Source organism: Tessaracoccus lubricantis, from assembly GCF_039544535.1.
GTDB classification, from domain to species: Bacteria; Actinomycetota; Actinomycetes; order Propionibacteriales; family Propionibacteriaceae; genus Arachnia; species Arachnia lubricantis.
This window is the reverse complement of sequence record NZ_BAABLV010000036.1, coordinates 1-230,686: the sequence shown is the minus strand read 5'-3', so window position 1 is coordinate 230,686 and position 230,686 is coordinate 1. Positions and strand designations below refer to the sequence as shown.

Below are 230,686 nucleotides of genomic sequence, written 5' to 3'. Positions count from 1 at the left end.
GGCCCCGATCAACCAGACCACCGCGATGGCAGCCGCCACGAAGGCACGAAGGAATCGGGATTTGCTCACCTTCGGAGCGTATGGCAGGCCTCCGGCACGCCGCGAGGCCCCGGGTTCCATCGAAGGATGGAACCCGGGGCCTCGTCCGGGGTGGCTCAGAGCGCGTAGTAGAGCTCGAACTCGTGCGGGTGCGGCCGCATGGCGATCGCCTGGATCTCGGCGCGCTTCAGGTCGACCCACGTCTCGATGAGGTCCGACGTGAACACGTCGCCCGCGTACAGGAACTCGTGGTCCTCCTCGAGGGCGTCGAGGACCGCGCCCAGCGAACCGGGCACCGTCGGCACCTGCGCGTGCTCGTCCGGGGGCAGCTCGTAGAGGTCCTTGTCGATGGGCTCGAGCGGCTCGATCCGGTTCTGGATGCCGTCGATGCCTGCCAGCAGCATCGCGGCGAACGCCAGGTAGGGGTTCGACGACGGGTCGGGGCAGCGGAACTCGATGCGCTTGGCCTTCGGGTTGGAGCCCGTGATCGGGATGCGGATGCAGGCCGAACGGTTGCGCTGCGAGTAGACCAGGTTGACGGGGGCCTCGAAGCCCGGCACCAGGCGGTGGTACGAGTTGACCGACGGGTTGGTGAAGGCCAGCAGCGCGGGGGCGTGCTTGAGCAGGCCACCGATGTACCAGCGGGCCAGGTCCGACAGGCCGGCGTAACCGTTCTCGTCGTAGAACAGCGGCTGGCCGCCCTCCCAGATGGACTGGTGCACGTGCATGCCCGAGCCGTTGTCGCCGAAGATGGGCTTCGGCATGAAGGTCGCGGTCTTGCCCGCCTCCCAGGCCGTGTTCTTCACGAGGTACTTGAACTTCATCACGTCGTCGGCGGCCTTCAGCAGCGTGTCGAAACGCCAGTTGATCTCGGCCTGGCCGGCGGTGCCCACCTCGTGGTGCGCGCGCTCCACCTCGAGGCCGGCGTTGCCCATGTGCCGCACGATGTCGTCGCGCAGGTCACCGAAGTGGTCCACCGGGGCCACGGGGAAGTAGCCACCCTTGTAGCTGACCTTGTAGCCGCGGTTGCCGCCGTCCTCGATGCGGCCGGTGTTCCAGGCGCCTGCCTCCGAGTCGATGTGGTAGTACGAGGAGTTCGCGGAGGTCTGGAAGCGGATGTCGTCGAAGACGTAGAACTCGGCCTCCGGCGCGAAGAAGGCGGTGTCGCCGATGCCGGTGGAGCCGAGGTACGCCTCCGCCTTGCGGGCGATGTTGCGCGGGTCGCGCGAGTACGGCTCCTTGGTCAGCGGGTCGTGCACGAAGAAGTTGACGTTGATCGTCTTCGACTTGCGGAACGGATCCAGGTAGGCCGTGGTGGGGTCCGGCAGCAGGGCCATGTCAGACTCATGGATCTTCTGGAAGCCGGTGATGGAGGAGCCGTCGAAGCCCAGGCCGTCTTCGAAGACCTGAGGTCCGAAGGCGGTTGCGGGGACGGTGAAGTGCTGCATGACACCGGGGAGATCGCAGAAGCGCACGTCGACGGTCTCGACGCCCTCTTCCTTGATGTAAGCCAGCAGGTCGTCTGCGCCTTGGAACATATGCGTAACCCTTACGTCTCGGTTGGACGAGTCCAAACGTTATGAGCCTATCTTTGCCCGGCAGTTGCTGGTGCGTAACGGCCGCGTTACAGCTTTTTCTGGATCGACGACGAAGGGCCCGGGCGGATGCCCGGGCCCCTCAGGTGCGTCGATCAGGCGGCGAACTGCGGACGGGCGTCGTAGACGGCCTGGTCCAGCACGCCCTCGCGCTTGCCCACGACGGCGGCGACGAGCGCCTGGCCGGTGACGTTGAGCGCGGTGCGGCCCATGTCGACGATGGGCTCGACGGCCAGGAGCAGGCCGACGCCCTCCAGCGGCAGGCCCAGCGTCGACAGCGTGAGGGTGAGCATCACGGTCGCACCGGTGGTGCCGGCGGTGGCGGAGGAGCCCAGCACGGCGACGAACGCGATCAGCAGGTAGTGCGTGATGTTCAGGTCGATGCCGTAGAACTGCGCGATGAAGATCGACGCGATGGCCGGGAAGACCGCGGCGCAACCGTCCATCTTCGTGGTCGCGCCCAGCGGCACGGCGAAGCTCGCGTACTGGCGCTGCACGCCGAGGTTGCGCTCGACGACCTGCTCGGTGACGGGCATGGTGCCCATCGAGGAGCGGGTCACGAAGCCCAGCGAGATGGCGGGCCACACGTTGCGGTAGAACTGCGCCACGTCGAGGCCGTTGAACTTCAGCACGGCCGGGTAGACGACCACCCAGATCACGGCCAGGCCGACGTACAGCGCGAGCACGAAGGCGCCCAGCGAGGCGAGCGAGGTCCAGCCGTAGGTGGCGACGGCGCGGCCGACGAGGGCGGCGGTGCCGATGGGGGCCAGGCGGATGATCCACCACAGGACCTTCTGGATCACCGAGAGCGCGGCCTCCATGAAACCGACGAACGGTGCGGCCTTGTCGCCGACCTTGACGGCCGCGATCCCGAAGAGGATCGAGATCAGCAGGACCTGCAGCACCGAGAAGCTCGGGGTGGCGGTCACCGCGCCCTCCGCGGTGGCGGTGGCGTTGACGCTCAGGCCGAAGATGTTGCTGGGGACGAGGCCGAGGAGGAAGGCGGCCCAGTCACCCTGGCGGCTGGGCAGCGCGGCGGCATCGCCGGAGACCCCGGCGGTGAGCCAGGGCTTCGACAGCAGGCCCACGACGATGCCGACGACCACGCTGGCCAGCGCCGTGATGGCGAACCAGACGAGCGTCTGCACCGCGAGGCGGGCGGCGTTCTTGACCTGCTGCAGGCGGGCGATGGAGGAGATGACGGCGGTGACCACGAGCGGCACGACGAGCAGCATGAGCAGCTTCACGTAGGCGGAGCCGACTTCGTAGAGCACGGTGGTCAGCCAGTTGCGCTCGCCCTCAGCGGGCTCGCCGATGCCCAGGGCGATGAAGCCCAGCACCAGGCCGGCCACGAGGCCGACGGCGATCTGGAAGCCGAGGTTGGTGTAGAACGGTTTGCGGGGGTCCTTGGTGGGCGCGTCAGGACGCGCCTCGATGATGGTGGACATGAGGATTCCTTGAAGCTGGGGTGGTGTGTTTTCGGGGTCGTCGGGAGGGGTCTGGTCAGCGCAGACAGGTGCCGGCGGGGACGCGGCAGAGATCGACCCAGAGTCGACCGACGAGCAACAACATGCGCCGATCATGACATCTCGGAGCCACTGGCGTGAAATCTGTTCGCCAACGGCGCATTCGGATGCGCTGGTAGGCTCCGCCGCGTGACTGCAGCCCCAACCTATCCCGGCGAGAGCATCGGCCTGCCCGAGCGGGGGCGGGGGTCGCTCGCATCGTGGCGGGCGCGCATGGCCGCGATGATCGGTGACTGGGCCGCCAGCATGGTTGTCGCGATCGCGATCTTCGGCACCGAGGTCATGACGGGCACGGGCTGGAAGTCGTTCATGATCATGGCCGTCTACTTCGTCGAGGCCAGCATCCTCACGGCGCTGGCCGGTGGCTCGTTCGGCCAGCTGATCGCCCGCATCGGCATCGTGCGCCTCGACGGGCACCACATCGGGTGGTGGCGAGCCGTCGTCCGCACCGCGCTCAAGTGCCTCGTGCTGCCCGCCGTCGTCATCGGCGCCGAGCGGCGCGCGCTCACCGATCTCCTGCTCGGCACGGTGGTGATCAACCGGAAATAGCGCCGGGCGCATGGCAGGATCGGCCCATGGCCACGAAGAAACGCACCGATGCCGATGCCGAGGGCTTCTCCGCCGAGGAGAAGGCCGCCATGAAGGAGCGCGCCGCAGAGCTCAGGCGCAGCCGTTCCAGCAAGGACCCGGAGGCCGACGTCCTGGCGAAGATCGCCGAGATGGAGGGCGACGACAAGGAGATCGCCGAGGCGCTGCACGCCCTGGTGAAGCAGGTGGCACCTGAGTTGGGGTGCAAGACCTGGTACGGGTTCCCGTCCTACACCGTGGGCAAGGACATCGTGTTCTTCTTCCAGCCGGCCAAGAAGTTCGGCACCCGCTACGGCACGTTGGGGTTCAACGAGATCGCGAAGCTCGACGACGGCGACATCTGGCCCAACGCCTACGCCATCCCGAAGTGGACGGCGCAGGTCGAGCAGCAGGTGACGGCGCTGATCAGGCGTTCGATCGGCGCGTGAGCGAGCCGGGGTCCAGGTCCAGCCTGCGCAGGAGTTGCGCGTTGACGGCCACGACCACCGTCGACAGCGACATGAGCACGGCGCCGACCGACATGGGCAGCGTCACGCCCACCGGTGCCAGGACGCCGGCCGCCAGCGGCACGGCCACCAGGTTGTAGCCGGCCGCCCACCACAGGTTCTGCTTCATCTTCCGGTACGCCGCGTGCGAGAGCTCGATGACGGAGACGACGGCGCGCGGGTCGTCGCCGGCGAGGATCACCCCGGCCGAACCGATGGCGACGTCGGTGCCGGCGCCGATGGCGATCCCGACGTCCGCCTGTGCCAGCGCAGGGGCGTCGTTGACGCCATCTCCGACCATGGCGACCTTCCGGCCTTCGCGCTGCAGCTCCTGCACCTTGCCGGCCTTGTCCTCCGGCCTGACGCCCGCGAAGACCCGCTCGATGCCGAGTTGTGACGCCACCGACTCCGCCACGGCCTGTGCGTCGCCGGTGATCATGACGACCTCGACGCCGCGCCTGCGCAGCGCGTCGACGGCGGCGCGGGACTCGCCGCGGACCTCGTCGACGACCTGGAGCGCCCCGATGGGGGCGCCGTCGGCGAGCACGTGGAGGATGGTGGCGCCCGAGGCCACCCACCGCTGGGTCTCCGGCAGGGGCTCGGCCCCCTCCTGGGTGAGCAGGTGGGGCCCGCCCACCTGGATGCGTCGACCGTCGACCTGGGCGCTCACGCCGACGGCGGGCGACGACGAGAAGTCATGGGAGTGCGGCACGGGGATGCCACGCTCCGCCGCCTGCCGCACGATGGCCTTGGCGAGTGGGTGTTCCGAGTCCGCCTCTGCTGCCGCCGCGAGCGCCAGCACCCGCTCCTGTGCACCGTCGACTGCGTGGACGGCGGCCACCGCCGGGGCGCCGACGGTGAGCGTGCCGGTCTTGTCGAAGAGCACCGCGTCCACGGTGCGCATGGCCTCGAGCGCCAGTCGGTCCTTCACGAGGACGCCGGCCTTGGCGGCACGCTCCGTCGCGATGGACACCACCAGCGGGATGGCCAGCCCGAGGGCATGGGGGCAGGCGATGACCAGCACCGTGATGGTCCGCACGATGGCCTGGTCCGGCACGCCGAGGATCGTCCAGGCGATGGCGGTCACGACGGCGGCCGCCAGCGCGAACCAGAAGAGCCAGGCGGCCGCCCTGTCGGCGACGCGCTGTGCCCTCGACGACGAGTTCTGGGCATCGGAGACGAGCTTGCGGATGCCGGCGAGCGCGGTGTCGTCGCCGACGGCGGTCACCTCGAGGCGGATGCCTGAATCGGTGGCGATGGTGCCCGCCACCACCTGGTCGCCCTCGCCGCGACGCACGGGCTTCGACTCGCCCGTGATCATGGACTCGTCCATGCTCGCCGAACCCTGCGTGATGCGGCCGTCTGCCGGGACCTGGCCGCCGGGCCGCACCACGACGGTGTCGCCCCGCTCGAGGTCGGCGGGGGAGACCAGTTCCGTGCCGCCGTCGGTGATGCGCTCGGCCTCGTCCGGGAGCAGCGCGGCCAGGGAGTCCAGCGCCGAGGTGGTCTGCGCGAGCGAGCGCATCTCCACCCAGTGGCCCAGCAGCATGATCACGATCAGCAGCGCGAGCTCCCACCAGAACTCCAGCTCGTGGTGGAGGACGCCGAGGGTGGCACCCCAGGAGGCGAGGAACGCCACGGTGATGGCCAGCGCGATGAGCAGCATCATGCCGGGCTTGCGACGCCGGGCCTCGTCGAGGGCGCCGGTCAGGAACGGCCGGCCGCCCCACAGGTACATCACGGTCCCGAGCGCGGCGGCCACCCAGATCGTCCAGCCGGGGAGCAGGTAGCCCATCAGGTGCGCGAACATCGGCGACAGTGCCACCACCGGGATGGCCAGCGCCAGCATGATCCAGAACAGCCTGCCGAAGTGGGCCGCGTGCCCCGCGTGCCCGTCATGGCTCGCCATCGTGTCGTGGCCCTCGTGGCCCTCGTGGCCGCCGTGACCCTCGTGCTCGGCGTGTCCGTGGTGAGCCTCGGCTGGGCGGGCCGCCTCGGGTGCGTGGGCGTGGTGCTGGTGAGTGCTCATGGCTCGACCTTAGCATACCCCCGGGGGGTATGGAAGGGCCCGAGCCGTCGGCCTGGGAGGGGCGTCATCGACCCGCAGGAAGGGCCTACTTCGAGCGGGTCAGTTCGGAGGTCAAGTGCCGCTGGATGGGGTACTGGCCGGTGGCCATGTCGAAGCTCGTGGCCAGCTCGTCGCCGATGAGCGTGTACCGGCGGGCCGTCGCATCGACCTGCTTCGCCGTCGACGTGTTGAGGATCTTGCCCTCGAGGTAGATGCGCACTGCCCGGTCGACGGCCTCCAGGTGACCCTCCGCCAATTCCACCTGGCCGGTGGGCTGCGCGAGGACGAACTCGACCCGCTCTGGGGAGGGGAGGCGCAGGTATCCGGTCTCGACGTGCATGAGCTGGTTGTCGGAGTTCCACGTCCGTTGCCGGTAGACGAGGAAGGGCTTGCCGATGTTGGTGAACGTCAGCTCCTCGATGTAGCCATACGGCCTGATGTTGGGGTACTCGCCGTGCCCGGCGCCCTCCCAGGTACCGACGAGCGTTGCCAGGGGCTGCAGTGCTGGGTGGAGGTCCATGGCCTCGAGTCTAGGCGGGGGGGCCGTGGCGCGGTGGCAGAATCAAGCCATGACAGACGACCTGCATCTCCACGACGGCTTCCGCATGCCCGCGCTCGGCTTCGGCCTCTACAAGGTGCCGCCGGACCAGGCCGAGGAGGTCGTGGTAGCCGGCGTCGACGCCGGCTACCGCCTCGTCGACGGCGCGGAGTTCTACGCCAACGAGGCCGAGGTGGGCAGGGCGCTCGGCCGCATCGACATCGACCGCTCGCTGCTCACGGTCACCAGCAAGTTCTGGGGCGAGGACAGTCAGGATCGCGCCGCCGTGCTGGCCTCGTTCGAGGCCACGGAGCGGGCGCTGGGCACCGCGGTCGACATCTACATGATCCACTGGCCACGCCCCAACCGGAACCAGTACGTCGACGTGTGGCGCACCCTCATCGAACTGCGCGACGCGGGCCGCATCCGCTCCATCGGCGTGTCCAACTTCACCGAGGAGCACATCACCCGACTCATCGACGAGACGGGCGTGGTCCCCGTCGTCAACCAGGTGGAGCTGCATCCCTACCTCCAGCAGGAGGGCCTGCGCGAGTTCCATCGTCGGCACGGGATCGTCACGCAGGCGTGGAGCCCGTTGGGCCGCGGGAGGGTGTTGGAGGACCCGACGGTCGCGGAGGTCGCCGCTGCCCACGGCGTCACGCCGGCGCAGGCCATCGTGCGGTGGCACCTCCAGCTGGGCAACTCCGTCATCCCCAAGTCCACCAACCCCGCACGCCTCCGCAGCAACCGCGACGTCGACCACTTCGCGCTCACCGACGACGAGATGGCCGCGTTCTCCAAGCTCGAGCGTGGGCAGCGCTTCGGCACTTCGCCCGACGAGCGGCAGTGAGCGCACCGGAGTCGTAAACTCCGGGAATGGACCAGCATCCAGACCTCAAGCCCCGTTCCCGCCAAGTGACCGACGGCCTGGAGGCCACCGCGGCGCGCGGCATGCTGCGCGCCGTCGGCCTCAGCGACGACGACTTCGCCAAGCCCCAGATCGGCGTGGGTTCCAGTTGGAACGAGATCACCCCCTGCAACCTTTCGCTCGACCGGCTCGCGAAGAAGGCCAAGGAGGGCGTGTTCGCCGCCGGCGGCTACCCGCTGGAGTTCGGCACCATCTCCGTCTCCGACGGCATCTCGATGGGCCACGACGGCATGCACTACTCGCTGGTCTCGCGCGACACCATCGCCGACTCCGTCGAGATCGTGATGCAGGCCGAACGGCTGGACGGGTCCGTCCTCCTCGCCGGCTGCGACAAGTCCGAGCCCGGCATGATGATGGCCGCCGCCCGCCTCGGGCTGGCCTCGGTCTACGTCTACGCCGGCTCGATCATGCCCGGGCACGCGCGGCTCTCGTCGGGGGAGGAGCGCGAGGTCACGATCATCGACGCCTATGAGGCGGTCGGTGCGTGTGCCCGCGGCCTCATGTCCAGGGAGGACGTGACGGCCATCGAGAAGGCCATCTGCCCGGGTGAGGGCGCCTGTGGTGGCATGTACACGGCCAACACCATGGCGTGCGTGGCCGAGGCGATGGGCCTGTCCATCCCCGGGTCGGCCGCGCCGCCCGCCGTCGACGCCCGGCGCGACGTTGCGGCGTTCAAGGCGGGCCAGGCCGTCGTCGGGATGCTACGACAGGGCATCACGACCCGCGACATCATGACCAAGGAGGCCTTCGAGAACGCGATCGCCGTCGTGATGGCCTTCGGCGGCTCCACCAACGCGGTGCTGCACCTGCTGGCCATCGCGCACGAGGCCGACGTCGACCTCACGCTCGCCGACTTCACCCGGATGCAGGCCAAGGTGCCGCACCTCGGCGACCTCAAGCCCTACGGCAAGTACGTCATGTACGACGTGGACCGCGTGGGCGGCGTGCCCGTCATCATGCGGGTCCTCGACGAGGCCGGCCTGATCAACCGCGACTGCATGACGGTCACCGGCAAGACCATCGCCGAGAACCTCGAGGAGCTGGCCCCGCGCCGCCCGGACGGCAAGGTGTTGCGGCCGCTCGACAATGCCATCGCGCCGCGCGGTGGCATCACGATCCTGCACGGGTCGCTGGCGCCCGAGGGTGCCGTCGTGAAGACCGCGGGCTTCGAGACCGACGTGTTCGAGGGCACCGCCCGCGTGTTCGAACGCGAGCGCGCCGCGCTGGACGCGCTCGAGGACGGCACCATCACCGACGGCGACGTGGTGGTCATCCGCTACGAGGGCCCGAAGGGCGGCCCCGGGATGCGGGAGATGCTCGCCATCACCGGCGCCATCAAGGGAGCCAACCTGGGCAAGACGGTGCTGCTGCTCACCGACGGCCGCTTCTCCGGCGGCACCACGGGCCTGTGCGTGGGGCACGTGGCCCCCGAGGCGGTCGACGGCGGCCCCATCGCATTCGTCCACGACGGCGACAGGATCCGCCTCGACGTGAACACCATGACGCTCGACCTCCTCGTCGACGACGCGGAACTCGCCGTCCGGAGGGAGGGCTGGGCGCCGATCGCCCCGAAGTTCACCACCGGCGTGCTCGGCAAGTACCAGAAGCTGGTGGGCTCGGCCAGCCGGGGGGCGGTGCTCGGCTGAGCCCGGCCTTATTCGGCTGCGGTCAGCCAGGCCTCTTCCAACTCGTCCTTCCGAGCCTCCACCGCCTGGAGCTCGGTGGTGAGCCGGGCCAGCCGCTCGTAGTCGCTGGCCGCATCGGTCATCGCGTGGTGCAGCTTCTCGATCTCCGCCTCAGCCTTGGTCAGCTGGCTCTCGATGCGCGCCAGGTCCTTCTTGCGCTGACGCTCAGCCGCCGCGTCCGACTTCGACGCGGGGGGAGTCGACGACGGCGCGGCGGCAGCGTCCGCCGCCTGCGCCCGGCGCCTGCGCTGGAGGTATTCGTCGACCCCGCCTGGCAGCAACACGCACGAGCCATCGCCCAGCAGCGCATGGGTGACGTCGGTGACGCGCTCCAGGAAGTAGCGGTCGTGGCTCACGACGATGAGGGTGCCCGGCCAGGTGTCGAGGTAGTCCTCGATGACGGTGAGCGTGTCGATGTCGAGGTCGTTGGTGGGCTCGTCGAGCAGCAGCACGTTGGGTTCCATCAGGAGGAGCCGCAGGAACTGGAGGCGTCTGCGCTCACCACCGGACAGGTCGCCGATCCGGGCCACCAGCTTGTCGCCGGTGAAGCCGAACTCCTCGAGCAGCGACGACGCGGAGGCATCGCGCCCGGTGGCGAGCTTCGTCTCCTCCCGGAGCCGCTTGACCGACTCGAGCACCCGTTCCTCGTCGTCCAGCTCGGCGACCGCCTGCGACAGGTAGGCCAGCCGCAGGGTCTTGCCGCGCTTGATCCTTCCGCCGTCGGGGGTCCGCTCATCGGCCAGGAGGTCGAGCAGCGTCGTCTTGCCGGCGCCGTTGACGCCCACCAGCCCGATGCGGTCACCCGGGCCGATCGACCACGTCAGCGTGTCCAGCAGCACGCGGTCCTGGACGGCGTAGTCGACGTTGACGAGGTCGAAGACGTCCTTGCCGAGGCGGGTGACGGCGAACTGCTCCAGCGCGAGCTTGTCGCGCGGCGGCGGCTCGTCGGCGATCAGGACGTTGGCGGCGTCGATGCGGAACTTCGGCTTGGAGGTGCGGGCCGGGGCGCCACGCCGCAGCCAGGCCAGTTCCTTGCGGGCCAGGTTCTTGCGGCGCGCCTCGTTGGCCGCGGCCACCCGCTGCCTCTCGACGCGGGCGAGCACGTACGCGGCGTATCCGCCGTCGTAGGCGTCGACCACGCCGTCGTGCACCTCCCAGATGCGGGTGCAGACCGCGTCGAGGAACCACCTGTCGTGGCTGACCACGAGCATTGCCAGCCCGGCCTGGGTGCGGCCCCGCAGGTACTCGGCGAGGAAGGCGATGGCCTCCACGTCGAGGTGGTTGGTGGGCTCGTCGAGCACGATGAGGTCGTGGTGGCCCAGCAGGACGGCGACGAGCTCCACCCGGCGTCGCTCACCACCGGACAGCTTCTCCAGGGGACGCTCGAGCCCGATGTCTGTGAGCAGGGCCTCGACGACGGCGCGCTTGCCCGGGTCTGCCGCCCAGACGTGGTCGGGTTCGCCGCCGACGATGCGGTCGCGGACCGTCTCACCGGGAAGGTTCTCGCTCTGCTGCCGCAGGACGCCGATCGACGCGTTGGTGGCGCGGATCGCGCGGCCGGAGTCCGGCTCGAGTTCGCCGGTCATGATGCGCAGCAGGGTGGTCTTGCCGTCGCCGTTGCGGCCGACGACGCCGATGACCTCGCGGGCCGAGATGCCGCAGGAGACGTCGTCGAGCAGGATGCGGGTGCCGAAGCCGTGCGTGACGGCCTCGAGGTTGACGAGGTTTGCCACGGATCAGCGGCCGCGCATGGCGGACCGGGCGCCCTTCATCGAGATGGGGCCCTTCGGGATGGGGGCCTTGGGGCGCATCGCGTCGAGCGCGCGCAGCCGCTGGCGGACCTCGCCGATCTTCGCCGGGGTGAGCACCTTCGGCATCTTCTTGATGTGGTTGGCGAGCTGGTCGAGGGGCACCTGGCCGGCGGCCCTGCCCATCTGGATCGTCTTGACCTCGACGCCGTAGGAGACCTGCTCGTGCTTGCGCTTTTCGCTCAGGAGGAGGGGCTTGAGGCGGCCGGGCTCGCCCTCGCCGATCAGGATGAGGCCGCCGGGGCCCAGGGTGCGGTGCACGACGTCCATGTTCTTCGTGACCGCGATGACCGGGTCGGAGACCCACTTCTTGGGCAGCATCTGCAGCGCCACCTCGCCTGAACCGGCCTGGCCCTCGTAGCGGGTGTAGACGGCGCGGCGGGCGCGCCAGGCGAACAGCGCCATCGCGCCGAGGAAGCCGGCCGACAGGCCGAGCAGGCCCCAGATCAGCCACTGGTCCATCAGGATGCCGGCCACCAGCAGCAGCACGAACGGCACGACGAAGCCGGCGACCATCAGCCAGGGCAGGGCCTTGTCGTGCTTGGCCGTCATCTTGTAGGTCTCCACAAGCTGGCGCCAACGCCCCCAGTCTGCGGGGTTGGTGGAATTGCGCTTGCGCTCCTTCTCAGCGCGGGCTTCGGCCTTCTGCTTGGCCTCGAAGGCTTTCGCGCGTTCGCTCTTCGCCATGACAGCCTCTCGTGTCAGTTCTTCTTACGGGCGTCCATCGCCGTGCGGTAGAGCCGCCCTGCTCGGTACGAGGAACGAACGAGCGGCCCGGACAACACGCCAGAATATCCGATCTCGCGGGCCTCCTGATCCAGCTCCTCGAACTCCTCCGGCGTGACCCAGCGGTCGATGGGGTGCAGCGTGGCGTTGGGGCGCAGGTACTGCGTGATCGTGATGAGTTCGGCACCGGCGTCGTGAAGGTCCTTCAGCGCCGCGGAGATCTCCTCGCGGGTCTCGCCCATGCCGAGGATGAGGTTGGACTTGGTCACCAGGCCGCGGTCGCGCGACATGCGCAGCACCTCGAGTGAACGCTCGTAGCGGAAGCCGGGGCGGATCCGCTTGAAGATCCGGGGCACGGTCTCGACGTTGTGGGCGAACACCTCGGGCCGGGCGTCGAACAGCTGCCCGAGCAAGTCCTCCTTGCCGGAGAAGTCAGGCGCCAGCATCTCGACGCCGACGCCGGGGTTGACGGAGTGGATCTGGCGGATGGTCTCCGCGTACAGCCAGGCGCCCTCGTCGGGCAGGTCGTCGCGGCACACGCCGGTGATCGTGGCGTAGCGCAGGCCCATCTTCTTCACCGACGCCGCGACGCGGAGCGGCTCGGCCGGGTCGTAGCCGTCGGGCTTGGCGGACTCGATCTGGCAGAAGTCGCAGCGGCGGGTGCACTTGTCGCCACCGATGAGGAACGTCGACTCACGGTCCTCCCAGCATTCGTAGATGTTGGGGCAGCCGGCCTCCTGGCACACGGTGTGGAGGTCGCCGGTGCGCACGATCTGCTGGAGGTCCTGATAGTTCGGGCCCATCTTGGCGGTGGTCTTGATCCACGCGGGCTTGCGCTCGATCGGGGTCTCTGCGTTCTTCGCCTCGACTCTGAGGAGCCGGCGTCCATCTGGCTGCACTGCGGTCACCCCACCAGACTAATACCCCCGGGAGGTGGGTGTCGGCACCGTGTCACCGGGCTGCCCCCGGTCACCTCGGCGTCCGGGCTGTGCTGTCGGTCCTCGCCGGGCTGCCCGGCGCGCCCCGGTGCGGGCGGCGGTGTCGTCTGCTCCTCGAGCGTGGCAGCCAGTTCTTCCGGCGTCTCGGTCTCCCCACTGAACACACCCGTGCGCTCCCAGCGCTGCCAGTCGAGGCCGCGTCGGCGGGAGATGCGCACCAGGCTGCGCACCAGGGCCTGGAACTCGATGGCGTCGACGAAGTAGACCAACAGCCAGGCGAACGGGGCCAGCGGCAGGAGGTTGAGGTTGCGGCGGCGCCGCACGTCGGTCAGCACCTGGAAGGTGATCAGCAGTGCGAGCGCGGCTGCGTAGACGAGGATGGGCAGGAAGTCGTGGCTGACCCATGTGTAGGCGGCGATGAGGGCGAGCAGGACCGGCTCCAGCAGCAGCAGCGCGTCGGCGATCACGGTGACGGGCATCACGAGCCACGCCAACCACAGGTTGTGGCGCGACGCCGTGCTGAGGAACATCCACCGGTAGCGCCAGAACGTGATGAGGCGGCCGTACTTCCAGCGCAACCGCTGCCGCGCCAGACCCACCACGTCGGAGGCGCCCTCCGTCCAGATCACGGCGCGGGGGGCGTACTGCACCCTGCCGCCGGCGTCCTGGATGCGGGTGGACATCTCGATGTCCTCCGTGATGATGGTCTCGTCGAAGCCGCCGATCCTCTGGAAGACGCTGCGCCGGTACGAGGCCGCGGCGCCGCCGACGATGTAGACGGCGTTGAGCAGCGAGTCCGCCTTCTTGAAGAAGAAGGCGTACATGTACTCGAACTGCTGGATCAGCCCGACCACGGAGTCGCGGTTGCCGATCTTCACGTTGCCCGCCACCGACATGACCTTCGGGTCGTCGTACATCCGCACGATCTCCCGGATGGCGTCGGGTTCGACGACGCTGTCGGCATCGACCGTCACGATGAGGTCGCCGGTGGCGAGGGAGAGGGCGGTGTTCATCGCCCGCGACTTGCCGTTGTTCGGCTGGCTGCGGAACACCAGCCGACCCGGGCGGCCGGACGCCTCGTGCTCGCGCACCAGCCGCCGCATGACCTCCTCGGTGCGGTCGGTGGAGCCGTCGTCGACCACGACGAGCTCGACGTCGGGATAGTCGCTGGCCAGGACGGAGCGCACCGTGGCCTCGATCCCGACCTCCTCGTTCCAGGCGGGCACCAGCACGCTGACCGAGGGACGGCGCACCACGCACCGGGCGGCGAGGCGCCGGCGTCTGCGGGACATGACGATCTCGTACAGCGGAGCGAGCACGAGCTGCACGCCGTACCGGAAGAGCGACGGGCCCATGGCCACCAGCACCACCCAGCGCAGCCAGGCGCCGGGCGGTTCCGGGCGCGTGTGCAGGGTGAGGAACGCCCACACCAGCGCGGCGGTGGCGGCGTACCCGAACACGTGAAGCGCGAGTCGACCCATGTGGCGGCCCCTCTCGTCGGGGGTGAGCAGCACGTTACTCCTGCGCACCGCGGCAGGGCTAGGTGTGGAGGAGGTGCTCACGCAGCAGCGGTTCGAGGTCGTGGGCCACTGCGCGGACGGACCAGTCGCCGGGCAGTTCCTCGACGATCGACGTCACGCCGGCGTCGGAGATGCCACAGGGGACGATGTTGCCGAAGCGCTCGGCGGAGCTCAACACGTTCAGCGCGAAGCCGTGCAGGGCCGTGCGCTGGGCGACCCGGACGCCGATGGCGCAGATCTTGCGTTCCGGCTGGAGCCCCGAAGGGGCCAGCCACACCCCGGTGCGGCCCTCGACCCGCCCGGACGCGATGCCGTAGCCGTCGAGCAGGTCGATCACCGCAGCCTCCATGGCGCGGACGTGGTCGACGACGCCGACTCCGTCCGGCAGGTGCACGATGGGGTAGCCGACCAGTTGGCCGGGGCCGTGGTAGGTGATCTCCCCGCCCCGGTCCACCGCGACGACGGGAGTGCCGTCCTTGGGGTAGTCGCTCAGCTTCGTGCGTCGGCCCGCGGTGTAGACAGGGGGGTGCTCCACGAAGATGACATGGCCGGGGCGTGCGCCGGAGGCCACCTCCGCGTGGACGGCGCGTTGGTGGTCCCAGGTCTCCTGGTAGTCGCTGAGCCGGGGCTCGACGCCCAGGCCTCGGTACTCGAACGTCAGCACGGCGGAAATCCTACGCCGTCAGATCAATCCGGCGGCCCACGTGAACACGGGCGCGAGCAGCAGGGCGGGCAGGAGGTCGCCGACGGGGAGCTGCTTGACGGCCAGCAGCCGCAGGCCCAGGCCCAGCAGGATCACCCCGCCCGCGGCGGTCAGCGCGTCGACCTGCGCGGCGGAGAGGAAGTCGCCGGCGAGGTATCCCAGCAGCGTCAGCGAGCCCTGCAGGACCCCGACGGCGGCGGCGGACGCCAGGACGCCCCACCCCAACGTCGAGGCGAACGCCATGGCGGCGAAGCCGTCCAGGGTGGCCTTGACCAGGAGCTGGTCCGCGCCGCGGCCCAGCCCGTCGGAGATGGAGCCGAGGATGGTGAGAGGGCCGACGCAGAACACGAGGGTGGCGATGACCAGGCCGTCGACGAAGCGGTTCTCGTCGCCCGCGCCCCTGAACCTGGTCCGGATCCAGTGGGCGCCCTGTTCGAGGCGGTCCTCGACCCGCAGCCAGGAGCCCAACAGCGTGCCGGTCAGCAACGAGGCGAGCACGACGATCATCGCGGAACGCCCCACGTCGGCTGCCAGGGCCGCGCTGTTCATTGAGACGACGGAGAACCCGCCCAGCACCATCGTGAACAGGCCGAGCACCGAGGTGACGGTGTCCTTCGTGCGTTCAGGGATGCGGTTGCCGAGCGCCAGCCCGATGAGCGAGCCGACGATGACGGTGGCCACGTTGACGACGGTACCGATGCCGATGAACACGTCCGTCATCAAATCAGACGCAGGAACCCCCGGCCAAGGCCGGGGGTTCCTGTCTCGTGGGACGAGCTGGCGATCAGATGCCGAACTCGCCGCCGAAGTCGCCGTCCTCCAGGCGCTCCTTCACGGCGGAGAGGAAGCGCGCCGCGACCGCGCCGTCGATCAGGCGGTGGTCGTAGCTGAGCGAGAGGTACATCATGTGGCGGATCGCGATCGACTCCGTGCCGAAGCGGTCCTCGACGACGACCGGGCGCTTCACGAGCGCGCCGGTGCCGAGGATGGCCACCTGGGGCTGGTTGACGATCGGGGTGTCGAACAGCGTGCCGGCCGAACCGTAGTTCGTGATGGTGAACGACCCACCCGAGAGCTCGTCCGGGCCGACCTGACCCGTGCGGGTGCGGGCGGCGAGGTCACCGATCTTCTTTGCCAGTCCGGTGAGGTTGAGGTCACCGGCGTCCTTGATGACGGGCACGAGCAGGCCGCGCTCGGTGTCGACCGCGATGCCGACGTGTTCGCCGTCGGCGTAGGTCATGGTGCCGGCCTCGGTGTCGATCGTGGCGTTGACGATCGGGAACTGCTTGAGCGCCTCCACCGCGGCGGCCGTGATGAACGGCAGGTACGACAGCGAAGCGCCCTCGCGACGCTTGAAGTCGTCCTTGACCTGGTTGCGGATGTGGCTGATCGCGGTGAGGTCGACCTCCACGGTGGCGGTCAGCTGGGCCGAGGTCTGCAGCGACTCCACCATGCGCGAGGCGATGACCTTGCGCAGGCGGGAGAGCTTCTCCGTCTTGCCGCGGACCTGCTCGGCAGCCGCGGGGGCGGCCTTCGGGGCAGCGGCGGCGGGAGCGGCGGGAGCAGCGGCCTTCGGGGCCTCGGCGGCGGGGGCCTTCTTTGCGGCCTCGGCCGCGTCGACGACGTCCTGCTTGCGGATGCGGCCGCCGACGCCCGTGCCCTTGACGGAGCTCAGGTCGACGCCGTGTTCCTTGGCGAGCTTGCGCACCAGCGGGGTCACGTAGGTGCCATCGGCGGAGGCCTCAGCGGCGCGGCGCGCAACGGCTGCCTCGACGGCGGCGGAGTGCTCCTGCTTCGGCTCCTCCTTCTTCTGCTCGGGCTGGGCCTGCGGTGCGGGCTGGGCCTGCGGAGCGGGCTGTGCCTGCGGTGCCGGGGTGGGCTCGGGCTGCGGGGCCGGGGTGGGTTCAGGAGCGGCCTGCGGGGCGGGGGCGGCCTCGGGGGCCGGGGCGGCGGCCGCTGCGGAGGCGTCACCGACGATGGCGAGCACGTCGCCGACGTTGGCGGTCTCGTCCTCCTGGAAACGGATCTCGAGGAGCGTGCCGGCCACGGGGCTGGGGATCTCGGTGTCGACCTTGTCGGTGGAGACCTCGAGGAGCGCCTCGTCGGCCTCGACGGTGTCGCCGACGGCCTTGAGCCAGCGGGAGATGGTGCCCTCGGTGACCGATTCGCCCAGCGCGGGGAGTGTCACCTCGGTGCCGGAGGCGGAGCCGCCACCGGCCGGGGCGGCAGCGGCCTGCTGCTCGGCCGCGGGCGCGGCCTCCGCGACGGGGGCCTCCTCGGCGGCCTGGGGCTCGGGCTCGGGCTGCGGCTCGGGAGCGGCCTCGGCAGCCGGTGCCTCGTCGCTGGCGGCGGGCGATTCGCCGGCCTCGCCGATAACGGCCAGCACGGCGCCGACCTCAGCCACGTCGTCCTCCTCGAAGCGGATCTCGAGGAGCGTGCCCGCAACCGGGCTGGGGATCTCGGTGTCGACCTTGTCGGTAGAGACCTCGAGCAACGGCTCGTCGGCCTCGACAGCGTCTCCGACCGCCTTCAACCAGCGAGAAATGGTGCCTTCCGTGACGGATTCGCCCAATGCTGGGAGGGTGACTTCGGTTGACATGTGGTTGTGGCTCCTTTGCGTACCGTGATTGTTTCCCACCCTATATGGCATTTCAGCCATGCATGTGCAGTGGTCGTCCACTGAGCGCCCAGTTCGCCTCCGCGAGGGACTCGCCCAACGTGGGGTGGGCGTGGACGATTCCGGCGACGTCCTCGGGGGTCGCCTGCCAGCCCACCAGCAGCGCTCCCTCGCCGATCAACTCGCCGACCTCCTCGCCGATCAGGTGGACGCCGACGATGGCGCCTCCCGGCTCACGCACCAGCCGCACCCGTCCGCTGTCGCGCACCCCCGGAGCCTTCTGGATCCGGCTGCGGCCGTTGCCGGAGAGCGGGTAGTCGACGACCTCGGCGTCCGGCCCGGCCTGTTCGGCGGTCAGCCCCACCGAGGCCAGCTGCGGGGAGGAATAGGTGATGCGGGGGATGTCGCGGTCACGGGGAAGGGTGGGGCGCCCCGGGTGTCGCCCCTGCAGCTGGGCGATCCGCTCCGCGAGGAACAGGCCGTGCGCGTAGCCCCGGTGCGCCAGTTGCGGGCCGGCCACGACGTCGCCCGCCGCGAACACGCCGCGCACCGAGGTCTGGAGGTTCTCGTCGACGACCACGTGGCCCGAATCCGACAGCGAGGCGCCGGCCTCGGCGAGGCCGAGCGACTCCGTGGCCGGCCTGCGGCCGACCGCCACCAGGAGCACGTCGGCGCTGACCCCGGCCGCGCCGACCTTGGCGGTCACGCCGTCGCCGACCTCGACGTCGGTGAGGGTCGCGCCCAGCCGCACGTCGATGCCGCGGCTGATGAGTTCGGCCTTGAGGATGCTGGAGTGGGCGGGCTCCTCGCCCGGGAGGAGCCGGTCCATGGCCTCGACCAGGGTCACGGCGACGCCGAGGTCCGTCCACAGGGACGCGATTTCGACGCCGATCACGCCGCCGCCCAGCACGATCGCGGAGGCGGGCAGCGCGTCGAGGCGCAGGGCGTGGTCGCTGGTGAGGACGCGTTCGCCGTCGACCGGCAGGCCGAGCGTGACAGGCCGCGCCCCGGTGGCCACCACCACGGCCCTGGCCTGGTAGCGGGCGTCGCCGACCTCGACCCCCGGCCCGCCGTCGTCGACGGAGACGATGCCGCGCTCCTGCACCAGCGTGATGCCCCGGGCCGCGATGAGGCCGGCCAGGCCCTTGTGCAGCGGCTTGATGACACCGTCGACGTAGCGCCGCAGCGCCGGCACGTCGGTGTCGCCGAGCGTGGCGCCGATGCCGAACGCGTCGGCCTTCGCCACGGTGCTGCGCACCTTCGCGGCCTGCAGCCACGCCTTGGCGGGGATGCAGCCCCGGTGCAGGCACGTGCCGCCGACGGGGGTGTCGTCGAACAGCGCCACCCGGAGGCCCAGTTGGGCGGCCCGCAGCGCGCAGGCATAGCCGGCGGAACCGGCGCCGAGGATGGCCAGGTCGAACGGGTGCGTCATGGGCGCCAGTCTTTCACGTCCTGGGCGGGGCTGGCCCGCCGCGCTTCCTGCCACTGGGCATAATGGCTTTCGTGGGATGGTTCCGACGCAAGAAGAAGCAGGCCGAGGCGGCGCGCGACTCGAAGGAGATCGCCGACGCCCTGTTCCAGCACCTGAGCGCGTTCGTGACCACCCGCCGAGGCGTCGAGGCCTGGGTGGAGCAGCCCACGTCGTTCAACAAGCCCTCGATCCTCCTCGTGGCCGCGGACGGCGAGTCCACCCGACGGGGCCTCCCCAGTGCGGAATACGGCTACGAGTTCGCCGATGCGCACCACATCCCGTGCTACGACGCCGGCGTGGTGCCCTACCCCAAGCGCATGCGTGAATACGGCCTGAAGGCCAAGCAGGAGGCCCGCCGCGCAGCCGACGGCCGCTGAGCCCCGGGCAGGTCGTGGTTCGAACCAAAGCCGGTGCGCCGTGGGGAAGGGGGCGGGTTCTCGCCCAACGGGAGCCCATCGGCCGTTGCGCGAAGACCCCGGGGGATGGTTGCGGCCCTGACGCGGTCAACGGCCTCTCCCGAACGCCCGAGCCTACCCTGAACCCGCCCCCTTCCCCACGGCTGGTCCCTTGCGCCTGCTGGGGGTTGGGCCCGGCGGCTGTGGCCGCCCAGGCGTGAAGGAGTGGCCGGTGGCGGGGGTGTGCAAGTGCGTGAGGCGGACCCGACCCGCGCCGGGGTAGTTGTTGCCCGGACTCGGCGGCCAACTGCCGGACCCACCCCGTCGCCGGGCGCTCCGGGGACTTGGCCGCGTACGGTGTCGGACGCAACCACGTCGCGTGTGAGGGGTCGAAGCGGAGGACGGGTGTTGAAGGGCGCGAGTTCAGAGTCCACGCCGTGACGCGACCACCGAACGTCGCCCGCGGCAGCACGGGGAACACTCGCGCCCTTCTTCACCCGACCTCCGCGGATCCGGACCTGCGCGGCCCCCGCGGCTGAGTACGAGATCAGCGCGCGGCCAGGTGAGCCGCCAAGGCGACCAGGGTGCGCACGCCGACCCCGGTGCCGCCCTTGGGCGTGTACCCGTAGGCCTCCTCCGGGTTCTCCGCCGGGCCCGCGATGTCCAGGTGCGCCCAGCCGATGCCCTCCGGGACGAAGCGTTCGAGGAACGCGCCAGCCACCAGGGCCCCGCCCCAGCGGTTCGAGGCGCCCGAGCGCATGTCGGCCACCGTCGACTTCAGCAGCCCGCGGACGTAGTCGGTCAGCGGCAACTCCCAGAAGTCCTCGCCGGCGGACTCCGCGGCGTCGAGCAGCAGGTCGGAGGTTTCCTCACCGTTGGTGATCAGCCCACCGGTGCGCAGGCCCAGCGCCACCATGCAGGCGCCCGTGAGCGTGGCCACGTCGACGATCAGGTCGGGCGAGTCCTGCGCCGCACGGCCGATCGCGTCAGCCATGACGAGCCGACCCTCCGCGTCGGTGTTGTAGTTCTCGACCGTCTGGCCGTCGAACATCGTCAGCACGTCGCTGGAGCGGTAGGAGGTGCCCGACGGCAGGTTCTCTGCCAGGGCCGCGTAGCCGGTGACCTTGATGCGCAGACCGGTCTCGGCGATGGCATGGACTGCGGCGATGACCGCCGCGGCGCCCGACATGTCGAACTTCATGCCGGCCATCTGGCCCGCCGGCTTGATGTCGAGCCCGCCGGAGTCGAACGTGATGCCCTTGCCCACCAGCGCGAGGTGCGCGGTGGCGCCGCGCGGCGCGTAGGACATCCGCACGAGACGCGGCTTCCGGGCCGAGCCGCCGCCGACGGCGAGGATGCCGCCGTAGCCGCCCTTCTCCAGCGCCTTCTCGTCCAGCACCTCGACGGTGACCTTCTGGTCCTTGAGGTACGCGCGGGCCGCCTCGGCGAAGGTCTCCGGGTACAGCAGGTTCGGGGGAGTGTTGGTCCACGTGCGGGCCTGGCACACGGCCTCGGTGACGACGGCCGCAGACTCGACGGCGGCCTTGGCGGCGCTGCTGGCGACGGGCGAGACCACCGTCACCGACTCGATCGGCGCGGGGCCCGGTTCCGCCTTGATCGGGGTGAAGCGGTAGGCGCCGAGCAGCGCGCCCTCGCCGGCGGCCTGGATCAGTTCGGGGTCCGACAGCTCGAGGGACACCGCGACGGCGAGGCCGGCCACGTCCGGCAGCGCGGCGATGGTGCGCAGGCCGTTGCCCGCAGCGGTGCGCACGCCGTCGGGGGTCACGTCGGCGCTGCCGAGACCCACGACGAAGATGCGCGTGCCGTCGACGGCGGGCAGGGCCACGACGGAGCCCTCCTTCGCGGCGGCGCCCATCGCGTCGGCCATGGCGGCGACGTTGGTGCCGTAGGCCTTCTGGCACGCCTTGTCCAGGGCGGGCAGCAGGCCGACGAGGGCCGGCTCGTCCTGGTTGATGGTCGCCATGCCCAGCAGCACCGCGTCGGCGCGCTTGGGGAGGGTGGTGGACAGGGTGAGTTCAGGGCACAGTTCAGTCACGCGGCCAGCCTAGCCAACAGGGTCCTTCCGCCGGCGGGCTGCTACCTTGTGCGGCATGAAGCGTGTCGGGCTGTGGGCATTCGTCGTCGCCGGGATCGCCATCGTGGCGTGGGCGGTGGCGTCGTGGGTGTCGCCGACCATGATGTGTCGGGGCGTCGAGATGGGCCCCGGCGACACGTGTGAGTACTCCAGCCGCACCGACGAGCACACCGGACAGGTGCAGACCTACGAGGAGCGGGTCGCGGTGGCCCGCAGCCAGGCCCCGTTCGCGGTGGCCACGGGGCTGGGCATGGCGGCGTTCGGCGGCTGGCTCCTGCGCCAGGACGTGGTCGCGGCGAGGGCGGCCAAGGGCAGCGAGGCCCGAGCGGGCCTCAGGGATTGAGCGACATCGGGCCGTACACGAGGCGGTCCTCCTCGTATAGGCTCACCTCCGTGACGCCGTGCTCCAACAGGTCGTCGAAGAACAGCGTGAGCCATTCCTCGGCGCGCGTCTGGTCGTCGAACTCCTGCACCAGGCCGTCAGCCGCCAGGTCGGATTCGGCGTAGGTCCCGGCGGTGGGCCGCCAGCGGTAGCTCACGGCTGCCCCTGGCTCAGATCGCCTCGCCGCGCTTGACGCGCGGCCCGGGCTGACGGAAGCGGCGGATCATGAGGGCGCGGTTGAACATGTAGACCAGCAGGCCGCGCCTGGGCTCGTTCGGGTGCCGTTCGGCGAGCAACTTCTTGAAGCCGCGCCACATGATCGCCACGTTGATGATGGTGATGGCCAACAGCACCCACAGGCCCATGGCGATGTAGCTCGAGAGCACCGGGTTCTGCATGGTGACCATGACGCCCACCATGACGAGGATCATCGCCGGCAGCATGAACTCTGCGACGGTCCAGCGGGTGTCGACGTAGTCGCGGGCGAGGGCACGGGCGGGGGAGTTCTCCGTGCGCTCCCACGCGTCCATGCGCGCCTGCGAACGGGCCTGGGCGTCCGCCTTGCGCTGCTGCTTCGGGGTCAGGGTGGGGTGGAGCCGGTCCATGCGGGCCGCCTCGGCCTGCCGGCGGCTGGGGGTGGCACCCTCCTTCTTGCGCGTGACCTTGATCTTCTGCGCGGGGGGCTCGACGACGGGCTCCACCGGCGTCGAGGGCTGCGCCGCCGCCTTCTCCGCCTTCGCCGCGGCCTTGGCGCCCTTCGGGGTGAGCGCCGCCATGCGGTCTGTCGACGTCGATTGCTTGCGCTCGTAGGGGCGGAAGAGGGCCACGGCGGGGAGTCCTTCTGGTCGGAGGGGGTTCGGCGGCCCATCATACCGGGCGCTCCCGCGTGTTCAGGGTCAGCTCAGGGGCCTCTGGGGCTGCCGTGGCTCCGGATGCGCGCTAACCTCGAGGTTGAACACCGCACGTTCCTGGAAGGACACCTCGTGGCCAGCATTTTTGAACGCATCGCTCTGGTCTTCCGGTCGAAGGCCAACAAGGCGCTCGACAAGTACGAAGACCCGCGCGAGACGCTTGACTACTCGTACCAGAAGCAACTCGAACTCCTGCAGAACGTGCGTCGCGGCGTGGCCGACGTCGCCACCAGCCGCAAGCGGGTGGAGTTGCAGGCGTCGAAGCTGAACTCGGAGGTGGAGCGGCTGCAGTCGGCCGCCCAGCGTGCGCTCGAATCCAACCGCGAGGACCTGGCACGGGAGGCGCTGACCCGCAAGGCCGGCCTGCAGACCCAGCTCGACGACCTTCAGGCCCAGCACGCGCAGCTGCAGGGCGAGGAGGAGAAGCTGGTGCGCGCCAGCTCCCGCCTCCAGGCGAAGGTCGATGCGTTCCGCACCCGCAAGGAGACCATCAAGGCCACGTACTCGGCCGCCGAGGCGCAGACCCGCATCAACGAGGCCTTCACGGGCATCTCGGAGGAGATGAGCGACGTCGGCTTGGCCATCCAGCGCGCCGAGGACAAGACGCTGCAGCTGCAGGCGCGTGCCTCCGCCGTCGACGAGCTGCTCGCCACCGGCGCCCTCGATGACCCCACCGGCACGGTCCGCGACGACATCACCCGCGAACTGGACGCCCTGGCGGCGGATTCCTCCGTGGAGAACGAGCTGGCCCGGATGAAGGCCGAGCTGACGGGCGGCCCCGCCGCGCGTCCCGAACTGCAGTCCGGCCCGCAGGGCGCGGCCACCGAGCCCGCCCCCCAGGCGACCCCCGACGTCTACCAGACCGGACAGGGCGGGGAGCGGGCATGATCGTTCGCATCATGGGCAGGGGCCAGTGGGTCCTCGAGCCGGAACACCTCATCGAACTCAACGAGCTGGACCGCCAGCTGGAGGACGCGGTCGAGAAGGGTGACCAGGAGGCGCTGGCCGCGTCCCTGCGGGCGCTGAGCGAGGGCGTGCGCCGCCTCGGCGTCGAGGTGCCCGACGACGTGATCGCCGAGTCCGACCTCGTGTTGCCGGACACTGACGCCAGCGTCGAGGAGGTCCGCGAGCTCCTCGACTCCACCAGCGAGTACTACGGCATCTTCCCCGACGCCGACGGCGAGCTGGCGGAGGGCGACCAGGAGTCCACCGTCCTGTGAGGGTGGTCGTCGCCACGGACGCGATCTCCGGGCTGAGCCCGTCGGCCGCGTCGGAGACCATCGCGCGTGCGTTCGCCGGCAAGGGCGCCCAGGTCGCCGTCGTGCCCCTCGGGGTCGACGGCGACGCGCTCGCCGAGGCGGCCCGCGTCGCTGCGCCCGGGGCGGTGTTCATCCGGGCCCGCAGCGCGGCGGAGGCGGCCGAGGCGCTGGCGGACGGTGAGGGCGACGACGTGGTCGTCGACCTCACCGAGTGTCCGGTGGACGACCTCGGCCGCAGCATCCTCGCCGCCTTCGGGGAGGACCCGGCCACGGCCCTCTCCGCAGCCCGCGCCGCCTGGCACGGACGCAAGCTGGTGGCGCTGGTGCCCCCGGGTGAGGTCGCGCGCCCGCTGACCGGCCTCGAGGGCCACGCCTCGACGGTGCTGCGCGCCGCGGGTGCCACGCTGCAGGAGATCCTGACCTTCGATGCCGATGCCGAGCGGTGGGCTGCGAGCCTCGGGCTCGAGCCCGGCCCCGGGTCGGGCGCCGCTGGGGGAGTGGGCCTGCTGGTCACCGCCTTCGGTGGCCGCGTCGTCGACCCGCTGGAGTGGTTGGCGGGGCGCTACGGGCTCGGCGGCACGTTGGCCCGGGCGGACCTGGTGGTCACGGGCGCAGAGCTGATGGAGTTCCACGAGGTCGGCGGTCCGGTGGTGAAGCGGGTCGTGGCGTGGGCGGAGCAACACCTGCGGCCGGTGATCGCGATCGCCGGGCGCAACTACATCTCGTCGCGCGAACTGCGCAACGCCGGGCTGGAGACCGCCCACGCGCTGCGCGAGGGCGCGGCTGACGACACCTCCAGCCCCGAGGAACTCGAGGCTGCAGCCGGCCGCATCGCGGCGTCCTGGACCTGGTAGTTCGCCGGCGGCGAATCTGCCGTGCGGACTCTGCTCTGGGGTTTCGGGCTTGTCGGGCGTAGACTCGCTGCGACTTCACACATCCGAACCACTTGGAGAAACAGCCGTGACCGATACCCAGACCGCCCAGGGCGTTGTCCTCACCGATGTCGCCGTCGAGAAGGTGCGTGCCCTGCTCGACGCAGAGGGCCGCGACGACCTGTCGCTGCGGATCGCCGTGCAGCCCGGTGGCTGCTCGGGTCTTCGTTACCAGCTCTACTTCGATGACCGCGCGCTCGACGGCGACGTGGCCACCGAATACGACGGCGTCACCGTCGTCACCGACAAGATGAGCGCCCCCTACCTCGGCGGCGCCAGCATCGACTTCATGGACACCATCGAGAAGCAGGGCTTCACCATCGACAACCCCAACGCGGGCGGCTCGTGCGCCTGCGGCGACTCGTTCCACTGAGCCTTCGCATATACCACCTCGCGCGCGAGTCGCGCGATTCTACGCCACCCCGTTGGAGACGCATCACCCGGGGTGGCTTTTATGCGTTAAGGTGGCTCCAGCAGTGCTGGCCCCTGCTCTCACAACGGTGGAAACAGGGGCTGAAACGGTAGAACGGAAGGGCAACTAGTGAGTGGCAAAACTGCGCCGTCGAGACGATGGGTCCGTGGGGCTCTGGCAGCTGGACTTCCCGTGGCGCTGGTCGCCCTGACAGCGTGCTCCGAGGGCGCGGCGCGCCTGGGCCTGCCGGAGGCCGCGACGGAGCAGGCCCCCAATGTCGGAAACCTCTGGCTGGGCGCATGGATCGCCTCGTTCGCCGTCGGTGGCCTCGTCTGGGGCCTCATCATCTGGGCCATCATCCGGTACCGCCGCCGCGAGGGCGACGCCCCGGCGCCGCGGCAGACGACCTACCACCTGCCGCTGGAGCTGCTCTACACCCTCGTGCCGTTCCTCATCGTCGGCGTCATGTTCTTCTACACGATCAAGGCGCAGGACGCCATGGTCGAGCAGGACTCGGAGCCCGACGTCGTGATCAACGTCATCGGCCAGAAGTGGTCCTGGACCTTCAACTACATGGAGGAGGGCAACCCGGACGTGGGCACCAACGCCCACGAGATCGGCACCCTCGAGCGCATCCCAGACCTGTACCTGCCGGTCAACAAGCGCGTGCGGTTCAACCTGGAGTCGGCCGACGTCATCCACTCGTTCTGGGTCCCGTCGTTCTACTTCAAGCTGGACGTCATCCCCGGCCACTCGAACTCCTTCGACGCCACGCCCAACAAGCTGGGCACCTATGACGGCAAGTGTGCCGAACTCTGTGGAGAGTTCCACTCGCTGATGCTGTTCAAGGTCCACGTCGTCTCCGAGGAGGAGTACGAAGCCAAGGTTCGCGAACTCGCCGAGAGCGGCAACGCCGGCGAGCGCAAGCTCGAACCAGCCAAGCAGGCGGTCCTGCAGACCGCCGCACCTGAGGAGCAGAAGTGAGCAGCGCAAGCATCACCAATCGCACCACGGTCAGCGACGCCGCGCCGGCGCACGCCGCCGTGGAGACGCACCGCCTGGGCACCCAGGTCATGAAGTACTTCACGACGACCGACCACAAGGTCATCGGCAACATGTACTTCGTCACGGCGTTCATCTTCTTCCTGATCGGCGGCGTGCTCGCCCTGGGCATCCGCGCGGAGCTGGCCAGCCCCGGCATGGACTACATGAACTACGAGACGTTCAACCAGTTCTTCACCATGCACGGCACGATCATGCTGCTGATGTTCGCGACTCCGATGTTCTCCGGGTTCGCCAACGCCATCCTGCCGCTGCAGCTGGGCGCGCCCGACGTGGCGTTCCCGCGCATGAACGGCTACGCCTTCTGGCTGTACGTCTTCGGCGCCGTCATGGCCTGCACCGGCTTCGTGATGCCCGGCGGCGCGGCCAGCTTCGGCTGGTTCGCCTACGCCCCGCTCTCCAACTCGATCCACTCGCCCGGCATGGGCCACGACCTCTGGATCATGGGCCTCTACCTCCTCGGCCTGTCGTCGATCCTCGGCTCGGTGAACTTCATCACCACGATCATCACGATGCGCGCCCCGGGCCTGACCATGTTCCGCATGCCGATCTTCTGCTGGAACATCCTGGTCACCTCGATCATGGTGCTCATCGCCTTCCCGGTGCTGGCCGTGGGCCTGCTGGCGCTGGAGGCCGACCGCGTCCTGGGCGCCCACATCCTCGACCCGTCGTCGGGCGGACCCATCCTGTGGCAGCACCTCTTCTGGTTCTTCGGCCACCCCGAGGTCTACATCATCGCCCTGCCGTTCTTCGGCGTGATCACCGAGGTGTTGAGCGCCTTCAGCCGCAAGCCCGTCTTCGGCTACTACGGCCTGGTGTTCGCGACGCTGGCCATCGGCGCGCTGTCGGTGTCGGTGTGGGCGCACCACATGTTCGTCACCGGTGCGGTGAACCTGCCGTTCTTCGCCTTCATGACGTTCCTGATCGCGGTGCCGACGGGCGTGAAGTTCTTCAACTGGGTTGGCACCATCTGGAGGGGATCGTTGACGCTGAACACGTCGATGACCTTCGCGATCGGCTTCCTGGTCACGTTCCTCTTCGGTGGCCTCACCGGCATCATCCTCGCCGCACCGGCACTGGACTTCCAGGTCTCCGACACCTACTTCGTCGTGGCGCACTTCCACTACGTCCTGTTCGGCACCGTCGTGTTCGCGATGTTCGCCGGCTTCTACTACTGGTGGCCGAAGTTCACCGGCCGCATGCTCAACGAGACGTGGGGCAAGGTGCACTTCTGGACGCTGTTCGTCGGCTTCCACACCACGTTCCTCGTGCAGCACTGGCTGGGCGTGGGCGGCATGCAGCGCCGCATCGCAGACTACGGCGCCTGGGAGGGCTTCACCTTCCTGAACCAGCTGTCCACGTTCGGTGCGTTCCTCCTGGGCGTCTCGATGCTCCCGTTCCTCTGGAACGTGTGGATCACCCGCAAGGCTCCGCTGGTGGGCGTCAATGACCCGTGGGGCTGGGGCCGCTCCCTCGAGTGGGCCACCTCCTGCCCGCCGCCGCGGCACAACTTCGACTCGCTGCCGCGCGTGCGTTCCATCAGCCCCGCGCTGGACGCCGCTCGTCCCGAGCTCGCCACCCACCACATCGACGGTCCGGGCGAACTGCTCGACGACGACACCCACGCTCCCGAGCTGGAAGGTTCCACCAAGTGAAGCCCGAGAAGTATTCGTTCTGGTTCGTCTTCATCTTCTTCGCGATCGTCACGCCGGCCTACTGGTTCGTGTCGGGCGAGGTGGCCGGCACGTTCGTGCTGGGCGCCACCGGCCTGCTCGGTGGCTTCATCGCGGCCTTCCTGACCCTCCAGGCACGCAACTTCGATCCGCGTCCCGAGGACCGTGAGGACGCCGAGGTCGTCGAGGGCGCCGGTGACATGGGCTTCTTCGCCCCGAAGTCGATCTGGCCCTTCTGGGCCGCCGTCGTGACCGCCGGCATCTGCCTCGGCCCCGCGCTGCACCAGGCGTGGATCACCATCCTGTTCATGGGCGTCGGCGTCTGGGCCTGCTCCGGCTGGGTCCTCGAGTTCTACCGCGGCGACTACAAGCACTGAGTCGTCCGTCACGCGAAGAAGCCCGCCCCCCAGCGAGGGGGCGGGCTTCTTCGTCGTCCGGGTCAGTGGGCCTTGGTGAAGGCCTCCTTCCAGCTGAGCACCGAGTTGGTCTGCAGCAGCCCGCGGCGGTAGATCCGGGCACCGGCCCAGATGGCCACGGCCATGAAGGCGACGGCCACCAGCAGGGCCAGCACGGCGTCGAGCCAGGTGGACTCACCGCTCAGCAGGCGGCCCGGCATCGACACCGTGGATGCGATGGGCACGTAGCTGAGCACCTCCGCGACCGTGCCGCGGGCGAGGAAGCCGGCCATGTAGACGAGCATGACCACCATGGTCAGCGGGGTGGTGGTCTGGCTCAGGTCCTGCACGCGGGTGGCCAGCGAACCGGCTGCGGCCCACAGGCACGCGAGCGAGGCGAAGCCCACCAGGAAGAACAGGACGAACCAGCCGGCGACGGGGGCCAGCATGCCCACGAAGCCCTTCCACTGGGTGAACGACAGCCCCACGAGGGCCACGGTCGCGATGAGGACCACCTGGCTGAGCGCCATGATCGTGTTGCCGACGATCTTGCCGAGCAGCAACTGACGGGTGGGGATGGCGGCGGCGAGGATCTCGACGATGCGTGACTCCTTCTCGGTGACCACCGAGTTGGCGATCTGCATGCCGTAGGTGATGGCCGACAGCATGAACAGCACGGCGAACGCCAGCGTGGCCACCATGATGGTCACGCCCTGGCCCTCTTCCGCTTCGAGCGACACCAGTTCGAGGTCGGCGCCGACGGAGAGGGCGGCCATGTCGACGCCGTGCTCGGCGGCGTTGACCTCCAGCTGGTGGTCGCGGACCGCACCCGTGAGGTCCGGGGTGTCCATGATGTTCTTCACCGTGAGCTTCCAGCCACCCTCGGCGCTGTGCTCGAGGGCACCCGCGGCGTCGCCCTCCTCCACGGAGGCGAGCAATTCGTCCTCGGACAGGCGCAGCGGCTCCAACGGGCGCAGGTCGTTGCTGGCGCTCACGACGACCTGGGCGGCCTCGTCAGTGGCGACGGCGACCTTGGTCGTGTCGCCGTCCATCAGGCCGCCGAACAGCAGGCCCAGCGCGACGAGGCCGATGGTGGTCAGGGTGCCGATCCAGAAGGCCTTGTCGGAGATCTGGGTCATGATCTCGCGCTTGGCGACGATCATCCACGGCGGGGTGGTGGTGCGGGTGTTCATCGGGTGACCTCCCGGTAGTAGTCGCTGAGGGGGCGGATGATGGGGGCGAAGTGGCGCACGGCGCCCCGAGCCATTGCTTCGGCGAGGACGCGCTGGCCCACGCCGTCGTCGGCGAAGGAGACCTCTGCCTGGGGGCCGTCGAGGTCGATGACGGTGACGCCGGACTCGCCGCGCAACCATCCGAGGTCGGCGTCGGCCTGGATCCGGTGGTGGGTGGGGCCGGCAGCGCGCAGTTCTTCGACGCCGCCGGCCGCCAGGACCTCGCCCTTGCGCAGGATCACGATCTGGTGGCACAGCCGCTCCACCAGCTCCAACTGGTGGGAGGAGAACAGCACGGGCACGCCGCGCTTGGTGAACTCGGTGAGCAGGGCGAACATCTCGTCGACCGCCTCGGGGTCGAGCCCACTGAACGGCTCGTCGAGGATGAGGGCCTTGGGGGACGCGATGACCGCACCCGCGATCTGGACGCGCTGCTGGTTGCCCAGCGACAGCTTCTCGAGCTTGTCCTTGGTGCGCTCGCCGAGGTTGAACCGCTCGAGCAGTTCGCGTGCCGCGGTACGTGCGTCGTGCGGCGTCATGCCGTGGAGTTCGCCGAGGTAGGCGAGCTGGGGGAGGATCGGCTGCTTGGGGTAGAGGCCGCGCTCCTCCGGCATGTAGCCGAACTGGGCGCGGTCACTGGCGGTGATCGGGCGCCCGTCCCAGAGGACTTCGCCGGACGACGGGGCGAGCACCCCCATGACGATCCGCATGGTGGTGGTCTTGCCTGCGCCGTTGCCGCCGACGAAGCCGGTGAACCGGCCCGCCGGCACGCTGAACGTCACGTCGTTCAGGGCCGTGAGGTCACCGAACGTACGGGTGACTGAGATGATGTCGAGCATGGCACCAGCCTGCCGTGACGGGGGTGGGCGCTGCATCGGCCCGGTGGGGGAAATGTCAGGTGGAGGGAGTCATCCCTTCGGATGAGATCGGGTCAGCCCATGCTCGAACGCGAAGATGACGGCCTGCACCCGGTCCCGTACGCCGAGCTTCGCCAGGCAGCTGGACACGTGCGTCTTGACGGTGGCCTCGCTGACGTACAGCTCGGCCGCGATCTCGGCGTTGCTCAGCCCCTGTGCCATCGCGGCGAGCACGTCGAGCTCGCGCTGGGTCAACCGCTCGATGGCCGGGTGCGGGTGGGTGCCGTTGGCGACGGCGTGCAGGGCCTGCTCGATGACGCGGCGGGTCACCTCCGGTGCGAGCAGCGCCCCGCCGTCGGCGACGGTGCGGATGGCCTCGAGGAGCCGCTCGGGCTCGCAGTTCTTGAGGAGGAAGCCGGCGGCCCCGGCCTCCAGTGCGTCGAAGAGGTAGTCGTCGCGGTCGAGCGTGGTGAGGATGATCACCTGGGTGTCGCCGGCCTCGCGCACCGCGCGGGTGGCCTCGAGCCCGTTCATGCGGGGCATCTCGATGTCCATCAGCATGATGTCGGGAGTCCGTGACGCGGCGAGGTCGACCGCGCCGTGCCCGTCGCCGGCCTCACCGACGAGTTCGATGTCGTCCTCGACGCTGAGCATCAGCGAGAAGGCGCGGCGCACCAGCGCCTGGTCGTCGACGAGGGCGACGCGGATCATGCATGGGCCTTTCGGGGGAGGCGGACGTGGACGCGGTAGCCGCGGCTTGACCGGGGGCCCATGTCGACGGTGCCGCCCAGCGCGGCGACCCGCTCGCGCATGCCGACGTGCCCGAGGCCCGACCCGCCGCTGCGCGGCACGGGCAGCCCGTCGTCGGTGACCTCGAGCTCGGTGCAGTCGTCGCCGAGGCGGACGACGACCCGGGCGTGGTCCGCAGTGGAGTGCCGGCGCACGTTGGTCAGGGCCTCCTGGGCGATGCGGACGAGCGCCCCGCCCTGGGTCGTGGTGAGGTCGTCGGCCCCGGCCGGGTCGCCTACGAGCTCGAACGTCACGACCAGCCCATCGGTGGAGGCCTCGTCAGCCAGTGCGCGCAGCGCCTCCATCGAGCCACCGACACCGGTGGTGGGGGACACGTCCCGCAGCGAGCCGAGGAGCGAGCGCAGCTCGGCGACCGCGCTGCGCGACATGTCCTCGACGTCGCGCAGGGCGTCCGCGGCCGCCGCGGGCCTGCTCTCCATGGCCCGCCGGGCGGCGGCCGTCTGGATGCCGATGAGAGAGATGTGGTGGGCCACCGAATCGTGCAGGTCCCTGGCGATCCGCAGCCGCTCGGCCAGCACCGCCTGTTCCGCCAACTGCTGTGCCTGTGCCTTGACCAGCGCCTGGGACTGCGCCAGCACGTCGGCGTCGCGGGCCTGGCGCCACGCGTTGCGCCCGAGCCAGAGGGCGCCCCCGAAGTACGCTGCGTTGAGCAGCAGGGTGGCGACGTAGTACCAGGCAGTGGGCTGGAACTCGTCCGGGTTGATCGAACGCTGGTAGGAGTCGGCGGCGACGAGCCACACCATCATCGCCAGCAGCACCGCGCCCGTGGCGAGGGCAAGGGTGTCGCGCCGCCGGGCGTAGGCCATGGCCGTGTACATCGCGAGGAAGTACACCACCTGCATGCTCGGCATGCTGGCCACCAACGGCCAGGCGCTGCCCGCCGCCACGAAGTGCACGCCGGTCAACAGCACCATCACCGACAGCGGGAAGACCCGCCGGTACGCCAGCAGTGCGACGGCTGCGGCGATGGCGCCGAGGTTGGGCCACACGTCGACGTCACCGCTGAGGTCCGCAATGCCGTCATAGGTGAGGACCAAGGCCATGGAGATCACGCCGAGGACCACGGCGACGACCAGGTCGCTCAGGCTGGGCCTCCGGGGGGTCTCCCTGACGAAGTCCTCATCCATCCCGAAGAACCCGCGCAGTGCCTCAACCATGGTCGGCAGTCTAGGGCGCGTCGCCGGGGGAGCGGGTAGCGTGGGTCCATGAGCAACACGGAGACCTCCCCCCAGGTGCTCGAGTGTGAGCACGAGGACCACGGACCCACCGAGATCCAGCAACTGCATCCCCGCCTCGTCAGCCTCGGCGAGGGCCCCGAGGCCATGACGGTGCGCCGCACCATACCCCAGCTCGAACGTTCCTTCGTCGGGGCGTGGTGCTTCGCAGACCATTACGGCCCCAACCTCGTCGCGGCCACGTGCGGCATGGACGTGGCACCCCATCCGCACACGTCGTTGCAGACGGTGAGCTGGTTGTTCGACGGCGAGATCGAGCACCGCGACTCGGGCGGCATCCATGACCTGGTGCGGCCCGGTGAGGTCAACCTGATGACGTCGGGGCACGGCATCTCTCATTCGGAGGTGTCGACGCCGCAGACGGAGTTCCTGCACGGCGTCCAGCTGTGGGTGGTGCTGCCGGAGCACGCGAAGGACACCCACCGCGACTTCCAACACCACCGTCCCGACGTCGTCGACATCCCGGGCGGCCTGGCGAAGGTCATGGTCGGGTCGCTGGCGGGCGACTCCTCGCCCATCACGACGGAGACGCCCCTGTTGGGCGCGGAGGTCATCCTGCGGCCCGGGGCCGACTGGGAGTTCGAGGTGGACCCCACCTTCGAGCACGGCGTCCTCGTCGACTCCGGCGTCGTCGAGATGGACGGAGTGGAGATCGACAAGGACATCATGGGCGTGCGCGACGCGGGCCTGGGGCACCTGCGGCTCTCGAACCCCAGCGACAAGCCCGCCCGCGTGATGCTGCTCGGCGGCACCCCGTTCGAGGAGGGCATCGTGATGTGGTGGAACTTCATCGGGCGCAGGCACGAGGAGATCGTGGAACTGCGGGAGGCCTGGCAGCGCGACGACGACCGCTTCGGCGGCGTCCGCGGCTACAAGGGCGCGTTGCGCAAGCTGGAGGCCCCACCGCTGCCCGGGACCCGGCTCAAGCCGCGCTTCCGCCGCCGTCGCTGACCCGGGGCCCGGTCACCAGCTGCGGTCGAGGGGACGACCCTCCTCGTAGCCGCTGCCGCTCTGGACCCCGACGACGGCGCGGTCCGCGAACTCGGCGAGGCCGCGGGCCCCGGCGTAGGTGCACGACGAGCGAACGCCGCTGGTGATCCAGTCGATCAGGTCCTCGACGCCCGGGCGGCGGGGGTCGAGGTACATCCGCGAGGTGGAGATGCCCTCCTCGAACATCGCCGCGCGGGCCCGCTGGTACGCCGACTGCTCGCGCGTGCGATTGCGCACGGCCCGCGCCGACGCCATCCCGAAGGATTCCTTGAACATGCGGCCCTCCGCGTCGACGAGGTGGTCGCCCGTCGACTCGTGCGTGCCGGCGAACCACGAACCGATCATCACCGAGCCCGCGTCCGCGGCCAGCGCGAGGGCGACGTCGCGGGGGTGGCGCACGCCGCCGTCGGCCCAGATCGACTTGCCGTGCTCGCGCGCTGCGGCCGAGCACTCGAGGACGGCGGAGAACTGCGGGCGGCCCACGCCGGTCTGCATGCGCGTCGTGCACATCGCCCCGGGGCCGACGCCCACCTTGAGGATGTCCGCGCCGGCCTCGATGAGGTCGTGCACGCCATCTGCGGTCACCACGTTGCCGGCGACGATCAGGATCCGGCGGCCAGTCTCGGCCTCGAAGCGGTCGCGCTCCTGGCGTGCGATGCCCAGGGCGCCGATCATCTTCTCCTGGTGTCCGTGTGCGGTGTCCATCACCAGCACGTCGGCACGGCCCTCCAGCGCGGCGCGGACCTTGGCCGCGATGTCGCCGTTGATGCCGACGGCGACGCCGGCGCGCAGCCTGCCCTCGTGGTCGACGGCGGGGGAGTAGATCCCGGAACGCAGCGCACCCTTGGGCGTCATCACGCCGACGAGGCGCTGGTCCGCATCCACCGCGACGGCCACCTTCTGGTGGTGTTCGGACAGGGTCGCGAAGACCTCGGACGGCGCGGTGTCGGCCGACACCAGCGTCACGTCGGTGGTCATCACGTCACGGGCCTGCGCGAAGCGGTCGGCACCCTCGGCGTCGGACGGGTGCACCAGTCCGAGCACCTTGCGGTCCGCGTCGATCACGACGGCGACGCCGTGCGATCGCTTGGGGATCAGCTGCAGGACCATGCCGACGGTGGTGTCCAGCGAGACGGTCACCGCGGTGTCGAACACGAGGTGGGAGGCCTTGACCTTCCGGATCGACTCGGCCACCACGTCGCTGGGGATGTCCTGCGGGAAGATCGCGAGACCGCCGCGGCGGGCCATGGTCTCCGCCATGCGCCGGCCGGCGACCGCCGTCATGTTGGCCGCCACGAGCGGCGTGGGGGTGGCCAGGCCGTCGGTGGAGGTGAGGTCGACGTCGAGCCGGGAGCTCACGTTGGAGCGGCTCGGCACCATGAAGACGTCGCTGTAGGTCAGGTCGTAGGTGGGGTCACCGTGAAGGAATCGCACGTTTGCCCATTCTACAACTTTGACGTGCGAAACCGAATCGGCCCATAGGCACATCGGCGCCGCCCCGTGTGGGGCGGCGCCGATCCGTCAGCGGTCCTTCTCAGCGATGCGAGGATCCCTCGAGCACCGGCCGGTCGTGGTCGTCCTCATCGTGGTGATGGGCCGCCTCGATCTCGGCTGCCGTGGGCTTGGCGATGTCGCTGCCGAGGTACCAGCGCGACAGCCTGGCCCGCAGGCCGCCGATGCCGCCCTTCTTCGCGACGCCTGCCGCATCGGTGCTGCCACCGGCCGCGAGCGCCTGTCGTTGCAGGTGCTGCGTGAGCGCGAACTGCTCATGCGCGTCGACCGGGACGTGCGCCTCGGAGTAGCCGCCCTCGACGCTGCGGACGATCACGCCGTCCTCGGAGCCGTGCAGCGCACGTTCACGGTCTGCCCGCTGCAGGGCGAGGCAGATGCGCTTGGTGATGATGAACGCGATGATCGGGCCCACGAACACCGCGATGCGCAGGAAGATCGTGATGGCGTTGAGGCTGAGCGAGAATCGCGTGGCGATGATGTCGTTCGAGCCGCCCAGCCAGAACAGGCCGTAGGCCGTGATGCCGGCGACGCCCAGCGCGGTGCGCGTGGGGGCGTTGCGGGGACGGTCCAGCAGGTGGTGTTCGCGGTCGTCGCCGGTCAGCCAGCGCTCCACGAACGGCCACACGCCCAGCAGCGTGAACAGGATCCCCATCAGGCCGACGCCGGGCACGAACACCGCCCAGGTCCAGGTGGTGCCGCCCCAGTGCGATTCCCAGAACGGCGGGATCAGGCGCAGCGCGCCCTCGACGAAGCCCATGTACCAGTCGGGCTGCGAGCCTGCGGTGACCTTCGCCGGATCGTAGGGGCCGTAGTTCCACACCGGGTTGATCTGGAACAGGCCGCCCATGAGGACGAGGAAGCCGAACACGATGAAGAAGAAGCCGCCGGCCTTGGCCATGTAGACGGGGAACAGCGGGTAGCCGACCACGTTGTTCTCGGTGCGGCCCGGCCCCGGGTACTGCGTGTGCTTGTGGTACACCACGAGGGCCAGGTGGGCGGAGACGAGGCCGAGCAGCAGGCCCGGGATCAGCAGGATGTGTGCCATGTACAGGCGCGAGATGATGAGGCTGCCCGGGAACTCGCCGCCGAAGACCAGGAACTCCACCCAGGTGCCGACCAGCGGGATCGAGCGGATCAGGCCGTCGACGAAGCGAAGGCCGGTGCCGGAGAGCAGGTCGTCGGGGAGGGAGTAGCCGGTGAAGCCGGCCATCAGCGACATCGACAGCAGCCCCACGCCGATGAGCCAGTTGATCTCGCGCGGCTTGCGGAACGCGCCGGTGAAGAACACGCGCAGCATGTGGACGGTGGAGGCCGCCACGAACAGCAGGGCCGCCCAGTGGTGGATCTGGCGCACCAGCAGGCCGCCGCGCACGTCGAAGGAGATCTCCAGCGTCGACGCGAAGGCCTCCGAGATCGGCATGCCCTTCATCAGCTGGTAGGAGCCGTCGTAGTGGATCTCGGCCATCGACGGCTTGAACCAGATGGTCAGGAAGACGCCGGTCAGCAGCAGCACGATGAACGAGTACAGGGCGATCTCGCCGAGGAGGAACGACCAGTGGTCGGGGAAGACCTTGCGCAGGCCGGTGCGCCCGACCTTGCCGAGGCCGAGGCGGTCGTCGGCCCACGCCACGATGCCCGGCGTGTTGTTGGCCTTCCTGCTGGGTGCGCCCTGGGCCTCGACCGAGGGCGACGTGTCGACGACGCTCGTGGGCTTGGCCATCACTGGTCTCCGTCCTTGAAGTCATTGCGCGAGTCGCGCTCGAAGTAGCTCGGGCCGACGGGCACGGTGAAGTCGCTCGTCGCCACCAGGTAGCCCTCGTCGTCCACCGAGATCGGCAGCTGCGGCAACGACCGGGCGGCCGGGCCGAACACGACGACGCCGCTGTTGCCGAGGTCGAACGTCGACTGGTGGCACGGGCACAGCAGGTGGTGCGTCTGGCGTTCCCACAGCGAGATGGGGCAACCGACGTGCGTGCAGATCTTGGAGTAGGCGAGGATGCCCGAGACCTGCCAGTCCTGCCGTGACGGCGGGATCGTGATCGAGTTGGGGTCCATCCGCACCACGATGATCGCAGCCTTGGCCTTGGCCTGGTGGGCCTCGACGCCGTGGAGTTCGCGGTAGTTGGCGGGCTGGGCGTTGACCAGCTGGCCCACCTCGAGGTGCTCGGGGCGCAGTTCGACCCAGTTCTCGTCGTTGACGAGGCGCACGCCGGGTGCCCAGATCGTCTTCTCGATCGTCTGCTCCCGCACGCGGCGGGTGGGGTGCGGGCCCATGTCCGCGAGCAGCACGACGGCGGGCACCAGCGTGATGCCGAGGGCGCCGCCGAGCGCGCCGAGGATGAGCGGTCGGCGCTTGACGGCAGCCTGCTCCACGCCGTCGCGGAAGTGGTGCATCGTCAGCTCGACGTCCTCAGGGGAGGATGCAGCGCTGTGCCGCGGGTCGACCGACTCGTGGTCGCCCATGAGCACGCGCGCCCACTGGACGACGGCCAGGCCGATGAGGAGCACCGCGAGGCCCGCCGTCACGCCGAGGCCGACGTTCATGGCGCTGGCGCGCAGCCAGCCGAAGTCGATGTAGGCGTCGCGGGGGACGGCGAAGTAGATCACGACGAAGGCGATGGCGAGCACCGGCACCAGGCCGAGCATGGTGAGGACGGCCAGGTAAGCGCGGTTGCCCGCTCCCTCGTCGGTGTCGGTGAAGCGCTCGACGTGCTCCTCCAGGCCCGGGTCCGCGACGCTGTGACCCAGCTCGGGGTCCTGGACGGGCATATTGTTCCAGCTCATCGGGCGCGAGCCCCCTTCCGTGCGATCCACAGGGCGACGATCGAGAGGCCGCCGATGCCCACGATGAACACCCACCAGCCCTCGGCGACCGGGCCGGCGTCACCCATGGTGAGGCCGCCGTAGTTCGGCTGCTCGTCTGCAGCCTCGAGGTAAGCGATGATCTCGCTCACGCTCTGGTCCGTGAGGACGTCCTTGGAGAACATCGGCATCTGCTGCGGCCCCGTGCGGACCGCCTCGTAGACGTGCACGGGGGTCGTGTCGGTCAGGTTGGGTGCGAACTTGCCCTCGGGCATGGCTCCGCCGCCACCGAGCACGCCGTGACAGGCGGAGCAGTTGGCCCGGAACAGGGCGCCGCCGCGGGCGATGGCCAGGGCCTTCTCGTCCTCGGCGAGGTTGAGGGCGTCGAGCGAGTACTGCGACTCCTCCGGGATGCCGGGGCCGGGGCCCAGCGAGGCGACGTAGGCCGCGACGGCCTCGATCTGCTCCTGGGTGTAGTTCACCTTGCGCGCGCGGATCTGTGCCTCGAGGCGCGAGGCGGGCATGCGCCCGGTGCCCATCTGGAAGTCCACGGACGCGGCGCCCACGCCGATGAGCGTGGGCCCCTGCGTGGTGCCCTCGCCGCCGAGGCCGTGGCACGACGAGCACGTGGTCATGTAGATGTCCTTGCCCTGCTCGATCTGCAGGGTGGTCTCGGTCTCCGCCGAGGAGCGTGGCGGGCTCACGACGGAGTAGCTGAGGCCGACGACGAGGAGGGCCAAGATCAGCAGCAGGGGCCGGGCCGCGGCGTGCCGCCTGAGGTTGGTGGATTTCTTCACTGAAATGAAACTCCCGGTCTCGGTCTAGCGGAGGAAGTACAGGACGCCGAACAGCGCGATCCAGATGACGTCGACGAAGTGCCAGTAGTACGACACGACGTGCGCGTGGACCGTCTGCTCGTGGGTGTGGATGCGGGTCATGTAGGAGCGGGCCAGCACGTACCACATGGCGACGACGCCACCGAAGACGTGGATGCCGTGGATGCCGGTGGCCAGGAAGAACAGTGACCAGTACTGGTTGGTCGACATGAAGATGCCCTCGTTGAACAGGGTGAAGTACTCCCACACCTGACCGGCGACGAACACCGAGCCGAGGATCGCCGAGACGATGAAGCCCTGGCGCACGCCCCACTTCAGCGGGTTGAACCACGAACCCTCCACGCGGCCGGCCTCGGCCGCGTTGGCGCCCAACTGGATGGTCACCGAGCTCAACACCAGGATCGACGTGTTGATGCTGGCGAAGAGCAGGTCGAGGTGGGCGCTCTCCGTCGTCCACATGGACTCGACGCCAGCGGCAGCGGCGGCGTCGGCCGCCATCGAGCGGGTCCAGAAGTAGGCGGCGAAGATGGCGCCGAAGAACATCAGTTCGCTCGCCAGCCACACGATCACGCCGATCGCCGTCGTGTCAGGACGGCCATACGGCTTGTTCAGACGTGCGGACGGCACCGGGTGAACGGCGCCGGTGGGCAGCTCCGTTGGTGCTTGGATGAGTTCATGATTCGTGGCCACGGGGTCATTATTGCCTCAAAACGCGCATAGGTCACGCCAACACCAACATTGGGACCACCCCCCGTAATTCGCAGAAAGGGCTATGCGATAATGCGCGACATGTTCAGCGGCTCCCTGGCCCTCCTTCCCCTCCACGCCAAGCCCGACGACGACATCCTCCCGCTCGTCGGCTCGCGGTACTTCACCGCGTGGGAGTTCCCGCCCGGGGCGCTCATCGGGCTCCTCGTGGCCGCCGGGCTCTACCTGTGGGGCGTCCAGCGGCTCCGGACCCGCGGCGACCGGTGGCCGGTGATGCGCACCATCTCGTTCCTCGTGCTGGGCCTGGGCTCGATCGCGGTGGGCACGTTCTCGTTCCTCGGGGTCTACGACACGGTGCTCTTCTGGTCGCACATGGTCCAGCACATGTTGTTCGCGATGATCGCCCCGGTGTTCATCGTCTTCGGGGCCCCCGTGACGCTGGCGCTGCGGGCGCTGCCGAAGCGGCCGCGCGCCGTCCTGCTGAAGGTGTTGCACTCCTGGTTCGGCAAGTTCGTCATGTTCCCGCCGCTGACGACGGCGCTCATGGTGGTCTACCCGTTCGGCCTCTATATGAGCGGCCTGTACGAGATCACGCTGCGCAACGACCTGGCCCATGACCTCCTCCACCTGTTCCTCGTGACCATGGGCGTGCTGTTCTTCTTCCCGCTGCTGGGCGTGGACCCGGTGCCGATCAAGATGCCCTACCCCATCCGGATCCTGCTGTTCTTCATCACGATGCCGTTCCACGCGTTCCTCGGCGTGACGATCATGGGGTCGAGCAGGTTGGTCGCGGAGGAGTGGTACCTGTCCTTCGAGCGGACGTGGGGCCTCTCGCCCATGGCTGACCAGGAATGGGCCGGCGCGCTGATGTGGGCCACCGGCGACCTCACCATGTTCGCCGCGATGATCACGATCTTCGTCCAGTGGGTGAAGGACTCCAACCGGGAGGCCCGTCGGGTGGACCGCGCGCTGGACCGCGAGGAGGCCCGGCGCGCCCGGGCCGAGGGACTTGGCTACCATGACCCCCAGAGACAATCTCAACCCATCGTCGACACCGACAACGCGAAGGAAGACCGACAATGAGCGATGCCACCGTGAAGGTGCTGGTGTTCTCCGACGACCGGCTGGTGCGTGAGCAGATCCGCTTGACGCTCGGCCGGCGTGTGGCACCGGACCTGCCGCAGATCGAGGTCTTCGAGGTCGCGACGCAGGGCGCGCTCCTGCGCACCCTCGACGCAGGCACCGACTACACGCTGATGATCTTCGACGGCGACGCGCAGCCGTCGGGCGGCTTCGGCCTGGCCCACCAGGTCAAGGAGGAGTACGCCGACAGCGCCCCCATCATGCTGCTGGTCAAGCGCGAGGCCGACGCATGGCTGGCCTCCTGGACCCGTGCCGAGGCGGTGACCCCGTTCCCGATCGACCCGGTCACCATGCCGCAGCAGGCCGCCCACCTGATCCGCGCCCGTCTGGCGGAGGTCGCCTGATGTCGACCAGCTACACGTGGCCTGACATCCTGACCGGCCTCGTCCGGCGCGAGGGCCTGGAGGCCTCGGCCGCCACGTGGGCGCTCAACGAGATCCTCGCGGGCCGCGCCTCCGACGTGCAGATCGCCGCCATGCTGACCGCACTGCGGGCGAAGGGCGAGACCGAGGACGAGATCGCCGGGCTGGCCGATGCCATGCTCGCCAACGCCACCCACATCTCACTTGACCCTGATGCCGTCGACGTGGTGGGCACCGGCGGAGACCGCGCGAACACCGTCAACATCTCGACCATGGCCGCGATCGTCGCCGCCGCGGCGGGCGCGAAGGTGGTCAAGCACGGCTCCCGGGCCGCGTCCTCGCAGGCGGGCACGGCTGACACGCTGGAGGCGCTCGGGGTCAAGCTCGACGTGGAGCCGTCGAAGCAGGCCGACATCCTGGCCGAGGCCGGCATCGCCTTCCTGTTCGCGCAGCTGTACCACCCCGCCATGAAGAACGTCGCCGGCGTGCGCAAGGCGCTGGGCATCCAGACCACCTTCAACTTCCTCGGGCCCCTGGCCAACCCGGCCCGCCCGCGCGCCATGGCGCTGGGCGTGGCCAACGACGACATCGCACCCGTGATCGCCCGCGTCCTCGCAGAGCGCGGCACCCGCGGCATGGTCTTCCGCGGCTTCGACGGGCTCGACGAACTCACCACCACGTCGGAGTCCGACGTGTGGCTGATCTCCGAGGGCCGGGTGTTCCGCACCGTCCTGGACCCGCGTGACCTCGGCCTGGAGCCGGCGTCGCCGTTCGAACTCCAGGGAGGCCCCGCCGAGCACAACGCGCAGGTGGTCCGAGACCTGGTCGCGGGCAAGACCGGCCCCGTGCGTGACATCGTCGTGCTGAACGCGGCCGCGGCGCTGCTGGCCTACCGGGGCATCTCGACGGTGACCGAGCTGCTGGACCAGCTGAAGCCGACGCTCGCGGCGGCCAACGACGCGATCGACTCCGGCAGGGCCGCCCAGACCCTCGAGACGTGGGTGGCCGCTACCCACCGTTGAGGTGGGGCACGGCCGCCACCACGGGGCCGAGCCACAGTGCAGGGCCGAAGGGGAAGTGCTTCGGCCGGCCGGCGGAGCGACGCGCCCAGAGCGCGTGGGCGATCCCGTGCAGCGCGCCCAGCAGGGTGCCGGCGAGCAGCGCGCTCGTCCAGGCGCCCACCCCCGACTGCCCTGCCACCGCGCCGATGAGGGCCGCGAGCCGCACGTCGCCGAACCCGAGAGTGGCGGCGACGCGCCAGGCGAGGTAGAAGAAGGCCAGCGCCGCAGCGCCGCCGACGACTGCCCCTGCGGCGGCCCGCCAGTCCGCCAACCCCAGCGGCACCAGGCCGGCCAGCATCAACAGCCCGCCCAGGTGGTTGAGCTGCTTCGGAAGGAAGGTGGTGAGCACGTCCACCGCCACCAGCGGCACCCCGACGGCGAGGTAGGGCACCCACAGCCAGTGGTGCGCTGCGGGCACCAGCCACAGCACCCCGGACACCGCCGCCGCGGTGGCGCCCACCCACATGGTGCTGCGCCGCGACACGAGGGCGCCGAAGCGCGGGGCGTCGGGGTCTGCCACCCGGACGCGGGGGAGTGCGACCAACCACACGGCCAGCGACATCGCGACGACCGCCAGGGCCGTGAACCAGGTCATGGTCCCGACCCTAGGGATACGGCGGGGTCACCGGCCGGAGGGCTGTGGACAACTAGAAATGGGTCTGCAGGTCCGGCACCCAGGTGCCGGGGCCGGTGAACGAGACCGACCCGAGGCCCTGCCACTGTGCGGCCTCCTCCAGCAGGGGCGCGACACGGGCGGCCAACTCGGTGGCACGGTGGGCGCTGGCGGGCTCGACGTGGGCGTGTTGCACGCGCAGCACACCTGCCTGCCTGTCGGCCTTCAGGTCGACCCGCCCCACGAGTTCGTCATCGACCAGCACCGGCAGCACGTAGTACCCGTGCTGCCGTTGCGCGGCTGGGGTGTAGATCGAGATGCGGTAGTGGAAGCCGAACATGCGCTCCGCGCGGGGCCGGAACCAGACCAGCGGGTCGAACGGCGACAGCAGCGCGGCCCCACTGACCGAACGGGGGGTGCGCTGCCCGGCGGCGAGCCATGCCTCGCGGCCCCAGCCCTCCACCTCCACCGGTTCGAGTTCGCCGCGGGCCACCAGCGCGTCGACCGCGAGCCTGGCGGGCGCCCGCTTGATGCGGGGGTAGTCCGCCAGGTCGTCGAGCGTGGCGACCCCGTGGGCCACGGCGGCCCGACGAACCAGCTCGACGACCGCCTCGTCCTCGGGGACCTCGACCCGGGCCTCCGGAGGCAGCACATCGGCGGCGACGCCGTAGACCCGTTCGAACCTGTCGCGTCCGACGACGACGATCTGCCCCCGGCGGAACAACCGCTCCGCCGCCCAGTACACGTCGTTCTTGTTCCACCAACCGCCGCTGGTGGCCACGTTGTCGGGGTGTTCGAGGTCGCGGATGCGCATGGGCCCCGCCGTGTGGAATTCGGCGAGCACCTCGTCGATGAGCCGCTGGTTGGCTATGACCCAGGCCTCCCAGTTCGGGCGCCCGGGGCGGCGCCGGTGCCACGCCCACAACGGCCAGTCCGCCACCGGGAGGACGGCGGCCTCGTGCGCCGTGTACTCGGTGTAGCCGCCCAGACGGGTGGCGCGCTGGTCGTGGTGGAGCAGCCTGTCCAGCGCGTCGCGGTCGTACGGGCCGAGCCGGGAGAGCAGGGGAAGGTAGTGGGACCTCTCGAAGACGTTGACGGTGTCGAGTTGCAGGACGCCGAGGCGGGCGATGACCTTCCGCAGCGCCGCCGCGCCCACCGTCGGCCTCCTGGGGTGGGCCAGGCCCTGCGCATCGACGGCGATGCGGCGGGCGGCGGCTGAACTGAGGCGTCTGGGCATGCGCCCCACAATAGGACCGGGCGCCGACAAGCGTCGGCGCCCGGTGGGGTCAGTGCTCAGCGGTCAGCGCTGGGCCTTGGTGAAGCCGGCGGCCTCGGCCGCCTCCTCGGAGTTGAACCAGACCTCGGCGATGGTGCGGTCGTACCCGCCGCTGCCCTCGACGTGATACTTCTTCGAGCGCTCGTTGCCCTTGATGGTGTAGCCCTCCGGCGGCTCGGAGCCCACGTACGAGCCCTCCCCGTAGCCAGCGCCCGCCTCCGGGGCGGCCGTGGTCGCGTCGTCGACGACGCTGACCGTCTCCTCCGTGAGGGTCTGGGCCTGCACCTCTTCCTCGGACGGTTCCGCGGCCTCGTCTGCGGGCTCGGCCGTGTCGGAGGCGAACTTCGCGGCGTTCGAGAACGTGTCGTTGTTGTTCACGTAGGCCTTGGAGGGCTCGTGCGCAGTCCAGCCGTCGTCCTTGGGCGACAGGAAGTGGCGCACGGCGGCCACGGCGCCGGCGACGATGGCGCCGATGGCGATGACCTTGCCGAACGTACGCCAGCCGCTCTTCCTGGGGGCCGGCTCGAGCTCGCCCTTCAGCGCCTTGATGGCGGCCTTGCCGCGGCGGCCGCCCTCGACGACGGCCGGGTGCTCGGCGGCGTGGTGCAGGAACTCCTGGACCTTCGGCAGCAGGTCGTCCTCGACCCGCTCGCGCGCGACCTCGATGGCCGGGGCCACCTTGCTCATCGCGTCCTTGAGGTGCGGTTCGAGGTCGTCGAGGCGCTTCGCGGCGTAATCGGCGGTGCGGATCTTCGCGTCGTGCAGGACGGGTGCGGCCTGCCTCTGGAGGTCTGCCAGCGCCACCTGCGCGCGGTCCAGACCTTCCTTCAGGGTGGCGGTCGAGTACTCGGCGGCGGCGGCAGCGGTCTCTGCGGCGGCCTTCTTCAGTTCTTGTGACCTTCTCACAAGTTCCTCCCATGGTCGTGGCTCGTGGTCGAGCAGATTCCACGCTACCTGCTTGTAGGGTCCGCTCAAGGGGATTGGCGCAACTTCGCCCGTCTGACAGACTGGGCCACGCTACTGAATCATCAGAAAGGAAAGCGCGTGACCACCGCTACCCTCAAGACGAACCACGGTGACATCGTCATCGAGCTGTTCGACAACCACGCCCCGAAGACCGTCGAGAACTTCGTCGGCCTCGCCGGCGGCACCAAGGAGTACGTCGACGCCAAGACCGGCGGCAACACCACGGGCCGGTACTACGACGGCCTGACGTTCCACCGCGTGATCGACGGCTTCATGATCCAGGGTGGCTGCCCCCGTGGCGACGGCCGCGGCGGACCGGGCTACACCTTCGCCGACGAGTTCCACCCCGAACTGCAGTTCAACCGCCCCTACCTCCTGGCGATGGCCAACGCAGGCCCGGGTACCAACGGCTCGCAGTTCTTCATCACCGTTGCCCCCACGCCCCACCTGAACAACCGCCACACGATCTTCGGTGAGGTGACCGACCCGGAGAGCCAGAAGGTGGTCGACTCCATCGCCACGACGCGCACCAGCTTCGGGGACCGCCCCGTCGAGCCCGTCGTCATCGAGACCGTCGAGATCGCCTGACGCGACGGCGCAACCACCTACGAGGCGAGCAGTTCCGCGAGGGGCTGCTCGCCGAGTAGTTCCCGGGGGAGTGCGCCGTCGGGCAGGCCCGCGTGCAGCGGCCACTCCCAGCTGCCGTCCGTCTCGATGAGCCGGACGCCGGGGAGTTCGAGCCAGGCGGCGACGCGCTCCGCCTCCTCGATGCTGGCCGCGGGCCACCCGCCCACGGCCGGGAGCACCGTCTCGGCCATCGCGGCCGCCTCCTCGGCGGCAGTGCGCGCCCGAGCCGAGGGCGCCGAGGTGGCCGCCGCGAGCCGCCCGTAGCGGATCACGTGGATGTCCCAGCCGGCCGCCGACGGTACGGCGGCCACCAGTTCGCGGCACCGGGCCAGCGACCGCACGCGGTGGAACCGCAGCGAGGTGCGGTAATAGGCGGTGAGGCGCTCGGCCACCTCACCCGCCTCCTCGTAGCGTTGTTGGCCGACGAGCTTGGTCAGCCGGCCGCGGACGCTGCGCAGCACGGGACGCACGTCGGCCTCCCAGCTGCTGCGCACCTCCTCCACGACGGAGGGGTAGGCCTCCGCGCCGGCGCCGAGCTCACAGGGCGCGAGGCAGCGGCCCATCTCCGCCAGCGCGCACGACGCCGACGGCGTGCGCCTCGACAGCCGGGGCGTGCAGCGCCTGAGCTTGAACGCGTCGTACAGGGTGAGGGCCGCCTCGTTCGCGGCGTCCCTGCTGCGGAACGGCCCGAAGTGGGGCGCCTGGTCGCGCACCGTGTGCACGACCGACAGGCGGGGGAAGGCCTCGTCGGTCAGCTTCAGCCACGTGAGCTTGCGCTGGTTCTTCGAGCGCCGGTTGTACCGCGGCGCCAAGGACTCGATCATGCGCAGCTCACGCACCTCCGCCTCCAGGTCCGTGGCGCATTCGATGAACTCCACACCGGTGGCGACCCGCACCATCTCGTGGATGCGGCCGCGCTTCTCGGCGGCCGAGAAGTACGACCGCACCCGGCGCTTCAGGTTGTTGGACTTGCCGACGTACAGGACCTCGCGCTTCGGCGTGCCGTCCGCCGCCGTCGAATCCGCGACGAAGAAGTAGACCCCGGCCGTCTCCGGTGCGCCCTGCGCCCACACGCGCTTGGCGCGCCTGTCTGGTGAGACCTGCAGCGCGAACTCCGTGAGGTCCTCCAGCGTGTGGACGCCCAGGTTGCCCACCCGCGCGAGCAACCCATGCAGCACGTCGACGGTGGCGCGGGCGTCACTGAGCGCGCGGTGGTTGGGTTCCGTCGTCGAGCGGAAGTGCCGCGCGAGCGTGGCGAGCTTGCAGTTGGGCACCTCGTCGCGCAGCAGGGCGGTGCGCGCCACCGCAACGGTGTCGACCACGGTGGGCCGGGGCCAGCTGAGCCCCAACTGCTCGTAGCCGCGGCGCAGGAAGCCGGTGTCGAAGCGCGCGTTGTGTGCCACGAGCGCCGAGCCCCTGGCGAACTCCGCGAACGCGGGCAGCACCTCCGCCAGGGGAGGGGCGCCGGCCACCATCTGGTTGGTGATGCCCGTGAGCACCTGGATCATGGGCGGGATGGGGGCCGAGGGGCGCACCAGGGTCTGGAACTCGCCGAGCACCTCCCCACCACGGACCTTGACCGCCCCCACCTCGGTGATCTCCGAATCCGCCGCGCCGCCGGTGGTCTCGAGGTCCACCACGACGAACGTGACGTCCGCCAGCGGCACCCCGAGGTCGTCGAAGGAGGGCTGCACGGCGGTGGTTCTGGACATGGGGGAGACGATAATCGCCGGGTCCGACACATCCCGCCAAGCGGGCTGAGCGAGTCGCGTGGACGGACTTTGAGAAACCCTGAAGAGAGCTTAGGATTCTCTCAGACTTCGATCCGCCATCCCTGGAGCTTCCGTGAACCGAGTTCGTGCCGCCGTCGCCGCTGTACTCACCTCTGCAGTCCTCGTCACCGGTTCCGTCGTGGCCAGCGCAGACCCGCAGGCGGTGGAGCAGGCCCGGCTCGACCTCGAGCGCATCCACCAGGAGGCGTCCGCGATCGACCAGCAGATCATCGAGGCGCATGACCGTGCACAGCAGGCCGAGAAGAAGCTGACCCGCCTCAAGTCGGACGTCCAGGCACAGGAGGAGAAGGTCGCCGCGATGTCGTCCGAGCTGGGCGACGTGGCTGCCTTCCAGCTGCAGCACGACTCCGTCTCGCTCGCGGCGCAACTCCTGCTCAGCAGCTCCTCGGACAACTTCCTCAGCGGGCTGTCCACGCTGCACAGCGAGGTGGACCGCAGCAACGCAGGCATCCAGCAGCTGCAGCTGGTCCAGGCCAAGCTCACCACCCTGCGCGAGGACGCCGCCGCCACGGAGGCCGCCCTCAAGGCCGAGGCGGTCGCCAAGGAAGCCCTGGCCGCGGACTACGACACCAAGGAGGCCGAGGCCGAGGCCGTCTACAAGCGTCTCTCCGCAGAGGAACGCGAGCGCCTCGCCCGCCTCGAGGCGGAGCGCGAGCGTCGCGCAGAGGAAGCCCAGCGCCGGGCGGAGCAGCAGCGCGCCGCCCGCTCGCAGGACGCTGCGGCCGCCGCGCCCGGAGCCGCACCGGAAGCTGCTGCCCCCGTCGTCGAGTCCGCAGGCTCGGGCCGCGCGCAGGACGTCGTCAACGCGGCGTTGAGCAAGGTCGGCAAGCGCTACGTGTGGGGCACCTCGGGTGAGAACACCTTCGACTGCTCCGGCCTCACCAGCTGGGCCTACCGCCAGATCGGCGTGAACCTGTCCCGCTCGTCGCGCACCCAGTGGAGCTCGGCCGGCTACAAGGTCTCGAAGTCCGAGCTGAAGCCGGGCGACCTGGTGTTCTACTACAGCCCGGTCAGCCACGTGGGCATCTACATCGGCAACGGCAAGATCGTCGACGCGGCCAACCCCCGCACCGGCGTGCGCGTGGCCAGCCTGAACTCCATGCCGTTCACCGGCGCCCGCCGCGTCGTCGGCTGATCAGGGCGGATTCGGCGGTTTCCCGAACAAGACCGCCGCGCACCACTAGAGTCGCGGGTACCGCACCTCAACGGCGAGGTGCGGCCCTCACCACGACCCGATCACGCGCCGGGGGAAACCGCGGTTCGGTAATCCAGCCCGCATCGTGGTCCATCCGCGACGTCGTGAACAGGGCGCTGCCCGCCCTCGAATTGACCAGTCTCCTTCACCTTTCGGAGCATTAAGTTCGTTTTTGAACACAAAGGTTCCAGTCTCGCTAGAGTCATTGGAAACCGCACTCAACGTCGAGAGCGGCCTCAATGGTGAGGGGAACAATGGACATCAACGAAATCATTGTGTGGATCTTGATGATCTGCATGGTGCTCGGCGGTATCGACCGGGCAATCGGCAACAAGTTCGGCCTCGGTGAGCATTTCGAAGAGGGCTTCAACGCACTGGGTCCGCTGGCGCTGGCCATGGTGGGCGTCACCTCCCTGGCGCCTGTGCTCGAGAAACTGCTCAGCCCGATCATCAGCCCGCTGTACGGGGTGGTCGGGGCTGACCCGGCCATGTTCGCCGGCACTCTGCTCGCCAACGACATGGGTGGGTGGCCGCTGGCCGAGCAGATGACGGACGACCTCATGGCCGCGCAGTTGTCCGGCCTGATCCTGGGCTCCATGATGGGCCCGACCATCGTGTTCACCATCCCGGTGGCGCTGAGCATCATCAGCAAGGAGGACAGGGGATACCTGGCCAAGGGCATCCTCGCCGGCATCGTGACCATCCCCATCGGCGTGTTCGTCGGCGGTGTGGCCGCAGGCTTCCCCGTCGGGTTCGTGCTGGTCAACCTCATCCCGGTGATCGTCGCGGCCGTCCTCATCGCGATCGGCCTGTGGCTCATCCCCGAGGGCATGACCAGGGGCTTCGAGGCGTTTGGCAAGGGACTGGTCTTCGTGATCACGGTCGGCCTCATCATCGGTGTGTTCGAGTACATGACCGGCGTACAGATCATGCCCGCCGGATGGGAACTCGCTCCGCCCACCGATGGCCTGGCCACCGTCGCCCAGATCGGCATGATGCTGCTGGGCGCCTTCCCGGCCGTCGCGCTGATCGTCAAGTACGCGGCCAAGCCGCTGTCGAAGGTCGGAGTGCCGGTCACGGGTTTTCTGGTGATGCGAACCCCCCCCGGTACCGGATAGGGTATAGTGCATCACATGACACAACGCGTACCCGGCGGGCTCCTCGGCATGAACGAGGCGGCCGCCGGTGGCATGGTCGCAACGCTGGCCAACAACATCCCCATGTTCCAGCTGATGAAGGACATGGACCCACGGGGCAAGGTGCTCAACAGCGCGTTCGCCGTGTCTGCGGCCTTCGTGCTGGGCGACCACCTCGGCTTCACCGCCGGTGTCGAACGCAGCATGATCGCCCCCATGATGGCGGGCAAGCTGACCGCCGGCATCCTCGCGGTGGCCCTGGCCTACCTGTTGTTCCGCCGGTCTCTTCCGGCCGCAGCAGCGCACGAGCCTGCCGGGCGCAGGGCGCAGGAGCCGGTCATCGACCTCGAGCCGGAACACGAGCCGGACGCCCGTCCGCCGCTGCGCGACGATCCCAAGGACGCGGCGGAGGCCTGACATGCGCATCGCCAGGGTCATCGGATCGGCCGTGTCCACCATCAAGGCGGAGACACTGCGCGGCACGAAGCTGCTGCTGGTACAGCCAGCCTCCACCGCTGATGAGTTGATGGGCGACGAAGTGTTCGTCGCCGTCGACGCGGTCGGTGCGGGCCAGGGCGAACTCGTCCTGATCAGCGAGGGGAGCGCTGGCCGCCACACGCCCCTCACGAAGGACGCACCGGTGGACGCGGTCATCCTCGCCATCCTCGATTCGCTCGAGGTTGGGGGCGAGACCACGTTCCGCAAGAGCTGACGCACCGCAGGCAGTCACAGTGGGAAGGGAGGTGTGATGGACAGCCGGGACATGCTCTCCGTCGGGATCGACGTGGGAACCACGACCAGCCAGTTGGTCCTGTCGGAACTGACGGTGAGCAATCGGGCCCGCCCGGGCCTGGTGCCCCGGCTGGACATCGACGCCCGCCGGGTGCTCTACCAGAGCGAGCCGCACCTCACGCCGCTGCGGACGGCAGACGAGGTGGACGTCGACCGACTCGTGACGCTGATCCGAGCCGAGTACCGCAGGGCCGGGGTCAAACCCGATCAGGTGGAGACCGGAGCGGTCATCATCACGGGCGAGACGGCGAGGGCCCGCAACGCGGAGGAGATCCTGAAGGGCCTCGGCGACTTGGCGGGCGAGTTCGTCGTCACGGTGGCAGGCCCGAACCTCGAATCGCAGATTGCGGGGCGCGGCTCCGGCGCCGCCCAGTGGTCGGCCGACAACTACGCCACGGTCATCAACGTCGACATCGGCGGGGGTTCGTCGAACGCCGCGATCTTCCGCTCGGGCGGCCATGTCGCGTCGGCGGCGTCCATGGTGGGCGGTCGCCAGGCGGTGCTCGACCCCTCGTCGGGCGTGCTGACGCACCTCGCGCCCATCGGGAGGATGCTGAAGCACGAACTCGGCCTCGACCTGCGCGAAGGCGCGGTGCCGGCCATGGGGGAGTTGCGCAGGCTGACCGACGCCATGGCGGAGATCATCGTCGAGCTCTGCCTGGGTGAGACCTCCGCACTGGCGGCGAAGGCGGCGCTCAGCCCGCCGCTCGCCGTCGAGGGTGCGGTCGGCGCGTACTTCGTCTCCGGCGGGGTGGGGGCCCTCTACTACGACCATGCGCCGGCCGGCAGTCTCTCCGAGGTCTGCCGGTGGGGCGACGTCGGGCCGCTGTTGGCCGACTCGCTGCGCCGGAACCAGCGTTGGGCGGCATTGCGGGTGGAACAGCCGGAGCAGACGCTCAGGGCCACGGTGCTGGGTGCCGCGAGCCAACAGGTGACGCTGTCCGGTTCCACCATCTGGGCGGAGGACTCCCATCTTCCGTTGCGCAGTGCGCCCGTCATCGAACCACGCCTCCGCGACGCGGTGCCGGGGCTCGATGACGCCGCAGCGATCACGCAGACGCTGGGGGCCGCCGTCGAGAGGTGGGACAGGGGTGACGGTGCGGAGGGGGACTTCGCGGTGTCGCTGGATCTGCCGCACCGGCTCAACTACCCGCAGGTCACGGCACTGGCCCAGGGCATCTGTCGTTTCGCGGAACGGCACCTTCCCCGGGACAGGCCACTGGTGCTCGTGACGGAAGCCGACTATGCGCAGGTCCTGGGCCAGACCATCAAACAGGACCTGCCCGACGTGCCATTGATCGTGGTCGATCAAATCCAGCTCGGTGAAGGCGACTTCATCGATATCGGGGAACCACTCTTCGACGGCAGAGTCGTTCCGGTGTCAGTGAAGACACTGATCTTCTACCAAGCCGCCGACAACTGAAGAAACAGTCACATCAGACATCAGCCGAGCAAAGACAGGGAGCTGACCGTGGAAAAGAAGAGCAGGAGGTGAATTCGATGCTGTTGCGGACGAAGCTGTTCGGACACACCTACGAGTTCGCCGACATCAAGGATCTCTTGGCCAAGGCCAACGAGGAGAAGTCCGGCGACCAGCAGGCAGGCATCGCCGCCGCCTCTGCCGCCGAACGGGTGGCGGCACGACACGTGCTTGCAGAGGTGCCGCTGAGCGCCCTGCGCGAAAACCCGGTGGTCCCCTACGACGAGGACGAGGTCACCAGGGCCATCGACGACGGCATCAACGAGACGATCTACAACGAGATCAAGGGATGGAGCGTCGGGGACTTCCGCGAATGGATCCTGTCCAACAAGACCACGGGCGAGGACATCGCCCGGATCAGCCACTCGCTCACCGGCGAGATGGTGGCTGCGGTCACCAAGCTCATGGGCAACCTCGACCTCGTGGTCGCCGCCAAGAAGATCCGCGTCGTGACGCATTGTGCCGGCACGATGGGACTACCAGGCACCTTCGCCTCGCGGCTCCAGCCGAACCACCCCACGGATTCGGTCGACGGCATCCGGGCCTCGATCTACGAGGGCCTGTCGTTCGGTTCCGGTGACTCGGTCATCGGCATCAACCCGTCCGACGACTCCGTCGGCTCGGTCGGACGGCTCCTCGACATGGTCTACGACGTCATCACCCGGTGGGAGGTCCCCACCCAGAACTGTGTGCTGGCGCACGTCACCACCCAGATGGAGTGCCTGCGCCGCGGTGCGCCCGTCGGGCTGATCTTCCAGTCCATCGCGGGCTCGCAGAAGGCCATGGAGAGCTTCGGCATCTCGGTGGGCCTGCTCGACGAGGCGTACGAGCTGGCACAGAAGTACTGCGTCACCACGGGCCCGAACTACATGTACTTCGAGACCGGCCAGGGCTCCGCGTTGTCCGCCGACGGGCACCACGGCGCCGACCAGTTGGTGTTGGAGGCGCGCAACTATGCCATCGCCCGGCGCTGGAAGCCCTATCAGGTCAACACCGTCGTCGGATTCATCGGCCCCGAGTACCTCTACGACTCGGTGCAGATCATCCGCGCCGGCCTCGAGGACCATTTCATGGGCAAGCTCAGCGGCATCTCGATGGGCTGCGACGTGTGTTACACCAACCACGCGAAGTCCGACCAGAACAGCAACGACAACCTGGCCGTGCTCCTGGCCTCGGCCGGCGCCAACTTCATCATGGGCATCCCCATGGGCGACGACGCGATGCTGAGCTACCAGACCACCAGCTACCACGACGCCCCGGCCATCAGGCAGGCGCTGGGGCTGCGTCCGTTGCCCGAGTTCGAGGCGTGGATGGAAGAGGTGGGCCTGTGGAAGGACGGCCAGCTCACCGATATCGCCGGCGATGCGTCCTTCTTCCTGAAGAGGTGAACAGATGAACCAGAAGATTGAGGAGATCGTCGCCCGCGTGCTCGCGGAGTTGAAGGCGGAGGGCTTCGAACCCAGGGACGCCACGCACCAGAAGGCCCAATCGGTGATCCACCGCGACGGAGGAGACCTCGTCATCGACCTGGCCGATCCCACGGAGGACGCGCCACGGCACGCCATGCTGGTGGACAACCCCGCGGACGCGGATGGCCTGCGCAACCTCATGGCCACCACGAGCGCCCGCTTGGGGGTGGGCCGGGCAGGGCCGCGGCCCAAGACCGCCACCGCCCTGCTGTTCCAGGCTGACCACGGAGTGACGCAGGACGCCATCTACGGCGTCGTCTCGCAGGAGATCAGGGACCACTTCAACCTGTTCACGGTCACCACCAAGGTCGAGGACCGCGCCGAGTTCCTGCTCCGCCCGGACCTGGGCCGGCTGCTCAACGACGAGGCCAAGAAGCTGATCGAGGAGAAGTGCGTCAAGGGGCCGGACGTGCAGTTGTGCGTCGTCGACGGCTTGTCGGCCGCAGCGATCGACAACAACCTGCGCGACATCTACCCCGTGATCGAGCAGGGCCTCAAGTCCTCCGGGCTCACCGTCGGCACCCCGTTCTTCGTCGAGAACGGCCGCGTTGGCCTCATGAACGACATCAACACCATCATCAGGGCCAAGGTCGTCGTCCTGCTCATCGGCGAACGCCCAGGGCTGGGCATCGCAGACGCCATGAGCGCCTACATGGGCTTCGACCCGCAGCCCGGCAAGTCCGACGCCGACCGTGACCTGATCTGCATGATCACCACGCACGGCGGCACCAACCCGCTCGAGGCCGGCGCCTACATCGTCGAGTTCATCAAGCGGATGCTCAAGTACAGCGCCAGCGGGGTCAAGCTCCGCGAGGTCGCGAAGGACTGACGGAAGGAAACCGACATGGCAATTCTGGAACCGGTCAAGCCGACCATCCTGGCCGTGCGCATCATCGCGAACGTCGATCGGGGCTTCGCGGAGAAGTTGGGGCTGGCCGACGATCAGCGGTCGCTGGGCCTCATCACGTGTGACATCGACGACTCGCTGTACGTGTCGCTCGACGACGCCACCAAGTACGCCGAGGTCGACGTCGTCTACGCCAAGAGCTTCTACGCAGGATCCGGCTACCCGTCGGGCCCCCTCTCCGGCGAGATCATCGGCATGCTGGCCGGCCCGACACCGGCCGAGGTGCGCGCCGGCGTCGACGCCGCCATCTCCTACGCGGAGGAGGAGGCCTGGTTCTACAGCGCCGACGAAGCGGGCGAGCTGAACTTCTTCGCCCACCTCATCTCCAGCACCGGAAGCTACCTCTCGGCGGCGGCGGGCATCCCGCAGGGCGAACCCCTCGCGTACCTGATCGCACCGCCGCTCGAGGCCACCTATGCGCTCGACCTGGCCGTCAAGGCTGCGGACGTCTCCGTCCGGGAGTACTACGCACCGCCGAGCGAGACCAACTTCGCAGGCGGTCTCCTCACCGGTTCGCAGAGCGCATGCCGGGCGGCGTGCGCGGCGTTCCAGGACGGGGTGCTCGAAGTCGCGGCCAACCCGAAGCGACTCTAGGAGCGCTGAGAGATGAGCCCGAACAACATGGACTCGGATCTGAGGTCCATCCAGCAGGCCAGGGATCTGGCCGTGGCCGCGAGGGAGGCGATGCGGTCCTTCCAGTTCGCCTCCCAGGCGCAGGTGGACAAGATCTGCGAAGCCATGGTGGCGGCAGCGATGAGGGAGGCCGGACGGCTGGGCCAGCTGGCCCACGACGAGACAGGTTTCGGCTACCCGGCGCACAAGCGGGTCAAGAACGAGTTCGCCGCGCAGGGGGTGTGGGATTCCATCAGGGACATCCCCACCTGCGGCGTCCTGCGTCGTGACGAGAGCCGGGGCATCGTCGAGATCGGCTGGCCGGTGGGTGTGCTGTGCGCGCTCACGCCGTCCACCAACCCGACCTCCACGGCGATCTTCAAGATCCTCATCGGGGTCAAGGCCCGCAACGCGGTGGTCGTGGCGCCCCATCCCTCGGCGAAGGAGTGCACCGCGGAAGCGGTCCGGGTCATGGCCGAGGCCGGCGAGGCGGCGGGCATGCCCGCCGGCCTGGTCAGTTGCATGACCGAGCTCAGCCTCGATGGCACCAACGAGTTGATGAACCACTACGCCACGTCCATGATCCTGGCCACCGGCGGCCCGGGCATGGTCAAGGCGGCCCACAGCTGCGGAAAGCCCGCACTGGGCGTGGGGCCCGGCAACGTGCCGGCCTACGTCGACCGTTCGGCGCACATCGTCAAGGCTGCCCAGATGATCGTGGAGTCGAAGTCGTTCGACTGCTCCACCATCTGCGCGACCGAGCAGGTGGTCATCGCCGACCGGCCCATCGCCGACCGGCTCAAGGCCGAGATGCAGCAGCGGGGCGCGCAGTGGTTGACGGCCGAGGAGGCTGACAAGCTCGCCGGCGCCATGTTCCGGCCCAACGGAATGATGTACGCGCACTATGTGGGCCGCACCCCTCAGGAACTGGGCCGCATGGCGGGCATCCAGGTACCGGAAGCGACCCGCATCCTCGTGGCACCCCTCGACGGTGTCGGTCCGAAGTACCCGCTCTCACGGGAGAAGCTCACCACCGTGCTCGGCTGGATGGTCGAGGACGGCTGGAGGGCGGGCTGCGACCGCGCCGTGCAACTGCTCAAGTTCGGCGGCGACGGCCACTCGATGGTCATCCACTCGCGCGACGAGGAATCCATCCTGCAGTTCGGCATCGAGAAGCCGGCGTTCCGGATCCTGGTCAACACCTGGGGCAGCCTCGGTGGCGTGGGAGCCACGACGGGGGTGCGGCCGTCCATGACGCTCGCGCCCGGGGGCATCGGCGGTGCGGTGGTCAGCGACAACATCACCGTCGAGCACGTCCTCAACGTCAAGCGCCTCGCGTACCACCTTCGTCCGGCCCCGGACGTGGCCAGGGCGCACGGGGGTCGGCTCGACGGCATGACGCCGGAGGTCGGGGAGACCGACGAGCCCTCATCGCCGGTGGGGGCCCAGGGGCAGGACGCAGATGCCGCCCTGATCGAACGACTGGTCCGCCAGGTACTGACAGAAATGCAGAAATGAGGTCCGCGAGGAGGTAGCCAATGACCGAACAACCAACCACTGAGCCGCCGAGGCGCAGACCGGGCAACGGCAAGAAGCCAGAAGCCCCAGCCGACACCGCGGTGCAGGCCACCGAAGAGGCCCCGCCGCCGTCGGCGCCACCCACACCACAGACCCAACCGGAAACCAACCAGGAAACCCCAGTAACACCCATTCAAAGGAGAACTCCCATGGCAGATGTCCAGATGATCGCGCTCGGCATGGTCGAGACCAAGGGCCTCGTCGGCGCCATCGAGGCCGCTGACGCAATGGTCAAGGCCGCCAACGTCCGGCTGATCGGCAAGGAACAGATCGGTGCCGGCCTCGTCACCGTGTTCGTGCGTGGCGACGTCGGCGCGGTGAAGGCCGCCACCGATGCGGGCGCAGCGGCCGCGGGCCGCGTCGGCGAGCTGATCTCCGTGCACGTGATCCCGCGTCCGCACGGCGACGTCGAACTCGTCCTCCCGCATCGCGACTGAGCACCCACCGCACGATCGTCAACCGGAAGGAGTGAGCCGTCATGGGCAGGAGCGTCATCACGGCAGCCGAGGTCGAAGCAGCCTCGGGCCCGAGCCTCGTGGTGCCCACCGATGCCATCGTCACCCCGCTCGCGCGGGACGTGGCGAAGGACCGGGGGATCAGCATTGTGCGGGGCGGGCCCGTGGCTGCCCCGCCGCGGGCCGATGACGCGCTCACGACGAAGATCCGCTCGATCGTGTCGTCCATGCTGGGGTCGGGTGGGGGCGAGCTCGCCGCCCCCACCAGTCGGCCCCGCGTCAAGCTGGCCCGCCAGGCCGACGCCAGGCTCGAACCCTTCCCCTACCCGGGGCCACCTCCGTCCATGGCCGTGACCGCCGGTGACGTCGTCACGGCCGACGACGGGGCGCCCATGGCGGCGGGCTACCTCACGCTCACCAAGGGGGCCTTCCCGTGGACCCTCACCTACGACGAGATCCAGATCGTCCTGGAGGGCGAACTGCATCTCGGGGGCGACGGCGGCGACCAGATCGGCCGCCCGGGCGACATCCTCTACGTGCCGAAGGGGTCCTCGATCACGTTCGGCACGCCGTCGTGGGCCAAGTTCATCTACGTCACCTTCCCCGCCAACTGGGAGGAAGGGCTCTGAACATGCATCTCTCCCCGGCCGTGCCCGGGACGGCAGCCAGGCCGCCCGCGCCCGTCAAACGCACCATGAAGGCCGCCAAGGCAGCCCTGAGGCGACCCCAACGCATCGCGCCCGGGACCCCCATCAGGGTGGGCGTCGACCTGGGCACCGCGTTCAGCGTCGTCATGGTCACGGCTGAGGACGGCACGCCGCTCGCCGCCGCCACGCAGTTCGCCGACGTGGTGCGCGACGGAGTGGTGTGGGATTTCGCGGGCGCCCAGGCGGTGATCCGTGAGCTCCGGAGCCGCGTCGAGGCGGCCACCGGCCGCACCCTGACGCAGGGCGCAGTCACCATCCCGCCCGCAGTGGGCACGGCCGACCACCGCGCGCACCGCTACGTCCTCGAGGGGGCCGGCATCGACTGCGCCGCCGTCGTGGACGAGACCACTGCCGCCAACGCAGTCCTCGGCATCACCGACGGCGCAGTGGTGGACATCGGCGGCGGCACCACGGGTGTCGCGATCCTGCGCGACGGTGAGGTCGTCGACACCATCGACGAGCCGACCGGCGGCACCCACCTGTCACTGGTCATCGCGGGGGCGCTGAAGATCCCGGTGGCGGAGGCGGAGAAGCGCAAGGTCAGGAAGGCGGAGCAGGAGGCGCTGCTGCCTCTCGTGCACCCCACCCTGGAGAAGATCTCCACCATCGTGCGCTCAGCGGTGGCGGACCACGACATCGACGTCATCCACCTCGTCGGAGGCACTGCCGCCTTCCTCGGCATCGCCGACATCATGGCCGACATCACGGGGATCCGCACCGAGGTGGCCCCGGAACCCATGCTCGTCACACCGCTCGGGGTGGCCAGCTTCGCCCCGCCCATCGCCCAGAAGGGAGGCCATTGACATGGCCGATCAGTCCGATTTCCAGTTGCGGGCCTACTGCCATCTCGATCGCATCCAGCCGCAGTTCGCGGCCTTCACCGGCAAGATCGCGGCCGGCTCGCCGCCCGTGGAGGGCATGAGCAGCCTCTATGTGGAGATGGCCCCGGGCAACTGGGTCTTCCGCGTGGTCGACACCGTGCTGAAGGCCGTCGACGTGAAGCCTGGGGCGCAGGTGGTCGAACGCCAGTTCGGCATGTTCGAGGTGCACTCGGACAACCAGTCCGAGGTGCTGCGCGCCGGTGAGGTGGTGCTCGAGTCGCTCGGGCTGCCCGTGGAGGCGCGCATCGCGCCGAAGATCGCCTCGGAGCAGATCATCACCAACGTCCATCCCCTCCAGGCCCAGGTCCTCAACCGGATGAACATGGGCACCATGATCGAAGGTGGCCACACGATGCTCGTGCTCGAGGTGGAGCCCGCCGCCTACATCACGTTGGCCGCCAATGAGGCCGAGAAGGCCTCACCGATCTTCCTCAACCACATGAGTTCCGTGGGCATCTACGGCCGCATGTGGATCTCCGGCACCGAGGCCGACATCGAAGCGGCCCGCGAGGCCGCCATCACCGCCATCGAAGCAGTCACGGGACAGTAAGGAACACGCCATGCCTCGCCGCGTACTCACCAAGGACACCATCGACCAACTGCTGGCCTCCGGCACCAGCGAGATCCGCCTCACGGCCGGCGACATCGTCACCGCACTGGCCAAGGAGTATGCGCTGGAGCGCGGACTCCGGCTCGTCCCTGCCCACGACGCCTCTCCCGCAACGTCGGCCCGCCCGGAGCCGACGGTGACGCAGCCCCCCGACGCCGACGGGGTGGGCATCGCAGTGCGGGAGGCGGTGGTGGCCGCGTTGGGTTACGAGCCCGACGGGCTGGACAGCGCCATCTCCAAGGCCCTCAAGAAGTAGCGCCATGCCCCCGGGCGCTGACGCGCGCGGTGCTTCGATCTACCTCTGCCCGACCGAGCACTGCCCACACCTACTGCAGTTCGCCGTCGGCATGCTGGAGCCACTGGGTGCGCAGCACGCCTCCGTCGGGGTGTTCCGGCCCATCGTGGCCGAGCCCGATGACCCGGTGCTGGCCGCCCTGCTCGAACAGGTCGACGACGATGGCGCCAAACCCCGGTGGGGCGCCACCGCGGATGAGGTGCTGCACAACTCGACGGCGGCCATGGCGCAGATCATCGCGCGCTTCGCCGAGTGCGCCGAGGCCCACGAGGCGGTGCTGGTGCTGGGCAGCGAGTACGACTGCTCACTGGCCCCCATCGAGTTCGCGTGGAACACGCGCGTGGCGGCCAACCTCGATGTGCCGATGGTGCTCGTGGTGCCCTCCGGTGGGGGAGCGGAACTCACCCGTGAGCGCATCGACGTGGCGCTCGACGAGGCGACGCGCAATTTCGCGCAGGTGGTGGGCGTGCTCGCACCTCGTAGCGAGGGTCAGGACCTGACCGCGCAGGCTCTCGGTGACCTGCCTGTGCCGGCCTTCGTCGTGGCCGAGGTGACTGGGGCGGTGAACGGTCTTGATGGCGCCTTGGCCGCGATCGGCGCCGAACCCGTCGCCGGTGCCGGGGACCTGACGGCGGTGGCGCCGCGACGATCGCTCCTGATCGCCGACATGAGCCTGACGAACCTCCTGCCGCAGGTGCGGGCCGAATCCCTGGTCATCTTCTCCGCCGACCGCGCCGAGATCGGTGTGGGCGTCCCGTTGGCGGCCGCGACCGGGAGGTTCCCGGCCCCGGCCGCCGCCATCGCGGCGGGTCCGTGGCCGCTCGACCCCGCCGTCGGCACCTTCTGGCAGCGCCTGACTCCGCAGGCGCCTCTGCTGCGCACGCGCAGGACCATCGAGCAGGTGTACCTGGCGCTGGGCGACTACGAGCGGGTACCTGCGCAGCTCGATGCGCGTCAGGTGCGGCAGGCGAGGGAGTTCTTCGCCCGCGACGCCGACGCCGAACAACTGTTGCGCGGCGCCAGGACCCTCGGGCGGGCAGATGTCGTCACGCCGCTGATGTTCGAGCATCGGCTGCTGGAGGCGGCGCGCGCTGCCGACCGGCACATCGTGCTGCCGGAGGGGGAGGAGGAGCGCATCATCCGCGCGGCCCACCGGTTGCTCGACCAGGGCATCTGCCGGATCACCCTGCTCGGGGACCCGTCGGTCATCAGGCGCACGGCCCAGGAACTGGACCTCAACATCGCCGCCGCGCACCTGATCGATCCCGCGGACAGCCCCCTGCGGGAGCGCTTCGCGCAGAGTTACGCGCAGCTGCGGGCGAAGAAGGGTGTCACCCTGGAGCAGGCGCGCGAGACCATGTCCGATCCCAGCTACTTCGGCACGATGATGGTGCACGAATCCCTTGCCGACGGCATGGTCTCCGGTGCCGTCAACACCACCGCGCACACCATCCGCCCGGCGCTGCAGATCATCCGGACCGTGCCGGGCATCTCGGTGGTGTCGTCGGTGTTCCTGATGTGCCTGGCCGACCGGGTGCTGGTGTTCGGGGACTGCGCGGTCAACCCCAACCCCACGCCGGAGCAGGTGGCCGAGATCGCCATCAGCTCTGCAGAGACCGCGCGCCAGTTCGGCATTCATCCCCGCGTTGCGATGTTGTCCTACTCGACGGGCACCTCCGGCTCGGGCCCGGACGTGGAGCAGACCATCGAGGCCACCCGGCTCGTGCGCGAGAAGGCGCCCGATCTGGCCGTGGACGGGCCGCTTCAGTACGACGCCGCCGTCGAGCCGAGCGTGGCCCGGACCAAGGCGCCGGGCTCACCCGTGGCCGGGCGCGCCACCGTGCTGATCTTCCCCGACCTGCAGACGGGCAACAACACCTACAAGGCCGTCCAGCGCAGCGCCGGTGCACTGGCGATCGGGCCGGTTCTCCAGGGCCTGAACAGGCCCGTCAACGACCTGTCGCGCGGCGCGCTGGTCTCCGACATCGTCAACACGGTGGCCATCACCGCGATCCAGGCAGGGAGGTAGCCATGACCGGCCGCATGCGTGCCGCAGTCGTCACGCAGTTCCGCAACCCCCTCGAGTTGCGTGAGGTCCCCGTCCCCGAACCGGGTTGGGGTGAGGTGCTCGTCCGGGTGCGTGCCTGCGGGGTGTGCCACACGGACCTGCACACCATCCACGGCGACTGGCCCGACAAGCCCGCGCTGCCGCGCATCCCCGGCCACGAAGCCGTGGGGGAGGTGGTGGCGCTCGGCCCCGGCGTCGAACTGCACCACATCGGCGACCGGGTGGGCGTGCCATGGCTGCACGAGGCCTGCGGGCGGTGCGAGCAGTGCATGTCGGGTTGGGAGACGTTGTGCGCCCGCCAACGCCGCACTGGTTACGACGTGGACGGCGGCTTCGCCGATTTCGTGGTGGCCCGCGCGGACTTCGCGGTGCAACTGCCGGCTGGCCTCAGCTACGAACAGGCCGCTCCGCTCATGTGCGCGGGTCTCACCGTCTACAAGGGCCTCATGATGACCGACTCGGCGCCTGGGGACTGGGTGGTCGTCTCCGGCGTCGGCGGCCTCGGCCACCTGGCGGTGCAGTACGCCCGCGCGATGGGCCTCCGGGTGGTCGCCACCGACATCGACGACGCCAAGCTCACCCTCGCCGCGCGCCTGGGCGCCAACCTCACGGTCAACGTGCGCGAGGCCGATCCCGTGAGCTACGTCCAGCGCACCGTCGGTGGAGCGCATTCCGCGTTGGTGACGGCCGTTTCGCCCGCCGCCTTCGGCCAGACGGTCGCCATGATGCGGCCGGGCGGCACGGTCGTGCTCAACGGACTTCCACCGGGAGACTTCCCGATCAACATCTATGACATGGTCATGCGCGCCATCACACTGCGCGGGTCCATCGTCGGCACCCGCTACGACCTGGACCGGGCCTTGGCGTTGGCGACGCAGGCCCGCATCGAGGCGACGGTCCACCCCGCGCGACTCGATGACGTCAACGACGTGCTGGCCAAGCTCGAAGGGTCACCGCTGCCGGGCCGCACCGTCCTCGAGTTCTAGCCCGCCGCGGTGATGAATCTGCGTGACTCGGCCACGATGAGCTCGGCGTCGTGGTCGAGGGTGGCCACGTGGTAGCTGCGGCCCAACTCCACGTCGCGCACGTCCGGCACGTTCTGCCGGATGAGCTCTCGGCTCGTGGTGTCGACGACGTGGTCCACCGTCGACGTCATGAGCAGGACGGCGCCCCCCACCTGCGGCAGGCGTTGCTGCGTGTCGGTCCACAGGTCCTGGAGCGTGGCGAGGCTCGTCACCGAGAAGCGCGAGTAGGCCGGCTCCTCGACGCCCGGTTTGGCGATGTCGGAGGCAATGCCACGCTGTGACGGCAGCAGCCGGTGGACCCTCACGGCCGGTGCCACGCGCCAGTCACGCGTTCCGATGGAGGGGTTGACCAGCAGCGTCCCGGCAACCGGCTGCCGCGCGGCGAGCTGCAGGGCCAGCGCGCCGCCCATCGACAGCCCGGCGACGTGGACCGTGTGGCACGAGGCGGCCAACTCGAGGTAGGCGTCCTCGAGGGCGTTGAACCAGTCCCACCAGCGGGTGCGCGCGAGGTCGCGCCAGTGCGTCCCGTGGCCGGGGAGCCGCGGGACGACGACCCGGACCCCTGGCCAGCCACCGTCGCGTTCCGCGAGGCCCCGCGCCCAGGGCAGGACGCCGCCGACGGTGCTGGTGAAGCCGTGCGCCATGACGACGCCGATGCCGCCGTCGCCGCCGCGGTAGGGGCGGGCTTCGTCTCGGACTGCTCGGAAGGTGGCCATGTCCATACGATGGCAGAGATTAGACTGCGGCCCATGTGGTACCAGTTCTTCAAGTTCACGATCTTCCTGCCGATGGTGAAGTACGGCTACGGCACCAAGGTGATCGGCAAGGAGAACTTCCCGCGCCAGGGCGGCGCCATCCTCGCCAGCAACCACATCGGCGCGCTCGATTCCCTCGTGATCCCGGCCAGCATGCCGCGCAAGATCATCTTCCCGGCCAAGGCGGAACTGTTCACCGGGGAGGGGGGAGTGGGCAGCAAGATCGTGGCGTGGTTCCTGAAGAACGTGGGCATGGTGCCCATGGACCGCAGCGGTGGGCGGGCAAGCGCCCAGGCGCTCGGCAGCATCACCTCGGTCCTGGCGGACGGCAACGTCGTCGGCATCTACCCGGAGGGCACCCGCTCACCCGACGGCAGGCTCTACAAGGGCAAGACGGGCATGGCCCGGATGGCGCTGAGCAACCGCGTCCCCGTCGTCCCCGTCGGCGTGTCGGGCACCAAGTCGTTCAAGGGTCCGTTCGGGCTGCCGTGGCTGCGCCGGCCGGTGGTGATCATCGGCAAGCCGCTCGACTTCTCCGCCCACGCCACCGACAAGCCGTCCACCAAGCTGCTGCGCTGGGTGACCGACGAGACCCTCGCCGCGATCCAGCAGCTCACCGGTCAGGAGTACGCCGACGTCTACGCCACCCGGGTCAAGCACGGCGACCTGAAGGACGTCGGGTCGGACGAGTTCGTGCTCCCGCGGCCGGGGGGCGGAGAGCCACCGGAGGCCGGCGCAGACGATGCCTGAGACCCAGTGGGAGAACCCGCAGTCGCTCCAGGGGCTGCGCTGGCTGACGCCGCAGTCGCTGTGGTACCGCGACCGCAATGACGTCCTGGGGCGCGTCTACACCGTCGTGGAGGTCGCCCGCGGGCTGCTCGGCGTGCACGTCGTGCTGGTCAACTTCCTCCTGGTGCTCCCGCGCGCGAGCAACCCTTCCGGAGTCATCGTGGCCAGCCTCGCGCTGGTCTTCTGGCACATCTTCGTCTCGCTGCGGATGCGCCGGCCGTCGCGGCGCACGTACATGGCGCACCTGGCAGACCTCGGGGTCACGCTGGCCATCATCCTCAGCACCGCCCTGGTGGTCCCGCCCGGGGCCGCCCCGCTCTCGCTGGCCGGCTACTGGGCCGGAGGCGCGGCGGCCTACGCGGCGCTGTTCAGCAGCGTGCGCTGCGGGGTGGTCTTCTCGGTGGTGATCGCCGCCTCGATGCTGGTGGTGCCGTCGCACTTCAGCCTGGAGCGCCTCGGCACCAGCTTCGTGATGATCCTGCTGACCACCTGCCTCGGGGTGCTGATCGAGCAGTTCCGCACGACGATCGTCGAACAGGAGCAGGAACGCGTGCGTTCCGCCGCGCTCGCGGAGCGGGAGCGGCTCTCCCGACTGGTGCACGACGGCGCACTGCAGGTGCTGGCGTTGGTGGAGCGCGAGGGCCCCGAGCTGGGCCCCCGGGGCATCCGGCTCGCGGCGCTGGCCCGCGAGTCCGAGATGCAGCTGCGCTCCCACCTCCAGGACCGCGACGTGCTCGACGTCGAGCACACCACGACCGTGGACCTGGCCGCCGTCCTCGACAAGTACGAATCCGCCAAGGTCACCGTCTCGACCATGGCCAGCCTGGTGCAGGTGCCGCGCTTCCTCGCCGACGAGATCGAGGCGGCGCTGGCAGAGGTCCTCAACAACGTCGAGACGCACGCGGGCCCGGAGGCCAAGGTCTGGATCCTGCTCGACCAGGAGATGTGCGACGAGGTGATCCTCTGGGTCCGCGACAATGGCGTCGGGATGAGCGCCGAACAGGTCGGGGCCGCAGCGCAGAACGGCAGGATGGGCATCCGCGACTCGATCGTGGGCCGCGTGTCGGCCCTGGGCGGTTCGGCGATCCTCAAGTCATCGCCCGGTGCCGGGGCAGAATGGGAGCTCAGGTTCCCGATCGATGTCGATGCCATGGAGAGTTGAGTGGAAGCCGTGCTGGAACGCAAGCGGGTCATGCTCGTCGACGACCACCCGATGTGGATCGACGCGCTGAGTGAGGACCTCACCGAGGAGGGCTTCGAGATCGTCGCCGTCGCGAAGAACGGCAAGGAGTGCCTGGCCAGGGCGCGGGCCGCGCGGCCCGAGGTCGTCGTCATGGACCTCCAGATCCCCGAGCCCGACGGGGCCACCTGCATCGAGATCCTGCTGCAGGAGTTCCCCGACATGCACGTGCTGGTCATGTCGGCCTCCGGCGAGCGCGACGACGTGCTGCGCGCCATGAAGGCCGGCGCCAAGGGCTACCTGGTCAAGTCGGCCTCGAAGGACGAACTGATCGACGGCGTCCGCCGCACCGCGGTGGGCGACGCCGTGTTCACGCCCGGCCTCGCCGGCCTGGTGCTCGGCGAGTTCCGCCGCATGGTCAACGTGGCCCGCTCGCACAACGAGGAGGGGCCGGTGCTGACCAGCCGCGAGATCGAGGTGCTGCGGCGCGTGGCGAAGGGCATGGCGTACAAGGAGATCGCCGACGAACTGTTCGTCTCGCACCGGACGGTCCAGAACCACGTCCAGAACGTGCTGCGCAAACTGCAGCTCCACAACCGCGTCGAACTGACGCTGTACGCCATCGACAAGGGCCTGCACGACCCCAACGAATGAGCGGCGTCCACCGCCCCGTCGGCCGGTCGGGACCATCGGAATCGTGGGGTAACCTAACGCGCATGTCGAGCATCATTTCCCGGGAAGAACTACGCGCGCTGCCCTACGTCCAGCAGCCGTCGTACCCGGACACCGAGGCACTCGATCGGACCATCGACACGCTGGAGAAGCTCCCCCCGCTGGTTTTCGCGGGGGAGTGTGACGACCTGCGTCTCAAGATGGCCGACGTCGCCGACGGTCGGGCGTTCCTGCTGCAGGGCGGTGACTGCGCCGAGACGTTCAGCGGCGTGACCGCCGACGCGATCAAGGGCAAGCTCCTCGTGCAGCTGTCCATGGCCGTCGTCATGACCTATGCCGCCCAGGTGCCGGTGGTCAAGGTGGGGCGCATCGCCGGCCAGTACGCCAAGCCCCGCTCGAACGGCGTCGAGACCCGCGACGGCGTGACGCTGCCGTCGTACCGCGGCGACGCCATCAATGGCTTCGAGTTCTCGGAGGCCGCCCGGGCGCACGACCCGCAGCGCCTGCTGCGCGTCTACAACGCCTCCGCCGCCACGCTCAACCTGGTGCGCGCGTTCGTCAAGGGCGGCTTCGCCGACCTGCGCGGCGTGCACAGCTGGAACGCGCAGTTCGTGCGCGACTCGCAGGTCGAGGCCGAGTACGAGGAGCTGGCCGCCGAGATCGACCGCGCCCTGGCCTTCATGGTGGCCTGCGGCGTGGAGGACGACTCGCTCAGCACCGTCGACTTCTACGCCAGCCACGAGGCGCTGCTGCTCGAGTACGAGCGCGCCCTGACCCGCGTCGACTCCCGCTCGCAGGAGCTCTACGGCTGCTCCGGGCACATGCTGTGGATCGGTGAGCGCACCCGTCAGCTCGACGGCGCGCACGTCGAACTCTTCAGCCGCGTGCAGAACCCCCTGGGCGTCAAGCTGGGCCCGTCCACGAGCGTCGACGACGCCCTGGCGCTGGCCAACAAGCTCGACCCGCACCACATCCCCGGCCGCCTGACGTTCATCACCCGCATGGGCGCCGGCAAGGTCCGCGACGTGCTGCCCCCGGTCATCGAGGCCGTCGAGGCCAGCGGCCGCAAGGTGGCTTGGGTCTGTGACCCGATGCACGGCAACACGTTCGAGGCGAAGAACGGCTACAAGACCCGTTCGTTCGCCGATGTCGCCGAGGAGGTCAACGGCTTCTTCGACGTGCACGAACAGCTGGGCACCTGGCCCGGTGGCCTGCACGTCGAGATGACGGGCGACGACGTGACCGAGTGCGTGGGCGGTGTCTACAACCTCGACGAGAACGACCTGGCCAACCGCTACGAGACGGTGTGCGACCCGCGGCTGAACCGCAACCAGTCCCTGGAACTGGCGTTCCTCGTCGCGCGTCGGCTGCGCTCCGGCCGGCTGAACCGCGAGAACCCGGTCCAGTGGTTCCAGGCCAAGGACCTGTGACCGACCTTCGCAGCGACACCGTGACCCGGCCGTCGGCCGACATGCTCGCTGCGATGGCCGGGGCGCGGGTCGGCGACGACGTCTACGGCGAGGACCCCACCGTCGCGCTGCTCGAGCAGCGGGTGGCCGAGCTGTTCGGCAAGGAGGACGCGCTCTTCTGCGCCACCGGCTCGCTCGCCAACCAGCTCGGCGTCTGGCTGCACACCCCGCCCGGCACGGAGGTGCTCTGCGACGCGCAGGCGCACATCGCCCGGGCCGAGATGGGTGGGCACGCCGCCAACGCGGGCGTGACGATGCGGACGTGGCAGTCGGTGCGCGGCCGGCTCGTGGCCGACGACGCGCTGGCGCTGGTGGCGGTGGACTGCGGTCCCTACCTGGTGGAGACCGCCTGCCTCGAGGTGGAGGACACCCACAATTTCGGTGGCGGCACCGTCCAGGACTTCGACGAGCTGCGCAAGCTCTCCGAGGGGGCTCGCGCGTTGGGCGTGGCCACGCACCTCGACGGCGCCCGCCTGGCCAACGCCGCAGCCGTGACGGGCCGCTCATTCGACGAGTACGGCGCGCTGTTCGACACCGTCAGCCTCTGCCTGTCCAAGGGCCTGGGCGCGCCGGTGGGCAGCGTGCTGGTGGGTACCGCGGAGCAGATGGCGCGGGCCCGGGTGCAGCGCAAGCGCCTCGGGGCCGGGTGGCGGCAGGCAGGCGTGCTCGCCGCGGCCGGGCTCCACGCGCTGGACCACAACCTGGGGCGCATCGCGGACGACCACCTGGCGGCGCGGGCGCTGGCGGAGGCCATCAACTCCGTGCGGCCCGGCACGGTCGACCAGGAGTCGGTGGTGACCAACATCGTGTTGGTCGACGCCCCGGACGCCCCCTCCGTCGCGGCGCGCCTGCGGGAACGGGGCGTGCTGGTCAGCGTGCTCGGACCGTCGGCGTTGAGGGCGGTGACGCACCTCGACGTGACCGCTGCCCAGTGCGCGGAGGCAGGGGCACTCATCGCGGCCGAACTGGCCGGCTAGGCGCAGGCGCCTAGCGCGGCTCCAGTTCGGCGATGGGGCGCGGCCACGCGCCCAGTTCCTGCCACACGAAGTTCGGCACCCGCCCGAAGAACCCGTGCAGGAACTGCGACGTGCGGTCGACGTCTGCCGGGAGCCAGTCCCCGCCGTCGCCCACCCGGATCACCCCGGCGGCGATCTGGAACTTGGGCGCGTCGGCGTGCATCAGGAACTCCATCTGACGCTGGTGGATGACGTCGGAGCAGAACTTCGGGTTGTCGGCCCGGACGGTGAAGCGCCGGTTGAAGTCCTCCCACTCGAACTTCTGCGACCGTCCGAACAGCCCCCAGTTGACCGAGAGGTCCTCGAACGGGAACGTGGTGCGGAACTCGCAGAGGACCTCCTCGTGGTGGCGGATCTCGGTGGTGGTGTTGCCGTTGGAGTCGCGGCGGGTGTGGCGCGTCTTCCAGGTGTGCCGCAGCCGCACGAACGGCAGGCCGTGGTTGCGGGAGACGATGATGTCATGCGCCTCGTGGTCGAAGCCGCCGCCGGTGGACGAGACGCTGCCCAGGTAGGAGTCGTCGCGTGGCACGTAGGCCCAGTCCGGGCGGCCGTGGAAGCTCAGCCCCTCCGGTGGCCGTGGCCCGCTGTACTGCGTGATGGTGGACGCCAGCAGCGCGGCCCGGACTGCCGCGAGTTGTTCGATGGCGCCCTCCAGTAGGTCCGCCTCCCGCGGCGCGTCCACCAGGACGAGGTTGTCGTGGTCGACCGAGACCCGGTAGGGGCCGTGCAGGTGGGCCCCGGCGACGGCGAGTAGTTCCTGCGCGTAGCCCCTGGTGGGTGCCGAGGCACGCAACGCGCCGGCCTCGACCGCTTCGCCGAGCGCCGGGATGCGGGTGTCGCCGCCGTGCACGACCTCACCGGGAGGCAACGACTTCGGCAACGGCATGGTCACCACGTAGCCGTCGCTGCGCCACCCGCCGCACGCGTACTTGAACGCGGAGAACGGGGTGCCGTCCTTGGCGCGCCCGAGCAGTTGGTCGTCGACCCGCCGGTCGAAGCCGACGCCGAACGGCGGCACGTTGAGCCCGTGCACGATCGACAGGGGAGGCGACGTGATGAACTCCCACCCCTTGGCCCGGAGCGACTGCACGTATCGGTGCCGCAGCATTCCCCAGACACCCAGCCCGACCGCAGCCAGTACCAACACGACCACGAGCACAACCACGAAATCCGACACGGACCCCCACCTCCGGGCACCAGTGTGCCAGTCGATGGCGTCAGGCGACGAAGAGGGTCACCGTGGTGCCGACGGGGATCTCGGCGCCGGCCCCCGGGTCCGTGCCGTTGGCGATGTTGAGGGGGATCGGGAAGTTGGAGCTGCGTTCCAGCTTGACCTTGAGATCGAGGTCCTCGAGGAGCTTGGTGGCCTCGTCGGTGCTCTTCATCCACACGTCCGGCACGGTGACCAGGACCGGGCCGAGTGAACGCACGATGGTGACGGTGTCGCCGCGGTGGGCGGTGCCGTCGCGCGGGTCCTGACGGATGACGCGGCCGGCCTCCATGTCTGCGGAGTTCTCCTCCTCGACCTTCACCTCGAAGCCCAGCTCCTTGAGTTCCTTGGCCGCCTTGTCCGCCCGCCCGCCGACATGGTCCGGGACGCGGATGGGCTCTCGGCCCTTCGACACGCTGAGGTCGACCGGCGTGCCGGGTTTGAGCTGCGTCCCCTCCTCTTGTGAGGCGCTCAACACCACGCCGGCTGCCACCGTCTCGGAGAATGCCTCCGTCACCTTGCCGACGGCGAGCCTGCCGTCGGTGAGCGCCGTGGTCGCCTCATCCAGGGAGAGCCCCGCCACCGTGGGCATGGGGTAGCGCTCCGGCCCCTTGGACAGGACGACGGTGACCTCGGCGCCGCGGAAGAGTCGCTCGCCCGCGGCCGGGTCCGTGCTGATCACGACTCCGGCGGGCACGGTCTCGGAGTAGGCCTCGGCGCGCACCACCTTCAGGGCATTGGCCGAGGCCGCCTCACGGGCCACCGTCTCGTTGAGGGTGCTCATGGCGGGCACCGTGGTGAAGCGGCCGTCGAGCCACCACCACGAACCGACGCCCGCTGCGCCTGCGACCAGCAGGACGAGCAGCACCAGCGCGACGATCCGACGACGCCGGTGCACCGGGTCGTCGGAGATGTGCAGGTGGGGGAAGACGGGGGTGCGCTGGCTGCGGGGCTGTAGCGCGGTGGCCGCTGGGCGCGGCGACACAGGCTGGGCGGTGGGTGCCGGCGCGGTGCGCGGCTTCCTCCTCGCCGGCTGCCACTGGTCGCGGTGGATCACCTCGGTGGGCGGCGAGGCGGCCGACACCGGCCGGGGCCGTTCCGCGCCGGGGCGCAGCGCCTCGGTCTCGTCCTCCGCGGGGCTCTCGGGCAGCAGGGCCGCGGCCAGCGTCGGGTTGTCGTGGCCGCCCGTGCGGGCCAGTTCGTGGCGCGCCCGACGCACGGCGCCGAGCAGTTCGCGGCCGTCGGGGATGCGTGCCCGGGGGTCGCGCCTGGTGGCGGCGAGGACGAGCGTGTCGAGGTAGTCGGGGATGTCCCAGTCGGCGCTGTGGCCGATCTCCGCAAGCCGTTCGGACGGCCGCTCGATGTCGACGTTCACGTGCCGGTAGGCGATCTGGTAGTTGTTCTCGCCCGTGTGCGGTTTCTTGCCGGTGAGCAGCTCGAACAGCACGACCCCGGCCGAGTAGACGTCGCTGCGCCCGTCGGGGCGCGCATGGGTGACCAGTTCCGGCGGGAGGTAGCTGGCGGTGCCGACGAGGATGCCGGTGGCGGTCATCTGTGGGGAACCCACCTGGCGGGCGAGGCCGAAGTCCGCCACCTTCACCTGGCCCCGGCGGGTGAGCATGACGTTCTCGGGCTTGATGTCGCGGTGGACCACGCCCGCCTCGTGCGCGGCGGCCAGCGCGGCAGCGACCTGCTCGAACAGCTCGAGGGCGCGGTCGGGCGGCAGGGGGGCGTCGCGGCTGATCACGCGGCGCAGCGTCTCGCCCTCGATGAACTCCATCACGATGTACGGCTTGCCCTGCGACGAGCCCTGGTCGAAGATCGAGACCACGCTGGGGTGCGACAGCACGGCCGCCGAGCGCGCCTCGCGATCGAACTTGGCGGCGAACTCGTCGTCCTCACCGAGGTCGCTGCGCATCACCTTGACGGCGACGACACGCGACAGGCGCTTGTCACGCGCGCGATACACCGTGGCCATGCCACCGCGGGCGACCTTCGCCACGATTTCGTAGCGACCGTCGAGCACTTGGCCGACCAACGGGTCGAAAGTGCTGTTCATGCCACTCCATGCACGGTCGGGGAAGAGGCCGTGGGCCCGTTTGCGTCTCTGATTGTAGGCCGCACAGCGGGAGGCTCCCTAACGGCGCGCGGGTCGGGTCGCCGCTTCCGTCCCCGACTGGGCCCGTCACGAAGTAGATTGCGGAAATGACCGCACCGTTGTCCCTCACCACCAGACTCCGCCTCGCGCGCCTCGCCCTGGTCGTGCCGCCCGAGCATTCCGGGCCGGAGGCCGCAGACTTCGCCGCGCACGGCGCCGACATCCTGGTCCTCGCCAAGGGGGAGCGTTCCGTCGAGGAGGCGGCCGAGGGCCTGCGCGTGGCACGCAACCGCCTGTTCGGGCTCCAGACGGTGGTCGCTGCCGACTCGTTGGACGTCGCAGAAGCCAGCGGCGCCGACATGGTGTTCCTCAAGCGCCCCGGCTGGCGGCCGTTCGGCGTCAGGAGGCCGCACGAGTTCGCGCTGCTCGGCAGGCCCATCGACGGGGCCGACGAGGCCGACAAGATCGACGGCGACCCGTGGAACTTCGCGTTCGTGGGGCCGGCCGTCACCGACGGGCGGGTCGCGGAGGTCATCGGCGAGATGGCCGCGCAGTACCCGCCGACGGCGCTTCCCGCCGGGCCGGTCTGGTTCGCCGCCGGCGGGATCTCGTCGTCGAACATCGACGCCGTGCTCGCCGCCGGTGCCCGCCGGGCGGTGGTGTCGACGGCGGTGTTCGCGGCCGAAGACCCGTTCCGCGAGTCGCAGGCCATCGCCAGCGCGCTGAGGTCGGGATGGGACGCGGACCCGGGGGCCGCCGCCTATGGGGCCGCGGCCTTCGGCTGAGCCCAGACGTCTGTTCGTTCGCCCCGGACGATCCTGGTGACCCACCACGTGGCCTCCACGAGCCCCATGCCGATCACCCCCGCGACGACGCCGAACACGATCTCGGTGGTGTGGGTGACGTCCAGGCCCAGCGCGTGGCGGGGCCACGGCAGGGCGAAGACCAGGAAGTAGAAGCCGTACGCGAAGGCCACCAGGCCCACGCGCCACCAGTAGTACGGCCGCGCGACGACGGCCAGCACCCACGTGGCCGTCAGGATGAGCGCGATCAGCGTGGCCGTCGAGGCCTGTTCCTGGTGGAGGTCGGCCACCTCGCCGAACCCGCGGGTCGTGACGTAGGTGGCGATGGTGACCCCCGCCACGATCAACCCGCAGGGGATCGCCACGGCGAGCGTGCGCCACACGAAGCCGGGCTTGGCGCGTTCCCGGTTGGGTGCGAGGCTCAGCAGGAACGCGGGGATGCCGATGGTGAACCAACCGACCACCGTCATCTGCAGCGGCAGGAACGGGTTCGGCAGGCCCATCAGGCCGATGACCAGCGCGAGCGCGATGGCGTAGACGGTCTTGGTCAGGAACAGCTTGGCGACGCGCTCGACGTTGCCGATCACGCGGCGGCCCTCGGCGACCACGTGGGGGAGCGTGGCGAACCGGTCGTCCAGCAGCACGATCTGTGCCACGGCCCGGGTGGCTGGGGCACCGGAGCCCATGGCCACGCCCAGGTCGGCGTCCTTGAGGGCCAGCACGTCGTTGACGCCGTCACCCGTCATGGCCACGGCGTGGCCCCGGTGCTGCAGTGCGCCCACCATCTGCCGCTTCTGCTCGGGCGTCACCCGGCCGAACACGCCGACGGCCTCGACGGTGTCGTCGAACTTGTCGCCGGGCGACGGCAGCGTGCGGGCGTCAATCACCTCGCCGAGGTCGACCCCCAGCGATCGGGTCACGGCCCCGACGGACGCGGCGTTGTCCCCGGAGATGACCTTGAGGGCGACGCCCTGTTCGTCGAAGTACGCCAAGGTCTCGGCCGCATCGGGGCGCATGAGCTGGTCGAGGACCAGCAGCGCGGTGGGCTCCAACGGGCCGGGCGCGTCCGGGGCGTCGACGGGCTGCCCGGCCCTGGCGAGGAGCAGGACGCGCCTGCCGCCGGCGCCGATCTCCTCGGCGCGGCGGCCCACCTCGGTGTGGCCGAGCAGCACGTCGGGCGCGCCCAGGACCCAGTGGCCGCCGTCGGCGGCGAAGCTGACGCCCGACCATTTCCTGGCGGAGGTGAAGGGGGCTCGGGCCACCACGGGCCACGGCACGTCGGCGGGTTCGACCGCGGCCGCGACGGCCTGCATCGAGGCATTCGGCGCCGGGTCCGCAGCCACCAGTTGTGCCAGCACGCGCCTCGTGTGGCCGGGGTCGTCCGTCAGGTCGACGACCTCGCCCAGCGTCATCGCGTTCTGCGTGAGGGTCCCCGTCTTGTCGGCGCAGACGACGCTGACCCGCGCGAGGCCCTCGATCGCCGGCAGCTCGTTGACCAGGCACTGACGCCTTCCCAGCCGGACGACCCCCAGGGCGAACGCCATGGAGGTGAGCAGCACGAGGCCCTCCGGCACCATGGGCACGAGCACGGCGACCATGCGCAGCACCGATTCCTGCCACGTGGTGTCGGGTTGGTCGAACTGCACGAAGATCGCCAGCGCCCCGACCGGCACCAACAGGTAGCTCACCCAGCGCAGGATGCGGTTGATGCCCTGCCGCAGCTCCGAGGAGACCAGCGTGAACTTGGCGGCCTGGGCCGTCAGCTGCGCGGCGTAGGCGTCGGCTCCGACTTTCTCCGCCACGTACAGCCCGCTGCCCGCAATGACGTGGGCGCCCGAGAGCACCGCGTCGCCGGCCCTCTTGGGCACGGGGTCGGCCTCGCCCGTGAGCAGCGACTCGTCCAGCTCCAGGTAGTCGGCGGCCACCACCGACCCGTCGACGACGATCTGTTCGCCCGGAGCGACGGCGATGAGGTCGCCCAGGACCACCTCGTCGCGCGTGATGCGGGTGCGCACGCCGTCGCGCACGACGACGGGGTGGGCCTCGCCGACCACGGCGAGGTTGTCGAGGGTCCTCTTGGCCCGCAGCTCCTGGACGATGCCGACGACGGAGTTGGCGATGATCAGTAGGCCGAACGCGCCCTGGAGCAGGTTCCCGGTGAGCACGACCAGGCAGAACAGGACGAACAGGATGCCGTTGACGCGTGTGAAGACGTTGGCGCGCACGATGTCCCACGTGCTGCGCCCCGAGCGCGCCGGCAGGGTGTTGACCTGCCCTGCGGCGACGCGTTGCGCGACCTGGGTGGAGGTGAGCCCGGAGAGCTCAGTGGGCACGGTTGACGCTCCGCTCGGCCAGCTGTGCCAGAGCGGTGCGGCCATCGGACGTCATGGGGGCGGAATCCAGCACCGCGATGGCCTGGCGCATGCCGTCGTCGATGATCCGGTCGACGTGTGCGCGGGCACCGGTCGACTCGATGATCTCGGCCGCGCGGTCGACGTCGCCGTCGGTGAGGCCCGGTGCCCCGAGCAGGTCGTCGAGTTCGCGGGCCTCGGCGGGCGAGGCGTTGGTCAGGGCAGTGAGCACGAGGACGGTGCGCTTGCCCTCGTGGATGTCGCCGCCGTAGGGCTTGCCGGTGACCTCGGGGCGGCCGTAGACGCCGAGCACGTCGTCGCGCAGTTGGAAGGCCCGCCCGATCACCGAGCCGAACTCGGCCAGTGCGGCCTGGAGGTCGTCGTCGGCGCCAGCCAGCGCGGCGCCGACCTGGACGGGGCGGCGGATGGAGTAGCGGCCGGACTTGTACTCGAGGATGCGCTGGGCGGCATCGAGCTCGTCGGCGACCGACGACGCCCCGGTGACGCCGTACTGCGCGCTCACGTCGAGGAACTGGCCGGCGGTGACCTCGGCGCGCATGACGCTCAGGAGGGGGCGCGCCTGGTCGAGGCCCGGCGCCCCCGAGCGGTCTGCCAGTTCGATGCTCCACATGAGCAGGAGGTCGCCGAGCAGGATGGCCGACGACGTGCCGAACTCGGCGGCGGACCCGCGGCCGCCCCTGCCGGCGTGCAGCGCCTCGAACTGCTTGTGGGCCGACGGCATGCCGCGGCGGGTGTCGGCGTCGTCGATGAGGTCGTCGTGCACCAGGGCGGAGACGTGCAGCAGGTCGAGGGAGCTGGCGACGTCGAGGAGGGGCTGCGCGTCGGTCGGCTGGCCGGCTGCGGCGACGTAGCCCCAGTAGCAGTAGGCGGGGCGCAGCCGCTTGCCGCCGGCCGTGCCCGCGCGGGCGACGGGGAGCAGGTCCGACGAGCCGATGGTGGCGAGCAGCGTTTCCTGGTCGTCGAGGAACCGAGTGATCGTTTCGCCGATGGCGGACAGCAGCGGGGCGCTCAACGGGGAGGCAGGATCGAATCGCGTGCTCACGTGGGCAGCTTAGTCGAGCTCCGCCGGCGTTCCGTATGGTGGAGCCATGCCATCGACGATCTCACGTCCCCGGACGGTGGGGGAACTCCTCTCCACCGCCCAGGGTCCCCTCTTCTCGTTCGAGTTCTACCCTCCCCGGTCCGAGGAGGAGGAGCCCATCCTGTGGCGCGCCGTCGATGCGCTGGCACCGCTGGAACCCGACTTCGTCTCGGTGACGTACGGCGCCACCGGCTCGCGCCGGGACCGCACCATCCACGCCACCCGCCGCATCGCCACCGACAACGGACCACTGACGGTGGGCCACCTGACGTGCGTCGACCAGTCGAAGGCGGAGATCGCCGAGGCGCTGGCCGCCTACCGCGAGGTGGGCGTCACCAACATCCTGGCCATCCGGGGCGACATGCCCGGCGGGGGCGAGTGGGTCCAGCACGAGGATGGCTTGGCCAATGCCACGGAACTCGTGCGCTTCATCAAGGAGCAGGGCGACTTCTGCGTGGGGGTGGCGGCGTTCGCCAACCCGCACGAGACCACCAACGACGCCGAGCTCGACGACCAGATCCTGCTCGCGAAGGTGCGGGCCGGCGCCGAGTTCGCCATCACGCAGCTGTTCTTCGACGCCCAGCCCTACATCGACATGGTGGCCCGCCTGCGGGCGAAGGGCTGCACCATCCCGATCATCCCCGGCATCATGCCGCTGACCGTCATCACGCAGGTCGAGCGCTTCGCCGGCCTGTCGGGCCGCCCGCTCCCGGATGCGTTCGTGGCGGACCTGCGGGCCGCAGGCTCCAAGGAGGAGGTGCGGCGCATCGGCATGGCGCACTGCCTGGAGTTGTGCCGCACGCTGCTCGACGCGGGTGCGCCCGGCCTGCAGTTCTTCACCCAGAACCGGAGCAAGGCCACCCGCGAGGTCCTCGCCGAGCTGAAGCGCACGGCCGAGGCCTAACGCAGCCCGCGGAAGCTGAAGCGGAACTCCACCTCCTCGCCCTCCGGCAGGCGGTACTCGGGATGCGTCATGGCGCCCCAGGTGTCGTCGCCCCCCACGCCACGTCGCATGAGCGCCGGGCGCAGCACCGTGCGCTGGATGGGCGGCAGGTCGACGGGGTGCAACGCGTTCTCGACCTCGAACGGCGTCCACGGTAGGGCCGAGAACTCCATCGCCCCGTCACACTCGAAGCGCAGGCCCGCGCCCTGGGCGTCGGTGACCGTCGCCCACCGCACGCCGGTGCGACTGCCCGCCTCCTGGGGGCGGATGTACGGCGTCAGCATCTCCTCGACCCTGGCCGAGTAGACGCCGAGGCGTGCCCCGGCCCGGCGGTCGACGTAGCACTCCTCGGGGCCGTCGCCGTACCACGTGAGTTCGCCGTAGTCGGCGTCCATCTCGAGCATGAGGCCGAACTCCGGCATGTCGGGGAGCCCGTCGCCCGGGCGAACGGTGAGGCTGACGTCGACGCGGCCCTCGCCGTCGACCCGGTAGACGACGTCACACTCGCCGGCCGGCTGGCTGGGCAGGGCATAGGTGTAGGCGACCTCGGCGTGGTCGCCGTCCATCCGCACGACCGGATCGCCGGTGGGGCTGGCGTAGCGGGAGGCGAGCAGCCACTGCCCGTCGCGGGCGGGCATTCCCCAGCCGCGTTCATTCGAGGTGGGGGCGTGCCAGAAGTTGGGCTTCGGCACGGCCCGCAGCAGCTCACGGCCGCCGTCGCCGGACGACCCGTAGCGGTACGACACCAGGCCGCCCTGGATCTTGGAGAACAGCGCAGTGAAGCCCGGTCCGCGGACGCCGACGTTGTGGATGCCGTCGATCAACTCGGGGGCGGGTGCAGGGCGACGCCCAGGCAGGGGGCGGTCGAGGACGGCCTGCCCTGAGGCCACCTCGTGGCCAGCCGGTGCCCAGGCCGTGGCCTCCCTGAGGCGGAACGAGACCTCGATGCTGCGGTGGCCCAGCTCCGCCCCGAACGGCAGTTCGAACGTGCCGGTCTCGCCGGGGGCCACGTCGGTGGCGACGGTGGCCTCGGCCAGGACGACACCTTCGTCCTCTGCCGTCACCACGCACTCGAACTCGCCGGTGCCGGTGAACAGGAAGCGGTTCTCGACCTCGAACGAGTCGGCTCGCACGTCGATCCTGAGCAGTTGGTACACCGCGCGGACCTCCTGCACCAACGGCTTGGGGCTGTGGTCGGCGAATAGGATCCCGTTGCCGCTGAAGTCGCCGTCGTGCGGGGCCTCCTGACTGTCGCCTCCGTAGCCGAAGAACGGCCTGCCGTGCCGGTCCCGCATGGCGATCGCCTGGTCGGCGAAGTCCCAGATGAACCCGCCCTGGAAGAGCGGCTCCCGGTAGGCGAGGTCCACGTAGCGGTCCACGGCGCCGAAGGAGTTGCCCATGGCGTGGGCGTATTCGCACAGGATGAAGGGCTTGTCTCGGTGCGTGCGCAGCCATTCCTCCACGTCGGCCGCGAAGGTGTACATGTGGCTGACCACGTCGGTGGTCTCCGGGTGGCGGGGGTCGAAGTGGATGCCCTCGTACTGGACGGGTCGCGTGTCGCGCGAGCGGAACCACGCGGCGACGTCGCGCAGGTTGGTGCCGCCGTAGGACTCGTTGCCGCACGACCACATGACGATGCTCGGGTGGTTCTTGTCGCGCTCCAGCATGCCTGCCGCGCGGGCGAGCAGCGTGTCGCGCCACTGGGGCAGGTCGCCCGGCACGGCGTCCGCCTCGGACACCCGGCCCCGGCGCACCGCGTCCCACATCCCGTGGGACTCGAGGTTCATCTCGTCGATGACGTAGAGGCCGTACTCGTCGCACAGGTCGTAGAACCAGGTGTTGTTGGGGTAGTGGCTGGTGCGCACCGCGTTGATGTTGGCGGCCTTCATCAGTTGGATGTCGGCCTCGGTCTGCTCGAACGTCATCACGCGGCCCCGGAGCCCGAACTCGTGCCGGTTGACGCCGTTGAACACGACGCGGCTGCCGTTGATCCGCAGCACACCGTCCTCGATGCCGAAGCGGCGGATGCCCACCCGCTGGTCGATGACCTCGGTGAGCGCGCCGTCGGCCGACAGCACCTCGATGTCCAGGTCGTAGAGGTGCGGGTGCTCGGCGGACCACAGGCGCGGGGAGTCCACGGTCACGGCGAGGACGCCGTCGCTGCCCCGGGTGAGGTCGCCGACGCCGTGGAGGTGGGCGCGGACCTCGCCGTCCCCCTCCAAACGGACGGCCAGCCGCACGACGGCGGAGGCGAGGTCGTCCGAGACGTCGGTGGTGAGCTGGAGGTCCTCCGCGTGCACCCGGGGCCGGCGCACGAGCACGACGTCGCGGAAGAGGCCGGAGAACCGGAAGAAGTCCTGGTCCTCGATCCACGACTGCCCGGTCCACTTGTACACCTGGGCCGCGAGCTTGTTCTCGCCCTCGACCAGGTGTTCGGTGAGGTCGAACTCCGACGGGGTGAACGCGTCTGTGCCGAAGCCGACGTAGTGGCCGTTGAGCCAGACCGCGACGGCGGACTCGGCGCCGTCGAACCGCACCGCCAGCCGCTCCCCGTCGAGGAGGGGCCGGTCCAGTGAGAAGTGCCGCACGTAGCTGCCGACCGGGTTGAAGCGGGTCGGCATCTCCCCGGGCCAGATGTCCTCGGACCCGTCCCACGGGTACTGCGTGTTGACGTACTGGGGCCTGTCGTAGCCCTGGAGTTGGAGGTGGGCGGGGACGGGGATGTCGTCCCAGTCGTCGGTGGGGTAGTCGGGTGCCTCGAAGCCCTGCGGGGCTGCCGCGGGGTTCTTGGCGTAGTGGAACTTCCACGTCCCGTTGAGGTCCTGCTCGAAGCTGCTGGTGCCGCCGTCGGCTTCCGTGCGGCTGGCGAACCAGCGGTGGCTCGAATGGGGCGCGAGCCGGTGCTCCGCGACGAAGCTGGGATCGGCGAGACGGGTGGGGTCGAAGGTCACTTGATGGCTCCTGTGATTCCCTGGGCGAAGGCCCGCTGGAGGACGAGGAAGATCACCATCGTGGGAAGCGAGGCGATCAGCACTGCGAGCATGAGCACGCCGTAGTCGGTGACGTAGCCGGCTCGGAGGTTGGAGATGAGCATCGGGATCGTCTGGTACTTGTTGTTGACCAGGATCACCCGGGGCCAGAGGAAGTTGTTCCACGACATCATGAACGTGATGACCGCGGCCGCGGCCAGCGTCGAGCGCATGGTCGGCAGGAAGATCCGGAAGAAGATGTTGAGCTCGCCCAGGCCGTCGAGGCGGGCGGCCTCGACGATCTCGTGCGGGAACGACCGTGCGGCCTGGCGGAAGAGCAGCACCAGCAACGGAGTGGCGATGAACGGCAGGATCACCGCGATCGACGAGTTCACGAGGCCGAAGTCGGCGAACATCCTGAACAGCGGGATCATGGTGGCGGCGAACGGGATCATCATGGCCAGCAGCAGGAGCGCCATCACGCGGTCCTTGCCCTTGGAGTGGAACACCTCGAAGCCGTAGCCGGCGATCGAGCAGATGACCAGCGCGAGCACGGTGGTGCCCACCGCGATGACGGCCGAGTGCCACAGCGCGGCGCCCACGTCGTGTTGCGTCAGCAGCTTGTCGAGGTTGGCCATGAACTCGCCGCCGGGCACCAGGCGTGCGCCGAGGACGTCGCGACTGGCGTTGGTGGCCGAGACCGCCATGAAGTAGAGCGGGAAGACCGACAGGAACGCCGACACCGCGAGGAACAGGTAGGAGGGCAGCCTCCTCAGCTGGGACCTAGTCACGCTTGTCACCCACCTTCATCTGCACCGCGGCCAGCACGGCGACCAGCACGAGGATCACGTAGGACAGGGCGGCGCCGTAGCCGAAGTTGGGGTTCTTGAGGAACGACAGTTCGAACAGGTAGTGCGACATGGTCATCGAGGTGTAGGCCGGGCCGCCCTGGGTGAGGTTCCAGGATTCGTCGAAGAGCTGGATGGTGCCGTTGGTGGACATGATGGCGGTGAGCAGGATCATCGGCTTGAGCTGGGGGACCGTCACGTACCAGAACGTCCTGATGGGGCCGGCGCCGTCGATCTTTGCCGCCTCGATCGACGAGTGGTCGATGTTCTGGAGGGCCGCGAGGTAGAAGACCATGTTGTAGCCGGTCCAGCGCCACACGAGGCCCAGGATGATCACGAACCTGGCCGTGCCGGTCTCACCGAGCCAGTTGATCGGGGCCCCGATGAGGTGCCAGTCCATGAGGATGTTGTTGATCATGCCGTCGGTGGCGAACATGGTCCGGAACACCAGCGAGTAGCTGACGAGGGAGACGGCGCAGGGCAGGAAGATCGCGGTGCGCCAGAGGCCCTTGAATCGGAGGTTGGGATCGTTGAGGATGTTGGCGAGGATCAGCGCCAGGACCAGCATGATCGGGACCTGGATCACCAGGTAGATGAGGGTGTTGGTCACCGTCATCTTGAAGATCTCGTCGCCCAGCAGGCGTTGGTAGTTGTAGTAGAGCGGCTCTGCGTAGTCGAGGCGGCTGCCGCGGCCGGTCTGCAGGGACAGGAGGAACGCCCGGAACATCGGGTAGAAGTTCATCCAGAGGATCAGCAGCGCGGCCGGGATGAGGAAGAGCCACCCGGTGAGGTTGCGGCGCTGCTCGAGCCCGAACCCCCGACGGCGGTCGGCGGGTTCTGGTACAGCCGTGGCGACAGGCTTCCTGACCGCCACCAGTGTTCGTTGATTCATGGTTCAGTTCCCCTTCCGGCGGGGTGGGGCCGGGACGCCCCGGCCCCACCCCGCCGCGTCGACTCGGATCAGTTCATTGCGAACTCGACGTTGGCCTGGGCCTCCTCGAGCGCTGTTGCGGGATCCGTGCCGCTGAGGATCTTCGTGACGGCGGCGCTGACGGCGTCGCGGCCCTCGTAGTAGTAGGCGCCGGTGTTGTTCGTGGGCACCTCCTTGGAGAACTCCACCACCTTGGAGAACACGGGCTCACCGCCGAAGAACTCCAGCGGCTCGGCGTAGACGTCGGAGTCGCCGGCGGGCAGCCAGTTGGCCAGCGCGCCCGACGAGGGGAGGATCGTGTCGTAGAGCTCGGTGGAGCCGGCGAAGGTCTTCGCGAGGAAGTCCGCTGCCAACTCCTTGTCGGCGGTGGAGCTGATCGCCCACGACGAGCCGCCGTTGGCCGAGTAGTTCGTGGCGCCGTCCACGTCGTCGAGGCTGGGCAGGTTGGTCACGCCCCACTTGCCGGACTGGTCCTCCGCGGTCTGGATGGAGCCCATGATCCACACGCCCTGCGCCACGCCGGCGACGGAGCCGTTGACGAAGGTGCTGATGAACTCGTCCCACGAGTTGACCTCGACGTAGACGCCCTTCTCCACGAGCTGCTTGTAGGTGTCGATGGACTTGAGCAGCGCGTCGTTGCCAGCGATCGTGGGGTTGCCCTCCTCGTCGAACAGGCTGGCCCCTGCGGACTGGAGCATCATCATGATGGTGTCGACCTGGCCGGCCATGCCGGACTGCAGCGGCTTGCCGGTCTTGGCGAGGACGTCCTCGCCCTTGGTCATGAACTCGCTCCACGTGATGTCGGTGAAGTCGTCGACGGTGTAGCCGGCCTCCTCGAGCACGTCGGTGCGCAGCGCCATGATCGCGGTGCCGTTGTCGAATGGGACGCCGTAGTTCTCGCCGTCGACGGTCGAGTACGCCACGACGCCCTCGGGGAACTGGCTGAAGTCGATCCCTGCGTCGGTCAGCGGGGCGACCAGGTCGGGGTAGTTGATCACGTTCTTCTGGAACGCGTTGTTCTGCATCAGGAAGATGTCCGGGAGCTCCTCGAACTCCTGCGACTGCGCGAGCGTCGTGAGCTTGGCCTGCAGGTCGTCCCAGGGGGTCTCGATGACCTCGATCTCGACGTCGGGGTTGTCCTTCTGGTAGATCTTCGCGGCTTCCTCCATCGCGTAGATGTTGAACGCCGGGTCCCACGCCCAGACCGTGAGCTTGCCGTCGCCGGCGCCATCGCTTCCGGCGTTCTGGGGGTCACCGCCGCCCCCGCAGGCGGCGACGGTGAGCAGGGGCAGTGCAAGTGCTGCGGCGGCAAGCTTCTTCCACGTGGTCATGTGTGTTCCTTCGGTTGTGGATGGACCGATTCACGGGTCGGCTTTGTCCCGTTGGGCGACCCACAGCTGTGAGGGACACCCGAATGTTTACGTAAACGTAGCAGGACGCCCTGGTCGTGTCACCGCTGTGTTCATAACGCTTTGGTAACGGTTGGGCGCGCTTGCCGCGTCCGTCAGCGAGTCCGAGCGAAACGCTGGGGTTACGTGAACATTGGGTGTACGGTCAGGGCCATGCGTACTCCTCAGGCTCGCGGCCGGCGCAAGACGGGCCCGTCGATCAGGGACGTGGCGAAACTGGCCGGCGTCTCGGCACAGACCGTGTCCAGGGTCTCGACCGGAGTGGACCCGGTGCGCCCGGAGACCCGCGACAAGGTGCTCGAGGCCATGCGGCAGGTGGGGTACAGCCCCAACCACGCCGCGCGAGCCCTGCGCCTGGGGAAGTTCGGCGCCATCGGACTGATGGCGCATCGCTACGCCCGTACCGGTGAGGCGCTGATCGCGGCCTCCGTCATCGACGCGGCAGAGGCTCATGGCTACTCCGTCAACCTCATCTCGATCCAGACCCCGGACAAGGACCATTGGGAGACCGCGGCGCACCGCATCTCGCATCAGGCCATCGACGGGCTCGTGATCATCCGCGCCGAGATGGCGACCCCGGACACCCTCACGCTGCCGGCCGGGCTGCCCGTGGTGGTCTCCGATTCGAGGCTGATCGGGCACTACCCGGCCGTCACCGCCGACCAGACGGGCGGCAGCCGCATGGCGGTCGAACACTTGTTGTCGCTGGGCCACCGCACCGTGCACCATCTCGCGGGGCCGCTGGACTCCGAGCCCGCGCTCATCCGCAGCGCGGGGTGGAGTCGCACGCTCGAACTGGCGGGTTGTGAGGTGCCGGAACCCTGGATCGGGGACTGGACCCCGGGGTGCGGGTACGCGTTCGGCGTCAGGGCGGCGGCAGACCCCTCCGTGACGGCCGTCTACGCCGCCAACGACGAGATGGCGATCGGCTTCATGCGCGGGCTGCACGAGAACGGGCGCCGGGTCCCCGAGGACGTGTCGGTCGTCGGCTTCGACGGGTTGGACCTGGGCGCCTACGTGTACCCGCCGCTCACCACGATCAAGCACCCCTTCGCCACGATCGGGAGCATGCTCGTCGACACGATGCTCGAGCAGATCCGCAAGCGGGGGACCGGCTTCGTGGCCCCGCCCCGCACCGTGGTGCCCGTGGACCTGGTCGTCCGCGAATCAACCGCCGGCCCTCCCGGGTGACGGGGGCCGGGCCGGCGGCTACTTCAGCAGTTCCCTCCACTGCGACGTGTCGACGTCGAGCGTGATCATCTTCTGCGTTGCGCGGGTCAGGGCCACGTAGAGCACGCGCACCCCGCCGGGTGCCTGCTCGATGATCTCGTCGGGCGAGACCACCAGTACGCCGTCGTACTCCAGGCCCTTGGCCTGCAGCGCCGTGACGACGATGATGCGGTCCTCGAACGCCGCCAGCCGCTCGTCCTGGAAGACGTACAGCTGCACGTCGCGCAGCCGTGATGGCGGCACGATGACGCCGATGGTGCCGTTGACCCTCGCTGCGATCGTCAGCAGGTGCTCGCGGAGGGCCCCGTGCAGGCCGTCGGTGGTCGTCGCCTCGACGCGGGGTTCGATCCCGGTGGAGCGCACGGCCTTCGGCAGGTCAGCGCCGGGATAGACCTTGGTGATGACCTTGGCCGCGAACTCGAAGACCTCGCTCGGGGACCGGTAGTTCGTGGACAGGGTGAACGTGCGGTGGGGTGCGCGGCCGATGACCTCGTTGAGGGCCCGTGTGGTCTCCTCCTGGTTGGGATAGGAGCTCTGCGCGGGGTCGCCGACGATCGTCCACGACGACTGCGGGCCGCGCCTGCGCAGCATCCGCCACTGCATGGGCGTCACGTCCTGGCCCTCGTCGACGAGGATGTGCGCATAGGTGGCGTGCGGGTCCTCGTCGGGGTCCGTGTGCTTCTCGTGGCGCAGGAGGTCTGCCGTCGTCAGCACCTCGGCGACGTCGCCGCCCTCGAGGAACACGTCCAATTCCTGGTCCTTCTCCTCCGGTGGCATGCCGAGGATGTGGATGAGCTCGTCGAGCAGGGCGATGTCGGCCACGGACCAGCCGCGGACGATCTCGTCACCCTCGTCGACCCCCTGCAGCCATTCGTAGGAGGACACCAGCGCCGCCCGCTGCTCCGCGCTGAGTTCCGGGGCGACCCGGTCCACGACGGCGGGGTCCGCCAGCCGTGCGAGCACGCGGGTGGCGCTCAGCGAGGGCCACCAACGGGGGAGGAACGCCAGCAGGCTCGGGTGCTCGCGCACCTGTTCCTCCAGTTCGTGCTGCTCGATCTCCACGTCGGCCGGGAACTTGCGGATGAGCGCGTTGGCCACGAGGTCCGTGGCCATCCGGCGGCCCCTGTTGAGCCTGACCGACGACAGGACCTGCTCGCGGATGCGCGCAAGCTCCTTCGCGCCCAGCCCCAGCACCTCGCCCTTGACCGTGACGCGCACGGAGTCCACGTCGTGGCCGGGCAGCGGCGTGCGCACCAGGTTCTTCAGCACCTTCTGCATCGCCAGCGAGCCCTTGATGGTCGCGGCGGCGGCCTTGTCGACGCGCTCGGTGCCGATGCCCAGGACGTCGGAGGCCACCGAGCCGATGGCCTTCAGCGTCACCGAGTCCTCGCCCAGGCTGGGCAGCACGCGTTCGATGTAGTTCATGAACACGCCGGACGGGCCGACGACGAGCACGCCGCCCTTCTCGAGCCTGGCCCGGTTCGTGTAGAGGAGGTAGGCGGCGCGGTGCAGGGCCACGACCGTCTTGCCGGTACCGGGGCCGCCGGCGATCACGGTCACCCCCTGGTACGGGGCGCGGATCGCCTCGTCCTGCTCCGCCTGGATGGTCGCCACGATGTCTCGCATCGTGCGGCCGCGCGCCCGGGTGAGCGACGCCATCAGGGCGCCCTCTCCGAAGATCGGCAGGTCGGTCTCCACGGACGAGTCCAGCAGGTCGTCCTCGAGGCCGACGACCTTGTCGTCGCGGCACCGCAGCACCCTGCGCCGGATCACCCCCATCGGCGCAGCCGGCGTCGCCCGGTAGAACGGCTCGGCCGCGGGGGCGCGCCAGTCGATGACCAGCGGCTCGTAGTCGTCGTCGCGCACGCCGATGCGGCCGATGTAGCGGATCTCCTCCGTGGTCAGGTCGATGCGGCCGAAGACCAGCCCCTCGTGCTCCGCGTCGAGGATGGCCAGGCGCTTGGCTGCCTGGTAGGCGAACGCGTCACGCTCGAACAGCGCGGTGCCGTCCTCCTCCCTGAGGAAGTCGGTGCGGTCGGAGACGAAGATCTCGCGGCCCTGCTGGGCCAGGTTCTTGGCGCTCGCCGTCGCGGTGGACAGATTGTCGTAGACCCGGTTGACGTGAACCTGCTCCATGGCGATCTCGCGTTCCAGGTCAGCGCGCGATGTGCTGGTCAAATCAGACCTTCCTCCGTGAAAGACAGACAATCAACCCTACTACTGGCCGGTGAACGGAGGATGCGTGGTGTCCGGACAGCGACCCGGGGCCCGGTCGACCCCGGATTGGTCGGCCCCGGCGGTATGGGGCAGAGTGGTGCCAGCACAGCCATACGACCCTCAGCGATACGAGTGAAGATGAACAGCAGCCCCCAGACCGAACGCCGCACCATGACGAAGGACAAGTGGGTGGTGCTGGTGGTGTTCCTGGTGCTGGTGGTCGCGCTGATCGCGTTCTCCCAGACCCGACCGCTGGAGCAGGGCGCCATCCCCGCGCCGCCTGCCGCCTCGCAGTCGCAGGGCGAGGCGGCCGCCACGGACCAGCCGGTTGCAGAACCTTCCGCCGACGCGGCGCCCGCCACGGACCCCGCCGCCGCGCCGCCGCCGGAGGAGGGCACCGACGCCGGCGCCGACCAGGCGGATTACGAGCGCTGGGTGCTCGAGGAGTTCCCGCGTCGCATGGAGGGTGACCCGATGGCGATGGGCGCGCTCGACGCCCCCGTCGTGATGACGGAGTGGGCCGACTACCGCTGCCCCTACTGCTCCGTCTTCGCGGAGGAGACGCTCCCGCTGCTGCAGAAGTACGTCGACGACGGCACGCTGCGCATCGAGTTCCGTGACCTGGCACTGTTCGGCGACGAGTCGATCAAGGCCGCCACCGCCGCCCGGGCCGCAGGGCTGCAGGGCAAGTACTTCGAGTTCCAGCACGCGATCTTCTCGGCGCTGCCCAACGAGGGCCACCCGGACATCCCCGATGAGCTCGTGATGGGCATCGTCGCCGACCTCCGGCTGGACCCGGCCCAGTTCCAGGAGGACTGGGCGCAGCCTGCGCTGCGCCAGGCGGTGTTGGCCGATTCTCAGGAGGCGCAGGGCATGGGGATCACGGGGACGCCCGCGTTCGTCGTCGGCACCCAGTTCTTCACCGGCGCACAGCCCATCAGCGAGTTCGAGCGCATCATCGAGGCGGAAGCCACCAAGCTCGGATGACGATCGGCTACGCCGGGGCGTTCCTGGGCGGGGTCGCGGCGATCCTCAGCCCGTGCGCCGCGCTGGTGCTGCCCGCGTTCTTCGCCTACGCGTTCGGCCAGCAGCGCGCCCGGCTGGTCGCCCGTACCGCGTTGTTCTACATGGGGCTCCTGCTCACCCTCGTGCCGCTGGGCCTGGCCGCTGGGGCGCTCGGCGGGCTGCTGACCAGGCACCGCGACACCCTCGCGCTGGCGGGCGGCATCGTGCTGATCGCGTTCGGCGTCATCGTGGCGCTCGGCATCCGGTTGCCCGTCCCCGGGCTCGCCCAGCGCGGCGACCCGAGCGGCCCGGTCGGGGCGGTGCTGCTCGGCATGACCTACGGCCTGGCCGGCGCCTGCACGGGCCCGCTGCTGGGCGCGGTGCTGACCGTCGCAGCCGTGGGCGGCAACGCCGTGCGGGGTGGCCTGCTGCTGGCGCTCTTCGGGGCCGGCATGGTGGTGCCGTTGGTGGTCCTGTCGCTGCTGTGGAACCGGCTCCGGCTGGGGGAGCGGCTGCGGCCCCGTCCACTGGCGGTCGGCCCGTTCACCACCTCGGTGGTGGGGCTCGTCTCCGGACTGCTGTTCGTCGGCGTCGGCGTGCTGTTCGTCACCACCGACGCCACCACCGGCATCGGCGGCATCCTGGACGCCACGCAGCAGTTCCGCCTCGAGTCGTGGCTGCGCGAGGTGGGCCTCGGCGTGCCCGACCTCGCCGTCGTCCTCGTGGTCGTCGCCCTCGGCGCGCTGCTGCTGTGGCGGTGGCTGCGTCGCCCTGACGCCTAACGAGGGCGCGGCAGGCGGGGCAGCGCGAACTCCTTGTTGGTGGGGCGCGGGTCCTCGCCGGTGAGCCGTTCGTGCAGCGCGTACACGGCCAGGGCGGCGCTGGCCAGTTGCCCCCAGGGCGCCGGGCCGGCAGGCGACGTGGCGGATGCCCGCAGCTGGCCGCCGTCGTCGATCGGCGTGCCGAGCACGGGCCGTGCCCACCATCGGGCCCGCACGGCGTGGGGTCGGCAGTCGACGTGGGCCGGGCCGGCGTGCGATTCCACGGTCCGTACCCCGCGTTCGGCCAGCCGCTGCGCCAGGAGGTCGACGAGCCGCTGCGTGGGCTGGGGCGCGCCCGTATCGTCGGTGAGCTGCCAGCGCCCGAACATCCGCTCGAGCAGGAGCGGGAGGGCGGCCGTGCCCGGGCGGTCCGGGCCCACTGCCAGCACCACCTCCGACAGCGGCGTCTGCAGCCTGCCGGCGACGTCCGCCACCGTCCGGTCGAGCCACAGCGAGGCGCGCTGCCGCTTCGTGCGGACCGGTTCGGTGCCCTCCAGTGCATGGCGGCGGAAGGCCTCCCAGACGGGCAGCAGGTCGTCGAGCAGGTCGCGCCAGCGCACCGCCTCGGCCTGCCCGAAGGCGGCTGACAAGGCGTGGTACTGGGCGCCGCGCTCGGCCGGGAGGTCCAGCACCGTGCCGTCACCGAGTGCGTGACGGGTGGGCGGGGCCTCTGTCAGGGCCAGCCCGGCGGCGTTGAGGGCGGTGACGAGGTGCGCGCCCGACTTCTTGAACAGGTCTCGCCAGGTGGCAGGCAGGACGATGACGTCCGGCAGCGGTGCGGCGGTGTGCCCGGCGGCGTCGAGGGTCACGGCGTGCCCCAGCCGGGCCAGCCGCGCGGCGGTGGCCATGCCGGCCAGCGTGGCGCCTCGGACGATGAGCATGGGACCCATCGTAGGGCGTCACCCCACCCCTTTTCTTTTGTCGGACGGTCGATCTATGATGAATATCACCGTACGCCTGTTCGATTAGTTCGGGGAAGCTCTGGTCGGCATCAGGCGTGGGGTGATGGGCCGCCCCGGCCCGGCGTGGATTCGACCCCCACTCCGGGCCGGGGCTCCCGGGTCGAGAAACACAGTTCGTTCCATTGAGTGTTCCCCGGGAGGTACCCCATGCGCAGATACGACGACCCCATCTTCGTCCTGTTCGCCGATGAGCCGAGGCAGTTCATCTGGCGCGACAGGCTGCTGCTCGTCAAGGAGGTGCAGGCCAGGTGGAGCCGCGCCACGCCGTGGTGGGCGGGGCAGCAGGCACGCGCCGCCCGGGGCGAGAGCGTCGAGCAGCCCGCCGGGTCGGACCTCCTGGGCGAACTCGAGGTCTGGCGCGTCGAGGCGGGCAACGGCCGGCACCGTGGCGTCTACGAACTGGCGCGCACCATGGGCGCGGAGGACTGGCGGCTCCAGGCGGTGCTCGACTGATGTTCACCCACCTGAGAGTGGCCTCCGGCTACTCCTTCCAGTACGGCGCCTCGCACCCCAGCGCGCTGGTGGCGCGGGCCGTGGAGCACGGCATGGACGCGCTCGCCATCACTGACCGCGGCGGGCTCTACGGCGCCGTCCGGTTCGCCAAGGCGTGCCTGGCGGCAGGGATCTCGCCCATCGTGGGCGTGGACCTGGCGGTGCGCCCCGACGGGTGGCTGGCCCGCCGTCGCCCCACGGCGGCACGTGGCGGCCAGTTGCGCGACGAGCGGCTCCCGCGCGCCGTCGTGCTCGCCACCTCCCGCTCGGGGTGGGGCGCGTTGTGCCAGCTCATCACCGCGGCCCAGCAGGCGGGGGAGCGCTCAGATCCGGTGGTGACCCGCGAGGTCATCGCGCAGCACTGCGCGGGCCGGGACGTGGTGGTGTTGCTGGGCGCGGATTCGCAGCCGGGTGAACTGCTCGTGGCCGGGCGCCCACAGGAGGCGACCCAGGAGGTGCGCAGGTGGCGCACCGAACTGGGCGACGGGCTGTTCCTCGCGGCCACCAACCACCAGACCGGGGGCCGCGGGGTCGCCTCCGCGCACCAGGCCGCCGGGCTCATCCGGCTGGCAGACGCCCTCGGGGTGCCCGTGGTGCTCACCAACATGGTGCGGATGGCCCGCCGCGAGCAGGCCGTCACCGTCGACGTGCTCGACGCCGCCCGGCGCCTCGTGCCACTGGACGTGCGCAACATCGACCGCCGCAACGCGGAGGGCCACCTCAAGGGCACCGACGAGATGGTGCTGGTCGCCGGTGAGGCCTCGCTGCTGGCGGGCCGGCCTGATGCGGCGTCCCTCCTGGCCGCCACCCGCGGCCTGGCGGAGCGGTGCATGCTCGACCCCATCGGTGACATCGGGCTGGGCGAGATCCGGCTGCCGGAGTTCGAGACCCTCGGCACCACCGCGCAGGAGGCGGCCGGCGTGCTGCGCGCCCGCTGCGAGACGGGCCTGGCAGAGCGGTACGGCACCCCGGACGGGCAGACGCTGGAGCGCCTCGACGACGAGCTGGCCGTCATCGGCAAGCTGGGCTTCGAGTCCTACTTCCTCACCGTGGCGGACGTGGTGGGACTCATCCGGGGCATGGGCATCCGCTGCGCCGCCCGCGGGTCGGGCGCCGGAAGCCTCGTCAACTACGCGCTGGGGGTCTCCGGCGTGGACCCGATGAGGTACGGGCTCATCATGGAGCGGTTCCTGTCGCCGCTGCGCATGGCGCTGCCCGACATCGACCTCGACGTCGAGTCGGCGCGCCGCACGGAGGTCTACGACGAGATCCTGGCCACCTTCGGCGCGCAGCGGGTGGCGTGCGTCGCGATGATCGAGACCTATCGCGTGCGCCACGCCGTGCGCGACGTCGGCGCGGCGCTCAGCCTCCCACCGGTGGAGATCGACGCCATGGCCAAGGCGTTCCCGCACATCCGGGCCAGGGACGCCCGCGCCGCGCTGCGCGACCTCCCCGAGTTGCGCGCCGCGGGGCTGGGGGAGGAGCGCCTCGACGTGCTGTTCTCCCTGGTCGAGTCACTCGACGGCCTGCCACGGCACATCGCGCTGCACCCGTGCGGCGTGATCCTCAGCGACTCCTCGCTGGGCCAGCGCACCCCGCTGGAATACAGCTTCGGCGGCTACCCCATGAGCCAGTTCGACAAGGACGACGTGGAGGACCTCGGGCTGCTCAAGCTCGACGTGCTGGGCATCCGCATGCAGTCGGCCATGGCGCATGCGCTCACGGAGATCGAACGCACCGCCGGCCCCGCGCCCGACATCGACGCGCTCGCGCCGTTCGACGACCCGGAGGTCTACGACATGATCGCCCACCGCGCCACGCTGGGCTGCTTCCAGATCGAGTCACCCGGGCAGCGCGAACTGGTGGGCAAGTTCGGGCCGGAGACGTTCCACGACATCATCGTCGACATCTCGCTGTTCCGGCCGGGGCCCGTGAAGTCGGACATGGTCACCCCGTTCCTCGAGGCCCGGCAGGGCTGGACGGAGCCGGAGTACCTCCATCCCAGCCTCATCCCGGCGCTGGAGCAGACGTGCGGCGTGGTGGTCTTCCACGAGCAGATCATCCAGATCATCTCCATCGTCACCGGCTGCTCGTTGGCGCAGGGCGACGAGGTGCGCCGTGCGCTGGGGGACCGCGAGGGCCAGGCGAAGGTCAAGGAGTGGTTCGTCCCGAAGGCCCTGGGCAACGGCTACCCGGCGGCGCTGTGCGAGGAGATCTGGGCCATCCTCGAGTCGTTCGCCTCGTTCGGGTTCTGCAAGGCGCATGCGGCAGCGTTCGCGCTGCCCACCTACCAGTCGGCGTGGCTGAAGCGGCACTACCCCGCGCACTTCCTGGCCGGCATCCTCACGCACGACCCCGGGATGTACCCCAAGCGGCTGCTGCTGGAGGAGGCCCGCCGCATGGACATCGCCGTGCTGGGCCTCGACGTCAACCGCAGCGTGCAGGAATACCGCGCCGAACCGCTGGCCGAGGACGACGGCGAGGAGGCCCTCCGGCTGCCGGAGAACCTGGCCATGGGGAGGCCTTCCACGCGTCCACCCGCCCCCCACGAACGGCCCGCGCCCGGGGGAGATGGCCTGCCGCGGGCCGAGGGCTGGGGCATCCGGTTGTCGCTGGCAGACGTCAAGGGCATCTCCGAGGAGGAGATGCGCCAGGTGGTGGCGGCCCGGCCGTACGCCTCGCTGACGGACTTCTGGTCGCGTGCCAACGTCTCAGAGCCCGTCGTCGAGCGGCTCATCCTGGCCGGTGCGTTCGACGGCCTGTACGGCATCGGGCGCCGCGCGCCCGTGCAGCGGCGCACCCAGGTGACGCGCCGCGACCTGCTGTTGGCGTTGGCGGACCTGCACCGCGAACGCAGGGCGGACAGCAGGGTGGGGGCGCTGCAGGGCGCGTTCAGCTTCGGCGACGAGGAGGCCGAACCCACCGCCGACGTGGTCCCCACCGGCCTGGCGGAGATGGACGACGAGCAGCGGCTCAAGGCCGAACTCGAGATCCTCGGGCTGGATGCCAGCCATCACATCATGGAGCGTTACCTGCCGTTGCTGCGCGCCATCGGCGCGGCCAGCTCCCGCACCCTGCTGCAGCAGCGCAACCGCGACGAGGTGCTCGTCGCCGGCGTGAAGGTGGCCACGCAGACCCCTCCGGTGCGTTCCGGGCGACGCGTGATCTTCCTCACGCTCGACGACTCCACGGGCCCGGTGGACACCACCTTCTTCGAGGACGTCCAGGGGCCGTACGCGGCCACCGTGTTCTCGTCGTGGATCCTGCTGGTGCGCGGCCTCATCCGCCGCACCGGCGCGCGCGGCATCTCCATCCGCGCCACCGGTGCCTGGGACCTCGGCACCCTGGACGAGGCCTGGCGCGCCGCGCTCGACCAGGGGGCGACGGAGGCGGAGGCCATCGCCGCAGTGACCGCCATCCTCGACGAGGTGCCCGAGGGCTATTCGCTGGTGGGCGAGTGGAAGCCGGCCGAGGCCGCCCAGACGCCGACGGAGGTCCCGCTCCCGGCAGACGGTGAGGCACCCCCACCGGATCCGCAGAACCACACCCGTGCCGGCGGAATGGGCAGGCGGCGCGTGCTGGTGCACGCCAGCGGGTTCAAGCAGTCGCCCTATTCAGACATCAAACCCGCTGGCACCGGTGCCGCGGAGGCCCCGCGCAAACTGTGGCACTCCAGCCCCGGAAGCTCAGGAAGGTGAACCGGATGCGTACCCTCGCCCCCGCCGCCACGGGCGGCCCCCGTCAGGTCGTCGTGCACGTGGACATGGACGCGTTCTACGCCTCCGTGGAGATGGCCCGCCACCCCGAGCTGCGCGACGTGCCGATGTTCGTGGGCGGCTCCACCCGCGGCGTGGTGCTGTCGGCCAACTACCCGGCGCGCCGGTACGGGATCACCGCAGGCATGCCGTCCAGCCGGGCCCGGCGGTTGTGTCCGCAGGTCGCCGTCGTGCACCCGGACCACGACCACTACGGCGCGGTCTCCGCCGGCATCGGTGAGATCTTCGACACGCTCACCGACAAGGTGGAGATGGCCTCGATCGACGAGGCCTTCATCGACCTCACCACCGCGATGCGCCGCCTCGGCGACGACCCCGTCACCGTGGGCGAGCAACTGCGCGCCCAGGTGATGGACGAGCAGGGCGTGGCCTGTTCCGTCGGCATCGGCCCCAACAAGTTCATCGCCAAGCTCGCGTCGAAGCAGGCCAAGCCGGACGGGTTGCGGCTGGTCCGGGCGGAGGACGTGATCGCGTTCCTGCACCCGCTGCCCGTGGACGCCATCTGGGGCGTGGGGGAGGTGACTGCCGGGAAGCTGCGCAAGCTGGGGCTGGAGACGGTGCGCGACCTGGCCACCACCCCACGGGGCACGCTGCAGCGTGCGATGGGAGACAACCTGGGCGCCATGCTGTTCGACCTCGCCTGGGGCCGCGACGAGCGCTCCGTGTTGGCCCGCCAGCCGGCGGAGCACAGCGTCGGCTCGCAGGAGACGTTCGGCAGGGACACCGACGACGCCGCCATCGTCGCCACGGAGATCCTGCGGATGGCGGAGCGCACCGCCTCCCGCATGCGGGCGCAGGAGATGGTGGGCCGCACCGTGACGCTGTCGGTCCGGTTCGCGGACTTCACCACCATCACCCGCACCGGCACGCTCAAGGCGTTCACGGACCGCACCAACGACATCTACGCCGAGGCCATGCGGCTGTTCGGGAAGCTCCACCTCCAACGGGCCCGCATCCGCCGCGTGGGGGTGCGGATGGAGAAGCTGGTGCCGAAGGCGGCCACCTACGAGCAGCCCGCGCTCGATGAGCCCACCCACGGGTGGAGCGAGGCGGAGCAGGCGGTGGACAGGGCGGTGTTGCGTTTCGGCCCGAAGGCGGTGCAGCGCGCCAGGCTCACCCGGCGGCCCGTCCTGCACGCGTCGTGAGGAGCACCCCGGCGCTGGCCCTACCGGGGAGGGGTATACGGTGATGGCATGACGAAGACACTGTTGTCCCTGGCCGCAGCGGCCTTGCTCCCCATCGTGACGGCCTGTTCGGCCGCCACCACGGAGCCCTCCCGGACGGAGGCCGCCCCCACGGGGTCCGCAGTTCCCTCAGACGCTTCGGCCTTCCTCGCCGAGCATGACCTCGACGGGATGTCGGTGAGCGACATCGTCGCATCGCTCGACGCCACGAACGCCGACCGCGAGGCCGGGCCCTACGGCTCCATCCGCCCCACCGAACTCATCCTCACCGACGACGCGGGCGCGGAGGTGTCCCTCCCCGTCGACGACGGCTTCTACCTGTCGATCGCGCCGTACGTGTCGCAGACCCACGAGTGCTACAACCACAACCTCGCCTCGTGCCAGGGCGAACTGGCGGGCGAGGAGATCGAGGTGTCGATCGTCACGGCGGACGGTGAGCAGCTCGTCGACGAGACCGTGACCACCCATGACAACGGGTTCGCCGGGTTCTGGCTGCCTGCGGACATCCGGGCGACCGTGACCGTCACCCGCGACGGCAGGACGGCCGAGCAGGAGATCTCCACCGGCGCGGAAGACCCCACCTGCATCACGACGATGCAGCTGGCCTGACGTCAGAGGTCGCCGTTCTGGCGGCGACGCCAGCGCTCCTCGAGCTTGTCCATGAAGTCCTGGCTGGAACCTGCACCGGGGGAGGTGCGGGGCCCTGAGCCGGGGCGGCTGGGCTGCGCGTTGTCGTCTGCCACCCGGCGCCACGAGCTGATGCCCACCAGCGCGCCTCCGAGCATGAGCAGGAAGCCCGCGATGCTCACGGCCGGGTGCACCTGCACGCCCACGATGAGCACGACCACCCCGACGATGAACACGAGCCCGGCGATGGCCGCCCGCCGGCGGTGCACCTTGATCTGCGTCGTGCCGCTCAGGGCGTCGGCGAACTTGGGGTCCTCGGCCTTCAGGGACGCCTCAAGCTGCTCGAGCAGCCTCTGCTCTTGTTCAGACAGCGCCATGGCCTTCTCCCTTGCTACCGGTGGCGACCATTCTATGCCGGGTGGACCCCAAGCCCAAGAGCTGGCTGACTACCGCTCCGGGCGCCACAGCGACGCCGGCCACAGCATCGCCCGCAGGCGCCGGCCACGGGTGGCCTGGGCGGCCAGCGCGGTCCGCAGTGCGCGCACCTCGGCGGGCAGGTCGGTGACGGGCGCGCCGTCGCGTGCGAAGCGGCTGCGTTCCACCGTCGCCGCGATGACTCCGAGCGCCTGCGCGCCGCGGGGCGACAACCCCTCGGCCGCTGCCCGGCCGACCGGCCCGGGTGACCCGTCGGGCCAGGGCAGGCCGTAGTCGGCGAACAGCGCCTGCACCTCGCGCCACGCCCCATCGGCGACCTGGGCGGGCTCGCCGTCGCCCCGCAGCCGCGAGATCCGCAGTCCCAGCCGCACCAGCGCCGGCAGGGCCAGCACCAGCAGCACCAGGAGCGCCACGAGCACGCTGGCGACGGCGCCGCCGGGGGCCTCCTCCTGGGGCGTGGGCGTGGTCGGGGTGGGTTCCGCCGTGGGCGGCACCGTCGTGGGCTGCGGGCTGGACACCGACGTCGGCGTGGGCGACGGCGACGGGGCCGCCGACGGCTGCATCGCCGACGGCTCCACGTACTCCGGGTCGCCCTGGTAGGCGGGCGTCGGCTCGAACGGGACCCAGCCGAGGCCGTCGAGGTACAGCTCGGGCCAGGAGTGCGCGTCGTGCGACGTCACCTGGTAGCTGCCGTCGTCCTGCGCCTCTCCGGGCACGAAGCCGATCGCCATCCGCGCGTCGATGCCCTCGAGGCGCGCCATGGTGATCATGGCGGCGGCGAAGTGGATGCAGTAGCCGGAGCGTGACTCCAGCAGGAAGCTCGAGATCGTGTCGGTCCCTGCGGTGTTGGGTGCCTCGAGCGTGTAGCCGAAGGCGTCGGAGCGCAGGAAGCGCTGGATCGCCAGCGCCTTCTCCCCGGCCGTGGTCGCGCCGGCCACCACGTCGGTGGTGAGCGCGGCGACGGCGGGGCTCAGCCCGTCGGGGACCTGCCGGTTGACCGGGTCCGGGCCCGCACCGGCGCCTGCCAGCGAGATCTGGTCGAGGGTGGGTGACGGCAGCGTCGACTCGACGCGATAGGCCAGGTTGACGGTCTGGGACGTGCGGTTGGGGCCGGAGGCGACGATGGCCAGCGTCTCGGGGTCGTGGCTCCACGAGCCGGCGGCGTCGTAGGAGTCCGCCGCGAACGGGGCGGGCAGGTACTCCGACGGCACCGCATCCATCTGCACCTCGACCGAGACGCTCTCGCCGGGGAAGTCGTAGTCGCCGTCCAGCCCGCCGCGACTGAGCTTCATCGGCACCAACCCGGCGCCCGAGGCGCTGAGGTTCGGCAGCGCGACGGTGCGCAGGTAGACCGGCTGCCCGTTGCTGGTGCGGTAGGTGAGCACCGGGCTGTCCGTGGGGCGGCGCAGGTCCTGGTCGAGGCGGACGGTGGGGTCGCTCAACTGGATGGGGCCGTCCTGCCCGCCCTCGGTCCACGGCCGCTTGTCGCCCAGCGGCACCGCGGCGGCGACCAGCAGCGCGGCCACGAGGGCCGCCACGGCGAAGCCGATGCCCACGGACACCCGGGCCGCGTGGTGCGCCCCCGCCCGCGAGGCCTTGCCCGCGGCGTCGGTGACGCCGGTGGTGCTGAGGAGGACGGCGACGTAGGCGAGGAGCACCGGCGCCAGCAGCAGCCAGTCGAGGTCCTGGACGATGACGAGCGCGGCGATGCCGTAGGACAGCGCCAGCGGTGCAATGGTCCAGGCCGGCTGCTCCAGGCCGTTGACGAGCAGCTCGACGATGATCACCAGCAGCGCCGTGAGTACCAGGCACAGCCACAACAGGCCCGGCTCCGGCGGCAGCGGGGGCACGCCGTCGCGGATGGCCGCGGCGCCGTCGGCGGTGAGTTCCCTCAGCGACTCCACCGCCTGCCCGCGCGGCGCAAGGCGCAGGCCGCGCCACGTGAGCACGCCGAGGATGACGGCCAGCTGCACGAAGAGGATCAGCGCCCGGGGTGCGCGCAGCAGCCCGAGCGCCAGCCCCACGGCGGCTGAGGCGCCCAGGATGAACCAGGCCTGCGTGAGGACCTCGCCGAAGCCGCCCAGGAGCGGCGACAGGGGCAGCAGGGACAGCCACACGGCGGCGGCGACGACCACGCTGGAGAACGGGTGGTGGGTGAACCTCATCGCGTCACCCGCTCCCAGACCTGGGGCACCGGTTCCAGTGGGCGGAAGGTCTCCACGCGCCACCCGCGGCCGCGGAGGAAGCGGATGGACTCGCGATGCTCGTCGTCGTCGGCGTGCCACGCCGCCGCGTCGGGGACCAGCGCGATGAGGCTGCGGGCACGCCCACCGGCCGCGGCCAGCGCAGCGGCGTCGGCGGTGGACAGCAGGCCGGTCACCGCCACCAGGGAGGCGACGGAGGTGAGCAGCTCCGGGTCGTCGACCGCGGATCCCAGCCAGGTCTCCTCCGAGGTGGCCAGGTCCGTCATCGCCTCGATCATCAGTTGGCGCGAGGCCTCGCCGACGCTGTGCCCGGTCTCGAAGACCCGCCCCGACGGCGACAGGATGGCCAGCTTGTGGCGTCCCTCGCTGAGCAGGGCCGCGACCGAGGTGACGGCGGAGACGGCCCATTCGAGCGAGCCGTCGGCGCCGTGCCCGCGGTGGGCGTCGCGGCGCGTGTCGACGATGAGCGTGCTGGACGGGTCCCAGGGGTGTTCCTCGAGCCGCACCATGAGGTCGTCGCGCTTGGCCGTCATCTTCCAGTGCACCCGCCGGATGTCGTCGCCGTGCCGGTGCTCGCGCACGAGCACGTCGTCGGCCCCGGCGGAGCCGATGCGTTGCGGGGTGGCGTCGCCGGCGCTGCCGAGGCCGGCGCCGCCGGCGAGGTCCTCCAGCCGCCAGATGCGGGGGGTCACGCGCAGCACCGAATTGCGCCCGCGTGCCACGAAGCCCCTCAGGGCGAGTCCCAGCGGGTCACCGGCCTGCGCCCACAGCGGCCCGACGGTGAAGCGGCCGCGGCGCAGCGCCTGGACGGTGTAGCCCACGGCCTGCGTCCACTCGCCGAAGCCACGGGCGATGGTGAACGAGGCGCCGCCGCCGAGCGACTCGTCGGCGGAGTCGTGGAACCGCAGGGCGGAGGCCTGCGCCGGTGACTGGTTCGCCACGTGGAGCACCACCCTCGTCGAGGTGCCCACGGGGATGGTGGGCGGCGTCAGCGAGCGCTCATGGTCGACCAACGGCCGCGCCAGGAACAGGTAGCCGAGCGCCAGGAGGGGGAGCGCGACGAGGGCGAGGCCGAGCCAGAGCAGGTCGACCTCGCCGATGTAGGCAGCGGCCACCGTGGCGAGCGCGCCGCACAACAGCAGCGCGATCCCCCGCCCGGTGAGCCGGGTGCCTCGGCGCACGCGTCAGCTCCGGGCCGGCGTGGGCACCGACGAGACGACGGAGGTGATGATGTCACCCGGGTCGCGGCGGGCCACCTGGGCCTCGACGGTGGGCAGCACGCGGTGCGACAGCACCTCCACCGCGAGGGCGCGCACGTCCTCGGGGATGATGTAGTCGCGGCCGCCGAGCGCGGCCTCCACGCGCGCGGCGCGCATCAGGTGGAGGGAGGCGCGGGGGCTCGCGCCCAACCGCAGATCGGGGTGCTGGCGCGTCGCGTCGACGATGCTGACGATGTAGTCGTTGATCACCGGGGCCACGTAGACCGCCCGGATCGCGCGGATGGCGGCCGCGACGGAGGCCGCGTCGGTCACGGCGCTGACCGTGGCCAGTTGGTCGCCGCCCGCGTGGTGCGCGAGCATCGCGACCTCGGCGGTGCGGGCGGGATAGCCCATGGTGATGCGGGCCATGAACCGGTCGCGCTGGGCCTCGGGGAGGGGATAGGTGCCCTCCATCTCGATGGGGTTCTGCGTCGCGATGACCATGAAGGGCTGGCGCAGCTGGTACGTCTTGCCGTCCGCCGACACCTGGCTCTCCGCCATCGCCTCCAGCAGGGCCGACTGGGTCTTGGGGGAGGCGCGGTTGATCTCGTCGCCCAGCACGATGTGCGCGAAGATCCCGCCCGGCTTGAACTCGAACTCCCTGGTCGACTGGTTGAACACCGACACGCCGGTCACGTCGCTGGGCAGCAGGTCGGGCGTGAACTGGATGCGCTTGACGTCGCCCGAGATGGCGCGGCCGAGCGACTTGGCGAGGACGGTCTTGCCCACGCCGGGCACGTCCTCGATGAGCAGGTGTCCCTCGGCCAGCAACACGATCACCGCCATGCGGATCTGGTGCGGCTTACCCTCGATGACCCGTGCCATCTCGCCAGCAATGCTGCTGGCCAGCTGGGACACCTCGTGCAGTGACGGTACGGCGGGCTGGTTCACCGGGGGCTCCTCGTGGTCGGTCGGCGAGCGAGACCAAGACTAACCGCCCCTCGCCCCGAGCGGGCGTCCGCATCCGCACCGACAGGCGTGATGAGGGTGGGCGCCGTGTCGTCCGGATGGCCAGACCGACGATAAAGGGGCGTGCGAGCACAACGCACCGACAAAAAGTGGTGGGTAAGTGGGGGAAAGTGGGTTAAGGTGGTGCGCAGTGGAGCAAAGTGGATGGCACGTGGGGGAAGGAGGCCTGTCGCATGTTGTTCATGGGGACGTACACCCCGAAGCTGGACGAGAAGGGCCGCCTGATCCTGCCTGCCAAGTTCCGCGAGGCGCTCGAGGACGGCCTGGTCGTCACCCGGACGCAGGAGCGGGCGTTGGCCGTCTTCCCCAGGCCGACGTTCGAAGCCAAGATGGCGGCCGCACTCGCCGCTCCCAGCACCGTCAAGCGGGTCCGCGACTATCTGCGCATGATGATGGCCGCCGCCAGCGACGAGGTGCCGGACCGGCAAGGGCGCATCACCATCCCGCCACCACTGAGGCAGTACGCCAACCTGGACCGCGAGGTCGTGGTGATCGGCTCCGGGGACCATGCCGAGATCTGGGACGTCAACGCCTGGAACGAGTACTGCGCAGCAGGGGAGGAGAACTTCTCCGACCTGGACGAGGAGTTCACCGCCCTGACCGGATTCTGATACCCCCCGCCGGTGGCTCCCGGCCGGTCAGGCCCTGACCTCACTTCCCCGATGTCAGGACCGGCCCGGAAGGGAACCTCTGGTGGGGACACCAGCCACACGACACAGCACAGCAACGAAGAAGGGTCGAACCGCAGATGCAGGGCTTCACGGACGTTCACGATCCGGTCATGCGTGACCGCATCGTCGACCTGCTGCGCCCGGCACTGTCGCATCCGGGCGCGATCTACGTCGACGGCACCCTCGGGCTTGCCGGGCACGCCATCGCCATCCTGCAGGCCTGTCCGGAGGCCCGGCTGATCGGCATCGACCGCGACCTCGACGCGCACGCCGTCGCCCGCGAACGCCTCGGCGACCTGGCCGAGCGCGCCACGCTGGTGCACGCCGTCTACGACGAGCTGCCCGACGTCCTCGACGACCTGGGCCTCACCACCGTCGACGCCATCCTCCTCGACCTCGGCCTCTCCTCGCTGCAGATCGACCGCACGGAGCGCGGCTTCGCCTACCGCGTCGACGCGCCGCTGGACATGCGGATGAACCCGACGGAGGGCCCCACCGCCGCCGACGTCCTCAACACCTACTCGGCCCGCGAGCTGTCGCGGATCCTGTCGCGCTACGGCGAGGAGCGATTCGCCGACCGGATCGCCCGGGCCATCGTCGAGCAGCGCCCCTTCGAGACCTCCGCCCGCCTGGTCGAGACCATCTCGGGCGCCATCCCGGCCGCCGCGCGCCACACCGGCGGCCACCCCGCCAAGCGCACGTTCCAGGCCCTGCGCATCGAGGTCAACCGGGAGCTCGAGGCGCTCGACGGCGTGCTCCCCGCAGCCATCGACGCGCTCGCCGTCGGCGGCCGCATGGCGGTGCTCGCCTACCACTCGCTGGAGGACCGCGCGGTCAAGCGTGCGTTCGCCGCCAAGGCCACGGATCGCGCGCCCCGCGAGATGCCGCTGGTCCCCGACCACCTCAAGGCCGAACTGGCCCTGCTCACCCGCGGGGCCGAGAAACCCACCCCGGAAGAGATCGCCGCCAACCCGAGGGCGGCCTCCGCGCGACTCCGCGTGGCCGAACGAACGAAGGAGGCAGCATGAGCGCCCAGCCCATCACCACCGACGATCTGGTCGCGGCCGCGCCCGCCCGGCCCAAACTGGGGGTCGTCCCGCCGACCCCCGGCGCCACCGTCTCCACGATGGGCTTCGTCGGCATCATCCTGGGACTCATCGCGGTCGGCATGGCCGGCGTCATGATCGTGACCACCAACGTCGGCGCCCAGTCGCGCGAGCTGGCGGGCCTCCGGCGCGAGGCCACCGAACTCAGCTACACGTCGGCCGCGCTCGAGTCGCACATCCAGCGGATGTCCAGCGCCAACGCCCTCGCGCTGCGGGCCAGCGAACTGGGCATGGTGCCCAACCCGTACCCGGCGTTCATCAACCTCGCCGACGGCTCGGTCACCGGCTACCCGAAGGCCGCCACCCAGGACGAGATGCCGTTCCTGCGGGGCATCGCGACCAAGCCGTTGCCCAAGCCCGTCGTCCCCACCACACGGCCCGCCCAGCCCGCCGACACCGGTGCCGACAGCGACCTGGTCGCGGCCGGCGCCACCGGGGGGCAGCCGTGAGCCCCGAGCGCCCGCCCCGGAAGCGACCAGCCACCCGCAGGCCCGCCCCCCAGCAGGCCGCCCGCAGGAAGCCCACGTCGAAGCCGACGGTGCGCACCTCCAAGCCCACCGGTGCCCCCCGCACCTACCGCAAGACCGTGCGGCTGCCAGTGGGCCGCTCGTCGGTGCGCATCCGTGTGTTCATGCTGGTCTTCGCGCTGCTGCTCGGCGGCGCCGGCATCCGCGCCATCCAGCTCCAGGGCCTCGACTCGCAGGCGTTCGCGGCGGAGGCCGCCGCCAAGATGCAGTCGAAGCGCGAACTGCCGGCCACGCGGGGCGAGATCGTCGACCGCAACGGCGTCGTGCTCGCCAGCACGGAGCCTGCCATGCTCGTGTCGATCGACCCCGACATGGTGCGCACCAACGGCGCCGACAAGCGCTACGCGATGAGCAGGCGCAAGCAGGAGGAGGCGGCGGCCGCGCCCGCCGCCGTGGCGGAGATCCTCGCCAAGCACCTCGGCGGCCGCAAGGAGAAGTACCTCGAGATCATCGACACGCCCGACTCGCGCTACGAGGTGGTGGCCCGACGCGTGCCGGCCGCCACGTTCACCGCCATCGAGGCCGACATGCGCGCGGGCATGGACGGCGAGGGCAAGCGCCGTTGGTACGGCGTGTTCGGCGCGCCGGATCCCATCCGCGTCTACCCGAACCGGTCCGTCGCATCCAACGTGGTGGGCTTCGTCAACGCCGAGGGCGACGGCGCCGCCGGGCTGGAGTACGCGCTCGACGCACAGCTCGAGGGCACGCCCGGCGAGCAGGTCTACGACGCCTCGACCTACGGCCGCATCCCGCTGGGCACCAACATCATGACGCCGCCGGTCGACGGCGCCACCTACGAGCTGACGCTCGACTCCGACCTCCAGTGGATGGTGGAGCAGGCCCTGGCCGACGGCATGCGCGAGGCCAAGGCCAAGACCGGCACCGCCGTCGTGATGAACATCCACACCGGTGAGATCCTGGCGCTGGCCAACGGCCCCAGCTTCGACGCCGCCAACCCCGGGGCCGCCGACAGCAAGGACCTGGGCAACCGTGCGGTCACCGAGGTCTACGAACCGGGCTCGGTGCAGAAGGTGCTCACCATGGCGGCCCTCGCCGACCAGGGCCTGGTCACCCCCGACACCAAGCGCGTGGTGCCCGGCAGCATCGCGTCGGGCGGCGGCGTCGTGCGCGACTCCTTCGCGCACGGCGACCTCAACCTCACCGCCCGGGGCATCGTGGCGCAGTCGTCGAACGTCGGCATGATCATGCTGACCCGCGACCTGGAGAAGCAGACGCTGACCGACTACCTGTCTTCGTTCGGCCTCGGCGCCAAGCCCGGCACCGGCCTGCCCGGCGAGTCCACCGGCCAGATCCCGACGAAGGACATGCCCGACTACACGCGCGACCAGGTCTCCTTCGGCCAGGGCCTCAGCGTCAACGCCGTGCAGATGGCTGCGGCCGTCGCGTCGGTCACCAACGGTGGCACGTACCACCAGCCGGTCATCCTCAAGTCGGCGAAGGCCTCCGACGGCACCCCGATCGAGCTGCCGCAACCGACGAGCCGCCGCGTGGTCTCCGAGGAGGCCTCGGCCGCGGTCGTCGAGATGATGGAGTCGGTCATCACGCTCAACGACAACCGCAAGATCCCCGGCTACCGCACGGCGGGCAAGTCCGGCACCGCGCAGCGCTTCGACCCGCAGTGCAAGTGCTACAACGGCTTCACCGCCTCGTTCGTGAACGTGGCGCCCGCCGAGGACCCGCAGCTGCTGGTCTACGTCGTGCTCGACAGGCCCAGCAACGGCAACCTCGGCAGCCGGCTGGCCCTCCCCGTGACCAACAACATCCTCTCGCTGGCGCTGCCCCGGTACAACGTGGCACCCTCGACCACGGAGGCACCCAATCTGCCCACCACCTTCGACTGACATGACATCGATCCGGCCCACGCACACGACGGCGGCCCCGCTCACCGACCTGGTGGCGGGGCTCGACCTCGTCGGCGACACCACCAGTCCGGTGCCCATCAGCGGCGTGAGCCTCAGCTCGCAGGAGATCCAACCGGGCTGGCTGTACCTCGCCCTGCCCGGGCGCCAGCGCCACGGCGCCGAGTTCGCCTGCGCCGCCGTCGACTCCGGCGCTGCCGCGGTCCTGACGGACCCCGAGGGCGCCGGCCTCCTCGACGGACTGGGCGTCCCCGTGCTGGTCGCCGACGACGTGCGCGCCGCCATGGCAACCGTCTCCGCCCGCGTCTTCGGGCACCCGTCGCGGCGACTCACCACCCTCGGCGTCACCGGCACCAACGGCAAGACGACCACCGTCGCGTTGGTGAAGGCCGGCCTGATGGCCGGCGGGCGGCTGGCGGGCACCATCGGAACCATCGGGTTCAGGCTCGGCGGCGAGGAGCTGCGCTCCAGCCGGTCGACGGTGACCACGCCCGAGTCGCCCGACCTGCAGGCGCTGCTCGCCGTGATGGTGGAGCGCGGCGCCGACGCGGTGGCCGTCGAGGTCAGTTCGCACGCCATGGCGCTCAACCGGGTCGACCCCATCGAGTTCGACGTGGCGGCCTTCCTCAACCTCGGCCGCGACCACCTCGACTTCCACCATTCGATCGAGGACTACTTCGAGGCCAAGGCGAAACTGTTCGACGCGGGCAGGGCCAGGTCGAGCGTCGTGTGGGTCGACGACGGCGCCGGCCGCGTGATCGCCGACAGGGTCGCCGCGCACGGCCAGAGTCGCCTCATCACCGCGGGCACGGGTCCCGAGGCCGACTACCGCATGAGCGACTATCGCCCGGTCCACCCGCTGGGCGGGGTCGCCACGGTCACCCGCGGCGGCGAGGACCTCACGCTAGAGCTGAGCCTGCCCGGCGTCTACAACATGGTCGACGCCGTCGTCGCGCTCGCCATGCTCGAGGCCGTCGGCCTGCCCGCCGAGGCCGCGCTGCGCGGCCTGTCGAAGGCGCAGATCCCCGGCCGCATGCAGCGCGTGGACCTGGGCGTCGGCGCGCCGCTGGTGGTCGTCGACTTCGCCCACACCCCCCAGGCGGTGGAGGCGGCGCTGCAGTCGCTGCAGGGCATCGGCACGCTCATCACCGTGCTCGGCTGCGGCGGCGACCGGGACGCGGAGAAGCGTCCCGAGATGGGCGCAGTGGCGGCCCGGCTCAGTGACGTCACGATCATCACCGACGACAACCCCCGTTCCGAGGACCCCGCCGCGATCCGCGCCGAGGTGATGGCCGGGGCCCGCGCCGCCCAGCGGGCGGGGACGCAGCTGATCGAGGTGCCCGGACGGCGCGCCGCGGTGGAGAATGCCTTGCAGATGGCCGGTGGCGATACTGTGGTGGCGATCCTCGGCAAGGGGCACGAGCGGGGCCAGATCCTGGCGGACCGCACCGTCGACTTCGACGACGTCGAGGAGGCGGCCCGCGCCTGGAGCCGTGCCGGTGAGGAAGGAGACCCCGATGCGCGTGCGCACGATGCTTGAGGTGGTGGAGCTGATGCAGCCCGCCGCCGTCGAACTCTTCGGCGACGACGCCGACATCGAGGTGGGTCCTGACGTGGTCATCGACAACCGTGAGGCCACCGAGGGCGCACTGTTCGTCGCCATCCCCGGCGAGCGCGTCGACGGCCACGACTTCGCCGCCGCCGCCGTCGAGGCCGGGGCGCGCGGGGTGCTCGGCATGCGCACCACCGCGGCCGAGGTGCCGCACGTACTGGTGGAGGATTCCATCGCGGGGATGAGCTGGCTGGCCCGCGGCATCGTGCGCGAGGAGCGCGCCCGGGGGATGGTCTCCATCGGCATCACGGGCAGCTCCGGCAAGACCAGCACCAAGGACCTCATGGCCCAGGTCTTCGAGGCGGCCGGCCCGACGGTGGCGCCGGCCGGGTCGCAGAACAACGAGGTGGGCGTGCCGCTGACGGCCTGCCGCGTGGACGCCGACACCCGCTACCTCATCTCCGAGATGGGTGCCCGCGGCAAGGGCCACATCGCGTGGCTCACCTCGCTCGTCGGCCTCGACGTCGGCGTCTGCCTCAACGTCGGCCGCGCGCACGTCGGCGAGTTCGGGGGAGTGGAGGCCACCGCCATCGCCAAGTCCGAGATCGTGGCTGACCTGGCACCGGACGGGTGGGCCGTGCTCAATGCCGACGACCCCAACGTCGCCGGCATGGCCTCGGTCACGAAGGCGCGCATCGCATGGTTCGGCGAGGGCGAGCTGCGCGGCGGCGACCTGCGCGTGAGCGCCCGCAACGTCACCATGAACGTCCTCAGCCAGCCCAGCTTCGACCTGGTGGCCGAGGACGGCGACGGCGAACGCAGCGCCCGCGTCACGCTCGGCGTGATCGGCCGCCACCAGGTACCGAACTCGCTCGCCGCGGCCGCCGCCGCGCTCGCGGTGGGCCTCGACATCGAACTGGTCGCAGGGGCGCTGTCGGCCGCGCAGCAACGCTCGAGCTGGCGGATGGAGCTGACGCCTCGCCCCGACGGGGTCCTCGTGCTCAACGACTCGTACAACGCCAACCCGGATTCGGTCGCGGCCGCGCTCGTGACGGCCGTGGAACTCGCGCACGGGACCCGCCGCGAGCATCCCGGCGCGCGCGTGGTCGCGGTGCTCGGCGACATGCTCGAGCTCGGCCCCCTCGCCGAGGAACTGCACGAGGAGACCGGCCGGCTGGCCGCCGACCTCGGCGTCTCCGAGATCGTGGCCGTCGGCGACCTCGCGGGCCAGACCGTGGCCGGCGCGACCGCAGAGGGCATCACGGCGCGGACGGCGGATCGTGACGAGGTCGTGGCCTCCCTTACGCTGAACCCCGGCGACGTCGTGCTCATCAAGGGCTCGCGCGGCGTCGGACTTGAAACGGTGGCGGCCGAACTGGCCGGCCAGGGCGGAGCGGCGAAGTGATCAACATCCTCACGGCAGGTGCACTGTCGCTCCTGTTCTCACTGATCGGCACGCCCCTGTTGATCAAGTTCCTGACCCGGCGCCAGTACGGCCAGTTCATCCGGGAGGACGGCCCCACGTCCCACCACGTCAAGCGCGGCACCCCCACGATGGGTGGCCTGGTGATCATCGCGGCCGTCGTGCTGGCCTACACCGTCACCCACCTGCTGCGCTGGCAGCCCCCCACCGTCTCGGGCCTGCTGCTCATCGGCCTGGCGGTCGGCATGGGGTTCCTCGGCTTCCTCGACGACTGGTCGAAGATCTCCAAGGAGCGCAGCCTGGGGCTCACCCCGCGGGGCAAGCTCATCGGCCAGGCGCTCATCGGCGGCGGGTTCGCCGTCGCCGCGCTGACGCTGCCCAACAGCCGCGGCATCACGCCCGCGTCTCCCGCCATCTCGTTCCTGCGCGACATCCCCTGGCTGACGCTGCCCGTGGTGCTCGCCGCCGTCTTCATCCTGTTCCTCATCGCCGCCTGGTCCAACGCCGTCAACCTCACCGACGGCCTCGACGGGCTGGCGGCCGGCTCCGCGACGTTGGTGTTCGCCGCCTACACCATCGTCAACATCTGGCAGTTCAACCAGTGGTGCTCGCGCCCCTCGGTGGTCCGGTCCATGGCCGCGCGCTGCTACGAGGTCCGCGACCCCAACGACCTGGCGGTGCTGGCCATCGCCTTCGCGGGCGCCTGCTTCGGCTTCCTGTGGTGGAACGCCAAGCCCGCCAAGATCTTCATGGGCGACACCGGGTCCATGGCCATCGGTGCCACGCTTGCCGGCCTGTCGGTGATGACCCGCACCGAACTGCTGCTGGTCATCCTCGGCCTGCTGTTCGTCATCGAGGTCGGCTCGGTGGCGCTGCAGGTGAGCTACTTCAAGGCCACCAAGGGCAAGCGCATCTTCAAGATGTCGCCCATCCACCACCACTTCGAGCTGAAGGGCTGGGATGAGGTCACCGTCGTCATCCGCTTCTGGATCATCTGCGGGCTGTGCGTGGCCGCCGGCATGGGCGTGTTCTACGCCGAATGGGTGACCGGATCGTGACGCTCGACTGGATCCGCACCGCCAACCGCCTCTCCGACTGGCCCTCGGCGCAGGTCGTCGTCGCAGGCCTGGGCGTCTCCGGGTTCGCCGCCGCGGACGGCCTGATGTCGCTGGGCGCCAGGATCATCGTCCTGGACGAGTCGACAGCGCACGCCGAGAAGGCCGAGCTGCTCGAGAAGCTCGACGTGACGGTGCGTCTCGGCCCGGGGTCGACGGCCGAGCTGCCGCCCGGCACCGACCTGGTGGTCACGTCGCCCGGCTGGCGCCCGTCCGCGCCCCTGCTGCGACAGGCCGCCGCCGCGGACGTCCCCGTGTGGGGCGAGACCGAACTGGCGTGGCGCATGATGCAGCCCGACCGGGTCATCCCGTGGCTGGGCGTGACCGGCACCAACGGCAAGACCACCACCACGCAGATGGTGGAGGCCATGCTGATCGCCGACGGCCGCAAGGCTGCCGCGGTCGGCAACATCGGCCGGCCCATCATCGAGGCCATCCTCGACGACGTCGACTACGACGTGTTCGCCGTCGAACTGAGCAGCTTCCAACTCCACTGGATGAACAACGTCAACCTGCACTCCGCGGTGGTGCTCAACGTGCACCCCGACCACCTCGAGTGGTACGAGGGCGCGCCGGACGCGATGCAGCGCTACACGGCTGAGAAGGCCAAGATCTACGAGGGCGTGACGCACTCGTGCGTCTACAACGTGGACGAGCCGGTCACCGAGCGACTGGTCGAGGAGGCGGAGGTCGTCGAGGGCGCCCGCGCCATCGGCTTCACGCTGGGCACGCCCGCCATCTCGATGCTGGGCGTCGTCGACGACCTGCTGGTCGACCGCGCCTTCGTCGAGCAGCGCCGCGACTCGGCGCTCGAGTTGGCCAAGGTCTCCGACGTGCAGCCTGCCGCGCCCCACAACGTGGCCAACGCGTTGGCCGCCGCCGCCCTCGCCCGCAGCTACGGCGTGCACCACTCGTCGGTGGCCAAGGGCCTGCAGCGCCTCCAGTTGGGTGGGCACCGGATCCAGCGGATCGCGGAGGCCGACGGTGTCGTCTGGGTGGACGACTCCAAGGCCACCAACCCCCACGCCGCGAACTCGGCCATGAACGCCTTCGAGTCCTTCGTGTGGATCGCCGGCGGCCAGGCCAAGGGCACGACGTTCGACCAGCTCATCGAGCGGCACCGCAGCAAGCTGCGCGCCGCCGTCGTGATCGGCGTCGACAGGCACCTCATCGCCAAGACGCTTGCGCGACACGCGCCCGACGTCCCGGTCCGGGTGCTCGACACCACCGACACTGGGGTGATGGACGAGGTCGTCGCCCTCGCGGGGCAGTTCGCCCGGCCGGGTGACACGGTGTTGCTCTCCCCGGGCTGCGCCAGCCTCGACATGTTCGACAGCTACTCGGCACGCGGGGACGCGTTCGCCGCAGCGGTGCAGAAGTACCTCGGATAGACACCCGGCAGGAGGGAACACAGGAAATGGCGTCCGACGCAGCAACTTCCCCCGTCGCGCGGTTCACCATCTGGTCCCAGGTGCGGGTCCTCGCGGCCTCGCCCATGGCCCCGTACTACTTCGTCGCCGCGAGCGTCAGCGTGCTGGTGGGCATCGGCTCCCTCATGGTGCTGAGCTCATCGGCCGCGCTGGCCCAGTCGACGCAGGACGGGCCGTACTACTTCGCCCTGCGGCAACTCGCGTTCCTGGGCGCCGGCCTCGTGTTCATGGTCCTGCTCAGCAGATTCCCCACCTCGCTGCTGCGCAAGCTCGGCTGGCTGTTCTGGGGCATCGGCGTCGTGCTGTTGATCGCCGTCCAGATCCCTGGCCTGGGCGTGCTGGTCAACGGCAACCGCAACTGGCTGCTGATCGGCACCGTCCAATTCCAGCCCTCGGAGTTCGCCAAGCTCGCCCTCGTGGTGTGGTGTGGCACGGTCTTCCACGTCAAGCGGGGCCGGCTGCACGAACCGTTGCAGCTCGCCGTCCCGTTCGTGCCGCTCGGCGGCCTCGTGCTGGCGCTGGTGCTCGCCGGGCACGACCTGGGCACCGGCCTGATCGTCGGCCTCATCCTCGTGGCCGTCATGTGGTTCATCGGCACCCCGCTCAGGGTGCTACTCCCGCTCGGCGCGCTGGTCTCAGGCCTCGCGGTGCTGCTGGTCTACGGCTCCGGCAACCGGATGAGCCGCATCAGCGTGTTCCTCGACCCGCAGTCCAACACCGACCTGTCGTCGCAGCCCATGGCCGCGCTCTACGCGCTGGCCTCCGGCGGCTGGTGGGGCCTCGGGCTGGGCGCCTCGAAGCAGAAGTGGGGTGGCCTGAAGGACGGCGCGCACACCGACTTCATCTTCGCCGTCATTGGCGAGGAGCTCGGGCTGTTCGGGGTGCTGCTGATCATCGCGATGTTCGCGCTGCTCGGCTGGGCCGGCCTCGAGATCGCCATCCGTTCCGACAAGATGTTCAACCGGGTGGTGGCCGCCGGCATCACCGCCTGGTTCCTCGGCCAGGCCACCATCAACATCTTCGTGGTCATGCACCTGCTGCCCGTCCTGGGCGTGCCGCTGCCGTTCGTCTCCTACGGCGGCTCGGCGTTGATCGCCAGCCTCATGGGCGTGGGCGTGCTGTTGTGCCTCGCCAGGGACACGCCCGGTGCCCGGGCCTACCTCGCGTCGCGCAAGGTCCCGGCCAGGCCGCGGATGACCAGCGTCATGGCGGCGGGCAGGGAGGACTCGTGACCAGCGTGGTGCTCGCCGGCGGTGGTACCGCCGGCCACACGTCGCCGCTGATCGCCACCGCGAAGGCCCTGCAGGCTGCCCGGCCCGACGTCGAGATCGTGTGCGTCGGCACGGCCAAGGGGCTCGAGACCCGGGTGATCCCGGAGGCGGGCCTCGACCTCGAACTCATCACGCCCGTGCCGCTGCCACGCACCCTCAACCTCGACCTCGTGAAGCTGCCCTACACGCTCACCCGGTCGGTGCTGGAGTCCCGCCGGGTCATCAAGCGGGCCAGGGCCGACGTCGTCGTGGGCTTCGGCGGGTACGTCTCGATCCCCGTCTACCTCGCCGCCCGGCTCATGCGGGTGCCGGTCGTGGTGCACGAGGCCAACAAGATCGCCGGCATCGCCAACAAGATCGGCGCCAAGGGCTCCCGTTTCGTGGCCACCACGTTCGCCGAGACGCAGTTGCCCGGCGGCCGGCTGATCGGCATGCCGATGAGCCGCACCATCACCCACCCCACGGTGGGGGCGGCCGAGGCCCGCGCGCAGTTCGGGCTCGACCCCGAGCGGCCCACGCTGCTCGTGAGCGGCGGCTCGCAGGGCGCCGTGCGCATCAATGAGGCGGTGGAGGCCGCCCGCGACGACCTGCTCGCCGCGGGGATCCAGGTCCTCCACGTGCTGGGGCCCAAGAACTTCGACGACGCCGTGCACGCCGTCGTCACCGGGGAGTCCGGCGCGCAGTACCGGCCGGTGGCGTTCGTCTCCGACATGGCCGTGGCCTACGCCGCGGCGGACCTGATGGTGGGCAGGGCCGGCGCCGGCACGGTGATGGAGACCGCGGTGAGCGGGCTGCCCGTCGTGTTCGTCCCGTTGCCATGGGGCAACGGCGAGCAGGGACGCAACGCGGCCGAACTGGTCGCTGCGGGCGGGGGAGTGCTCGTGCCGGACGCCGAGATCAGCGCGGCTAGACTGAGCAGCGTCGTGACCGAGATCCTCGGAGATCCACAGCGCCTCGCGCAGATGTCGGCCACGTGCCGCGACATGTATCCGGCCGACGCGGCCGAGGTCCTCGCCGCCGCCATCATCGACGCAGTCTGAGAAAGGTTGACCACAGCCATGCTCCTCAATCCCATTGAGGTGGTGCCCGCCGAAGAGGTGGGACCGGTCCATTTCATCGCCGCCGGCGGCTCCGGCATGAGCGGCATCGCGCGGCTCTACGCCGAACTCGGCATCAAGACCTCCGGCTCCGACCAGTCCGACTCGACGGCACTGCGGGGCCTGCAGCGTGCGGGCGTGACCACGTACGTCGGCCACGACGCCGCGCAGGTGGGCGACGCCAGGACCGTGGTCATCTCCTCGGCGATCCGCGCCGAGAACGTCGAACTCGTCGAGGCACGTCGCCGTGGCCTGCGCATCTGGCACCGCTCTGCGGCACTCGCCGCGCTGATGCAGGGCAAGCGCGGCATCTCGGTGGCCGGCACGCATGGCAAGACCACCACCACCGCCATGACCGCGGTGATGCTGAGCGAGGCGGGCCGGGACCCGAGCTATGTCATCGGCGGGCCGCTGTCGACGACCGGCGCGAGCTCGGCGGTCGGCTCCGGCGAGGCGTTCGTCGTCGAGGCCGACGAGTCGGACGCCTCCTTCCTGCAGTACCCCACTGAGGTCGCCGTGATCACCAACGTGGAGGCCGACCACCTGGTCAACTGGGGCACCCCGGAGGCCTACGCCGACGGCTTCCGGGCGTTCGCGACGCGCCCCCACGTCCAGCACGTCGTCATCAACGTCGACGACGCCGGCTCGCGCGCCCTCGCCGCGGAGCTGGTGGGGGAGACCCCGCACATCATCCGCTACGGCGAGGCCGAGGACGCCGACGTGCGCATCACCGACGTGCGGGCACACGGCAACGGCGTCGCCGCCACGATCACCTACGGCGAGGACTCCGGCGAGATCGTGCTGCAGGTGCCGGGCAACCACAACCTCGCCAACGCGTCGGCGGCCTACGCCGTCGGTCGCGTGCTGGGCCTCAGCCACGACGAGGCCGTAGACGCGCTCGGGCGCTTCGAGGGCACCCTGCGCCGCTTCCAGCTGATCACCGACACCGCCGGCATCCGCGTGTTCGACGACTATGCCCACCACCCCACGGAGATCCGCGCCGCCCTGACAGCGGCCCGGCGCGCCACGTCGGCGGGCAACGAGGCCACCGGCCTCAGCGGCCGGCTGATCGCCTGCTTCCAGCCGCACCTGTACAGCCGCACCATCGACTTCGCCGACGAGTTCGGTGAGGTGATGACGCTGGCCGACATCGCCGTGATCAACGACATCTGCGGCGCGCGGGAGGACCCGGTCCCCGGGGTGACCGGTGAGCTCGTGGTCGACGCGGCCCGCAGGCACGGCCAGGAGAACCTGGTCTACGTCAAGGAGAAGTACGACCTTCCCGCAGCGCTCAACGAGATCGCGGAGCCCGGTGACCTCATCATCACGCTCGGCTGCGGCGACGTCACGATCGTCGGCCCGCTGCTTGCGGACCTCCTGAAGCAGCGGCCAGACGCGCGGTGAACGACGCGCTGCCCCCGGGTGAGTTCGCCAGGGCACTCCAGGACAAGCGCAACGCCGAGCGCCGTCGCAGGTGGTGGCTCGGCGGCGGCGTCGTCGGCGCCGTGCTGCTCGTCGGGCTCGGGGTGTGGCTGGCGTTCTTCTCACAGGTCTTCGCCGCACAGCAGGTCTCCGTCTCCGGCGTGTCGCTGCTGACCACCGACGAGGTGGCCGCCGCCGCACAGGTCTCGCTCGGCGAGCCGCTGCTCACGCAGGACCTGGGGGCCGTGACCGAGCGGGTGCAGGACCTGCCCGCCGTGCGCTCGGTGGAGGTGTCGCGGCAGCTGCCCGACACCGTCGCCATCGAGGTGACCGAGCGCACCGCCGCATTCCTGCGGGAACGCGACGGCCAGTACGACTGGATCGACGACGAGGGCGTGGCGTTCCACCGCACGCCCGCGCCCGCAGAGGGGGACCTGCTCGCGGTGGTCGCCGCCGTCGAGGACCAGCAGCGGCTGCTGGCCGACGTGGCCACCGTCGCCCGCCACATCCCGCCGGAGCTGAGGCCCGAGGTGGTGGCGGTCCAGGCCGCAGCGGTGGACCGGATCTCCTTCACGCTGGAGGGTGGGCGCACCGTGGTGTGGGGCAGCGCCGACGAGTCCGAGTTGAAGGCCCAGGTGGTCAGTGCTCTACTGAGCGTGGAGGCCACCGTCTACGACGTGTCGGCACCGGGGCACCCCACGACGCGATAGCACGCGGAACAACCGTCAACCCAAACCCTGAAGTAGCACTTGAGGTGAATATCGAGGGTTTCCGTCGTGGCGTTGGACGATCCCCGGGCACGCCCATAGTCTCTAGGCCATGGCAAGCGCATCTCAGAACTACCTCGCGGTGATCAAAGTCGTCGGTGTCGGCGGCGGCGGCGTCAACGCCGTCAATCGCATGATCGAAGCGGGGCTCCGCGGCGTGGAGTTCATCGCCGTCAACACCGATGCGCAGGCGTTGCTCATGAGCGATGCCGACGTGAAGCTCGACATCGGCCGCGAGCTGACGCGCGGCCTCGGCGCCGGCGCGGACCCGGCCAAGGGCCGCCAGGCCGCCGACGACCATTCCGAGGAGATCGAGGAGGCCCTCAAGGGTGCCGACATGGTCTTCGTCACCGCTGGGGAGGGCGGCGGCACCGGCACCGGTGCCGCGCCGATCGTCGCCAAGATCGCCCGCTCGCTCGGCGCGCTGACCATCGGCGTCGTGACCCGCCCCTTCTCGTTCGAGGGCAGGCGCCGCGCCTCGCAGGCCGAGGTTGGCATCGAGCAGCTGCGCGAAGAGGTCGACACGCTGATCGTCATCCCCAACGACAAGTTGCTGCAGATGACGGACCACCAGGTGGCCATCCTCGACGCGTTCAAGCAGGCAGACCAGGTGCTGATGCAGGGTGTCTCCGGCATCACGGACCTCATCACGACCCCCGGCCTGATCAACCTCGACTTCGCCGACGTGAAGTCCATCATGAGCCAGGCCGGTTCGGCCCTCATGGGCATCGGCTCGGCCCGCGGTGAGGACCGCGCCCGCGCCGCGGCGGAGATGGCCATCTCGTCGCCGTTGCTCGAGGCGAGCATCGACGGTGCGCACGGCGTCCTGCTCTCGATCGCCGGTGGCTCCGACCTCGGCCTGTTCGAGGTGTCCGCGGCAGCCCAGCTCATCGAGCAGGCCGCGCACGACGAGGCGAACATCATCTTCGGTACCGTCATCGACGACGCGCTGGGCGACGAGGTGCGCATCACCGTGATCGCGGCCGGGTTCGACGGTGGCCAGCCGCAGCGCCGCCCGCAGCAGTCGCGCGTCGCCCCCAAGCCGCAGGTCCAGCAGCCTGCGCCCCAGCCGCGCCCCCAGCCGCAGCAGGCCGACGCCGAGCCCACCTCGCCCGGCAACCAGCAGTTCCGCGCCCCGCAGGCCAACCCCATGCCCGGCCAGCGTCCCGCTGCGCCGCAGCCCGGCCCTGACTACGACGACGACCTGGACGTGCCCGACTTCATGAAGTGATCGCGGCGCGTCGGAGCGTCGCATCCGGCAACCACTGGTGCGGCGCGCTAGCCTTCTTCGTATCAACCAGAAGGAGACTCTCGTGGGCGTTCGCAAGCTTGCCGCGTGGATGGGACTCGTCGAGGACGGTCGCTATCGGGATGACGAGATCGACGACGCCGAAGGGGAGCTCACGGACGACGTCTACGTCGAGGAGGACGAGCCCAGCGCGGAAGTGAGCCGCGTGCAGCCGCTCCCGCAGCGCCGCCCCAAGCCGGTGGCGCCCGTCGCGCAGGCGCAGAAGGAGGTGGCGGACTTGAGCCGTATCGTCAGCGTCCGGCCGCGCTCGTACAACGAGGCGCGGGTCATCGGTGAGAACTTCCGAGACGGCATCCCCGTCATCATGAACCTGTCCGACATGGAGGACGGCGAGGAGAAGCGCCTGGTGGACTTCGCCGCCGGCCTCGTCTTCGGGCTCCAGGGCAACATCGAGCGCGTCTCCAGCAAGGTGTTCCTCCTCTGCCCGCACAACCTCGTCGTGGGGCCAGAGGACAAGGAGCGCATCGTGTCGGGCGGCTTCTTCAACCAGAGCTGAGCCGGAGTGGTCGCCTATCTTCTCTGGTGGTTGATCAACCTCTATGTCTGGGTGTTGATCGCCCGCGCCATCATCTCGTGGGTGCCGATGTTCGCCCCCGGCTGGCACCCCAAGGGATTCGTGCTGGTGCTGGTGGAGACCATCTACAGCCTGACGGACCCGCCGCTGCGCTTCATGCGCAGGTTCATCAAGCCGGTGCGGTTGGGCAACGTCTCGCTGGACCTGGGGTTCCTCGTGCTGTTCATCCTGCTGCAGATCCTCGCGCAGCTGGTCCTCGTCTACCTGCCCGTGTGAACCCTTCACCGCTGCTTGAGGTGTTGGCAGGGTGCCATGGGGCTACGCTAGCCTCAGACAACCGGCTGCGGCCGGTGGATTGATCATCTTTCGATATGGAGCCAACATGAGTCTGACACTCGACGAGGTGCGCCAGATCCGATTCCGCATGTCCCGGCGTGGCGAGACGGGTTACCAGGTCGGCGACGTCGACACCTTCATCGACAAGGTCGAACTGACGTTCGACGAGTTCGAGAAGGAGCGCGAGCGCATGCGTCGCGAGCTGGACTCGGTGCAGTCCACCAGCGTGCAGCCGGCCGTCGTCGACGACTCCGAGTTGCGTGCGGCGCTCCAGGACAAGGACAACCAGATCGCCTCGCTGCGCGGGGAGATCGACCGGCTCAACGCCGCGCTGAGCAGCAGCGGTGACTCCAGCGCCGCGCACCAGGCCGCAGCGGAGGAGCGGGTGCGCCAACTGTCCGCTGAGAACGACCAGCTGCGCAGCCAGCTCGAGCAGGTCCGCGCCGAGTACGACCGCGCCCGTTCCGAGCGCGTCACGCAGGTCAGCGGCGGCACCGAGAACATCACGGTGACCACCTCCGAGGAGGCGGCCCCCGCCGTCACGCGCCTGCTGCAGATGGCGACCGACCAGGCCACCACGCTGGTCAACGAGGCGCAGGCCGAGGCGCAGCGCAAGATCGCCGAGGCCGAGCAGCGCGCCACCGAGATCAAGACCGACGCCCGCACCAAGGCGGAGCGGGTCGAGTCCGAGGCCCGCGTCAACGCCGAACAGATGACCAGCGAGGCCGAGAGCCGCGCGGCCGACATCGACAGGCAGGCCACCGAGCGCCGTCACGAACTGTTCTCCGCCCTGGAGCGCGAACAGGGTGAACTCACCCACAAGGTCGACGCGCTGCGCTCGTTCGAGTCCAGCTACCGCAAGAACCTCACCGGTTCCCTGCAGCGGTTCCTGGCGTCGCTCAACGACGACCGTCCCGAGCCGCACGACGTGCCCGAACTCGCGCAGCAGCGTCACTCGGAGACCCCGCGTCTCGATGCGCTGGCCGGCGGGGATCAGCGCTAGTCACACCCCTTTGTCTCAACAGGCCGATCCCTTGGCGGGTCGGCCTGTTGCGTTGCGCCATTACTGGTGTAGCCTTCCCCAACCAGACCACCACTGCGAGAAAGAGCAGCCATGCCGACGACGAAAAAGACCCCTGAGACCCAGGTGGTCCTCCCCGTGCTCGAGGGGGAGGAGCCGTGGACGCCTGAAGAGGTTGCCGAACAACGCGCCGAACTCGTCGAGGAGATCGAGCGCATGGAACGACGCATCGAACAGACCGAGGCAGAGCTGGAGTCGTTGATGCGCGGCGGGTCGGACGGCGCCGGGCGAGACCCGGTCGACGTCGGCTCCAGCAACTTCGAGCGCGACCAGGAGTTGTCGCTGGCGCAGAACGTGCGCGAGATGGCCGAGCAGGCCCGCCTGGCGCTCCACCTGTTCGACACGGGCGAGTACGGCTACTGCGAGGTGTGCGAGCAGCCCATCGGCAAGGGGCGCCTCCAGGTGTTCCCCCGCGCCACCATCTGCGTGACGTGCAAGCAGCGCGAGGAACGGCGCTGAACAAGCAGCGCTGGGGCGTCGGCCTCCTGGCCGGCGGCCTCGGCGTGACGATGCTCGCGGTCGACCAGTTGGTCAAGATCGCGTCCGTCACGTACCTCACCCCCGGGCAGCGCGTGCCGATCGTCGGCGACCTCCTGAGCCTCAACCTCATCCGCAATCCCGGTGCCGCCTTCGGCATGGGCTCCGGCGTGACCATCGTCTTCACGGTCTTCGCGATGCTGGCGACGCTCGGGTGCCTCTATGCGCTGACCCGCATCACCCGGCTGTGGCACGCCGTGGCGGTGGGGTTGCTGCTCGGCGGCATCACCGGCAACCTGGTGGACCGCATCACGCAGCCGCCGGCGGCCCTGCACGGGCACGTCATCGACATGTTCCAGGTGCCGAACTTCGCCATCTTCAACTGGGCGGACGTCTGCATCACCCTCGCTGCGGGGCTGATCATCGTCGCCGGCTTCCTGGCGGAGGCGAGGGAGAGGAAGCTGGAGAAGGCGGCCGCATGAGTGTCTTCCTCATCCCCGACGCGCTCGCGGGCGACCGCCTCGACGCCGTGGCCGCGCGGATCTCGGGCTACTCCCGGTCCCGCATCGAGACGCTCATCGAGGAGGGCAACGTGCGCCTCGACGGTGCCGTCGTGGCGAAGGGTTCGCAGCGGGTCCGCGGGGGTGAGCTGCTGGACCTCCACGACTCCGCCCCCGTCGGCGTGCAGGTCCGGCCCGAACTGGCAGACGGCGTGGGCATCGTGTTCGAGGACGCCGACCTCGTGGTCGTCGACAAGCCCGTCGGCGTGGCGGCGCACCCCAGCCTCGGTTGGGAGGGCCCGTCGGTGGTCGAGCACCTGGCGGCCGCGGGCGTGCAGGTGGCCACCTCGGGTGCCGCGGAGCGGCAGGGCATCGTGCAGCGCCTCGACGTGGGCACCAGCGGCCTGATGGTCGTGGCCAAGTCGGAGGTCGCCTACAGCGTCCTCAAGCAGGCCTTCCGCGACCGCACCGTCGACAAGATCTACCACGCGCTCGTGCAGGGCCACCCCGATCCGTTCACCGGCACCATCGAGGCCCCCATCGGCCGGCACCCCGGCGCCGACTGGAAGATGGCGATCATCGAGGGCGGCCGCCACTCGGTCACCCACTACGAGACGCTCGAGGCGCACCGCGCGGCGACACTGCTCGAGGTCCACCTCGAGACCGGCCGGACCCACCAGATCCGCGTGCACATGGCGGCCATCGGCCACCCGTGCGTCGGTGACCCCCTGTACGGCAGCGACCCGAAGCTGGCCGAACGCCTCGGGCTCATCCGGCAGTGGCTGCACGCCGTCGAACTGGGCTTCGTCCACCCCACCACCGGCGACGACGTGCGTTTCACGTCGCCGTACCCGTCGGATCTGGCCCACGCCCTCGAACTCGTGCGCGCGGGCATCGGGCAGGCCCGCTGATCATCGGGATACCCCGATGTGGTCTCGGGGCCCCTTGCAGTAGGCTGGGCCCGTGCGTAGAGCAAAGATCGTTTGTACCCTCGGCCCGTCCGCCGAAACCGTCGAGCGCCTGGTGGAGCTCCTGAATGCCGGCATGAACGTTGCACGTCTCAACATGAGCCACGGCGACTACAACGAGCACGGCAACCGAATCAAGAACGTCCGTGAGGCCGCCGAGCTGACCGGCAAGACCGTCGGCGTGTTCGCCGACCTCCAGGGCCCCAAGATCCGTCTTGGCCGCTTCCTGAATGACGAGAAGCAGTTCCTCGAGGTGGGTGACAGGTTCACCATCACCACCGATGACATCCTCGGTGACAAGGAGCGCTGCTCGACCACCTACAAGGGCCTCCCCGGAGACGTCAACGTCGGCGACCCCATCCTGATCGACGATGGCAAGGTCGGCCTCCGCGCCATCGAGGTCACCGAGAACGACGTCGTGTGCGAGGTCACCGTCCCCGGCCCCGTGTCGAACAACAAGGGCATCAACCTCCCCGGCGTCGCCGTGTCCGTCCCCGCCCTGTCCGACAAGGACGAGGCAGACCTGCGCTGGGCGCTGCACCAGGACGTCGACATGATCGCCCTGTCCTTCGTGCGTTCGGCCGACGACATCAAGCGCGTCCACGAGATCATGGACGAGGAGGGTCGTCACCTGCCGGTCATCGCCAAGCTGGAGAAGCCGCAGGCGATCGCCAACCTGCAGGACATCATCGACGCGTTCGACGCCTTCATGGTCGCCCGCGGTGACCTCGGCGTCGAGCTGCCGCTCGAAGAGGTGCCGCTGGTGCAGAAGAAGATCATCCGCGCCGCCCGCAAGTGGGCCAAGCCGGTGATCGTCGCCACCCAGATGCTCGAGTCGATGATCTCGAACCCGCGCCCCACCCGCGCCGAGACCTCGGACGTCGCCAACGCCATCCTCGATGGTGCCGACGCCGTCATGCTGTCGGGTGAGACCTCCGTCGGCGACTTCCCGGTCGAGACCGTGGCCACCATGGCCCGCATCGTCGAGAAGACCGAGCGCGAAGGCCACGCCGAGATCCACATCATCGACTGGGACCCGCACACCACCGGCGGCATCCTGGCCAAGGCCGCTGCCGAGGTCGCAGAGCGCATCGGCGCCCGCTACCTCGTCGCGTTCACGAAGTCGGGCGACACCGGCCGCCGCATCTCGCGCCTGCGTTCGCCCATCCCCATGCTCGTGTTCTCCCCGGAGAAGTCCACGCGCCAGACGATGACCCTCTCGTGGGGCGTCGACACCCAGGTCACCCCGGAGTTCAGCGAGCAGGAAGAGGTCGTCGAGGCCGTCGACCGCCACCTGAGGGACCGCGGCATGATCGAGGTCGGCGAGCGCATCGTCCTGCTGTCCGGCTCGCCGATGGGCATCCCCGGCAAGACGAACAACCTGCGCGTGCACAAGATCAAGGAGCTCGGCGAACCCCAGTGATCGCCGCGGCACCGTCCGCTTGACAGCGAACACCCCGCCAGGAGAGATCCTGGCGGGGTGTCCTGCGTGCCCGGGAGGGGATTCGAACCCCTACGGCCTTGCGGCCAGACGGGTTTGAGCCGTCCGCGTATACCATTCCGCCACCCGGGCGGGCCACCATATTGTTGCACATACCGCCCATGCGGCGCTGAGTGGGCATGTTGCCCCTCATCGGAGTAGTATCCACTCAGGTTGACCGACGAAGCTCGCCTCCCGGGGCGAGGGAAAAGTGCCGCACATGACGAAGAAGAAGCCCACCGTGATTGTCGCTGAGGATGAGGCGCTCATCCGACTCGACCTTGTCGAACTCCTCACCGAGGAGGGGTACGACGTGGTCGGGGAGGCCGCCGACGGTGAAGAGGCCGTCAAGCTCGCCCGCGACCTGGTGCCCGACCTCGTCATCATGGACGTGAAGATGCCGAAGATGGACGGCATCACGGCTGCCGAGATCATCGCCGAGGAGCGCATCGCGCCCATCGTGATGCTCACCGCCTTCAGCCAGCGTGACCTCGTGGAGCGCGCCCGCGACGCAGGCGCGATGGCCTACGTCGTCAAGCCGTTCGGTGCCTCCGACGTGGTCCCGGCCATCGAGATAGCGATGGGTCGCTTCCAGGAGATCGCGGCCATCGAGGACGAACTGGCCAACCTCGAGGACCGCCTGGAGTCGCGCAAGATCATCGACCAGGCCAAGGGCATCCTGCAGCAGGACCTCGGCCTGACGGAGCCCGAGGCGTTCCGCTGGATCCAGAAGACCGCCATGGACATGCGCAAGTCGATGCGCGATGTCGCCGAGGGCGTCATCTCGCACAAGAAGAAGTAACCGCCAGACGACGGTGGGCCGGGCGGCGGAAGCCTCACCGGCCCTTCGTCGTCCCACCCGACCCTTCGTCGTCACACGGTGCTCGTACCTCGCACGTGTGACGCTCAGGGACCGACCCTCAGGGACCGTCAGTGGCGGCTGACCATGTGGCACGTCAGGCGTCCGGTCGCAGTGAGCCGGCCCTGGTCGTCGACCAACTCCACCGAATAGGTCACCATCGTGCGGCCCAGGTGCAGTGCGGTGGCGGTGCCGGTCACCCGACCCTTCTTCGCCGCGCGCAGGTGCGTCACGTTGAGGTCGACGCCCACGCCGACCCGGTCCGGCCAGCCGTGCGCCATCGCCCCCATCGACGCCAACGTCTCGACCACGACGCCGCTGGCCCCGCCGTGCAGCAGCCCGAACGGCTGCTCGTTGCCCTCGACGGGGATCCAGCCGACGACGCGTTCGGGCGTGAGTTCGGTGATCTTCAGGCCCAGCTTGTCGTCGAGCGGGGAGACCTGGTCGGCGAGCCAGGCGGGAATGGCGTCCATGGGCCCCTACTCTGCCACGGTAGGCTCTTGAGCTGTGACTGACGCGAAGAAACTACTGCTGATCGACGGACACTCCGTGGCCTACCGGGCGTTCTTCGCCCTGCCGGTGGAGAACTTCGCCACCAGCACCGGCCAGCACACCAACGCCGTGTTCGGGTTCACGTCGATGCTGATCAACGTGCTGCGCGACGAACGCCCCACGCACGTCGCGGTCGCCTTCGACGTGGCCCGCGAGTCGTTCCGCACGGAGCAGTACCCGCAGTACAAGGCCAACCGCTCGAAGTCGCCGGACGAGTTCAAGGGCCAGGTGGCCCTGGTCAAGGACGTGCTCGGCGCGCTGCGCATCCCGTTCGTGGAGCTGGCCGGTTACGAGGCCGACGACCTGATCGCCACGCTCTCGACCCGCGCCGCGGCAGAGGGCTACGACGTCTACATCGTCACGGGTGACCGCGACGCGATGCAGCTCGTCAACGACCGCGTCACCGTGCTCTACCCGCGCCGTGGCGTCTCGGACCTCGCGCGCATGACGCCCGCCGCCGTCGAGGAGAAATACCTCGTCCCGCCGGCGCGGTACCCCGAGATCGCCGCGCTCGTGGGCGAGACCAGCGACAACCTGCCCGGCGTGCCCGGCGTGGGCCCGAAGACCGCGGCCAAGTGGATCACGCAGTTCGACGGGCTCGACAACATCGTCGCCCGGGCCGAGCAGATTCCCGGCAAGGCGGGTGAGTCGCTGCGCGCCAACCTCGACGGCGTCGTGCGCAACCGCAAGCTCAACGCGCTGGTGTGCGACCTCGAACTCGACCTGGCCCTGCCCGACACCGTACGCGTGGACTGGGATCGGGAACGCGTGCACGAGCTGTTCGACGCGCTGGAGTTCCGCGTGCTGCGCGAGCGCCTGCTGGAACTCACCGCGTCCGAGGAGCCGGTGGCCACCGAGACCTTCACCGTCGAGGGCGCCCGCCTCGGGCAGGGCGACGTGGCGGCCTGGCTCGACCAGCACGCACGGGAGGCGACGGCGGTGCACTTCGTCGGTTCGTGGGGAGCCGGCGTCGGCGACCTGACCGCGCTGGCCCTGGCTGCGGCCGACGGCTCCGGCGCCTACCTCGACACCGCAGACCTCAGGCCGGAGGACGACAAGGCGCTGGCCGACTGGCTGGCCGACGCCGACCGCCCCAAGCTCATCCACGAGGCCAAGGGCCCCACCCTGGCCTGCTGGAGCCGTGGCTGGGACCTCGACGGCGTCCAGCTCGACACGCTGCTGGCCGCGTACCTGCTGCGCCCGGACCAGCGCACCTATGACCTGTCCGACCTGGTCGTGCGCTACCTGCACCGGGAGCTCGCGGTGGGGCAGCCCGCCGAGGACGACGCCCAGCTCGCGCTCGACTTCGGCGACGAGGACGACTCCGGCGTCGAGGTGGCGCTGCTGCACGCACGCGCCGTGCACGACCTCGCGGAGGTGCTGTCGCAGCAGCTCGCCGAGCGCAACGCCGCCGCCCTCATGACCGGCGTGGAGCTGCCGCTGCAGCGCACGCTGGCGCAGATGGAGCGGCTCGGCATCGCGGTCGACGTCGACCGCCTCCACAGCCTCCGCGACGAGTTCGACCGCGCGGTGCAGGATGCGCAGCAGGCCGCGTACGACGTCCTCGGCCACGAGGTCAACCTCGGGTCGCCGTCGCAGTTGCAGGGCGTGCTGTTCGACGAGCTCGGGATGCCGAAGACCAAGCGGACCAAGTCGGGCTACACCACCAACGCCGAGGCGCTGGAGCAGCTGTTCGAGAAGACCGAGCACCCGTTCCTGGGCCACCTGCTGGCGCACCGCGACCGCATCAGGCTGCGCCAGACGGTCGACGGGCTGCTGGCCACCGTCCGCGCGGACGGCCGGGTCCACACCACCTACATGCAGACGATCGCGGCCACGGGCAGGCTGTCGTCGACCGATCCGAACCTGCAGAACATCCCGATCCGCACCTCCGTCGGCCGCCAGATCCGGGCCGCCTTCGTGCCCGGGGAGGGCTTCGAGTCGCTGATGTCGGCCGACTACTCGCAGATCGAGATGCGCATCATGGCGCACGGCAGCGAGGACCCCGGGCTGATCGAGGCGTTCGAATCCGGCCGCGACTTCCACGGCGAGATGGCCTCGCTCGTCTTCGGCGTCGAGCCCGACGGCGTGACGCAGGAGATGCGCGCCAAGATCAAGGCCATGAACTACGGCCTGGCCTACGGGCTGAGCGCCTTCGGGCTGTCGAACCAGCTGAAGATCTCCGTCGCGGAGGCGCGCGACCTCATGGACGACTACTTCTCCCGCGTCGGCGGCGTGCGCGACTACCTCGCCGCGATCGTCGACGAGGCCCGCCGAGTCGGCTACACCGAGACGATGCTCGGGCGCCGGCGCTACCTGCCGGACCTGACCACCACGAACCGCCAGCGCCGCGAGATGGCGGAGCGGGCGGCGCTCAACTCGCCCATCCAAGGCTCGGCGGCCGACGTGATCAAGGTGGCGATGATCAACCTCGGCCGCGCCCTCGACGACCAGCGCCTCGCCAGCCGGATGCTGCTGCAGGTGCACGACGAACTCGTGCTCGAGGTCGCGCCGGGCGAGGAGGACGCCGTGCGGGAGCTCGTTGCACGCGAGATGGGCGGCGCGGCGAAGCTGCTCGTCCCGCTCGAGGTGTCGATCGGCGTGGGGGACAGCTGGCAGTCCGCCGCCCACTGACCGGGCGGCGCCGCCGGCCGGTTCCGCCGGACGCTAGGCGGCCGGGGCCACCGGGGTGCCGTAGAAGATGACCCGCGAATCCCAGCCCCGAGTGTTCTCCTCGTAGTCCCAGCAGATGATGATCGCGACCTGCGGGTCACCCTCGAAGTCGACCAGCACGTCCGAATCCGGGTCGTAGTCGCTGACCCACACCTTCACGTCGTGGGTGTACTCGTAGCACTGCACCTGGCCGTCGCGGCCGTACAGCTTGATGAGGTCGCCCGGCCGCAGTTGTGAGGTGCCGCCGGCGTACATCTCGTTGCCCAGCGCCGGGGGCAGGCTGGGGTTGTAGGTGTGGATCGAGAGCACGGCCTTGCCTGCCCCGGCGCCCGGCTTGGGGCCGCCGCTCCACCAGGACGCCGTGCGCGGCTGGTCGGGCGGCGGAGCCGCGATGTTGCCGTCCTCGTCCAGGTTCAGCGCCAGCACCGCCTCATCGGCGTCAAGCGCGGGAATCGTGAAGCGCTGGGGGACGAATCCCTCCGTGGGCTGGGTGCACTCGCCCAACTCCGGGTCGGCCGACGGCTCGGCCGGGCTCGACGGCGACGCCGGGGCGTTCGTCGGAGGGCCAGAGGGCGAGGACGGGGCGGAGGCTGCCGGGGTGGTGGGGGGCAACTGCGGGCCGGCGGCGGGGGCGCCGCCACGGGTCAGCGCGAACGCGAGCAGCGCGACGACGGCAACGAGGACGGCACAGGACACGATGAGGATGCGGGTCTTGTTCCGCCCGGCCGGCGGGTGTGGGGTCTGCGACACATGGGCCAGCATAGGCATTGGCCGGATCGGCCCATAACCGCTAGTGTTCTCCGGTTGACGGGATGTGGCGCTCCGGGTTGCCCTTGCTCGATGGTGCGGGGTAGGCTGGGCGGGCACTGTGGCCTGCGTTCCCTCGGACGGAGTGGGGAACGGTGATTCGTCACGGGCGCAGTGCATGAAGATCATCCACTATTTCGGAGCCCTACTACATGACCTCCTCCACTGAGGCCTCGACTGTCGCAGTCGATGACATCGGCACGCGCGACGACTTCCTCGCCGCGGTTGACGCCACCATCATTTCTTTCAACGACGGGGACATCGTCTCCGGCACCGTCGTCAAGGTCGACCGGGACGAAGTCCTGCTCGACATCGGTTACAAGACCGAAGGCGTCATCCCCTCAAAGGAGCTCTCCATCAAGCACGACGTCGACCCGTTCGACGTCGTCCAGGTGGGTGACCAGATCGAGGCCCTCGTCCAGACCAAGGAGGACAAGGAAGGCCGCCTCATCCTGTCCAAGAAGCGCGCACAGTACGAGCGCGCCTGGGGCACGATCGAGAAGATCAAGGAAGAGGACGGCGTGGTCACCGGCTCCGTCATCGAGGTGGTCAAGGGCGGCCTGATCGTCGACATCGGCCTGCGCGGCTTCCTGCCCGCGTCGCTGGTGGAGATGCGTCGCGTCCGCGACCTCCAGCCGTACGTCGGCATGGAGCTCGAGGCCAAGATCATCGAACTCGACAAGAACCGCAACAACGTGGTCCTGTCGCGTCGCGCCTACCTCGAGCAGACCCAGTCCGAGGTTCGCCAGACGTTCCTCACCCAGCTGCAGAAGGGCCAGATCCGCAAGGGTGTCGTGTCCTCCATCGTCAACTTCGGCGCGTTCGTCGATCTTGGCGGGGTCGACGGCCTGGTGCACGTCTCCGAGCTCAGCTGGAAGCACATCGACCACCCGAACGAGGTCGTCGAGGTCGGCATGCCCGTCACCGTCGAGGTGCTCGAGGTGGACATGGACCGCGAGCGCGTCTCCCTGTCGCTCAAGGCCACCCAGGAAGACCCGTGGCAGACCTTCGCCCGTCTGCACCAGATCGGCCAGATCGTGCCCGGAAAGGTCACCAAGCTGGTTCCGTTCGGTGCGTTCGTCCGCGTCGGCGAGGGCATCGAGGGCCTGGTCCACGTGTCCGAGCTCGCTGAGCGTCACGTCGAGATCCCCGAGCAGGTCGTCGCCGTCGGTGATGACCGCATGGTCAAGGTCATCGACATCGACCTCGAGCGTCGCCGCGTCTCGCTGTCGCTGAAGCAGGCCAACGAGGGTGTCGACGTCGCCGCTATCGACTTCGACCCGGCGCTCTACGGCATGCAGGCGTCCTACGACGAGCAGGGCAACTACATCTACCCCGAGGGCTTCGACCCCGAGACGAACGACTGGAAGGAAGGCTTCGAAGAGCAGCGCGCTGCTTGGGAGGCCCAGTACGCCCAGGCGCACGCTCTGTGGGAGGCCCACAAGGCTCAGGTGGAGTCCGCCGAGTCCGCCGAGCGCGAGGCTGCCGTCGAGGCCGGCACCGGCTACGTCACGGAGACCGAGTCCGAGGGCTCGCTCGCCTCTGACGAGTCGCTGCAGGCGCTGCGCGACAAGCTCGCCGGTAACTGATCCCGCGTAACACTCGAGAGGCCCGCCCCCGATGGGGGCGGGCCTCTCGGCGTTTCGGCGACTGCGCTAGAGCGCGCGGCGGCCCGTGACCAGGTTGACGATCAGGACGATGAGTGCGATCACGAGCAGCACGTGGATGAACGCGCCGCCGACCTTCAGGAGGAAGCCGAGCAGCCATAGGATGACCAGCACGACGAGAACGATCCAGAGGATGCGTGCCATGATGTTTCCTTTCATGCCAGTGTCAGGGTCTGGTCTCGTCACACTACACGCAGGAGGGTGCAATGGTAAGAGTTGCTCTGACTGGGGGTATTGCCTCAGGGAAGACCTTCGTCGCTGAAGAGCTGGAGCAGCGCGGCGCCATCATCATCGATTCCGACGTCATCGCGCGCGAGGTGGTGCAACCCGGCACCCCGGGCCTCGCGGCGGTCGTGGAGCGGTTCGGCCCGGGCATCCTCACCGTCGACGGCATGCTGGACCGCCCCGAGCTGGGCAAGATCGTCTTCGCCGACGAGGCCGCCCGCAAGGACCTCAACGCCATCGTCCACCCACTGGTCCGGAAGTGGGCCGCGGAGCTGGAGCGTGGCGCACCCGACGACGCGGTGGTGGTCCACGTCATCCCGCTGCTGGTGGAGACCGGGCAGCAGGACAAGTTCGACGAGGTGGTGGTCGTCGACGTGCCGGTGGAGACGCAGCTGCGGCGCCTGATGCACCGCAACGACCTGAGCCCGGACGAGGCGGCCCAGCGGGTGCAGGCCCAGGCGACGCGGATCCAGCGGTGCGAGGCCGCCACGCACGTGATCGACAACGACGGGGACCAGGCGTCGACGGTGCGTCAGGTGGCGCAGCTGTGGGAGAAGCTCAACGCCGCGGCGGGCACGCCCTAGTCGTCGCCCCACGGCGGGCAGCTGCAGATGAGGTTGCGGTCGCCGTAGGCGTTGTCGATGCGACCCACCGCCGGCCAGTACTTGTCGACGCGGAACGAGCCCGCCGGGAAGCAACCCTGCTCCCGGGTGTAGGGCCGGTCCCACTCCGCCACGAGGTCCTCGACGGTGTGCGGCGCCCTGCGCAACGGCGACTCAGCTGCGCTGACCTCGCCGTCGACCACCTGACGGGCCTCGCGGGCGATGTCGAGCATCGCCGCCACGAAGCGGTCCAGCTCTGCCTTGGGTTCGGACTCGGTGGGCTCGATCATCAGCGTGCCCGCCACCGGGAAGCTCATGGTGGGGGCGTGGAAGCCGTGGTCGACGAGCCGTTTGGCGATGTCGTCGACCGTCACGCCCGCCTTCGCCCACGCCCGCGGGTCCACGATGCACTCGTGCGCCACCCGGCCGTTGGCCCCGGTGTAGAGGATGGGGTACGCCTCCGACAGGCGGCTGGCCAGGTAGTTCGCCGACAGGATCGCCACCTTGGTGGCCTGCGTCAGCCCGGCGCCGCCCATGAGCAGGACGTACGCCCAGGAGACCAGCAGGATCGACGCCGACCCGTACCTGGCGCCGGAGACGGCCCCGGGCTGACCGTGCTGCGGGTCTGCCGGGAGGTGGGGCACCAGGTGCGCCTTGACGCCGATCGGCCCCATCCCGGGCCCGCCGCCGCCGTGCGGGATGGCGAAGGTCTTGTGCAGGTTGAGGTGACTGACGTCGCCGCCGATCTCGCCCGGCCGCACGAGGCCCACCATAGCGTTGAGGTTGGCCCCGTCGATGTAGACCTGGCCGCCGTGTTCGTGCGTGACGGCGCACACCTCGCGGACGGTCTCCTCGAAGACGCCGTGCGTGGACGGGTAGGTGATCATCACCGCCGCGAGGCGGTCACCTGCCTCGGTTGCCTTCGCGCGGAAGTCGTCGACGTCGATCTCGCCCTCGGCGGTGGCCCTGACCGCCACCACCTTCATGCCGGCCATCTGCGCCGAGGCGGGGTTGGTGCCGTGCGCCGAGGTGGGGATGAGGCACACGTCGCGGTCCTCGCCGCTGGCGCGGTGGTAGGCCGCGATGGTGAGCAGCCCGGCGTACTCGCCCTGCGCGCCCGAGTTGGGCTGCATGGAGAACGCGTCGTAGCCGGTGATGGCGCACAGCTTGGCCTCGAGGTCGGCGGTCAGCTCGGCGTACCCGCGGGTCTGGTGCGCCGGCGCGTAGGGGTGGAGCTCGGCGAAGCCCGGCCAGCTGAGGGGCCGCATCTCGACGGCGGCGTTGAGCTTCATCGTGCACGACCCCAGCGGGATCATCGCCCGGTCGAGCGCGAGGTCGCGATCCGACAGGCGCCGCATGTAGCGCATCATCTCCGACTCTGCGCGGTTGAGGTGGAACACCGGGTGCGTGAGGTAGTCGGTGGTGCGCAGGAGGTCGTCGGGCAGGGCGGGGGTGTCCGTCAGGCCCGGGCGTTCGTCGATGCCGAAGGCGTCGAGCACCCGCGCCACGATCTCGAGGTCGGTTGTCTCGTCCACCGAGATGCCGACGCGGTGCCGCCCGATGCGGCGCAGGTTGATGCCACGGTGCTCTGCGGCGGCGAGGATGCCCGCCTGGCCGACGCCGACGTCGACCGTGATGGTGTCGAAGAAGACCTCCGGCTCGACGAGCGCGCCGCCCTCCCGCAGCGCAGTGGCGAGCGTGGCGGCCATGAGGTGCGTGCGCTGCGCGATGGACCGCAGCCCCTTGGGCCCGTGGAACACGGCGTAGAACGAGGCCATCACGGCCAGCAACGCCTGCGCGGTGCACACGTTGGAGGTGGCCTTCTCACGACGGATGTGCTGTTCACGCGTCTGGAGTGCGAGGCGGTAGGCGCGGTTGCCCCGGGCATCCCTGGACACGCCGACGAGGCGCCCCGGGAGGGCGCGCTTCAATTCGTCGCGGCAGGCCATGAAGGCCGCGTGGGGGCCGCCGAAGCCCATCGGCACGCCGAAGCGCTGGGCCGAGCCGATGGCGATGTCGGCACCCATCGACCCCGGGTCCTTGATCAGGCACAGCGCCAACGGGTCCGTCGCGACGACGGCGACGCCGCCGGCCTCCTTGACGGCGTGGCACTGGCTGGTGAGGTCGCGGACGTGGCCGAACGTGCCCGGGTGGGCGAAGATCGCGCCGAACACGTCATCGGTGGGGCAGCCGTCGACGGGGCCGACCACCAGGTCGATGCCGAGCGGCTGGGCGCGGGTGGCCAGGACGGCGAGCGTCTGCGGGTGGAGGTCGTCGGCGGCGAAGAACCGCCGCGAGGCCGACTTGGCCGAGCGCCGGGCCATCGCCATGGCCTCGGCCGCGGCGGTGGGCTCGTCCAGCAGGCTCGCGTTGGCCAGCGGGAGGCCCGTGAGGTCGGCCACCATCGTCTGGAAGTTGAGCAGCGCCTCGAGCCTGCCTTGCGAGATCTCCGGCTGGTACGGCGTGTAGGCCGTGTACCAGGCGGGGTTCTCGAACACGTTGCGCTGGATGACCGGGGGAGTGACGGTGCCGTGGTAGCCCTGGCCGATGAGCGAGGTCATGACGGTGTTGGCCGCCGCCACCTCGCGCAGCCTCATCGTGAGTTGGTGCTCGGTCAGCGGCTCCCAGTCGAGCGGGTCCGACTGCCTCAGCCCCGGCGGGACGGTCTCGTCGACCAGTTCGTCGAGCGAGCCGGCCCCCACGACCTCCAGCATCGCGGCCATCTCGAGCCGGCTGGGGCCGATGTGGCGCAGGGTGGCGAAGTCGTCGGGCTGGACGTCGGGGGTCTCCCAGGTGGTCATCGGGCCGCCTAGCCGATCATCGAGCGGTAGGCGTCCTCGTCCATCAGGCCCTCGGCGGCGGCCGGGTCCGCGGGGCGGATCTTGATGAACCACGTCTCCATCGCCGAGTCGGGCGTGACGGTCTCCGGGGCGTCCGCCAGGGCTTCGTTGACCTCGGTGACCTCGCCGTCGAACGGGGCGTTGATGCCGGAGACGGCCTTGGCGGAGTCGATGCCGACGACCTCCTCACCGGCCGTGACGCTGGTGCCGGCGTCAGGGAGGTCGATGAAGACGATGTCGCCGAGTTCAGAGGCCGCGTGGCTGGTGATGCCGATCGCATGCGTCTCGGTGTCGACCCACTCGTGTTCCTCCGTGAACTTGATCATGGTGCTCCTCTAGCGCTTGTACTGGTGGGGGACGAAGGGCAGTTCGGTGACGGTCAGCGGCAGCGGCTTGCCGCGCACCTGGGTGTGGAAGACGGTGCCGACGGTGGCACCTGCCGGCACGAGGCCCATGGCGATCGGGCCCCCGACGGTAGCGCCGAACCCACCGGAGGTGACCACGCCCACCTGCTCGGTGCCGTGTTCGTCGGCGAACAGCGGCGCACCCTCGCGGGCGACGGCGCGCCCCTCCGGACGCAGGCCCACCCTCTCCCGGGGGGCGCCGTCGTCCAGTTGGCGAAGTATCGTGTCGGCGCCCGGGAACCCGCCCGCCCTGGAGCCACCGGTGCGGCGCACCTTCGGGATGGCCCACGCGATGCCGGCCTCGACCGGGGTGATGCCCTCGGTGAGCTCGTGACCGTAGAGGCACATGCCGGCCTCGAGGCGCAGCGAGTCGCGGGCGGCCAGCCCTGCCGGCTCGACGCCGTCGAGGGCCAGGAGCGCCCGCGCGAAGGCCTCGGCGTGCTCGTTGGGGAGCGAGACCTCGAACCCGTCCTCACCCGTGTACCCCGAGCGCGACACCCACACCTCCACCGCCTCCTGAGCCTGCCCTCCGACGAAGTCGCCGGCAGGACGAAGGACGCGGAGCGTGTCCATGAACGTCATCTCCCGGACCTCGGGGACCAGCGTCGCCAGCGACTCCTCCGCCCTCGGCCCCTGCACCGCCAGCAGCGATCGGTTCTCCAGGTGTTCGACGGTGACGCCCTCCAACGTCTGCAGCAGCGCGAGGTCGACGTCCGTGCGCGAGGCGTTGAGCACGAGGAAGAAGTGGTCGCCGTGGCGGGCGAACATCAGGTCGTCGACGACCCCGCCGTCGTCGGTGGTCAGCACGCCGTAGCGCTGCCTGCCCTCCTCCAGGCCCGCGACGCTGGCGGGGATGAGCGACTCGAGTGCCGCTGCCGCAGCCGCCAGGTTGCCGGACTCCGGGCGGACGAGCACCTGGCCCATGTGGGACACGTCGAACAGCGAGGCGGCCTCCCGGGTGTGCTGGTGCTCCTTCACCCCGCCGGAGAACTGCAGCGGCATCTCCCAGCCCGCGAAGTCGACGAGCTTGGCGCCCAGTTCGGTGTGGAGTGCGTGCAGTGCCGTGGTCTTCATCGACGTCGGGCCCCTTCCCGGCACGTGCGCGGTGCCGACGGTTGGTCTGCTACGAGACTAGCCGGGCGGCGGTGGTGCGCGCGGGGAATGGCGGAATCGGGGGACGCGGGCCGGGAGGGGTCAGCGCGTGGCCTCGATCATGCCGCGCAACTCCTTCTTGAGGTCGGCGATCTCGTCACGGTGACGCGCGGCCAGTTCGAACTGCAGCTCCGCAGCGGCCTGGTGCATCTGGGCGGTCAGGTCCTCGATGAGGGTGCTGAGCTCTTCGGTGGGCATGGCCGATGCGTCGAGTCCGCGGCCCTTGCGCCGACCACCCTTGGACGCGGCCTCCTCGAGTAGTTCGGTGGTGTCGGCGTCCTCGCGGGCCAGCATCTCGGAGACGTCGCCGATCCGCTTGCGCAGCGGCTGGGGGTCGATCCCGTTGGCGGTGTTGTACGCCATCTGGACCGCGCGGCGGCGGTTGGTCTCGTCGATGGCCGCCTCCATCGACGGCGTGATCTTGTCGGCGTACATGTGCACCTGGCCGGCGACGTTTCGCGCGGCGCGGCCGATCGTCTGGATGAGCGAGCGCTCCGAGCGGAGGAAGCCCTCCTTGTCGGCGTCGAGGATGGCAACCAGCGACACCTCGGGCAGGTCGAGGCCCTCGCGCAGCAGGTTGATGCCCACCAGCACGTCGTACTCGCCCAGCCGCAGCTCGCGCAGCAGCTCGATGCGTCGGATGGTGTCGATGTCGGAGTGCAGGTAGCGGGTGCGGATGCCGTGGTCCATCAGGTAGTCCGTGAGGTCTTCGGCCATCTTCTTGGTCAGCGTGGTGACGAGCACGCGCTCGTTGCGCTCCACGCGGAGCTTCACCTCAGCCATGAGGTCGTCGATCTGACCCTTCGTGGGCTTGAGGATCACCTCCGGGTCCACAAGGCCGGTGGGGCGGATGATCTGCTCGACCACCCCGTCGGCCCGGTCCATCTCGTAGGGGCCGGGCGTGGCGGACAGGTAGACGGTCTGGCCGATGCGCTCGACGAACTCGTCGAACTTCAGCGGCCGGTTGTCGATGGCGCTGGGCAGCCGGAACCCGTGCTCGACCAGCGTGCGCTTGCGGGAGGCGTCGCCCTCGTACATGCCGCCGATCTGGGGGATGGTGACGTGGGACTCGTCGACGACCAGCACGAAGTCTTCCGGGAAGTAGTCGAGCAGGCACGAGGGGGCGGAACCGGCCGCGCGGCCGTCGATGTGGCGGGAGTAGTTCTCGATGCCGGAGCAGGTGCCGATCTGGCGCATCATCTCGATGTCGTAGTGGGTGCGCATCCGCAGCCGCTGCGCCTCGAGCAGCTTGCCCTGGGCCTCGAACTCGGCGAGCCGCTCCTCGAGTTCCTTCTCGATGCCGACGATGGCGCGCTCCATCCGGTCGTGCCCGGCCGAATAGTGCGTGGCCGGGAAGATGTAGGCCTCGGACTCCTCGTGGATCACGTTGCCGGTGAGCGGGTGCATGGTGACGATGCGCTCCACCTCGTCGCCGAAGAACTCGACGCGCAGCGCGTTCTCCTCGTACATGGGGAACACCTCCAAGGTGTCGCCCTTCACCCGGAAGGTGCCGCGACCGCCGCCGATGTCGTTGCGGGCGTACTGGATGTCCACCAGGTGCCTGAGCAGGGTGTCGCGTTCGTACTCCTCGCCCACCCGCAGCGTGACGCGCTGCTGGAGGTACTCCTCGGGCGTGCCCAGGCCGTAGATGGCCGACACGGTGGCCACCACGATGCAGTCCCGTCGGGTGAGCAGCGACGACGTGGCGGCGTGCCGCATGCGCTCCACCTCCTCGTTGAGCGAGGAGTCCTTCTCGATGTAGGTGTCGGTCTGGGGGAGGTACGCCTCGGGCTGGTAATAGTCGTAGTAGGAGACGAAGTATTCGATGGCGTTGTTCGGCATGAGGTCGCGCAGCTCGTTGGCGAATTGGGCGGCCAACGTCTTGTTGGGCTGCATCACGAGCATGGGGCGCTGCAGCCGCTCCGCCAGCCACGCCACGGTGGCCGTCTTGCCGGTACCGGTGGCGCCCAGCAGCACGACGTCCTGCTGGCCCGCCTTGACGCGCTGCTCGAGCTCTGCGATGGCGGTGGGCTGGTCACCGGACGGCGAGAACTCCGAGATGACCTCCAACGGAGCCACCTGGCGCTGCAGTTCTTCGATCGGACGCATGCATCACAGGGTAGTCGCGGTCACCGACAACCCAGGGCGTGGCTTGGCCGGCTAGTCGCCCCCGTCATCGTTGGCGCGGTAGATGCGGCTCGACTCGACGCCCCGCATCAGCCAGGCGAGCAGATCGGCGGCCGGGCCGTGGAAGGTGGCCGGATCCACCGTGCGGCCCACGGTGCCCTCGTAGCCCTCGTCTGCCACGAGACGCAGCGGAGGGTAATCGTCGCGGTGCCCGATCCGCTCCACCTGGAACGCCAGCAGCCCGAGCGCGATGTCCGGTTCCAGGACGGAGGCACTGAAGTTGGCATCCAGGTCAAGATGGTGGAGCACCACCTCGCTGAGCCGCGCCAGGGGCACGTGCCGGGCGGGGATGTGGTGCCCGTCGCGCAGCCGGATCTCGCGCAGGTCGCCGTCGAGTTCGGGGAGGAGTTCCTGCAACTCGCTGGCGCTGGTGTCCAACTCGATCTGCAGCGCGAGACCGCCGGCGATCGCGCCGAGCTCGATCGCCTGCCGGTCCTCGCCGCGCGAGCCGTACATCTCGCTCTGGACGCCCTCCTGCAGTTCCCCGATCACGCGCACCATCGCCCGGGCGCCCTCGACGAGGTGCGCGGCGACGTGGCTGCGGGTCCAGCCGGTCAGGCCGGTGGGCAGCGCCCAGTCCTCTTCGGTGAAACCGATGGTCGTGCCGAGCAGCAGCGACGTGTGCTCGCGCACAGCGCTCACCACGTCGCCGAACGGCAGGCGGTTGATCGGCATGTGCCCCAAACTAGCAAAGACGTACCATTGCGGGCGTGAATGATCGGCTCATCGTGCGCGGCGCCCGCGTACACAACCTCAAGAACGTCTCCGTCGACCTGCCCCGCGACTCGCTCATCGTCTTCACCGGCCTGAGCGGCTCGGGCAAGTCGTCGCTGGCGTTCGACACGATCTTCGCCGAGGGGCAGCGGCGCTATGTCGAGTCGCTGTCCGCGTACGCGCGCATGTTCCTCGGGCAGATGGACAAGCCGGACGTCGACTTCATCGAGGGCCTGTCGCCTGCGGTGTCGATCGACCAGAAGTCGACGTCACGCAACCCGCGCTCGACGGTGGGCACCATCACGGAGGTCTACGACTACCTGCGCCTGCTCTACGCCCGCATCGGCGTGCCGCACTGCGAGGTGTGCGGCGCGGTGATCGGCAAGCAGACCCCGCAGCAGATCGTCGACCGGCTGATGGGCGAGGAGGAGGGCACCCGCTTCCAGGTCCTCGCCCCGCTCGTGCGCGGACGCAAGGGTGAGCACGCCGAACTGTTCCGCCAACTCACCGGCGACGGCTACTCCCGCGTGCGCATCGACGGCGAGACCTACTCGCTGACCGACCTCCCCACGGTCGCCAAGACGTACAAGCACGACATCGACGTGGTCGTCGACCGCGCCGTCGTGCGTCCCAACGCGAAGCAGCGCATCACCGAATCGGTCGAGACGGCGCTCAACCTGGCCGGCGGCGTCGTCACGATCGACTTCGTGGACCGCCCCGAGGGCGATGCGGAGCGCGAGCGCCGCTTCTCGGAGAAGATGGGCTGCCCGAACGAGCACGACGTCAACATCGACGAACTCGAGCCCCGGCAGTTCTCCTTCAACGGCCCGTGGGGCGCCTGCCCCGAGTGCTCGGGCCTCGGCACGCTGCTGGACCCGGACCCCGAACTGATCATCCCCAACGACGACCTCTCGGTCGCCGAGGGTGCGATCGCCCCCTGGACCACCCCCACGATCAAGGCCCACTACGAACGCGTCCTCGACTCGCTGGGGGAGGAGCACGGCTTCTCCGTCACCACGCCGTGGCGGCAGTTGTCGGCCGCCACCCGCAAGCTGCTGCTGCACGGTGCCAAGGGCAACGTGGTGGTGCAGTACCGCAACCGGTTCGGGCGCGTGCGCTCGTTCTCCCAGAAGTACGAGGGCGTGATCCCCTTCATCCGACGTCGGTTCGACGAGGCCGAGACCGACGCCGCCCGCGACCGATGGGGTGGCTACATGCGCGAGATCAACTGCGCGCGGTGCGGCGGCGCGCGGCTGAAGGCGTCGTCGCTGGCCGTGACGGTGAAGGAGCGCAACATCGCCGAACTGGCGGAGCTGTCCATCGGGGAGGCCGCTGAGTTCCTCGGCCAGCTGGAACTGACCCAGCGGGAGGCGGCGATCGCCGAGCGGCTCATCAAGGAGATCAACCTGCGGCTGCGCTTCCTCCTCGACGTCGGCCTCGACTACCTGACCCTCTCGCGCGCCGCGGGCACGCTCTCCGGTGGCGAGGCGCAGCGGATCCGGCTGGCCACGCAGATCGGTTCCGGCCTCGTCGGGGTGCTGTACGTCCTTGACGAGCCCAGCATCGGGCTGCACCAGCGCGACAATCTGCGGCTCATCGAGACCCTGCACCGGCTCCGCGACCTGGGCAACACCCTCATCGTCGTCGAGCACGACGAGGACACCATCCGGGCCGCGGACTGGGCGGTCGACATCGGCCCCGGAGCAGGCGAGGGCGGCGGCGAGGTCGTCGTCAGCGGCACCGTCGAGGAACTCCTCAGCCATCCGGAGTCGAAGACCGGTGCATACCTGTCGGGGCGCCTGGAGATCCCGGTGCCCGCCGTCCGCCGACCGGGCAACGGCCTTCAGCTCGTGGTAAAGGGTGCGCGGGAACACAACCTGCGCAACGTCGACGTCGCGTTCAACCTCGGCCAGTTCATCGCGGTGACGGGGGTGTCGGGCTCGGGGAAGTCGTCCCTGGTCAACTCCATCCTGTACACCGCCGCCGCGAAGGCCATCTACGGAGCCAAGGCGGTGCCTGGCCGTCACAAGTCGCTCGAGGGGCTGGAACACATCGACAAGGTGATCTCCGTCGACCAGTCGCCGATCGGCCGCACCCCCCGGTCCAACCCGGCCACCTACACGGGCGTGTTCGACAAGGTGCGCACGCTCTTCGCCAAGACGCCCGAGGCCAAGGTGCGCGGCTACATGCCGGGCCGGTTCTCCTTCAACGTCAAGGGCGGGCGCTGTGAGAACTGCATGGGCGACGGCACCATCAAGATCGAGATGAACTTCCTGCCCGACGTCTACGTGCCGTGCGAGGTGTGCCACGGGGCGCGGTACAACCGCGAGACCCTCGAGGTGCACTACAAGGGCAAGACGATCGCCGAGGTGCTCGACATGCCCATCAGCGAGGCGGCGGTGTTCTTCGAGTCCATCTCGTCGATCGCGCGCTACCTCAAGACTCTCGAAGAGGTCGGGCTGGGCTACGTCCGTCTCGGGCAGCCGGCCACCACCTTGTCGGGCGGCGAGGCGCAACGCGTCAAGCTCGCCGCGGAACTGCAGAAGCGCTCCACCGGGCGTACGCTCTACGTGCTGGACGAGCCCACCACCGGCCTGCACTTCGAGGACATCCGACGGCTGCTCGCCGTGCTGCAGCGGCTCGTCGACCAGGGCAACACCGTGGTGACGATCGAGCACAACCTGGACGTGATCAAGAGCGCCGACTGGATCATCGACATGGGTCCCGACGGCGGCTCGCGCGGCGGCACGGTCGTCGCGACGGGCACGCCGGAGCAGATCGCCGCCACCGAGGAGTCGGCCACCGGCCAGTTCCTGAAGAACCTCCTCTGACGCTGGTTGAGCCGCGAGCTCTGCGAGCGTGTCGAAACCGCCGGGCTGCCACGCAGCCTGCGTGCACGCCAAGTCGTCGACACCGGCTCGCTGACGAGCCCTGCCCAGCCGACGTCAGGCGGGGTACAGCGGCCGCATCGACTCGGGCGCGATGCGGTTGGCCGCGAAGCGCCCGGCGTAGTACACCAGGAGCGCGCCGATGAACAGCGGGATGGCCGGCTTGTCCAGCGACCAGGGACCGCGCAGCGAGTCCTCGTAGTCGTCCTGGTTCAACGCGACCACGCCTTCCTGGCCGCCCTGGCACAGCACCGTGTAGCGCCCGGGCTGGGCGTAGAACGACGTGCCGACGGCGGGCGGGTCCGCCTCGAAGCTCCAGGACTCCTGCAGCAGCTCGTACCCCTCGGCGTCGGTGATCGTGCAGCGCGGGAGCTCGGCGGCGTAGCGCACCAGCACGTACGTGTCGGCCTTCGAGATGGAGATCGACCCGTCGGCGCCAGGCACGTGCCGCATGGGCACGTAATCCTCGCGCATCATGGTGAACTGGCCGAGCAGCAGCGCGGTGGCCGGAGCGGCCAGCGCCAGCGCGGCGATGATCGTCAGCACCCGCGTGAAGAACGCGATGCGCCGCCTCTTGCGCCAGGCCCGCATGGAGTGGATGAGTTCCTCGCGGGCCGTGAGGGTCGTCACGTCTCGGCTCGTGGTGGTCATAGACCAAGGATAGGCCGGTATTCGCCTCCTGAGTAGGCTGGCCGGCATGGCCGATCCCGCGAGCTACCGTCCCCGTCCGGGCAGCATCCCCACGGACCCCGGGGTCTACCGGTTCTTCGACGCGTTCGGTCACGTGCTGTACGTCGGCAAGGCCAAGAATCTGCGCCAACGCCTCAACTCCTACTTCGCCGACCCGAAGGCGCTCCACTTCCGTACCCAGACGATGGTGCGCACCGCAGCCAAGGTCGAGTGGACGGTGGTCGCCAACGAGTTGGAGGCGCTCCAGCTGGAGTACACCTGGATCCAGCAGTTCGACCCGCGTTTCAACGTCAAGTACCGCGACGACAAGTCATACCCGTGGCTGGCCGTGACCATGAACGAGGAGTATCCGCGGGTCTTCGTGGGCCGTGGCGCGAAGAAGCGCGGCGTGCGGTACTTCGGGCCGTTCGGTCAGGCATGGGCCATCCGGGAGACCGTCGACCTGCTGCTGCGGGTGTTCCCCATGCGCTCCTGCACCCAGGGGGTGTTCAACCGGGCGCGCTCCTCCGGTAGGCCGTGCCTGTTGGGCGACATCGGCAAGTGCAGCGCCCCCTGCGTCGGGCGCGTCAGCCCAGAGGAGCACCGCGCCATCGCCGAGGACTTCTGCTCGTTCATGGGCGGCAACACCGGGGGCATCATCGGCCGCATCGAACGCGACATGTACGACGCGTCCGCAGAGCTGAACTTCGAACGCGCCGCCGTCCTGCGCGACTCCCTGGCTGCGCTGAAGAAGGTGCAGGAGAAGAACTCCGTCGTCCTCAGCGACGGGGTGCGCGCCGACATCGTGGGCCTCGCCGATGACGGCCATCAGGTCTCCGTCCAGGCCTTCCACGTCGTGGACGGTCGCATCCGCGGAGAGCGGGGCTGGATCGCCGACCGGGCAGATGACAGATCGCTGAGCGAGCTACTGGAGGCCTTCCTCGAGCAGCTCTACACAGACGACCTCGAGATCCCGCCGCTCATCCTCACGTCGGTGGAGGCCGAGGACACGTTGATCGCGGATCTGTCCGTGCGGCGCGGATCCAAGGTCGACATCCGCGTGCCGCTGCGCGGCGAGAAGCGGGCGCTGCTGGACACGGTGGTGCGCAACGCGGAGATGTCGCTGGCCCAGGCGAAGCTGCGCCGCTCCACCGATCTCACATCCCGTTCCCTCGCGTTGGAGGAACTGACCGATGCGCTCGGCCTGGAGGAGCCGCCGCTGCGCATCGAGTGCTTCGACATCTCCCACACCATGGGCACCGAGACGGTGGGCTCGATGGTGGTGTTCGAGGACGGGATGCCGCGCAAGAGTGAGTACCGCCGCTTCATCATCAAGAGCTTCGAGGGCTCCAACGACGTCGCCGCCATGAGCGAGGTTTTGCATCGCAGGTTGCGTCGGCTCACCGATGAGCGCACCGCTGACGTGAAGGTGGATCCGACGACGGGGGAGGCGGCGCGGTTCTCCTACGCGCCGGCGTTGATCGTGGTCGATGGTGGTCTGCCGCAGGTCAATGCTGCGGCGGCGGTGTTGAGGGAGCATGGGCTCGACGGTGAGATCGCGCTGTGTGGGTTGGCAAAGCGGCTGGAGGAGGTGTGGGTTCCGGGGGAGGAGTATCCGCTGATTCTGCCGCGGGCCTCGGAGGGGTTGTACCTGCTGCAGCGGTTGCGTGATGAGGCGCACCGTTTCGCGATCACGCATCATCGGTCGAGGCGGGCGAAGACGGTGGTGGAGTCGGTGCTCGATGGCGTCCCTGGGTTGGGTGAGCTGCGCAGGAAGGCTCTGTTGACGTATTTCGGTTCCCTGCGGAAGTTGCGTCAGGCCGGCGTGGAGGAGATCGCGCAGGTGCCCGGTTTCGGCCCGCGTTTGGCTGCGTCGGTCAAGGCCGCCGTCGCCGACACTGGGGGAGAGGCGATCAACCTGACCACCGGCGAGGTGACCGAAGCCTGACCCGGGCGTGGAGGAGCTGCTCCGCCCGGATTTGAACAATGTTCAAATTGCGTGCTTGAATGTGGTCATCCGCCTCAACCAGGAGTGACGCCATGTCCACCAGCACCGCTGTAGCCGCCCGCACCCGGTCGTTCGCGCCGGCCGACCTCGCCTACATCGCCGTCTTCGCCGCGCTCCTGTCGGCGCTGTCGCAGATCACGGTGTCGTTCGGTCCCGTGCCGTTCACCCTGCAGACCCTCGGCGTTGCCCTGGCGGCGCTGGTGCTCGGGCCGTGGCGCGGCGCGGCTGCGGTGCTGCTCTACATCGTCGTCGGCGTCGCCGGCCTCCCGGTCTTCGCCGGGGGCAAGGCGGGTCTCTCCGTGTTCCTCGGGCCCACCGGCGGCTACCTTCTCTCCTTCGTGCTCGGCACCGTGCTGATCGGCCTGGCCGCGAAGTGGGCCCTGCGCAGCGGCCTGTCGGCGATGACTTCGGTGTGGTTCTTCCTCGGTTGCCTCGCCGCCCGCTACCTCGTGGTGCTGCCCGTCGGCGTCGGCTGGCTGGCCGCCTACCTCGACAAGCCCTTCATCGAGGCGATGGTCACCATCGACATGCCGTTCTGGATCTGGGACGCCGCCAAGAGCCTGCTCGCGGTCCTCATCGCGGTGGCCGTGCACAAGGCGTTCCCGCGGCTGCTCGGCCGATGATCCTGCTCCGCGACGCCCGAGTCGTCGTCCCCGCCCCCCGGCAGGGCGACCCGGACAGGGTGTTGCTCGACGGCGTCACGCTCGAGCTCGCGGAGCGCCGCATCGCGGTCATCGGGGCCAATGGCTCCGGCAAGTCGACGCTCCTGCGGTTGCTGAACGGCCTGCGCACCGTCACGTCCGGGCAGGTACTGGTCGACGGGCTCGACCCAGCCATGGACGGCAGGGCGGTGCGGCAGAAGGTGGGGTTCATCTTCACCGACCCGCTCGCGCAGCTCCTGATGTCGACGCCGGTGGAGGACGTGGAGCTGAGCCTCCGCTCGAGGATCAGGAACCGGGCCGAGCGCAGCGCCCGTGCGCACACCCTGCTCGAGGAGCGCGGGATCGGCCACGTCGCGCACCAGTCGATCTACGACCTCAGCGGCGGTGAGCGCCAACTCGTCGCGCTCACCAGCGTGCTCGCGGTGGATCCGGCCATCCTGGTGGCCGACGAGCCCACGACGCTGCTCGACCTGCGCAACAAGCACCTGCTGCGGCGCGTCCTTGCCGAACTGGAGCAGCAGGTCATCTTCTCCACCCACGACCTCGACGTGGCCACGGACGCCGAGCGCGTCATCGTCGTCGATGGCGGCCGCATCGTCGCCGACGGCGCCCCACACGAGACCGTCGACTTCTACGCACGAGCCATGACGGACCAGGTCCGCCGGTGAGCGCGCACACCAGCGTGCTGGGCACCTTCGAACCCGGCAATGGTTGGCTCTTCCGGCTGCCCGTCGGCGCGAAGTACCTCATCCTCTTGGCGCTGGCCGTGCCGCCCATCTTCATCTTCCGCTGGTGGGCCACGCTTGCCGGGCTGGTGCTGGTGCTGGTCGCCTTGCTGGCCTCTGCCCTGGGGCTGCGCAGGATCTTCGCCTTCGGTTGGTACATCTGGTTCTTCCTCGGGCTGCTGGCGATCTACCAGGCCATCGGGCTGCGGTGGGAGGCCGCGTTCGTGACGGCGGGCAACATGCTGTTGGCCGTCCTGGCAGCCCGCATGCTGACGCTGACCACCTCGACGGCAGACCTGCTCGACGCCCTGAGCCGGGGTCTCCGCGTCCTGCGGTACGTGAGGATCAACCCGGACGCGGTTGCGCTCATGGTGGCGCTGATGGTGCGTTCGATCCCGTTCCTGGCCGGCTCCATCGAAGACGCGCGCGCCGCTGCGCGCGCCAGGGGAAAGGAGCGCAACGTGGCGCTGCTGCTCACGCCAGCCGTCGTCAACGCCGTGTCGTACGCGCAGCGCACCGGCGAGGCGCTGCACGCGCGGGGGCTACCGGAAGAGCACTAGGGTGGGCGCCATGACCGACGCGCCGCACCAGGAGTTCGCCATCATCACCGGCCTGTCCGGTGCGGGGCGACGCACGGCCGCCCACGCCATGGAGGACCTGGGCTGGTTCACCGTCGACAACCTGCCGCCCGTGATGCTGCCCGGCCTGGCCCGCACGCTGCTCCAGGACGGCGTCTACAAGGTCGCCGTGGTCGCAGACGTGCGCAGCCGCGAACAGTTCGAGCAGCTGCCGGCCGCGCTGGCAGCCCTCGAGGAGGCCGGGGGCCGCATCACGACGGTGTTCATCGAGGCCGACGACGACATCATCGTCCAGCGCCAGGAGTCCAACCGGCGTCCGCTGCCCCTGCAGGGGGGCGACCGGCTCATCGAGGGCATCGCGCGCGAACGGCGCCTGCTGGCCGACATCCGGGCCACCGCCGACATCGTCGTCGATACCACCCGCCTCTCCGCCCGCCAGCTCGTGCAGCGCGTGGCCAACCACTTCGGCGACGAGGCCACCGACAAGCTCAAGATCGCGCTGATCTCCTTCGGCTTCAAGAACGGCGTGCCCGTCGACGCCGACATGGTCTTCGACGTGCGCTTCCTGCCCAACCCGTACTGGATCCCCGAGCTGCGCCCCAAGTCGGGCCTCAGCAAGGACGTCGCCCAGTACGTGCTCAAGCAGGAGGCGGCCCAGCTCTTCCAGGAGCACATGGTGCAGTTATTGGCCACCGTCGCGCCCGGCTACCTCAACGAGGGCAAGCGCCAGGTCACCGTCGCGATCGGCTGCACGGGCGGCAAGCACCGCTCCACCAGCATGAGCGAGGAGCTCTCCCTGCGCCTGCGCGAGCACGGCTTCCCCACCACGGTGCTGCACCGGGATCTGGGGAAGGAATGAACATCACCACGTTGCCGAGGGTCGTCGCGCTCGGCGGGGGCCACGGGCTCGCCGCGTCGCTCACGGCCCTGCGCCGAGTGACGGACCAGCTCACCGCCGTGGTCACCGTCGCCGACGACGGCGGCTCCTCGGGCCGGCTGCGCCGCGAGTTCAACTGTCTCCCGCCGGGCGACCTGCGCATGGCACTGGCCGCGCTGTGTTCCGACGACCACGCCGGCCGCACCTGGGCCAGCGTGCTGCAGTCGCGGTTCACCGGCGACGGCCCCTTGGCGGGCCACGCCATCGGCAACCTCCTGATCGCAGGGTTGTGGCAACAGTTCGAGGACCCGGTCCAGGGCCTCGACATGGTGGGCGACCTGCTGCGCACCCGGGGCAGGGTGCTGCCGATGAGCTCGGTGCCGCTCGAGATCGAGGCCGACGTGCTCGGCCTCGACCCGTTCGCCCCCGACGAGGTGTGCACCCTCAGCGGACAGGCCACCGTGGCCAAGACCCGGGCGGAGGTGCAGCGGGTACGGCTGGTGCCGGACCAGCCGCCCGCCCGGCCGGAGGCGGTGGACGCGATCATGTCGGCCGATGCCGTCGTGCTCGGCCCGGGCTCCTGGTTCACCTCGGTGATCCCGCACCTCCTCGTGCCGGAGCTGGCCGAGGCCATCGTGACGACGAGGGCCCAGCGCATCCTCGTGCTGAACATCACCTCTGCGGCCGAGACCGACGGCTTCACGGCCTCGCGGCACATCGAACTGCTCGCCGAGCACGCACCGAAGTTGCGGCTCGACGTGGTGATCGCCGACACCCGCTTCACCGCGGACGACGAGCACATCGAGGGCTACGTGCAGTCGCTCGGCGGGCGGCTCGTGCGCGCAGACATCGCCTCGCGCGACGGCTCCTCGACGCACGACCGGCACCGCCTGGCGTCGGTGTTCAGCGAGGTGATCACCGGGTGACGAACTCGACCCGGGTGCCTGCGCGTTCCCGTATGGCAGAATCCCGCCCATGGCTCTGACGCAGAAGGTGAAGGCCGAACTGGCCGCCGTCGTCGCGCCCCACCCGTCCGTGCGGCGGGCGGAGGTGGCGGCGATGTTGCGCTTCGCGGGAGGCCTGCACCTGGTGGGTGGCCGCATCGTCGTGGAGGCGGAGCTCGACACCGGGGGAGCGGCCCGCCGGCTGCGCAGTTTCATCGCCGACCTCTACAGCATCGACACCGACCTCCTCGTGATCAACGCCTCCGGCGTGCGCCGCGGCCCACGCTACTCGCTCCGCGCGGTCCAGGGCGGCGAGCAGCTGGCCCGGATGACGGGTCTCGTCGACCAGCACCGCCGGCCCGTGCGCGGGCTGCCGCCCATCGTGGTGGGCGGGTCGCTGGCCGACGCGGTGGCCGTGTGGCGCGGCGCCTTCCTGGCGCGCGGATCGCTCACGGAACCCGGCCGCTCGATGTCGCTGGAGATCACCTGCCCCGGCTCGGAGGCGGCCCTCGCGCTCGTCGGGGCGGCGCGGAGGCTGGGGATCGCCGTCAAGTCGCGCGAGGTCCGGGGCGTCGAGCGCGTGGTCATCCGCGACGGCGACGCCATCGCCGAGCTGCTGACCCGCATGGGCGCACCCGAGACGCGCATCCTCTGGGAGGAGCGCCGCCGTCGCCGCGAGGTGCGGGCGTCGGTCAACAGGCTGGCCAACTTCGACGACGCGAACCTGCGTCGCTCGGCCCGAGCCGCCGTCGCGGCCAGTGCCCGGGTGGAACGCGCGATGGAGATCCTCGGCGACGACGTGCCCGACCACCTGCGCGAGGCGGGCAACCTCCGACTGCAGCACCGCCAGGCGAGCCTCGAGGAGCTGGGCCAGCTGCACGAGCCGCCGTTGACGAAGGACGCGATCGCTGGCCGCATCCGCCGCCTGCTCGCCACGGCGGACAAGGTCGCCGAGGAACGAGGCGTGCCCACCACGGAGGCCAGCCTGCCCGCCGACCTCCGAGACAGCTGATCCAGACGCTCATTAACCGGCCCCCCTTCTTGCTCGAGGTGAGCAAGTCGTTAGGATGAGTGGTGTCCATCTGCGCACTTGTGCGCTCGGTAGCTCGAAAGGGATCGAATTCCTCATGACCGTAAAGGTTGCAATCAACGGCTTTGGCCGCATCGGCCGTAACTTCTACCGCGCGCTCGTCGCTGCGGGGGCCGATCTTGACGTGGTTGCCGTCAACGACCTGACCGACAACAAGACCCTGGCTCACCTGCTCAAGTACGACTCGATCCTGGGCCGTTTCCCCGGTGAGATCAGCTACGACGACGACGCCCTGATCGTCGACGGCAAGGAGATCAAGGCCTTCGCGGAGAAGGACCCCGCCGCGCTGCCGTGGAAGGACCTCGGCGTCGACATCGTCATCGAGTCCACCGGCTTCTTCACCGACGCCACCAAGGCCCAGGCCCACATCGAGGCCGGCGCCAAGAAGGTGCTCATCTCGGCTCCCGCCAAGAACGAGGACATCACGATCGTCATGGGCGTCAACGACGACCTGTACGACACCGAGAAGCACAACATCATCTCGAACGCGTCCTGCACCACCAACTGCCTCGCCCCGATGGCCAAGGCGCTCAACGACGGCATCGGCATCGTCAAGGGCCTCATGACCACCATCCACGCCTACACGCAGGACCAGAACCTGCAGGACGGCCCGCACAAGGACCTGCGTCGCTCGCGCGCCGCGGCCCTCAACATGGTCCCCACCACCACCGGTGCGGCCAAGGCCGTCTCCCTCGTGCTGCCCGAACTGAAGGGCAAGCTCGACGGCTACGCCATGCGCGTCCCCACCCCGACCGGTTCCGCCACCGACCTCACCTTCGAGGCCTCGCGTGAGACCACCGTCGAGGAGATCAACGAGATCATCAAGAAGGCCGCCGACGGCAAGGTCCTCGTCTACACCGAGGACGAGATCGTGTCCAAGGACATCGAGACCGACCCGGCCTCCTGCGTCTTCGACGCCAAGCTCACCAAGGTGATCGGCAACCAGGTCAAGGTCCTCGGCTGGTACGACAACGAGTGGGGTTACTCCAACCGCCTCGTCGACCTGACCGTCCTGGTCGGCTCGAAGCTCTGATCAACACCACACCCGTGGTCTGAGACAACGGCCCTGTGGCCCCCGCGTGGGGCTGCAGGGCCGTTGTCGCCCCAAGGAAATCCGACAAGAAAGAGGACCGAAGTGAAGTCCGTTGCTGAGCTGGGCGATCTGTCCGGCAAGCGGGTGCTCATCCGCTGCGATTTCAACGTCCCGCTGGACGCCGACAAGAACATCACCGACGACGGCCGCATCCGCGCCGCGCTGCCCACCCTGACGGCACTGCGCGAGGCCGGGGCCCGCGTCGTCATCATGGCCCACCTCGGCCGCCCGAAGGGCGAGGTCAACCCCAAGTACTCCCTGGCCCCGGTCGCCGCCCGCCTGGGTGAGCTGCTGGGCACCGACGTCAAGCTGGCCACCGACGTCGTCGGCGAGTCCGCCCAGGCCACCGTCGCGTCGCTGGCCGACGGCGACGTCGCCCTGCTGGAGAACGTGCGCTACGAGCCCGCTGAGGAGTCCAAGGACGAGGCCGCCCGCAAGGAGCTCGCGCAGAAGTACGCCGCGTTCGGCGACCTGTTCGTCTCCGACGGCTTCGGCGTGGTCCACCGCAAGCAGGCCTCCGTCTACGACGTGGCCTCGCTGCTGCCCAACGCCGCGGGCTCGCTCGTCGCGAAGGAGGTCGGCGTCCTCAAGCAGCTGACCGAGAACCCCGAGCGCCCCTACGTCGTCGTGCTGGGCGGCGCCAAGGTCGCCGACAAGCTCCAGGTCATCGACAACCTCCTCAAGGTCGCCGACACCCTGGTCATCGGCGGCGGCATGCTGTTCACGTTCCTCAAGGCGCAGGGCAAGGACATCGGCTCCTCGCTGCTCGACGAGGACAACCTGCAGACCTGCCGCGACTACCTGGCCCAGGCCGAGGCCGCAGGCAAGCAGATCCTCCTGCCCGTCGACGTCCGCGTGGCCGACGGCATGGACTTCGACGCCCGCGAGGCCAAGGGCGAGGTCGAGGTCGTCTCCGTCGACGCCATCCCCGACGGCAAGATGGGCCTGGACATGGGCCCCGAGACCGAGAAGCTCTTCGCCGAGGCCGTCAAGGGCGCCAGGACGGTCTTCTGGAACGGCCCGATGGGCGTGTTCGAGATCCCGGCCTTCGCCAACGGCACCGCCGCGGTGGCCAAGGCGCTCACCGAGGTCGATGGCCTGTCCGTCGTCGGCGGCGGCGACTCCGCAGCCGCCGTGCGCGTCCTGGGCCACTCCGACGACGAGTTCGGCCACATCTCGACCGGCGGTGGCGCGTCGCTCGAGTTCCTCGAGGGCAAGGAACTGCCCGGTATCGCCGTCCTGGAAGGGGACAACTGATGACCCGCAAGCCGATCATGGCCGGCAACTGGAAGATGAACGTCGACCACATCGAGGCCACCGGCCTGGTGGAGAAGCTCCACTACACGCTCGTCGACAAGGAATGGGACCCGGAGAAGTCGGACGCCGTGCTGTGCGTCCCCTTCACCGACCTGCGCACCGTCCGCACGCTGATCGACGGTGACCGCCTGAAGTTCGGCCTCGGCGCCCAGAACGTCTCGCAGCACGACAACGGCGCCTACACCGGTGAGATCTCCACTGCGATGCTGTCGAAGCTCGGCGTGCAGTACGTCATCGTCGGCCACTCCGAGCGCCGCGAGTACTACGGCGAGGACGATGCCGTCATCAACGCCAAGGCCGCCAAGGTCCTGGCCGCGGGCATGACGCCCATCGTCTGCGTGGGGGAGGGCCTCGACATCCGCAAGGCCGGTGAGCACGTCGAGTACACCCTGAACCAGGTGCGTGGCACGCTCGCCAACCTGACGGCCGAGCAGGTCGCCGGCCTCGTCATCGCCTACGAGCCCGTCTGGGCCATCGGCACCGGCGAGGTGGCCACCCCTGAGGACGCCCAGGAGGTGTGTGGGGCCATCCGCAAGGAGGTCGCCGAGCTGTACGACGAGGCCACCGCCGAGTCGGTGCGCATCCAGTACGGCGGCTCCGTGAAGTCCGGCAACGTGGCCCAGATCATGGCCCAGCCCGACATCGACGGTGCCCTCGTCGGCGGCGCGAGCCTGCAGCCCGAGGAGTTCGCCGCGATCGTGCGCTTCTACCAGTTCTGATCCCACCCGGACCCCCGGCAGCAGGAGCCCAGCTCCCGCTGCCGGGGGTCCGTGCGTCCACCGTTGCCGACCCCAGTTCTCAAGCGCTCATCACAGCGTGGCTCGATGTGGATTATTGCCGGGTCTCGGTTAGGCTGTACCGCGTGATTGTCCCCTTGGTGTCTTGGCCCATTACCACGCTGTCCGTGATCGTCGTGATCCTCAGCATCCTGCTTGCGGCCACCGTCCTCCTCCACAAAGGCCGTGGCGGCGGAATGTCCGATCTGTTCGGTGGTGGCATGTCGACCTCGATGGGTGGCGTCTCCACCGCTGAGCGTCGCCTGGACCGCATCACGGTGGTGCTCTCAGTGGTGTGGCTGCTGACGATCGTCGGCCTGCTGGTGCTCTATCGCGTCGGCGCCTGAGCGCACACCCAACCCCCAACTCTTTCACCCAATCACTTCTCGTAGTAGGAGAACAGCAAAGTGGCAGGTGGCAACGCCATTCGCGGCAGCCGTGTCGGCGCCGGTCCCATGGGAGAGGCAGAACGCGGCGAAGCAGCGCCCCGTATGCACGTGTCGTACTTCTGCGCCAGTGGCCATGTGACCACGCCGGCGTTCGCGGCCGACGCCCAGGTCCCCGAAACGTGGGACTGCCCGCGCTGCGGCCTCCCGGCCAACCTGGATTCGGAGAACCCGCCTCCGCCGCCGAAGATCGTGCCCTACAAGACGCACCTCGCCTACGTGAAGGAGCGTCGCACCGACGCCGAGGCCGCGCAGATCCTCGAGGAGGCGGTGTCCGCCCTGCGCGCCCGCCGCGCTGCGGGCGAGGTCATCTACTGAGGGTTCCCCCTCAGAAGGTGCAGCTGTACTGCGCCGGTAGCCCGGCGGCCGCGCCGGCGTCCAGGTACCACAGCGTCGCGGTGCGGCCGTGCACGTGCCCGGCGGGGATGGTCTCGTCGCCGTCCAGGGCACGGGCCACCGCGTCGGCCTTCCCCTCGCCGGTGGCCATGATCCACATCTCGTTGCCGCGGTTCAGCGTCGGGATGGTCAGCGAGATGCGCTCCGTCGGCGACTTCGGGCTGTCCTCCACCCCGATCACGGCGCGGCTGGTGGGCTCGAAGCTGGGGTGCCCCGGGAAGATCGAGGCGACGTGCCCGTCCTTGCCGATGCCGAGCAGCGTGATGTCGAACAGGGTCTCGCCCAGCTCCTCCTCGTATTCGGCGGCCGACTCCTGGCTGTCCTTGCGGCCGTCCTGAGCAGCCATCATGTGGGTGTCGGCGGACTTGATCGACACCGTGCGTGCCAGCCTGCTGATCGCCTGCAAGGAGTTGCGCTCCGGGTCCGTGGCGGGCACGAAGTGCTCGTTGCCCCACCAGAGCTGGAGCTTCGACGCGTCCAGCTCCGAGCCGTCGGCCAGTTCGGCGAGCCGCTCATACATGGCGTTGGCGGTGCCGCCGCCGGTCAGGCAGAGATGCACCGTGTCCTGCGTGCGCTGGAGTGCGACGATGCGCGCGAGGAGCCGCGCAGCGACCACGCGGCTCACGTCATCGGCAGTCTCCAGACGAACCACCCGGGTGTACATCTAGCTCGCCCCCAGGTCCTTGACCACGCGCTGCACCGCAGCCTCGAAGACGTCATCGGCGTCCATGCGCTGCAGTTCCTCCGTGATGAGGTCGGTCAGCGGCCGGCGGCGGAGTGCGACGGTGCGGTCCGGCTGCCCCGGAACCCGGTAGTGGGCGGTGCCCTCGCGCACCCGGCTCAGCACGATGTCGCCCTTGTCGGTGGTGAGCACCACCTCGTTGACGCCGGGGTGTTCACCGTCGACCCTCCCGACGGACACGCCGAGCCGCTCGCTGAGCCAAGCGGCGAGCAGCGTGGCGGGCGCGTTGTCCGGGGCCGAGCGAACGCAGGCGCCCGTGACGGTGGCGCGGGTCTGGTCCAGCGAGGCGGTCAGCAGCGCGCGCCAGCGCGTCAGGCGCGTCCACGTGAGGTCGGTGTCACCGTCGGCGTGGTTGCGTGCGCGGCGCACGAGCGCCTCCTGCGGGTCGGGGGCGCCGGCCGCGTCGGTGATGCGCCGGTCGGCCAGCGAGCCGATGGGGTCCTCTGCGAGGTTGTCGGGTGCCTTGTTCGGCCACCACACGATGGTGGGGGAGTCCGGCAGGAGCAGGGGCAGGCAGATCGAGTCGCCGTGTTCGCGCAGCGATCCGTGCAGGCGCAGGATCAGCAGGTCTCCGGGGTGCCCTTCGCCAACCTGGATCTCGGCGTCGAGGAACGGCTCGTCGCCGTCGACGTAGGTCACCACGATCACGCGCGACGGGTGCGCGGTGGCAGAGGCCTGCGCGGCCTCCAGCACCTCGTCGAAGTGTTCGTCGTCGGTCACCACGAGCAGCGTCAGCACGAGGCCCGAGGCGCTGCCGACGGTGCGGCGGGCCTTGATGAGCGCCGCGGCGATGTCACGCGACGACGTGTCGGTCAGGTCGATGATCATGTTCTCCGGGTTCCTTACGGGCGTCGCCAGCTGAAGCCGTCACGGGCCAGCATGTCGTGGCCGGACTGCGGGCCCCACGTGCCCGATTCGTACTGTTCGGGCTGTTCGTCCAGGGAGGCCCAGTACGCGATGACGGGGTCGAGGATCTTCCAGCTCAGCTCCACTTCCTCCTGCTGCGGGAACAGCGGCGGGTCGCCCAGCAGCACGTCGAGGATCAGGCGCTCGTAGGCCTCGGGGGAGGACTCGGTGAACGAGCCGCCGTAACCGAAGTCCATCGAGACCTCACGGATCTCCATCTGGGTGCCGGGCACCTTGGCGCCGAATCGCAGCGTCACCCCCTCGTCGGGCTGGATGCGCATCACGAGCGCGTTGGTGCCGAGTTCCTCGGTGTCGGTGGCCGTGAACGGCAGGTGCGGGGCGCGCTTGAAGCTCAGGGCCACCTCGGTCACCCGGCGGGGCATCCGCTTGGCGGTGCGCAGGTAGAAGGGGACGCCGGCCCAGCGCCGGTTGTCGACGTCGACCCGGATCGCGGCGTAGGTCTCGGTGCCGGAACCCTCCGGCACGCCGTCCTCCTGCAGGTAGCCGATCACGGGCTTGCCGCCCTGCCATCCCGCGGCGTACTGGCCCCGGGCGGTGTGGAGGTCGTAGCGCTCCGGCACGCGGGCGGCGGCAAGCACCTTCTTCTTCTCCGTGCGCAGCTGCGAGGCCTCGAAGCTGGTGGGCTCCTCCATCGCGGTGAGCGCCAGGAGCTGGAGGAGGTGGTTCTGCATGACGTCGCGCGCGATGCCGATGCCGTCGAAGTAGCCGGCGCGGCCGCCGATGCCGATGTCCTCGGCCATCGTGATCTCCACGTGGCTGACGTAGTGGTTGTTCCAGATGGGTTCGAACATCTGGTTCGCGAACCGCAGCGCCAGCATGTTCTGGACGGTCTCCTTGCCCAGGTAGTGGTCGATGCGGAACACCTCGTGGGGCTGGAACAGCGAGCTGACGACGGCGTCGAGTTCCCGGGCGGAGGCCAGGTCGTGCCCGAAGGGCTTCTCGATGACGACGCGGTTCCAGTTGTCCTCGCCGCCCTCGGTGAGGCCGTGCTTGCGCAGCATGGTCATGACCGGCTCGAAGCCCGACGGTGGGATCGAGAGGTAGAACGCGTGGTTCCCGCCGGTGCCGCGGGTGGTGTCCAGCTCGCGGATGGTGTCGCCGAGGCGTTCGAACGCCGCGTCGTCGTCGAAGGCGCCGGAGACGAAGCGGATGCCCTCGAGCAGTTGTTCCCAGACCTCCTCGCGGAACGGCGTGCGCGCATGCTCCTTAACGGCGTCGTGCACGACCTTGGCGAAGTCCTGGTTCTCCCAGTCGCGACGGGCGAAGCCCACCAGCGCGAAGCCGGGCGGCAGCAGCCCGCGGTTGGCCAGGTCGTAGACGGCGGGCATCAGCTTCTTGCGTGACAGGTCACCGGTGACACCGAAGATGACCAGGACACAGGGGCCGGCGATCCGGGGGAGACGGCGGTCCTGAGGGTCGCGCAGGGGGTTGGTGTAGGCGTTCATCGGGACCAACACTAGACGTACCCGGCAGGGTGCGGAAGACACGCGACGCCCGCCGGTCGGGCACGGACGGCGCCACTTGGGTGCTCGGTGGGCGGGCGGGTAGACTGCGTCGGAAATCGCGAAGGGTGTGAATCGGGGTGCGTGTGGCGGTTCAGGCTGAGGCCCAGCCTACGGAGGCTCGTTTCACAGACGTCGTACGGGCGTACGTGGCACTCACCAAACCCCGCATCATCGAGCTCCTCCTCGTCACCACCGTGCCGGCGATGTTCCTTGCGGCAGGTGGCCTGCCGCCGTGGCAACTGATCGTGTGGACGATGATCGGCGGCATGTTCGCGGCCGCGTCGGCCAACACCTTCAACTGCGTCATCGACGCCGACATCGACGAGATCATGCGCCGCACCCGCCGTCGGCCCGTTCCCCGCCACCAGGTGTCCACGCGCAGCGCACTGGTGTTCGGCATCGTGCTGGGGGTGTTGGCCACGCTGGTGCTCGGCTTCGGGGCCAACTGGCTCTCGGCCGGCCTGGCGCTGGCCGCAAACGCCTTCTACGTGTTCGTCTACACGATGTGGCTCAAGCGCCGCACCTCCCAGAACATCGTCTGGGGCGGCATCGCGGGCTGCTTCCCGCCGCTGATCGGCTGGACGGCGGTGACGGGCTCGGTGGCGTGGCCGCCGCTGGTCCTGTTCGCGATCGTGTTCCTGTGGACGCCGCCGCACACCTGGGCGCTCGCGTTCCGCTACAAGGAGGACTACGCCGCAGCCGACGTGCCGATGCTGCCCGTGGTCCGGACGGCACCTCAGGTGGGGGCGCAGATCTTCTGGTACTCGGTGGCCACGGTGGTGGTGTCGCTGCTGCTGTGGCCCGTGACGCCCACCGGGTGGCTGTACCCCGCGGTCGCCCTGGTCACCGGCCTCATCTTCCTGGGGGAGGCGCTACAGCTGTGGCGCCGCGCCCGCGCCGGCCTGCAGGGGGCCCAGCTGAAGGCGATGAAGCTGTTCCACTACTCGAACACCTACCTCGCGATCCTGTTCCTCTCCGTCGCGATCGACCCCCTCCTCTTCTGACCTCAGAGGTTCTCCACCGCCCCCATGCGGCGGCCCTCGCGCTGCGCCGCCACGAACTCCAGCACCGTCTCGTACCAGACCTTCGCGTGCTGCGGCGTCAGGATCCAGTGGTTCTCGTCGGGGAAGTACAGGAAGCGGTGCGGCAGGTCGGCCGGGTCGCCGTCGAACGCGCTGGCCAGGGCCCACCACAGGGCCAACCCCTCACCGATGGGTACGCGGTAGTCCTTGTCGCCGTGGATCACCAGCATCGGCGTGGTGATCTGATCGGCGAACTGGTGCGGTGAGAACTTCGCCTGCATCTCGGGCGTCATCTCCCGGCTCCAGTACCAGGCCGCGTCCGTCGTCGGGCCGAAGCTGCCGAGGTTCCACAGCGACGCGTGGCTGACGATCGCCTTGAACCTGCTGGTCTGGGTGGCGATCCAGTTGGCCATGTAGCCGCCGAACGAGCCGCCCATCATCACCGACGTGTCGGCACGGATGTCGGGGCGGGCCTCCACCGCGTCGGTCAGTGCCATCACGTCGGTGAACGGCTCGGCCCCCCACCGGCCCCAGCCGCGTTGGACGTAGGCCTGGCCGTAGCCGGTCGACAGTGCCGGGTCGGGCAGCAGGACGGCCTGGCCGCGGGAGACGAGCAGCCACGGGCACCACCGCCAGGACCAGGAGTTCCACGAGTTCAGCGGGCCGCCATGCACCCACAGGGTCAGCGGGGCGGGCTGGTCGGGGGAGGCGTCCTCTGGGAGCACGAGCCAGCCGGGGACGCGCGTGCCGTCCGACGCCTGCGTCTCGACGCGTTCGACGCGGCCCGGGAGCGCCGGGTACTCGACGGGGGCGCGCAGCACCGTGGACGCGCCGGAGGTGGCGTCGACGGCCACGATCTCACCGGGGCTCGAGTACGAGGCCCTCACCGCATACAGCGTCGTGCCGTCGGGGCTGCGCAGCACCGACGAGTGCGCGCCGTCACCGGTGAGCCTGCGCACGTCCCCAGAGGAGACGTCGATCGCAAGGATCGGGCAGGCGCCGTCCTCGTCGGCCGTCACATACAGCGTGCCGCCGTCGGGCGAGAAGGCCACCGGGGTGCCCCAGCGGTCCCAGCCTTCGGCGGGGGCGCGGCCGTCGCCGGTGGCGACGTCGATCAGCCACACCAACGGCAGGGGAGCGCGCTCGGCGGTGGAACGGGTGGTGCGCACGCACGCCAGCGTGGCGCCGTCGTCACTGAAGACCGGGCTGCCGTACTCGTGGTCGTCCTCGGCCGCGATGGTGCGGCGCTCGCCGGAGGCCACGTCGATGAGTTCGAGCTGCGTCAGGGTCTCGCCGGCCGGCTTGGGCACGCCCCAGACGACGGCGAGCGTCGCGCCGTCGCGCGAGAGCACCGCGTCGTGCAGGGAGCGGCCCACGTCGCCGGTCAGGTCGCGCAGCCCCTCGAGCGCGAGGTCGCCGCTGCCGCCCACGGTTGCGGCCTTCAAACGCGTCGTCTCCGGGCCCAGGTCCTTGTCCCAGAAGCGCACCGGGTAGCCGTCATGCAGGATGGCGCTGATCTTCTTCTTGTCGCGGGCCTCCCGCCTGGCGGCGTCGGCCTCCTCGTCCTCGACGCCGGCATGCATGAGTACGCCCAGCACCACCGTGTCGGACACCGGGCTGGTCAGGACGCTGCCCCACCCGCCGTCGCGGCGGGCGAGCACGTACGCCTCGCCGCCGTCGGGCGGGAGGCACCACAGCGCCGTCGTCGACTTCTTCGGCGCATCCTCCCCAGCCGCCGGGACGTCACGCTTCGAGGTGAACAACAGCGAGCCGTCGCGCAGGAACGCCGCGGCGGCCTCACCCTGGACCGAGCGCGTGTAGCGCCTGGCGGGGGCCTCGCCGCGCGGATCGACGCGCCACAGGGCGCTGGTGTACTCGGTGCCGTCGGCGTTGACGCCCTGGACGGAGCACAGCAGGGTGCCGCCGTCGGGGGACAGGCTGAGGGAGCCGAGCCGGGGGAGGCGGATGTAGGCGTCGAGGTCCAGCCAGGGCGAATCGGGCGCTTCTGTCCGTGGGTGCGAAAGGTCTGTCATGACTTCCACCTTGCCACTGCTGCCGCGGCTAGTGTCGGGACATGACGCTGTTCGTGCGCGAACCCGAGTACATCACCGAACTGCGCGACGGGACCGTCAAGCAGCTCAACCCGTTCACCGGCACCGAGGTGTGGACGGTGCCCGGGCGCGGCGACCGCCCGCTGGGCCTGGTGGCGCCACACCCCCTGCCCCTGCGCGACGGAGAACTGGGCCGCCACTGCGCGTTCTGCGAGCAGCGCTACCTCGACACGCCGCCCGAGAAGTCGAGGGTGGTCCGGCACGACGACGGCACCTGGGAGACGCTCTACCGCACGCCCGCCGAGTCACTGTTCGACACGGTGGCGCAGTTCCGCCGCGTGCCCAACCTGTTCGAGATCCTCAGCTTCGACTACTGGCACGAGAACTACGGATTCGAACTGCCGCCCGCGGTGGCGGAGCGGCGCGCCGCCTACCTGGCCTCGCCCGCGGGGCTGGACCACGTGATGCGTGTGGTGGAGGCGAAGCTCTACGCCCGTGGCCTGACCGACGCGCAGGTGGCGGCCATGGGCCACGACGACCTGATCGCCCAGGCGTCCGGCTTCTTCGGCGGCGGGCACGACGTGATCATCGCTCGCCGGCACTTCGTCGACGATGCGGCCGACGACTCCCAGTTGGCGTCCTCGGGGACGCTCACCCCGGAGGAACACGCACAGTTCATCGCCTACACCGTCGAGTGCACGCGGATGGCCTTCGAGGTCAACAGGTATGCCAGGTACGTGGTGGTCTTCCAGAACTGGCTGAAGCCCGCGGGTGCGTCGTTCGACCACCTGCACAAGCAGCTCGTCTCCATAGACGACCGCGGCAACCAGCACGACGCCGCGCTCGTCCGGTTGCGGGCCAACCCCAACATCTTCAACGAGGCGGGGGCCAACTACGCGGCCCAGCACAACCTCGTCATCGCCGAGAACGAGCACGCCGTCGCGTTCGCGGGGTTCGGCCACCGGTACCCGACGATCGAGGTCTATTCGCGCTCCGAGCACTGCGACCCCTGGGACCAGCACCCCGACGAGATCCGTGGCATGTCCGACATGATCCACGCCATGCACGCCGCCACGGGTGCCGACGTGCCCACCAACGAGGAGTGGCACTACCGGCCCATCGACGTGAACCTGGCCATGCCGTGGCGCGTCATGCTGAAGTGGCGCGTCTCGACCGTGGCCGGCTTCGAGGGCGCCACGAAGATCTACCTCAACACGATCAGCCCCACCTCGATTCGGGACCGGGTCGTCTCCGCGCTGTACCCGCTGCGGGAGAGGGGCCTGGTCGCCGCGGGCCTGAGGATCGCGACGGAGGCCTCGTGCGCGCCCAACCCGCTGCGCTATTCCCGGTGATTGTTCAATCCACGGGCATCGCCTAGGCTGCTCGGGCGCGGCAGACCGCGCCGTCACACGAAAGGCAGTCCTGCTCGTGGGCAGTACTCCCCGCTCAACCCGAGGGGTCATCCCCATCCTGCTGGTGGCAGCGTTCGTCGTCATCCTCAACGAGACGACCATGAACGTGGCGCTGGCCTCCATCATGGCCGACCTCGCCATCAGCGAACGCACCGCCCAGTGGCTCACCACCGCGTTCATGTTGACAATGGCGGTGGTCATCCCCATCACGGGCTGGCTGCTCGACCGGCTGCCGACGCGCCGCGTCTTCCAGATGGCGATGGCGTTGTTCAGCCTCGGCACGCTCATCGCCGCCGTGTCGCCGTCGTTCGCCGTCCTGCTGCTCGGCCGCGTCGTCCAGGCCTCCGGCACCGCGATCATGATGCCGCTGCTGATGACCACCATCATGCAGCTGGTTCCGCCCGCGAAGCGTGGGCAGACCATGGGCAACATCTCGATGGTCATCTCGGTGGCGCCCGCCGTCGGCCCCACGCTGTCGGGCTTCATCCTGGAGGTCGGGTCGTGGCGGCTGATCTTCTGGGTCATGCTCCCCATGGCGCTGCTGATGCTGGCGCTGGGCGTGTGGCGCCTCACGGACGTCGGCGACGAGAAGCGCACGCCGCTCGACCTCATCTCGGTGGTGCTCACCGTGCTCGCGTTCGGACCGCTGGTCCACGGCCTCAGCCTCGTGGGCGCCGAGGACGTGGAGTTCTGGGTGCCGATGCTGGCCATCGGCGTCGGCGTGGGCGGTCTGGCCGCCTTCATGGCGCGGCAGTTCATCCTGCAGGCGCGTGACGCGGCGCTGCTGGACCTGCGCACGTTCGCGTACCCCACGTTCACCGTCGCGGTGCTGATGATGAGCATCGCCATGATGGCGCTGTTCGGCACGGTGATCATGCTGCCGCTGCTGCTGCAGCGCGCCTTCGGCATGGAGGCCATCCAGGTGGGGCTGATGCTGCTGCCCGGCGGCATCGCCATGGGCGTGCTGTCACCGTTCATCGGCCGGCTCTACGACAGGGTGGGCCCCAAGGTGCTCGTCGTGCCGGCGAGCTTCGTAGTGTTGGGCGTGTTCCTGTACCTGTCCACCATCAACCCCGCAATGCCGTGGTGGGGCATCATGGCCGCCCACACCGTCATGTCGGTGTCCTTCGCCGCCATCTTCACGCCGCTGTTCACGGTTGGGCTGGGGTCACTGCCCAAGGGCCTCTACTCCCACGGCTCGGCCGTCATCGGAACCGTGCAGCAGGTGGCCGGAGCCGCAGGCACCGCCCTGTTCGTGACCATCTTCGCCATGCAGACCGCCGCCGCCCGGCCCGCTGCTCCGACGGAGGCCGCTGCCATGCTGCAGGGCGCCCACTGGGCGTTCCTCGGCGCGGGCGCGGTGTGGACGGCGGCGCTCATCGCCGGTTTCTTCCTCCGCAAGCCCGAGGAGGAGGAGACCGCCGACGTCGCGGTGGAGGTCACTGCGGGCTGAAGCCCTCCGCGATCGCGGTGAGGCGCAGCACGTGCGTGTCCCAGCCGCCGTCCGGCTCCCACAGGTTGGGGCCCTCGCCCAGCAGCCCTGCGCGGCCGTCGATGCCCTCCCTGAGGATGTCGGCGTGCCCGGCATGCCTGGTGATGTCCGCCAGGACGTGCACCAGCACGTAGCCCAACGTGGTGCCGCCGCGCTCACCCCACCACGCCACGTGTCCGGGGGCGTCGAGGGGGGTCTCGTCGATGGCGCGGTCCACCTCCACGGCAACGGCCCGGTAGAGGTCGATGAGGTCCTCGGCGCGTTCCTCCGGGGTGGCGTAGAAGTCCCCGTTGGGGTCCTTGTCGAAGTCGATCTCGGGCAGGGTCAGCTCCGAGGCGCGCCCGAAACTGTCCACGAAGTAGCCATGCTCCACTGCCAGGCAGTGCTTGATGAGGCCCAGGAGGTTCGTGCCGGTGACGGTGCGGGGCAGGCGCAGATCACGCTCGCCCAAGCCCTCCGCCTTCCAGAGGAGCGCAGCGCGTTCGTGCTTGAGCTTGCGGTGCAGGATGTCCTTGAGCCCGTCCATGTCTCCTCAGATCGCCAGGCCGAGGCGCTCGAGCAGCGGCGTGAGCTCCGGGTCGCGGCCGCGGAAGCTGCGGTAGGTCTCCATGGGGTCCACCGAGCCGCCGGGCGCCAGGAGGGTCCGGCGGAAGTGCTCGCCGGCCTGGCGCAGCGTCATGGCGGGGGAGTCCCCCTCGGTGTTCTCCCTGAACCAGGCCACGGCGTCGGCGTCCATCACCTTGGCCCACGCGTAGCCGTAGTAGCTCGCCGCGTAGCCGCCGCCCCAGATGTGGGCGAAGTACTGCGTGCGGTACCTCGGCGGGACGAGGTCGTTGACCAGCCCGTACTTCTCCAGGGCGCGACGCTCGAAATCCTCCACCTCGTCTGCCGAGCCGGGCAGCTCGCCCAGCGGGGTGGTGTGCCAGACGAGGTCCAGCAGGGAGGCCAGCTCTGTCTCTGCGGTGGCGTAGCCCTGCCCGAACTTCGACGCCTCCTCCAGCTTGGTGATCCACTCGGCGGGCAGCACGCGGCCGGGCGTCCAGGCCCAGTGCTCATTGACCTGGCTGGGGAACTCGACGAAGTCCCGCGGCGTGTTGGCGCCCGAGAAGCCGGCGTAGCGCGAGTTGGCCAGCAGGCCGTGGAGGGCGTGGCCGAACTCGTGGAACATCGTGATGACGTCGTCCCACGAGATGGCGGTGGTGGTGGGGGTGTAGTTGCAGTTGTTGGTCACCACGGGCAGGTCCCCGGTGCGCCCCGACTGGTCCACGAGGTTGCTCATCCAGGCGCCGCCGTTCTTGGTGGGCCGGGCCCAGAAGTCCATCACGAACAGCCCGATGATGCCCTCGTCGTCATGCACCTCGTAGGTCTGGGTGCCGGGCACGTGGCCGTGCAGGTCCTCGCGGGGCGTGAACTTCAGGCCGTAGAGCTCGCCGGCGGCCGCGTAGACGGCGTCGAGCACCTTGTCGACCTGGAGGTATTCGCCCAGCTCCGCCTCGTCGAACGCGAACCGTTCGCGGCGCACTATGGCCTCGACAAAGGCCCAGTCGGCTGCGGTGAACTCGGCGCCGGGGTTGAGCTCGGCGTAGCGCGCGCGCAGCTGGGCGCCCTCGTCCACGGCCTTGGCCAGCGCGGCCTGCGCCAGCGGCACCAGCATGTCGAGGATGGCCTCCACCGTCTTGGCGGTGCCCGCCTCAGCGACGATGGCGGCGTGGTTGGGGTAGCCGAGCAGCGTGGCCCGTTCGGCCCGCAGCCGCGCGATCTCGACGACCACGGCGCGGGTGTCGAACTCACCGGCCAGCGCGCGCGTGGTGGAGGCCTCGAGGAGGCGACGGCGGACGTCGGCGTCGGCCAGCTTGGCGCCCAGGGGCTGCTGGGTGGTGTTGACCAGTTCGATGCGGTACCCGTCGTCTGTCTTCAGCGCAACCCTCTCGTCGTGGGTGAGGCCGGCGAGTTCCTCCTCGGTGACGGTGAAGCCGCCGGCCACCCGGGCCTCGCGGTTGAGGGTCTCGAACTTGCTGGAGAGTTCGGCCAGCCTCTTGTTCATCACCCGCAGGCGATCCTGGCCGGCGTCGTCGAGCGAGACGCCGGCGCGCCGGAAGGCGCGCAGCAGCTCGTCGAGCGCGTGGCGGTCCTCCGCGTCCGCCTCCGCCTCGCCCGCCGTGATGCGGGCCTCGAGGGACTGCAGGCGGGCGTAGAGCTCGCGATCGAGGTAGATCGAGTCGCTGTGCTCCGCGAGCCGCGGCGCGACCTCCTCCTCGATGGCGATCATCTCGTCCGTCGCGTCCGAGCCGTAGACGGCGAAGAAGGCGTTCAGGGCGCGGCGCAGCACGTCCTCCGCCGCATCCCAGGCGGCCAGCACGTTCTCGACGGTGGCCGGCTCAGCGTTTGCCCTCAGCTTGGCGAGCGCGCCGAGCTGGGTCCGCATGCCCTCCTCGATCGCCACGTGGTGGTCACGCGGGGTGGCGTGGGCGAAATCTGGCAGGGAGAAGGGGAGTTCGGTGCTGAGCACGGGGTTGATCGACATGGCCCCAGCCTAGGGGCCGCGCCCGACACTATGCGCGGCGTACTCCTGAACGGGTGCTGAAGAGCAGCCAGGCGGCTGCGGCGGTGAGCAGCGTCAGCCCCACCATGTGCAGCGCCACCACCAGGACCGGGAGCCCGAAGAAGTACTGGACGTAGCCGATGACGCCCTGCGCGGCGACGGTGACCAGCAGCAGGCGGGCGGCTCCCTTGGGCCGCTCGAGCCGTGCCCGCACGAAGACCGCCAGGCACGCGATGGACAGCCCGACGACGAGCCAGGCGGAGGCGGCGTGGATGCGCGCCACGAGTTCGAGCTCGAACCCGGTGCGGGGCGCGCTGGCGTCACCGGCGTGCGGGCCCGAGCCGGTGACGATGGTGCCGAGCCAGATCGACACCATGGTGGCGACGAAGGTCACGACGACGAGCCACCGCTGCCGGCGGCTGACGGGCGTGGGCTCCGCGCGATGGCCGAGCACCAGTGCCCAGACGCACAGCACGATGAGGGCCACCGACAGCAGCAGGTGCAGCGCCACGACGAAGGGGTTGAGCCGGCTCCAGACCGTGAAGCCGCCGATGACGCCCTGAAACGGGATGCCGATGCCGATGCCGAGGGTCAGCCACCAGAGGGTGGAAAACCGGCCGCGATTGCGCCAGGCGGCGATGAACGCGCCCAGCGCCGCAGCGGCGAGCACGAACGTCAGCAGCCGGTTGCCGAACTCGATGATGCCGTGGATCCCCGCCTCCGGGGTGGTGGTCCACGTGTCGGGGGTGCAGCGGGGCCACTCGGAGCAGCCCAGGCCGGAGGCCGTCAGCCGCACGACCGCACCGGTCACGACGATGCCCATGTTGCAGACCAGCGAGATCCACAGCCAGGTGCGCAGCGCCCTCTCGGTGGCGAAGGGTTTCCTCAGGACGTCCATGTGAAGACCTTCCGGGCCAGGAACAGGGTGCCGATGCACCAGAGGGCGGCCACGAGCAGCGGCCAGCCGAGCGCCACCCCTGAGGCGCCGTGACGCAGCGCCTCCCCGAGGGCGGCCGTGGGGAGCAGGCCGAGGACCGGCTCGAGCCAGGCGGGGTAGCGGTCCACCGGCAGCAGGATGCCCAGCGGCATCCCCACGATGTAGAGGAGGTTGGCCACTGCCAGCGTGGCCTCGGGGCGCAGCGAGCCGGAGATCGAGAGCGCGAGCCCGGCGAAGGCACCCATCGCCAGCGGAGCCACCGCCACCGTCGTGACGAGCGAGAGGGCGGTGAAGGCCGGGCGCCAGCCCATCGCCAGGCCGATCACCACGATCACGATTACCTGCGCCGCCGTGATCAGCGAGATCCCGAGGCCCTTGCCCAACAGGATCCCCGGCTTGCCGAGCGGGGTGGCCGCGATGCGCTCCAGCACGTTGTAGCGCCGCTCGAAGCCGGTGGCGATTGCCAGCGTGGTCAGGCACGAGCTCCAGATGACCAGCGCGAGCACCGACGGGGCCATCTGCTGCAGGCTGAGGCCGAGGGAGTCGCCGAAGACCGCGCTGCCCACCAGCACGGCGACGGGGATCACGATCGCCAGGATGGCCTGCTCGCCGTTGCGGAGGATGAGGCCGGCCTCCGTCGTGGCCTGTGCCCAGACCCGCTTGGCGAACGGGGCGGCGCCTGCCGCCGGCCTGAAGTCCAGTGTGCTCATGCGCGGTCTCCGGAGGTGTGCGTGAGGAAGGCGTCCTCGAGCGAGCCGTCCACGGTCAGTTCCTCGACGGTGCCCTCCGCGGTCACCCTGCCGCGGTCGACGATGTAGACCCGGTCCGCCAGCGCCTCCGCCTCGTGCATGTCGTGCGTGGTGAGCAGGATCCCGACGCCGTCGTCACGGATCCGGGCGAGCAGTTCCCACGTGGCCCGGCGACTGCGCGGGTCCAGGCCGGCGGAGGGTTCGTCGAGGAAGACGAGGTCTGGCCGGCCGACGAGGGCCCCGGCCAGGTTGACGGCCTGCTGCTGACCGCCGGAGAGGCGGCGGTAGGCGGTGGTGGCGAAGTCGTCGATCCCGAGCAGCGTCATGAGCTCGTCGACGGGCTGCGGGGTGGCGTAGAGGCGGGCGAGGTAGGTGAGCAGCCGCGCCGGCGTGATGCCGGACCAGGCACCCGTCGTCTGCGGCATGAGCCCGATGCGTGGCAGCACCTCCGGTGAGCCGGGTTCCCCGTCGAACAACCGCAGCTCGCCGCCGTCGGGCGTGGCGAGGCCGGTGCAGCAGCGGATGAAGGTGGTCTTGCCCGCCCCGTTGGGGCCGAGGAGCGCCGTCACGGCCCCCGCCTCGGCGTCCAGCGTCAACCCGTCGAGGGCCTGCTTCCTGCCGAAGGAGAGGCGCAGATCACGAGCTGTCAGGACGGGCACGACCGACAGCCTATAGGAGCGTGGAGGGGGCTTCGGACACTGCGGGGGAGCGCCTCGTCTCACCATCCGGATGGTTAGGCAAGCCTTGCTTGAATCGTGAAGAAGATTGGGATTGACTTTTGATACAGATGCGTAAGCTAATTCATGCGTGAAGAGTCTGGAGGTGGTCGTGATGGAGACGGAAGTAGTGGAGACGCCGACCCGCCAACGAGTCGTCGACCTCATCCTCAATGACGGCCCGCAGACCGCCAAGCAACTCGCCGACAGGCTCGCACTCACGCCGGCCGCCGTGCGCCGGCACCTGGCTTCCCTCCTCGACGACGGCATCCTGGCGTCCCGCGAGGAGCGCGTCTACGGTCCGCGTGGCCGCGGCCGTCCCTCGAAGGTGTTCGTGCTGACCGACGCCGGCCGGGCCGAGTTCACGCAGGCCTACGACGACCTCGCCATCGCCGCCATCCGCCGGCTCCAGGCCGTGGCCGGCCCCAACGCCATCCGCGAACTGGCCCACGACAGGGTCGAGGAGATCGAACAGCGCTACCTGCAGCTGCGGCAGGACGACCCGGAACTCGGCTGCCTGGACGCGCTCGTCGAAGTGCTCGACCTCGACGGCTACGCTGCCTCCGTGCGTCCGCTCCGGACGGGCGACCAACTGCTGCAACACCACTGCCCGGTGGCGCACGTGGCCGCCGAGTTCCCCATCCTGTGCGAGATCGAGACCCAACTGTTCTCCCGGTTGCTGAACAGCCATGTCCAGCGCCTGGCCACCATCGCCCACGGCGATGGCGTGTGCACCACGCACGTACCCCACCCGCTACCCACACCGCAGATCCCGAGAAGAAAGTGACGGAGAAGATCGATATGACTCAGACCGCACCCAAGGCGCCCGGCCTGGGCGCCACCCAGGACGAGCACCTCGAAGCGCTCTCGAAGTACGAGTACGGCTGGCACGATTCCGACGACGCCGGCGCCACCGCCGAGCGTGGCCTGAACGAGGCCGTCGTGCGCAACATCTCCGGCCTGAAGGACGAGCCGGAGTGGATGCTCGACCTCCGCCTCAAGGGCCTGAAGCTGTTCGACAAGAAGCCGATGCCGACGTGGGGTGCCGACCTCTCCGAGATCGACTTCGACAACATCAAGTACTTCGTGCGCTCCACCGAGCGCCAGGCGCAGACCTGGGACGACCTGCCCGAGGACATCAAGAACACCTACGACCGCCTCGGCATCCCTGAGGCCGAGAAGGCCCGCCTCGTCGCCGGCGTCGCCGCGCAGTACGAGTCGGAGGTCGTCTACCACAAGATCAACGAGGAACTGGAGCGCCAGGGCGTCATCTTCCTCGACACCGACACCGCGCTGAAGGAACACCCGGAACTCTTCAAGGAGTACTTCGGCACCGTCATCCCCGTCGGTGACAACAAGTTCGCCTCGCTGAACACCGCAGTGTGGTCGGGTGGCTCGTTCATCTACGTGCCCAAGGGCGTCGAGGTGACCATCCCGCTGCAGGCCTACTTCCGCATCAACACGGAGAACATGGGCCAGTTCGAGCGCACGCTGATCATCGTCGACGAGGGCGCCTCCGTGCACTACGTCGAGGGTTGCACCGCCCCGATCTACTCGTCCGACTCGCTGCACAGCGCCGTCGTCGAGATCATCGTGAAGAAGAACGCGCGCTGCCGCTACACCACCATCCAGAACTGGTCGACCAACGTGTACAACCTGGTCACCAAGCGCGCCGTCTGTGAAGAGGGCGCCCTCATGGAGTGGATCGACGGCAACATCGGTTCCAAGGTCACCATGAAGTACCCCGCCGTCTACCTCATGGGCGAGCACGCCCGTGGCGAGACGCTCTCGATCGCGTTCGCCGGCGAGGGCCAGCACCAGGATGCGGGCTCGAAGATGGTGCACTGCGCGCCCAACACGCAGAGCTCCATCGTGTCGAAGTCGGTGGCCCGTGGTGGCGGCCGCTCGTCGTACCGCGGCCTCGTCCAGGTCGACCCGGGTGCCCGCCACTCGGCATCGTCCGTGATGTGTGACGCCCTCCTGGTCGACACCATCTCGCGCTCCGACACGTACCCCTACGTCGACGTGCGCGAGGAGGACGTGTCGATGGCCCACGAGGCCACCGTGTCCAAGGTGTCCGAGGACCAGCTCTTCTACCTGATGAGCCGCGGCATGGAGGAGATCGAGGCCATGGCCATGATCGTGCGTGGCTTCGTGGAGCCCATCGCCCGCGAACTGCCCATGGAGTACGCGCTCGAACTCAACCGCCTGATCGAACTCCAGATGGAGGGCGCGGTCGGCTGACGCCGATCCAGCCCCGACGCCCGACATCACCTGAAGGAAGAAGAATTGACCACCATCACTGAGGCCCCCAACGTGGCCGCAGCCATCGAAACCGTCGAATCCCACCTGCACCCGACGCCGTCGTGGACCGTCGAGGACCACCCGCAGCCCACCGGCCGCGAGGAGATCTGGCGCTTCACCCCCCTCAAGCGGTTCAAGACGCTCCTCAACCCCGTCGAGGGCCTGGGGACGCTGGACTGGAGCGGCGAGTTCCCCGACGGTGTCACCGTCGAGGAGATCACGCTCGAGCAGGCCCGCGAGCTGGCCAACGAGGCCCCGACCGACCGCATCTCCGCGCTGGCCGCGGACCAGTCGGTGCACCGCACCCACATCGCCATCGCCGCCAACGCCGAGATCGCCGAGCCCATCGTGTTCACCGGCCGCGGCAACGGCGGCGAGGCACGCGACCACCTCGTGGTGACCGTCGGCGCCAATGCGCGCGCCACCATCGTGCTGCGCTACGAGGGCTCGGCCAACTACGCCGAGAAGACCGACGTGGTGGTGGGCGACGGCGCGGCCGTCAACGTCGTCACGCTGCAGGACTGGGACAACGGTTCGGTCCACGGCGGGCAGCGCACGGTCAGCATCGGCCGCGACGCACACGTCAAGACCGTCACCGCCTCCCTGGGCGGCGACATCCGCCTGCAGGAGAACTCGCGCTACGACGGCCCCGGCGGCGAGCTCGAGGCCTACGGCCTGTACTTCGCCGACGAGAACCAGCACATCCAGCACCGCCTGTTCGTCGACCACAACGCGCCGCACACCAAGTCCAACGTGGACTACCGCGGTGCGCTGCGCGGCAAGGGCGCGCACTCGGTGTGGATCGGCGACGTGCTGATCCGCAAGGTGGCAGAGAGCATCGACACCTACGAGTCGAACAAGAACCTGGTCCTGACCGACGGGTGCCAGGCCGATTCGGTCCCCAACCTGGAGATCGAGACCGGCGAGATCGCCGGCGCCGGCCACTCGTCGTCCACCGGGCGCTTCGACGACGAGCAGCTGTTCTACCTCATGGCCCGCGGCATCCCGGAGGTGGAGGCCCGTCGCCTGGTGGCGCACGGCTTCTTCGCCGACATCATCCGCCGGGTCGGCATCAAGGAGATCGAGTCCCGCCTGCTGGCCACGATCGAGCGCGAGCTCGACCTGGTGCACGGCTCGACCACCACGAAGGCCGACGAGCAGTGAGCTTCCAGGCGGTCTGCAGGGTCTCGGACCTGACGACGGACATCCCCCTCCCGGTCGACGTCGACGACGAACTCAGCGTCGCCATCGTGCGCCACGGCGAGAAGATCTACGCGATCGAGGACGAGTGCAGCCACGGCAAGGTGGCTCTCTCGGAGGGGGACGTCGTCGACGACACCATCGAGTGCTACCTGCACGGATCGGTCTTCGACCTGGCCACCGGCCGCCCGCTCAACCTGCCGGCCACCGAGCCGGTGCGCGTCTTCGAATGCCGCATCGACGGCGACGACGTCCTGATCGACGTCGACACCACCACCACCGACTACTGACACGCGGGGCGCAGGCCCCGTGCTCCCACAGAAAAGAAGCCAGGAGAAACAGCAACTATGTCCACCCTCGTCATCTCCGACCTGCACGTCGACATCCAGACCGAGGACGGCCCGAAGCAGATCCTCAAGGGCGTCAACCTGACCATCAACCCGGGCGAGATCCACGCGCTGATGGGCCCCAACGGTTCGGGCAAGTCGACGCTGGCCTACGCCATCGCCGGTCACCCCAAGTACGAGATCACCCAGGGCACCGTCACGCTCGACGGTGAGGACATCACCGAGATGTCCGTCGACGAGCGCGCCCGCGCCGGCCTGTTCCTCGCCATGCAGTACCCGGTCGAGGTGCCCGGCGTCTCCGTCGCCAACTTCCTCCGCACCGCCAAGACCGCCATCGACGGCGAGGCCCCGAAGGTCCGCACCTGGGTCAAGGAGGTCGAGCAGACGCTGGCCGACCTTCAGCTCGACAAGTCGTTCTCGAGCCGCTCGGTCAACGAGGGCTTCTCCGGCGGCGAGAAGAAGCGCCACGAGATCGCCCAGCTCCAGCTGCTCAACCCGAAGGCCGCGATCCTCGACGAGACCGACTCGGGCCTCGACATCGACGCGCTGCGCATCGTGTCCGAGGGCGTGAACAAGTACTCGGCACAGGGCGACCGCGCCGTCGTGCTCATCACGCACTACACCCGCATCCTGCGCTACATCGAGCCCACCTTCGTGCACGTCTTCGTCGACGGCCGCATCGTGGCCGAGGGCGGCAAGGAACTGGCCGAGAACCTCGAGGCCGAGGGCTACGAGAAGTACATCAAGGAAGCTGCCAACGCCTGATGCTCGACACCAACCTGATCCGGGCCGACTTCCCCATCCTGCGCCGCAGGGTGGGGGAGTCCCCGTTGGCCTATCTCGACTCGGCCAACACCTCGCAGAAACCACGCCAGGTGGTCGACGCCGTGGCCGAGCACTACCTGCAGCACAACGCGAACGTCGCGCGCGCCATGCACCTCCTGGGTGCCGAGGCGACGCACGCGTTCGAGGATGCGCGCGGGAAGGTGGCCCGGTTCATCGGTGCCCCGCGCCCGGAGGAGGTCGTCTTCACGAAGAACGCCTCCGAGGCGCTCAACCTCGTGGCCAACTCACTCGGTGCCGGGCTGAAGCCCGGTGACGAGGTGGTCATCTCCGTCATGGAGCACCACTCGAACATCGTGCCGTGGCAGCTGGTGTGCCAGCGCACCGGCGCCACGCTGCGCTGGTTCGACATCACCGACGAGGGCCGCCTCGACCTCGAGGCCGCCGAGCGCGACAACCTCATCAACGAGCGCACGAAGATCGTGTCGATCACCGCCGTGAGCAACGTGCTCGGCACCCACAACCCCGTGGCGCTGCTGGCCGAGAAGGCGCACGCCGTCGGTGCCCTGATGGTGGTCGACGGCTCGCAGTCGGTCCCGCACGAGGCCACCGACGTCTCGACGATGGGCGCGGACTTCCTCGCCTTCACGTCCCACAAGATGCTCGGCCCCACCGGGTTGGGCGTGTTGTGGGGGCGCTACGAGCTGCTCGCCAACATGCCCCCGTTCCTCGGTGGCGGCGAGATGATCGAGGTCGTCGAGATGGAACGCTCGACGTACGCCGCCCCGCCGCACCGGTTCGAGGCCGGCACCCCGCCCATCGCGCAGGCAGTGGGCCTCGGCGTCGCCGTCGACTACCTCTCGCGCATCGGCATGGATGCCATCGCCGAGCACGAGCACGAGCTCACGAAGTACGCGTTGGGCAAGCTGACGTCGATCGACGGGCTGACCATCCTCGGCCCCACCGTCGCGGTGGACCGTGGCAGCGCCATCTCGTTCAACCTCGAGGGCGTGCACCCGCATGACGTCATGCAGGTCCTCGATTCCCGGGGTGTCGCCATCCGTGGCGGCCACCACTGCGCGCGGCCGCTGCACAAGCGGCTGGGCCACCAGAGCTCGACGCGTGCGTCGTCGTACCTGTACACCACACCGGCGGAGATCGACGCGCTCGCCGACGCGCTGGTCTTCACCCGCGACTACTTCGCCCCGAAGTTGAAGGGCTGAGACATGAACATCGACGAGCTGTACCAGACCATCATCCTCGACCACTACCGCGAGAAGCACCACGCCGGGCTGCGCGAGCCGTTCCAGGCGGAGGTGCACCACGTGAACCCGTCGTGCGGCGACGAGCTCACCCTCCGCGTGCAGGTCGATGACGGCAAGCTGACCGACATCTCGTACGACGCGGAGGGCTGCTCCATCTCGCAGGCCTCGGTGTCGGTCATGACGGACCTGCTGATCGGCACCTCCGTCGAACACGCGATGGAGATGCATGACCAGTTCCTCGAGGTCATGCACAGCCAGGGCGCCATCGTCCCGGACGAGGACGTGTTCGAGGACGCGATCGCGTTCGCGGGCGTGTCGAAGTTCCCCGCGCGTGTGAAGTGCGCACTGCTCGGGTGGTCCGCCATGCGCGACGCCACCCTGCAGGCCGACACCCAGAACAGCTGAACAACCCAAGGACCCGATATGACTGAACCCCGACCCAGCGACCTGGTGAAGGACGACCTGCCCGACGTCGACCTCGGCGACAAGCCAGCCACCGGCACCGCGGTGCCGTCGGTCGAGGAGATCCTCGAGGCGATGAAGGACGTCGTGGACCCCGAACTCATGGTCAACGTCGTCGACCTGGGCCTCGTGTACGGCGCGCAGATCGACGACGAGGCCAACGTCACCATCGACATGACGCTCACCTCGCCCACCTGCCCGCTGACCGACAAGATCGAGTACGACACCAAGTACGTCCTCGACGGCCTGGCGAACTCCGTGACGATCAACTGGGTGTGGCTGCCGCCGTGGACGCTCGAGATGATCACCGAGGACGGCCGCGAGCAACTGCGGGCCATCGGCTACAACCTCTGAGCCGGCGGGTGCGCGGCTAGACTGGAGGACCCGACCGCGGAGGTGTTCCGCCATGATCCAAGTCGACCTCAACAGCATCGCCATCGACGCCCGCGGGCTGCCGGTGGTACTCCTCAAGCCCAGCGTGCCGCGCCCCGACCTGCGCGTGTTCCTGCCGATCTGGATCGGTGGGCAGGAGGCGACGGCGATCATGGTGGCGCTCGAGGGTGCGGTGCTCGAGCGCCCCATGTCCTACGACCTGATGGCCCGCCTGCTCGACGCCATGGACGCCCGCGTGGAGAAGGTGGCCGTCACGAAGCTCGAGGGCGGCACGTTCTTCGCCGAGATCACGCTGGACACGCTCACCGGCCAGCAGGTCATCGACGCGCGTCCATCGGATTCGATCGCGCTGGCGCTGCGCGTGCACGCGCCGATCTTCGTCGCCGAGGAGGTGCTCCGCGAGGCCGGCATCCAGGAAGGCGAGCTGACGGACGCCGAGGAGGAGGAGCAGGTGGAACAGTTCAGCGAGTTCCTCGACACCGTCGATCCGGACGACTTCCGCGGCTAGCCTTGCTGGTGACACCGTCTGTCACCCAAGGAGGCGCGACATGCCCACCGTCACCACAGCCACCGGCGTTTCCCTCAACTACACCGACACCGGGGGCGACGGCCGCCCGCTGGTGCTCATCCACGGCTGGCCGCTCTCGGGCGAGGCGTTCGCCCGCGACATCCCGGTCCTGGAGGATGCGGGCCACCGCGTCATCACCTACGACCGACGCGGCTTCGGCATGTCCGACAAGCCGGACGGCGGCTACGACTACGACACGCTGGCAGACGACCTGAAGTCGCTGCTCGACGAACTGGACCTGCGTGGCGCGGTGCTCCTCGGGTTCTCCATGGGCGGGGGAGAGGTGGCGCGCTACCTGGGCAGGTACGGCTCGGAGCGGGTGGCGGGCGCCATCTTCTCGGGGTCGGTCACCCCGGCGCTGTGCATCACCGACGACAACCCCGACGGCGCGATGCCGATGGAGGGCTTCCAGGGGCTGGCCGACCAGTGCCGCGACGACCGCGACGCCTTCCTGGAGAAGTTCATCGGCTGGTTCTACTCCACGCAGGAGCGTGGCCTCCAGGTGGGCGACGACGTGCGCCTGGCGGCGCTTGAGATCGCCAGGCAGTCCGACCCCAGGGCAGCGGTCGAGACCATCCTCATCTGGGGCACCGACCTCCGCGACGACTGTCGCGCCATCGACGTGCCCACCTTGGTGATCCACGGTGACGGTGACATCAACGTGCCGATCTCCAAGTCGAGCGAACGGATGCACCAGTTCATCCCCCAGTCGCAACTGGCGGTCATCGAGGGCGGCCCGCACGGCGTCAACGACTCACACGCCCGCGAATGGAACATGGACGTCCTCGACTTCATGGAGACCCTCGACTGATTCCACCCTGGCCTCGCCCGTGCGGCCCGAGGGCGCCATGGGCGTATCCTCCTGAGGTGGCTTCGAGGACGGGTGATCGGTGAGGGACTCCAACAAGGGGCTGGGCTACGGTCTGGCCGCCTACGGATTGTGGGGCCTGTTCCCCCTGTACTTCGTCCTCTTCGAGAGATCCGGCGCGCTCGAGGTGGTGGCGCACCGGGCCCTGTGGTCGCTGGTGTTCTGCGTGGTCCTCCTGACGGTGCTGCGGCAGTGGGGCCACCTGCGCAGGGCGCTGGCCGACCGCCGTGCGGCACTGTCGCTTGCCGTGGCGGGCGTCCTGATCGTCGTCAACTGGGCCACCTACGTCTTCGCCGTCCTCACTGGTCACACGCTGGAGACGGCGCTCGGGTACTTCATCAACCCGCTCGCCGTCGCCGCCCTGGGCATCCTCGTGCTCGGTGAACGGCTCCGGCCCCTGCAGTGGACCGCGATGTGTTTCGGGCTTGCCTCGGTCGTCGTGATGGTGGTGGCCTACGGGCAGGTGCCCTGGGCGGCGCTGACCCTGGCGCTGTCGTTCGGCACCTATTCGCTCGTGAAGAAGATGGCGGGGCGCTCCGTCGGCGCGTTGCCCGGCTTGGCCATCGAGACCGGGGCGGTGGCTCCCATCGCGATCGGTTTCCTGATCTACCTCACCGTCACGGGCCAGTCCACCGCCAGCGGCGGCTACGGGCTCCTCCTCACCACCACGGGGATCGTGACGGCGATCCCGCTGCTGCTGTTCGCGGCCGCCGCCCGCCGCGTCTCGATGGTCACGATCGCGATCCTGCAGTACGTGGCGCCCATCGGCCAGTTCCTCCTGGGCTGGCTGTACTTCGGGGAGCCGATGCCCCCCAGCCGCTGGGCGGGATTCGCACTGATCTGGGTGGCGGTCGCGCTGTTCGTCACCGACGCACTGGTGGTCACCCGCCAGAACCGTGGCAGGCCATTGCTTCCCCGGCTCATGGCACGGAAGGCCAGCCGCTAGAGTTGCAGGATGCCTCACCGGAGCACCGTCGAGCGCCGTCGCAAGCCATGGCGCGTCCCGCTCAACCAGGTGAACCATGAGCCCGGCCCGTGGGTCTACCGCTACCTCGTGCTGAAGCTCGCCCGCCTCGTGATCCCGCTGGTCGCCCGGCGGCACTGGGCAGGCCAGGCGAACGTGCCCCAGGCCGGCGGGCTGCTGGTGGTGGCCAACCACATCTCCAACTTCGACCCCATCCTCCTGGGGGAGTACCTCATCTACAGCGGGCGCTGGCCCCGCTACCTCGGCAAGTCCGAGATCTGGAAGGTCCCCGTGCTGGGCTGGGTCGCCCGCAAGTGCGAGCAGATCCCCGTCTACCGCGACACCGACCAGGCCCGCGACTCCCTGGTGCACGCCCGGCGGGCGCTGGAACGGGGCAAGGCCGTGGTCATCTACCCCGAGGGCACCATTACGGGCGACCCCGACGGCTGGCCGATGAGCGGCCGCCGCGGCGCCGCCCAACTCGCGCTTCAGACGGGCGTCACGGTCATCCCGGTGGCCCAGGTGGGGGCCAACGAGATCCTCGGCCAGAAGGAACTCGAGTGGCGACGCCTCTTCGGCGGCCGCCGCGACGTGCACATCCAGGCCGGGCCCGCCGTCGACCTGACCGCCTTCAGGGCACGGGTACCCGACGACGGCGCGGCGCCCAAGGAACTCCTCGACGAGGTCACCGACCACTTCCTCGACACGCTCACCGCGATGGTGGCGGACCTCCGCGACGAGCCGCCGCCCGTCGGCCGGTGGGACATGCGGGTGGGTGGACGCGTAGACTCCTCGACGCACTAGGAGGACATGTGAGTGAACGCACCCGGGTCGCACTGATCTTCGGCGGCCAGTCGTCGGAACACGGCATCTCATGCCTGACTGCCGCATCCGTGCTGAAGGCCATCGACAAGGAGCGCTACGACGTCCACGGCGTCGGGATCTCCAGGACGGGGCGCTGGACCCAGGTGCCGCTGGACGTCATCGCGGGCTACCGCATCGTCGACGGCCGGGCCCCCGAGGTCGCCGAGCCCCGGCACGACGCCGTGTGGATGGTGGGCGAGGACGGCTGCGAGGTCGCCACCCGTTCCGGCGAGAAGCTCGTCGACATCCACCGCATCGACGTGGCCTTCGCCCTGCTGCACGGCCCCTTCGGTGAAGACGGCACGCTCCAGGGCATGTTCGAGATGATGGGCATCCGCTACGTCGGCTCGGGCGTCACCGCGTCCGCCGTGGGCATGGACAAGCACTTCATGAAGGTGGCCTTCGAGGCCGCGGGCCTGCCGGTGTGGCCGTACGTGGCCGCCTCGGCGCACCGCCTCCGGCACGACCGGGCGGCCGTGCTCGACGAGATCAGCCGCCTCGAGTACCCGCTGTTCGTCAAGCCCGCCCGGGGCGGCTCCTCGATCGGCATCGTGCGCATCACGGAGCCCGGCCAGCTCGACGACGCGATCGCCGAGGCCCAGCGGTGGGACCCGAAGGTCGTCGTGGAGCAGGGCTTCACGGGCGCCCGCGAGCTCGAGGTCGCCGTGCTCGGCGACCCGGAGGCCCCCGAGGGCTGCCACACCTCAGTCGTGGGCGAGATCCGCGTCCAGGCGGAGGACGGCTTCTACGACTACGAGGCGAAGTACTTCGACGAGGACGGCGCCGCGCTGGACGCTCCGGCCAACCTCGACGACGACCTGGCTGACCGGCTCCGGGCCCTTGCGGCCCGCGCCTACCACGCGGTCGACGCCGAGGGGCTCGTGCGCGCCGACTTCTTCGTCACCGACGACGGCATCTGGATCAACGAGGTCAACACCATGCCGGGCTTCACGGAGATCTCCATGTATCCCACGCTCTGGCAGGAGAGCGGCATGACCTACCCGGAGCTCGTCGGCCGCCTGATCGACCTCGCGATGACGCGTCCCGTGGGGCTGCGGTGATCGGCGAGTTCGAACTCATCGCCCGCGTCACGAGGGGCCTCGAGGTCAATTCCGACGTCGAACTCTCCGTGGGCGATGACGCCGCCGTCGTCTCCCTGCAGGGCGACACCGTCGTGTGCACCGACATCCTGATCGAGAACGTGCACTTCAAGCAGCACTGGAGCCCGGCGCACGCCGTCGGGCGCAAGTCGGTCGCCGTCAACGTGTCGGACCTCGAGGCGATGGGCTGCCGTCCCTCCTCCGTCGTCGTGGCGCTCGCGTTCCCCAAGACGCTCGATCCCTCATGGGTCGACGACTTCGAGGCCGGCGTGCGCGACGAGTGCCGCACCGCCGGCGTCAGCCTCATCGGCGGCGACATGTCGAGCTCCGAGCACATCGTGGCCTGCGTCACCGCCATCGGCGACACCATGGGCCGCAGCCCCGTCACCCGCAACGGCGCGCGGCCCGGCGACGTCGTCGCGGTCTGCGGCAACCTCGGCCTCTCGGGCGCCGGGCTCGTCGCACTCCAGCGCGGTTTCGGCTCGCCCAAGGACGCCGTCCTCGAGCACCAGACGCCCTCCGTGCCGTACGGCCAGGGCCGCGTGGCTGCGGAAGCCGGCGCCACCGCCATGATCGACGTCTCCGACGGCCTGCTCGCAGACCTCGACCACGTCGCCGAGGGTTCGGGCGTGGCCATCGACGTCGACACCAGCCTGCTGACCACGCCAGACGCCGTCGCGCGCGTCGCCGCGGCCACCGGCAAGCCGGCCCTCGGGTTCATCCTGGCCGGGGGCGAGGACCACGCGCTGGCCGCCACGTTCCCTCCCGGCACCGGGCTGCCCGACGGCTGGCAGCGGATCGGCGAGGTGCGCGAGGGCACGGGCATCACCGTCGACGGCGCGGCCTACGAGGGCGCCAAGGGGTGGGACCACTTCGGGTAGCCACCCCGGCCGCCGAGCCGGTCCGCCGTGAAAAACCTGCGGCGCCGCGTGTGGCATGAGGGCCCCCGCAGGGCCGTCAGCTAGGGTGACAACCATGGCCACTCGCGGATCTTCCCCTTCGCGAAGCACCACCAAGACGCGTGCGTCTTCCTCCGGTGGTGCCAAGCAACGTACCTCCAAGCCGGCCTCGACACGCCCCCGCAGCGGCTCGACGGCGGCCAGGACCAGCACGCGCGCAGCGTCGAAGGCGCCCGCGAGGAAACCGGCGAAGGAGGGCCCCGGCCTGGGTGCCACCGTCGCCACGGGCCTCGGCAGGGGCATCGGGGCGATCTTCCGCGGCATCGCCGGAGGCATCGGTTGGACGGCCCGTAGCATCGGGGGCCGGTCCGAGGAGGTCGCCCCCGAACTGCGCCGCGACGGGTGGGGCCTGGTGCTGCTGACCCTCGGCGTCGTCGTCGCGGCCCGCTTCTGGTTCTTCCTGGACGGCACCGTGGGGCAGTGGCTCCAGATCGGCGTCAGCACGGTCTTCGGTTCGCTCTCGGTGGTACTCCCCGCGGTGCTCCTGTACGGCGCGTGGCGCGTGTTCCGGCATCCGCACGACGTCGAGGCGGCGCCCCGCACCGGCCTCGGCTGGTTCCTCATCACGCTCGGCTCGCTGGGCCTCGTGCACATCGGCGGCGGCCTGCCCCGCCCCAACGCGGAGGGCATGGCCGCGGTCCGCGAGGCGGGCGGCGTGCTGGGCTACGTCTCCTCGTCGATCCCGACGGACCTGCTCACGGAGTGGGTCTCGGTGCCGCTCCTGGTCGTCGTGACCATCGGCGGCGCGCTGCTGGTCATCGGCCGCCCCATCCGCGAACTCGTCGCGGGGGTGTCCGGCCTGTTCGGCGCGCTGGTCGAACGCGAGGACGCCACGCCGAAGAACAAGCTCAAGCTCGGCGTCGACGTGCCCTACGACAGCCCACTGATCGAGGAACCGGTGGAGGACCCCGAGGTCGAGGACTCCTACGACGGCGAGGTCTTCGACTACCTCGGCGACACCTACGCGGAAGCAGACGACGAACTCCAGCCCGCGCAGGCCGAACCGCGTCAGGTGCCCGGCCGGCCGAAGAACGAGGTGCGCGAGCCGGAGCCGCCGCAGCACTCGACGCCGCCCGGGCCGGCCGAACAGCTGCAGCTCAGCGGCGACGTCATCTACCAGCTCCCGGAGGACCGCACGCTGGCCCCGGGCTCGAAGCCCAAGGCCCGCACCGAGGCCTCGGACAAGGTGGTGCGCCAGCTCACCGCCGTCCTGCGCGAGTTCGAGATCGATGCCCGCGTGACCGGTTACACCCGCGGCCCGACCGTCACCCGCTACGAGGTCGAGCTCGGCTCGGCCATCAAGGTCAGCAAGGTCACCGGCCTCGCAGACAACATCGCCTACGCCGTCGGCTCCAACGAGATCCGCATCCTCACGCCCATCCCGGGCAAGTCCGCCATCGGCATCGAGATCCCGAACCTGGACAAGGAGGTCGTCTCCCTGGGCGACGTCCTGCGTTCCAGCCGCGCCAAGAACGACCACCATCCGATGACGGTGGGCCTGGGCAAGGACGTCGAGGGCGGCTTCGTCGTCGCCAACATGGCCAAGATGCCGCACCTCCTGGTGGCCGGCGCCACCGGCTCCGGCAAGTCGAGCTTCATCAACTCGCTGATCACCTCGATCATGATGCGGGCGACGCCCGACGAGGTGCGCCTCCTGCTCGTCGACCCCAAGCGGGTGGAGCTCAACCAGTACGAGGGCATCCCGCACCTGGTCACGCCCATCATCACCAACCCCAAGAAGGCGGCGGAGGCCCTGGCCTGGGTGGTCCGCGAGATGGACATGCGCTACGACGACCTGGCGGCCTTCGGGTTCCGCCACGTCGACGACTTCAACAAGGCCGTGCGGGCAGGCCAGGTCAAGGTGCCGGAGGGCTCCGAGCGCAAGCTCACGCCGTACCCATACCTCCTCGTGGTGGTCGACGAGCTCGCAGACCTCATGATGGTCGCCCCGCGCGACGTCGAGGACTCGGTGGTGCGCATCACGCAGCTGGCCCGCGCCGCGGGCATCCACCTGGTGCTCGCCACGCAGCGCCCGTCCACCGACGTGGTCACCGGCCTCATCAAGGCCAACGTGCCCTCGCGCCTCGCCTTCGCGACGTCGTCGATGACGGACTCCCGCGTCATCCTCGACCAACCCGGTGCCGAGAAGCTCGTGGGCAAGGGCGACGGACTGTTCCTGCCGATGGGCGCCTCGAAGCCCATCCGCGTACAGGGCGCCTGGGTCAACGAGTCGGAGATCCGCGACGTCGTCGCGTTCATCACCCAGCAGCTGCAGCCGAACTACCGCGAGGACGTCACGGCGCCCGCGGCCAGCGACAAGAAGGTCGTCGACGACATCGGCGACGACATGGACCTCGTCCTGGACGCCTGCCGGCTGGTGGTCGAGCTGCAACTCGGCTCGACGTCCATGCTGCAGCGCAAGCTGCGCGTCGGCTTCGCCAAGGCGGGCCGTCTCATGGACATCCTCGAGAGCAGGGGCGTGGTGGGACCGTCCGAGGGCTCCAAGGCCCGCGAGGTACTGGTCAAGCCCGACGACCTGGACGAGGTGCTCGCGAACCTCGCCGCCGGGTGATGGTGGGATACTAGGCCCACCATGACTACCCACTCGGTCCACATCGCCTCACTCGGCTGCGCCCGCAACGACGTCGACTCCGAAGAACTCGCCGCACGCCTCGAGCGCGGCGGGTTCACGCTGGTCGACGACCCCGAGACTGCCGAGACCGTCGTCGTCAACACGTGCGGGTTCGTCGCGCAGGCGAAGAAGGACTCGATCGACACGTTGCTGGCCGCGGCCGACCTGAAGTCGGACGGCACCGTGAGGTCGGTCGTGGCCGTCGGCTGCATGGCGGAGCGCTACGGGGTCGAGCTGGCCAACGAACTGCCGGAGGCCGATGCGGTGCTGGGCTTCGACGCCTACGCCGACATCGCCGACCGGCTCCGCGGCATCCTGGACGGTGAACAGGCCATCTCGCACGTCCCACGCGACCGGCGCAAGCTGCTGCCGCTCACCCCGTCGGCCCGCCCCGCGGCGGCCCCTGACGTCGCCGTGCCCGGGCACGTATGGCTGCCGGGCGCGCGCCGTCGCCTCGGCGGGGGGCCCAGCGCGTCGCTGAAGGTGGCCTCGGGCTGTGACCGACGCTGTGCCTTCTGCGCGATCCCGGCCTTCCGTGGCTCCTACCTGTCCCGCCCCCTCGACGAGCTGGAGGCGGAGGCCCGCTGGCTGGTGCAGGAGGGCGCCAAGGAGATCTTCCTCGTCTCGGAGAACACCTCCAGCTACGGCAAGGACCTGGGGGCCGACGTGCGCCTGGAGCAGCTCCTCGACAGGCTGTCGCGCGTGGACGGCCTCGACTGGATCCGCGTCAGCTACCTGCAGCCGGCCGAGATCCGCCCGGGCTTCGTCGAGGCCATGCTGGGCTTCGACAAGGTGGTGCCGTACTTCGACCTCAGCTTCCAGCACGCGTCCCGCTCCGTGCTGCGGCGCATGCGCCGCTTCGGCGACCCCGACAGCTTCCTGGACCTCATCGGCCGCATCCGCGCCGTGGCACCGAGGGCCGGCATCCGCAGCAACGTGATCGCGGGCTTCCCCGGCGAGACCGACGAGGACGTCGACATCCTGCGCCAGTTCATCATCGCCGCGGAACTCGACGTGCTCGGCGTGTTCGGCTACTCCGACGAGGAGGGCACCGAGGGCGTGACCCTGCCGGACCACCTGCCGGACGACGTCATCGAGGAGCGGCGTTCGATGCTGGCAGACCTCGCCGTCGACGTCGCCGAGGCCCGCGCCGCGGAGCGCATCGGCGAGGAGATCATCGTGCTGGTGGAGGGCAACGACGGCGAGACCATCGGCCGCGCCGAGCACCAGGCCCCCGAGACCGACGGCGCGGTCACCCTGGACATCGACGCTCCGGCGGGCAGCTTCGTGCGCGCCACCGTCGTGGGCTCTGAAGGCATCGATCTGATAGCGGAGGCACTGTGACAGACAGCGTGAGCGACCAGCCCCGGCGGGCGGCTTCCGAGGGGGCGAGGCCCAGCAACTGGAACGTCCCCAACGTCCTCACCGTCATCCGCATCATCCTCGTGCCCGTCTACGTGGCCTTCCTCTTCATCGGGCCCGAGGACTTCACGTGGCGGCTCTGGGCGACGATCGTCTTCGTCGTGGCGATGCTGACGGACCTCGCGGACGGACACATCGCCCGCAAGCACAACCTGGTCACGGACTTCGGCAAGCTGTGGGACCCCGTCGCGGACAAGGCACTGACCGGCGCGGCGTTCGTCTCGCTCAGCGTCCTGGGCGAGTTGCCGTGGTACTTCACCGTGATCATCCTCGTGCGCGAATGGGGCATCACCTGGGTGCGGGCGGCCATCGCCAAGTACGGCATCATGGCCGCGAACAAGGGCGGCAAGCTCAAGACGCTCACCCAGACCTTCGCCCTCATCCTGTTCAGCCTCGGCGTCTCGATGCTGCCCGGCGCCGTCGAGTTCCTGGCCTGGGTGCTCATGTGGGCCGCGTTGCTCCTGACCGTGGTGACGGGATTCGACTACCTGCGGCACGCGTGGGCCATCCGCCAGAAGGGGCGCGAGCAGGAGGGCTGACGGGTAGCCTTGCGGGCATGACCGCCGCAGACCTCATCAAGAAGCTCTCCCAACGGTCAGTCACACTGGCCACCTGCGAGTCGGTCACCGGCGGGTTGATCGGTGCGGAGCTGACCTCCGTGCCCGGCGCGTCGAAGGTCTACCGGGGCGGCTTGATCACCTACGCCAAGGAACTCAAGCACGACCTCGCCGGCGTCGACCAGCAACTGATCGACCGAGAGGGCGTCGTCAACGAACTCACGGCGCTGCAGATGGCGATAGGGGCGCAGCACCGGTGCGGAGCCGACTGGGCGGTCGCCACGACGGGCGTCGCCGGCCCGGCCGAGACCGAGGGGGTCAAGGTCGGCACCGTGTGGTTCGCCGTCGTGGGCCCCGGCATGGGGATGTCGCCGCCGCCGCAGTACACCGAACTGCGCAGCTTCGACGGCGACCGCGAGGCGGTCAGGCGCGCAGCCACCGAGCACGTGTTCGAGATGCTGATGAGGGTTCTCTAAAACCTTCTGGAGAAACTCTTTCGCTGATTGGGAACAAACTGCGTCCCGAAGTGGTTGGACCTATCGACAGCGGGCAGTGGGCCCGTGGTCAGATAGGAACAGCCGTGAAGACGATTCTGATTCGTAAGGTGATGGGCGAGACTCTCCGGGAACTCCGGATGTGCGCCGGCATGACCCTGCGAGAGGTCTCCATGGCCAGCATGGTGTCGCTCGGTTACCTCTCGGAGATCGAGCGCGGTCACAAGGAGGCCTCCAGCGAGGTGCTCTTCGCCATCGCGTCCGCGCTGGACGTGTCGCTGTCTGATCTCATGATCACCATCAGCGGCAAGCTCGCCGCCATCGAGGCCGAGCGCATGCCGCGCGTGGCGGTGGCCGCCTGACCCCTCAGCGGTGGCGCGGCCCCTCCACCACGTGCACCTCGACGCCGGCGTCCCGCATGCGCTGAAGTTCGGCCTCCGGGGCTCCGGCGTCGGTCACGAGGACGTGGATGTCCTTGATGTCGGCCACCTTGGCCAGCGTCGTGTGGCCGATCTTCGTCGAGTCGATCGCGACGACCACCCGCTGCGCCCGCTCGATCATGGCCAGGTTCGTCCTGGCCTCGATCTCGTCGTGCGTGGTGAGCCCACCAGTGGCGCTCACGCCGTCGGCACCCACCACCGCCGTGCCCACGTTGACCAGCTTCATCGTGGATTCCGCCAGCGAGCCGACGAGTTCGAGGGAGCTGGGGCGCAGCACGCCGCCCGCGATCAGGACGCGCGCCTGACCCTGCTCGGCAGCCTCGAGCCCGATGCTGAGCGAATTGGTGATGATCGTCAGGTCGTCCCGGTGCCGCAGTGCGCGCAGTACCTCGGCGGTCGTCGTGCCGCCCGTGAGGCCGATGGCGTGCTTGCCCGTGGGGATGAGGCTGGCCACCGTTCGCGCGATGCGGCGCTTGGCGTCCTGGTTGCGGCCGTCCCGCAGGCGGACGGGCAGCTCACGGTTGCCCTTCATCGGTCGCGCACCGCCGTGGGTGCGCTCCAGCAGCCCCTGTGAGGCGAGCAGCGCGACGTCGCGGCGGATGGTGGCGGCCGACGCCCCCAACTGGTCCGCGAGGTAGGACAACGGCAACTGGCCTTGTTCCGTCAGCAGTGCCAGGAGCGCGACCATCCGGTCTGACCGCTTGTGGGAGGGCGTGCCGGGTGCGTTCATCCGTGGGGGCTCCTTTGCGCCGTAGTGACCTCTTGTGCAAGATACGCACAATTGTTGAGCGAGATTCTAGCCCTTGCGCACTTCGCGTGCGCATGGGGCCCACCTTTGGCGCTCCATCCTGCGCAAATGCCCATCTTCCAGCGCGGTGTACCGTTGCTCCGTGCGTGAAGCGGAGCTCTGGGAGCGGATGGACGAGGTGCTGCCCCACGGGTATGCGGCCAGTTGGGCCGGCTCCGTCGTGCTGGAGGACCTCGGCAGCCGCACCGTGCGCGACGCCCTGGCCGCCGGCATCCCGTGCAAGGCGATCTGGCGCGCGGTCTGGAGTCACCTCGAACTCCCGGGGAAACTGCGCTGACGTTCGGCGTGTCGTTTTCATTAGAACGAGTGTTCGCCTAGGTTGAATGCGGCACTTGTCCACAGTGGAAGCAGCCCATCGAAAATTGTCGGGTCCGCTGCCTACAGTGACAGCGACATCGAAACCTCCGGCCGCGGCCGGATGCAGGAAGGAAACCCTGATGGCCTCATCGGACCTCAACAAGGCGCTGGAGGCGGCGCTCGCCCAGATCGAGAAGGCCCACGGCAAGGGCTCCATCATGAAGCTGGGCGAGGACAGCCGTCAGCCCATCGACGTGATCCCCACGGGCTCCGTCGCGCTCGACGTGGCGCTCGGCATCGGTGGCCTGCCGCGCGGCCGCGTGGTGGAGATCTACGGCCCCGAATCCAGCGGCAAGACCACGGTGGCGCTGCACGCCATCGCCAACGCCCAGCGCGACGGCGGCATCTGCGCCTTCATCGACGCCGAGCATGCGCTGGACCCCGACTACGCGCAGAAGCTGGGCGTCAACACCGACGAACTGCTGGTCTCGCAGCCGGACAACGGTGAGCAGGCGCTCGAGATCGCCGACACCCTCGTGCGTTCCGGTGCCCTGTCCCTGATCGTCATCGACTCCGTCGCGGCGCTGACCCCCCGCGCCGAGATCGAGGGGGAGATGGGTGACTCGCACGTCGGCCTCCAGGCGCGCCTCATGTCGCAGGCGCTGCGCAAGATGACCGGTGCGCTCAAGACCTCCAACACCACCGCCATCTTCATCAACCAGTTGCGCGAGAAGATCGGCGTGATGTTCGGCAACCCCGAGACCACCACCGGCGGCCGCGCGCTGAAGTTCTACTCGTCGGTGCGCCTCGACGTGCGCCGCATCGAGACGCTCAAGGACGGCACCGAGATGGTCGGCAACCGCACCCGCGTCAAGGTGGTCAAGAACAAGGTGGCCCCGCCGTTCAAGCAGGCGGAGTTCGACATCATCTACGGCCAGGGCATCTCCCGCGAGGGGTCGCTGATCGACATGGGCGTGGACGCCGGCATCATCCGCAAGGCGGGCGCCTGGTTCACCTACGAGTCGGACCAGCTGGGCCAGGGCAAGGAGAACGCACGCAACTTCCTGCGCAACAACCCGGAGGTCGCGGCTGAGATCGAGCGCCGCATCCGAGTGCACCTGGGCATCGACAAGGAGGCTGTGCCCGAGGGCGTGAACCCGGAGACGGGCGAAGTTGACTTCTGAGCGCAGCGCGGAGGAGCGGGCCACCCAACTGGAGGTGGCCCGCAAGATCGCGCTGGACCAACTGGCCACCCGTGCCCGTTCGGAGCAGGAACTGCGCACGGTCATGAAGCGCCGCAACGTTCCTGCCGACATCGCCGACGAGCTGATCGACAGGTTCAGGGAGGTCGGGCTCATCGACGATGCAGCCTTCGCCCAGGCGCTGGCCACCACCAGGTCGGAGTTCGGGCTGCGCGGGCGGTCCCGCATCAGGCAGGAGCTGCAGTCGAAGGGCATCGACAGGGAGATCGCCGACGACGTCCTGGCCCAACTCAGCCCCGAGGACGAGCGCGAGGCGGCGCTCACGCTGGCCCGGCGTCGCGTGCGTTCGCTGACCGGGCTGGAGCGGCAGGTGGCCCGTCGCCGGTTGGCTGGAGTGCTGGCACGGCGGGGCTTCTCCGGCGGCATCGTCAACGCGGTGCTCGAGGAGGTCCTGGGCGCCGATTGGGACGATGAATCGGTTGAGTTTTCCACAGGTGAGCAATAGGCTCGTGCGCAAGGTCCCGGACCCCGCATGAACCGCTCCCACTTCGGTGGGGGCATTGAAACTGATACTGACTGACAACACCTGACAGAGACATTGACTCCGGCGCTGCGGCTTCTGCCGCAGGGCCTTGCCGTCGCTATCGACACTGTTGCCAACCACCTCTGTGCGGTGCCCGCGGCCGACGTGTTGCGGAGATGAGGAGGCACCGTGCCAGAGCTCGGTTGGGTCATAGCTGGAGTCGCGCTGATCGGCCTCGTCGTGTTGGGGGTACTGCTGAGGAGGCAGGCGGCGCAGGCCATCGCGGAGCGGCTCACCTGGGAGCGCCGTTCCAAGGCCGACGCGGCCTCGGCCAGGGCCAACGCCCAGGCCGCCGCCAACGTCATCGAGGAGCGGGCGCGTGAGGCCTTGGAGGACGCGGAGCGTCGCCGCGCAGAGGTCGAGACCTTGCTGTCGGCGCAACGGCAGGAACTGCGTGAGCTCCGCGCTGCCCAGGAGCGCCGCGAGTCCCGCCTCCACGAGCGTGAGGACCGCCTCTCAGCGGAAGCCGAGGGCCTCATAGCGCGCGCCGAACGGCTCGATGCCCAGCGCACCCAGCTCCGCGAGCAGCGCGAGGAGCTCCAAGCCGCCGAGGAGCGCGCCGCTGCCGAACTCGAGCGCATGGCGGGGCTCTCCGTCGAGGACGCCAGGCGTGAGGTGGTGGCGACCGCCGAGAAGCAGGCGAAGCTGACCGCCACGTCCATGGCCCGCGAGATCGAGTCGACCGCCAAGCGCGAGGCCGACAGGCTGGCGCGCAGCATCATCACGACGGCCATCCAGCGCGTCGCCTCCGAGCAGACGTCCGAGTCGGTGGTGAGCACGGTGGACCTGCCCAGCGACGACATGAAGGGCCGCATCATCGGCCGGGAGGGCCGCAACATCCGGGCCTTCGAGCAGATCACCGGCGTCAACGTCCTCATCGACGACACTCCGGAGTCGGTGCTGCTCAGCAGCTTCGACCCCGTCCGGAGGGAGACGGCCCGCCTCACGTTGGTCGACCTCGTCGCGGACGGCCGCATCCACCCCGCGCGCATCGAAGAGGTGCACGAGCGCAGCCTTCGCCGGATCAACGACCGGGTGCTCCGCGCAGGTGAGGACGCGTTGGCCGAGGTGGGCATCGTCGACCTCCATCCCGAGCTGGTGCCGATCGTCGGCGCGCTCGCGTTCCGCACCTCGTACGGGCAGAACGTGCTGCGCCACCTCGTGGAGTGCGCGCACCTTGCGGGGGTGATGGCCGCCGAGCTCGGCCTCGACGTCGCGACCTGCAAGCGGGCCGCGTTCCTGCACGACATCGGCAAGGCCCTGACCCACGAGGTCGAGGGCCCGCACGCGATCATCGGTGCCGAACTGCTGCGCAAGTACGGCGAGCACGAGGACATCGCGCACGCCGTGGAGGCGCATCACAACGAAGTTGAGCCCCGTACGGTCGAGGCCGTCCTCACCCAGGCGGCGGACGCCATCTCCGGCTCGCGCCCCGGTGCTCGCCGCGAGTCGCTCGAGGCCTACGTCGAGCGGATGGAGAACCTCGAGCACATCGCCACGAAGCACGAGGGCGTGGTGCGTGCCTACGCGATGCAGGCCGGCCGGGAGGTGCGGGTGATGGTCTCTCCTGACCACGTGGACGACGCCGGGGCCCACGCCCTGGCCCGCGACATCGCCGCAGAGGTGGAGAAGACCCTCAGCTACCCGGGGCAGATCAAGATCACCGTGGTGCGCGAGTCGCGCGCCACGGAGACCGCGCACTGATCAGTCGTCGCTGGCGTCCACCCGGATGCCCCAGCGGGAACTGGTCTCGTCGCCCGGCTGCAGCACGATGAGCGAGTCGTGGGTCGGGCCCTCGTTGAAGGCGTCCGCAGCGCACGTCATCGGCTCGACGGCGATCGCGTCGCGCGTCGGGGGGATGAAGATCTGGCACCACGGCAGCGTGGCGTCGGCCCAGACGGCGACGGTGCGGCCGCCGTCGGTGACAGTGAGCTCCCACGGCCCCTCCTCGACACGGAAGGCGCTGTCGAAGCCGGTGTCGCCGATGGCGCGGGCTTCTCGGAAGTCGTGCTCCGCGGTGACGTCGACGACGGAGACGGGCAGCAGGCGGTCATCGACCGACAGTTCCTTGGGGAACGGCGCCGTGAGGACGGCCGACGCCGCATCGACCGCGAGGTAGGGGTGGACGCCGTAGCCGTAGGGCGCCGCCGTCTGGCCGGCGTTGCGGGCGGTGACGGTCACGGTGAGCCCGCCGTCGTCGAGCGCGTGGCTCACCTCGACCTCGAGCACCGCCCGCCACCCCGCCTGGGGATGGATGACGGTGGACAACACCACCTCGTCCGGGTCATGGCTGACCAGACGCCAGGCATGGTCAGAGGCAAGCCCGTGGATGGCGTTGTTGCGCGGGACCTCGGAGATCGGCAGCTGGTATTCGACGCCGTCGAAGGTGTAGCGACCGTCGCGGATGCGGTTGGGCCACGGCACGAGCGTGCGGCCCATGGAGGAGCGCGGCGCCTCGTCCTCGGCGAACGTCCAGAGCACCTCCGCGCCGTCGCGGGTGAGGCTGCGCAGCGTTGCGCCCACTTGGGTGACGACGGCCGCGTACGGGCCGGACTCGATGAGGAACTGTTGGCCGGTCGGCAGGATGTTCATGTCTCGAACCCTAATGGGTAACATGGTCGGGCCATGAACGATCCGCGTACCTACCACGTCATCACCTACGGGTGCCAGATGAACGTCCACGACTCCGAGCGCATCAGCGGTCTGCTCGAGGAGGCCGGGATGACCCGAGTGACCCCCGGCAACGATGCCTTGGGCGCCGGTGCCGACGTCGTGGTGTTCAACACGTGCGCCGTGCGTGAGAACGCAGACAACCGCCTCTACGGCAACCTCGGCCACATGGCCAGCATCAAGGCCACCCACCCGGGCCTGCAGATCGCGGTCGGCGGGTGCATGGCCCAGAAGGACCGCGACGTCATCCTGAAGAAGGCACCCTGGGTCGACGTCGTCTTCGGCACCCACAACGTCGGGTCGCTGCCCGCCCTGCTGGAGCGGGCGCGCGTCGAGCGCGAGGCCCAGATCGAGATCAAGGAGGCGCTCGAGACGTTCCCGAGCAACCTCCCCACCAGGCGTGAGTCGCCGTACTCCGCCTGGGTGTCGGTGTCGGTGGGCTGCAACAACACCTGCACCTTCTGCATCGTGCCCGCCCTGCGCGGCAAGGAGACCGACAGGCGGCCGGGCGACATCCTCGCCGAGATCGAGATGCTGGTGAGCCAGGGCGTGCAGGAGATCACCCTGCTGGGCCAGAACGTCAACGCCTATGGCGTCGAGTTCGGCGACCGCCAGGCCTTCGCGAAGCTGCTGAGGGCCTGCGGCACCATCGATGGGCTCGAGCGCGTGCGCTTCACGTCCCCGCACCCGAAGGACTTCACCGACGACGTGATCGAGGCGATGGCCGAGACCCCCAACGTGATGCCGCAGCTCCACATGCCGCTGCAGTCGGGCTCTGACCGGATCCTGAAGTCGATGCGCCGCTCGTACCGGGCGGAGCGCTACCTCGGCATCCTCGAGCGCGTCCGTGCCGCGATGCCACACGCTGCCATCACCACCGACATCATCGTCGGCTTCCCCGGCGAGACGGAAGACGACTTCCAGGCGACGATGGACGTCGTGCGCCGCTCCCGGTTCTCGGCCGCCTTCACCTTCCAGTACTCGATCCGCCCCGGCACGCCCGCGGCGACGATGCCGGACCAGGTGGCCAGGGAGGTCGTGCAGGACCGCTACACCCGGCTGGTGGACCTGGTCAACGAGCTCGCCTGGGAGGAGAACAAGACGTTCGCCGGGCAGGAGCTCGAGGTCATGTTCGCCACCGGCGAGGGCCGCAAGGACGCCGAGACCCACCGCATGAGTGGCCGCGCACGCGACAACCGGCTGGTGCACGTGGCCGTGCCGCAGGAGCCGGCGCTGCGCCCTCGTCCCGGTGACATCGCGACGGTGAGGGTCACCCACGCCGCGCCCCACCACCTCAACTCCGACGAACTGCCGACGAACCTGCGCCGCACCCGCGGCGGCGACGCATGGGAGGCCGCGCAGGGCATGACGAAGCCGCTGGGGGTGGGGCTGGGCATGCCCACCTTCGACAAGCCTGCCCCGTTGCCCGCAGCCACCGGCTGCAGCTAGCTCACAGTTCGGGTTCGGGGGCCTGCCGGTCGCCCGTGCGCTTGTCGAGCTGGTCGTTCGCGAAGTCCTGCGCGCGGTCCACGTGCTCGGCGTACTTGCCGTCGGTGCGGTCGTCGACCATGTCGCCGGCGCGCTCGATGGCCTCCTCGATCTTGTCCTCGTGCTGCTTGGCCAGGTCGTCGATGTTGTCGAAGAGTCCCATCTCATCTCCTTCTGATCGTGTGATGTGACCCCCTCATCATGCATCGCACCCCCGGGCAGCGGCCGGGACTTTGGCACACTGGGGCGGTGACACTTCCCCTGATCGTCCTCGTCGGCCCGACCGCAACCGGCAAGTCCGGCCTCGCCGTCGACCTCGCGCTCGCGCTGGGGGAACGGGGCCGGCCCGCTGAGGTGGTCAACGCCGACTCGATGCTGGTCTACCGGGGCATGGACATCGGCACGGCCAAGCCCACCGTCGGGGAGCGCCGCGGCGTGCCGCACCACCTCATCGACATCGCCGACGTCGCGCAGCGTGCGTCCGTGGCGGACTTCCAGCGCCTGGCCCGGGCCACCATCGCAGACCTGAGGGCCAGGGGCGTGGTGCCGATCCTCGTCGGTGGCTCCGCGCTCTACACCCGTGCCATCACCGACCACTTCGAGTTCCCCGCCTCGGACGACGACGTGCGGGCCCGATGGGAGGCAGAGCTGGAGCGGGTCGGCGCCCACGCGCTGCACGCACGGTTGGCGCAACTGGCACCGGAGTCGGCGGCCGCGATCGAACCGGGCAACGGGCGCCGCATCGTCCGCGCCCTGGAGGTGCTGGAGCTCACGGGAGGGCATGCCCCCGCCATCCCGGAGTGGACCTACGAACTCGACGAGGTGCACCAGTTCGGTCTCACCCTCGACCGGGCGGAACTCGACCGGCGGATCGACCTGCGCGTCGACCAGATGTGGGAGCTGGGCCTCGTCGATGAGGTGCGAGGCCTGCTCGACGAGGGGCTGAGGGACGGTGTGACGGCGATCCGGGCCATCGGTTACCGGCAGGTGGTGGCCTACCTCGACGGCCAGATCACCGAGGACGAGGCCCGCGCCGAGGTGCAGCGCGCGACGCGGCGCTTCTTCCGTCGGCAGCTGAGCTGGTACCGGCGCGACCCGCGCATCACCTGGCTCGACGCAGCCTCGGGTACCGCGGTGCAGGACATCCTGACAGCGCTAGACTGGTGATTCGGAGGAGGGCGTGATGCGGCGGTTCAGCTTTCACAAGGGTCATGGCACCCGCAACGACTTCATCATCCTCGATGACTCCTACGGCATGCACGACATGCACCCGGAGTTCATCCGGGCGGTCTGCGACAGGCACAGCGGCATCGGCGCCGACGGCGTGATCCGGGTCGTGCGGGCCTCCAGCGTGCGCGACTGGGACGGGGACGGGTCGCTCTGGTTCATGGACTACTACAACGCGGACGGTTCGATCGCAGAGATGTGCGGCAACGGCCTGCGGGTGTTCGCCCGGCACCTGATCAACGAGCAGCTGGTCGACAGCGGTGAGTTCGACGTCGCCACCCGCGCAGGCGTGCGCAAGGTCGAGGTGGCGCGCCATGGCCTGATCACCACCACCATGGGCGATGCCACCGTCGCCGACGAGGACGTCACCGTCCGGCTCGGTGGACGCCAGTGGCCGGCCACCAAGGTCGACGTGGGCAACCCGCACGCCGTCGTCTTCCTCGAGGGCGACGACGAGCTGGAGGCGCTCAACCTCCAGGAGGCGCCCACGTGGGAGCCTGCCGAGGCCTTCCCCACGGGGGTCAACGTCGAGTTCGTGCGGGTGGAGGCGCCCGGCAGGCTCTCGATGCGCGTGTTCGAACGGGGTGTGGGGGAGACGCAGAGCTGCGGCACGGGAGTGGTGGCCACCGCGGCCGCCTACCGACGACGCGACCAGGCCGATGGCAGCATCGACGTGACCGTCCCGGGCGGAGACCTCACCGTCGACTTCAACGGCGACGCCGCACGGCTCACCGGCCCCGCCGTCATCATCGGTCGCGGCGAATTCTGGCTCTGACTTTTCCACAGCCCTCGTCGCGTCCCTTGGATGTGTCGGGCGGGGCTGGAAGAATGATCAGACGATGACTGAATCTGACGACGACCTGCTCGCCCACGACGAGCTCGATCCTGAATACGACGGTGACCAGGAAGACTTGGCGGCGCGCCATTCGCTGCGCCGGGTGGCTGGGCTGCGCACCGAGCTCGAGGACATCACAGAGGTCGAGTACCGCGAACTCCGGCTCGAGCGCGTGGTCCTCGTCAGCGTGTGGACCACGGGCTCACAGGAGGACGCAGACAACGCCATGGCAGAGTTGAAGCTGCTGGCGGAGACTGCGGGTTCCGAGGTGCTCGACGCGCTCGTCCAGCGCAGGTCCCACCCGGATCCGGCCACCTACATCGGCCGGGGCAAGGTGCTCGAGGTGGCCGAGGTGGTCCGTGCGACGGGTGCCGACACCGTGATCTGCGACGGCGAGCTCGAGCCGGCGCAGCTGCGCAACCTGGAGGACCGCATCAAGGTGAAGGTCGTGGACCGCACCGCCCTCATCCTCGACATCTTCGCCCAGCACGCCAAGAGCGCCGAGGGCAAGGCGCAGGTGGAGCTGGCCCAGCTGCAGTACCTGAAGCAGCGCCTCCGCGGCTGGGGTGGCAACCTCTCGCGCCAGGCGGGCGGTCGCGTGGCCGGCGGTGCCGGCATCGGTGGCCGTGGCCCCGGTGAGACCCGCATCGAGACGGATCGCCGTCGCATCCACACCCGCATCTCCCAGTTGCGGCGCAAGCTGCGCGAGATGGACGCCACGCGCGAGTCGAAGCGGGCGGAGCGGCGCCGCAATCAGGTGCCCTCCGTCGCCATCGTCGGCTACACCAACGCGGGCAAGTCGTCGCTGCTCAACCGGCTCACGGGAGCAGGCGTGCTCGTGGAGGACGCGCTGTTCGCCACACTGGACCCCACCACCCGCCGCTCGGAGACCGACGACGGCCGCGTCTTCACCCTGACGGACACGGTCGGGTTCGTGCGGCACCTCCCGCACGACCTGGTGGAGGCCTTCCGCTCGACCCTGGAGGAGTCGGCCCAGGCAGACCTGCTGCTCCACGTGGTGGACGCGTCAGACCCAGACCCCGAGGGCCAGATCCAGGCGGTGCGCACGGTCCTGTCGGAGATCGGGGCGGGCGGCCTCCCGGAACTGCTCGTGCTCAACAAGTCGGACGCGGCGGATCCGGCCGCGATCATGGCGCTGCGGGCCAACCACCCGGATGCGGTGGTCATCTCGGCGCGCACGGGCCGGGGGCTCGAGGCGCTCAAGGACGAGTTGGAGCGCCGTCTCCCGCGCCCGGAGGTGGCGGTCACCGCGATGGTGCCGTACAGCCGGGGTGACCTCGTGGACAAGGTGCACAGGACGGCCGTGATCGACTCCCTGGAACACACCGGCGAGGGCACGCTGATCAGGGCGCGGGTGCGTCCGGACCTCGCAGACGAGCTGGCCGAGTTCACCCGTGACTGACCACGGCGCCATCCTGGCCGCCGCAGTCGGCGACATCGGCGGCGAGGCCCGTCCCGGCCAGCAGGCGATGGCCGAGGCGGTGGCCGCGGCGTTCGAGGCGGACACGCACCTGCTGGTGCAGGCGGGTACCGGCACAGGCAAGTCGCTGGGCTACCTGGCGCCCGCGCTGGCGCGCTGCGTCGACACCGGCGAGGTCGTCGTCGTGGCCACGGCCACCCTGGCCCTCCAGGCGCAGCTTGCGAACAAGGACATCCCCACGGCGCTCGACGCGGTGGAGGAGGTCACTGGGCAACGTCCGAAGGCCGCCATCCTCAAGGGACGCACGAACCATGCCTGCCTCTACCGCGCACGCTCTGGCGGAGACCATGACCAGGGCTCGCTCGTCGGAGCCGGCGCGGTGGCCGAGGCCGCTGCCCGTTCGAAGGGCGACGAGGTCAGCAGGCTGGGTGCCGAGGTGCTGGCGCTGAGGGAGTGGGTCGAGGGGGAGGCAGAGCGCGGCGGCCTCGCAGACCGCGACGACGCCCCCACGCACACCGCCCGCGGCTGGGCCCAGGTGTCCATCCCCACCCGCGAGTGCCTCGGCGTGACGGCCTGCCCGTTCGGAGCGGAGTGTTTCGTGGAGCGGTCGCGTGAGGTGGCGCGCGAGGCGGACCTCATCGTCACCAACCACGCACTCCTGGCCATCAACGCCATGCACGGCGGCACCGCGTTGCCGGAGCATGCGGCGCTGGTGGTGGACGAGGCACACGAGCTCGTGAGCCGCATCACGACGGCGGCCACGGATGAACTGACCCCTGCGGTCGTGGACCGCGCCGCGCGGCGCTCGCTCGCCTGGCTGGACGACGACCTGGGGATGGACTTCCTGGACCAGGTCGAGTCGCTGCGCGAGGCCCTGGACGAGTCCGAGTTGACCCGCATCACGCAGGCGTCCGCGCCGCTGCCGTACGCCGCAGCCGCGCTCCGCGACGTGGCCCGCAAGGTGGCCAGCGCCCTGGGCAAGGTGACCGATGACCCGGAGCGCCAACAGGCGACCTCGGCGGTCAAGGAGGTCTTCGACGTCGCGGATCGCATCGCCGCCCTCAAGGAGCAGGACGTGGTGTGGGTGACCGAGTCCGAGATCATGGGCCGGACGGCCTACGTCGCCCCGCTGAACGTGGCGGGCCTCCTTCGGGAGCAGGTCTTCGGGCAGGGGCCGACGGTGCTCACCTCGGCCACGCTCACGCTCGGCGGCGCCTTCGAGCCGGCCGCCGGCGCCGTCGGGCTGCGCGCGGCAGATCGCATCGACGATGCGAGCGGGGCCGCCGACGAGTTCGGGTGGCGGGGCATCGACGTCGGCTCGCCCTTCGACTATCGCAAGCAGGGCATCCTGTACGTCGCGCGTCGGCTCCCGCCGCCGGGCCGCGACGGGCTGCACGAGAAGACCCTTGCCGAGATCGCGCAGCTCGTGTGGGCCGCCGAGGGGCGTGCGCTGGGGCTGTTCGCATCGCGGCGGGCGGCGGACCAGGCGGCTGAGTACTGCCGGCGCGAGCTGCCGGAGCTGACCATCCTGTGCCAGGGCGACGCCCAACTGTCCGAACTGACGAGGCGCTTCCTCGAGGAGCCCACCACCGCGCTGTTCGGCACGATGTCGCTGTGGCAGGGCGTCGATGTGCCCGGCGAGGCGTGCCAGTTGGTGATCATCGACAAGATCCCCTTCCCCCGTCCCGACGACCCCCTCATGCAGGCCAGGAAGAAGGCCGTCGACGACGCGGGCGGCAACGGCTTCATGAGTGTGGCGGCCACGCACGCGGCGCTGCTGCTCGCCCAGGGCGCGGGCCGGCTGATCAGGCGTTCGGAGGACAGGGGAGTGGTGGCCATGCTCGACCCCCGCCTGGACACCGCGCGATACGGGTCCTTCCTCACGGCGTCGCTGCCGGACTTCTGGACCACCACGGATGGCGACGTAGCGGTGTCCGCGCTACGCCGCCTCCGCGGCGACACCGATTGACGCTCAGATCTTGCGGAGGACCGCGACGACCTTCCCCATGATGGCGGCGTGGGTGCCGTCGATGGGGGAGTAGCGCTCATTGTGCGGCAGGAGCCACACCTTGCCCTGCTTGAACTTGTAGGTCTTCACCGTGGCCTCGTCGTCGAGCAGTGCGGCCACGATGTCCCCGTTGGTGGCGTCAGGCTGCTGGCGCACCACCACCCAGTCTCCGTCGCAGATGGCCGCGTCGATCATCGAATCGCCCTTGACCTCGAGCAGGAACACCTGGCCGTCGCCGACCACCTGCTTGGGCAGCGCGAAGACATCCTCGACGTGCTCCTCGGCGAGGATGGGACCGCCGGCCGCGATACGACCCACGACGGGGGCCGCCACCGCCGACGGGCGAGCGTCCCACGTCTGGGTGGAGTCCAGCTGCCTACCGAACTGGTCCACCTCCGGGAGCGTCAGCACGACCGCCCGGGGGCGGTTCGGGTCACGGCGGATCAGGCCCTTCTGCTCCAGCATGCGCAGCTGGTAGGTGACTGAGGAGGTCGACGCCAGGCCGGCCCGATCTGCCACCTCCCGGATGCTCGGCGGGTAGCCGAGTTCCTCGATCGCGTTGCGGATGACGTGCACCAGGGCCAGCTGGCGGCGGGTGAGGCCAAAGTCGGGCCCGTCAGGGATGGGCAGCTCGGCGAGCTGTGCTTCGATCTCGGCATTGCTCGGGCGTCCGCGGCGTGGTCGTTTCGTCTTCTCAGCCATGGCCCTCATCCTAGCGCCCTGCATGAACACGTGTTCGAAATAATCCAGCGTGTCGCGGGCACCAAAAATGTCGGAGGGGCCCTGTTGACTGATCCTCGCCACGAAAACCCGTGGCGCACGACACGCTTCGAACGAGTGTTTGATTGGGAACGGCGGATGCGCTACATTTTCAATCGAACGGTTGTTCTAGGGATGAAAGAGGTCACACCATGGCCACCACGAGCGCACTTCGCTTCCAGGTCGTCGGCACGCCCCGTCGCCGAGTCGTCACCCTGTCTCCGGCCGCGCGCCCGGAGCCCCACCTCCCCCGTCTGCATCCGGCACGCACGGCCCTTCCGGGGCGCACGGCCGCGCCTGCCTCCTGCCGGGTCGTGAGCCCTGAACCCCGTTCGCCCTGGCTGGTGGCCAAGGTCGCCGTCGTGTCACTGCTGGCACTGGTGGGTGGCGCGGTGTCCGCCGTCGAGTTGGTAGACGCCGTCGCAGCGCCTGATCCCGCCACCGCGTACGTGGCCGGGGACCCCGCCTGGGCGCACGTCACGCAGGGCTGAGCGGCTTCGCGCCGCAGCCCGTCGGACACGCAGATCCAGTTGGGCGTGTCCCTTGCCTTCCGGAGAACAGCGGCCTAGTGTGATCCCTACATCTAGTGGTTGCACTGATGTGATTCCACTACAAGTTGTGATTCGAACATGATTCGCAACTTGTGGGGCTCGCGTCGATGTGGCACTGTTGTCCACCCGCTCCACTGCTCGAGGAAGGCCCCGCACGTGCATTGCCCGTTCTGCCGCCACTGCGACACCAAGGTGTCGGATTCGCGCGCAGCCGAGGACGGCTCGGCGATCCGCCGCCGTCGCATGTGCCCCATGTGCGAACGCAAGTTCACCACCATCGAGCAGATCATCCTCACGGTCGTGAAGCGATCCGGCGTCGTCGAGTCCTTCAGCCGCGAGAAGGTGATGCGGGGCGTGTCGAAGGCCTGCAAGGGCCGTCCGGTGACGCAGGCCCAACTGGCAGCACTCGCGCAGCGGGTCGAGGAGTCCCTTCGGGCCTCCGGCCAGGCCGAGATCCCGTCGGAGCAGATCGGCGTGGCCATCCTCGGCCCGCTGGAGGAACTCGATGCGGTCGCCTACCTCCGCTTCGCCAGCGTCTACAAGAACTATGAGTCGGTCGACGACTTCCAGCGGGAGATCGACGCGCTGCGGCTCAGTTCGATCACCCGCGAGCCGGCCCCCGAGGGCGCAGAGGCCCTCCAGCGGAGCACGGCGCAAGAGCCGCTCCTGAGCTGAACAGCCGTTCAGCGCCACCACTGTCCAACATCCACCAGCACCATCATCAACAACACATCAGAGGGGTTTGACCATGACAGCGACAGCCGCGCGGGCCTCCCGCCGCAAGTCCTCCGATACAGCGCCCAAGGGTCTCGTCATCGAGCGAGTCTTCACCAAGCCCGGCGTGCACCCGTATGACGAGGTCGAGTGGGACCGTCGCGACGTGGTGCAGACCAACTGGAAGACCGGCGAGACCGTCTTCGAGCAGCACGGTGTCGAGTTCCCCTCGTCCTGGAGCGTCAACGCATCCACCATCGTGACCACGAAGTACTTCCGCGGCGCCGTCGGCACCGATGCGCGCGAGGACTCGCTGCGCACGCTCATCGACCGCGTGGTGAAGGCCTACGTGAAGGCCGGCAGCGACTACGGCTACTTCGCCACCGACGCCGACGCAGAGGTCTTCGAGCACGAGCTCACCTGGATGCTGCTCAACCAGTACTTCTCCTTCAACTCGCCCGTGTGGTTCAACGTCGGCACCCCCTCGCCGCAGCAGGTCAGCGCCTGCTTCATCCTCTCGGTCGACGACTCGATGGAGTCCATCCTCAACTGGTACAAGGAAGAGGGCTTCATCTTCAAGGGCGGCTCCGGCGCGGGTCTGAACCTGTCGCGCATCCGCTCCTCGAAGGAACTGTTGAGCTCCGGCGGTACCGCCTCGGGCCCCGTGTCCTTCATGCGCGGTGCGGACGCCTCGGCGGGCACCATCAAGTCGGGCGGCGCGACGCGCCGTGCCGCCAAGATGGTCGTGCTCGACGTCGACCACCCCGACATCGAGGAGTTCGTGGAGACCAAGGCTCGCGAGGAGGACAAGATCCGCGCCCTGCGCGACGCCGGCTTCGACATGGACCTCGGTGGCAAGGACATCACCTCGGTCCAGTACCAGAACGCGAACAACTCCGTGCGCGTCAACGACGAGTTCATGACCGCCGTGGAGGAGGGTGGCACGTTCGGGCTGCGTTCCCGCACAGACGGGTCGGTGATCGAGGAGGTCGACGCCAAGGGCCTGTTCACCAAGATCGCCAAGGCCGCCTGGGAGTGCGCGGATCCCGGTATCCAGTACAACGACACCATCAACGACTGGCACACCAACCCCGTCACCGGCCCGATCACGGCGTCGAACCCGTGCTCGGAGTACATGAGCCTCGACAACTCGTCGTGCAACCTGGCCTCCCTGAACCTCCTGAAGTTCCTCAAGGCCGATGGAACCTTCGACGCCGAGACGTTCGTCAAGGCCGTCGAGCTGATCATCACCGCCATGGACATCTCGATCTGCTTCGCTGACTTCCCGACGGAGTCCATCGGCGAGACCACCCGCAACTTCCGTCAGCTGGGCATCGGCTACGCAAACCTCGGCGCGCTGCTGATGGCCATGGGCAAGGGCTACGACACCGAGGGTGGCCGCTCCACCGCAGCGGCCATCACCTCGATCATGACCGGCACCTCGTACCGCCGCTCGGCGGAGCTGGCCGCCATCGTCGGGCCGTACAACGGCTACGCCGTCAACGCGGAGGCGCACCAGCGCGTCATGCGCAAGCACCAGGCCGCCAACGACGACCTGCGCGTCCTGGCAGACGACCGCGCGCTGCACGCCGTCGCCACCCGGGAGTGGGACCGTGTGGTCACGCTCGGCGCGAAGAACGGCTTCCGCAACGCGCAGGCCTCCGTGCTGGCCCCCACCGGCACCATCGGCTTCATGATGGACTGCGACACCACCGGCGTGGAGCCCGACTTCTCGCTGGTGAAGTTCAAGAAGCTCGTGGGCGGTGGCTCCATGCAGATCGTCAACCAGACGATCCCGCGGGCGCTCAAGCGACTCGGCTACAATTCCGAGGACATCGACGCGATCGTCGAGTTCATCGGCTCGAACGGCCACGTCATCGGTGCCCCCGGCCTGGCCGCGGAGCACTACGAGGTCTTCGACACCGCCATGGGCGCGCGGGCCATCAAGCCGATGGGCCACGTCCGCATGATGGCCGCCGTGCAGCCGTTCCTGTCCGGCGCCATCTCGAAGACGGTCAACCTCCCTGAGACGGCCACCGTCGAGGAGATCGCCGACGTCTACCTGCAGGGCTGGAAGCTCGGCCTGAAGGCGCTGGCCGTGTACCGCGACAACTGCAAGGTGGGCCAGCCCCTCTCCGACGCGAAGAAGGAGACCAAGGAGGCGGCCAAGGAGACCCCGCAGCCCGAGGTGCGCATCGAGTACCGCCCGAAGCGCGCCCGCCTGCCGAAGTCGCGTGCGTCGCGCACCACCAGCTTCTCCGTCAGCGGCGCCGAGGGCTACATGACCTCCGGCGCCTACGAGGACGGCCGTCTGGGTGAGGTGTTCCTCAAGCTCGGCAAGCAGGGCTCGACCCTCTCCGGCGTGATGGACGCGTTCTCCATCGCCGTGTCCATCGGTCTGCAGTACGGCGTCCCGCTGGAGAGCTTCGTCCAGAAGTTCACCAACCTGAAGTTCGAGCCGGCCGGCATGACCGACGACCCGGACATCCGCATCGCGCAGTCCTTCATGGACTACATCTTCCGCCGCCTGGCACTCGACTACCTCACGTTCGACGACCGCGCCGAACTCGGCATCTACACCGCCGCCGAGCGCGCGCGCTACGTCGAGACCGGCAGCTACCTGTCGGAGGAGGACGAGGCCAAGATGCCGGAGTCGGAGCAGCTGCGCAACGACGAGTTCGACGACTTCAACGTCGACGGCGCCCGGCAGCCCTCCCTGATCGACGCGCACACCACGGCTGAGCTCATGGAGGCCATGGGAGTCGCCGCGGTCGACGCGCCGCTCTGCATGACCTGCGGCACCAAGATGCGGCCCTCGGGCAGCTGCTACGTGTGCGAAGGCTGCGGCTCGACCAGCGGCTGCAGCTGAGCCAGGAGGGACGACCCGGTACCCATCGATACGTGACGTGGCCCACCTCGAGGTATTTCTCGAGGTGGGCCATTTCCTTGTCGTTGTCGCTGGTGGAAACTGAGCCCAAATACACCCCTAAGGGTGGCTTAAACCCCTAGTCAGTCCATGTTTCTGCGCATTGTGACCCTTTTGCGCTTCCTGCTCCGTATAGTGGCGGAGTGACCGATAAACGACTGCGCATCGCGCTTCTCAATGACTATGAAGTGGTGGTGCATGGTTTGCGCGCCATGCTGGAGCCCTACAACGATCGAATCGAGATCGTGGAGATGGGCCCACGGGCCCAGGTGGACCAGCCGGTTGATGTCACCTTGTACGACACCTTCACCCAGAGCCACGTCGACGACGGTGACATCCAGGCGCTGATCAACGCCCGCGGCACGGGTGCGTTCGTCATCTACACCTGGACCATGCACCCCGACCTCGTGGCCCAGGCGATCGCCAAGGGTTGCCGTGGCTACCTCGACAAGTCGCTGTCGGCGGCCCAGCTGGTGGAGTCGCTCGAGTCGATCGCCAACGGCGAGGTCGTGATCTCGGAGCCCAACGCCGATCATGAGGGGCACATCCTGACCACGCCGGAGGACATGGCCTGGCCCGGGGCGAACTTCGGGCTGACCGCTCGGGAGCCCGAGGTGCTCGCGCTCATCACCCGGGGGCTGACGAACCAGGACATCGCCAGCAGGAGCTACCTGAGCATCAACTCGGTGAAGTCCTACATCCGTTCGGCTTACCGGAAGATCGGCGTCGAACGTCGTTCCCAGGCGGTGCGCTGGGGGCTGGAGAACGGGATGCTGCCCGACTTCAGTCACGTTACGCTGCAGCAGTGATTGCTCCAGTCGTTGATCTGGCCTGGCTGCAGGCCCACCCAGATGTCGTCGTCGCCGATGTGCGCCACTACCTCGACGGGCGCTCCGGCGCCGAGGCCTATGCCCATGGGCACCTCCCCGGGGCCGTGTTCGTCGCCATGGACGACGTGCTCGCCGATCCTCCCACCCCCGAGCGGGGCCGCCACCCGCTACCGGACCCGCAGCGGTTCGCGGGGGGCCTGGCCGCCGTCGGCATCGGCGAGGACTCGACGGTGGTGGCCTACGACGACGCCGGGGGAGCGATGGCCGGCCGGTTGGTGTGGCTCCTGCGCGTCCTCGGGCACGATGCCGCGCTGCTCGACGGCGGGCTCGGCGCCTACCCCGGCGAGTTGACCACCGTGGTGCCGCAACCGAGGCCGGCCACCTTCGCGGTGCGTGACTGGCCGGACGAGGCGTTCGCCACGATCGACGAGGCAGCCGACGGTGGGGTCGTGATCGACGCCCGGGCAGCTGAGCGTTTCCGCGGGGAGATCGAGCCGATCGACCCCAAGGCCGGGCACATCCCCGGCGCCCGCAACTTCCCCCTGGACGGGAATCTCGCAGCCGACGGGCGCTTCCTCAGCGTGCCGGAACTGCGTGCGCGGTTCGCCGGCATCGACGACGCCGCGCGGGTCATCTCCTACTGTGGATCGGGCATCACCGCCTGCCACAACCTCATCGCGCTGGAGTACGCCGGGCTCGGCAGGGCCCGCCTGTACCCGGGGTCGTGGTCCCAGTACAGCGGCACGGACCGCGAGGTCGGCACCGGGCGCTGAGCAATCGCGCAGAACGGGCGGTTCATTCTGCGCGTGACGTGGCGAAACGCTCAGTCTGGTGCCAGACTCGACCCCGACCAAACCGTTTTGCCTTGAGACGCTGATAGGACTCTGCATGAACGCAAAGGGCCGTGTGACCCTCCCGATCGAACAGGGCATGGATGACCAGTTGCCCGGCATCCTGTCCCGCCTCGGCGCCGACGCCGTACGCAACTCCGACGGCACCTGGCTGCCCGAGATCACTGCCCAGCTGGGTGTGAAGGTCTACGAGACCTACTTCCCGGCCCGCGGCCAGCAGGACTTCGCCTTGGCCAACCCCGACGCCCGCCCGCGCTTCTACCTGATGAGTGAGCGTGTCGCGGCACCGGCGACGGGGCCGCTGTCGATCGACATCATGAAGGGTTACTACAAGCTCCAGGTCGAACCCGACCAGGGCAACCTGCGGCGCTGGTGGGAGGTCATCGACCGCACCACGGGCGAGGTGGTCCCCGTCGACGGCTGGACCGTCGAGGGTGAGGGCGTCGACGTGACGGTCACCGTCGCCGAGCCGGTGCCCTTCCACGTCTACACCGTCAACTTCCTGGCCTGGCAGGTGTGGGACTCCACCCAGATGTACAACTACATCACCAACAACTGGTGGGACGACGAGTCCCGCGTGCGCGAGATCGGCTACGACGCCCGCCACCCCGTCGCCTGGGAGTTCATGAAGTCCTCGCTGCGCGCCTGGTGCGAGGAGCGCCCCGAGGTCGACGTGGTGCGCTTCACCACGTTCTTCTACCACTTCACGCTGGTCTTCAACGACCTCGGCAAGGAGAAGTACGTCGACTGGTTCGGCTACTCCACCTCCGTGAACCCCCTCGCCATGGAGGCGTTCGAGCAGGAGTACGGCTATCAGCTGCGCGCCGAGGACTTCGTCGACCAGGGCTTCTACAACTCCTCGTTCCGCGTGCCGTCGAAGGTGTTCCGCGACTGGATCGAGTTCACCACCCGGTTCGTCTGCTCCCGCGTCAAGGAACTCGTCGACATCGTCCACGAGTTCGGCAAGGAAGCACTCATGTTCCTCGGCGACAACTGGATGGGCACCGAACCCTACGGCGAGCTGTTCGCCTCCACCGGCATCGACGGCGTCGTCGGCTCCGTCGGATCCTCGGCCACGTGCCGCATGATCTCCGACATTCCCGGGGTGAAGTTCACGGAGGGCCGCTTCCTGCCGCACTTCTTCCCGGACGTGTTCCGCCCCGGCGGCGATCCGCTGGCGGAGGCCAACGAGTCCTGGCTGCTGGCCCGCCGGGCCATCGCGCGCAAGCCGCTGGACCGCATCGGCTACGGCGGCTACCTGTCGCTTGCCGTCCAGTTCCCCGACTTCATGGCCCGCGTCGAGCAGATCTGCGACGAGTTCCGCTCGATCCACGACGAGGGCCAGGGCCGGCGCCCGCAGGACGCGCCGATCCGCGTCGCCATCCTCAACGCCTGGGGCAGGAAGCGCACCTGGATGACGCACATGGTCGCCCACGCGCTCTGGTACAAGCAGATCTACTCCTACCTCGGGGTGATCGAGGCCCTCGCCGGCCTGCCGTTCGACCTGAAGTTCATCAGCTTCGACGACGCGCGCGACGGCAGGCTCGCCGATTTCGACGTCGTGCTCAACGTGGGCGCCGCGGAGACTGCCTTCTCGGGTGGCAGCGAGTGGCTCGACGAGTCGCTGGCGGTGGCACTGCGCCGCTTCGTGCACGAGGGCGGCGGCCTCATCGGCATCGGCGAGCCGACGGCCGTGCTGGCCAACGGGGCCTACTTCCAGCTGTCCGATGTCCTGGGCGTCGACAAGGAACTGGGCATCTCGCTGTCGACCGACCGCTACCCGGTGGAGCAGCCGCAGCACTTCATCACCGCCGACCTCGACGACGCCGCCAAGGTGGACGTGGGCGAGGGCGCCGGTGACATCTTCGCCGTCAACGACGACACCCAGATCCTGCGCCTCACCGACAAGTCCGTGGACCTGGCGACGAGGGAGACCGGCAACGGCCGCGCCGTCTACGTGGCGGGCCTGCCGTACAGCTTCGACAACGCTCGCCTGTTGCACCGCGCCATCTACTGGGCCGCGGGCCGTGAGGCCGACTTCGACGCGCACTGGGTCCCCTCGGACCCCGGCGTCGAGATTGCCGTGTTCCCGGAGGCGGGCAAGGCGTTCGTCATGAACAACCGCACGGACGCCACGTCGACGACGGTCTCCGGCCGGGCGAAGGGCCTGGCCGACGGCGGCGACCTGACCGCGTTGACGCTCGACCTCGAGCCGATGGAGTCGCGCTGGATCGACCTGGCCTGATTGCTCACGGTACGTACCGCGGCAGGGGCGCCGGGCCCGGACGGCTATCCTGCTGTGAGTACAAACCACCCCTTGGAGGTATCCCACCATGCCGGCGCTCCGCTCCCGCACCACCACCCACGGCCGCAACATGGCCGGCGCCCGCGCGCTCTGGCGCGCCACGGGCGTCACGGACAGTGACTGGGGCAAGCCGATCATCGCGGTGGTCAATTCCTTCACGCAGTTCGTGCCGGGGCACGTGCACCTGCGCGACATGGGCAAGCTCGTCGCCGACTCCATCGCGGAGGCCGGTGGCGTGGGCCGCGAGTTCAACACCATCGCCGTCGACGACGGCATCGCGATGGGCCACGACGGCATGCTCTACTCGCTGCCGAGCCGCGAGCTGATCGCCGACTCGGTCGAGTACATGGTCAACGCGCACTGCGCCGACGCCATGGTCTGCATCTCGAACTGCGACAAGATCACCCCGGGCATGTTCCTGGCCGCCCTGCGCCTCAACATCCCCACGGTCTTCGTGTCCGGCGGCCCCATGGAGGCCGGTAAGGCCATCGTCAAGGACGGCGGCACCGTCGAGACCTCGCTCGACCTCATCAACGCCATGGTGGCGGCTGTCGACCCCAACGTCTCCGACGCCGAACTGGGCCGCATCGAGGCCAGCGCCTGCCCGACGTGCGGCTCGTGCTCCGGCATGTTCACCGCCAACTCGATGAACTGCCTGCTGGAGGCCATCGGCCTGGCCCTGCCCGGCAACGGCTCCACCCTGGCCACCGCTTCGGCGCGCAAGGGCCTGTTCGAGGAGGCCGGCCGCCTCATCGTCGAGCTGTGCAAGCGCTACTACGACGGCGACGACGACTCGGTGCTGCCGCGCTCCATCGCCCAGAAGCCCGCGTTCGAGAACGCCATGAAGCTCGACGTGGCGATGGGCGGCTCCACCAACACCGTCCTCCACCTGCTGGCCGCCGCCCAGGAGGGCGGGGTCGACTTCACCATGGCCGACATCGACGCCATCTCGCGCGTCACGCCCTGCCTGGCCAAGGTCGCCCCCAACTCCGAGCGCTACTACATGGAGGACGTGCACCGCGCCGGCGGCATCCCGGCCATCCTCGGCGAACTCCACCGCGGCGGCAAGCTCGACGACTCGGTCACCTCGGTGCACACGCCCACGCTGCAGCAGTGGCTCGACGACTGGGACATCCGCGGCGGCAAGGCCAAGCCGGAGGCCATCGAACTGTTCCACGCAGCCCCGGGCGGGGTGCGCACGACGGAGGCGTTCTCCAGCACGAACCGCTGGGAGACCCTCGACACCGACGCCGAGGGCGGTTGCATCCGCTCCACCGACAAGCCCTACACCGTCGACGGCGGCCTGGCCGTGCTGACCGGCAACCTCGCGCCCGACGGCGCCATCGTCAAGACGGCCGGCGTGCCGGAGGAGCAGTGGCACTTCACGGGCACCGCCGTGGTGACCGAGTCGCAGGAGGCGGCCGTCGAGGCCATCCTCGGCAAGCGGATCAAGCCCGGCGACATCGTCGTGGTGCGCTACGAGGGCCCCAAGGGCGGCCCCGGCATGCAGGAGATGCTGTACCCCACGTCGTACCTGAAGGCGCTGGGCCTGGGCCCGCAGTGCGCCTTGGTCACCGACGGCCGGTTCTCGGGCGGGTCCTCCGGGCTCTCGATCGGCCACGTCTCGCCGGAGGCGGCCAGCGGCGGTGCCATCGGCCTGGTCGAGGACGGCGACACCATCACGATCTCCATCCCCGAGCGGAAGCTGCACCTGGAGGTCGACGACGAGACGCTCGCCGCCCGCCGCGCCGCGCGCGATGCCGAGGGGTGGCAGCCGAGGGAGGACCGCGAGCGCGCCGTGTCGACGGCGCTGAAGATCTTCGGCATGCTCGCGCTGTCTGCCGACAAGGGTGCGGCGCGGAAGCTGGCCTAGGCTCCTAGAGCCACTTCCTCGACTTGAAGATCAGGTACATCATCACTCCGCTGCCCAGCATGAGGCCCAGCGCGAACGCGTAGCCCCACGGCCAGTCGAGCTCGGGCATGTGCTCGAAGTTCATGCCGTAGGTCCCGGTGACCAGGCTGGGCACGAACAGCACACCGGCCCAGGCGGCGATCCGTCGGGAGTCCTCCGCCTGCTTCAGGCTGGCCGAGGTCATGTTGCGTGCTTCCTCGTTCTGCCGCTGGGTCTGCAGCGAGATGTTGAGGTCGAGGGCGCCCTTGAGGGCCTCCCGCAGCACCTCGACGTGCTCGGTGATGTGGATGGCGTGGTCCTCGATGTCGCGCAGCTCCTGTCGACGGTGTTCGCCGGCCGCCAGGAAGACGCGGTCGCGGCGCACGCCGTCGAGGATGAGCTTGAGCGGCCGTACGGCCCGCTGGAGGTCCATCACCTCGCGTGAGAGTTGGTAGATGCGGCGCGACACCCGCGCCGAGCCGCTGAAGACCTGCGTCTCGATCTCGTCGATGTCGTTCTCGATGCCCAGCACCACCGGCTGGTAGTCGTCGACGATCTGGTCCAGCAACTGTTCCAACACCACGCTGGGCCCGATCGCGAGCGTGTCCGGCAGCGATTCCAGGTCGCGGCGCACGTTGGTCAGGTCGGGCGTCTCGGAGTGGCGCACCGTGATGACGAAGCGGTCACCCGCGATGGCGTGCACCTCGCCGAAGTCGACCGTCTCGGTGCGGTCCACGTACCGCGCGGCCCGCAGCACCAGGAACAGCGTGTCGCCGTAGCGTTCGAACTTCGGCCGCTGGTGGGCCGTGATGGTGTCCTCCACCAGCAGCGGACTCAGCTGGAACTCCTCGGCCAACAACGCCATCTCCGCGTGCGTGGGACGGTACAGCCCGATCCAGACGAAGCCCTCGTCGTGCTCGTCGAGCAGGCGGAAGCTCTGGTCGAAGGTGCTGGGGGAGGCGATCCGGTGGCCGTCGACGTAGAAGCCCGCGTCGACGATCGAGGAGGGGCGCGGCTGGGTCATGCCCCCTAGTGTGCTGCCGGTTCCACCGCTTCGGGGCGCGCCACGTCACGTTTGCGCACGATGGCGAAGGCCACGGCAGCCACGACGAGGGCCAGGGCGAGCACCCACCACGGCGAGCGGGCCCACAGCAGGCCGATGGCGCGGAACCCGATCATCCCGACCGTGCCGTAGAGGAAGGCCCACATGATGCAGCCGACGGTCACCGCGGGCAGGTACCGCCGAAGCGGCATGCGCGTCGCGCCGGCGGCCAGGTTGACCATGGTCTGGATGCCCACGGTCAGGAACGACACCGACACCGCGGGGGCGCCCCAACGGTTCAGCCAGCGTTCCCCGGTGGCGTAGTGGCGCGACTCCATCAACCTGACCAACCGCGTCCGCCTCGCGCCGGCTGCGATGCCCCGCCCCAGCCAGTACGTGGCGTTGGCACGAAGCATCACGATGACGAACAACGCTGAGACCACGAGGGCCAGCGGCGCGTCCCACGTGGAGGGATCAAACACGGCGCTCCCATGCAAAGGGGTGAGGGGTCCAGGCCAGTGTATCGGTTCACGTCAGGAAGGCCCCTGCCGCGACGATCACGGGCACGCTCAGCAGGGTGCTCCACAGCGTGGTGGCCTGCACCAGTGGCAGCGCCGTGCGGTACCGCATGGCGTGGACGAACACCACCTGCGCGGTGGGCAGCGCGGCCAGCACGACGGCGGCGCGCAGCGGCGTGCCGGTCAGGCCCAGCAGCAGGGCGAGGCCCAGCGCCACTGCGGGCACCACCAGGGACTTGGTCGCGATCGCCGCCAGCGTCAAGCGGGGCAGCCGGCCCAACCTGGGCAGGGGAGTGGAGTGGAAGGACATGCCGAAGGCCAGCAGCATCGCGGGGATGCCGAGCTCCGCCATCAGCACCAGCGGGTCCCACAGCACGGCCGGCGGCTGCCACGACGTCAGGTTGAGCACCAGCCCGGCCATGCCGCCGAGCACCAGCGGGTGGGTCAGGAAGCTGCGCACCACCGAGCGGCCCCGCCCCGCCGGGCTCGACTCCAGCACCGCCACGGCCGTCGGCTGCAGGACGAGCACCTGGAGGAGCATGGCGGGCGCGGCCCAGGCCGCGTCGCCCAGCACGTACGCGGCGATCGAGATGCCGAGGTTGCCGGCGTTGACGTAGCTGGTGGCGAGGTAGCCCAGCGCCCCCTCTGCCCGGGTGGCGCCCCAGCGTCGCACCATCAGCGCGGCGAACGTGAGGCCGGTGAGGACGCAGGCGAGCCCGAACGCGAGCACGTGGCGGCCGAAGAGCAGGTCCAGGTCGGCGCCGGCCACGGCGACGAGGACCAGCGCCGGCTGGCCCACGAAGAACGCCACGTCACCCAGCGACCTCTGCGCGGACCGGCCCGTGATGCGGACCCGGGCCAACAGGTAGCCGACGGCCACGACGATGCCGATCGTCGTGAACCCCTCGACAGCCGCCCACATGCGCAACAGAGTACGCCCACCCTCCCGGGCAGGTTCGGGACGGTTGCGGGGGTCGGCTACGATTCCCCCGTGACTTTCTCCGCCAAATCGCTGCGTCGCATGCTGGCCGCCGTCGGTATCGCCTCGCTGATCACCCTGTCCGCCTGCGGCAACGACGCCACCACCAGCGAGCCGGAGGTGACGCCCACCGAGTCCGTCTCCGCCGAGCCCAGCCCCGAGGTGTCGCCGAGCGCTTCGGAGAGCCCGGAGCCGGAGGAGAGCCCTACGCCCACCGTCGAGCCCTCGGCAGACCTGAGCGGCGTCGAGGTCGTCGACGGCGACGTGCCCGAGGTCAAGCTGCCCGCTCCGTGGGGCATCGAGAGCACGCAGACGAAGGTGCTGAAGGAAGGCACCAGCGCGCAGACGCTGACCGACACCTCCGTGGTCACCATCAACTACATGGGCGTCAACGGCACCACCGGCGAGGTCTTCGACAGCTCGTTCGAGCGCGGCGAGCCCGCCACGTTCTCGCTCGAGCAGGTCGTCCCCGGCTTCCAGAAGGGCCTGTCGGGCCAGAAGGTCGGCTCCCGCGTGCTGATCGGCATGGTCCCGGAGGACGGCTACGCCGAGGGCAACCCCGGCGCGGGCATCGACCCCGGCACCTCCCTGGTCTTCCTGGTCGACATCATCTCGGCCAACTTCTCCGAGGCGGTGGGCGAGGCCGTGCCCCCGGCGGAGGGCATGCCGGCAGTCGCCATGACCGACGGCAAGCCGGAGGTCACGATCCCCGCGGGCGTTCCCGCCCCGACGGAACTGCGCGCCCAGCCCCTGATCAAGGGCCCCGGTGCCGCCGTGACGGCCGAGTCGACCGTCCAGGTCCAGTACCGTGCGTTCAACTACGCCGACGGTTCGATGTGGCAGGACGCCTGGGCGCCCCAGTCCGGCCAGCTGTCGACGCTGATCGAGGGCTGGAAGCAGGGCCTCGTCGGCCAGACCGCAGGCTCGCGCGTGCTGCTCGTCGTGCCGCCGGCGCTGGCGTTCCCCGACGGCCTGCCTGAGGCCACGCCGCCGCTGGAGGCCGGCCAGACGCTGGTCTACGTGATCGACATCCTGGACGTGCAGAACTAGGCAAGCACACCGTCGCGCCACACGGCGCCGGAGAAGAAGCGCTGGTCGCCGGGCATGGCGGCCAGCGCTTCTTCCGTCGTCCGGCACCTGCCCAGGCCGAGTGAGTCGGTGAGCAGCGCGAGCACGTCGGCTGGCGGGAGTGGGGCGAGGTCCGCCAGCGTCACCGCGCCGTCGCGCTTGGCCAGGCGCTGTCCCTCCTCGTTGACCACCAGCCCGATGTGGGCGTAGGTGGCGGGGGTGCCGCCGAGTTGCCGGGTCAGCCAGGCCTGGCGCGGGGCCGAGCTGAGGAGGTCGTCGCCGCGCGTGACGTGGGTCACGCCCATGTCGATGTCGTCGACGACCACCGCCAGGTTGTAGGCGAAGGCCCCGTCGCCACGCACGAGCACGAAGTCGTCGACGACGCCCTCCACCCGTCCGGCATGGTCGTCTTCGACGGCGAACGTGGCGCCGCCGGAGTCGACGCGCACAGCGGGCCGCCGGGTGGCGCGGCGCTCGGCCCGCTCGGCCGCCGACAGGCCCTTGCAGGTGCCGGGATAGGCGCGATGCCCGTCGTGTGGGGCGGAGGCCGCCTCCGCGATCTCGCGGCGCGTGCAGAAGCACTCGTACGTGGGCAGTGAGGCGACCGCGTCGCGGTAGAGCTCGAGCCGCTCGGACTGTCGCACCACGGGGCCGTCCCATCCCAGCCCCAACGCCTGCAGGTCCGCGAGGTTGCGCGCCTCCATACCCTGCGCCGCCCGGACGCGGTCGGCGTCCAGGTCCTCGACCCGCATCAGCCACCCGCCGCCGACGGACCTGGCCAGCAACCACCCGGCCAGCGCGGTGCGCAGGTTGCCGAGGTGCAGGTCGGAGGTGGGGCTGGGCGCATATCGGTCGACATGTGGCATGCAGTCCATGATGCCCGCTCCGTACCCGGTAGCCTGAGCGCCATGTCGGCGAGGAAATCGGAGCGGTTGGTCAACCTGCTCATCGCGCTGCTCAGCACGCGCCGGTACCTGACCAAGCAGGAACTGCGGGAGATCGTGGAGGGGTACCGCCTCTCGGCGAGCGACACCGCGTTCGAGCGCCAGTTCGAACGCGACAAGGACGAACTGCGCAACATCGGCGTCCTCATCGAGACGGGCTCCAACGACCCGTTCTTCGATGACGAGGAGGGCTACCGGATCAACCGGGCCGAGTTCGAACTGCCGCCGCTGGACTTCAGCCCCGAGGAGCTCTCGGCACTGGGGCTGGCCGGCCAGGTGTGGCAGGACACCGTGGCCGCCGACCACACCGCGCAGGCCTTCGAGGCGCTGCGCGCCGGGGGCGCCGCCCCCGACCCCACGCTCGTCCCCCGGGTGCGGCCGCTGCTCGCGGTGGCCACGCCGGACTTCGACACCATCTACGCGGCGATCCTCAGCCGGACGGAGATCACGTTCGGCTATGGGGGAGAGGCCCGCCGGCTGCAGCCGTGGCGGATGCTCCAACGCCGCGGCCACTGGTACGTCTTCGGCTTCGACCCCGCCCGGGAGGGCGATCGGTTCTTCAAGCTCGCGCGCTTCACGGCGCCGGCAGCCACCGTCGGCAAGGCTGGTGCGTTCACGATTCCCGACGACGTGGCCGAGCGCGCCCAGCGGCTCGCCCCCGCCGATGCCAGCACTGCCGTGGTGGCCGTGCGCGACGGCGCCCCGCACGACTTCCCCCAGCCCGAGCCCGTGGCGCACGACGCGGTGCCGGAGGGCTACTCGGCGTTCCGCATCAGCCTGTCCACCGACGACGCCATCGTCGGCGAGGTCGCGGCCGCCGGGCCCGACATGGTGCTGCTGGACCCGCCCGAGTTGCGGGCCGCGGTCATCGAGCGGTTGCGGGCGGTGGCGTCGTGAGGTCCGAGGAGCAGATCGCGCGCCTGTTGCGCATGGTGCCGTACCTGTCGTCACACCCGGGCGTCGAGGTGCAGAAGGTCGCCGACGAGTTCGGCGTCACGCCGCGCCAGGTGATCAAGGATCTCGAGGTGCTGCAGTTCTGCGGGTTGCCCGGCGGGTACTACGACGACCTGTTCGACGTGGACATCGAGGTGGTGCGGGAGGAGGGGCGCATCGAGTTCCGCAACGCCGCAGTGCTGGCGCGGCCGCTCAAGCTCCGCCCCGCGGAGGCCGCCAGCCTGCTCGCGGCCCTGCGCCTCGTCGTCGACGTCGCCGGCAGCTCCGACGCGGCCGCCAGCGCCCTCGCGAAGCTGCAGGCCGCGGTCGGGGCGACGGAGGCGCCGGTCACCGTCGCGGTGGAGTCGACGGACCCGGAACGCCGGGCCCTGCTCAGCCGGGCCATCGACGAGAAGCGTGCCGTCTCGATGGAGTACCGCACCACCGGGCGGCAGGGGACCACCACCGCGGTGGTCGAGCCCGCCCGGCTCAACCTGGTCGACGGCTACACCTACCTCGACGCGTGGAGCCGCTCCCGCGACGCGTGGCGCAGCTACCGGCTCGACCGCATCGTCGCCGTCGAGGTGCTCGACGAGCCGGCCGCCGACCACGGGGCGCCGCCCGACGGCTGGTTCGACGACGTGCCGGAGCGGCTGACGCTCACCGTCGAGCCGTCGGCACGGTGGATCGCCGAGTACTTCCCGACTGTAGGCGTGGAGGACCTGGGCGACAGGGTGGCGGTGACGTTCCCCGTAGCGTCGCACGACTGGGCGGTCTCGCTGATCCTGCGCCTCGGTGGTGCCGTGCTCGACGTGAGCGACGAGCGGGTGGCCCAGGCGGCCAGGGCGAAGGCTGCCAAGGCCCTTGCTGGATATCAAGACGTCGTCAGGTAGCATGTGCTCCCGTGATCTGGGTCGTGGTTGTCGGCGCCCTCGCCCTCGTGGGCGTGGTGGTGTTGGTGGTCCACGCCGTCTCACTGGTGCACAAGGCCCAGGGGGTCAAGGCCGAGATCGGCATGCTGGCCGAGCGGCGCGCGGAACTGCGCAGTCTGGTCGAACAGCTCAACAGAACTCCTGAGCAGCGCGACTAGACTGTGAGGGCAGAACAGGCGACGCCCGCCGTCGTCTAAGAAAGGGACCAATGCCTACGTTGTTGTTCATGGGCGGCTGGGAATGGGTGATCATTCTCGTTGTCGCGTTGCTGCTGTTCGGCGGCTCGCGCCTCGCCGGTATCGGTAAGGGCATGGGACGCTCGATCCGCGAATTCAAGGAAGAGGTCAAGGGAGTCGACGACGGCCCCGGCGCCACGCGTCATGACGAGGTCGTCGACGCCGAGATCGTCCAGCCCGAGATCGATCCCGAGCGGAAGCACCGCGAGAGCTGATCATGGCGGCCGCACCTGCTGAACCTGCCACCGAGGGCCGGTTCGCCTGGCTGCGGCCACCGAAGGGTGGCCCAGGCGGGACGATGTCGATCTGGGACCACCTGCGGGAACTCCGCTACCGGGTCACCATCTCGGCCATCGCGATCGTCCTTGGCGCCCTCGTGTCCATCATCTTCTACCGGTGGCTGGTGGACCTCATCATGGCCCCGTGGAACCGGGCGCGCACCGCGCTCGTGGAGGCTCGTCCAGGGGCCAGCCTCATGGTGGTCAACAACGGCGTGACCAGCTCGTTCACGTTCGCCGTGGTGCTGTGCGTCGTCGCCGGCCTCATCCTGTCGACCCCCATCTGGGTCTACCAGTTGTGGGCGTTCGTCGCTCCGGGCCTGCTGGTCAAGGAGAAGAAGTACGCGATGGGCTTCATCGGCGCAGCCACCCCGCTGTTCCTCGCCGGCTGCGCACTTGGCTACTACATCTGGCCCAAGGGCATCGAGGTCCTGTTGAGCTTCACGCCACAGGACATGGGGATCACCAACATGCAGGACATGGCGGAGTTCCTCAAGATGGAGATCCAGATCATCCTCGTCTTCGGGCTCAGCTTCCTGCTGCCCGTGGTGGTCGTCGCGTTGAACATGGCGGGCGTCATCAGGGGCTACCAGCTCAAGCGGGCCCGCAAGTTCGTGGTGTTCGGCAGCGTCGTCCTCGCGGCCGTCGCCACCCCCACCACCGACCCGTTCTCGATGCTGTCGCTGGCGGTGCCGGTCTCGGGCATGTTCATGCTCGCCGAGCTCATCTGCCGCATCTCCGACAAGCGCAAGGGCATCACCGAGGAGACCGCAGCCGAGTACGCGATCGACCTGGACGACGGCAAGTGACCTCAGAGGTCGCCAAACGGCGCCTCGTCAGCGTCGTGTGCAACGAACAGTCCGGCGGCGGCCGCGCCGGGCGCGCCCTCCCCAAGGTCGCGCAGCGGCTGCGTGAGGGCCTGGCCGGCGCGGAACTGCACGTCGTGCGCTCGCAGTCCTACGAAGAGGCCCGTGACCTCACCCGCTCGCTCGCGCTCCAGGCGCGGCCCGGCGACGTGGTCGCGGTGATGGGCGGCGACGGCATGGCGCACCTCGGGCTCAACGCCTGCGCCGGCACCGACGCCACCCTCGCAGTCATCCCGGCCGGCACCGGCAACGACTTCGCCCGCGGCGCCGGCATCCCCAGGTCGATCCGCCAGTCGGTGGAGGCCATCGTCACCGGCCACGTCCGCGTCATGGACCTGAGCCTGCTGACCAACGGCTCGGGCTCCCGCCACGTCGGCGCGGTCGTCTCCAGCGGGTACGACGCCCGGGTCAACCGCGCCACCAACGACATCCGCCTGCGCTTCGGGGCGCTCAGCTACGGGTGGATCGCGCTGCGTGAGCTGGCGTCGTTCTCCCCGCTGACCTACCGCCTCGTCATCGACGGCGAACCGCGCGAACTGAACGCGATGATGGTGGCCATCTGCAACACCGGCATCTTTGGCGGCGGCATGCAGATCTCGCCGGATGCGGACCCATCCGACGGCGTGCTGGACGTGACGATCATCCACGCGGCGTCGCGCGGCAAGCTGCTGCGCCTGTTGCCGTCGGTCTACTCGGGGGGCTTCGTGTCGGACCCGGTGGTGGAGCGCGTGCGCGCCCACACCGTCGAGGTGGACGGCGACGGGCTGTTCCTCATGGGCGACGGTGAGGAGATGGGTGACGTGCCCGCCACCGTGAGCTGCGTGCCCGGGTGCCTGAGGGTCGTCGTAGCGCCACTGGGGTGATGCCGGCGGAACCGGCCGTGGGGTAGCGTTGCGCCAAATGACGGACCACGTTATCGACCAACTCTCCGAGTTCGGTGCCCTCTACCCGTACCAACTCGACGACTACCAGCTCGACGGCTGCCGCGAACTGGCGGAGGGTCGCGGCGTCCTGGTGGCGGCCCCCACGGGCGCCGGCAAGACCGTCGTCGGTGAGTTCGCCGTCTTCCTGGCCGTGCAGAACTCCCGCAAGTGCTTCTACACCACCCCGATCAAGGCGCTGTCGAACCAGAAGTACCACGACCTGGTCGAGCGGTACGGGCCGGAACGCGTCGGCCTGCTGACCGGTGACACGTCGGTGAACTCAGAGGCGCAGATCGTGGTGATGACCACCGAGGTGCTGCGCAACATGATCTACGCGGGCTCGCCCACGCTGGCGAACCTCGGCTACGTGGTGATGGACGAGGTGCACTACCTCGCGGACCGGTTCCGGGGCGCCGTGTGGGAGGAGGTCATCCTCGGGCTGGCGGAGTCGGTGCAGATCGTGGCGCTCTCGGCCACCGTGAGCAACGTCGAGGACTTCGGCGAGTGGCTGCGCACCGTGCGCGGCGAGTTCTCGGTCGTCGTGTCCGAGCGGCGGCCCGTACCGCTGTTCCAGCACGTGCTGGTAGGCCGCACCATGTACGACCTGTTCGAGGGCGTCGCCCCCACCGCGCAGGAACTCCCCGAGGCGCGCGCCGCGAAGGTCAACCGCGAGCTGCTGCGGGTGTCGAAGGGCGAGGCCAGCAAGGTGCGCGACGACGCCCGCCGCCCGCGCGGCAGGTCGGGTAGGGGCAAGCGCGAGGTCACGCAGGGCTCCGGTCGGTACGGCGGCGCCTCGCACGAGCGGTTCCGCACCTTCCGCACCAGCCGCAGCGAGGTGGCCATCGCGCTGGACCGCGCGCAGCTGCTGCCGGCCATCTACTTCATCTTCTCCAGGGTCGGCTGCGACGCGGCGGTCGGGCAGGTCCTCGACGCCGGCATCACGCTGACCAACCGTGCCGAGGCCGCGCTGCTCGGCGACATCGCCGACAAGCACGTGCAGGGGCTGTCGTGGGCGGACCTCGACGCGCTGGGCTACGACCGGTTCCGTGCGGCGCTGAAGGCGGGGGTCGCTGCCCACCACGCGGGGCAGCTCCCCGCCTTCAAGGCCATCGTCGAGGAAGGCTTCGCCACCGGCGCGCTGAAGCTCGTCTTCGCGACCGAGACGCTCGCCCTGGGCATCAACATGCCCGCGCGCACCGTCGTGATCGAGAAGCTCGTCAAGTACAACGGCGAGTCACACGTCGACATCACGCCGGGGGAGTACACGCAGCTGACGGGGCGCGCAGGGCGTCGCGGCATCGACGTGGAGGGCCACGCCGTCGTGCTGTGGCAGTCGGGCATGGACCCGCGTGCAGTGGCGGGCCTCGCCTCGCGCCGCACGTACCCGCTGCGCTCCAGCTTCGCGCCGACCTACAACATGGCCGTCAACCTGATGGCCACCCTGGGGAGGGAGCGCGCCAGCGACCTGCTGAACCAGTCCTTCGCGCAGTTCCAGACCGACAAGTCTGTGGTGCAGGCCACGCGGACGACGCGCTCGACGCAGGCGGACCTGGCCGTGGCGCGCGAGGCCGTGGAGTGCCACCTGGGGGACTTCATGAGCTATGCCCGGCTGCGCGACGAGGTGTCGCGGCTCGAGGCAGCCTCGTCCAAGGCACGCCGCGCCGAACAGGCCCAGGCCGTGGGCCACTCCCTGACCACCCTGATGCCCGGCGACATCGTGCACCTCCCCAGGCAGGGATGGTCGGTGGTGCTGCGTGTCGGGCAGTCAGGGCGTCACGCCGAGCCCTGGGCCCAGGTCATCTCCGGTGACCACACGGTCCTCAAGTTGCATCCGCACGACCTGCGCGGGCCGATGGCGCCGGTCGGGCGGGTGCGGGTGCCGCGCAACTTCTCACTGCGCGACCGCGGTGACCGGCGCTCGCTGCTCTCGGCGATGAGCGCCAAGGTCGCCGCCACGGATCCCGAGCTCCCCGACACCGCGCCCCCGTCGGACGACGACGTGCAGGCCCAGATCCGCGAACTGCGCGCCGAGCTGCGTGCCCACCCGTGCCACGCCTGCCCGGACCGGGAGGTGCACGCCGTCGAGGCCGCGCGGGTGATCCGCCTCGAACGCGAGGCAGCGCGCATGGAGGCCCAGATCAGTGGGCGCGCCAACTCGCTGGCCATGCAGTTCGAGCGGGTCCTTGCCGTGCTGGACGAGCTGGGCTACCTCGACGGCGACTCGCTGACCGAAGCCGGCCGCATGCTGCGCCGCATCTACAACGAGCTCGACCTGGTCGCGGCCGAATGCGTCCGCCGTGACGTGTTCGCCGGGCTGACGCCGCCTCAACTGGCCGCCGTGTTGTCGACCCTGGTGTACGAGTCGCGGCCCACCCGCGACGCCGTGCTGCCACGGATGCCGGACGCGCCGTCGGAGCAGGCCCAGTCGGCGCTGCGCGAGGTGTGGCGCGAGGTGGGCAGGCTCGAGCGCAAGCACAAGCGTGACCGCGGCCGTGAGCCCGACATCGGGTTCGCCGAGGCGGCGTGGCGCTGGTCTTCGGGGCAGGACCTGGCCAAGGTGCTCGACACCACGGGCCTGTCGGCCGGCGACTTCGTGCGTTGGGTGCGTCAGGTCGTCGACCTCGCCGGCCAGCTCGCCACCGCGGTCGGTCCCGGTGACCTGCGGCGCACCTGCCACGCGGTGGCGGACTCGATGCGGCGCGGCGTGGTCGCGGCCGACATGACGGAGGACTAGCAGGCCTTCGAGAGGCCAGTAGGATGCCGCCATGCCTGTAGCCCTGCGTGTGATCCCCTGCCTCGACGTCCACGACGGGCGCGTCGTCAAGGGAGTCAACTTCCAGAACCTCCGCGACGCGGGCGACCCCGTCGAACTGGCCGCGAAGTACTCCGCCCAGGGCGCCGACGAACTCACGTTCCTCGACATCTCCGCCTCCGTCGAAGCTCGCGCGACCACCCGCGAGATGGTGGCCCGTTGCGCGGAGACGGTCTTCATCCCGCTCACCGTCGGCGGGGGAGTGCGCTCCATCGAGGACGTCGACGCGCTGCTGCGCTCCGGCGCCGACAAGGTGGGCATCAACACCGGTGCGCTCGCTCGCCCCGCCGTGATCGACGAGATCGCCAAGGCGTTCGGCAACCAGGTCCTGGTGCTGTCCGTGGACGCCCGGCGCGAGGAGGGCATGCCGTCCGGCTTCGGGGTCACCACGCACGGCGGCAAGAGGTCCGCCGGCGTCGACGCCCTCGCCTGGGCCAGGGAGGCCTGCGACCGCGGCGTCGGAGAGATCCTGCTCAACTCCATGGACGCCGACGGCACCACCGACGGCTTCGACCTGGAGATGCTGCGCGCCGTCCGCGAGGTCGTCGACGTGCCGCTGATCGCCTCAGGCGGTGCGGGCACCGTCGAGCACTTCGTCGCGGCCGCCCGCGCAGGCGCCGACGCGGTGCTCGCCGCCAGCGTGTTCCACTACGGCGCGCTCACCGTCGACCAGGTCAAGGCCGGCCTGCGCGAGGCCGGCCTCGAGGTCCGCTGACACACAACCGCTGACACAAGGAGGAAGACATGGACTGCCTGTTCTGCTCGATCATCGCCGGTGACATCCCCTCGAAGAAGGTCTACGAGGACGATGTGGCCTACGCGTTCCTCGACATCTCGCCGTGGCAGAAGGGCCACAGCCTCGTCGTGCCCAAGCGGCACACGACGGACATCCTCGTCGACGACGACGTGCTCGCCGAGATCGGGCACGCCGTGGCCCGCGTGGGGCGGCTGCTGCGCGACCGGCTCGGGGCGGACGGTTTCAACGTGCTGGCCAATGTCGGCAACGTCTCCGGCCAGGAGGTCTTCCACACCCACGTGCACGTCATCCCCCGCTACGCCGAAAACCCCGGGATCAGCAACATGCGGGGCCGGATCGACCTCGACTTGGACGAGGTCCACAAGGCCATTAATCCTTAAGTGACCCCGGTGAGGGCAGGCTTACCAACCCAGTGCATACTACGAATTGTCGTAAATACGGAACCCCCGTAAGGTAGCGGCCGGAGCCACCCAAAAGTGGCCTCTGACACCTCCAGGGTCTGAGGACCCACCAGATAGAAAGAGGGCTTCGAAATGAAGGCCACCAAACTTGTCGGCATCCTGTCGATCATCGCCGGCATTGTCCTCATCGTCGCCGGCGCCGTCACCTGGGGCACCGTCGCCTCGCAGCTCAAGGCCGAGGCCATCACCGTTCCCGGTGACTCGACCTTCATGAACGGCGCCTACGCGGGCAAGGAAGTCTCCGGCCCGCTGTCCGCCTTCGCCCAGGCCGACACCATCAACATGCACGCCCTCAAGGCTTCCGAGGGCAAGACCTACGCCGAGCTGGGCACCATGGCCCGCGAGGCCGAGGCCGCCGGTGACACCGCCGCCGCCGAGGAGTTCAACAAGCAGCGCACCACCGTGATGAACGGCTCCTTCCTCCGCGCCTCGCTCTTCACCTCGGTCGTCGCCTTCGGCGTCGCCGCGCTGGTGATGGGCCTGGGCGTCCTGTTCGGCCTCATCGGCTGGGCCCTGACCACCATCCGCCCGGCCGTCGGCCGCGTGGAGGCGTGATCTCGCAGCACTGAGTGCTCTGGAGCGGCGGGCCGGGTTTTCCCGGCCCGCCGTCTTATATTTCGGACCACGCGGCGCAATCGCTTGACAGTGACGCCGCCAGACGGGAGGGTTGACCCATGCCCAACACCAGCTGGCTCGTAATCATCTTCTAGCGCTTCTGCGATCACAGGATCCGAAGCGCTCCCTCGTGTGCCCCCTCGGGCAGCGGGGGTTTTTTCTTGGAAGACACATTCAGCTACGAGCCACTGCACATGAGAAGGGAGAGGCAATGGCGCAGACAGACGGTCAGCTCATGACGGGGGCCCAGGCTCTCGTCGAGTCACTCGAACGAATGGGTGTCGACGTAGCGTTCGGCATCCCCGGTGGCGCCATCCTCCCTGCCTACGACCCGCTCTACGACTCCAAGATCCGGCACATCCTCGTGCGGCACGAGCAGGGCGCCGGGCACGCGGCGGAGGGCTACGCGATGGCCTCGGGCCGCGTCGGCGTCTGCATCGCGACGTCGGGCCCCGGTGCCACGAACCTCGTGACGCCCATCGCCAACGCCTACATGGACTCGACCCCGCTGGTGTTGATCACCGGCCAGGTCAACAGCCACGCCATCGGCACCGACGCGTTCCAGGAGGCCGACATCCGCGGCATCACGATGCCGATCACGAAGCACAGCTACCTGGTCAAGCACGTCGAGGGCATCCCGCGCGCCATCCAGGAGGCGTTCCACATCGCCGCCACGGGCCGTCCCGGCCCGGTGCTCGTCGACATCGCCAAGGACGCGCTGACCAACTCGGCGCCGTTCGTCTGGCCGGAGGGCCTCGACCTGCCCGGGTACAAGCCCACCGTCCGGCCGCACGCCCGGCAGATCCGCGCCGCGGCGAAGATGATCTCCGAGGCCAGGCGTCCGGTCCTCTACGTCGGTGGCGGGGTCACGCTGGCGCGCGCCCATGAGGAGCTGGCCGAGTTCGTCGAGAAGACCCGCATCCCCGTCGTGACCACGCTCATGGCACGCGGCGCCATCCCCGATTCGCACGAGCTGAACATGGGCATGCCCGGCATGCACGGCACCGTCGCGGCCGTCGGGGCGCTCCAGAAGGCAGACCTGCTGATCGCGCTGGGCACCCGGTTCGACGACCGGGTCACCGGAAAGCTCGACAGCTTCGCCGTCGACGCCAAGGTGATCCACGCCGACATCGACCCGGCGGAGATCGGCAAGAACAAGAACGCCGACATCCCGATCGTCGGTGACGTCAAGCAGACGCTCGTCCAGCTCAACGAGGCCATCGAGGCCTATGAGGCCCCGCAGATCGATGCGTGGCGTCACCAGTTGGGCACGATGAAGTCGCGCTACCAGCCGCGCTGGGACGCCGCCCCCGACGGCCGACTGTCGCCGCAGGAGGTCATCCAGCGCATCGGGCAGCTGAGCCCGGCGGACAGCATCTACGCCGTCGGCGTCGGCCAGCACCAGATGTGGGCCGCGCACTTCCTGCCGCACGAGAAGCCGAACTCCTGGCTCAACTCCGGCGGCGCCGGCACCATGGGATTCTGCGTGCCCGCCGCGATGGGCGCGAAGGTCGCCAACCCGGACGCCACCGTGTGGGGCATCGACGGCGACGGCTGTTTCCAGATGACCAACCAGGAACTGGTCACGTGCGCGATCAACAACATCCCGATCAAGATCGCCATCATCAACAACAACGCCTTGGGCATGGTGCGCCAGTGGCAGTCCCTGTTCTACGAGGGCCGCTACTCCAACACGGACCTGATGACCGAATCGTTGCCGAACTTCCCGATGCTGGCGGAGTCGATGGGCTGCGTGGGCCTGCGCGCCACCAACGAGGTCGAGATGGAGGCCGCCATCCAGCAGGCCCTCGAGATCAACGACCGCCCCGTGGTCGTCGAGTTCGTCGTGCACAAGGACGCCATGGTGTGGCCGATGGTGCCTGCCGGCGTCAGCAACGATGAGATCCGCGTCGCTCGCGACATGGCCCCCGAGTGGGAAGAGGAAGTCCTGTGAAGACCCAGACCCTGTCCATCCTGGTCGACAACCACCCGGGCGTCCTGACGCGCGTCGCCGCGCTGTTCTCGCGCCGCGGGTACAACATCCAGTCGCTCGCCGTCGGCCCCACCGAGGTCGAGCAGCTGTCGCGGATGACGGTGGTGGCACAGGTCGACGATGCCGCCGCCCTCGAGCAGATCGTCAAGCAGCTCAACAAGCTCGTCGAGGTGCGCAAGGTCCTCGAGCTCGGCTCGTCGGCGGTGCGTCGCGAGATGATGCTGGTCAAGGTCCGCGCCGACGTGAACACCCGCAGCCAGGTCATCGACGTGGTGAGCCTGTTCCGCGGCAAGGCGGTGGACGTGTCGGCCGAGTCGATCACCATCGAGGCCACCGGCAGCGACGAGAAGCTCGCGGCGCTGCTGGAGATGCTGACGCCGCACGGGATCATCGAACTGGTCCAGTCGGGCCAGGTGGCGCTGGGTCGCGGCGCCAAGACGCTGTCCCAGAGCAAGTCCAAGTAACCAATAGACTCACCCCACATAGGTACATCAGTAAAGGATTCCCATGGCAGAGATGTTCTACGACAACGACGCCGACCTGTCGATCATCCAGGGTCGCCACGTCGCCGTCATCGGCTACGGCTCGCAGGGCCACGCGCACGCCCTCTCGCTGCGCGACTCGGGCGTCGACGTGCGCGTCGGCCTCCGCGAGGGCTCGTCCTCGCGTGCGAAGGCGGAGGCCGAGGGCCTGCGCGTCGTGTCGGTCGCCGAGGCTGTCGAAGAGGCTGACCTCATCATGATCCTGGCGCCGGACCAGGTGCAGCGCACCCTCTACAAGGAGGAGATCGAGCCGCACCTCACCAAGGGTGACGCGCTGTTCTTCGCGCACGGCTTCAACATCCGCTACGGCTACATCACGCCGCCGGAGGGCGTCGACGTGTGCATGGTGGCCCCGAAGGGCCCCGGCCACCTCGTGCGCCGTGAGTACGCCGACGGCCGTGGCGTGCCCGCCATCATCGCCGTCGAGAAGGACGAGTCGGGCAACGCCTGGCCGCTGGCCCTGAGCTACGCCAAGGCGATCGGCTCGCTGCGCGCCGGTGGCATCAAGACCACCTTCACCGAGGAGACCGAGACGGACCTCTTCGGCGAGCAGGCCGTCCTCTGCGGTGGCGCATCGGCGCTGGTGCAGGCCGGCTTCGAGGTGCTGACCGAGGCCGGCTACCAGCCCGAGGTCGCCTACTTCGAGTGCCTCCACGAGCTCAAGCTCATCGTCGACCTCATGTACGAGGGCGGCATCGCCAAGCAGCGCTGGAGCGTCTCCGACACCGCCGAGTACGGCGACTACGTCTCCGGCCCCCGCGTGATCGACGAGCGCGTCAAGGAGAACATGAAGGGCGTCCTCGCCGACATCCAGAACGGCAACTTCGCCAAGCGCTTCATCGACGACCAGGACGCCGGCGCGCCGGAGTTCAAGGAACTGCGCGCCAAGGGTGAGGCGCACCCGATCGAGGCCACCGGCCGTGAGCTGCGCAAGCTCATGAGCTGGGTCGCCTCGGATGACGCCGACTACACCGAAGGCACCGCGGCCCGCTGATCCCCGGACGGCGAACTGCCCCCAGTGACCACGGTCACTGGGGGCTTTCGTCGTCGAGCAGCAGTTTCGGGGCCTGTTTCAGCCACAGCTCCTCGAGCTCGGTCTCGTGGCTGCGGGCCCGTGCGAAGAGGTCGGTCAGTTGGCCACGGTCCAGCCCGGCGTCCCCGTCGATCTGCAGGAGGATCTGCCATCCCCTGGACTGCGCGTGCACTGCGTCCATCAGGGCCTCGAGCTCCACGACGTCCGACAGCGGCGAGCGCTTGGTGACCTCACGGTTCATCTTCATCCGGGTCACCTTCTCGCCGGCCTTCGCCATGAGGTCCTTGGCCGCGTTCGGCTTGGCGCCGAAGCGCTTCATGATCGCCTCCAGCTCGTCCTGCGCCTTCTCGATGTCCTGCGCGATGCGGGCCACGGCGGTGCGCACTTCGGGGTCCGAGTGGTATTCGGCCACGCGGTGGAAGCCGTCGACTCCCGCCACGGAGCCGCTGTGGTGGTCACGGAGGTAGGTCTTGAGGTACATGGGCATGCCTTTCGACGGGTCTGCCCCCGACGCTACCCATGGTCGGGGGCGGACCAGTCCACCTGTGCGGGTGGTCAGGCTCTGGCCAAGGCGGGCTCGGCGCTAGCGCAGCACGGGGTTGGCGATCTCAGCCTCCACGGCGGCGTCCCACGCGGGGTCGGTGAGGAAGGTGATCGCGTCCTCCGTGGTGAGGGGCAGCGGGCCCTCGCGAGTGAACTCCTCCGCCTTGGACCCGTCGCTGTACTCGCGCACCGTCCTGTTGCTGATGCTGAGGACGATCTCGTAGCCGTCGTCGCGGACGAACTGCCACGCCATCTGCTGGCCCGCCTTTCCATCGGCCGCCCCGTCCAGGACATGGACGACGCCTCCGTCGGCGACCACCTCGGTGCAGACCGGGGCCACGCACACGCCGGCCGGATCGGCGGCACTGAGCTGAACGCCCACCCTCACCGTCCCGTACTCGTCCTCCATGAGCCAGTGCGCGTAGGTCGGCTGGTAGGGGGCCGCGTCACCGTAGTCGTAGCTCTCTCCCAGGCGGTACTTCGCCTCCTCCGGCAGGAGGCTGACCATGATCTCCGCCACTTGGGCGTTCTTCTCCCGGAACGTCATGGTGGCCGGCTCCTGCGTCTCCTCCTCCGGACCAGTCGTCTCGTCCTGCGCCGCCCGGTCATCAGGTGCGCTCGGAGAGACGCTGGGCCGTTCGCCGGCGGTGACGGGCGCGGGTTCATCACGGCCGATGGCCGAGTCGATGGTGCGGTCGGCCATCGCGTAGGCACCGACGGCGAGGCCGGCGACGAGGGCCATCGCGGCGGGGGAGGAGCCGGCGCGACGCACGGCCAACTTCCTGCTGCCACGGCGCTGGGCCGTGGCGATGACGGTGTCGATCTCCTGGGGGGTCAGTTCGGTTCGGGATGTCATTGGGATCACTCCTGGAAAGCGGGCGTCAATAGAGGTGAGGTGCGCCTCCGGCTCAGGGTGCGCGAGGCGGTCTGCCGGACCCATGCCTCGGAGCGGCCGACGAGCAGTGCTACGTCGGCCACGGACATGTCGTCGACGTAGCGGGCCACGATCACGGCCCGTTGGCTGGGCCCGAGTTCCGACAGGGCGCGGGCCAGGTCGACGCGGAGGGCCGCGTCGGCATCTCGGGCGATCAGTTCGGGCAGTTCGTCGCTGACCAGTTCCTGGGCACTGCGCCGGCGACGGTGTGAGACGAACAGGTGGTACATCATGGTGCGGGCATAGGCGTCGGGCTCCCTGTCGAGGTCCACGCGGTCCCATTTCACGAACATCTGGGTGAGCGTGTCCTGCAGCAGGTCGTGTGCCCGGTGCCATTCGTCGTCAACAGGCGGGCCCGGCGGAAGAGCCCCGGGCTCGCGGTGCGCGCCCACGTCTCGAATCCGTTGCGATCGGCCATCCCGGCCCCCCTCTTTCCGTGCAGCATCGTCTCACTGTCACCTACGTCGATGGGCACCTGTTTCGTGACAGCAGTTCTCCGGCCCGGGGCTAGACTGCCTGAGGCTGGAGTGAGGGAGGGTGACATGGCGAGGGATGATGCATCGGTCGTGGAGCACGGATTCGTCCGGGACCTGACCAGGCTGATCGACGAGCACCGCCTCGACGAGGCGTCGGCGCTCCTGGCCGCCCAGCCCGACCACGTCCTGGGCAACGAGCTGGGCCGCCTCGACGACGTGCCCATGGCGATCGCCTTCCGGCTGCTGGAGAAGGACACCGGCATCGAGGTGTTCGAGGAACTCGACGGGTTCGACCAGCAGCGGCTGCTGGAATCCCTGCGTGACGAGACCTTCCACGACGTGGTGGAGGGCATGGATCCCGACGACCGGGCACGCATGCTGCAGGAGGCGCCCGCCAAGGTGGTCAAGGGCGTGCTGGCGGGACTGAGCCCAGCGGAGCGTGCGATGACCGCACGACTGCTCGGCTATCCGAAGGGCTCGGTAGGCCGGGTGATGACCCCCGAGGTGCTCGCCGTGCCCGCCCACGCCACCGCGGCGGAGGCGCTGGGGGTCGTGCGGCGCAAGGGCGGAGGCGCCGAGAACGTCTACACGTTGGCGGCCGTGGACCACGCCCGGCACGTCGTCGGGGTGGTCGAGCTGGGCAGCCTCGTGGTGGCGCAGCCGGAGGCCTTGGTCAAGGAGCTGGTGGAGCCGAACGCGGTGCTCGTGCACGCCGCGGAGTCGGCTGAGGACGCCGCGCGCCTCATGCGCGAGACCAATGCGTACAACCTGCTGGTGGTCGACAGCGAGGACCGGCTCGTCGGCATGCTCTCTGTCGACGACGCGCTCGAGGTCATCGAGGAGGCCGACAGCGAGGACGCCGCCCTGCAGGCAGGCTCCGCGCCCTGGGCCGGCCACTACATGTCGGTGGGGGTGTTCCGCTTGGCCCGCTACCGCGCCCTGTGGCTGTCGCTGCTGCTGGTGGCGGCCACGTTGACGGTCTCGGTGACGCAGGCGTTCGAGTCGACGCTGGTGCAGGTGGCCCAGTTGGCCCTGTTCATCCCCATGTTGATCGGCGCCGGCGGCAACGCCGGCGCGCAGGCCGCCACCGCGTCGGTGCGGGCACTGGCCATCGGCGAGCTGCGGTTCGCCGACCTGCCGCGGGTGGCCTGGCGTGAGCTGCGCGTCGGCGTGCTGCTCGGTCTCATGCTCGCGCTGCTGGGGCTGGGAGTGGGGGCGCTGTTCGTCGGCCCGAGGATCGCCCTCGTCGTGGCGATCTCGTTGGTGATCATCTGTGCCTGGGCCGCCACCATCGGCGGCGCCATGCCGCTGCTGGCCCGGAAGCTGCGGATCGACCCGGCCGTGGTGTCGGCGCCGCTGGTCACGACGCTGGTGGACGCCACCGGCCTGGTGATCTACTTCCTGATCGCCAAGGCCGTCCTCGGCCTGTGACCCGGCGGGCGCGGCGGCCCTTCGGCCCGACGCGCTGCTCGTTTCTCGCAGGCGCCGGGCTCAGGGGACGTCAGAGGCGCCCGGCGATCCGGTCGCCGATCTCCGTCGTCGAGAACTTGTCGGCGCCGCGGGCGGTGATGTCGGCGGTGACCGCGTCGTCGATCTTCTTCGCCAGTTCCGGCTTGCCCAGGTGATCGAGCAGCAGCGCCATCGACGAGATGGCCGCCGTCGGGTCGGCGATGCCCTTGCCGGCGATGTCGGGTGCCGAACCGTGCACGGGCTCGAACATCGACGGGAACTCGCCGGTGGGGTTGATGTTGGCGGACGCGGCCAGGCCGATGCCGCCGGTGACGGCCGCGGCCAGGTCCGTGACGATGTCGCCGAAGAGGTTGTCGGTGACGATCACGTCGAACTGGGCGGGGTCGACGACCAGCGCGATCATCGCGGCGTCGATGTGGAGGTACTTGGTCTCCACGTCCGGGAACTCGCGGCCCACCTCGGTGAAGATGCGGTTCCAGAGGCTGCCGGCGTTGACCAGCACGTTGTGCTTGTGCAGCAGCGTGAGGTGCCCGCGGCGCGACTGCGCGCGGCGGTAGGCGTCGCGGATGACGCGCTCCACGCCATAGGCGGTGTTGACCGAGACCTCGGTGGCCAGCTCCTGGGGGGTGCCGGTGCGCACCGAACCGCCGTTGCCGCAGTAGAGGCCCTCGGTGCCCTCACGCACCACGACGAAGTCGACGTTGCGGCCCTCGACGATGTGCGGGGCGAGGGGGGTGGGTACGCCCGGGTACAGCTTGGAGGGGCGCAGGTTGACGGCGTGGTCGAACGCGAAGCGCAGCTTCAGGAGCAGGCCGCGCTCGAGCAGGCCGCTCGGGATGGCCTTCGAGCCAGGGGCGGCGCCGACGGCGCCCAGCACGATGGCGTCGACGGACTTCAGTTCCCCGAGGACGGAATCGGGGAGCACCTCGCCGGTGCGCTGCCAGCGCTCGGCGCCGAGGTCGTAGTCGACGAACTCGAAAGTGTCCGGCCCCGCCACCGCGGTCAGCGCCTTGAGCGCCTCCGCGGTCACCTCGGGGCCGATACCGTCTCCGCCGATCACGGCGATCTTCGCTGAAGTCATGGCGGAAACCCTACGCGAGCCGACTTCCGCGACGATGCCCGTCTCAGGTGTCCGTCCACTGGCTGAGACGTCGGCCGAGCGGGTGGACAGCGTATTGTTCGTCCAGATTCCCGACCGCATGGAGACACTATGCCGACCCTGCCGGTGCAGCCCGCCGAGTTCCACATCTTCGACACCTCCCTGCGCGACGGAGCGCAGCAGGAGGGTCTCCACCTGTCCGTCAACGACAAGCTGAAGATTGCGGGCTACCTCGACGAACTGGGCGTCCACTTCATCGAGGGCGGTTGGCCCGGCGCCAACCCGAACGACACCGAGTTCTTCCAGCGCGCAGCGCAGCTCAGCCTGAAGCACTCGAAGCTGGTGGCCTTCGGCGCCACGCGCAAGGCCGGGGCGAAGGCCTCCGAGGACGTCCTCACCCGGGCTCTGGTGGATGCCGGCACCGACTACATCTGCATCGTGGCGAAGTCGCACGACGAGCACGTGTTCCGTGCCCTGCGCACCACGCTGGAGGAGAACCTGGAGATGGTCCGCGACACCGTCGAGTACCTGCGCAGCCAGGGCAAGCACGTCTTCGTCGACTGCGAGCACTTCTTCGACGGCTACCGCGCCAACCCCGACTACGCGCTGCAGGTGGTGCGCACCGCCCACGAGGCCGGGGCGGAGGTCGTCGTGTTGTGCGACACCAACGGCGGCATGCTGCCCAGCTGGATGGCGGAGGTGGTCCGGGCCGCCGCGTCGACGGGCGCGAACCTCGGCATCCATTGCCACAACGACACCGCGTGCGCGGTGGCCAACACCATGGCGGCCGTCGAGGCCGGCGTGATGCACGTCCAGGGCACGTTCAACGGGTACGGCGAGCGCACCGGCAACGCCGACCTCTCGGCGGTCATCCCCAACCTCCAGCTCAAGTACGGCTGGGAGGTGCTGCCCGCAGAGCAGCTGGCCGAGCTCACCCGCGTGGCGCACGCGATCGCGTTGGTGGCGCACCAACCCCTCGTGGGCCGCCAGCCCTACGTCGGCCAGTCGTCGTTCGCGCACAAGGCGGGCCTGCACGCCTCTGCGATCAAGGTGGACGAGAACCTCTACCAGCACATCGACCCTTCGCTGGTGGGCAACGACATGCGCATGCTCGTCTCCGACATGGCCGGCCGCGCCAACATCCAGATCAAGGGCGAGCAGCTCGGCTTCGACCTGGACGACCGGGAACTGGCCGCCAAGGTCACCGAGGTCGTCAAGCGGCGCGAGGCGGAGGGCTACTCCTACGAGTCGGCCGATGCCAGCTTCGAGATGTTGCTGCGCCACGAACTGGGCATCCTCGAACTGCCGTTCCAGGTCCAGTCCTGGCGCGTCTTCACCGAGGAGCGCGCCGGCGAGGACCTCTCGGAGGCCACGGTCAAGCTCACCGCCAACGGCGGCCGGTTCATGGTCGTGGGCGAGGGCAACGGCCCCGTCAACGCGCTCGACCACGCGTTGCGCTCCGCCCTGCAGCACACGTTCCCCGAGGTGGCGCAGTTCGAGCTCACCGACTACCGCGTGCGCATCCTCGACGAGGGCCACGGCACGGACGCCACCGTGCGCACCCTCATCGACACCGCCTACAACGGCTACGCCTGGACGACGGTGGGCGTGGGCACCAACGTGATCGAGGCGTCGTGGGAGGCGCTGCGCGACGCGCTGGCCTACGGGCTGATGACCTACGCAAAGTAGCGTCCACGGGGCTGCACTAGTGTGTGGCCCATGCGCATCGCTCGTTTCGCCAAGGCCGGACAGGACCCCGCCTACGGGGTCATCGAACTCGCCGTCGACGGGGGTGACCACCCCGACACGATCGCCACGCTGACGGGGGACCCTCTCGCCGGCGTGCCCGTCAATTACACGGGGGAGCGGCACGAGCTCGACGACGTGCGCCTGCTGTCGCCGGTGATCCCGCGCTCGAAGGTGGTCGGGGTCGGCAAGAACTATGCAGACCACGCCAAGGAGATGGGCGGGGAAGTGCCGTCCTCGCCGCTGCTGTTCCTGAAGCCGAACACGTCCGTGATCGGGCCGGGGGAGACGATCATCCGCCCCGCTGGCGTGGAGTCGCTGCACTTCGAGGGCGAGTTGGCCGTCGTCATCGGCCGCATCTGCAAGCAGGTACCGGTGGAGCGGGTCTCCGAGGTGATCTTCGGCTACACCATCGCCAACGACGTCACCGCGCGCGACTGGCAGGCCTCCGACGGGCAGTGGGCCCGTGCGAAGGGCTCTGACACCTTCCTGCCGCTGGGGCCGTGGATGAACACGCACCTCAGCATCGAGGAGGCCGAGCACCTGTCCATCGAGACGCGCGTCGGTGAGACCGTCCACCAGGACGGCTCCACCTCGCAGATGGTGCGTGGCATCGCCGAGCTCGTGAGCTACGTCTCCGGGTCCATGACGCTGCTGCCCGGGGACCTCATCCTCACGGGCACCCCAGCCGGCGTCGGGGAGATGCGGCCCGGCGACGAGGTGCACGTGAGCATCGACGGCCTGGGCACGCTCAGCAACCCCGTCGCCGACGCGTGAGCGAGGCCAGCGCGCCGCCCGCCCCGTTCCATCGGGGCGAGCCCACGGACCCGCCGCCGGGAGTGCCGTACCCGCGGGTCCTGCCGCGGGTCCCGTTCCTCGGCATGACGGTGACGTTCGGCATCCTGCTGGGGTTCTCGGCCTACGCGCTGCTGGTGCCGCTGGCCAACCAGGCGTTCCTGGGCATGGGCTTCGTGCTCAGGGGAGGGGGAGACTGGGCCGCCTACGTCGCGGAGGCCTCGGCCTACCGGCTGCCCGACGGGCCCGTCGCCGGCCATCTGGCGTTGGCGCTGCTGATCCCCGTCTCGCTGCTCCTGACCCGCTACGTGCACGGCCTGCGGCCGCGCTGGCTGCCTTCCGTGCAGCCGGGCATGCGCTGGCGCTACCTCCTGATGACGGTGGTGGTGGCCGCCGTGCTGCTCAACGCCGTCGTGTGGGCACAGTGGGCACTGGGCCAGATGCCGGACTTCCACGCCGGCCAGCCCGGCTGGCTGGGCTTCCTGTTGCTCATCATGGTCTCCTCACCGCTGCAGGCGGCCGCCGAGGAATTCTTCTTTCGTGGCTACCTCCTCCAGGCCATCGGCTCGGCCACGGGCCGTACCTGGGTGGGCGTCGTCGGCTCCGCGCTGGTCTTCGCGATCATGCACGGGCTGCAGAACCCCGCACTCTTCGCGCACCGGCTGGTGTTCGGGCTGGTGGCCGGGGGGCTCGTGGTGGTCACGGGCGGGCTCGAGGCGGCCATCGGTGCCCACGTCGTCAACAACATCTCCAGCTACGCCTATGCGCTGTTCAGCGTCAGCGTCGAGGAACTGCGCACGGTCACCGGCATCTCCTGGGCGGAGGCCGGCTGGAACATCCTGGCCTTCGTGCTGTTCGGCCTGGCCGCATGGTGGCTCGCGCGGCGCCTGAACCTGGCCACGAGTACTCCCTGAAAGCGGCTCCCGCGCCCGATCCCGTTGCCTCATGTCAAGATGCCCGCTTGGTTTGAGTCGTTGACTCACCTGAAGATGCCCGCGTGA

At 69.6% G+C, this 230,686-nt stretch carries 211 protein-coding genes, 1 tRNA gene and 4 pseudogenes (1 of these 216 cut by a window edge); 140 read left to right on the top strand and 76 right to left on the bottom strand.

All coding sequences use genetic code 11. From position 1 onward, the window contains the following. From ABEA30_RS12190 to ABEA30_RS12180, 3 genes are all read right to left on the bottom strand, one after another. Positions 1-69: the start of an MMPL family transporter gene (locus ABEA30_RS12190; RefSeq protein WP_345583201.1), read on the bottom strand. It extends 2,055 nt beyond the left edge of the window; only the first 69 of its 2,124 coding nucleotides appear in the window; the start codon lies at positions 67-69; its stop codon lies off the left edge, out of view. A gap of 86 nt (positions 70-155) precedes the next feature. Further along, on the bottom strand, positions 156-1,577 hold the full coding sequence (gene glnA / locus ABEA30_RS12185) for a type I glutamate--ammonia ligase (RefSeq protein ID WP_345583199.1): 1,422 nt from the start codon (positions 1,575-1,577) through the stop codon (positions 156-158). A gap of 152 nt (positions 1,578-1,729) precedes the next feature. Beyond that, positions 1,730-3,082 (bottom strand): dicarboxylate/amino acid:cation symporter, encoded by a 1,353-nt coding sequence (locus ABEA30_RS12180; RefSeq protein WP_345583197.1) that lies wholly within the window; start codon positions 3,080-3,082, stop codon positions 1,730-1,732. A gap of 207 nt (positions 3,083-3,289) precedes the next feature. Between ABEA30_RS12180 and ABEA30_RS12175 the strand changes: the two genes are divergently transcribed. After that, positions 3,290-3,709, top strand: a complete 420-nt coding sequence (locus ABEA30_RS12175; protein ID WP_345583195.1) for an RDD family protein — start codon at positions 3,290-3,292, stop codon at positions 3,707-3,709. A gap of 26 nt (positions 3,710-3,735) precedes the next feature. Then, positions 3,736-4,176 (top strand): DUF1801 domain-containing protein, encoded by a 441-nt coding sequence (locus ABEA30_RS12170; protein ID WP_345583193.1) that lies wholly within the window; start codon positions 3,736-3,738, stop codon positions 4,174-4,176. On the opposite strand, the gene ABEA30_RS12165 is transcribed toward ABEA30_RS12170, so the two are convergent. Both ABEA30_RS12165 and ABEA30_RS12160 read right to left on the bottom strand, forming a co-directional pair. Next, positions 4,154-6,262 carry a heavy metal translocating P-type ATPase gene (locus ABEA30_RS12165; RefSeq protein ID WP_345583191.1) on the bottom strand — a complete coding sequence of 703 codons (2,109 nt, stop codon included), beginning with the start codon at positions 6,260-6,262 and terminating at the stop codon, positions 4,154-4,156. The genes ABEA30_RS12170 and ABEA30_RS12165 overlap by 23 nt on opposite strands. A gap of 85 nt (positions 6,263-6,347) precedes the next feature. Next, a complete protein-coding gene (locus ABEA30_RS12160) occupies positions 6,348-6,821 on the bottom strand; it encodes a heme-binding beta-barrel domain-containing protein (protein ID WP_345583189.1) in 474 nt (157 codons plus the stop codon). Positions 6,822-6,870: 49 nt separating this feature from the next. Here ABEA30_RS12160 and ABEA30_RS12155 point away from each other — a divergent pair, with 49 nt between their 5' ends. Further along, the gene (locus tag ABEA30_RS12155) at positions 6,871-7,689 is read left to right on the top strand and encodes an aldo/keto reductase (RefSeq protein WP_345583187.1); all 819 of its coding nucleotides are present in this window, start codon (positions 6,871-6,873) and stop codon (positions 7,687-7,689) included. A gap of 26 nt (positions 7,690-7,715) precedes the next feature. After that, a complete protein-coding gene (gene ilvD / locus ABEA30_RS12150) occupies positions 7,716-9,413 on the top strand; it encodes a dihydroxy-acid dehydratase (protein ID WP_345583185.1) in 1,698 nt (565 codons plus the stop codon). 8 nt (positions 9,414-9,421) lie between these two features. Here the strand turns inward: ilvD (ABEA30_RS12150) and ABEA30_RS12145 are convergent, their stop codons facing one another. The 8 genes from ABEA30_RS12145 to ABEA30_RS12110 form a co-directional block, all read right to left on the bottom strand. Beyond that, positions 9,422-11,185, bottom strand: coding sequence for an ABC-F family ATP-binding cassette domain-containing protein (locus ABEA30_RS12145; RefSeq protein ID WP_345583183.1), 1,764 nt, complete (start codon positions 11,183-11,185; stop codon positions 9,422-9,424). Between the two features lie 3 nt (positions 11,186-11,188). After that, a complete protein-coding gene (locus ABEA30_RS12140) occupies positions 11,189-11,947 on the bottom strand; it encodes a DUF4191 domain-containing protein (RefSeq protein WP_345583181.1) in 759 nt (252 codons plus the stop codon). A 14-nt stretch (positions 11,948-11,961) separates the two neighbouring features. After that, positions 11,962-12,894, bottom strand: coding sequence for a lipoyl synthase (locus tag ABEA30_RS12135; protein WP_345583179.1), 933 nt, complete (start codon positions 12,892-12,894; stop codon positions 11,962-11,964). Further along, positions 12,891-14,453: a glycosyltransferase family 2 protein gene (locus ABEA30_RS12130; RefSeq protein WP_345583177.1), complete on the bottom strand. Its 1,563-nt coding sequence runs from the start codon at positions 14,451-14,453 to the stop codon at positions 12,891-12,893. The genes ABEA30_RS12135 and ABEA30_RS12130 overlap by 4 nt, the downstream gene beginning before the upstream one ends. Positions 14,454-14,463: 10 nt before the next feature. Continuing rightward, complete coding sequence (gene lipB, locus ABEA30_RS12125) at positions 14,464-15,117, bottom strand: lipoyl(octanoyl) transferase LipB (protein WP_345583531.1); 654 nt, start codon at positions 15,115-15,117, stop codon at positions 14,464-14,466. A gap of 9 nt (positions 15,118-15,126) precedes the next feature. Next, the gene (locus ABEA30_RS12120; RefSeq protein WP_345583175.1) at positions 15,127-15,867 is read right to left on the bottom strand and encodes a DUF554 domain-containing protein; all 741 of its coding nucleotides are present in this window, start codon (positions 15,865-15,867) and stop codon (positions 15,127-15,129) included. A gap of 64 nt (positions 15,868-15,931) precedes the next feature. Further along, positions 15,932-17,746, bottom strand: coding sequence for a 2-oxoglutarate dehydrogenase, E2 component, dihydrolipoamide succinyltransferase (gene sucB, locus ABEA30_RS12115; RefSeq protein WP_345583173.1), 1,815 nt, complete (start codon positions 17,744-17,746; stop codon positions 15,932-15,934). A gap of 52 nt (positions 17,747-17,798) precedes the next feature. Then, positions 17,799-19,196 (bottom strand): dihydrolipoyl dehydrogenase, encoded by a 1,398-nt coding sequence (locus tag ABEA30_RS12110; RefSeq protein ID WP_345583171.1) that lies wholly within the window; start codon positions 19,194-19,196, stop codon positions 17,799-17,801. 71 nt (positions 19,197-19,267) lie between these two features. Between ABEA30_RS12110 and ABEA30_RS12105 the strand changes: the two genes are divergently transcribed. Beyond that, the gene (locus tag ABEA30_RS12105; protein WP_345583169.1) at positions 19,268-19,612 is read left to right on the top strand and encodes a hypothetical protein; all 345 of its coding nucleotides are present in this window, start codon (positions 19,268-19,270) and stop codon (positions 19,610-19,612) included. 565 nt (positions 19,613-20,177) lie between these two features. On the opposite strand, the gene ABEA30_RS12100 is transcribed toward ABEA30_RS12105, so the two are convergent. After that, the gene (locus tag ABEA30_RS12100; protein ID WP_345583167.1) at positions 20,178-21,686 is read right to left on the bottom strand and encodes a leucyl aminopeptidase; all 1,509 of its coding nucleotides are present in this window, start codon (positions 21,684-21,686) and stop codon (positions 20,178-20,180) included. Between the two features lie 55 nt (positions 21,687-21,741). Between ABEA30_RS12100 and ABEA30_RS12095 the strand changes: the two genes are divergently transcribed. Then, positions 21,742-22,068 (top strand): hypothetical protein, encoded by a 327-nt coding sequence (locus ABEA30_RS12095; protein WP_345583165.1) that lies wholly within the window; start codon positions 21,742-21,744, stop codon positions 22,066-22,068. Here the strand turns inward: ABEA30_RS12095 and ABEA30_RS12090 are convergent. Next, positions 22,058-22,264 (bottom strand): hypothetical protein, encoded by a 207-nt coding sequence (locus tag ABEA30_RS12090; protein ID WP_345583163.1) that lies wholly within the window; start codon positions 22,262-22,264, stop codon positions 22,058-22,060. The two genes, ABEA30_RS12095 and ABEA30_RS12090, sit on opposite strands and share 11 nt — an antisense overlap. Positions 22,265-22,277: 13 nt before the next feature. Beyond that, positions 22,278-22,934 (bottom strand): DUF3043 domain-containing protein, encoded by a 657-nt coding sequence (locus tag ABEA30_RS12085; RefSeq protein WP_345583161.1) that lies wholly within the window; start codon positions 22,932-22,934, stop codon positions 22,278-22,280. 156 nt (positions 22,935-23,090) lie between these two features. On the opposite strand from ABEA30_RS12085, the gene ABEA30_RS12080 reads away from it, so the two are divergent. From ABEA30_RS12080 to ctaF, 7 genes are all read left to right on the top strand, one after another. Then, the gene (locus ABEA30_RS12080) at positions 23,091-23,906 is read left to right on the top strand and encodes a PspA/IM30 family protein (protein ID WP_345583159.1); all 816 of its coding nucleotides are present in this window, start codon (positions 23,091-23,093) and stop codon (positions 23,904-23,906) included. Then, on the top strand, positions 23,903-24,238 hold the full coding sequence (gene pspAA, locus ABEA30_RS12075) for a PspA-associated protein PspAA (RefSeq protein WP_345583157.1): 336 nt from the start codon (positions 23,903-23,905) through the stop codon (positions 24,236-24,238). Before ABEA30_RS12080 ends, pspAA begins: the two co-directional genes overlap by 4 nt. Beyond that, complete coding sequence (locus tag ABEA30_RS12070; RefSeq protein ID WP_345583155.1) at positions 24,235-25,131, top strand: glycerate kinase; 897 nt, start codon at positions 24,235-24,237, stop codon at positions 25,129-25,131. The genes pspAA and ABEA30_RS12070 overlap by 4 nt, the downstream gene beginning before the upstream one ends. Positions 25,132-25,237: 106 nt before the next feature. Then, complete coding sequence (locus ABEA30_RS12065; RefSeq protein ID WP_345583153.1) at positions 25,238-25,582, top strand: HesB/IscA family protein; 345 nt, start codon at positions 25,238-25,240, stop codon at positions 25,580-25,582. A 168-nt stretch (positions 25,583-25,750) separates the two neighbouring features. Further along, positions 25,751-26,605: an aa3-type cytochrome oxidase subunit II gene (gene ctaC, locus ABEA30_RS12060; RefSeq protein WP_453827674.1), complete on the top strand. Its 855-nt coding sequence runs from the start codon at positions 25,751-25,753 to the stop codon at positions 26,603-26,605. Then, a complete protein-coding gene (ctaD, locus tag ABEA30_RS12055) occupies positions 26,602-28,338 on the top strand; it encodes an aa3-type cytochrome oxidase subunit I (RefSeq protein ID WP_386086124.1) in 1,737 nt (578 codons plus the stop codon). The genes ctaC and ctaD overlap by 4 nt, the downstream gene beginning before the upstream one ends. After that, positions 28,335-28,733, top strand: coding sequence for an aa3-type cytochrome oxidase subunit IV (gene ctaF, locus ABEA30_RS12050; protein WP_345583151.1), 399 nt, complete (start codon positions 28,335-28,337; stop codon positions 28,731-28,733). Before ctaD ends, ctaF begins: the two co-directional genes overlap by 4 nt. Before the next feature lie 62 nt (positions 28,734-28,795). Here ctaF and ABEA30_RS12045 read toward each other — a convergent pair whose 3' ends face one another. The 4 genes from ABEA30_RS12045 to ABEA30_RS12030 form a co-directional block, all read right to left on the bottom strand. Next, positions 28,796-29,944 (bottom strand): ABC transporter permease, encoded by a 1,149-nt coding sequence (locus ABEA30_RS12045; protein WP_345583149.1) that lies wholly within the window; start codon positions 29,942-29,944, stop codon positions 28,796-28,798. After that, on the bottom strand, positions 29,941-30,822 hold the full coding sequence (locus ABEA30_RS12040; RefSeq protein ID WP_345583147.1) for an ABC transporter ATP-binding protein: 882 nt from the start codon (positions 30,820-30,822) through the stop codon (positions 29,941-29,943). The genes ABEA30_RS12045 and ABEA30_RS12040 overlap by 4 nt, the downstream gene beginning before the upstream one ends. Before the next feature lie 69 nt (positions 30,823-30,891). Further along, the gene (locus ABEA30_RS12035) at positions 30,892-31,548 is read right to left on the bottom strand and encodes a response regulator transcription factor (RefSeq protein ID WP_345583525.1); all 657 of its coding nucleotides are present in this window, start codon (positions 31,546-31,548) and stop codon (positions 30,892-30,894) included. Next, the gene (locus ABEA30_RS12030; protein ID WP_345583145.1) at positions 31,548-32,807 is read right to left on the bottom strand and encodes a sensor histidine kinase; all 1,260 of its coding nucleotides are present in this window, start codon (positions 32,805-32,807) and stop codon (positions 31,548-31,550) included. The genes ABEA30_RS12035 and ABEA30_RS12030 overlap by 1 nt, the downstream gene beginning before the upstream one ends. Before the next feature lie 48 nt (positions 32,808-32,855). Between ABEA30_RS12030 and ABEA30_RS12025 the strand changes: the two genes are divergently transcribed. Beyond that, positions 32,856-33,836, top strand: a complete 981-nt coding sequence (locus ABEA30_RS12025) for a pirin family protein (protein WP_345583144.1) — start codon at positions 32,856-32,858, stop codon at positions 33,834-33,836. Positions 33,837-33,848: 12 nt separating this feature from the next. Here ABEA30_RS12025 and ABEA30_RS12020 read toward each other — a convergent pair whose 3' ends face one another. From ABEA30_RS12020 to ctaE, 5 genes are read right to left on the bottom strand one after another with little or no spacing between them, the layout of a single operon-like run. After that, complete coding sequence (locus ABEA30_RS12020; RefSeq protein WP_345583142.1) at positions 33,849-35,363, bottom strand: GuaB1 family IMP dehydrogenase-related protein; 1,515 nt, start codon at positions 35,361-35,363, stop codon at positions 33,849-33,851. Positions 35,364-35,409: 46 nt separating this feature from the next. Beyond that, positions 35,410-37,107: a cytochrome bc1 complex cytochrome b subunit gene (gene qcrB, locus ABEA30_RS12015; protein WP_345583140.1), complete on the bottom strand. Its 1,698-nt coding sequence runs from the start codon at positions 37,105-37,107 to the stop codon at positions 35,410-35,412. Next, complete coding sequence (gene qcrA, locus ABEA30_RS12010; protein WP_386085732.1) at positions 37,107-38,201, bottom strand: cytochrome bc1 complex Rieske iron-sulfur subunit; 1,095 nt, start codon at positions 38,199-38,201, stop codon at positions 37,107-37,109. The genes qcrB and qcrA overlap by 1 nt, the downstream gene beginning before the upstream one ends. Next, entirely contained in the window at positions 38,168-38,986 is an 819-nt protein-coding gene (gene qcrC / locus ABEA30_RS12005; protein WP_345583136.1) for a cytochrome bc1 complex diheme cytochrome c subunit, read from the bottom strand. Before qcrC ends, qcrA begins: the two co-directional genes overlap by 34 nt. 24 nt (positions 38,987-39,010) lie before the next feature. After that, complete coding sequence (ctaE, locus tag ABEA30_RS12000; protein WP_453827667.1) at positions 39,011-39,715, bottom strand: aa3-type cytochrome oxidase subunit III; 705 nt, start codon at positions 39,713-39,715, stop codon at positions 39,011-39,013. Between the two features lie 99 nt (positions 39,716-39,814). On the opposite strand from ctaE, the gene ABEA30_RS11995 reads away from it, so the two are divergent. From ABEA30_RS11995 to trpD, 3 genes are read left to right on the top strand one after another with little or no spacing between them, the layout of a single operon-like run. Further along, positions 39,815-40,816: a cytochrome c oxidase assembly protein gene (locus tag ABEA30_RS11995; RefSeq protein ID WP_345583134.1), complete on the top strand. Its 1,002-nt coding sequence runs from the start codon at positions 39,815-39,817 to the stop codon at positions 40,814-40,816. Continuing rightward, positions 40,813-41,220, top strand: a complete 408-nt coding sequence (locus ABEA30_RS11990; protein WP_345583132.1) for a response regulator — start codon at positions 40,813-40,815, stop codon at positions 41,218-41,220. The genes ABEA30_RS11995 and ABEA30_RS11990 overlap by 4 nt, the downstream gene beginning before the upstream one ends. Beyond that, the gene (gene trpD, locus ABEA30_RS11985; RefSeq protein WP_345583130.1) at positions 41,220-42,260 is read left to right on the top strand and encodes an anthranilate phosphoribosyltransferase; all 1,041 of its coding nucleotides are present in this window, start codon (positions 41,220-41,222) and stop codon (positions 42,258-42,260) included. The genes ABEA30_RS11990 and trpD overlap by 1 nt, the downstream gene beginning before the upstream one ends. On the opposite strand, the gene ABEA30_RS11980 is transcribed toward trpD, so the two are convergent. From ABEA30_RS11980 to ABEA30_RS11970, 3 genes are all read right to left on the bottom strand, one after another. Continuing rightward, positions 42,247-42,894, bottom strand: a complete 648-nt coding sequence (locus ABEA30_RS11980; protein ID WP_345583128.1) for a hypothetical protein — start codon at positions 42,892-42,894, stop codon at positions 42,247-42,249. The genes trpD and ABEA30_RS11980 overlap by 14 nt on opposite strands. A 52-nt stretch (positions 42,895-42,946) precedes the next feature. Next, positions 42,947-44,149 carry a winged helix-turn-helix domain-containing protein gene (locus ABEA30_RS11975; protein ID WP_345583126.1) on the bottom strand — a complete coding sequence of 401 codons (1,203 nt, stop codon included), beginning with the start codon at positions 44,147-44,149 and terminating at the stop codon, positions 42,947-42,949. Between the two features lie 63 nt (positions 44,150-44,212). Then, positions 44,213-45,094 (bottom strand): sunset domain-containing protein, encoded by an 882-nt coding sequence (locus tag ABEA30_RS11970; protein ID WP_345583124.1) that lies wholly within the window; start codon positions 45,092-45,094, stop codon positions 44,213-44,215. Between the two features lie 138 nt (positions 45,095-45,232). Here ABEA30_RS11970 and ABEA30_RS11965 point away from each other — a divergent pair, with 138 nt between their 5' ends. Continuing rightward, positions 45,233-45,742 carry a peptidylprolyl isomerase gene (locus tag ABEA30_RS11965; RefSeq protein WP_345583122.1) on the top strand — a complete coding sequence of 170 codons (510 nt, stop codon included), beginning with the start codon at positions 45,233-45,235 and terminating at the stop codon, positions 45,740-45,742. Positions 45,743-45,759: 17 nt separating this feature from the next. On the opposite strand, the gene ABEA30_RS11960 is transcribed toward ABEA30_RS11965, so the two are convergent. Then, complete coding sequence (locus ABEA30_RS11960) at positions 45,760-47,493, bottom strand: DEDD exonuclease domain-containing protein (protein WP_345583120.1); 1,734 nt, start codon at positions 47,491-47,493, stop codon at positions 45,760-45,762. A gap of 133 nt (positions 47,494-47,626) precedes the next feature. Between ABEA30_RS11960 and ABEA30_RS11955 the strand changes: the two genes are divergently transcribed. From ABEA30_RS11955 to ABEA30_RS11880, 15 genes and pseudogenes are all read left to right on the top strand, one after another. After that, positions 47,627-48,709, top strand: a complete 1,083-nt coding sequence (locus ABEA30_RS11955) for a C40 family peptidase (RefSeq protein ID WP_345583118.1) — start codon at positions 47,627-47,629, stop codon at positions 48,707-48,709. Positions 48,710-49,008: 299 nt separating this feature from the next. After that, positions 49,009-50,322: pseudogene (locus tag ABEA30_RS15965) on the top strand (ethanolamine utilization protein EutH). A 1-nt stretch (position 50,323) separates the two neighbouring features. Then, on the top strand, positions 50,324-50,617 hold the full coding sequence (locus ABEA30_RS11940; protein WP_345583113.1) for a EutN/CcmL family microcompartment protein: 294 nt from the start codon (positions 50,324-50,326) through the stop codon (positions 50,615-50,617). A 36-nt stretch (positions 50,618-50,653) separates the two neighbouring features. Further along, positions 50,654-52,120: an ethanolamine ammonia-lyase reactivating factor EutA gene (locus ABEA30_RS11935; protein ID WP_345583112.1), complete on the top strand. Its 1,467-nt coding sequence runs from the start codon at positions 50,654-50,656 to the stop codon at positions 52,118-52,120. A gap of 77 nt (positions 52,121-52,197) precedes the next feature. Then, complete coding sequence (locus ABEA30_RS11930) at positions 52,198-53,565, top strand: ethanolamine ammonia-lyase subunit EutB (RefSeq protein ID WP_345583110.1); 1,368 nt, start codon at positions 52,198-52,200, stop codon at positions 53,563-53,565. Between the two features lie 4 nt (positions 53,566-53,569). Next, entirely contained in the window at positions 53,570-54,475 is a 906-nt protein-coding gene (eutC, locus tag ABEA30_RS11925) for an ethanolamine ammonia-lyase subunit EutC (RefSeq protein ID WP_345583108.1), read from the top strand. A 15-nt stretch (positions 54,476-54,490) separates the two neighbouring features. Next, positions 54,491-55,147, top strand: coding sequence for an ethanolamine utilization microcompartment protein EutL (eutL, locus tag ABEA30_RS11920; RefSeq protein WP_345583106.1), 657 nt, complete (start codon positions 54,491-54,493; stop codon positions 55,145-55,147). A 12-nt stretch (positions 55,148-55,159) separates the two neighbouring features. Beyond that, positions 55,160-56,683 carry an aldehyde dehydrogenase family protein gene (locus ABEA30_RS11915; RefSeq protein WP_345583104.1) on the top strand — a complete coding sequence of 508 codons (1,524 nt, stop codon included), beginning with the start codon at positions 55,160-55,162 and terminating at the stop codon, positions 56,681-56,683. Between the two features lie 209 nt (positions 56,684-56,892). Continuing rightward, positions 56,893-57,180, top strand: a complete 288-nt coding sequence (eutM, locus tag ABEA30_RS11910) for an ethanolamine utilization microcompartment protein EutM (protein ID WP_345583102.1) — start codon at positions 56,893-56,895, stop codon at positions 57,178-57,180. A gap of 41 nt (positions 57,181-57,221) precedes the next feature. Beyond that, positions 57,222-57,827: a cupin domain-containing protein gene (locus ABEA30_RS11905; RefSeq protein ID WP_345583100.1), complete on the top strand. Its 606-nt coding sequence runs from the start codon at positions 57,222-57,224 to the stop codon at positions 57,825-57,827. Positions 57,828-57,829: 2 nt separating this feature from the next. After that, positions 57,830-58,708 (top strand): ethanolamine utilization protein EutJ, encoded by an 879-nt coding sequence (eutJ, locus tag ABEA30_RS11900; RefSeq protein WP_345583098.1) that lies wholly within the window; start codon positions 57,830-57,832, stop codon positions 58,706-58,708. 1 nt (position 58,709) lies between these two features. Continuing rightward, entirely contained in the window at positions 58,710-59,336 is a 627-nt protein-coding gene (locus tag ABEA30_RS11895) for a hypothetical protein (protein ID WP_345583096.1), read from the top strand. A gap of 10 nt (positions 59,337-59,346) precedes the next feature. After that, positions 59,347-59,652, top strand: a complete 306-nt coding sequence (locus ABEA30_RS11890; RefSeq protein WP_345583094.1) for a cupin domain-containing protein — start codon at positions 59,347-59,349, stop codon at positions 59,650-59,652. 4 nt (positions 59,653-59,656) lie between these two features. Beyond that, positions 59,657-61,720, top strand: a complete 2,064-nt coding sequence (pta, locus tag ABEA30_RS11885; RefSeq protein WP_345583092.1) for a phosphate acetyltransferase — start codon at positions 59,657-59,659, stop codon at positions 61,718-61,720. Between the two features lie 2 nt (positions 61,721-61,722). Beyond that, positions 61,723-62,745, top strand: coding sequence for a zinc-dependent alcohol dehydrogenase (locus ABEA30_RS11880; protein WP_345583090.1), 1,023 nt, complete (start codon positions 61,723-61,725; stop codon positions 62,743-62,745). Here ABEA30_RS11880 and ABEA30_RS11875 read toward each other — a convergent pair. Further along, positions 62,742-63,500, bottom strand: coding sequence for an alpha/beta hydrolase (locus ABEA30_RS11875; protein ID WP_345583088.1), 759 nt, complete (start codon positions 63,498-63,500; stop codon positions 62,742-62,744). The two genes, ABEA30_RS11880 and ABEA30_RS11875, sit on opposite strands and share 4 nt — an antisense overlap. 33 nt (positions 63,501-63,533) lie before the next feature. Here ABEA30_RS11875 and ABEA30_RS11870 point away from each other — a divergent pair, with 33 nt between their 5' ends. The 5 genes from ABEA30_RS11870 (at position 63,534) to ABEA30_RS11850 (ending at position 68,626) form a co-directional block, all read left to right on the top strand. Next, positions 63,534-64,289 carry a lysophospholipid acyltransferase family protein gene (locus ABEA30_RS11870; RefSeq protein WP_345583086.1) on the top strand — a complete coding sequence of 252 codons (756 nt, stop codon included), beginning with the start codon at positions 63,534-63,536 and terminating at the stop codon, positions 64,287-64,289. Further along, positions 64,282-65,490: a sensor histidine kinase gene (locus tag ABEA30_RS11865; RefSeq protein WP_345583084.1), complete on the top strand. Its 1,209-nt coding sequence runs from the start codon at positions 64,282-64,284 to the stop codon at positions 65,488-65,490. The genes ABEA30_RS11870 and ABEA30_RS11865 overlap by 8 nt, the downstream gene beginning before the upstream one ends. A 30-nt stretch (positions 65,491-65,520) precedes the next feature. Then, the gene (locus ABEA30_RS11860) at positions 65,521-66,162 is read left to right on the top strand and encodes a response regulator transcription factor (RefSeq protein ID WP_345583521.1); all 642 of its coding nucleotides are present in this window, start codon (positions 65,521-65,523) and stop codon (positions 66,160-66,162) included. Positions 66,163-66,224: 62 nt separating this feature from the next. Continuing rightward, complete coding sequence (locus tag ABEA30_RS11855; RefSeq protein WP_345583082.1) at positions 66,225-67,610, top strand: class II 3-deoxy-7-phosphoheptulonate synthase; 1,386 nt, start codon at positions 66,225-66,227, stop codon at positions 67,608-67,610. Continuing rightward, a complete protein-coding gene (locus ABEA30_RS11850) occupies positions 67,607-68,626 on the top strand; it encodes a threonine aldolase family protein (protein WP_345583080.1) in 1,020 nt (339 codons plus the stop codon). The genes ABEA30_RS11855 and ABEA30_RS11850 overlap by 4 nt, the downstream gene beginning before the upstream one ends. Before the next feature lie 10 nt (positions 68,627-68,636). Here ABEA30_RS11850 and ABEA30_RS11845 read toward each other — a convergent pair whose 3' ends face one another. The 3 genes and pseudogenes from ABEA30_RS11845 to pknB form a co-directional block, all read right to left on the bottom strand. Next, entirely contained in the window at positions 68,637-69,842 is a 1,206-nt protein-coding gene (locus ABEA30_RS11845) for a hypothetical protein (RefSeq protein WP_345583078.1), read from the bottom strand. A gap of 40 nt (positions 69,843-69,882) precedes the next feature. Next, positions 69,883-70,065 carry a PASTA domain-containing protein gene (locus ABEA30_RS15960; protein WP_425584637.1) on the bottom strand — a complete coding sequence of 61 codons (183 nt, stop codon included), beginning with the start codon at positions 70,063-70,065 and terminating at the stop codon, positions 69,883-69,885. Positions 70,066-70,104: 39 nt separating this feature from the next. Continuing rightward, positions 70,105-71,934: pseudogene (pknB, locus tag ABEA30_RS11840) on the bottom strand (Stk1 family PASTA domain-containing Ser/Thr kinase); the annotation flags it as partial. Positions 71,935-72,080: 146 nt separating this feature from the next. Here pknB and ABEA30_RS11835 point away from each other — a divergent pair. After that, positions 72,081-72,758: a thiamine phosphate synthase gene (locus tag ABEA30_RS11835; protein WP_345583074.1), complete on the top strand. Its 678-nt coding sequence runs from the start codon at positions 72,081-72,083 to the stop codon at positions 72,756-72,758. Here the strand turns inward: ABEA30_RS11835 and ABEA30_RS11830 are convergent. Further along, the gene (locus tag ABEA30_RS11830; protein WP_345583072.1) at positions 72,734-75,109 is read right to left on the bottom strand and encodes an HAD-IC family P-type ATPase; all 2,376 of its coding nucleotides are present in this window, start codon (positions 75,107-75,109) and stop codon (positions 72,734-72,736) included. The genes ABEA30_RS11835 and ABEA30_RS11830 overlap by 25 nt on opposite strands. Continuing rightward, on the bottom strand, positions 75,099-76,190 hold the full coding sequence (locus ABEA30_RS11825) for a polyprenyl synthetase family protein (protein ID WP_345583070.1): 1,092 nt from the start codon (positions 76,188-76,190) through the stop codon (positions 75,099-75,101). The genes ABEA30_RS11830 and ABEA30_RS11825 overlap by 11 nt, the downstream gene beginning before the upstream one ends. 46 nt (positions 76,191-76,236) lie before the next feature. Here ABEA30_RS11825 and ABEA30_RS11820 point away from each other — a divergent pair, with 46 nt between their 5' ends. Continuing rightward, positions 76,237-77,133, top strand: a complete 897-nt coding sequence (locus tag ABEA30_RS11820) for a methylenetetrahydrofolate reductase (RefSeq protein ID WP_345583068.1) — start codon at positions 76,237-76,239, stop codon at positions 77,131-77,133. Here ABEA30_RS11820 and lacZ read toward each other — a convergent pair. From lacZ to ABEA30_RS11800, 4 genes are all read right to left on the bottom strand, one after another. After that, entirely contained in the window at positions 77,130-80,123 is a 2,994-nt protein-coding gene (gene lacZ, locus ABEA30_RS11815; RefSeq protein ID WP_345583066.1) for a beta-galactosidase, LacZ type, read from the bottom strand. The genes ABEA30_RS11820 and lacZ overlap by 4 nt on opposite strands. Further along, positions 80,120-80,932 (bottom strand): carbohydrate ABC transporter permease, encoded by an 813-nt coding sequence (locus ABEA30_RS11810; protein ID WP_345583064.1) that lies wholly within the window; start codon positions 80,930-80,932, stop codon positions 80,120-80,122. Before ABEA30_RS11810 ends, lacZ begins: the two co-directional genes overlap by 4 nt. Further along, positions 80,925-81,881 carry a carbohydrate ABC transporter permease gene (locus ABEA30_RS11805; RefSeq protein ID WP_345583062.1) on the bottom strand — a complete coding sequence of 319 codons (957 nt, stop codon included), beginning with the start codon at positions 81,879-81,881 and terminating at the stop codon, positions 80,925-80,927. Before ABEA30_RS11805 ends, ABEA30_RS11810 begins: the two co-directional genes overlap by 8 nt. A gap of 68 nt (positions 81,882-81,949) precedes the next feature. Further along, complete coding sequence (locus ABEA30_RS11800) at positions 81,950-83,251, bottom strand: ABC transporter substrate-binding protein (protein WP_345583060.1); 1,302 nt, start codon at positions 83,249-83,251, stop codon at positions 81,950-81,952. A 231-nt stretch (positions 83,252-83,482) separates the two neighbouring features. On the opposite strand from ABEA30_RS11800, the gene ABEA30_RS11795 reads away from it, so the two are divergent. After that, positions 83,483-84,520: a LacI family DNA-binding transcriptional regulator gene (locus ABEA30_RS11795; protein WP_345583058.1), complete on the top strand. Its 1,038-nt coding sequence runs from the start codon at positions 83,483-83,485 to the stop codon at positions 84,518-84,520. An 18-nt stretch (positions 84,521-84,538) separates the two neighbouring features. Here the strand turns inward: ABEA30_RS11795 and ABEA30_RS11790 are convergent, their stop codons facing one another. Next, positions 84,539-86,737: a HelD family protein gene (locus ABEA30_RS11790; protein WP_345583056.1), complete on the bottom strand. Its 2,199-nt coding sequence runs from the start codon at positions 86,735-86,737 to the stop codon at positions 84,539-84,541. 177 nt (positions 86,738-86,914) lie between these two features. Between ABEA30_RS11790 and ABEA30_RS11785 the strand changes: the two genes are divergently transcribed. Both ABEA30_RS11785 and ABEA30_RS11780 read left to right on the top strand, forming a co-directional pair. Further along, complete coding sequence (locus ABEA30_RS11785) at positions 86,915-87,763, top strand: DsbA family protein (RefSeq protein ID WP_345583054.1); 849 nt, start codon at positions 86,915-86,917, stop codon at positions 87,761-87,763. Continuing rightward, complete coding sequence (locus ABEA30_RS11780; protein WP_345583052.1) at positions 87,760-88,563, top strand: cytochrome c biogenesis CcdA family protein; 804 nt, start codon at positions 87,760-87,762, stop codon at positions 88,561-88,563. The genes ABEA30_RS11785 and ABEA30_RS11780 overlap by 4 nt, the downstream gene beginning before the upstream one ends. On the opposite strand, the gene ABEA30_RS11775 is transcribed toward ABEA30_RS11780, so the two are convergent. After that, positions 88,560-89,483, bottom strand: a complete 924-nt coding sequence (locus tag ABEA30_RS11775; RefSeq protein ID WP_345583050.1) for a hypothetical protein — start codon at positions 89,481-89,483, stop codon at positions 88,560-88,562. The two genes, ABEA30_RS11780 and ABEA30_RS11775, sit on opposite strands and share 4 nt — an antisense overlap. Before the next feature lie 228 nt (positions 89,484-89,711). On the opposite strand from ABEA30_RS11775, the gene ABEA30_RS11770 reads away from it, so the two are divergent. Genes ABEA30_RS11770 through ABEA30_RS11755 form a run of 4 tightly spaced genes read left to right on the top strand, consistent with a single transcriptional unit; the run spans position 89,712 to position 95,625 of the window. After that, positions 89,712-90,017 (top strand): DUF6504 family protein, encoded by a 306-nt coding sequence (locus tag ABEA30_RS11770; RefSeq protein WP_345583048.1) that lies wholly within the window; start codon positions 89,712-89,714, stop codon positions 90,015-90,017. Continuing rightward, positions 90,017-93,754 (top strand): DNA polymerase III subunit alpha, encoded by a 3,738-nt coding sequence (locus tag ABEA30_RS11765; protein ID WP_345583046.1) that lies wholly within the window; start codon positions 90,017-90,019, stop codon positions 93,752-93,754. Before ABEA30_RS11770 ends, ABEA30_RS11765 begins: the two co-directional genes overlap by 1 nt. Positions 93,755-93,759: 5 nt before the next feature. Continuing rightward, the gene (gene dinB / locus ABEA30_RS11760) at positions 93,760-94,977 is read left to right on the top strand and encodes a DNA polymerase IV (RefSeq protein WP_345583044.1); all 1,218 of its coding nucleotides are present in this window, start codon (positions 93,760-93,762) and stop codon (positions 94,975-94,977) included. A gap of 48 nt (positions 94,978-95,025) precedes the next feature. Further along, positions 95,026-95,625: a CueP family metal-binding protein gene (locus tag ABEA30_RS11755; protein WP_345583042.1), complete on the top strand. Its 600-nt coding sequence runs from the start codon at positions 95,026-95,028 to the stop codon at positions 95,623-95,625. A 2-nt stretch (positions 95,626-95,627) separates the two neighbouring features. Here the strand turns inward: ABEA30_RS11755 and ABEA30_RS11750 are convergent, their stop codons facing one another. The 4 genes from ABEA30_RS11750 to ABEA30_RS11735 all read right to left on the bottom strand — a co-directional run bounded on the left by ABEA30_RS11750 (position 95,628) and on the right by ABEA30_RS11735 (position 100,366). Beyond that, on the bottom strand, positions 95,628-96,020 hold the full coding sequence (locus tag ABEA30_RS11750) for a DUF3040 domain-containing protein (protein WP_345583040.1): 393 nt from the start codon (positions 96,018-96,020) through the stop codon (positions 95,628-95,630). Positions 96,021-96,089: 69 nt separating this feature from the next. Then, positions 96,090-98,243 (bottom strand): transglutaminase family protein, encoded by a 2,154-nt coding sequence (locus ABEA30_RS11745; RefSeq protein WP_345583038.1) that lies wholly within the window; start codon positions 98,241-98,243, stop codon positions 96,090-96,092. After that, on the bottom strand, positions 98,240-99,463 hold the full coding sequence (locus ABEA30_RS11740) for a DUF58 domain-containing protein (protein WP_345583036.1): 1,224 nt from the start codon (positions 99,461-99,463) through the stop codon (positions 98,240-98,242). Before ABEA30_RS11740 ends, ABEA30_RS11745 begins: the two co-directional genes overlap by 4 nt. A gap of 3 nt (positions 99,464-99,466) precedes the next feature. Continuing rightward, complete coding sequence (locus ABEA30_RS11735) at positions 99,467-100,366, bottom strand: AAA family ATPase (RefSeq protein WP_345583519.1); 900 nt, start codon at positions 100,364-100,366, stop codon at positions 99,467-99,469. Positions 100,367-100,686: 320 nt separating this feature from the next. Here ABEA30_RS11735 and mraZ point away from each other — a divergent pair, with 320 nt between their 5' ends. The 20 genes and pseudogenes from mraZ (at position 100,687) to pyk (ending at position 121,379) form a co-directional block, all read left to right on the top strand. After that, on the top strand, positions 100,687-101,121 hold the full coding sequence (gene mraZ / locus ABEA30_RS11730) for a division/cell wall cluster transcriptional repressor MraZ (protein ID WP_345583517.1): 435 nt from the start codon (positions 100,687-100,689) through the stop codon (positions 101,119-101,121). 170 nt (positions 101,122-101,291) lie between these two features. Continuing rightward, the gene (rsmH, locus tag ABEA30_RS11725; protein WP_386086361.1) at positions 101,292-102,209 is read left to right on the top strand and encodes a 16S rRNA (cytosine(1402)-N(4))-methyltransferase RsmH; all 918 of its coding nucleotides are present in this window, start codon (positions 101,292-101,294) and stop codon (positions 102,207-102,209) included. Then, a complete protein-coding gene (locus ABEA30_RS11720) occupies positions 102,206-102,736 on the top strand; it encodes a hypothetical protein (protein ID WP_345583032.1) in 531 nt (176 codons plus the stop codon). The genes rsmH and ABEA30_RS11720 overlap by 4 nt, the downstream gene beginning before the upstream one ends. A 182-nt stretch (positions 102,737-102,918) precedes the next feature. Beyond that, positions 102,919-104,676: a peptidoglycan D,D-transpeptidase FtsI family protein gene (locus tag ABEA30_RS11715; protein ID WP_386086402.1), complete on the top strand. Its 1,758-nt coding sequence runs from the start codon at positions 102,919-102,921 to the stop codon at positions 104,674-104,676. Position 104,677: 1 nt separating this feature from the next. Then, the gene (locus ABEA30_RS11710) at positions 104,678-106,234 is read left to right on the top strand and encodes a UDP-N-acetylmuramoyl-L-alanyl-D-glutamate--2,6-diaminopimelate ligase (protein ID WP_345583028.1); all 1,557 of its coding nucleotides are present in this window, start codon (positions 104,678-104,680) and stop codon (positions 106,232-106,234) included. Then, complete coding sequence (locus tag ABEA30_RS11705; protein ID WP_345583026.1) at positions 106,212-107,651, top strand: UDP-N-acetylmuramoyl-tripeptide--D-alanyl-D-alanine ligase; 1,440 nt, start codon at positions 106,212-106,214, stop codon at positions 107,649-107,651. Before ABEA30_RS11710 ends, ABEA30_RS11705 begins: the two co-directional genes overlap by 23 nt. Continuing rightward, positions 107,648-108,727, top strand: coding sequence for a phospho-N-acetylmuramoyl-pentapeptide-transferase (gene mraY / locus ABEA30_RS11700; RefSeq protein WP_345583024.1), 1,080 nt, complete (start codon positions 107,648-107,650; stop codon positions 108,725-108,727). Before ABEA30_RS11705 ends, mraY begins: the two co-directional genes overlap by 4 nt. Then, a complete protein-coding gene (gene murD, locus ABEA30_RS11695; protein ID WP_345583022.1) occupies positions 108,709-110,175 on the top strand; it encodes a UDP-N-acetylmuramoyl-L-alanine--D-glutamate ligase in 1,467 nt (488 codons plus the stop codon). Before mraY ends, murD begins: the two co-directional genes overlap by 19 nt. Before the next feature lie 26 nt (positions 110,176-110,201). Continuing rightward, positions 110,202-111,446, top strand: a complete 1,245-nt coding sequence (gene ftsW / locus ABEA30_RS11690; RefSeq protein ID WP_345583020.1) for a putative lipid II flippase FtsW — start codon at positions 110,202-110,204, stop codon at positions 111,444-111,446. Further along, positions 111,443-112,525 (top strand): undecaprenyldiphospho-muramoylpentapeptide beta-N-acetylglucosaminyltransferase, encoded by a 1,083-nt coding sequence (gene murG / locus ABEA30_RS11685; protein ID WP_345583018.1) that lies wholly within the window; start codon positions 111,443-111,445, stop codon positions 112,523-112,525. The genes ftsW and murG overlap by 4 nt, the downstream gene beginning before the upstream one ends. An 18-nt stretch (positions 112,526-112,543) precedes the next feature. Then, positions 112,544-113,986 carry a UDP-N-acetylmuramate--L-alanine ligase gene (gene murC, locus ABEA30_RS11680; RefSeq protein WP_345583016.1) on the top strand — a complete coding sequence of 481 codons (1,443 nt, stop codon included), beginning with the start codon at positions 112,544-112,546 and terminating at the stop codon, positions 113,984-113,986. Beyond that, on the top strand, positions 113,983-114,714 hold the full coding sequence (locus ABEA30_RS11675; protein WP_345583014.1) for a cell division protein FtsQ/DivIB: 732 nt from the start codon (positions 113,983-113,985) through the stop codon (positions 114,712-114,714). The genes murC and ABEA30_RS11675 overlap by 4 nt, the downstream gene beginning before the upstream one ends. Before the next feature lie 109 nt (positions 114,715-114,823). After that, positions 114,824-115,799 (top strand): annotated as a pseudogene (gene ftsZ, locus ABEA30_RS11670) (cell division protein FtsZ); the annotation flags it as partial. Positions 115,800-116,111: 312 nt separating this feature from the next. Continuing rightward, positions 116,112-116,576 carry a cell division protein SepF gene (locus ABEA30_RS11665; protein ID WP_345583515.1) on the top strand — a complete coding sequence of 155 codons (465 nt, stop codon included), beginning with the start codon at positions 116,112-116,114 and terminating at the stop codon, positions 116,574-116,576. 30 nt (positions 116,577-116,606) lie between these two features. Beyond that, complete coding sequence (locus ABEA30_RS11660) at positions 116,607-116,870, top strand: YggT family protein (protein WP_345583010.1); 264 nt, start codon at positions 116,607-116,609, stop codon at positions 116,868-116,870. Positions 116,871-116,976: 106 nt separating this feature from the next. Further along, positions 116,977-117,933, top strand: a complete 957-nt coding sequence (locus ABEA30_RS11655; RefSeq protein ID WP_345583008.1) for a DivIVA domain-containing protein — start codon at positions 116,977-116,979, stop codon at positions 117,931-117,933. A gap of 111 nt (positions 117,934-118,044) precedes the next feature. Then, entirely contained in the window at positions 118,045-118,470 is a 426-nt protein-coding gene (locus tag ABEA30_RS11650; protein ID WP_345583006.1) for a TraR/DksA family transcriptional regulator, read from the top strand. Beyond that, positions 118,443-118,970 (top strand): signal peptidase II, encoded by a 528-nt coding sequence (gene lspA / locus ABEA30_RS11645; protein ID WP_345583004.1) that lies wholly within the window; start codon positions 118,443-118,445, stop codon positions 118,968-118,970. The genes ABEA30_RS11650 and lspA overlap by 28 nt, the downstream gene beginning before the upstream one ends. Next, on the top strand, positions 118,967-119,899 hold the full coding sequence (locus ABEA30_RS11640) for an RluA family pseudouridine synthase (RefSeq protein ID WP_345583002.1): 933 nt from the start codon (positions 118,967-118,969) through the stop codon (positions 119,897-119,899). The genes lspA and ABEA30_RS11640 overlap by 4 nt, the downstream gene beginning before the upstream one ends. A gap of 52 nt (positions 119,900-119,951) precedes the next feature. Further along, complete coding sequence (pyk, locus tag ABEA30_RS11635; protein WP_345583000.1) at positions 119,952-121,379, top strand: pyruvate kinase; 1,428 nt, start codon at positions 119,952-119,954, stop codon at positions 121,377-121,379. A gap of 67 nt (positions 121,380-121,446) precedes the next feature. Here pyk and ABEA30_RS11630 read toward each other — a convergent pair. Beyond that, positions 121,447-121,529, bottom strand: a tRNA-Leu gene (locus tag ABEA30_RS11630). Between the two features lie 127 nt (positions 121,530-121,656). Between ABEA30_RS11630 and ABEA30_RS11625 the strand changes: the two genes are divergently transcribed. Then, positions 121,657-122,238: an ANTAR domain-containing response regulator gene (locus ABEA30_RS11625; RefSeq protein ID WP_345582998.1), complete on the top strand. Its 582-nt coding sequence runs from the start codon at positions 121,657-121,659 to the stop codon at positions 122,236-122,238. 128 nt (positions 122,239-122,366) lie between these two features. On the opposite strand, the gene ABEA30_RS11620 is transcribed toward ABEA30_RS11625, so the two are convergent. Continuing rightward, positions 122,367-122,768, bottom strand: a complete 402-nt coding sequence (locus tag ABEA30_RS11620; RefSeq protein WP_345582996.1) for a PaaI family thioesterase — start codon at positions 122,766-122,768, stop codon at positions 122,367-122,369. Between the two features lie 34 nt (positions 122,769-122,802). On the opposite strand from ABEA30_RS11620, the gene polA reads away from it, so the two are divergent. Continuing rightward, positions 122,803-125,481, top strand: coding sequence for a DNA polymerase I (gene polA, locus ABEA30_RS11615; RefSeq protein WP_345582994.1), 2,679 nt, complete (start codon positions 122,803-122,805; stop codon positions 125,479-125,481). A 33-nt stretch (positions 125,482-125,514) separates the two neighbouring features. On the opposite strand, the gene ABEA30_RS11610 is transcribed toward polA, so the two are convergent. Then, complete coding sequence (locus ABEA30_RS11610; protein ID WP_345582992.1) at positions 125,515-126,270, bottom strand: class F sortase; 756 nt, start codon at positions 126,268-126,270, stop codon at positions 125,515-125,517. A 209-nt stretch (positions 126,271-126,479) separates the two neighbouring features. Here ABEA30_RS11610 and rpsA point away from each other — a divergent pair, with 209 nt between their 5' ends. Beyond that, positions 126,480-127,916: a 30S ribosomal protein S1 gene (gene rpsA / locus ABEA30_RS11605; protein ID WP_345582990.1), complete on the top strand. Its 1,437-nt coding sequence runs from the start codon at positions 126,480-126,482 to the stop codon at positions 127,914-127,916. Between the two features lie 66 nt (positions 127,917-127,982). Here the strand turns inward: rpsA and ABEA30_RS11600 are convergent, their stop codons facing one another. Then, complete coding sequence (locus tag ABEA30_RS11600; RefSeq protein ID WP_345582988.1) at positions 127,983-128,138, bottom strand: lmo0937 family membrane protein; 156 nt, start codon at positions 128,136-128,138, stop codon at positions 127,983-127,985. 62 nt (positions 128,139-128,200) lie between these two features. On the opposite strand from ABEA30_RS11600, the gene coaE reads away from it, so the two are divergent. Continuing rightward, the gene (gene coaE, locus ABEA30_RS11595; RefSeq protein ID WP_345582987.1) at positions 128,201-128,803 is read left to right on the top strand and encodes a dephospho-CoA kinase; all 603 of its coding nucleotides are present in this window, start codon (positions 128,201-128,203) and stop codon (positions 128,801-128,803) included. Here coaE and gcvP read toward each other — a convergent pair. The 5 genes from gcvP to ABEA30_RS11570 form a co-directional block, all read right to left on the bottom strand. Next, on the bottom strand, positions 128,800-131,622 hold the full coding sequence (gcvP, locus tag ABEA30_RS11590; RefSeq protein WP_345582986.1) for an aminomethyl-transferring glycine dehydrogenase: 2,823 nt from the start codon (positions 131,620-131,622) through the stop codon (positions 128,800-128,802). The genes coaE and gcvP overlap by 4 nt on opposite strands. Positions 131,623-131,630: 8 nt before the next feature. Then, complete coding sequence (gcvH, locus tag ABEA30_RS11585; protein WP_345582985.1) at positions 131,631-131,987, bottom strand: glycine cleavage system protein GcvH; 357 nt, start codon at positions 131,985-131,987, stop codon at positions 131,631-131,633. Positions 131,988-131,996: 9 nt separating this feature from the next. Further along, entirely contained in the window at positions 131,997-133,139 is a 1,143-nt protein-coding gene (gene gcvT, locus ABEA30_RS11580) for a glycine cleavage system aminomethyltransferase GcvT (RefSeq protein WP_345582984.1), read from the bottom strand. Positions 133,140-133,259: 120 nt separating this feature from the next. Continuing rightward, positions 133,260-135,326 carry an excinuclease ABC subunit UvrB gene (gene uvrB, locus ABEA30_RS11575; protein ID WP_345582983.1) on the bottom strand — a complete coding sequence of 689 codons (2,067 nt, stop codon included), beginning with the start codon at positions 135,324-135,326 and terminating at the stop codon, positions 133,260-133,262. Positions 135,327-135,377: 51 nt separating this feature from the next. After that, positions 135,378-136,079: a maleylpyruvate isomerase family mycothiol-dependent enzyme gene (locus tag ABEA30_RS11570; protein WP_345582982.1), complete on the bottom strand. Its 702-nt coding sequence runs from the start codon at positions 136,077-136,079 to the stop codon at positions 135,378-135,380. A 35-nt stretch (positions 136,080-136,114) separates the two neighbouring features. Between ABEA30_RS11570 and uvrA the strand changes: the two genes are divergently transcribed. Beyond that, positions 136,115-138,949, top strand: a complete 2,835-nt coding sequence (uvrA, locus tag ABEA30_RS11565) for an excinuclease ABC subunit UvrA (RefSeq protein WP_386084865.1) — start codon at positions 136,115-136,117, stop codon at positions 138,947-138,949. A gap of 114 nt (positions 138,950-139,063) precedes the next feature. Here the strand turns inward: uvrA and ABEA30_RS11560 are convergent, their stop codons facing one another. Further along, positions 139,064-139,657, bottom strand: a complete 594-nt coding sequence (locus ABEA30_RS11560) for a hypothetical protein (protein ID WP_345582980.1) — start codon at positions 139,655-139,657, stop codon at positions 139,064-139,066. Positions 139,658-139,703: 46 nt separating this feature from the next. Between ABEA30_RS11560 and uvrC the strand changes: the two genes are divergently transcribed. The 12 genes from uvrC to ABEA30_RS11500 all read left to right on the top strand — a co-directional run bounded on the left by uvrC (position 139,704) and on the right by ABEA30_RS11500 (position 150,509). Further along, positions 139,704-141,623: an excinuclease ABC subunit UvrC gene (gene uvrC, locus ABEA30_RS11555; RefSeq protein ID WP_345582978.1), complete on the top strand. Its 1,920-nt coding sequence runs from the start codon at positions 139,704-139,706 to the stop codon at positions 141,621-141,623. 92 nt (positions 141,624-141,715) lie between these two features. Continuing rightward, entirely contained in the window at positions 141,716-142,306 is a 591-nt protein-coding gene (locus ABEA30_RS11550) for a biotin transporter BioY (protein ID WP_345582976.1), read from the top strand. After that, positions 142,303-143,013, top strand: coding sequence for an energy-coupling factor ABC transporter ATP-binding protein (locus tag ABEA30_RS11545; RefSeq protein ID WP_345582974.1), 711 nt, complete (start codon positions 142,303-142,305; stop codon positions 143,011-143,013). The genes ABEA30_RS11550 and ABEA30_RS11545 overlap by 4 nt, the downstream gene beginning before the upstream one ends. Further along, positions 143,010-143,630: a CbiQ family ECF transporter T component gene (locus tag ABEA30_RS11540; RefSeq protein WP_345582972.1), complete on the top strand. Its 621-nt coding sequence runs from the start codon at positions 143,010-143,012 to the stop codon at positions 143,628-143,630. Before ABEA30_RS11545 ends, ABEA30_RS11540 begins: the two co-directional genes overlap by 4 nt. 10 nt (positions 143,631-143,640) lie before the next feature. Beyond that, entirely contained in the window at positions 143,641-144,507 is an 867-nt protein-coding gene (gene rapZ, locus ABEA30_RS11535; RefSeq protein ID WP_345582970.1) for an RNase adapter RapZ, read from the top strand. Beyond that, positions 144,504-145,451 carry a gluconeogenesis factor YvcK family protein gene (locus tag ABEA30_RS11530; protein WP_345582968.1) on the top strand — a complete coding sequence of 316 codons (948 nt, stop codon included), beginning with the start codon at positions 144,504-144,506 and terminating at the stop codon, positions 145,449-145,451. The genes rapZ and ABEA30_RS11530 overlap by 4 nt, the downstream gene beginning before the upstream one ends. Before the next feature lie 49 nt (positions 145,452-145,500). Further along, positions 145,501-146,481, top strand: coding sequence for a DNA-binding protein WhiA (gene whiA, locus ABEA30_RS11525; RefSeq protein ID WP_345582966.1), 981 nt, complete (start codon positions 145,501-145,503; stop codon positions 146,479-146,481). Between the two features lie 115 nt (positions 146,482-146,596). Beyond that, positions 146,597-147,592: a type I glyceraldehyde-3-phosphate dehydrogenase gene (gene gap, locus ABEA30_RS11520; protein ID WP_345582964.1), complete on the top strand. Its 996-nt coding sequence runs from the start codon at positions 146,597-146,599 to the stop codon at positions 147,590-147,592. A gap of 102 nt (positions 147,593-147,694) precedes the next feature. Next, positions 147,695-148,909, top strand: coding sequence for a phosphoglycerate kinase (locus ABEA30_RS11515; protein ID WP_345582962.1), 1,215 nt, complete (start codon positions 147,695-147,697; stop codon positions 148,907-148,909). Continuing rightward, the gene (gene tpiA, locus ABEA30_RS11510; protein WP_345582960.1) at positions 148,909-149,688 is read left to right on the top strand and encodes a triose-phosphate isomerase; all 780 of its coding nucleotides are present in this window, start codon (positions 148,909-148,911) and stop codon (positions 149,686-149,688) included. The genes ABEA30_RS11515 and tpiA overlap by 1 nt, the downstream gene beginning before the upstream one ends. A 185-nt stretch (positions 149,689-149,873) precedes the next feature. After that, positions 149,874-150,092, top strand: coding sequence for a preprotein translocase subunit SecG (gene secG, locus ABEA30_RS11505; protein WP_345582958.1), 219 nt, complete (start codon positions 149,874-149,876; stop codon positions 150,090-150,092). A 60-nt stretch (positions 150,093-150,152) separates the two neighbouring features. After that, positions 150,153-150,509, top strand: coding sequence for an RNA polymerase-binding protein RbpA (locus ABEA30_RS11500; RefSeq protein WP_345582956.1), 357 nt, complete (start codon positions 150,153-150,155; stop codon positions 150,507-150,509). 10 nt (positions 150,510-150,519) lie between these two features. On the opposite strand, the gene pgl is transcribed toward ABEA30_RS11500, so the two are convergent. From pgl to zwf, 3 genes are read right to left on the bottom strand one after another with little or no spacing between them, the layout of a single operon-like run. Further along, complete coding sequence (gene pgl, locus ABEA30_RS11495; protein ID WP_345582954.1) at positions 150,520-151,212, bottom strand: 6-phosphogluconolactonase; 693 nt, start codon at positions 151,210-151,212, stop codon at positions 150,520-150,522. Between the two features lie 39 nt (positions 151,213-151,251). Next, on the bottom strand, positions 151,252-152,157 hold the full coding sequence (locus tag ABEA30_RS11490; protein WP_345582952.1) for a glucose-6-phosphate dehydrogenase assembly protein OpcA: 906 nt from the start codon (positions 152,155-152,157) through the stop codon (positions 151,252-151,254). Positions 152,158-152,171: 14 nt separating this feature from the next. Continuing rightward, positions 152,172-153,701 (bottom strand): glucose-6-phosphate dehydrogenase, encoded by a 1,530-nt coding sequence (gene zwf, locus ABEA30_RS11485; RefSeq protein ID WP_345582950.1) that lies wholly within the window; start codon positions 153,699-153,701, stop codon positions 152,172-152,174. A gap of 158 nt (positions 153,702-153,859) precedes the next feature. Here zwf and ABEA30_RS11480 point away from each other — a divergent pair. Beyond that, a pseudogene (locus ABEA30_RS11480) lies at positions 153,860-154,765 on the top strand (heme o synthase); the annotation flags it as partial. A gap of 2 nt (positions 154,766-154,767) precedes the next feature. On the opposite strand, the gene ABEA30_RS11475 reads toward ABEA30_RS11480, so the two are convergent. Beyond that, positions 154,768-156,816 (bottom strand): S9 family peptidase, encoded by a 2,049-nt coding sequence (locus ABEA30_RS11475; protein WP_345582948.1) that lies wholly within the window; start codon positions 156,814-156,816, stop codon positions 154,768-154,770. A 41-nt stretch (positions 156,817-156,857) separates the two neighbouring features. Here ABEA30_RS11475 and ABEA30_RS11470 point away from each other — a divergent pair, with 41 nt between their 5' ends. After that, entirely contained in the window at positions 156,858-158,186 is a 1,329-nt protein-coding gene (locus ABEA30_RS11470) for a DUF4921 family protein (RefSeq protein ID WP_345582946.1), read from the top strand. A 76-nt stretch (positions 158,187-158,262) separates the two neighbouring features. Next, positions 158,263-159,699: an MDR family MFS transporter gene (locus ABEA30_RS11465; protein WP_345582944.1), complete on the top strand. Its 1,437-nt coding sequence runs from the start codon at positions 158,263-158,265 to the stop codon at positions 159,697-159,699. Here ABEA30_RS11465 and ABEA30_RS11460 read toward each other — a convergent pair. From ABEA30_RS11460 to ABEA30_RS11440, 5 genes are read right to left on the bottom strand one after another with little or no spacing between them, the layout of a single operon-like run. After that, on the bottom strand, positions 159,686-160,264 hold the full coding sequence (locus ABEA30_RS11460) for a DinB family protein (RefSeq protein ID WP_345582942.1): 579 nt from the start codon (positions 160,262-160,264) through the stop codon (positions 159,686-159,688). The genes ABEA30_RS11465 and ABEA30_RS11460 overlap by 14 nt on opposite strands. 6 nt (positions 160,265-160,270) lie before the next feature. After that, positions 160,271-162,262, bottom strand: coding sequence for a M3 family metallopeptidase (locus ABEA30_RS11455; protein WP_345582940.1), 1,992 nt, complete (start codon positions 162,260-162,262; stop codon positions 160,271-160,273). Positions 162,263-162,290: 28 nt separating this feature from the next. Beyond that, positions 162,291-163,178, bottom strand: coding sequence for a COX15/CtaA family protein (locus ABEA30_RS11450; RefSeq protein ID WP_345582938.1), 888 nt, complete (start codon positions 163,176-163,178; stop codon positions 162,291-162,293). Further along, the gene (locus tag ABEA30_RS11445) at positions 163,166-163,927 is read right to left on the bottom strand and encodes an ABC transporter permease (RefSeq protein ID WP_345582936.1); all 762 of its coding nucleotides are present in this window, start codon (positions 163,925-163,927) and stop codon (positions 163,166-163,168) included. The genes ABEA30_RS11450 and ABEA30_RS11445 overlap by 13 nt, the downstream gene beginning before the upstream one ends. After that, entirely contained in the window at positions 163,924-164,625 is a 702-nt protein-coding gene (locus tag ABEA30_RS11440; protein WP_386084964.1) for an ABC transporter ATP-binding protein, read from the bottom strand. Before ABEA30_RS11440 ends, ABEA30_RS11445 begins: the two co-directional genes overlap by 4 nt. A gap of 172 nt (positions 164,626-164,797) precedes the next feature. Here ABEA30_RS11440 and ABEA30_RS11435 point away from each other — a divergent pair, with 172 nt between their 5' ends. The 19 genes from ABEA30_RS11435 (at position 164,798) to ABEA30_RS11345 (ending at position 182,226) form a co-directional block, all read left to right on the top strand. Beyond that, entirely contained in the window at positions 164,798-165,469 is a 672-nt protein-coding gene (locus ABEA30_RS11435) for a helix-turn-helix transcriptional regulator (protein WP_345582934.1), read from the top strand. Between the two features lie 14 nt (positions 165,470-165,483). After that, entirely contained in the window at positions 165,484-166,926 is a 1,443-nt protein-coding gene (sufB, locus tag ABEA30_RS11430; protein WP_345582932.1) for a Fe-S cluster assembly protein SufB, read from the top strand. A gap of 45 nt (positions 166,927-166,971) precedes the next feature. Continuing rightward, complete coding sequence (gene sufD, locus ABEA30_RS11425) at positions 166,972-168,150, top strand: Fe-S cluster assembly protein SufD (protein WP_345582930.1); 1,179 nt, start codon at positions 166,972-166,974, stop codon at positions 168,148-168,150. Next, a complete protein-coding gene (locus ABEA30_RS11420) occupies positions 168,147-168,476 on the top strand; it encodes a Rieske (2Fe-2S) protein (RefSeq protein WP_345582928.1) in 330 nt (109 codons plus the stop codon). Before sufD ends, ABEA30_RS11420 begins: the two co-directional genes overlap by 4 nt. A 57-nt stretch (positions 168,477-168,533) precedes the next feature. Next, positions 168,534-169,298, top strand: coding sequence for a Fe-S cluster assembly ATPase SufC (gene sufC, locus ABEA30_RS11415; protein WP_345582926.1), 765 nt, complete (start codon positions 168,534-168,536; stop codon positions 169,296-169,298). Then, the gene (locus ABEA30_RS11410; RefSeq protein ID WP_386084973.1) at positions 169,295-170,539 is read left to right on the top strand and encodes a cysteine desulfurase; all 1,245 of its coding nucleotides are present in this window, start codon (positions 169,295-169,297) and stop codon (positions 170,537-170,539) included. Before sufC ends, ABEA30_RS11410 begins: the two co-directional genes overlap by 4 nt. Before the next feature lie 3 nt (positions 170,540-170,542). Continuing rightward, a complete protein-coding gene (gene sufU, locus ABEA30_RS11405; protein ID WP_345582922.1) occupies positions 170,543-170,986 on the top strand; it encodes a Fe-S cluster assembly sulfur transfer protein SufU in 444 nt (147 codons plus the stop codon). Between the two features lie 18 nt (positions 170,987-171,004). Further along, positions 171,005-171,397, top strand: a complete 393-nt coding sequence (locus ABEA30_RS11400; RefSeq protein WP_345582920.1) for a metal-sulfur cluster assembly factor — start codon at positions 171,005-171,007, stop codon at positions 171,395-171,397. Positions 171,398-171,449: 52 nt separating this feature from the next. Next, the gene (locus tag ABEA30_RS11395; RefSeq protein WP_345582918.1) at positions 171,450-171,944 is read left to right on the top strand and encodes a bifunctional nuclease family protein; all 495 of its coding nucleotides are present in this window, start codon (positions 171,450-171,452) and stop codon (positions 171,942-171,944) included. Positions 171,945-171,984: 40 nt separating this feature from the next. Then, positions 171,985-172,815, top strand: coding sequence for an alpha/beta fold hydrolase (locus tag ABEA30_RS11390; protein WP_345582916.1), 831 nt, complete (start codon positions 171,985-171,987; stop codon positions 172,813-172,815). Positions 172,816-172,894: 79 nt separating this feature from the next. After that, on the top strand, positions 172,895-173,818 hold the full coding sequence (gene rarD / locus ABEA30_RS11385) for an EamA family transporter RarD (RefSeq protein WP_345582914.1): 924 nt from the start codon (positions 172,895-172,897) through the stop codon (positions 173,816-173,818). Between the two features lie 9 nt (positions 173,819-173,827). After that, the gene (locus tag ABEA30_RS11380) at positions 173,828-174,640 is read left to right on the top strand and encodes a lysophospholipid acyltransferase family protein (RefSeq protein WP_345582912.1); all 813 of its coding nucleotides are present in this window, start codon (positions 173,828-173,830) and stop codon (positions 174,638-174,640) included. Between the two features lie 8 nt (positions 174,641-174,648). Next, complete coding sequence (locus ABEA30_RS11375; protein ID WP_345582910.1) at positions 174,649-175,761, top strand: D-alanine--D-alanine ligase family protein; 1,113 nt, start codon at positions 174,649-174,651, stop codon at positions 175,759-175,761. Further along, positions 175,758-176,681, top strand: a complete 924-nt coding sequence (locus ABEA30_RS11370; RefSeq protein WP_345582908.1) for a thiamine-phosphate kinase — start codon at positions 175,758-175,760, stop codon at positions 176,679-176,681. The genes ABEA30_RS11375 and ABEA30_RS11370 overlap by 4 nt, the downstream gene beginning before the upstream one ends. Before the next feature lie 94 nt (positions 176,682-176,775). Further along, complete coding sequence (locus ABEA30_RS11365) at positions 176,776-179,331, top strand: FtsK/SpoIIIE family DNA translocase (protein ID WP_345582906.1); 2,556 nt, start codon at positions 176,776-176,778, stop codon at positions 179,329-179,331. A gap of 21 nt (positions 179,332-179,352) precedes the next feature. After that, the gene (rimO, locus tag ABEA30_RS11360; RefSeq protein ID WP_345582904.1) at positions 179,353-180,735 is read left to right on the top strand and encodes a 30S ribosomal protein S12 methylthiotransferase RimO; all 1,383 of its coding nucleotides are present in this window, start codon (positions 179,353-179,355) and stop codon (positions 180,733-180,735) included. An 8-nt stretch (positions 180,736-180,743) separates the two neighbouring features. Beyond that, a complete protein-coding gene (pgsA, locus tag ABEA30_RS11355) occupies positions 180,744-181,352 on the top strand; it encodes a CDP-diacylglycerol--glycerol-3-phosphate 3-phosphatidyltransferase (protein WP_345582902.1) in 609 nt (202 codons plus the stop codon). Between the two features lie 17 nt (positions 181,353-181,369). Beyond that, the gene (locus tag ABEA30_RS11350; protein WP_345582900.1) at positions 181,370-181,846 is read left to right on the top strand and encodes a CinA family protein; all 477 of its coding nucleotides are present in this window, start codon (positions 181,370-181,372) and stop codon (positions 181,844-181,846) included. A 104-nt stretch (positions 181,847-181,950) separates the two neighbouring features. After that, the gene (locus ABEA30_RS11345; protein WP_345582898.1) at positions 181,951-182,226 is read left to right on the top strand and encodes a helix-turn-helix domain-containing protein; all 276 of its coding nucleotides are present in this window, start codon (positions 181,951-181,953) and stop codon (positions 182,224-182,226) included. A 4-nt stretch (positions 182,227-182,230) separates the two neighbouring features. Here the strand turns inward: ABEA30_RS11345 and ABEA30_RS11340 are convergent, their stop codons facing one another. Next, a complete protein-coding gene (locus ABEA30_RS11340; protein WP_345583507.1) occupies positions 182,231-182,992 on the bottom strand; it encodes a DeoR/GlpR family DNA-binding transcription regulator in 762 nt (253 codons plus the stop codon). 202 nt (positions 182,993-183,194) lie between these two features. Between ABEA30_RS11340 and ABEA30_RS11335 the strand changes: the two genes are divergently transcribed. From ABEA30_RS11335 to rny, 4 genes are all read left to right on the top strand, one after another. Next, positions 183,195-183,389 carry a DUF3046 domain-containing protein gene (locus tag ABEA30_RS11335; protein ID WP_345582896.1) on the top strand — a complete coding sequence of 65 codons (195 nt, stop codon included), beginning with the start codon at positions 183,195-183,197 and terminating at the stop codon, positions 183,387-183,389. 160 nt (positions 183,390-183,549) lie between these two features. Then, entirely contained in the window at positions 183,550-184,593 is a 1,044-nt protein-coding gene (recA, locus tag ABEA30_RS11330) for a recombinase RecA (protein WP_386084788.1), read from the top strand. Continuing rightward, positions 184,583-185,116 carry a regulatory protein RecX gene (locus ABEA30_RS11325; protein ID WP_345582894.1) on the top strand — a complete coding sequence of 178 codons (534 nt, stop codon included), beginning with the start codon at positions 184,583-184,585 and terminating at the stop codon, positions 185,114-185,116. The genes recA and ABEA30_RS11325 overlap by 11 nt, the downstream gene beginning before the upstream one ends. Positions 185,117-185,323: 207 nt before the next feature. After that, positions 185,324-186,898 carry a ribonuclease Y gene (gene rny / locus ABEA30_RS11320; protein ID WP_345582892.1) on the top strand — a complete coding sequence of 525 codons (1,575 nt, stop codon included), beginning with the start codon at positions 185,324-185,326 and terminating at the stop codon, positions 186,896-186,898. On the opposite strand, the gene ABEA30_RS11315 is transcribed toward rny, so the two are convergent. Further along, positions 186,899-187,786 carry an aldose 1-epimerase family protein gene (locus tag ABEA30_RS11315; RefSeq protein WP_345582890.1) on the bottom strand — a complete coding sequence of 296 codons (888 nt, stop codon included), beginning with the start codon at positions 187,784-187,786 and terminating at the stop codon, positions 186,899-186,901. A gap of 33 nt (positions 187,787-187,819) precedes the next feature. Between ABEA30_RS11315 and miaB the strand changes: the two genes are divergently transcribed. Continuing rightward, positions 187,820-189,313 carry a tRNA (N6-isopentenyl adenosine(37)-C2)-methylthiotransferase MiaB gene (miaB, locus tag ABEA30_RS11310; RefSeq protein WP_345582888.1) on the top strand — a complete coding sequence of 498 codons (1,494 nt, stop codon included), beginning with the start codon at positions 187,820-187,822 and terminating at the stop codon, positions 189,311-189,313. Position 189,314: 1 nt separating this feature from the next. On the opposite strand, the gene ABEA30_RS11305 is transcribed toward miaB, so the two are convergent. After that, positions 189,315-189,515 (bottom strand): antitoxin, encoded by a 201-nt coding sequence (locus tag ABEA30_RS11305; protein WP_345582886.1) that lies wholly within the window; start codon positions 189,513-189,515, stop codon positions 189,315-189,317. 86 nt (positions 189,516-189,601) lie between these two features. On the opposite strand from ABEA30_RS11305, the gene miaA reads away from it, so the two are divergent. The 4 genes from miaA to ABEA30_RS11285 all read left to right on the top strand — a co-directional run bounded on the left by miaA (position 189,602) and on the right by ABEA30_RS11285 (position 194,824). Then, the gene (miaA, locus tag ABEA30_RS11300; protein WP_345582884.1) at positions 189,602-190,519 is read left to right on the top strand and encodes a tRNA (adenosine(37)-N6)-dimethylallyltransferase MiaA; all 918 of its coding nucleotides are present in this window, start codon (positions 189,602-189,604) and stop codon (positions 190,517-190,519) included. A gap of 16 nt (positions 190,520-190,535) precedes the next feature. Then, a complete protein-coding gene (gene dapF, locus ABEA30_RS11295) occupies positions 190,536-191,354 on the top strand; it encodes a diaminopimelate epimerase (RefSeq protein ID WP_345582882.1) in 819 nt (272 codons plus the stop codon). 64 nt (positions 191,355-191,418) lie between these two features. Beyond that, positions 191,419-192,837, top strand: a complete 1,419-nt coding sequence (gene hflX / locus ABEA30_RS11290; RefSeq protein WP_345582880.1) for a GTPase HflX — start codon at positions 191,419-191,421, stop codon at positions 192,835-192,837. A 67-nt stretch (positions 192,838-192,904) separates the two neighbouring features. After that, positions 192,905-194,824, top strand: a complete 1,920-nt coding sequence (locus tag ABEA30_RS11285) for an ATP-dependent DNA helicase (protein WP_345583503.1) — start codon at positions 192,905-192,907, stop codon at positions 194,822-194,824. 3 nt (positions 194,825-194,827) lie between these two features. Here ABEA30_RS11285 and lexA read toward each other — a convergent pair whose 3' ends face one another. Further along, positions 194,828-195,565 carry a transcriptional repressor LexA gene (gene lexA / locus ABEA30_RS11280; RefSeq protein WP_345582878.1) on the bottom strand — a complete coding sequence of 246 codons (738 nt, stop codon included), beginning with the start codon at positions 195,563-195,565 and terminating at the stop codon, positions 194,828-194,830. Between the two features lie 209 nt (positions 195,566-195,774). Here lexA and ABEA30_RS11275 point away from each other — a divergent pair, with 209 nt between their 5' ends. The 7 genes from ABEA30_RS11275 to ilvD (ABEA30_RS11245) all read left to right on the top strand — a co-directional run bounded on the left by ABEA30_RS11275 (position 195,775) and on the right by ilvD (ABEA30_RS11245) (position 205,672). After that, positions 195,775-196,113 (top strand): hypothetical protein, encoded by a 339-nt coding sequence (locus ABEA30_RS11275; protein ID WP_345582876.1) that lies wholly within the window; start codon positions 195,775-195,777, stop codon positions 196,111-196,113. 216 nt (positions 196,114-196,329) lie between these two features. Next, positions 196,330-196,848 (top strand): transcriptional regulator NrdR, encoded by a 519-nt coding sequence (gene nrdR / locus ABEA30_RS11270; RefSeq protein WP_345582874.1) that lies wholly within the window; start codon positions 196,330-196,332, stop codon positions 196,846-196,848. Between the two features lie 73 nt (positions 196,849-196,921). Further along, on the top strand, positions 196,922-199,756 hold the full coding sequence (locus tag ABEA30_RS11265; protein WP_345582872.1) for a vitamin B12-dependent ribonucleotide reductase: 2,835 nt from the start codon (positions 196,922-196,924) through the stop codon (positions 199,754-199,756). A gap of 200 nt (positions 199,757-199,956) precedes the next feature. Then, positions 199,957-200,622, top strand: a complete 666-nt coding sequence (locus tag ABEA30_RS11260; RefSeq protein ID WP_345582870.1) for a helix-turn-helix transcriptional regulator — start codon at positions 199,957-199,959, stop codon at positions 200,620-200,622. Continuing rightward, positions 200,619-201,416: a sulfurtransferase gene (locus ABEA30_RS11255; RefSeq protein WP_345582868.1), complete on the top strand. Its 798-nt coding sequence runs from the start codon at positions 200,619-200,621 to the stop codon at positions 201,414-201,416. Before ABEA30_RS11260 ends, ABEA30_RS11255 begins: the two co-directional genes overlap by 4 nt. A 115-nt stretch (positions 201,417-201,531) precedes the next feature. Next, a complete protein-coding gene (gene gnpA / locus ABEA30_RS11250) occupies positions 201,532-203,739 on the top strand; it encodes a 1,3-beta-galactosyl-N-acetylhexosamine phosphorylase (RefSeq protein ID WP_345582866.1) in 2,208 nt (735 codons plus the stop codon). 88 nt (positions 203,740-203,827) lie between these two features. Then, on the top strand, positions 203,828-205,672 hold the full coding sequence (ilvD, locus tag ABEA30_RS11245) for a dihydroxy-acid dehydratase (RefSeq protein ID WP_345582864.1): 1,845 nt from the start codon (positions 203,828-203,830) through the stop codon (positions 205,670-205,672). Positions 205,673-205,676: 4 nt separating this feature from the next. On the opposite strand, the gene ABEA30_RS11240 is transcribed toward ilvD (ABEA30_RS11245), so the two are convergent. From ABEA30_RS11240 to ABEA30_RS11230, 3 genes are read right to left on the bottom strand one after another with little or no spacing between them, the layout of a single operon-like run. Continuing rightward, complete coding sequence (locus tag ABEA30_RS11240) at positions 205,677-206,714, bottom strand: magnesium and cobalt transport protein CorA (protein WP_345582862.1); 1,038 nt, start codon at positions 206,712-206,714, stop codon at positions 205,677-205,679. Positions 206,715-206,719: 5 nt separating this feature from the next. Continuing rightward, positions 206,720-207,214 carry a DedA family protein gene (locus ABEA30_RS11235; RefSeq protein WP_345582860.1) on the bottom strand — a complete coding sequence of 165 codons (495 nt, stop codon included), beginning with the start codon at positions 207,212-207,214 and terminating at the stop codon, positions 206,720-206,722. A gap of 46 nt (positions 207,215-207,260) precedes the next feature. Continuing rightward, entirely contained in the window at positions 207,261-208,172 is a 912-nt protein-coding gene (locus ABEA30_RS11230) for an AEC family transporter (RefSeq protein ID WP_345582858.1), read from the bottom strand. Between the two features lie 69 nt (positions 208,173-208,241). Between ABEA30_RS11230 and ABEA30_RS11225 the strand changes: the two genes are divergently transcribed. Then, complete coding sequence (locus tag ABEA30_RS11225; RefSeq protein WP_345582856.1) at positions 208,242-209,279, top strand: FKBP-type peptidyl-prolyl cis-trans isomerase; 1,038 nt, start codon at positions 208,242-208,244, stop codon at positions 209,277-209,279. Here the strand turns inward: ABEA30_RS11225 and gluQRS are convergent. Beyond that, a complete protein-coding gene (gluQRS, locus tag ABEA30_RS11220) occupies positions 209,276-210,163 on the bottom strand; it encodes a tRNA glutamyl-Q(34) synthetase GluQRS (protein ID WP_345582854.1) in 888 nt (295 codons plus the stop codon). The genes ABEA30_RS11225 and gluQRS overlap by 4 nt on opposite strands. A gap of 42 nt (positions 210,164-210,205) precedes the next feature. Here gluQRS and ABEA30_RS11215 point away from each other — a divergent pair, with 42 nt between their 5' ends. The 13 genes from ABEA30_RS11215 (at position 210,206) to ilvC (ending at position 222,583) form a co-directional block, all read left to right on the top strand. Further along, positions 210,206-211,138: a helix-turn-helix transcriptional regulator gene (locus ABEA30_RS11215; protein ID WP_345582852.1), complete on the top strand. Its 933-nt coding sequence runs from the start codon at positions 210,206-210,208 to the stop codon at positions 211,136-211,138. After that, positions 211,135-212,067, top strand: coding sequence for a helix-turn-helix transcriptional regulator (locus ABEA30_RS11210; protein WP_345582851.1), 933 nt, complete (start codon positions 211,135-211,137; stop codon positions 212,065-212,067). Before ABEA30_RS11215 ends, ABEA30_RS11210 begins: the two co-directional genes overlap by 4 nt. Positions 212,068-212,078: 11 nt before the next feature. Continuing rightward, on the top strand, positions 212,079-212,264 hold the full coding sequence (locus ABEA30_RS11205; protein ID WP_345582849.1) for a hypothetical protein: 186 nt from the start codon (positions 212,079-212,081) through the stop codon (positions 212,262-212,264). A gap of 68 nt (positions 212,265-212,332) precedes the next feature. Further along, on the top strand, positions 212,333-212,557 hold the full coding sequence (locus tag ABEA30_RS11200) for a twin-arginine translocase TatA/TatE family subunit (protein ID WP_345582847.1): 225 nt from the start codon (positions 212,333-212,335) through the stop codon (positions 212,555-212,557). 2 nt (positions 212,558-212,559) lie between these two features. Beyond that, the gene (gene tatC, locus ABEA30_RS11195; protein WP_345582845.1) at positions 212,560-213,429 is read left to right on the top strand and encodes a twin-arginine translocase subunit TatC; all 870 of its coding nucleotides are present in this window, start codon (positions 212,560-212,562) and stop codon (positions 213,427-213,429) included. After that, positions 213,426-214,349, top strand: a complete 924-nt coding sequence (locus ABEA30_RS11190) for a diacylglycerol/lipid kinase family protein (RefSeq protein WP_345582843.1) — start codon at positions 213,426-213,428, stop codon at positions 214,347-214,349. Before tatC ends, ABEA30_RS11190 begins: the two co-directional genes overlap by 4 nt. Positions 214,350-214,386: 37 nt before the next feature. After that, positions 214,387-217,143 carry a DEAD/DEAH box helicase gene (locus ABEA30_RS11185; RefSeq protein ID WP_345582841.1) on the top strand — a complete coding sequence of 919 codons (2,757 nt, stop codon included), beginning with the start codon at positions 214,387-214,389 and terminating at the stop codon, positions 217,141-217,143. Between the two features lie 31 nt (positions 217,144-217,174). Next, the gene (hisF, locus tag ABEA30_RS11180; protein ID WP_345582839.1) at positions 217,175-217,936 is read left to right on the top strand and encodes an imidazole glycerol phosphate synthase subunit HisF; all 762 of its coding nucleotides are present in this window, start codon (positions 217,175-217,177) and stop codon (positions 217,934-217,936) included. A 29-nt stretch (positions 217,937-217,965) separates the two neighbouring features. Beyond that, positions 217,966-218,358: an HIT family protein gene (locus ABEA30_RS11175; protein ID WP_345582837.1), complete on the top strand. Its 393-nt coding sequence runs from the start codon at positions 217,966-217,968 to the stop codon at positions 218,356-218,358. Between the two features lie 153 nt (positions 218,359-218,511). Next, the gene (locus ABEA30_RS11170) at positions 218,512-218,994 is read left to right on the top strand and encodes an aromatic ring-opening dioxygenase LigA (protein ID WP_345582835.1); all 483 of its coding nucleotides are present in this window, start codon (positions 218,512-218,514) and stop codon (positions 218,992-218,994) included. Between the two features lie 271 nt (positions 218,995-219,265). Next, complete coding sequence (locus tag ABEA30_RS11165; RefSeq protein WP_386085184.1) at positions 219,266-221,008, top strand: acetolactate synthase large subunit; 1,743 nt, start codon at positions 219,266-219,268, stop codon at positions 221,006-221,008. Next, positions 221,005-221,511 carry an acetolactate synthase small subunit gene (gene ilvN, locus ABEA30_RS11160; protein WP_345582833.1) on the top strand — a complete coding sequence of 169 codons (507 nt, stop codon included), beginning with the start codon at positions 221,005-221,007 and terminating at the stop codon, positions 221,509-221,511. The genes ABEA30_RS11165 and ilvN overlap by 4 nt, the downstream gene beginning before the upstream one ends. 43 nt (positions 221,512-221,554) lie before the next feature. Next, the gene (gene ilvC, locus ABEA30_RS11155) at positions 221,555-222,583 is read left to right on the top strand and encodes a ketol-acid reductoisomerase (protein WP_345582831.1); all 1,029 of its coding nucleotides are present in this window, start codon (positions 221,555-221,557) and stop codon (positions 222,581-222,583) included. Positions 222,584-222,617: 34 nt separating this feature from the next. Here the strand turns inward: ilvC and ABEA30_RS11150 are convergent, their stop codons facing one another. The 3 genes from ABEA30_RS11150 to ABEA30_RS11140 form a co-directional block, all read right to left on the bottom strand. Next, a complete protein-coding gene (locus tag ABEA30_RS11150; protein WP_345582829.1) occupies positions 222,618-223,103 on the bottom strand; it encodes a DUF2383 domain-containing protein in 486 nt (161 codons plus the stop codon). 102 nt (positions 223,104-223,205) lie between these two features. After that, positions 223,206-224,021 carry a hypothetical protein gene (locus tag ABEA30_RS11145; RefSeq protein ID WP_345582827.1) on the bottom strand — a complete coding sequence of 272 codons (816 nt, stop codon included), beginning with the start codon at positions 224,019-224,021 and terminating at the stop codon, positions 223,206-223,208. A 5-nt stretch (positions 224,022-224,026) separates the two neighbouring features. Next, on the bottom strand, positions 224,027-224,491 hold the full coding sequence (locus tag ABEA30_RS11140; RefSeq protein ID WP_345582825.1) for a sigma-70 family RNA polymerase sigma factor: 465 nt from the start codon (positions 224,489-224,491) through the stop codon (positions 224,027-224,029). Between the two features lie 150 nt (positions 224,492-224,641). On the opposite strand from ABEA30_RS11140, the gene mgtE reads away from it, so the two are divergent. Continuing rightward, complete coding sequence (mgtE, locus tag ABEA30_RS11135) at positions 224,642-226,006, top strand: magnesium transporter (RefSeq protein WP_345582823.1); 1,365 nt, start codon at positions 224,642-224,644, stop codon at positions 226,004-226,006. 70 nt (positions 226,007-226,076) lie between these two features. Here mgtE and ABEA30_RS11130 read toward each other — a convergent pair whose 3' ends face one another. Next, positions 226,077-227,126 (bottom strand): 3-isopropylmalate dehydrogenase, encoded by a 1,050-nt coding sequence (locus tag ABEA30_RS11130; RefSeq protein WP_345582821.1) that lies wholly within the window; start codon positions 227,124-227,126, stop codon positions 226,077-226,079. A gap of 129 nt (positions 227,127-227,255) precedes the next feature. On the opposite strand from ABEA30_RS11130, the gene cimA reads away from it, so the two are divergent. Genes cimA through ABEA30_RS11115 form a run of 3 tightly spaced genes read left to right on the top strand, consistent with a single transcriptional unit; the run spans position 227,256 to position 230,599 of the window. Further along, complete coding sequence (cimA, locus tag ABEA30_RS11125; protein ID WP_345582819.1) at positions 227,256-228,833, top strand: citramalate synthase; 1,578 nt, start codon at positions 227,256-227,258, stop codon at positions 228,831-228,833. A gap of 30 nt (positions 228,834-228,863) precedes the next feature. Continuing rightward, entirely contained in the window at positions 228,864-229,667 is an 804-nt protein-coding gene (locus ABEA30_RS11120) for a fumarylacetoacetate hydrolase family protein (protein ID WP_345582817.1), read from the top strand. Continuing rightward, positions 229,664-230,599, top strand: a complete 936-nt coding sequence (locus ABEA30_RS11115; protein ID WP_345582815.1) for a CPBP family intramembrane glutamic endopeptidase — start codon at positions 229,664-229,666, stop codon at positions 230,597-230,599. The genes ABEA30_RS11120 and ABEA30_RS11115 overlap by 4 nt, the downstream gene beginning before the upstream one ends. The last annotated feature ends 87 nt before the right edge of the window (positions 230,600-230,686 follow it).

Coding starts and splice junctions, on each gene's coding strand:
- glnA (WP_345583199.1), bottom strand. CDS start 1,577: ATGTTCCAAGGCGCAGACGACCTGCTGGCTTACATCAAGGAAGAGGGC.
- ABEA30_RS12180 (WP_345583197.1), bottom strand. CDS start 3,082: ATGTCCACCATCATCGAGGCGCGTCCTGACGCGCCCACCAAGGACCCC.
- ABEA30_RS12170 (WP_345583193.1), top strand. CDS start 3,736: ATGGCCACGAAGAAACGCACCGATGCCGATGCCGAGGGCTTCTCCGCC.
- ABEA30_RS12165 (WP_345583191.1), bottom strand. CDS start 6,262: ATGAGCACTCACCAGCACCACGCCCACGCACCCGAGGCGGCCCGCCCA.
- ABEA30_RS12160 (WP_345583189.1), bottom strand. CDS start 6,821: ATGGACCTCCACCCAGCACTGCAGCCCCTGGCAACGCTCGTCGGTACC.
- ABEA30_RS12155 (WP_345583187.1), top strand. CDS start 6,871: ATGACAGACGACCTGCATCTCCACGACGGCTTCCGCATGCCCGCGCTC.
- ilvD (WP_345583185.1), top strand. CDS start 7,716: ATGGACCAGCATCCAGACCTCAAGCCCCGTTCCCGCCAAGTGACCGAC.
- ABEA30_RS12140 (WP_345583181.1), bottom strand. CDS start 11,947: ATGGCGAAGAGCGAACGCGCGAAAGCCTTCGAGGCCAAGCAGAAGGCC.
- ABEA30_RS12120 (WP_345583175.1), bottom strand. CDS start 15,867: ATGACGGACGTGTTCATCGGCATCGGTACCGTCGTCAACGTGGCCACC.
- sucB (WP_345583173.1), bottom strand. CDS start 17,746: ATGTCAACCGAAGTCACCCTCCCAGCATTGGGCGAATCCGTCACGGAA.
- ABEA30_RS12110 (WP_345583171.1), bottom strand. CDS start 19,196: ATGACGCACCCGTTCGACCTGGCCATCCTCGGCGCCGGTTCCGCCGGC.
- ABEA30_RS12095 (WP_345583165.1), top strand. CDS start 21,742: ATGAAGCGTGTCGGGCTGTGGGCATTCGTCGTCGCCGGGATCGCCATC.
- pspAA (WP_345583157.1), top strand. CDS start 23,903: ATGATCGTTCGCATCATGGGCAGGGGCCAGTGGGTCCTCGAGCCGGAA.
- ABEA30_RS12045 (WP_345583149.1), bottom strand. CDS start 29,944: ATGAACACCCGCACCACCACCCCGCCGTGGATGATCGTCGCCAAGCGC.
- ABEA30_RS12040 (WP_345583147.1), bottom strand. CDS start 30,822: ATGCTCGACATCATCTCAGTCACCCGTACGTTCGGTGACCTCACGGCC.
- ABEA30_RS12030 (WP_345583145.1), bottom strand. CDS start 32,807: ATGGTTGAGGCACTGCGCGGGTTCTTCGGGATGGATGAGGACTTCGTC.
- ABEA30_RS12025 (WP_345583144.1), top strand. CDS start 32,856: ATGAGCAACACGGAGACCTCCCCCCAGGTGCTCGAGTGTGAGCACGAG.
- ABEA30_RS12020 (WP_345583142.1), bottom strand. CDS start 35,363: ATGTGCCTATGGGCCGATTCGGTTTCGCACGTCAAAGTTGTAGAATGG.
- qcrB (WP_345583140.1), bottom strand. CDS start 37,107: ATGGCCAAGCCCACGAGCGTCGTCGACACGTCGCCCTCGGTCGAGGCC.
- ABEA30_RS11995 (WP_345583134.1), top strand. CDS start 39,815: ATGTTCAGCGGCTCCCTGGCCCTCCTTCCCCTCCACGCCAAGCCCGAC.
- ABEA30_RS11990 (WP_345583132.1), top strand. CDS start 40,813: ATGAGCGATGCCACCGTGAAGGTGCTGGTGTTCTCCGACGACCGGCTG.
- trpD (WP_345583130.1), top strand. CDS start 41,220: ATGTCGACCAGCTACACGTGGCCTGACATCCTGACCGGCCTCGTCCGG.
- ABEA30_RS11980 (WP_345583128.1), bottom strand. CDS start 42,894: ATGACCTGGTTCACGGCCCTGGCGGTCGTCGCGATGTCGCTGGCCGTG.
- ABEA30_RS11975 (WP_345583126.1), bottom strand. CDS start 44,149: ATGCCCAGACGCCTCAGTTCAGCCGCCGCCCGCCGCATCGCCGTCGAT.
- ABEA30_RS11960 (WP_345583120.1), bottom strand. CDS start 47,493: ATGTCCAGAACCACCGCCGTGCAGCCCTCCTTCGACGACCTCGGGGTG.
- ABEA30_RS11940 (WP_345583113.1), top strand. CDS start 50,324: ATGCGCATCGCCAGGGTCATCGGATCGGCCGTGTCCACCATCAAGGCG.
- ABEA30_RS11935 (WP_345583112.1), top strand. CDS start 50,654: ATGGACAGCCGGGACATGCTCTCCGTCGGGATCGACGTGGGAACCACG.
- ABEA30_RS11930 (WP_345583110.1), top strand. CDS start 52,198: ATGCTGTTGCGGACGAAGCTGTTCGGACACACCTACGAGTTCGCCGAC.
- eutC (WP_345583108.1), top strand. CDS start 53,570: ATGAACCAGAAGATTGAGGAGATCGTCGCCCGCGTGCTCGCGGAGTTG.
- eutL (WP_345583106.1), top strand. CDS start 54,491: ATGGCAATTCTGGAACCGGTCAAGCCGACCATCCTGGCCGTGCGCATC.
- ABEA30_RS11915 (WP_345583104.1), top strand. CDS start 55,160: ATGAGCCCGAACAACATGGACTCGGATCTGAGGTCCATCCAGCAGGCC.
- eutM (WP_345583102.1), top strand. CDS start 56,893: ATGGCAGATGTCCAGATGATCGCGCTCGGCATGGTCGAGACCAAGGGC.
- ABEA30_RS11905 (WP_345583100.1), top strand. CDS start 57,222: ATGGGCAGGAGCGTCATCACGGCAGCCGAGGTCGAAGCAGCCTCGGGC.
- eutJ (WP_345583098.1), top strand. CDS start 57,830: ATGCATCTCTCCCCGGCCGTGCCCGGGACGGCAGCCAGGCCGCCCGCG.
- ABEA30_RS11895 (WP_345583096.1), top strand. CDS start 58,710: ATGGCCGATCAGTCCGATTTCCAGTTGCGGGCCTACTGCCATCTCGAT.
- ABEA30_RS11890 (WP_345583094.1), top strand. CDS start 59,347: ATGCCTCGCCGCGTACTCACCAAGGACACCATCGACCAACTGCTGGCC.
- pta (WP_345583092.1), top strand. CDS start 59,657: ATGCCCCCGGGCGCTGACGCGCGCGGTGCTTCGATCTACCTCTGCCCG.
- ABEA30_RS11880 (WP_345583090.1), top strand. CDS start 61,723: ATGACCGGCCGCATGCGTGCCGCAGTCGTCACGCAGTTCCGCAACCCC.
- ABEA30_RS11875 (WP_345583088.1), bottom strand. CDS start 63,500: ATGGCCACCTTCCGAGCAGTCCGAGACGAAGCCCGCCCCTACCGCGGC.
- ABEA30_RS11870 (WP_345583086.1), top strand. CDS start 63,534: ATGTGGTACCAGTTCTTCAAGTTCACGATCTTCCTGCCGATGGTGAAG.
- ABEA30_RS11865 (WP_345583084.1), top strand. CDS start 64,282: ATGCCTGAGACCCAGTGGGAGAACCCGCAGTCGCTCCAGGGGCTGCGC.
- ABEA30_RS11860 (WP_345583521.1), top strand. CDS start 65,521: ATGCTCGTCGACGACCACCCGATGTGGATCGACGCGCTGAGTGAGGAC.
- ABEA30_RS11855 (WP_345583082.1), top strand. CDS start 66,225: ATGTCGAGCATCATTTCCCGGGAAGAACTACGCGCGCTGCCCTACGTC.
- ABEA30_RS11835 (WP_345583074.1), top strand. CDS start 72,081: ATGACCGCACCGTTGTCCCTCACCACCAGACTCCGCCTCGCGCGCCTC.
- ABEA30_RS11820 (WP_345583068.1), top strand. CDS start 76,237: ATGCCATCGACGATCTCACGTCCCCGGACGGTGGGGGAACTCCTCTCC.
- ABEA30_RS11805 (WP_345583062.1), bottom strand. CDS start 81,881: ATGAATCAACGAACACTGGTGGCGGTCAGGAAGCCTGTCGCCACGGCT.
- ABEA30_RS11800 (WP_345583060.1), bottom strand. CDS start 83,251: ATGACCACGTGGAAGAAGCTTGCCGCCGCAGCACTTGCACTGCCCCTG.
- ABEA30_RS11795 (WP_345583058.1), top strand. CDS start 83,483: ATGCGTACTCCTCAGGCTCGCGGCCGGCGCAAGACGGGCCCGTCGATC.
- ABEA30_RS11785 (WP_345583054.1), top strand. CDS start 86,915: ATGAACAGCAGCCCCCAGACCGAACGCCGCACCATGACGAAGGACAAG.
- ABEA30_RS11780 (WP_345583052.1), top strand. CDS start 87,760: ATGACGATCGGCTACGCCGGGGCGTTCCTGGGCGGGGTCGCGGCGATC.
- ABEA30_RS11775 (WP_345583050.1), bottom strand. CDS start 89,483: ATGCTCATCGTCCGAGGCGCCACGCTGGCCGGCATGGCCACCGCCGCG.
- ABEA30_RS11770 (WP_345583048.1), top strand. CDS start 89,712: ATGCGCAGATACGACGACCCCATCTTCGTCCTGTTCGCCGATGAGCCG.
- ABEA30_RS11765 (WP_345583046.1), top strand. CDS start 90,017: ATGTTCACCCACCTGAGAGTGGCCTCCGGCTACTCCTTCCAGTACGGC.
- dinB (WP_345583044.1), top strand. CDS start 93,760: ATGCGTACCCTCGCCCCCGCCGCCACGGGCGGCCCCCGTCAGGTCGTC.
- ABEA30_RS11755 (WP_345583042.1), top strand. CDS start 95,026: ATGACGAAGACACTGTTGTCCCTGGCCGCAGCGGCCTTGCTCCCCATC.
- ABEA30_RS11750 (WP_345583040.1), bottom strand. CDS start 96,020: ATGGCGCTGTCTGAACAAGAGCAGAGGCTGCTCGAGCAGCTTGAGGCG.
- ABEA30_RS11745 (WP_345583038.1), bottom strand. CDS start 98,243: ATGAGGTTCACCCACCACCCGTTCTCCAGCGTGGTCGTCGCCGCCGCC.
- ABEA30_RS11735 (WP_345583519.1), bottom strand. CDS start 100,366: ATGGCACGGGTCATCGAGGGTAAGCCGCACCAGATCCGCATGGCGGTG.
- rsmH (WP_386086361.1), top strand. CDS start 101,292: ATGCGTGACCGCATCGTCGACCTGCTGCGCCCGGCACTGTCGCATCCG.
- ABEA30_RS11720 (WP_345583032.1), top strand. CDS start 102,206: ATGAGCGCCCAGCCCATCACCACCGACGATCTGGTCGCGGCCGCGCCC.
- ABEA30_RS11715 (WP_386086402.1), top strand. CDS start 102,919: ATGCTGGTCTTCGCGCTGCTGCTCGGCGGCGCCGGCATCCGCGCCATC.
- ABEA30_RS11710 (WP_345583028.1), top strand. CDS start 104,678: ATGACATCGATCCGGCCCACGCACACGACGGCGGCCCCGCTCACCGAC.
- ABEA30_RS11705 (WP_345583026.1), top strand. CDS start 106,212: ATGCGCGTGCGCACGATGCTTGAGGTGGTGGAGCTGATGCAGCCCGCC.
- murD (WP_345583022.1), top strand. CDS start 108,709: ATGGGTGACCGGATCGTGACGCTCGACTGGATCCGCACCGCCAACCGC.
- ftsW (WP_345583020.1), top strand. CDS start 110,202: ATGGCGTCCGACGCAGCAACTTCCCCCGTCGCGCGGTTCACCATCTGG.
- murC (WP_345583016.1), top strand. CDS start 112,544: ATGCTCCTCAATCCCATTGAGGTGGTGCCCGCCGAAGAGGTGGGACCG.
- ABEA30_RS11665 (WP_345583515.1), top strand. CDS start 116,112: ATGGGACTCGTCGAGGACGGTCGCTATCGGGATGACGAGATCGACGAC.
- ABEA30_RS11655 (WP_345583008.1), top strand. CDS start 116,977: ATGAGTCTGACACTCGACGAGGTGCGCCAGATCCGATTCCGCATGTCC.
- ABEA30_RS11650 (WP_345583006.1), top strand. CDS start 118,045: ATGCCGACGACGAAAAAGACCCCTGAGACCCAGGTGGTCCTCCCCGTG.
- ABEA30_RS11640 (WP_345583002.1), top strand. CDS start 118,967: ATGAGTGTCTTCCTCATCCCCGACGCGCTCGCGGGCGACCGCCTCGAC.
- ABEA30_RS11625 (WP_345582998.1), top strand. CDS start 121,657: ATGACGAAGAAGAAGCCCACCGTGATTGTCGCTGAGGATGAGGCGCTC.
- ABEA30_RS11620 (WP_345582996.1), bottom strand. CDS start 122,768: ATGGACGCCATTCCCGCCTGGCTCGCCGACCAGGTCTCCCCGCTCGAC.
- rpsA (WP_345582990.1), top strand. CDS start 126,480: ATGACCTCCTCCACTGAGGCCTCGACTGTCGCAGTCGATGACATCGGC.
- ABEA30_RS11600 (WP_345582988.1), bottom strand. CDS start 128,138: ATGGCACGCATCCTCTGGATCGTTCTCGTCGTGCTGGTCATCCTATGG.
- coaE (WP_345582987.1), top strand. CDS start 128,201: ATGGTAAGAGTTGCTCTGACTGGGGGTATTGCCTCAGGGAAGACCTTC.
- gcvP (WP_345582986.1), bottom strand. CDS start 131,622: ATGACCACCTGGGAGACCCCCGACGTCCAGCCCGACGACTTCGCCACC.
- gcvH (WP_345582985.1), bottom strand. CDS start 131,987: ATGATCAAGTTCACGGAGGAACACGAGTGGGTCGACACCGAGACGCAT.
- gcvT (WP_345582984.1), bottom strand. CDS start 133,139: ATGAAGACCACGGCACTGCACGCACTCCACACCGAACTGGGCGCCAAG.
- uvrB (WP_345582983.1), bottom strand. CDS start 135,326: ATGCGTCCGATCGAAGAACTGCAGCGCCAGGTGGCTCCGTTGGAGGTC.
- ABEA30_RS11570 (WP_345582982.1), bottom strand. CDS start 136,079: ATGCCGATCAACCGCCTGCCGTTCGGCGACGTGGTGAGCGCTGTGCGC.
- ABEA30_RS11560 (WP_345582980.1), bottom strand. CDS start 139,657: ATGACCACCACGAGCCGAGACGTGACGACCCTCACGGCCCGCGAGGAA.
- uvrC (WP_345582978.1), top strand. CDS start 139,704: ATGGCCGATCCCGCGAGCTACCGTCCCCGTCCGGGCAGCATCCCCACG.
- ABEA30_RS11550 (WP_345582976.1), top strand. CDS start 141,716: ATGTCCACCAGCACCGCTGTAGCCGCCCGCACCCGGTCGTTCGCGCCG.
- ABEA30_RS11545 (WP_345582974.1), top strand. CDS start 142,303: ATGATCCTGCTCCGCGACGCCCGAGTCGTCGTCCCCGCCCCCCGGCAG.
- rapZ (WP_345582970.1), top strand. CDS start 143,641: ATGACCGACGCGCCGCACCAGGAGTTCGCCATCATCACCGGCCTGTCC.
- ABEA30_RS11530 (WP_345582968.1), top strand. CDS start 144,504: ATGAACATCACCACGTTGCCGAGGGTCGTCGCGCTCGGCGGGGGCCAC.
- whiA (WP_345582966.1), top strand. CDS start 145,501: ATGGCTCTGACGCAGAAGGTGAAGGCCGAACTGGCCGCCGTCGTCGCG.
- gap (WP_345582964.1), top strand. CDS start 146,597: ATGACCGTAAAGGTTGCAATCAACGGCTTTGGCCGCATCGGCCGTAAC.
- tpiA (WP_345582960.1), top strand. CDS start 148,909: ATGACCCGCAAGCCGATCATGGCCGGCAACTGGAAGATGAACGTCGAC.
- ABEA30_RS11490 (WP_345582952.1), bottom strand. CDS start 152,157: ATGATCATCGACCTGACCGACACGTCGTCGCGTGACATCGCCGCGGCG.
- zwf (WP_345582950.1), bottom strand. CDS start 153,701: ATGAACGCCTACACCAACCCCCTGCGCGACCCTCAGGACCGCCGTCTC.
- ABEA30_RS11475 (WP_345582948.1), bottom strand. CDS start 156,816: ATGACAGACCTTTCGCACCCACGGACAGAAGCGCCCGATTCGCCCTGG.
- ABEA30_RS11470 (WP_345582946.1), top strand. CDS start 156,858: ATGACGCTGTTCGTGCGCGAACCCGAGTACATCACCGAACTGCGCGAC.
- ABEA30_RS11460 (WP_345582942.1), bottom strand. CDS start 160,264: ATGGACGGGCTCAAGGACATCCTGCACCGCAAGCTCAAGCACGAACGC.
- ABEA30_RS11455 (WP_345582940.1), bottom strand. CDS start 162,262: ATGTCGATCAACCCCGTGCTCAGCACCGAACTCCCCTTCTCCCTGCCA.
- ABEA30_RS11450 (WP_345582938.1), bottom strand. CDS start 163,178: ATGGACGTCCTGAGGAAACCCTTCGCCACCGAGAGGGCGCTGCGCACC.
- ABEA30_RS11445 (WP_345582936.1), bottom strand. CDS start 163,927: ATGAGCACACTGGACTTCAGGCCGGCGGCAGGCGCCGCCCCGTTCGCC.
- ABEA30_RS11435 (WP_345582934.1), top strand. CDS start 164,798: ATGGAGACGGAAGTAGTGGAGACGCCGACCCGCCAACGAGTCGTCGAC.
- sufB (WP_345582932.1), top strand. CDS start 165,484: ATGACTCAGACCGCACCCAAGGCGCCCGGCCTGGGCGCCACCCAGGAC.
- sufC (WP_345582926.1), top strand. CDS start 168,534: ATGTCCACCCTCGTCATCTCCGACCTGCACGTCGACATCCAGACCGAG.
- sufU (WP_345582922.1), top strand. CDS start 170,543: ATGAACATCGACGAGCTGTACCAGACCATCATCCTCGACCACTACCGC.
- ABEA30_RS11400 (WP_345582920.1), top strand. CDS start 171,005: ATGACTGAACCCCGACCCAGCGACCTGGTGAAGGACGACCTGCCCGAC.
- ABEA30_RS11395 (WP_345582918.1), top strand. CDS start 171,450: ATGATCCAAGTCGACCTCAACAGCATCGCCATCGACGCCCGCGGGCTG.
- ABEA30_RS11390 (WP_345582916.1), top strand. CDS start 171,985: ATGCCCACCGTCACCACAGCCACCGGCGTTTCCCTCAACTACACCGAC.
- ABEA30_RS11380 (WP_345582912.1), top strand. CDS start 173,828: ATGCCTCACCGGAGCACCGTCGAGCGCCGTCGCAAGCCATGGCGCGTC.
- ABEA30_RS11365 (WP_345582906.1), top strand. CDS start 176,776: ATGGCCACTCGCGGATCTTCCCCTTCGCGAAGCACCACCAAGACGCGT.
- rimO (WP_345582904.1), top strand. CDS start 179,353: ATGACTACCCACTCGGTCCACATCGCCTCACTCGGCTGCGCCCGCAAC.
- ABEA30_RS11350 (WP_345582900.1), top strand. CDS start 181,370: ATGACCGCCGCAGACCTCATCAAGAAGCTCTCCCAACGGTCAGTCACA.
- ABEA30_RS11340 (WP_345583507.1), bottom strand. CDS start 182,992: ATGGTCGCGCTCCTGGCACTGCTGACGGAACAAGGCCAGTTGCCGTTG.
- recA (WP_386084788.1), top strand. CDS start 183,550: ATGGCCTCATCGGACCTCAACAAGGCGCTGGAGGCGGCGCTCGCCCAG.
- ABEA30_RS11315 (WP_345582890.1), bottom strand. CDS start 187,786: ATGAACATCCTGCCGACCGGCCAACAGTTCCTCATCGAGTCCGGCCCG.
- miaB (WP_345582888.1), top strand. CDS start 187,820: ATGAACGATCCGCGTACCTACCACGTCATCACCTACGGGTGCCAGATG.
- ABEA30_RS11305 (WP_345582886.1), bottom strand. CDS start 189,515: ATGGGACTCTTCGACAACATCGACGACCTGGCCAAGCAGCACGAGGAC.
- dapF (WP_345582882.1), top strand. CDS start 190,536: ATGCGGCGGTTCAGCTTTCACAAGGGTCATGGCACCCGCAACGACTTC.
- hflX (WP_345582880.1), top strand. CDS start 191,419: ATGACTGAATCTGACGACGACCTGCTCGCCCACGACGAGCTCGATCCT.
- ABEA30_RS11285 (WP_345583503.1), top strand. CDS start 192,905: ATGGCCGAGGCGGTGGCCGCGGCGTTCGAGGCGGACACGCACCTGCTG.
- lexA (WP_345582878.1), bottom strand. CDS start 195,565: ATGGCTGAGAAGACGAAACGACCACGCCGCGGACGCCCGAGCAATGCC.
- ABEA30_RS11275 (WP_345582876.1), top strand. CDS start 195,775: ATGGCCACCACGAGCGCACTTCGCTTCCAGGTCGTCGGCACGCCCCGT.
- ABEA30_RS11265 (WP_345582872.1), top strand. CDS start 196,922: ATGACAGCGACAGCCGCGCGGGCCTCCCGCCGCAAGTCCTCCGATACA.
- gnpA (WP_345582866.1), top strand. CDS start 201,532: ATGAACGCAAAGGGCCGTGTGACCCTCCCGATCGAACAGGGCATGGAT.
- ilvD (WP_345582864.1), top strand. CDS start 203,828: ATGCCGGCGCTCCGCTCCCGCACCACCACCCACGGCCGCAACATGGCC.
- ABEA30_RS11240 (WP_345582862.1), bottom strand. CDS start 206,714: ATGACCCAGCCGCGCCCCTCCTCGATCGTCGACGCGGGCTTCTACGTC.
- ABEA30_RS11230 (WP_345582858.1), bottom strand. CDS start 208,172: ATGTGGGCGGCTGTCGAGGGGTTCACGACGATCGGCATCGTCGTGGCC.
- gluQRS (WP_345582854.1), bottom strand. CDS start 210,163: ATGCCACATGTCGACCGATATGCGCCCAGCCCCACCTCCGACCTGCAC.
- ABEA30_RS11215 (WP_345582852.1), top strand. CDS start 210,206: ATGTCGGCGAGGAAATCGGAGCGGTTGGTCAACCTGCTCATCGCGCTG.
- ABEA30_RS11200 (WP_345582847.1), top strand. CDS start 212,333: ATGGGCGGCTGGGAATGGGTGATCATTCTCGTTGTCGCGTTGCTGCTG.
- tatC (WP_345582845.1), top strand. CDS start 212,560: ATGGCGGCCGCACCTGCTGAACCTGCCACCGAGGGCCGGTTCGCCTGG.
- ABEA30_RS11185 (WP_345582841.1), top strand. CDS start 214,387: ATGACGGACCACGTTATCGACCAACTCTCCGAGTTCGGTGCCCTCTAC.
- hisF (WP_345582839.1), top strand. CDS start 217,175: ATGCCTGTAGCCCTGCGTGTGATCCCCTGCCTCGACGTCCACGACGGG.
- ABEA30_RS11175 (WP_345582837.1), top strand. CDS start 217,966: ATGGACTGCCTGTTCTGCTCGATCATCGCCGGTGACATCCCCTCGAAG.
- ABEA30_RS11170 (WP_345582835.1), top strand. CDS start 218,512: ATGAAGGCCACCAAACTTGTCGGCATCCTGTCGATCATCGCCGGCATT.
- ABEA30_RS11165 (WP_386085184.1), top strand. CDS start 219,266: ATGGCGCAGACAGACGGTCAGCTCATGACGGGGGCCCAGGCTCTCGTC.
- ilvC (WP_345582831.1), top strand. CDS start 221,555: ATGGCAGAGATGTTCTACGACAACGACGCCGACCTGTCGATCATCCAG.
- ABEA30_RS11150 (WP_345582829.1), bottom strand. CDS start 223,103: ATGTACCTCAAGACCTACCTCCGTGACCACCACAGCGGCTCCGTGGCG.
- ABEA30_RS11145 (WP_345582827.1), bottom strand. CDS start 224,021: ATGACATCCCGAACCGAACTGACCCCCCAGGAGATCGACACCGTCATC.
- mgtE (WP_345582823.1), top strand. CDS start 224,642: ATGGCGAGGGATGATGCATCGGTCGTGGAGCACGGATTCGTCCGGGAC.
- ABEA30_RS11130 (WP_345582821.1), bottom strand. CDS start 227,126: ATGACTTCAGCGAAGATCGCCGTGATCGGCGGAGACGGTATCGGCCCC.
- cimA (WP_345582819.1), top strand. CDS start 227,256: ATGCCGACCCTGCCGGTGCAGCCCGCCGAGTTCCACATCTTCGACACC.
- ABEA30_RS11120 (WP_345582817.1), top strand. CDS start 228,864: ATGCGCATCGCTCGTTTCGCCAAGGCCGGACAGGACCCCGCCTACGGG.